220 protein-coding genes, 4 tRNA genes, 2 pseudogenes and 1 riboswitch (1 of these 227 running past the window's edge) are annotated in these 225,736 nt (G+C 60.5%); of the genes and pseudogenes, 147 read left to right on the plus strand and 79 right to left on the minus strand.

From position 1 onward, the window contains the following. The 24 genes from PDR5_RS07715 to fliJ form a co-directional block, all read left to right on the plus strand. A protein-coding gene (locus tag PDR5_RS07715) for a glycosyltransferase family 2 protein (protein ID WP_064594322.1) crosses the window boundary here: on the plus strand, positions 1-1,038 show its 3' end. 1,887 nt of this gene lie to the left of the window's left edge; the window shows 1,038 of its 2,925 coding nt (coding positions 1,888-2,925); the start codon falls outside the window, past its left edge; the stop codon is at positions 1,036-1,038. Positions 1,039-1,070: 32 nt separating this feature from the next. Continuing rightward, positions 1,071-2,072: a UDP-N-acetylglucosamine 4,6-dehydratase (inverting) gene (gene pseB / locus PDR5_RS07720; RefSeq protein ID WP_064594325.1), complete on the plus strand. Its 1,002-nt coding sequence runs from the start codon at positions 1,071-1,073 to the stop codon at positions 2,070-2,072. Then, entirely contained in the window at positions 2,069-3,226 is a 1,158-nt protein-coding gene (gene pseC / locus PDR5_RS07725; protein ID WP_064594328.1) for a UDP-4-amino-4,6-dideoxy-N-acetyl-beta-L-altrosamine transaminase, read from the plus strand. Before pseB ends, pseC begins: the two co-directional genes overlap by 4 nt. A 31-nt stretch (positions 3,227-3,257) precedes the next feature. Further along, positions 3,258-3,878 (plus strand): pseudaminic acid biosynthesis-associated methylase, encoded by a 621-nt coding sequence (locus PDR5_RS07730; protein WP_064594331.1) that lies wholly within the window; start codon positions 3,258-3,260, stop codon positions 3,876-3,878. Next, entirely contained in the window at positions 3,875-4,570 is a 696-nt protein-coding gene (gene pseF, locus PDR5_RS07735) for a pseudaminic acid cytidylyltransferase (RefSeq protein WP_064594333.1), read from the plus strand. Before PDR5_RS07730 ends, pseF begins: the two co-directional genes overlap by 4 nt. After that, positions 4,567-6,069: a UDP-2,4-diacetamido-2,4,6-trideoxy-beta-L-altropyranose hydrolase gene (gene pseG, locus PDR5_RS07740; protein WP_064594336.1), complete on the plus strand. Its 1,503-nt coding sequence runs from the start codon at positions 4,567-4,569 to the stop codon at positions 6,067-6,069. The genes pseF and pseG overlap by 4 nt, the downstream gene beginning before the upstream one ends. Continuing rightward, the gene (gene pseI, locus PDR5_RS07745) at positions 6,066-7,118 is read left to right on the plus strand and encodes a pseudaminic acid synthase (protein WP_064594338.1); all 1,053 of its coding nucleotides are present in this window, start codon (positions 6,066-6,068) and stop codon (positions 7,116-7,118) included. The genes pseG and pseI overlap by 4 nt, the downstream gene beginning before the upstream one ends. 226 nt (positions 7,119-7,344) lie before the next feature. Continuing rightward, complete coding sequence (locus PDR5_RS07750) at positions 7,345-8,271, plus strand: ketoacyl-ACP synthase III (RefSeq protein WP_064594341.1); 927 nt, start codon at positions 7,345-7,347, stop codon at positions 8,269-8,271. An 86-nt stretch (positions 8,272-8,357) separates the two neighbouring features. Beyond that, positions 8,358-9,650, plus strand: coding sequence for a motility associated factor glycosyltransferase family protein (locus tag PDR5_RS07755; RefSeq protein ID WP_064594343.1), 1,293 nt, complete (start codon positions 8,358-8,360; stop codon positions 9,648-9,650). Then, positions 9,647-9,913 carry a hypothetical protein gene (locus PDR5_RS07760; RefSeq protein ID WP_064594345.1) on the plus strand — a complete coding sequence of 89 codons (267 nt, stop codon included), beginning with the start codon at positions 9,647-9,649 and terminating at the stop codon, positions 9,911-9,913. Before PDR5_RS07755 ends, PDR5_RS07760 begins: the two co-directional genes overlap by 4 nt. 243 nt (positions 9,914-10,156) lie before the next feature. Continuing rightward, positions 10,157-11,008 carry a flagellin domain-containing protein gene (locus PDR5_RS07765; protein ID WP_064594348.1) on the plus strand — a complete coding sequence of 284 codons (852 nt, stop codon included), beginning with the start codon at positions 10,157-10,159 and terminating at the stop codon, positions 11,006-11,008. Positions 11,009-11,079: 71 nt separating this feature from the next. Further along, positions 11,080-11,436, plus strand: a complete 357-nt coding sequence (locus PDR5_RS07770; protein WP_064594351.1) for a flagellar protein FlaG — start codon at positions 11,080-11,082, stop codon at positions 11,434-11,436. A gap of 80 nt (positions 11,437-11,516) precedes the next feature. Then, on the plus strand, positions 11,517-12,983 hold the full coding sequence (gene fliD / locus PDR5_RS07775; RefSeq protein ID WP_064594352.1) for a flagellar filament capping protein FliD: 1,467 nt from the start codon (positions 11,517-11,519) through the stop codon (positions 12,981-12,983). A gap of 129 nt (positions 12,984-13,112) precedes the next feature. Further along, positions 13,113-13,511, plus strand: coding sequence for a flagellar export chaperone FliS (gene fliS / locus PDR5_RS07780; RefSeq protein ID WP_064594357.1), 399 nt, complete (start codon positions 13,113-13,115; stop codon positions 13,509-13,511). Positions 13,512-13,521: 10 nt separating this feature from the next. After that, the gene (locus PDR5_RS07785) at positions 13,522-13,818 is read left to right on the plus strand and encodes a hypothetical protein (protein WP_039765621.1); all 297 of its coding nucleotides are present in this window, start codon (positions 13,522-13,524) and stop codon (positions 13,816-13,818) included. A 172-nt stretch (positions 13,819-13,990) separates the two neighbouring features. Further along, complete coding sequence (locus PDR5_RS07790; protein ID WP_039765583.1) at positions 13,991-15,466, plus strand: sigma-54 dependent transcriptional regulator; 1,476 nt, start codon at positions 13,991-13,993, stop codon at positions 15,464-15,466. A 109-nt stretch (positions 15,467-15,575) separates the two neighbouring features. Continuing rightward, the gene (locus PDR5_RS07795; protein ID WP_039765586.1) at positions 15,576-16,787 is read left to right on the plus strand and encodes a sensor histidine kinase; all 1,212 of its coding nucleotides are present in this window, start codon (positions 15,576-15,578) and stop codon (positions 16,785-16,787) included. Positions 16,788-16,792: 5 nt separating this feature from the next. After that, a complete protein-coding gene (locus tag PDR5_RS07800; RefSeq protein WP_064600713.1) occupies positions 16,793-18,184 on the plus strand; it encodes a sigma-54-dependent transcriptional regulator in 1,392 nt (463 codons plus the stop codon). Between the two features lie 128 nt (positions 18,185-18,312). Then, positions 18,313-18,642, plus strand: coding sequence for a flagellar hook-basal body complex protein FliE (gene fliE / locus PDR5_RS07805; protein WP_011333048.1), 330 nt, complete (start codon positions 18,313-18,315; stop codon positions 18,640-18,642). Between the two features lie 15 nt (positions 18,643-18,657). Then, a complete protein-coding gene (fliF, locus tag PDR5_RS07810) occupies positions 18,658-20,445 on the plus strand; it encodes a flagellar basal-body MS-ring/collar protein FliF (RefSeq protein ID WP_007958290.1) in 1,788 nt (595 codons plus the stop codon). Then, positions 20,438-21,457 carry a flagellar motor switch protein FliG gene (fliG, locus tag PDR5_RS07815; protein WP_007958288.1) on the plus strand — a complete coding sequence of 340 codons (1,020 nt, stop codon included), beginning with the start codon at positions 20,438-20,440 and terminating at the stop codon, positions 21,455-21,457. Before fliF ends, fliG begins: the two co-directional genes overlap by 8 nt. Positions 21,458-21,461: 4 nt before the next feature. Beyond that, on the plus strand, positions 21,462-22,274 hold the full coding sequence (gene fliH / locus PDR5_RS07820; protein ID WP_064594361.1) for a flagellar assembly protein FliH: 813 nt from the start codon (positions 21,462-21,464) through the stop codon (positions 22,272-22,274). Beyond that, on the plus strand, positions 22,264-23,622 hold the full coding sequence (gene fliI, locus PDR5_RS07825) for a flagellar protein export ATPase FliI (protein ID WP_011333051.1): 1,359 nt from the start codon (positions 22,264-22,266) through the stop codon (positions 23,620-23,622). The genes fliH and fliI overlap by 11 nt, the downstream gene beginning before the upstream one ends. A gap of 6 nt (positions 23,623-23,628) precedes the next feature. Beyond that, entirely contained in the window at positions 23,629-24,078 is a 450-nt protein-coding gene (gene fliJ / locus PDR5_RS07830) for a flagellar export protein FliJ (protein ID WP_039765596.1), read from the plus strand. Between the two features lie 37 nt (positions 24,079-24,115). Here fliJ and PDR5_RS07835 read toward each other — a convergent pair whose 3' ends face one another. Beyond that, positions 24,116-24,469, minus strand: coding sequence for a hypothetical protein (locus tag PDR5_RS07835; protein ID WP_064594366.1), 354 nt, complete (start codon positions 24,467-24,469; stop codon positions 24,116-24,118). Positions 24,470-24,688: 219 nt separating this feature from the next. Between PDR5_RS07835 and PDR5_RS07840 the strand changes: the two genes are divergently transcribed. The 12 genes from PDR5_RS07840 to flhB all read left to right on the plus strand — a co-directional run bounded on the left by PDR5_RS07840 (position 24,689) and on the right by flhB (position 34,260). Further along, positions 24,689-24,994 (plus strand): STAS domain-containing protein, encoded by a 306-nt coding sequence (locus PDR5_RS07840; RefSeq protein ID WP_039765597.1) that lies wholly within the window; start codon positions 24,689-24,691, stop codon positions 24,992-24,994. A gap of 5 nt (positions 24,995-24,999) precedes the next feature. Beyond that, a complete protein-coding gene (locus PDR5_RS07845; RefSeq protein WP_064594369.1) occupies positions 25,000-26,703 on the plus strand; it encodes an ATP-binding SpoIIE family protein phosphatase in 1,704 nt (567 codons plus the stop codon). Between the two features lie 30 nt (positions 26,704-26,733). Beyond that, complete coding sequence (locus PDR5_RS07850; protein ID WP_007951942.1) at positions 26,734-27,081, plus strand: Hpt domain-containing protein; 348 nt, start codon at positions 26,734-26,736, stop codon at positions 27,079-27,081. Positions 27,082-27,187: 106 nt separating this feature from the next. After that, positions 27,188-28,549 (plus strand): flagellar hook-length control protein FliK, encoded by a 1,362-nt coding sequence (locus PDR5_RS07855; RefSeq protein ID WP_064594372.1) that lies wholly within the window; start codon positions 27,188-27,190, stop codon positions 28,547-28,549. A gap of 297 nt (positions 28,550-28,846) precedes the next feature. Continuing rightward, positions 28,847-29,350, plus strand: a complete 504-nt coding sequence (gene fliL / locus PDR5_RS07860) for a flagellar basal body-associated protein FliL (protein WP_064594377.1) — start codon at positions 28,847-28,849, stop codon at positions 29,348-29,350. 9 nt (positions 29,351-29,359) lie between these two features. Further along, positions 29,360-30,328, plus strand: coding sequence for a flagellar motor switch protein FliM (gene fliM / locus PDR5_RS07865; protein ID WP_003222890.1), 969 nt, complete (start codon positions 29,360-29,362; stop codon positions 30,326-30,328). A gap of 58 nt (positions 30,329-30,386) precedes the next feature. Next, a complete protein-coding gene (fliN, locus tag PDR5_RS07870) occupies positions 30,387-30,845 on the plus strand; it encodes a flagellar motor switch protein FliN (RefSeq protein ID WP_007951948.1) in 459 nt (152 codons plus the stop codon). Continuing rightward, a complete protein-coding gene (gene fliO / locus PDR5_RS07875) occupies positions 30,846-31,304 on the plus strand; it encodes a flagellar biosynthetic protein FliO (RefSeq protein ID WP_064594379.1) in 459 nt (152 codons plus the stop codon). Continuing rightward, positions 31,304-32,062, plus strand: a complete 759-nt coding sequence (gene fliP, locus PDR5_RS07880; RefSeq protein WP_007951950.1) for a flagellar type III secretion system pore protein FliP — start codon at positions 31,304-31,306, stop codon at positions 32,060-32,062. The genes fliO and fliP overlap by 1 nt, the downstream gene beginning before the upstream one ends. Continuing rightward, entirely contained in the window at positions 32,059-32,328 is a 270-nt protein-coding gene (fliQ, locus tag PDR5_RS07885) for a flagellar biosynthesis protein FliQ (protein WP_007951951.1), read from the plus strand. Before fliP ends, fliQ begins: the two co-directional genes overlap by 4 nt. 3 nt (positions 32,329-32,331) lie before the next feature. Beyond that, a complete protein-coding gene (fliR, locus tag PDR5_RS07890; RefSeq protein ID WP_039765607.1) occupies positions 32,332-33,117 on the plus strand; it encodes a flagellar biosynthetic protein FliR in 786 nt (261 codons plus the stop codon). 3 nt (positions 33,118-33,120) lie between these two features. Next, positions 33,121-34,260 (plus strand): flagellar biosynthesis protein FlhB, encoded by a 1,140-nt coding sequence (gene flhB, locus PDR5_RS07895; RefSeq protein ID WP_064594382.1) that lies wholly within the window; start codon positions 33,121-33,123, stop codon positions 34,258-34,260. A gap of 189 nt (positions 34,261-34,449) precedes the next feature. On the opposite strand, the gene PDR5_RS07900 is transcribed toward flhB, so the two are convergent. The 4 genes from PDR5_RS07900 to PDR5_RS07915 form a co-directional block, all read right to left on the minus strand. Further along, positions 34,450-34,824 carry a DUF6124 family protein gene (locus PDR5_RS07900; RefSeq protein WP_064594393.1) on the minus strand — a complete coding sequence of 125 codons (375 nt, stop codon included), beginning with the start codon at positions 34,822-34,824 and terminating at the stop codon, positions 34,450-34,452. A gap of 595 nt (positions 34,825-35,419) precedes the next feature. Continuing rightward, positions 35,420-37,723: a hypothetical protein gene (locus tag PDR5_RS07905; RefSeq protein ID WP_064594395.1), complete on the minus strand. Its 2,304-nt coding sequence runs from the start codon at positions 37,721-37,723 to the stop codon at positions 35,420-35,422. A gap of 397 nt (positions 37,724-38,120) precedes the next feature. Further along, positions 38,121-40,154: an Ig-like domain repeat protein gene (locus tag PDR5_RS29820; RefSeq protein ID WP_064594397.1), complete on the minus strand. Its 2,034-nt coding sequence runs from the start codon at positions 40,152-40,154 to the stop codon at positions 38,121-38,123. 242 nt (positions 40,155-40,396) lie between these two features. Next, a complete protein-coding gene (locus tag PDR5_RS07915) occupies positions 40,397-40,747 on the minus strand; it encodes a DUF6124 family protein (RefSeq protein ID WP_064594400.1) in 351 nt (116 codons plus the stop codon). 230 nt (positions 40,748-40,977) lie between these two features. Between PDR5_RS07915 and PDR5_RS07920 the strand changes: the two genes are divergently transcribed. The 15 genes from PDR5_RS07920 (at position 40,978) to PDR5_RS07990 (ending at position 56,235) form a co-directional block, all read left to right on the plus strand. After that, positions 40,978-41,646, plus strand: coding sequence for a hypothetical protein (locus PDR5_RS07920; RefSeq protein WP_064594403.1), 669 nt, complete (start codon positions 40,978-40,980; stop codon positions 41,644-41,646). Positions 41,647-41,833: 187 nt separating this feature from the next. Beyond that, on the plus strand, positions 41,834-43,963 hold the full coding sequence (gene flhA / locus PDR5_RS07925; RefSeq protein ID WP_064378626.1) for a flagellar biosynthesis protein FlhA: 2,130 nt from the start codon (positions 41,834-41,836) through the stop codon (positions 43,961-43,963). A gap of 11 nt (positions 43,964-43,974) precedes the next feature. Beyond that, positions 43,975-45,315 (plus strand): flagellar biosynthesis protein FlhF, encoded by a 1,341-nt coding sequence (gene flhF, locus PDR5_RS07930; RefSeq protein WP_064594406.1) that lies wholly within the window; start codon positions 43,975-43,977, stop codon positions 45,313-45,315. 113 nt (positions 45,316-45,428) lie between these two features. Further along, positions 45,429-46,259 (plus strand): flagellar synthesis regulator FleN, encoded by an 831-nt coding sequence (fleN, locus tag PDR5_RS07935; RefSeq protein ID WP_003222917.1) that lies wholly within the window; start codon positions 45,429-45,431, stop codon positions 46,257-46,259. Continuing rightward, on the plus strand, positions 46,256-46,996 hold the full coding sequence (gene fliA / locus PDR5_RS07940) for an RNA polymerase sigma factor FliA (protein ID WP_011333070.1): 741 nt from the start codon (positions 46,256-46,258) through the stop codon (positions 46,994-46,996). The genes fleN and fliA overlap by 4 nt, the downstream gene beginning before the upstream one ends. A 167-nt stretch (positions 46,997-47,163) precedes the next feature. Further along, complete coding sequence (locus PDR5_RS07945; protein WP_003183998.1) at positions 47,164-47,535, plus strand: chemotaxis response regulator CheY; 372 nt, start codon at positions 47,164-47,166, stop codon at positions 47,533-47,535. 18 nt (positions 47,536-47,553) lie between these two features. Beyond that, positions 47,554-48,342 (plus strand): protein phosphatase CheZ, encoded by a 789-nt coding sequence (locus PDR5_RS07950; RefSeq protein WP_011333071.1) that lies wholly within the window; start codon positions 47,554-47,556, stop codon positions 48,340-48,342. Positions 48,343-48,396: 54 nt separating this feature from the next. Continuing rightward, the gene (locus tag PDR5_RS07955) at positions 48,397-50,667 is read left to right on the plus strand and encodes a chemotaxis protein CheA (protein ID WP_064594409.1); all 2,271 of its coding nucleotides are present in this window, start codon (positions 48,397-48,399) and stop codon (positions 50,665-50,667) included. Between the two features lie 49 nt (positions 50,668-50,716). After that, on the plus strand, positions 50,717-51,853 hold the full coding sequence (locus PDR5_RS07960; protein WP_064594411.1) for a protein-glutamate methylesterase/protein-glutamine glutaminase: 1,137 nt from the start codon (positions 50,717-50,719) through the stop codon (positions 51,851-51,853). Continuing rightward, entirely contained in the window at positions 51,853-52,593 is a 741-nt protein-coding gene (locus PDR5_RS07965) for a flagellar motor protein (protein WP_064600715.1), read from the plus strand. The genes PDR5_RS07960 and PDR5_RS07965 overlap by 1 nt, the downstream gene beginning before the upstream one ends. 12 nt (positions 52,594-52,605) lie before the next feature. Then, entirely contained in the window at positions 52,606-53,496 is an 891-nt protein-coding gene (gene motD / locus PDR5_RS07970; protein ID WP_011333075.1) for a flagellar motor protein MotD, read from the plus strand. Between the two features lie 43 nt (positions 53,497-53,539). Then, positions 53,540-54,328, plus strand: a complete 789-nt coding sequence (locus PDR5_RS07975) for a ParA family protein (RefSeq protein ID WP_007959220.1) — start codon at positions 53,540-53,542, stop codon at positions 54,326-54,328. 2 nt (positions 54,329-54,330) lie between these two features. Next, positions 54,331-55,284 (plus strand): CheW domain-containing protein, encoded by a 954-nt coding sequence (locus PDR5_RS07980; protein ID WP_064594414.1) that lies wholly within the window; start codon positions 54,331-54,333, stop codon positions 55,282-55,284. A 72-nt stretch (positions 55,285-55,356) separates the two neighbouring features. Next, positions 55,357-55,842, plus strand: a complete 486-nt coding sequence (locus tag PDR5_RS07985; protein ID WP_007959223.1) for a chemotaxis protein CheW — start codon at positions 55,357-55,359, stop codon at positions 55,840-55,842. Continuing rightward, the gene (locus tag PDR5_RS07990; RefSeq protein ID WP_039769738.1) at positions 55,843-56,235 is read left to right on the plus strand and encodes a DUF2802 domain-containing protein; all 393 of its coding nucleotides are present in this window, start codon (positions 55,843-55,845) and stop codon (positions 56,233-56,235) included. Positions 56,236-56,356: 121 nt separating this feature from the next. Here the strand turns inward: PDR5_RS07990 and PDR5_RS07995 are convergent, their stop codons facing one another. Together PDR5_RS07995 and fliK are read right to left on the minus strand one after the other, a co-directional pair. Further along, a complete protein-coding gene (locus tag PDR5_RS07995; protein ID WP_039769740.1) occupies positions 56,357-56,686 on the minus strand; it encodes an EscU/YscU/HrcU family type III secretion system export apparatus switch protein in 330 nt (109 codons plus the stop codon). Continuing rightward, positions 56,683-58,257: a flagellar hook-length control protein FliK gene (fliK, locus tag PDR5_RS08000; RefSeq protein WP_064594416.1), complete on the minus strand. Its 1,575-nt coding sequence runs from the start codon at positions 58,255-58,257 to the stop codon at positions 56,683-56,685. Before fliK ends, PDR5_RS07995 begins: the two co-directional genes overlap by 4 nt. 197 nt (positions 58,258-58,454) lie before the next feature. On the opposite strand from fliK, the gene ccmA reads away from it, so the two are divergent. The 12 genes from ccmA (at position 58,455) to PDR5_RS08060 (ending at position 67,886) form a co-directional block, all read left to right on the plus strand. Then, positions 58,455-59,090 carry a cytochrome c biogenesis heme-transporting ATPase CcmA gene (gene ccmA, locus PDR5_RS08005; RefSeq protein ID WP_007959232.1) on the plus strand — a complete coding sequence of 212 codons (636 nt, stop codon included), beginning with the start codon at positions 58,455-58,457 and terminating at the stop codon, positions 59,088-59,090. Beyond that, on the plus strand, positions 59,087-59,755 hold the full coding sequence (ccmB, locus tag PDR5_RS08010; protein WP_011333083.1) for a heme exporter protein CcmB: 669 nt from the start codon (positions 59,087-59,089) through the stop codon (positions 59,753-59,755). The genes ccmA and ccmB overlap by 4 nt, the downstream gene beginning before the upstream one ends. Before the next feature lie 78 nt (positions 59,756-59,833). Beyond that, a complete protein-coding gene (gene ccmC, locus PDR5_RS08015; RefSeq protein ID WP_039769743.1) occupies positions 59,834-60,589 on the plus strand; it encodes a heme ABC transporter permease in 756 nt (251 codons plus the stop codon). Further along, positions 60,586-60,762 (plus strand): heme exporter protein CcmD, encoded by a 177-nt coding sequence (ccmD, locus tag PDR5_RS08020; RefSeq protein WP_011333085.1) that lies wholly within the window; start codon positions 60,586-60,588, stop codon positions 60,760-60,762. Before ccmC ends, ccmD begins: the two co-directional genes overlap by 4 nt. Next, entirely contained in the window at positions 60,759-61,214 is a 456-nt protein-coding gene (gene ccmE / locus PDR5_RS08025; protein ID WP_011333086.1) for a cytochrome c maturation protein CcmE, read from the plus strand. The genes ccmD and ccmE overlap by 4 nt, the downstream gene beginning before the upstream one ends. 3 nt (positions 61,215-61,217) lie before the next feature. Further along, a complete protein-coding gene (locus tag PDR5_RS08030) occupies positions 61,218-63,206 on the plus strand; it encodes a heme lyase CcmF/NrfE family subunit (protein ID WP_064594418.1) in 1,989 nt (662 codons plus the stop codon). After that, a complete protein-coding gene (locus PDR5_RS08035) occupies positions 63,203-63,739 on the plus strand; it encodes a DsbE family thiol:disulfide interchange protein (protein ID WP_011333088.1) in 537 nt (178 codons plus the stop codon). Before PDR5_RS08030 ends, PDR5_RS08035 begins: the two co-directional genes overlap by 4 nt. Then, positions 63,736-64,206: a cytochrome c-type biogenesis protein gene (locus tag PDR5_RS08040; RefSeq protein ID WP_011333089.1), complete on the plus strand. Its 471-nt coding sequence runs from the start codon at positions 63,736-63,738 to the stop codon at positions 64,204-64,206. The genes PDR5_RS08035 and PDR5_RS08040 overlap by 4 nt, the downstream gene beginning before the upstream one ends. Continuing rightward, the gene (ccmI, locus tag PDR5_RS08045) at positions 64,203-65,405 is read left to right on the plus strand and encodes a c-type cytochrome biogenesis protein CcmI (protein WP_064594421.1); all 1,203 of its coding nucleotides are present in this window, start codon (positions 64,203-64,205) and stop codon (positions 65,403-65,405) included. The genes PDR5_RS08040 and ccmI overlap by 4 nt, the downstream gene beginning before the upstream one ends. Positions 65,406-65,430: 25 nt before the next feature. Further along, positions 65,431-65,835 (plus strand): hypothetical protein, encoded by a 405-nt coding sequence (locus PDR5_RS08050; RefSeq protein ID WP_064594424.1) that lies wholly within the window; start codon positions 65,431-65,433, stop codon positions 65,833-65,835. A 153-nt stretch (positions 65,836-65,988) separates the two neighbouring features. Then, positions 65,989-67,287, plus strand: a complete 1,299-nt coding sequence (locus PDR5_RS08055; RefSeq protein ID WP_064600717.1) for an AAA family ATPase — start codon at positions 65,989-65,991, stop codon at positions 67,285-67,287. Continuing rightward, positions 67,284-67,886 (plus strand): hypothetical protein, encoded by a 603-nt coding sequence (locus PDR5_RS08060; RefSeq protein WP_064594427.1) that lies wholly within the window; start codon positions 67,284-67,286, stop codon positions 67,884-67,886. Before PDR5_RS08055 ends, PDR5_RS08060 begins: the two co-directional genes overlap by 4 nt. On the opposite strand, the pseudogene PDR5_RS30030 reads toward PDR5_RS08060, so the two are convergent. Then, positions 67,843-68,079 (minus strand): annotated as a pseudogene (locus PDR5_RS30030) (hypothetical protein); the annotation flags it as partial. The gene PDR5_RS08060 and the pseudogene PDR5_RS30030 sit on opposite strands and share 44 nt — an antisense overlap. Before the next feature lie 10 nt (positions 68,080-68,089). Continuing rightward, positions 68,090-69,277, minus strand: a complete 1,188-nt coding sequence (locus PDR5_RS08065) for an MFS transporter (RefSeq protein WP_064594430.1) — start codon at positions 69,275-69,277, stop codon at positions 68,090-68,092. Positions 69,278-69,518: 241 nt separating this feature from the next. Between PDR5_RS08065 and PDR5_RS08070 the strand changes: the two genes are divergently transcribed. After that, the gene (locus PDR5_RS08070) at positions 69,519-70,139 is read left to right on the plus strand and encodes a DUF5666 domain-containing protein (RefSeq protein WP_064594433.1); all 621 of its coding nucleotides are present in this window, start codon (positions 69,519-69,521) and stop codon (positions 70,137-70,139) included. A 55-nt stretch (positions 70,140-70,194) separates the two neighbouring features. On the opposite strand, the gene PDR5_RS08075 is transcribed toward PDR5_RS08070, so the two are convergent. The 8 genes from PDR5_RS08075 to gcl all read right to left on the minus strand — a co-directional run bounded on the left by PDR5_RS08075 (position 70,195) and on the right by gcl (position 79,662). Next, on the minus strand, positions 70,195-71,193 hold the full coding sequence (locus PDR5_RS08075) for a sulfate ABC transporter substrate-binding protein (protein ID WP_064594436.1): 999 nt from the start codon (positions 71,191-71,193) through the stop codon (positions 70,195-70,197). Between the two features lie 105 nt (positions 71,194-71,298). Further along, a complete protein-coding gene (locus tag PDR5_RS08080; RefSeq protein ID WP_064594438.1) occupies positions 71,299-72,123 on the minus strand; it encodes an ion transporter in 825 nt (274 codons plus the stop codon). Positions 72,124-72,144: 21 nt separating this feature from the next. Continuing rightward, positions 72,145-73,059 carry an urea transporter gene (locus tag PDR5_RS08085; RefSeq protein ID WP_064594441.1) on the minus strand — a complete coding sequence of 305 codons (915 nt, stop codon included), beginning with the start codon at positions 73,057-73,059 and terminating at the stop codon, positions 72,145-72,147. Between the two features lie 145 nt (positions 73,060-73,204). Beyond that, a complete protein-coding gene (pyk, locus tag PDR5_RS08090) occupies positions 73,205-74,620 on the minus strand; it encodes a pyruvate kinase (RefSeq protein WP_064594444.1) in 1,416 nt (471 codons plus the stop codon). Further along, the gene (locus PDR5_RS08095) at positions 74,617-75,891 is read right to left on the minus strand and encodes a glycerate kinase type-2 family protein (protein ID WP_064594446.1); all 1,275 of its coding nucleotides are present in this window, start codon (positions 75,889-75,891) and stop codon (positions 74,617-74,619) included. Before PDR5_RS08095 ends, pyk begins: the two co-directional genes overlap by 4 nt. A 156-nt stretch (positions 75,892-76,047) precedes the next feature. Then, on the minus strand, positions 76,048-76,941 hold the full coding sequence (locus PDR5_RS08100) for a 2-hydroxy-3-oxopropionate reductase (protein ID WP_064594449.1): 894 nt from the start codon (positions 76,939-76,941) through the stop codon (positions 76,048-76,050). A gap of 43 nt (positions 76,942-76,984) precedes the next feature. Next, complete coding sequence (gene hyi / locus PDR5_RS08105; protein ID WP_064594453.1) at positions 76,985-77,767, minus strand: hydroxypyruvate isomerase; 783 nt, start codon at positions 77,765-77,767, stop codon at positions 76,985-76,987. A gap of 119 nt (positions 77,768-77,886) precedes the next feature. Next, complete coding sequence (gene gcl, locus PDR5_RS08110) at positions 77,887-79,662, minus strand: glyoxylate carboligase (RefSeq protein ID WP_064594456.1); 1,776 nt, start codon at positions 79,660-79,662, stop codon at positions 77,887-77,889. A 268-nt stretch (positions 79,663-79,930) separates the two neighbouring features. Between gcl and PDR5_RS08115 the strand changes: the two genes are divergently transcribed. Together PDR5_RS08115 and PDR5_RS08120 are read left to right on the plus strand one after the other, a co-directional pair. Further along, on the plus strand, positions 79,931-80,371 hold the full coding sequence (locus PDR5_RS08115; RefSeq protein ID WP_011333104.1) for a GlcG/HbpS family heme-binding protein: 441 nt from the start codon (positions 79,931-79,933) through the stop codon (positions 80,369-80,371). A 198-nt stretch (positions 80,372-80,569) separates the two neighbouring features. Then, positions 80,570-81,028, plus strand: a complete 459-nt coding sequence (locus tag PDR5_RS08120; protein ID WP_064600719.1) for an REP-associated tyrosine transposase — start codon at positions 80,570-80,572, stop codon at positions 81,026-81,028. Between the two features lie 112 nt (positions 81,029-81,140). On the opposite strand, the gene PDR5_RS08125 is transcribed toward PDR5_RS08120, so the two are convergent. Next, on the minus strand, positions 81,141-81,746 hold the full coding sequence (locus PDR5_RS08125) for a TetR/AcrR family transcriptional regulator (protein WP_007959290.1): 606 nt from the start codon (positions 81,744-81,746) through the stop codon (positions 81,141-81,143). Between the two features lie 134 nt (positions 81,747-81,880). Here PDR5_RS08125 and PDR5_RS08130 point away from each other — a divergent pair, with 134 nt between their 5' ends. Then, on the plus strand, positions 81,881-82,795 hold the full coding sequence (locus tag PDR5_RS08130) for a DUF808 domain-containing protein (protein ID WP_064594459.1): 915 nt from the start codon (positions 81,881-81,883) through the stop codon (positions 82,793-82,795). A gap of 64 nt (positions 82,796-82,859) precedes the next feature. Here the strand turns inward: PDR5_RS08130 and PDR5_RS08135 are convergent, their stop codons facing one another. Both PDR5_RS08135 and PDR5_RS08140 read right to left on the minus strand, forming a co-directional pair. Further along, on the minus strand, positions 82,860-83,648 hold the full coding sequence (locus PDR5_RS08135) for an MlaA family lipoprotein (RefSeq protein WP_007959292.1): 789 nt from the start codon (positions 83,646-83,648) through the stop codon (positions 82,860-82,862). Next, on the minus strand, positions 83,641-84,939 hold the full coding sequence (locus PDR5_RS08140) for a hypothetical protein (protein WP_064594462.1): 1,299 nt from the start codon (positions 84,937-84,939) through the stop codon (positions 83,641-83,643). The genes PDR5_RS08135 and PDR5_RS08140 overlap by 8 nt, the downstream gene beginning before the upstream one ends. 223 nt (positions 84,940-85,162) lie before the next feature. On the opposite strand from PDR5_RS08140, the gene PDR5_RS08145 reads away from it, so the two are divergent. Next, positions 85,163-85,531 (plus strand): hypothetical protein, encoded by a 369-nt coding sequence (locus tag PDR5_RS08145; RefSeq protein ID WP_064594465.1) that lies wholly within the window; start codon positions 85,163-85,165, stop codon positions 85,529-85,531. A gap of 122 nt (positions 85,532-85,653) precedes the next feature. On the opposite strand, the gene PDR5_RS08150 is transcribed toward PDR5_RS08145, so the two are convergent. Next, on the minus strand, positions 85,654-87,249 hold the full coding sequence (locus tag PDR5_RS08150) for a glycoside hydrolase family 17 protein (RefSeq protein ID WP_064594468.1): 1,596 nt from the start codon (positions 87,247-87,249) through the stop codon (positions 85,654-85,656). 287 nt (positions 87,250-87,536) lie between these two features. Between PDR5_RS08150 and PDR5_RS08160 the strand changes: the two genes are divergently transcribed. The 3 genes from PDR5_RS08160 to PDR5_RS08170 all read left to right on the plus strand — a co-directional run bounded on the left by PDR5_RS08160 (position 87,537) and on the right by PDR5_RS08170 (position 90,585). Then, positions 87,537-88,388 carry a glycine betaine ABC transporter substrate-binding protein gene (locus tag PDR5_RS08160; protein WP_064594471.1) on the plus strand — a complete coding sequence of 284 codons (852 nt, stop codon included), beginning with the start codon at positions 87,537-87,539 and terminating at the stop codon, positions 88,386-88,388. Positions 88,389-88,618: 230 nt separating this feature from the next. After that, entirely contained in the window at positions 88,619-88,930 is a 312-nt protein-coding gene (locus PDR5_RS08165; protein WP_011333111.1) for a DUF485 domain-containing protein, read from the plus strand. After that, positions 88,927-90,585: a cation acetate symporter gene (locus PDR5_RS08170; protein ID WP_064594474.1), complete on the plus strand. Its 1,659-nt coding sequence runs from the start codon at positions 88,927-88,929 to the stop codon at positions 90,583-90,585. The genes PDR5_RS08165 and PDR5_RS08170 overlap by 4 nt, the downstream gene beginning before the upstream one ends. 1,034 nt (positions 90,586-91,619) lie before the next feature. Here PDR5_RS08170 and gltA read toward each other — a convergent pair. After that, the gene (gltA, locus tag PDR5_RS08175; protein ID WP_007959044.1) at positions 91,620-92,909 is read right to left on the minus strand and encodes a citrate synthase; all 1,290 of its coding nucleotides are present in this window, start codon (positions 92,907-92,909) and stop codon (positions 91,620-91,622) included. Between the two features lie 364 nt (positions 92,910-93,273). On the opposite strand from gltA, the gene sdhC reads away from it, so the two are divergent. From sdhC to brnQ, 10 genes are all read left to right on the plus strand, one after another. Next, positions 93,274-93,648, plus strand: coding sequence for a succinate dehydrogenase, cytochrome b556 subunit (gene sdhC / locus PDR5_RS08180; protein WP_011333113.1), 375 nt, complete (start codon positions 93,274-93,276; stop codon positions 93,646-93,648). Beyond that, on the plus strand, positions 93,642-94,010 hold the full coding sequence (sdhD, locus tag PDR5_RS08185) for a succinate dehydrogenase, hydrophobic membrane anchor protein (RefSeq protein ID WP_007977503.1): 369 nt from the start codon (positions 93,642-93,644) through the stop codon (positions 94,008-94,010). Before sdhC ends, sdhD begins: the two co-directional genes overlap by 7 nt. 3 nt (positions 94,011-94,013) lie before the next feature. Then, entirely contained in the window at positions 94,014-95,786 is a 1,773-nt protein-coding gene (sdhA, locus tag PDR5_RS08190; protein ID WP_011333114.1) for a succinate dehydrogenase flavoprotein subunit, read from the plus strand. A gap of 11 nt (positions 95,787-95,797) precedes the next feature. After that, positions 95,798-96,502, plus strand: coding sequence for a succinate dehydrogenase iron-sulfur subunit (locus tag PDR5_RS08195; RefSeq protein ID WP_007959035.1), 705 nt, complete (start codon positions 95,798-95,800; stop codon positions 96,500-96,502). 253 nt (positions 96,503-96,755) lie between these two features. Further along, positions 96,756-99,587, plus strand: a complete 2,832-nt coding sequence (locus PDR5_RS08200; protein ID WP_039769786.1) for a 2-oxoglutarate dehydrogenase E1 component — start codon at positions 96,756-96,758, stop codon at positions 99,585-99,587. 42 nt (positions 99,588-99,629) lie between these two features. Then, positions 99,630-100,853, plus strand: coding sequence for a 2-oxoglutarate dehydrogenase complex dihydrolipoyllysine-residue succinyltransferase (gene odhB, locus PDR5_RS08205; RefSeq protein WP_064594477.1), 1,224 nt, complete (start codon positions 99,630-99,632; stop codon positions 100,851-100,853). Positions 100,854-100,950: 97 nt separating this feature from the next. Next, complete coding sequence (gene lpdA / locus PDR5_RS08210) at positions 100,951-102,387, plus strand: dihydrolipoyl dehydrogenase (protein WP_064594480.1); 1,437 nt, start codon at positions 100,951-100,953, stop codon at positions 102,385-102,387. 201 nt (positions 102,388-102,588) lie between these two features. After that, positions 102,589-103,755: an ADP-forming succinate--CoA ligase subunit beta gene (gene sucC, locus PDR5_RS08215; RefSeq protein ID WP_064594483.1), complete on the plus strand. Its 1,167-nt coding sequence runs from the start codon at positions 102,589-102,591 to the stop codon at positions 103,753-103,755. After that, positions 103,755-104,639, plus strand: a complete 885-nt coding sequence (gene sucD, locus PDR5_RS08220) for a succinate--CoA ligase subunit alpha (protein ID WP_011333119.1) — start codon at positions 103,755-103,757, stop codon at positions 104,637-104,639. The genes sucC and sucD overlap by 1 nt, the downstream gene beginning before the upstream one ends. Positions 104,640-104,967: 328 nt before the next feature. Then, positions 104,968-106,281 (plus strand): branched-chain amino acid transport system II carrier protein, encoded by a 1,314-nt coding sequence (gene brnQ / locus PDR5_RS08225; protein ID WP_039769790.1) that lies wholly within the window; start codon positions 104,968-104,970, stop codon positions 106,279-106,281. A gap of 88 nt (positions 106,282-106,369) precedes the next feature. On the opposite strand, the gene PDR5_RS08230 is transcribed toward brnQ, so the two are convergent. Beyond that, entirely contained in the window at positions 106,370-107,638 is a 1,269-nt protein-coding gene (locus PDR5_RS08230; RefSeq protein ID WP_064594486.1) for a hypothetical protein, read from the minus strand. Positions 107,639-107,880: 242 nt separating this feature from the next. Between PDR5_RS08230 and PDR5_RS08235 the strand changes: the two genes are divergently transcribed. Then, a complete protein-coding gene (locus PDR5_RS08235) occupies positions 107,881-108,618 on the plus strand; it encodes a DUF599 domain-containing protein (RefSeq protein WP_011333121.1) in 738 nt (245 codons plus the stop codon). Then, a complete protein-coding gene (locus PDR5_RS08240) occupies positions 108,618-109,019 on the plus strand; it encodes an MAPEG family protein (RefSeq protein WP_064594489.1) in 402 nt (133 codons plus the stop codon). The genes PDR5_RS08235 and PDR5_RS08240 overlap by 1 nt, the downstream gene beginning before the upstream one ends. A 76-nt stretch (positions 109,020-109,095) precedes the next feature. On the opposite strand, the gene PDR5_RS08245 is transcribed toward PDR5_RS08240, so the two are convergent. Further along, the gene (locus tag PDR5_RS08245; RefSeq protein WP_007959016.1) at positions 109,096-109,332 is read right to left on the minus strand and encodes a hypothetical protein; all 237 of its coding nucleotides are present in this window, start codon (positions 109,330-109,332) and stop codon (positions 109,096-109,098) included. Positions 109,333-109,490: 158 nt separating this feature from the next. On the opposite strand from PDR5_RS08245, the gene PDR5_RS08250 reads away from it, so the two are divergent. The 4 genes from PDR5_RS08250 to PDR5_RS08265 all read left to right on the plus strand — a co-directional run bounded on the left by PDR5_RS08250 (position 109,491) and on the right by PDR5_RS08265 (position 113,199). After that, the gene (locus PDR5_RS08250) at positions 109,491-109,967 is read left to right on the plus strand and encodes a PaaI family thioesterase (RefSeq protein ID WP_064594491.1); all 477 of its coding nucleotides are present in this window, start codon (positions 109,491-109,493) and stop codon (positions 109,965-109,967) included. Next, on the plus strand, positions 109,964-110,416 hold the full coding sequence (locus tag PDR5_RS08255; RefSeq protein ID WP_064594494.1) for a PaaI family thioesterase: 453 nt from the start codon (positions 109,964-109,966) through the stop codon (positions 110,414-110,416). Before PDR5_RS08250 ends, PDR5_RS08255 begins: the two co-directional genes overlap by 4 nt. A gap of 81 nt (positions 110,417-110,497) precedes the next feature. After that, positions 110,498-112,402: a molecular chaperone HtpG gene (gene htpG, locus PDR5_RS08260; protein WP_064600721.1), complete on the plus strand. Its 1,905-nt coding sequence runs from the start codon at positions 110,498-110,500 to the stop codon at positions 112,400-112,402. A 68-nt stretch (positions 112,403-112,470) separates the two neighbouring features. After that, positions 112,471-113,199 (plus strand): dienelactone hydrolase family protein, encoded by a 729-nt coding sequence (locus tag PDR5_RS08265; RefSeq protein WP_064594496.1) that lies wholly within the window; start codon positions 112,471-112,473, stop codon positions 113,197-113,199. Between the two features lie 216 nt (positions 113,200-113,415). On the opposite strand, the gene PDR5_RS08270 is transcribed toward PDR5_RS08265, so the two are convergent. After that, on the minus strand, positions 113,416-114,282 hold the full coding sequence (locus tag PDR5_RS08270; protein WP_064594499.1) for a pirin family protein: 867 nt from the start codon (positions 114,280-114,282) through the stop codon (positions 113,416-113,418). Positions 114,283-114,343: 61 nt separating this feature from the next. After that, a complete protein-coding gene (locus PDR5_RS08275) occupies positions 114,344-114,760 on the minus strand; it encodes an OsmC family protein (protein WP_007959010.1) in 417 nt (138 codons plus the stop codon). A 147-nt stretch (positions 114,761-114,907) separates the two neighbouring features. On the opposite strand from PDR5_RS08275, the gene PDR5_RS08280 reads away from it, so the two are divergent. Together PDR5_RS08280 and PDR5_RS08285 are read left to right on the plus strand one after the other, a co-directional pair. After that, positions 114,908-115,945: an amidohydrolase family protein gene (locus PDR5_RS08280; protein ID WP_442963852.1), complete on the plus strand. Its 1,038-nt coding sequence runs from the start codon at positions 114,908-114,910 to the stop codon at positions 115,943-115,945. Between the two features lie 130 nt (positions 115,946-116,075). Next, complete coding sequence (locus tag PDR5_RS08285) at positions 116,076-117,701, plus strand: methyl-accepting chemotaxis protein (protein WP_064594503.1); 1,626 nt, start codon at positions 116,076-116,078, stop codon at positions 117,699-117,701. A gap of 53 nt (positions 117,702-117,754) precedes the next feature. Here the strand turns inward: PDR5_RS08285 and PDR5_RS08290 are convergent, their stop codons facing one another. From PDR5_RS08290 to purM, 3 genes are read right to left on the minus strand one after another with little or no spacing between them, the layout of a single operon-like run. Continuing rightward, positions 117,755-118,468, minus strand: coding sequence for a DUF3108 domain-containing protein (locus PDR5_RS08290; RefSeq protein WP_007950391.1), 714 nt, complete (start codon positions 118,466-118,468; stop codon positions 117,755-117,757). A gap of 8 nt (positions 118,469-118,476) precedes the next feature. Next, positions 118,477-119,127 (minus strand): phosphoribosylglycinamide formyltransferase, encoded by a 651-nt coding sequence (gene purN, locus PDR5_RS08295; protein WP_064378664.1) that lies wholly within the window; start codon positions 119,125-119,127, stop codon positions 118,477-118,479. Beyond that, positions 119,127-120,185, minus strand: coding sequence for a phosphoribosylformylglycinamidine cyclo-ligase (gene purM / locus PDR5_RS08300; RefSeq protein WP_007950393.1), 1,059 nt, complete (start codon positions 120,183-120,185; stop codon positions 119,127-119,129). Before purM ends, purN begins: the two co-directional genes overlap by 1 nt. Positions 120,186-120,560: 375 nt before the next feature. Between purM and PDR5_RS08305 the strand changes: the two genes are divergently transcribed. From PDR5_RS08305 to PDR5_RS08325, 5 genes are all read left to right on the plus strand, one after another. Then, positions 120,561-121,619, plus strand: a complete 1,059-nt coding sequence (locus PDR5_RS08305) for a DUF2066 domain-containing protein (RefSeq protein ID WP_064594505.1) — start codon at positions 120,561-120,563, stop codon at positions 121,617-121,619. Between the two features lie 35 nt (positions 121,620-121,654). Continuing rightward, positions 121,655-122,728 (plus strand): AI-2E family transporter, encoded by a 1,074-nt coding sequence (locus PDR5_RS08310; protein ID WP_064594507.1) that lies wholly within the window; start codon positions 121,655-121,657, stop codon positions 122,726-122,728. Between the two features lie 209 nt (positions 122,729-122,937). Beyond that, on the plus strand, positions 122,938-123,642 hold the full coding sequence (gene hda / locus PDR5_RS08315; RefSeq protein ID WP_007950396.1) for a DnaA regulatory inactivator Hda: 705 nt from the start codon (positions 122,938-122,940) through the stop codon (positions 123,640-123,642). A gap of 214 nt (positions 123,643-123,856) precedes the next feature. Further along, a complete protein-coding gene (locus PDR5_RS08320) occupies positions 123,857-124,477 on the plus strand; it encodes a C40 family peptidase (RefSeq protein WP_039769810.1) in 621 nt (206 codons plus the stop codon). 219 nt (positions 124,478-124,696) lie between these two features. Continuing rightward, positions 124,697-125,233, plus strand: coding sequence for a C40 family peptidase (locus tag PDR5_RS08325; RefSeq protein ID WP_011333136.1), 537 nt, complete (start codon positions 124,697-124,699; stop codon positions 125,231-125,233). A gap of 63 nt (positions 125,234-125,296) precedes the next feature. Here the strand turns inward: PDR5_RS08325 and PDR5_RS08330 are convergent, their stop codons facing one another. Next, positions 125,297-126,610, minus strand: coding sequence for a PQQ-dependent sugar dehydrogenase (locus PDR5_RS08330; RefSeq protein ID WP_064594509.1), 1,314 nt, complete (start codon positions 126,608-126,610; stop codon positions 125,297-125,299). Between the two features lie 65 nt (positions 126,611-126,675). Beyond that, complete coding sequence (locus PDR5_RS08335; protein WP_064594511.1) at positions 126,676-127,260, minus strand: hypothetical protein; 585 nt, start codon at positions 127,258-127,260, stop codon at positions 126,676-126,678. Positions 127,261-127,426: 166 nt separating this feature from the next. Next, a riboswitch (cobalamin riboswitch) is annotated at positions 127,427-127,652 on the plus strand. Positions 127,653-127,733: 81 nt separating this feature from the next. Here PDR5_RS08335 and cobO point away from each other — a divergent pair. The 14 genes and pseudogenes from cobO to PDR5_RS08400 all read left to right on the plus strand — a co-directional run bounded on the left by cobO (position 127,734) and on the right by PDR5_RS08400 (position 138,967). Further along, positions 127,734-128,345 (plus strand): cob(I)yrinic acid a,c-diamide adenosyltransferase, encoded by a 612-nt coding sequence (cobO, locus tag PDR5_RS08340; protein ID WP_064594513.1) that lies wholly within the window; start codon positions 127,734-127,736, stop codon positions 128,343-128,345. Next, positions 128,342-129,637, plus strand: a complete 1,296-nt coding sequence (locus tag PDR5_RS08345) for a cobyrinate a,c-diamide synthase (protein ID WP_064594516.1) — start codon at positions 128,342-128,344, stop codon at positions 129,635-129,637. The genes cobO and PDR5_RS08345 overlap by 4 nt, the downstream gene beginning before the upstream one ends. Beyond that, positions 129,634-130,284, plus strand: a complete 651-nt coding sequence (gene bluB / locus PDR5_RS08350; protein ID WP_064594518.1) for a 5,6-dimethylbenzimidazole synthase — start codon at positions 129,634-129,636, stop codon at positions 130,282-130,284. The genes PDR5_RS08345 and bluB overlap by 4 nt, the downstream gene beginning before the upstream one ends. Then, entirely contained in the window at positions 130,281-131,189 is a 909-nt protein-coding gene (gene cbiB, locus PDR5_RS08355) for an adenosylcobinamide-phosphate synthase CbiB (protein ID WP_064594520.1), read from the plus strand. Before bluB ends, cbiB begins: the two co-directional genes overlap by 4 nt. Beyond that, entirely contained in the window at positions 131,182-132,192 is a 1,011-nt protein-coding gene (gene cobD, locus PDR5_RS08360) for a threonine-phosphate decarboxylase CobD (protein ID WP_064594522.1), read from the plus strand. Before cbiB ends, cobD begins: the two co-directional genes overlap by 8 nt. Beyond that, positions 132,189-133,647: pseudogene (locus PDR5_RS08365) on the plus strand (cobyric acid synthase); the annotation flags it as partial. The gene cobD and the pseudogene PDR5_RS08365, both read left to right, overlap by 4 nt. Then, positions 133,643-134,164, plus strand: a complete 522-nt coding sequence (gene cobU, locus PDR5_RS08370) for a bifunctional adenosylcobinamide kinase/adenosylcobinamide-phosphate guanylyltransferase (protein WP_064594526.1) — start codon at positions 133,643-133,645, stop codon at positions 134,162-134,164. The pseudogene PDR5_RS08365 and the gene cobU, both read left to right, overlap by 5 nt. Beyond that, a complete protein-coding gene (gene cobT, locus PDR5_RS08375) occupies positions 134,161-135,216 on the plus strand; it encodes a nicotinate-nucleotide--dimethylbenzimidazole phosphoribosyltransferase (protein ID WP_064594528.1) in 1,056 nt (351 codons plus the stop codon). Before cobU ends, cobT begins: the two co-directional genes overlap by 4 nt. Continuing rightward, positions 135,213-135,788, plus strand: coding sequence for an alpha-ribazole phosphatase family protein (cobC, locus tag PDR5_RS08380; protein ID WP_064594530.1), 576 nt, complete (start codon positions 135,213-135,215; stop codon positions 135,786-135,788). The genes cobT and cobC overlap by 4 nt, the downstream gene beginning before the upstream one ends. Position 135,789: 1 nt before the next feature. Continuing rightward, positions 135,790-136,521 (plus strand): adenosylcobinamide-GDP ribazoletransferase, encoded by a 732-nt coding sequence (locus tag PDR5_RS08385; protein ID WP_064594532.1) that lies wholly within the window; start codon positions 135,790-135,792, stop codon positions 136,519-136,521. Positions 136,522-136,564: 43 nt separating this feature from the next. After that, positions 136,565-136,969 (plus strand): MarR family winged helix-turn-helix transcriptional regulator, encoded by a 405-nt coding sequence (locus PDR5_RS08390; protein ID WP_007950413.1) that lies wholly within the window; start codon positions 136,565-136,567, stop codon positions 136,967-136,969. A 54-nt stretch (positions 136,970-137,023) separates the two neighbouring features. Continuing rightward, positions 137,024-138,232, plus strand: coding sequence for an MFS transporter (locus PDR5_RS08395; protein ID WP_011333148.1), 1,209 nt, complete (start codon positions 137,024-137,026; stop codon positions 138,230-138,232). After that, complete coding sequence (locus PDR5_RS30295; RefSeq protein ID WP_007950415.1) at positions 138,229-138,351, plus strand: hypothetical protein; 123 nt, start codon at positions 138,229-138,231, stop codon at positions 138,349-138,351. Before PDR5_RS08395 ends, PDR5_RS30295 begins: the two co-directional genes overlap by 4 nt. A 55-nt stretch (positions 138,352-138,406) precedes the next feature. Beyond that, positions 138,407-138,967 carry a glutathione peroxidase gene (locus tag PDR5_RS08400; RefSeq protein ID WP_039769833.1) on the plus strand — a complete coding sequence of 187 codons (561 nt, stop codon included), beginning with the start codon at positions 138,407-138,409 and terminating at the stop codon, positions 138,965-138,967. Positions 138,968-139,048: 81 nt separating this feature from the next. Here the strand turns inward: PDR5_RS08400 and PDR5_RS08405 are convergent, their stop codons facing one another. The 3 genes from PDR5_RS08405 to PDR5_RS08415 all read right to left on the minus strand — a co-directional run bounded on the left by PDR5_RS08405 (position 139,049) and on the right by PDR5_RS08415 (position 141,450). After that, entirely contained in the window at positions 139,049-140,320 is a 1,272-nt protein-coding gene (locus tag PDR5_RS08405) for an OmpP1/FadL family transporter (protein ID WP_064594534.1), read from the minus strand. Positions 140,321-140,466: 146 nt separating this feature from the next. Continuing rightward, on the minus strand, positions 140,467-140,949 hold the full coding sequence (locus PDR5_RS08410; RefSeq protein ID WP_064594536.1) for a hypothetical protein: 483 nt from the start codon (positions 140,947-140,949) through the stop codon (positions 140,467-140,469). 276 nt (positions 140,950-141,225) lie between these two features. Beyond that, complete coding sequence (locus PDR5_RS08415; RefSeq protein WP_007950419.1) at positions 141,226-141,450, minus strand: hypothetical protein; 225 nt, start codon at positions 141,448-141,450, stop codon at positions 141,226-141,228. Between the two features lie 954 nt (positions 141,451-142,404). Here PDR5_RS08415 and PDR5_RS08420 point away from each other — a divergent pair. Together PDR5_RS08420 and rmuC are read left to right on the plus strand one after the other, a co-directional pair. Next, positions 142,405-142,728 carry a hypothetical protein gene (locus tag PDR5_RS08420; protein ID WP_082934370.1) on the plus strand — a complete coding sequence of 108 codons (324 nt, stop codon included), beginning with the start codon at positions 142,405-142,407 and terminating at the stop codon, positions 142,726-142,728. 175 nt (positions 142,729-142,903) lie between these two features. Beyond that, positions 142,904-144,268 (plus strand): DNA recombination protein RmuC, encoded by a 1,365-nt coding sequence (rmuC, locus tag PDR5_RS08425; protein ID WP_172829518.1) that lies wholly within the window; start codon positions 142,904-142,906, stop codon positions 144,266-144,268. A gap of 9 nt (positions 144,269-144,277) precedes the next feature. On the opposite strand, the gene PDR5_RS08430 is transcribed toward rmuC, so the two are convergent. Continuing rightward, on the minus strand, positions 144,278-147,748 hold the full coding sequence (locus tag PDR5_RS08430; protein WP_064594540.1) for a hybrid sensor histidine kinase/response regulator: 3,471 nt from the start codon (positions 147,746-147,748) through the stop codon (positions 144,278-144,280). Positions 147,749-147,882: 134 nt separating this feature from the next. Beyond that, positions 147,883-148,425 (minus strand): TetR/AcrR family transcriptional regulator, encoded by a 543-nt coding sequence (locus PDR5_RS08435; RefSeq protein WP_064594542.1) that lies wholly within the window; start codon positions 148,423-148,425, stop codon positions 147,883-147,885. A 91-nt stretch (positions 148,426-148,516) separates the two neighbouring features. Here PDR5_RS08435 and PDR5_RS08440 point away from each other — a divergent pair, with 91 nt between their 5' ends. The 4 genes from PDR5_RS08440 to PDR5_RS08455 all read left to right on the plus strand — a co-directional run bounded on the left by PDR5_RS08440 (position 148,517) and on the right by PDR5_RS08455 (position 153,311). Next, positions 148,517-149,704: an MFS transporter gene (locus PDR5_RS08440; protein WP_064594544.1), complete on the plus strand. Its 1,188-nt coding sequence runs from the start codon at positions 148,517-148,519 to the stop codon at positions 149,702-149,704. A gap of 53 nt (positions 149,705-149,757) precedes the next feature. Further along, on the plus strand, positions 149,758-150,069 hold the full coding sequence (locus PDR5_RS08445) for a cupin domain-containing protein (protein ID WP_064594545.1): 312 nt from the start codon (positions 149,758-149,760) through the stop codon (positions 150,067-150,069). Between the two features lie 105 nt (positions 150,070-150,174). Continuing rightward, positions 150,175-151,326: a TDT family transporter gene (locus tag PDR5_RS08450; protein ID WP_064594546.1), complete on the plus strand. Its 1,152-nt coding sequence runs from the start codon at positions 150,175-150,177 to the stop codon at positions 151,324-151,326. A gap of 110 nt (positions 151,327-151,436) precedes the next feature. Further along, the gene (locus tag PDR5_RS08455; RefSeq protein ID WP_064594548.1) at positions 151,437-153,311 is read left to right on the plus strand and encodes an MFS transporter; all 1,875 of its coding nucleotides are present in this window, start codon (positions 151,437-151,439) and stop codon (positions 153,309-153,311) included. 52 nt (positions 153,312-153,363) lie between these two features. Here the strand turns inward: PDR5_RS08455 and sugE are convergent, their stop codons facing one another. From sugE to rdgC, 3 genes are all read right to left on the minus strand, one after another. Next, complete coding sequence (sugE, locus tag PDR5_RS08460) at positions 153,364-153,678, minus strand: quaternary ammonium compound efflux SMR transporter SugE (protein ID WP_064594550.1); 315 nt, start codon at positions 153,676-153,678, stop codon at positions 153,364-153,366. A 118-nt stretch (positions 153,679-153,796) separates the two neighbouring features. Next, entirely contained in the window at positions 153,797-154,762 is a 966-nt protein-coding gene (locus PDR5_RS08465; protein ID WP_039769848.1) for a bile acid:sodium symporter family protein, read from the minus strand. A gap of 74 nt (positions 154,763-154,836) precedes the next feature. Next, a complete protein-coding gene (gene rdgC / locus PDR5_RS08470; protein WP_007950430.1) occupies positions 154,837-155,757 on the minus strand; it encodes a recombination-associated protein RdgC in 921 nt (306 codons plus the stop codon). A 159-nt stretch (positions 155,758-155,916) separates the two neighbouring features. On the opposite strand from rdgC, the gene PDR5_RS08475 reads away from it, so the two are divergent. From PDR5_RS08475 to PDR5_RS08490, 4 genes are all read left to right on the plus strand, one after another. Further along, positions 155,917-155,992: transfer RNA gene (locus tag PDR5_RS08475), tRNA-Val, on the plus strand. A gap of 19 nt (positions 155,993-156,011) precedes the next feature. Continuing rightward, a tRNA-Asp gene (locus tag PDR5_RS08480) sits at positions 156,012-156,088 on the plus strand. A 191-nt stretch (positions 156,089-156,279) separates the two neighbouring features. Next, positions 156,280-156,355 (plus strand) — tRNA-Val (locus PDR5_RS08485). Positions 156,356-156,374: 19 nt separating this feature from the next. Further along, positions 156,375-156,451, plus strand: a tRNA-Asp gene (locus PDR5_RS08490). Between the two features lie 144 nt (positions 156,452-156,595). Here PDR5_RS08490 and PDR5_RS08495 read toward each other — a convergent pair. Then, a complete protein-coding gene (locus tag PDR5_RS08495; protein ID WP_172829519.1) occupies positions 156,596-157,732 on the minus strand; it encodes a catalase family protein in 1,137 nt (378 codons plus the stop codon). A gap of 26 nt (positions 157,733-157,758) precedes the next feature. Next, a complete protein-coding gene (locus PDR5_RS08500; protein WP_064600723.1) occupies positions 157,759-159,567 on the minus strand; it encodes a di-heme-cytochrome C peroxidase in 1,809 nt (602 codons plus the stop codon). 270 nt (positions 159,568-159,837) lie between these two features. Between PDR5_RS08500 and PDR5_RS08505 the strand changes: the two genes are divergently transcribed. The 7 genes from PDR5_RS08505 (at position 159,838) to PDR5_RS08535 (ending at position 167,972) form a co-directional block, all read left to right on the plus strand. After that, positions 159,838-160,560, plus strand: coding sequence for an FKBP-type peptidyl-prolyl cis-trans isomerase (locus tag PDR5_RS08505; RefSeq protein ID WP_039769851.1), 723 nt, complete (start codon positions 159,838-159,840; stop codon positions 160,558-160,560). Positions 160,561-160,857: 297 nt separating this feature from the next. After that, positions 160,858-161,313, plus strand: coding sequence for a YkvA family protein (locus PDR5_RS08510; RefSeq protein ID WP_064594557.1), 456 nt, complete (start codon positions 160,858-160,860; stop codon positions 161,311-161,313). Between the two features lie 114 nt (positions 161,314-161,427). Next, positions 161,428-161,769, plus strand: a complete 342-nt coding sequence (locus PDR5_RS08515; protein ID WP_007950435.1) for a helix-turn-helix domain-containing protein — start codon at positions 161,428-161,430, stop codon at positions 161,767-161,769. Further along, positions 161,766-162,137, plus strand: coding sequence for a hypothetical protein (locus tag PDR5_RS08520; protein ID WP_003223109.1), 372 nt, complete (start codon positions 161,766-161,768; stop codon positions 162,135-162,137). Before PDR5_RS08515 ends, PDR5_RS08520 begins: the two co-directional genes overlap by 4 nt. Further along, positions 162,138-162,545, plus strand: coding sequence for an SEL1-like repeat protein (locus tag PDR5_RS08525; protein ID WP_039769853.1), 408 nt, complete (start codon positions 162,138-162,140; stop codon positions 162,543-162,545). 226 nt (positions 162,546-162,771) lie between these two features. After that, on the plus strand, positions 162,772-167,556 hold the full coding sequence (locus PDR5_RS08530) for an RHS repeat-associated core domain-containing protein (RefSeq protein ID WP_064594559.1): 4,785 nt from the start codon (positions 162,772-162,774) through the stop codon (positions 167,554-167,556). Beyond that, positions 167,556-167,972 (plus strand): hypothetical protein, encoded by a 417-nt coding sequence (locus tag PDR5_RS08535; protein ID WP_064594561.1) that lies wholly within the window; start codon positions 167,556-167,558, stop codon positions 167,970-167,972. Before PDR5_RS08530 ends, PDR5_RS08535 begins: the two co-directional genes overlap by 1 nt. 16 nt (positions 167,973-167,988) lie before the next feature. Here PDR5_RS08535 and PDR5_RS08540 read toward each other — a convergent pair whose 3' ends face one another. Then, positions 167,989-169,779, minus strand: coding sequence for a bifunctional diguanylate cyclase/phosphodiesterase (locus PDR5_RS08540; protein WP_064594563.1), 1,791 nt, complete (start codon positions 169,777-169,779; stop codon positions 167,989-167,991). 134 nt (positions 169,780-169,913) lie between these two features. Continuing rightward, positions 169,914-171,998 (minus strand): carboxy terminal-processing peptidase, encoded by a 2,085-nt coding sequence (locus PDR5_RS08545; protein ID WP_166742345.1) that lies wholly within the window; start codon positions 171,996-171,998, stop codon positions 169,914-169,916. Positions 171,999-172,179: 181 nt separating this feature from the next. Between PDR5_RS08545 and PDR5_RS08550 the strand changes: the two genes are divergently transcribed. Further along, positions 172,180-173,142, plus strand: coding sequence for a zinc-binding dehydrogenase (locus tag PDR5_RS08550; protein ID WP_064594565.1), 963 nt, complete (start codon positions 172,180-172,182; stop codon positions 173,140-173,142). 45 nt (positions 173,143-173,187) lie between these two features. On the opposite strand, the gene PDR5_RS08555 is transcribed toward PDR5_RS08550, so the two are convergent. The 6 genes from PDR5_RS08555 to PDR5_RS08580 all read right to left on the minus strand — a co-directional run bounded on the left by PDR5_RS08555 (position 173,188) and on the right by PDR5_RS08580 (position 178,543). Further along, positions 173,188-173,841, minus strand: a complete 654-nt coding sequence (locus PDR5_RS08555) for an HAD family hydrolase (protein WP_064594567.1) — start codon at positions 173,839-173,841, stop codon at positions 173,188-173,190. Between the two features lie 34 nt (positions 173,842-173,875). Next, on the minus strand, positions 173,876-174,865 hold the full coding sequence (locus PDR5_RS08560; protein ID WP_064594568.1) for an ABC transporter ATP-binding protein: 990 nt from the start codon (positions 174,863-174,865) through the stop codon (positions 173,876-173,878). Next, on the minus strand, positions 174,862-175,662 hold the full coding sequence (locus tag PDR5_RS08565; RefSeq protein WP_064594570.1) for an ABC transporter permease: 801 nt from the start codon (positions 175,660-175,662) through the stop codon (positions 174,862-174,864). The genes PDR5_RS08560 and PDR5_RS08565 overlap by 4 nt, the downstream gene beginning before the upstream one ends. Further along, the gene (locus tag PDR5_RS08570) at positions 175,649-176,485 is read right to left on the minus strand and encodes an ABC transporter permease (RefSeq protein WP_172829520.1); all 837 of its coding nucleotides are present in this window, start codon (positions 176,483-176,485) and stop codon (positions 175,649-175,651) included. The genes PDR5_RS08565 and PDR5_RS08570 overlap by 14 nt, the downstream gene beginning before the upstream one ends. 5 nt (positions 176,486-176,490) lie before the next feature. Further along, positions 176,491-177,297 carry an alkaline phosphatase family protein gene (locus tag PDR5_RS08575; protein ID WP_007960205.1) on the minus strand — a complete coding sequence of 269 codons (807 nt, stop codon included), beginning with the start codon at positions 177,295-177,297 and terminating at the stop codon, positions 176,491-176,493. Positions 177,298-177,478: 181 nt separating this feature from the next. After that, positions 177,479-178,543 (minus strand): ABC transporter substrate-binding protein, encoded by a 1,065-nt coding sequence (locus PDR5_RS08580; RefSeq protein WP_064594574.1) that lies wholly within the window; start codon positions 178,541-178,543, stop codon positions 177,479-177,481. A 351-nt stretch (positions 178,544-178,894) separates the two neighbouring features. On the opposite strand from PDR5_RS08580, the gene PDR5_RS08585 reads away from it, so the two are divergent. Then, on the plus strand, positions 178,895-179,608 hold the full coding sequence (locus PDR5_RS08585) for a UTRA domain-containing protein (RefSeq protein ID WP_011333178.1): 714 nt from the start codon (positions 178,895-178,897) through the stop codon (positions 179,606-179,608). Between the two features lie 415 nt (positions 179,609-180,023). Here PDR5_RS08585 and PDR5_RS08590 read toward each other — a convergent pair whose 3' ends face one another. From PDR5_RS08590 to minC, 8 genes are all read right to left on the minus strand, one after another. Continuing rightward, the gene (locus tag PDR5_RS08590; RefSeq protein WP_064594577.1) at positions 180,024-182,183 is read right to left on the minus strand and encodes a mechanosensitive ion channel family protein; all 2,160 of its coding nucleotides are present in this window, start codon (positions 182,181-182,183) and stop codon (positions 180,024-180,026) included. Positions 182,184-182,259: 76 nt separating this feature from the next. After that, positions 182,260-182,436 carry a hypothetical protein gene (locus PDR5_RS29825; RefSeq protein ID WP_165369545.1) on the minus strand — a complete coding sequence of 59 codons (177 nt, stop codon included), beginning with the start codon at positions 182,434-182,436 and terminating at the stop codon, positions 182,260-182,262. Positions 182,437-182,567: 131 nt separating this feature from the next. Continuing rightward, positions 182,568-183,857, minus strand: a complete 1,290-nt coding sequence (locus PDR5_RS08595; RefSeq protein ID WP_064594580.1) for a M18 family aminopeptidase — start codon at positions 183,855-183,857, stop codon at positions 182,568-182,570. A gap of 76 nt (positions 183,858-183,933) precedes the next feature. Then, the gene (locus tag PDR5_RS08600) at positions 183,934-185,034 is read right to left on the minus strand and encodes a hypothetical protein (protein ID WP_064594582.1); all 1,101 of its coding nucleotides are present in this window, start codon (positions 185,032-185,034) and stop codon (positions 183,934-183,936) included. Between the two features lie 46 nt (positions 185,035-185,080). After that, on the minus strand, positions 185,081-185,716 hold the full coding sequence (locus tag PDR5_RS08605; RefSeq protein ID WP_039769876.1) for an RluA family pseudouridine synthase: 636 nt from the start codon (positions 185,714-185,716) through the stop codon (positions 185,081-185,083). A 91-nt stretch (positions 185,717-185,807) separates the two neighbouring features. Next, positions 185,808-186,062 carry a cell division topological specificity factor MinE gene (minE, locus tag PDR5_RS08610; protein ID WP_007960071.1) on the minus strand — a complete coding sequence of 85 codons (255 nt, stop codon included), beginning with the start codon at positions 186,060-186,062 and terminating at the stop codon, positions 185,808-185,810. Beyond that, the gene (gene minD, locus PDR5_RS08615) at positions 186,062-186,874 is read right to left on the minus strand and encodes a septum site-determining protein MinD (protein ID WP_039769880.1); all 813 of its coding nucleotides are present in this window, start codon (positions 186,872-186,874) and stop codon (positions 186,062-186,064) included. Before minD ends, minE begins: the two co-directional genes overlap by 1 nt. Positions 186,875-187,043: 169 nt before the next feature. Then, a complete protein-coding gene (minC, locus tag PDR5_RS08620; protein ID WP_039769884.1) occupies positions 187,044-187,781 on the minus strand; it encodes a septum site-determining protein MinC in 738 nt (245 codons plus the stop codon). Between the two features lie 117 nt (positions 187,782-187,898). Here minC and PDR5_RS08625 point away from each other — a divergent pair, with 117 nt between their 5' ends. Next, positions 187,899-188,831 (plus strand): lipid A biosynthesis lauroyl acyltransferase, encoded by a 933-nt coding sequence (locus PDR5_RS08625; RefSeq protein WP_064594584.1) that lies wholly within the window; start codon positions 187,899-187,901, stop codon positions 188,829-188,831. Positions 188,832-188,867: 36 nt separating this feature from the next. Then, positions 188,868-190,040, plus strand: coding sequence for a patatin-like phospholipase family protein (locus PDR5_RS08630; protein ID WP_064594586.1), 1,173 nt, complete (start codon positions 188,868-188,870; stop codon positions 190,038-190,040). Positions 190,041-190,163: 123 nt separating this feature from the next. On the opposite strand, the gene PDR5_RS08635 is transcribed toward PDR5_RS08630, so the two are convergent. From PDR5_RS08635 to puuE, 9 genes are all read right to left on the minus strand, one after another. Continuing rightward, positions 190,164-190,949: an outer membrane protein OmpK gene (locus tag PDR5_RS08635; protein ID WP_064594588.1), complete on the minus strand. Its 786-nt coding sequence runs from the start codon at positions 190,947-190,949 to the stop codon at positions 190,164-190,166. A gap of 30 nt (positions 190,950-190,979) precedes the next feature. Continuing rightward, positions 190,980-191,321 (minus strand): hypothetical protein, encoded by a 342-nt coding sequence (locus PDR5_RS29635; RefSeq protein ID WP_156669312.1) that lies wholly within the window; start codon positions 191,319-191,321, stop codon positions 190,980-190,982. A 1-nt stretch (position 191,322) separates the two neighbouring features. Beyond that, positions 191,323-192,108 (minus strand): outer membrane protein OmpK, encoded by a 786-nt coding sequence (locus tag PDR5_RS08640; protein WP_064594590.1) that lies wholly within the window; start codon positions 192,106-192,108, stop codon positions 191,323-191,325. 161 nt (positions 192,109-192,269) lie between these two features. Next, on the minus strand, positions 192,270-193,628 hold the full coding sequence (locus PDR5_RS08645; RefSeq protein ID WP_064594592.1) for a nucleobase:cation symporter-2 family protein: 1,359 nt from the start codon (positions 193,626-193,628) through the stop codon (positions 192,270-192,272). A gap of 169 nt (positions 193,629-193,797) precedes the next feature. Next, positions 193,798-195,111, minus strand: a complete 1,314-nt coding sequence (locus PDR5_RS08650) for a urate hydroxylase PuuD (protein ID WP_039769892.1) — start codon at positions 195,109-195,111, stop codon at positions 193,798-193,800. A gap of 51 nt (positions 195,112-195,162) precedes the next feature. Further along, on the minus strand, positions 195,163-195,666 hold the full coding sequence (locus tag PDR5_RS08655) for an ureidoglycolate lyase (protein WP_027613342.1): 504 nt from the start codon (positions 195,664-195,666) through the stop codon (positions 195,163-195,165). A 120-nt stretch (positions 195,667-195,786) separates the two neighbouring features. Further along, complete coding sequence (gene alc, locus PDR5_RS08660; RefSeq protein ID WP_007960036.1) at positions 195,787-196,782, minus strand: allantoicase; 996 nt, start codon at positions 196,780-196,782, stop codon at positions 195,787-195,789. Positions 196,783-196,872: 90 nt separating this feature from the next. Further along, complete coding sequence (gene uraD / locus PDR5_RS08665) at positions 196,873-197,388, minus strand: 2-oxo-4-hydroxy-4-carboxy-5-ureidoimidazoline decarboxylase (protein ID WP_064594598.1); 516 nt, start codon at positions 197,386-197,388, stop codon at positions 196,873-196,875. Then, positions 197,385-198,311, minus strand: coding sequence for an allantoinase PuuE (gene puuE, locus PDR5_RS08670; RefSeq protein ID WP_064594599.1), 927 nt, complete (start codon positions 198,309-198,311; stop codon positions 197,385-197,387). Before puuE ends, uraD begins: the two co-directional genes overlap by 4 nt. A 429-nt stretch (positions 198,312-198,740) precedes the next feature. Here puuE and uraH point away from each other — a divergent pair, with 429 nt between their 5' ends. Then, a complete protein-coding gene (uraH, locus tag PDR5_RS08675) occupies positions 198,741-199,094 on the plus strand; it encodes a hydroxyisourate hydrolase (protein ID WP_011333195.1) in 354 nt (117 codons plus the stop codon). A 122-nt stretch (positions 199,095-199,216) separates the two neighbouring features. Here the strand turns inward: uraH and PDR5_RS08680 are convergent, their stop codons facing one another. From PDR5_RS08680 to PDR5_RS08695, 4 genes are all read right to left on the minus strand, one after another. Next, entirely contained in the window at positions 199,217-200,755 is a 1,539-nt protein-coding gene (locus tag PDR5_RS08680; RefSeq protein ID WP_156669313.1) for a hypothetical protein, read from the minus strand. Positions 200,756-200,894: 139 nt separating this feature from the next. Further along, on the minus strand, positions 200,895-201,524 hold the full coding sequence (locus PDR5_RS08685) for a LysE family translocator (protein WP_064594608.1): 630 nt from the start codon (positions 201,522-201,524) through the stop codon (positions 200,895-200,897). An 87-nt stretch (positions 201,525-201,611) separates the two neighbouring features. Then, positions 201,612-202,961 carry an NCS2 family permease gene (locus PDR5_RS08690; protein WP_064594610.1) on the minus strand — a complete coding sequence of 450 codons (1,350 nt, stop codon included), beginning with the start codon at positions 202,959-202,961 and terminating at the stop codon, positions 201,612-201,614. A gap of 196 nt (positions 202,962-203,157) precedes the next feature. Next, the gene (locus tag PDR5_RS08695; protein WP_064594612.1) at positions 203,158-203,601 is read right to left on the minus strand and encodes a MarR family winged helix-turn-helix transcriptional regulator; all 444 of its coding nucleotides are present in this window, start codon (positions 203,599-203,601) and stop codon (positions 203,158-203,160) included. Between the two features lie 82 nt (positions 203,602-203,683). On the opposite strand from PDR5_RS08695, the gene PDR5_RS08700 reads away from it, so the two are divergent. Next, entirely contained in the window at positions 203,684-204,850 is a 1,167-nt protein-coding gene (locus PDR5_RS08700; RefSeq protein ID WP_064594614.1) for an aminotransferase-like domain-containing protein, read from the plus strand. 31 nt (positions 204,851-204,881) lie between these two features. Here PDR5_RS08700 and PDR5_RS08705 read toward each other — a convergent pair whose 3' ends face one another. From PDR5_RS08705 to PDR5_RS08725, 5 genes are all read right to left on the minus strand, one after another. Then, positions 204,882-205,253, minus strand: a complete 372-nt coding sequence (locus PDR5_RS08705; protein WP_064594616.1) for a glutaredoxin family protein — start codon at positions 205,251-205,253, stop codon at positions 204,882-204,884. A 101-nt stretch (positions 205,254-205,354) separates the two neighbouring features. After that, positions 205,355-205,900, minus strand: a complete 546-nt coding sequence (gene folE / locus PDR5_RS08710; RefSeq protein WP_003204506.1) for a GTP cyclohydrolase I FolE — start codon at positions 205,898-205,900, stop codon at positions 205,355-205,357. A 77-nt stretch (positions 205,901-205,977) separates the two neighbouring features. After that, positions 205,978-206,535, minus strand: a complete 558-nt coding sequence (locus tag PDR5_RS08715; protein ID WP_064594618.1) for a Smr/MutS family protein — start codon at positions 206,533-206,535, stop codon at positions 205,978-205,980. Positions 206,536-206,608: 73 nt separating this feature from the next. Beyond that, positions 206,609-206,929: a hypothetical protein gene (locus PDR5_RS08720; protein ID WP_007960009.1), complete on the minus strand. Its 321-nt coding sequence runs from the start codon at positions 206,927-206,929 to the stop codon at positions 206,609-206,611. Positions 206,930-207,060: 131 nt separating this feature from the next. After that, positions 207,061-207,651, minus strand: coding sequence for a cysteine hydrolase family protein (locus PDR5_RS08725; RefSeq protein WP_011333204.1), 591 nt, complete (start codon positions 207,649-207,651; stop codon positions 207,061-207,063). Between the two features lie 239 nt (positions 207,652-207,890). Between PDR5_RS08725 and prmB the strand changes: the two genes are divergently transcribed. Then, on the plus strand, positions 207,891-208,799 hold the full coding sequence (prmB, locus tag PDR5_RS08730) for a 50S ribosomal protein L3 N(5)-glutamine methyltransferase (protein ID WP_064594620.1): 909 nt from the start codon (positions 207,891-207,893) through the stop codon (positions 208,797-208,799). A gap of 42 nt (positions 208,800-208,841) precedes the next feature. On the opposite strand, the gene PDR5_RS08735 is transcribed toward prmB, so the two are convergent. Together PDR5_RS08735 and PDR5_RS08740 are read right to left on the minus strand one after the other, a co-directional pair. Then, the gene (locus PDR5_RS08735) at positions 208,842-209,633 is read right to left on the minus strand and encodes a hypothetical protein (protein WP_064594622.1); all 792 of its coding nucleotides are present in this window, start codon (positions 209,631-209,633) and stop codon (positions 208,842-208,844) included. A 96-nt stretch (positions 209,634-209,729) separates the two neighbouring features. Continuing rightward, positions 209,730-210,683, minus strand: a complete 954-nt coding sequence (locus tag PDR5_RS08740) for an alpha/beta hydrolase (RefSeq protein WP_039769918.1) — start codon at positions 210,681-210,683, stop codon at positions 209,730-209,732. Between the two features lie 130 nt (positions 210,684-210,813). Here PDR5_RS08740 and aroC point away from each other — a divergent pair, with 130 nt between their 5' ends. From aroC to mtnC, 5 genes are all read left to right on the plus strand, one after another. After that, the gene (gene aroC / locus PDR5_RS08745; protein WP_064594624.1) at positions 210,814-211,905 is read left to right on the plus strand and encodes a chorismate synthase; all 1,092 of its coding nucleotides are present in this window, start codon (positions 210,814-210,816) and stop codon (positions 211,903-211,905) included. Between the two features lie 31 nt (positions 211,906-211,936). Continuing rightward, on the plus strand, positions 211,937-213,082 hold the full coding sequence (locus tag PDR5_RS08750; protein WP_064594626.1) for an MFS transporter: 1,146 nt from the start codon (positions 211,937-211,939) through the stop codon (positions 213,080-213,082). Continuing rightward, positions 213,079-213,705: a methylthioribulose 1-phosphate dehydratase gene (locus tag PDR5_RS08755; RefSeq protein ID WP_064594628.1), complete on the plus strand. Its 627-nt coding sequence runs from the start codon at positions 213,079-213,081 to the stop codon at positions 213,703-213,705. The genes PDR5_RS08750 and PDR5_RS08755 overlap by 4 nt, the downstream gene beginning before the upstream one ends. A gap of 91 nt (positions 213,706-213,796) precedes the next feature. After that, positions 213,797-214,342, plus strand: coding sequence for a 1,2-dihydroxy-3-keto-5-methylthiopentene dioxygenase (locus tag PDR5_RS08760; RefSeq protein WP_039770173.1), 546 nt, complete (start codon positions 213,797-213,799; stop codon positions 214,340-214,342). Positions 214,343-214,346: 4 nt separating this feature from the next. Beyond that, on the plus strand, positions 214,347-215,030 hold the full coding sequence (gene mtnC / locus PDR5_RS08765; protein ID WP_064594630.1) for an acireductone synthase: 684 nt from the start codon (positions 214,347-214,349) through the stop codon (positions 215,028-215,030). A 77-nt stretch (positions 215,031-215,107) separates the two neighbouring features. Here mtnC and PDR5_RS08770 read toward each other — a convergent pair whose 3' ends face one another. Beyond that, a complete protein-coding gene (locus PDR5_RS08770; RefSeq protein WP_039769924.1) occupies positions 215,108-215,386 on the minus strand; it encodes a DUF3509 domain-containing protein in 279 nt (92 codons plus the stop codon). Between the two features lie 389 nt (positions 215,387-215,775). Between PDR5_RS08770 and PDR5_RS08775 the strand changes: the two genes are divergently transcribed. The 10 genes from PDR5_RS08775 to PDR5_RS08825 all read left to right on the plus strand — a co-directional run bounded on the left by PDR5_RS08775 (position 215,776) and on the right by PDR5_RS08825 (position 224,781). Then, on the plus strand, positions 215,776-217,614 hold the full coding sequence (locus PDR5_RS08775; RefSeq protein WP_064594634.1) for a long-chain-acyl-CoA synthetase: 1,839 nt from the start codon (positions 215,776-215,778) through the stop codon (positions 217,612-217,614). A gap of 96 nt (positions 217,615-217,710) precedes the next feature. Next, positions 217,711-218,229: an ankyrin repeat domain-containing protein gene (locus PDR5_RS08780; RefSeq protein ID WP_039769928.1), complete on the plus strand. Its 519-nt coding sequence runs from the start codon at positions 217,711-217,713 to the stop codon at positions 218,227-218,229. A gap of 90 nt (positions 218,230-218,319) precedes the next feature. Beyond that, complete coding sequence (locus PDR5_RS08785) at positions 218,320-218,850, plus strand: hypothetical protein (RefSeq protein ID WP_064594636.1); 531 nt, start codon at positions 218,320-218,322, stop codon at positions 218,848-218,850. A 71-nt stretch (positions 218,851-218,921) separates the two neighbouring features. After that, positions 218,922-219,113, plus strand: coding sequence for a PLDc N-terminal domain-containing protein (locus tag PDR5_RS08790; RefSeq protein WP_007959984.1), 192 nt, complete (start codon positions 218,922-218,924; stop codon positions 219,111-219,113). A gap of 134 nt (positions 219,114-219,247) precedes the next feature. Continuing rightward, positions 219,248-220,123 carry a polyamine aminopropyltransferase gene (gene speE / locus PDR5_RS08795; RefSeq protein ID WP_007959983.1) on the plus strand — a complete coding sequence of 292 codons (876 nt, stop codon included), beginning with the start codon at positions 219,248-219,250 and terminating at the stop codon, positions 220,121-220,123. A gap of 216 nt (positions 220,124-220,339) precedes the next feature. Further along, positions 220,340-220,573: a hypothetical protein gene (locus PDR5_RS08800; RefSeq protein WP_064594639.1), complete on the plus strand. Its 234-nt coding sequence runs from the start codon at positions 220,340-220,342 to the stop codon at positions 220,571-220,573. Between the two features lie 210 nt (positions 220,574-220,783). Further along, complete coding sequence (locus PDR5_RS08805; RefSeq protein ID WP_007959978.1) at positions 220,784-221,131, plus strand: ribonuclease E inhibitor RraB; 348 nt, start codon at positions 220,784-220,786, stop codon at positions 221,129-221,131. A 477-nt stretch (positions 221,132-221,608) separates the two neighbouring features. Beyond that, complete coding sequence (locus tag PDR5_RS08815) at positions 221,609-223,018, plus strand: circularly permuted type 2 ATP-grasp protein (protein WP_039769936.1); 1,410 nt, start codon at positions 221,609-221,611, stop codon at positions 223,016-223,018. A gap of 12 nt (positions 223,019-223,030) precedes the next feature. Further along, positions 223,031-223,981 carry an alpha-E domain-containing protein gene (locus tag PDR5_RS08820; RefSeq protein ID WP_007959974.1) on the plus strand — a complete coding sequence of 317 codons (951 nt, stop codon included), beginning with the start codon at positions 223,031-223,033 and terminating at the stop codon, positions 223,979-223,981. After that, on the plus strand, positions 223,978-224,781 hold the full coding sequence (locus PDR5_RS08825; RefSeq protein WP_064594642.1) for a transglutaminase family protein: 804 nt from the start codon (positions 223,978-223,980) through the stop codon (positions 224,779-224,781). Before PDR5_RS08820 ends, PDR5_RS08825 begins: the two co-directional genes overlap by 4 nt. Before the next feature lie 109 nt (positions 224,782-224,890). Here PDR5_RS08825 and PDR5_RS08830 read toward each other — a convergent pair whose 3' ends face one another. After that, the gene (locus PDR5_RS08830; RefSeq protein WP_064600725.1) at positions 224,891-225,670 is read right to left on the minus strand and encodes a c-type cytochrome; all 780 of its coding nucleotides are present in this window, start codon (positions 225,668-225,670) and stop codon (positions 224,891-224,893) included. Between the last annotated feature and the right edge of the window lie 66 nt (positions 225,671-225,736).

Below are 225,736 nucleotides of genomic sequence, written 5' to 3' on the forward strand. Positions count from 1 at the left end.
GAATTCGACCTGTTGTTGCGCATCATCGAGCAGCGTGGTCTGGGCGGCCTCGCGCACCTCGACGAACCACTGCTGATTACCCGCTCTTCGGAGCTGGCAGAGAACACCGATGAACGTCAGGCGCTGCTGCGTCACCTGGGCAATCGTGGCTACAAGGCCAAGATCACCTCGTCGACGCCCGGCACTTACCAGATCGATTATCGCCACACCGAGCAGCCGCTGGTGTCGATCATCCTGCCGGTCAGCGATGATCTGCCGGCCTTGCAACGTTGCCTGGAAGGCGTGTTGCTGAGAACCCGCTACACCCGCTATGAAGTGTTGCTGGCGGCACGGGCTGGTCAGTCAGCCGCCGTCAACGACTGGCTGGGCACCCTGAGCCACGCCAAAGTCCGCGTTCTGCATGCCGATCAACCGCTGAGCGACGCGGCGTTGTGCAACGCCGCCAGCCAGCAGGCGCAAGGCGAGTACCTGGTGCTGATGGCCGCTGACAGCGAAGTCGTCAACCCGAACTGGATCGAGTCGCTGCTCAACCATGCCCAGCGTCCTGAAGTGGGCGTCGTCGGGCCGAAGCTGGTCGACCGCGACGGGAAAGTCTCCCAGGCCGGTCTGATTCTCGGCGCGGATGGCACCGTTGGTTCGGCCTTCATCGGCGAGAAGCACGACGCCGAAGGTTACATGCATCGTCTGCAGGTTGATCAGAACTACTCGGCCGTGTCGGGCGTGTGCCTGATGGTGAGCAAAGAGTTGTTCGACGCCCTGGGCGGGCTGGACGCCAAAAGCTTCGACGAAGGTTTCAGTGACGTCGACCTGTGCCTCAAGGCCGGTCAGGCCGGTTACCTCACCGTATGGACGCCGCTGGTGCAGGTGCTGCATGACGGGCAACTGTCGCAAGCGCCGCAGGCTCTGGAAGCACTGGCTGAAAAATGGTCCTCCGTCTTCGCTCAGGATCCGGCCGGTAACCCGAACCTGATCCTCAGCGGCAAAGGTTTTGGTCTGAACGAACGTGCTGCGGTGAACTGGGCGCAGTGGCTGGGCTGATGCCTCGGGGTACAGGAAACAGGACTCAAGACATGTTCAACGGTAAATCGATTTTTATCTCCGGCGGCACCGGCTCGTTCGGGCGCAAGTTCATCGCGCGCCTGCTCGAGCAATACCAGCCCAAGCGCGTGGTGGTGTTCTCCCGGGATGAGCTCAAGCAATACGAAATGCAGCAGACGTTCAACGCGCCGTGCATGCGTTACTTCCTCGGTGACGTGCGCGACGCCGATCGCCTGCGTCAGGCCATGCGCGGCATCGATTACGTGGTGCATGCCGCGGCGTTGAAACAGGTGCCGGCGGCGGAATACAACCCGACCGAATGCATCCGCACCAACGTCAACGGCGCGGAGAACATCATCGCCGCCGCCATCGACAACGGCGTGAAGAAAGTCGTCGCGCTGTCCACCGACAAGGCCGCCAGCCCGATCAATCTGTACGGCGCGACCAAGTTGCTGTCGGACAAGTTGTTCGTCGCGGCCAACAACATCGCCGGCGAACAGCAGACGCGTTTTGCCGTGGTGCGCTACGGCAACGTCGCCGGTTCACGCGGGTCAGTGGTGCCGTTTTTCAGCAAACTGATCGCCGACGGTGCGACAGAGCTGCCGATCACTGACGAGCGCATGACCCGCTTCTGGATCACCCTCGATCACGGCGTGCAATTCGTGCTCGACAGCTTTGCGCGGATGCACGGCGGCGAAGTGTTCGTGCCGAAGATCCCGTCGATTCGTGTGGTCGATCTGGCGCGGGGAATGGCCGAGCATCTGCCGCACAAGAACGTCGGCATCCGTCCCGGCGAGAAGCTGCACGAGTTGATGGTGCCGCTGGACGATGCGCGGATGACCCTGGAATTTGCCGATCACTACACCATCCAGCCGTCGATCCGTTTCACCAGCGTCGACGTGGATTTCGCCGAGGACAAACTCGGTGAGCGTGGCGTGCCGGTCGGCGAAGATTTCGAGTACCGCTCCGACACCAACCCGCACTTCCTTTCGGTGGGGCAGATCGCCGACCTGCACGCGAAGCTGTCGGTATGATCCCCTACGGTCGGCAAAGCCTCGACCAGACGGACATCGACGCGGTGGTCGAGGTGTTGCAGTCCGACTGGTTGACCCAGGGGCCGACCATCGAACGTTTCGAACAGGCGATGGCCGAGCGTTGCCAGGCTGATTTCGCCGTGGCGGTGTGCAACGCCACGGCGGCGCTGCACATTGCCTGTCTGGCGGCGGGGCTCGGCGCGGGCGACCGCTTGTGGACCACGCCGAACACCTTTCTCGCGTCGGCCAACTGCGGGCGTTATTGCGGTGCCGACGTTGATTTCGTGGACATCGACCCGCTGACCTGGAACCTCGATGCTGAAGTTCTGGCGAGCAAACTCGATGCCGCCGAGCGCGACGGCAGCTTGCCCAAAGTGCTGGTGGCAGTAGCGTTCTCCGGGCAGAGCTGCGACATGCGGCGGATTGCCGAACTGGCCGTGCGCTACAACTTCACCGTCATTGAAGATGCCTCCCACGCGGTCGGCGCAAGCTATGCCGGGCGCCCGGTGGGCTGCGGTGAATTTGCCGCGATGACCGTGTTCAGCTTCCACCCGGTGAAGATCATCACCAGCGGCGAAGGCGGCATGGTGCTGACCAATCGCCCGGAACTGGCCGAGCGCCTGCAACGCCTGCGCAGCCACGGCATGACCCGCGATCCGCAACAGATGACCGAGCCCAGCCACGGCCCTTGGTATTACCAGCAGGTCGAGTTGGGATTCAATTACCGGATCACCGATCTGCAAGCCGCGCTGGGCCTGTCACAGCTGAGCAAACTGGACGAGTTCATCGCCCGTCGCCGGGAGCTGGCCGCGCGTTACGACCGTCTGCTGGCGTACTTGCCGGTCACCGTGCCGAGCCTCCAGCCGGAGGCCGAATCGGCCTGGCATCTTTACGTGGTGCGTTTGCAGACCGAGCGCATCAGCCTCAGTCACCGTCAGGTGTTCGAAGGCTTGCGCGCCGCCGGCATCGGCGTGAACCTGCACTACATTCCGCTGCATCTGCAGCCGTACTATCGTGATCTGGGTTTTGCCGAGGGCGACTTTCCCGAAGCCGAGCGTTATTACGCCGAAGCGATCAGCCTGCCGCTGTTCCCGTTGCTGAGCGATCAGCAGCAGGACTACGTGGTCGAACAATTGCGTCGGTTGACTGAATGATTGCCGCCGTGGCGGTGGATGGAAAACGGTAATGCGTGATCTGAGCGAGCAGGAACAATTCTGGCAGGGCGAATTCGGCAATCAGTACGTTGAGCGCAACGTCGGCCAGCCACTGGTGGCGGCCAATCTGGCGTTGTTCGCCAAGGCGCTGACCCGGGCCGGGCGGATCGACAGCCTGCTGGAGCTGGGCACCAACGCCGGCAACAACTTGCAGGCGCTGCGTCAGCTGTTGCCCCGCTGTGAGCTGTTCGGGGTCGAAATCAATGCCAGTGCCTGTGCCCAGGCGCGTGCGCTGGAGATTGCGAACATCTGGCACGGTTCGCTGTTCGACTTTCCCCGTGAGCGCCAATACGACCTGACCCTGAGCAAAGGCGTGCTGATCCATCTGGCGCCGGAACTACTGCCGACGGCGTATGCGCAGTTGTATGCGTTGAGTTCGCGCTACATCCTGATCGCCGAGTACTACAATCCGTCGCCGGTGGAAGTGTCCTATCGCGGCAACAGCGGCAAGCTGTTCAAGCGTGATTTCGCCGGGGAAATGCTCGATCGCTATCCTGATCTGCAACTGCTGGACTACGGCTTCGGTTATCACCGCGATCCGCAATTTCCGGTGGACGACATCACCTGGTTCCTTTTGGAAAAACGTCCTTGAACAACGTCGCAATCATCCCGGCCCGCGGGGGCAGCAAACGCATCCCGCGCAAGAATCTCAAGCCGTTCGACGGTGTGCCGATGATTGTCCGTTCGATTCGTACGGCCCTCGATTCAGGCTTGTTCGAGCAGGTGGTGGTCAGCACCGACGACGCAGAGATCGCCGACGTGGCGCGAGCCAACGGTGCTCATGTGCCGTTCATGCGTCCGGTGGAGCTGGCCGATGATTTCACCGGCACCGCGGCGGTGATCATGCATGCCTTGCAGCAACTGCCGGCCTTCGAATACGCCTGCTGTGTGTACGCCACGGCGCCGCTGTTGCAGGCGCGGTTTCTGCGTCAGGGCCTGGAGTTGCTGGCGCAGCATCCGGACAAGTCCTTTGCTTTTTCGGTCACCGATTTCGGCTTTCCGGTGCAGCGCGCCCTGACCCTGGACGGGCAGGGCGCGCTGACGGCGTTGTACCCCGAGTTTCGCAATACCCGTTCGCAGGATCTGCCGGCTGCCTTTCAGGATGCCGGCCAGTTCTATTGGGGTCGCCGCGAGGCGTGGCTGGGTAGCGAGGTGTTGTATTCGCCGGCCAGTCTGCCGGTGATCCTGCCACGCCATCTGGTGCAGGACATCGATACCGCCGAAGACTGGAAGCGCGCCGAGTACCTTTACGCCGCCCTCAAGGCTGGTGGAGAGCTGCAATGAGAGTGCTGATCCGCGCCGACGCCTCGCCGACCATCGGCAGCGGCCACATCGCCCGGTGCCTGACACTGGCGCGAGTACTGCGCACGCAAGGCAGTCATGTCGCGTTCGCCTGTCGTCGTTTGCCGGGGCATCGGCTTGATGCGTTGCAGAGCGAAGGCTTCGAGACCTTCGCGTTGCCGGAGCGCTACGCCGGTGAAGACCCGGAGCAGGCCATCGAATCGATGCTGCCGTGGCAGGCGGATATCGATGCACTGGCGGCGCAACTGGAAGGGCAGCCTGAGTTTGACTGGGTCATCGCCGACCATTACGGCCTCGACCATCACTGGCAGACCGCAGCTCGTCGCTTCGCACCACGGATCGCCGCCGTCGATGATCTGGCGACCCGCCGCTACAGCGTGGACCTGTTGCTCAATCAGAACCTCTCCGGGCTCAGCGAAAATTATCAGCCGCTGCTGCCGGCCGGTTGCCGAACACTGCTCGGACCGCGCTTCGCCATGCTGCGTGAAGAATTCAGTGGCCCGGTCATCGAGATCAAACCGGTGGCGCGCCGGGTGCTGGTGAATTTCGGCGGCTTTGATGCGGCACGCCAGACTCATCACGCAATGCTGGCGCTGGCGGATTTTTCGGCGCTTGAAGTGGATTTCGTCGCCGGTGCCGACAACCCGGCCTGGGCAGAGATGCAGGCGCTGGCCGAACCCCGACCACACTGGCGCCTGCACAGTTTCGTCAGCGATTTTCATCGGCGCATGACCGAGGCCGACCTGTTTATCGGCGCCGGCGGTGGCACCAGTTGGGAACGCGCGGCCCTGGGCCTGCCGACGATCTGCATTGCGGTGTCGAATAACCAACAGGCCAACGGCGAAGTGATGGCGGCGGCCGGCGCGCATGTGTTCATGGGCGCGCGGGAGCAGGTCAGTGTCGAGCAACTGCGTGATGCGATTGGCTTTGTCGTGGGCAACTGTTATCTGCGCCAGAGCCTGGCCGAGCGTTCGCGGCAACTGGTCGACGGGCGCGGTGCGCTGCGGGTGGCGGCGGCACTGGCCGGCGCGGTGCTCAAGTTGCGTCTGGCGACGCCGGATGACGCGCAGTTGCTGTTCGATGGACGTAATGCCGAGGCCGTGCGCCGATGGTCGCTGGACAGCGCTGCGATTGATTGGACGCAACATGTGAACTGGCTGGGCGCGAGCCTGCGCAATCCTCAGCGGTTGCTGCTGGTGGCCGAGGCGGATGACGGCCCGGTCGGTGTCCTGCGCTACGATCTGCGCGGCTTTGAGGCAGAGGTTTCGCTGTATCTGATCGAGGGGCGTTTCGGCCTCGGCTGGGGCAGGGCGCTGCTGGCACAGGGCGAAGCCTTTGTGGCAGCGCACTGGCCGCAAATGACCGCCATTACCGCCCAGGTATTGCCGGCCAATCAGCCCTCGATGAATGTTTTCCGTGACGCCGGGTTCACCCAGAGTGCCTGCGCGTTCACCAAGGTTTTGAAGGAATCCCGTCAATGAGCAGTTTCAAGATCGGCAACCGCCGGATCGGTGCCGATGCGCCGCCGTTCATCATCGCTGAAATGAGCGGCAACCATAACCAGTCGCTGGACGTCGCCTTGCAGATTGTCGAAGCGGCGGCAAAGGCCGGTGCCCATGCCTTGAAGCTGCAAACCTACACCGCCGAAACCATGACCCTGGATCTGGCGGAAGGCGAGTTCTTCATCAAGGATTCGAACAGTCTGTGGGCCGGCACCTCGCTCTATGACTTGTATGAAAAGGCCTACACGCCCTGGGAATGGCATGCGCCGATCTTCGCCCGGGCCAAAGAGCTGGGCATGCTCGCGTTTTCGACACCGTTCGATGACAGCGCCGTGGACTTTCTCGAAAGCCTCGATGTGCCGGCCTACAAGATCGCCAGTTTCGAAAACACCGATCTGCCGTTGATCCGCCGTGTCGCAGCGACTGGCAAACCGTTGATCATTTCCACCGGCATGGCCAGCATCGCCGAACTCGACGAAACCGTGCGCGCCGCCCGTGAGGCGGGATGCAAGGATCTGGTGCTGCTCAAGTGCACCAGCACCTACCCGGCGACCCCGATCAACAGCAATGTGCGCACGATTCCGCATCTGCGTGAGCTGTTCGGTTGTGAGGTCGGTCTGTCAGACCACTCGATGGGCGTCGGCGTGTCGGTGGCGGCGGTGGCGCTGGGCGCGACGGTGGTGGAAAAACACTTCACCCTCGACCGTTCTGCCGGTGGGGTGGACGCCAGTTTCTCGCTGGAACCGGCGGAACTGGCCAGCCTGGTCGTCGAGACCGAGCGCGCATGGCAGGCCATGGGCCAGGTGCATTACGGCGTGACCGAGGCTGAGCAAAAGTCGCTGGTTTACCGTCGGTCGCTGTACGTCACGGCCGATATGGCGGCCGGTGAGCCCTTCACGGCGGCCAATGTACGTGCCATTCGTCCCGGTCTCGGTCTGCCGCCCAAGCACACCGATGCCGTCCTCGGGCGCCGTGCGCGCCAGCCGATCAAACGCGGTACGCCGCTGGACTGGTCATTGGTCGAATGACCCGATCTGTCATCGATTCGGCAAAATAGCGTGACCTGCGAGTCATAACGCGCATCTTCACTGTATTGTAATGACCGGGGAGATGGCGCCTGGCCCGTTTTCGGTTCCAGTGATAGCCCTTTGCGCTCCCCGTGGCTGCCCGTTGTGGCGGCCGTTTTCTGTTTGTCGGCGCCCCTCGAATCCTTGCGAGCGGTGGTATTGGGCTGTTTATTATTGGGAAGCCGTAATGATTGGCATAAAAAGCATTGCGAGCTACGTTCCTGTAGCCGGCGTGGACAATTACGCACAAGGTGCAAAATTCGAGAAGGATGAAGAATTCATCCTCGGCAAGATCGGTTCGGCCTTCCTCCCACGCAAAGACGCGGAACAGGAAACCTCCGATCTGTGCGTTGAAGCGGCCAATGCGCTGTTTGCCAACAACCCTGAACTGAAACGTGAATCCATCGATGCGCTGATCGTCGTCACCCAGAACGGTGACGAAGAAGGCCTGCCGCACACCGCTGCCATCGTCCAGGACAAACTCGGCCTGTCGACCAATGTCGCGGCGTTCGACATTTCCCTGGGTTGCTCCGGCTACGTCTACGGCATCTACGCGATCAAGGGCTTCATGGAAGCCGCCGGCCTGAAGAATGGTCTGTTGATCACCGCCGACCCGTATTCGAAGATCGTCGATCCGGAAGACCGCAACACCACCATGCTGTTCGGCGATGCCGCCACTGCCACCTGGATGGGCGAAGACCCGGTCTGGGCGCTGGGCAAGGCCAAGTTCGGCACTGACGGTTCCGGCGCACCGCACTTGAAAGTCACCGATGGCGTGTTCTTCATGAACGGCCGTCAGGTGTTCAACTTCGCACTGCTCAAGGTGCCTGCGCATCTGCACGAACTGCTCGACGATTCCGGTCTGAAGGCCGATGACATCGATGCCTTCTGCATTCACCAGGGCAGTGCGGCGATTGTCGACGCCGTGGCGCGGCGGTTCGAAGGCGAGCCGGAGAAGTTCATCAAGGACATGGTCGAGACCGGCAACACCGTGTCGTCCAGTGTGCCGCTGCTGCTGGAAAAACACGTGATGGATTCCGATTGGAACCGCATCGCGATCAGTGGTTTCGGCGTCGGTCTGTCGTGGGGTTCGGCGATCATTTATCGTCCTTGAATCGGATAAAAACGGCGGATACAAAAATAGCGTTCAAGGGTTAACCTTGAACGCTATTTTTTTGCCTGAAGGGAGCGCGAGGCGCCATGAGTGAGTTTTTCCAGGCCAATGCTGAAGTCGTCGAGCGACGCTGGCCGGCGCTGTTCGCACGATTGCTGAACGAAGACAGTTCGGCGATCGAGGCTGAGCTGACGCAGGGGCTGGGCTCGACGCTGAGCATTGGCGGCATTCAGCTCACCAGCCGGCATGACCGTGTCCGCGAGGCGCAGATTCAGGCTGCCACCCTGCCGGCGGACAAGCCGCAACTGCATGTCTACGGCACCGGCCTCGGGGACTTGCCCACGGTGCTGCTGGAGCGCACCGGGCTCGAGCGCCTGTATGTGCACATCCTCAACGGCGCGCTGTTTGCCCTGGTGATGCAATTGCTCGATCAACGGGAGTGGTTGCAGGACCCGCGGGTTGAATTGCTCTACGCCGGCGACCTGTCCGACATCTGCACGCCATTCTTTGCATTGCCTGCCGAAATGCTGCTGGCCGATGACTTCAACGCGAAGATTCGTGATCGGCTGGTCAGCGAAGTGCACCTGAGCTTCAACAATCGTGAATTCGATCCGCAGTCACCGTTCATTCAACAGCGTCTGCAGGACTGCTTGCCGGTACTGCTGGCTGACGATGATGTGGCAACGCTGTTCGGCACCTGTGCCGGTCGGGAGATCTATGTGATCGGCACCGGCCCGACGCTGGAACAGCATTTCGAACGTCTGGCCGCGGTCCGCGAGCGGGCCGTTCGTCCGTTGTACATTTGTGTCGATACCGCATACCGGCCGCTGCGCGAGCATGGGATCGTGCCCGACTATGTGGTGAGTATCGATCAGCGCATCAGCTTCCGGCATTTGCCATTCGAGGAATCCGACGGCATCCCGCTGGTGTATCTGCCCATGAGTGACCCTGAGGTGCTGAGGGCCTGGAAGGGCAAGCGTTATGGTGGCTATTCGGCCAGTCCGGTCTACGCGGCATTGCGTGAGCAGCACCCGAGGGCGCTGCTGCATGTGGGTGGCAGTGTGATTCACCCGGCCGTGGACCTGGCGGTGAAGATGGGCGCTGCACGCATCACGCTGTTCGGTGCCGATTTTGCCTTCCCGATGAACAAGACCCATGCCGGCTGGAATGATGGTGACCTGGGGCCGTCGGTGAATCAGGCGCGGCACTGGGTGCGTGACGGTTATGGCCAGCGCGTCAGTACCCAGCTCAATTTTCGCGGCTATCTGTGCGTGCTGGAGCGCTATATCGCCAGTCAGCCGCAGGTGGCGTTTTTCAATAGCAGCCGCGCGGGGGCACAGATTGCCGGGACGGGTTTCAATCAGGAGTTCGTGCAATGACTGCGCTGCAATCATGGGTAGATGAATGCCACCAGTGCGCCGGGCTGTTCCGCTTGGGGCGTGATGTCGAGGCCGCGTTGACCATGGTCGATGTGTTTGAGGGCGCGCAGCAGTCATTGCTGTTGGCCGGCGCGCAGACGCAGCAAGTCTGGGCGCAGTTGCTCACGCAAATGCTCGCGTGTCAGGAGCGTCAGGACTGGTTGGGACTTGCCGATTTCATGGAGTACGAGTTGATTCAATTGCTGGAAGAATCGTCCGCCTGAAGAGGAGCGAAGGCGCTGGCCCGCCGGTTTGCGCCACGGACGGTTTTATGACGTCATTTTTTCGAAGGTAAAGTGCTGCTAAGTCTTTGTTTTCTAGGGGGTGGCAGGGTGATGGCAAATTTTTTCAAAAAAGCCCTCAAGCAACCTGCAAACCCGACGATAACTATTACGAAGGTTCTCTAGGCCATACCCGGCGGTTGCCAGGGCCGGAAGCCGCAGTACCCAACCAACGAGGAATTCGTCATGGCTTTAACAGTAAACACCAACACCACGTCGTTGAACGTTCAGAAAAACCTGAACCGCGCTTCCGATGCTCTGTCGACTTCGATGCAGCGCCTGTCTTCCGGCCTGAAAATCAACAGCGCTAAAGACGACGCCGCCGGCCTGCAAATCGCTACCCGTATGTCCTCGCAGATCCGTGGTAACACCCAGGCGATCCAGAACGCCAACGACGGTATTTCCGTTGCCCAGACCGCTGAAGGCGCTCTGCAAGCTTCGACCGACATCCTGCAGCGTATGCGTGAACTGGCTGTTAAAGCTCGTAACGGTACCAACGGCACTGCTGACCAGACCGCAACCAACGCTGAATTCGCTCAGATGTCTGACGAAATCACCCGTATCTCAGCTGCTACCAACCTGAACGGCAAAAACCTGCTGGACGGTTCGGCTGGTACTGTAACTCTGCAAGTTGGCGCCAACACTGGCTCCGCCAACCACATCGACCTGGTACTTAGCGGCAAGTTCGACGCCGTCAGCCTGTCGGTAGGTAGCGGTACTGTTGTTCTGACCGGTGCTACTTCCGCAGCCGCCGCTTCGAACATCGACAACGCGATCACCGCGATCGACGCTGCAATTGCGAACATCAACGCCACTCGCGCCGCTCTGGGTGCTTCGCAAAACCGTCTGACCAGCACCATCCAGAACTTGCAGAACATCACCGAGAACACCACTGCTGCACAAGGTCGCGTACAAGATACCGACTTCGCCGCAGAGACTGCTAACCTGACCAAGCAGCAAACCCTGCAACAGGCTTCGACCTCTGTTCTGGCTCAAGCCAACCAACTGCCTTCCGCTGTACTGAAGCTGCTTCAGTAATTTCGGAATGAGTTTTAGCGGGGGAGTGCGCTTGCGTGCTCTCTCGCTTTTTACGTTATGAGGTGATGAGCATGGACATGAGCGTCAAGCTTAACGTGTCTTATCCGGCTCCCAAGCCAGCCAATACCGTTACCGACAAACCGTCGGAAACCAAGCCTCAGACCGTTGATGCTGTTCCTGCCTCGAAAAAGAGCCAGGAATCAGATGAAACCAAGCTGAAGCTGGCGGTGCAGGAGATCGAGAAATTCGTTCAGTCGATCAAGCGCAATCTGGAGTTCTCGATCGATGAGCATTCCGGCAAGGTGATTGTCAAGGTGATCGCAAGCGAGACGGGCGAGGTCGTACGACAGATCCCTTCCGCAGAAGCACTCAAGCTGGCAGATAGTCTGGCCAACGCGAGTCACGTGTTGTTCGACGCCAAAGTCTGATAACTGGCATGAATAGTGTTTGAAGTTCTTTAGACGCAAGTAGTGGTCAAAAGACTGGCAACAACCCAAGGGAGAAGCACATGGCAAGTCCAATTTTACCGGGTTCGGGCCTGGGTTCCGGCCTGGACATCGGTGCGATCGTTACAGCACTGGTCAATGCCGACAAGTCGCCGAAGCAGACGCAGATCGACAACGCCACCAAAACCAACACGCTGAAGATTTCCGGTATCGGCACGTTGAAGAGTGCGCTGACCGCATTCCAGACGGCGATGACCAACCTGGGCAGCAAGACCAATCCAGCATTTGCGGGTTACACGGCGACTTCGGGTACTCCGGCCGTGTTGGGTGTTTCTGCGGATAACACTGCAGTCTCGGGTACTTATAGTGTTGTAGTGAATAAGCTGGCCACCGGCTCGAAAATAGCCAGTGCATCCTTTGCCGGCGGTGCTGCCAGTGCCATTCCGAGTGGTACCCTGAAAATCAGTCAGAATGGCACTGATTACAATGTCACGATCCCGGCCAATGCGACCTTGCAGAGCACCCGGGATGCGATCAACTCGGCTCAGGCCGTCAATGGTATTTCCGCCAACATCGTGACCGACAGCTCGGGTGCTTCGCGCCTGGTGATCAGTTCGAGCAAGACCGGCGCCGGCTCCGACATGAAAGTCAGCGGCATTGCCGGTCTGGAAATCGACGGCACCCAGACCATGGGCACCAACCCGGCCGCCGGCGCTTCTGGCGCGGTCAACGGCCTTGCTCAGGACGCGTCGCTGACCATTGACGGCCTGGCGGTGACCAGCAAGAGCAACACGGTCACCGGCGCCATCAGTGGCCTGACGATGAATCTGACGACGGTCAGTGCCGGTGATCCACCCTCGACACCTGTCACAGTGACTGTCGACGGTAACACCAAGGGATTGCAGACGTCGGTTCAGGCGTTCGTCGATGCCTACAATACCTTGAAAAACACCATCGATTCGTTGTCCAAGGCGACGCCGGACGAAGATGGCAAGCTGACCGTTCAGGCGGCGTTCACTGGCGACTCGCTGGCGCGTTCCTTGATTGCCGATATCCGCGGGCAGATTACGGCCCCGAGTGCGACTGCTGGCAGTCCGATTGCTTATCTCTCGCAGCTGGGCGTCATGACCGACCGCAACACCGGTAACCTGACGTTCGACACGACTGCGTTCAACAAGGCCATGTCTACGCCGGGCATGAGCGGCAAAGTCCAGGAGATGTTCACTGGCACCAACGACACCAATGGTCTGTTGGCGCGCATGAGCAAGGCGGTTGACCCATATCTCAAGGCTTCGGCTGATGGCAAGACCACCACCGGTCTGCTGGATCAGCGCCTGACTATCCTGAACAACAATACGCGCAACATTACGTCCCAGCAGTTGGCTCTGGACCTGCGTGTCGCCAACCTGACCAAGACGTTGACTGCTAAGTACAACGCCATGGACTTGCTGGTAGGGCAGATGAAAGCGACGGCGAGCAACATTACGTCGTTCTTCAGTTCGCTGAACGCCCAGCAGTCTGCGAAGTAACATGTAATAGCGACAAAAACCCGGCTACGCTTTCGAGCGTGTGCCGGGTTTTTGTCTTATGGTCTAAAGTTTTCTGGCTTGCAGGCGATACACTGCTCATACGAGTCATAGTTGCAAATGAGGTAGAACATGAATCCGATGTTGGCCCTTCGGCAATACCAGAAAGTCGGCGCTCAGGCCCAGACGTCCGAAGCGAGTCCCCACCGTCTGGTGCAAATGCTGATGGAAGGTGGTCTGGACCGTATCGCTCAGGCAAAGGGCGCCATCGAGCGCAAGGACATTGCCGCCAAGTGCACGGCGATCAGCAAGGCCATCGGCATCGTCAGCGGCTTGCGTGAAGGTCTGGATCTGGAAAAGTCTGCCGATACGCTGGCTGATCTGGACGGTCTTTATATCTACATGATGAAGCGTCTCGCCGAGGCGAACATCAGCAGCGATCCGCGCATTCTTGATGAGGTTGCCGGCTTGCTGAGCACCGTCAAGGAAGGCTGGGATGCGATCGCACCTGCGCCCGCTCCGCAGTTCTGAGGAGATCACCATGAGTCTTGTTTTGCAGCGAATCGAAGAAACCCGAGTAGCGCTGGTCGGTGCCCTGGCCGAGCGCAACTGGGAAGCCATCGGTCAATTGGATCTGGATTGCCGTTCCTGCATGGAAGATGTCTTGAGTGAAGCCTCGGTGGACGAGGTCGCCTTGCGCGATAACCTTGAAGAGTTGCTGCATGTCTACAAGCAGCTGCTTGAAGTTGCCATGGGTGAGCGTCAGGCGATAGTCGACGAGATGTCGCAGATCACCCAAGCGCAGAACGCGGCAAAGGTTTACCATCTGTTTGGTTAATTAACCCCCAGTTAATCCAGACATGTGCGCCATAAATTTGACTGTGCACGGTTTTTTGACTTAACTAGTGGCTGTTTTCAGATTTCAGGCGTCTACAGGCACAAGGTGTCCTGCAAGCGTCTCGCTTGCCCCTCATTTTGGGCATTGAGTTGACTAGGGAAGTTGCTATTGCATGTGGCGTGAAACCAAAATTCTGCTGATCGATGACGATAGCGTCCGCCGCCGCGACCTGGCGGTGATCTTAAATTTTCTTGGCGAAGAAAATTTACCCTGCGGAAGCCATGACTGGCAGCAGGCAGTCGGCTCTTTGTCGTCTAGTCGTGAGGTCATTTGCGTACTGATCGGGACGGTTAATGCTCCTGGTGCGCTTTTGGGCTTGCTAAAGACACTCTCAACCTGGGATGAGTTCCTTCCGGTTTTGCTGATGGGCGATAATTCTTCGGTGGACCTGCCCGAAGACCAGCGCCGCCGGGTACTTTCGACCCTCGAAATGCCGCCGAGCTACAGCAAACTGCTGGACTCCCTGCACCGTGCCCAGGTCTATCGCGAGATGTACGACCAGGCCCGTGAGCGTGGCCGGCATCGCGAACCCAACCTGTTCCGCAGCCTGGTCGGCACCAGCCGCGCGATCCAGCACGTGCGTCAGATGATGCAGCAAGTGGCCGACACCGACGCCAGCGTACTGATCCTCGGCGAGTCCGGTACCGGCAAGGAAGTGGTTGCGCGCAATCTGCATTACCACTCCAAGCGTCGTGACGCGCCGTTCGTACCGGTCAACTGCGGGGCGATCCCGGCCGAGTTGCTGGAAAGCGAACTGTTCGGTCATGAGAAGGGCGCCTTCACCGGCGCGATCACCAGCCGTGCCGGCCGCTTCGAGCTGGCCAACGGCGGTACGCTGTTCCTCGACGAAATCGGCGACATGCCGCTGCCGATGCAGGTCAAGCTGCTGCGCGTGCTGCAGGAGCGCACCTTCGAGCGCGTGGGCAGCAACAAAACCCAGAGCGTCGACGTGCGCATCATCGCCGCGACCCACAAGAATCTCGAAAGCATGATCGAGATCGGCACCTTCCGCGAAGACCTCTACTACCGCCTGAACGTGTTCCCGATCGAGATGGCGCCGCTGCGTGAGCGCGTCGAAGACATTCCGCTGCTGATGAACGAGCTGATCTCGCGCATGGAGCACGAGAAGCGCGGTTCGATCCGCTTCAACTCCGCCGCAATCATGTCCCTGTGCCGCCACGGCTGGCCGGGCAACGTCCGCGAACTGGCCAACCTGGTGGAGCGCATGGCGATCATGCACCCGTACGGGGTGATCGGCGTGGTCGAGTTGCCGAAGAAATTCCGCTACGTCGACGACGAAGACGAGCAAATGGTCGACAGCCTGCGCAGCGACCTGGAAGAGCGCGTGGCGATCAACGGCCATACGCCGGACTTCAGCGCCAACGCCCTGTTGCCGCCGGAAGGTCTGGATCTGAAGGACTACCTCGGTGGTCTGGAGCAGGGCCTGATCCAGCAGGCGCTGGACGATGCCAATGGTATTGTGGCTCGCGCCGCCGAGCGCCTGCGCATTCGCCGCACCACGCTGGTGGAGAAGATGCGCAAGTACGGCATGAGCCGTCGTGAAGGTGATGAACAGGCGGATGATTGACGCCTGTTTTTCAACTGCTTCATTTATAAGCGGTTTTTTTTAGGCACGGGTATTGCTATGTCCCTCGCAACGTTCCGTTTCACTGACGGTCAGCCAAGCGAGAAGCACAATGCCCCAAGCCTCCCAGATGTCTTCTGTTCCCGAGTCCTCGGGGCAACTGCCGTCCGTAGAGCAGGCCAGCCGCCAGGGGCTTGAGCAGGCATTCGCCCTGTTCAACCAGATGTCCAGCCAGTTGACCGACTCTTATAGCATGCTCGAAGCCCGGGTCACCGAGCTCAAGGGCGAGCTGGCCGTGGTCAGCGCCCAGCGCATGCAGGAACTGGCGGAAAAAGAACGCTTGGCCAACCGTCTGCAAAACCTCCTCGACCTGTTGCCCGGTGGCGTCATCGTCATCGACGGCCACGGTATTGTGTGCGAGGCCAACCCTGCCGCCATCGAATTGCTCGGTCTGCCGCTGGAAGGCGAGCTGTGGCGCCATGTCATCACCCGTTGCTTCGCGCCCCGTGAAGATGACGGTCACGAAATTTCCTTGAAAAACGGTCGACGCCTGTCGATTGCTACCCGCTCGCTGGATGCCGAGCCTGGGCAGTTGGTGCTGCTCAACGACCTGACTGAAACCCGCCACTTGCAGGATCAACTGGCGCGCCACGAGCGCCTCTCGTCCCTGGGGCGGATGGTCGCATCGCTGGCTCATCAGATCCGCACACCGTTGTCCGCCGCGTTGCTGTATGCCAGTCATTTGACCGAGCAGGAACTGCCGGTCGCGACCCAGCAGCGTTTTGCCGGTCGCCTCAAGGAGCGTCTGCACGAGCTCGAGCATCAGGTGCGCGACATGCTGGTCTTCGCCCGTGGCGAGCTGCCGCTGACCGACCGTGTCACGCCGAATGCCTTGATGCAGTCGTTGCAGGCCGCGGCGCTGACCCATGTGCAGGATCTGCCGATCCGCTGGCAATGCGACAGCCATGCCGGCGAGTTGCTGTGCAATCGCGACACGCTGGTCGGGGCGCTGCTCAATCTGATTGAAAACGCGATTCAAGCGAGTGCCGGTGAGGTGCGTCTGAAGGTGCATTGCTATACCCGCGACAACACCTTGCGTTTGTGTGTCAGCGACAGCGGCAGCGGTATTGATGCGGCGGTGCTGGCGCGGCTGGGCGAGCCGTTTTTCACCACCAAAGTCACCGGGACCGGCCTGGGCCTGACCGTGGTCAAGGCCGTGGCGCGTGCGCATCAGGGAGAATTGCAGCTGCGTTCGCGGGTCGGGCGCGGTACGTGCGCGCAGGTCATCCTGCCGTTGTTTTCTGCTGTTCAGGGAGCTGAGTGAAGGTCATGGGCATCAAGGTTCTGCTGGTCGAGGACGACCGCTCGTTGCGCGAAGCGCTGGCCGATACGCTGCTGCTGGCCGGTCACGACTATCACGCGGTGGGTTCGGCCGAAGAGGCGCTGAGCGCCGTCGAGCGCGAAGCGTTCAGTCTGGTGGTCAGCGACGTCAACATGCCGGGCATGGACGGCCATCAATTGCTCGGCCTGCTGCGCGCGCGGCAACCGCAATTGCCGGTGCTGCTGATGACCGCGCATGGTGCAGTGGAGCGCGCGGTCGATGCGATGCGTCAAGGCGCGGCGGATTATCTGGTCAAGCCGTTCGAGCCCAAGGCTCTGCTGGATCTGGTAGCCCGTCACGCCTTGGGCAGCCTTGGCGTCAGTGATGCCGAAGGGCCGGTCGCGGTCGAGCCTGCCAGTGCTCAATTGCTGGATCTGGCAGCGCGGGTCGCGCGCAGTGATTCCACCGTGCTGATTTCCGGCGAGTCCGGCACCGGCAAGGAAGTGCTGGCGCGCTACATTCACCAGCAATCCCATCGTGCCAGTCAGCCGTTCATTGCGATCAACTGTGCGGCGATCCCGGACAACATGCTCGAAGCCACCCTGTTCGGTCACGAAAAAGGCTCGTTCACCGGCGCTATCGCGGCCCAGGCCGGCAAGTTCGAACAGGCGGACGGTGGCACCATTCTTCTCGATGAAATTTCCGAAATGCCCCTCGGCCTGCAAGCCAAACTGCTGCGGGTGTTGCAGGAGAGGGAAGTGGAGCGGGTCGGCGCCCGCAAGCCGATCACCCTGGATATCCGCGTGGTAGCGACCACCAACCGTGATCTGGCCGGCGAAGTGGCGGCGGGGCGGTTCCGTGAAGACCTCTATTATCGTCTGTCGGTCTTTCCCCTGGCCTGGCGTCCGTTGCGCGAGCGCACCGCCGATATCCTGCCGCTGGCCGAGCGTCTGTTGGCCAAACACGTCAATAAAATGAAGCATGCGACGGCGAAGTTCTCGCCCGAAGCGCAAGCGTGCCTGATCGGGTATCCGTGGCCGGGCAATGTGCGCGAGCTGGATAACGCGATCCAGCGGGCCTTGATTCTGCAGCAGGGCGGGTTGATCCAGCCGCAGGATTTCTGTCTCTCCGGGCCTGCGCTGTTCGCTCCATTGCCGGCGGCCGTTCCGGTTGCGCCGGTCATTCGTGAAGTCGAAATCGAGGCGGATTCGGCCGGTGCACTGGGCGATGACCTGCGTCGCCGCGAGTTTCAGATGATCATCGACACCCTGCGTACCGAGCGCGGCCGGCGCAAGGAAGCCGCGGAAAAACTCGGCATCAGCCCGCGCACCCTGCGTTACAAACTGGCGCAAATGCGCGATGCGGGCATGGATGTCGAAGGCTACCTGTTCGCCACCTGACGGGTCGCGCAAACGTTTGAAACGGCTTTTCTGAAAGCGGTGCCCATGAGCTGGCACCGTTGTTGCTAACACCTGAGTACCCGCCGAGTGAGTGTCAAAAAATTGCGGGCCGCCCAAGAGAGTAGACCATGAGCCAAGGTATTGAATTTAATCGGTTGATGATGGACATGAAGGCCATGCAAATGGACGCCATGTCGAAGCCGAAATCGACTTCCGCTGTCCCGGAAGTGGCAGGCAGCAACTTTTCCGACATGCTCGGTCAAGCCATCAACAAAGTGAACGATACCCAGCAGGCGTCGAGCCAATTGGCCAACGCGTTCGAGATCGGCAAGAGCGGCGTCGATCTGACGGACGTGATGATTGCCTCGCAGAAAGCCAGCGTATCGTTCCAGGCCCTGACCCAGGTGCGCAACAAGCTGGTTCAGGCTTATCAAGACATCATGCAGATGCCGGTTTAAGGACGAGATTGAGTCATGGCAGAAGCAGTCGCCGATAACGTTCCGGCCAAGGCCACCCCGATAGACGGCAAACCGCCGCTGTTCGGCCTGTCCTTCCTGGAAAACCTCTCCGAGATGACCGTGCTGCGTCAGGTGGGCCTGTTGGTCGGCCTGGCCGCGAGCGTGGCGATTGGCTTTGCCGTGGTGCTGTGGTCGCAGCAGCCGGACTACCGGCCTCTGTACGGCAGCCTTGCCGGCATGGACGCCAAGCAGGTCATGGACACCCTGGCCTCCGCCGACATTCCCTACACCGTCGAACCGAATTCCGGCGCCTTGCTGGTCAAGGCCGATGACCTGTCCCGTGCGCGGCTCAAGCTCGCGGCCGCTGGTGTCACTCCCAGCGACGGCAACATCGGTTTTGAAATCCTCGACAAGGAACAGGGTCTGGGCACCAGCCAGTTCATGGAAGCGACCCGTTATCGTCGCGGCCTGGAAGGCGAACTGGCCCGCACCATTTCCAGCCTGAACAACGTCAAGGGCGCGCGCGTTCACCTGGCGATCCCGAAAAGCTCGGTGTTCGTGCGTGACGAGCGCAAGCCAAGCGCTTCGGTACTGGTCGAGCTGTACTCCGGTCGTTCGCTGGAGCCAGGCCAGGTCGTTGCCATCATCAACTTGGTGGCGACCTCCGTTCCGGAGCTGAGCAAATCGCAGATCACCGTCGTCGACCAGAAGGGCAACCTGCTGTCGGATCAGGCGGAAAACTCCGAAATGACCATGGCCGGCAAGCAGTTCGACTACAGCCGCCGCATGGAAAGCATGCTCACCCAGCGCGTGCACAACATTCTGCAACCGGTACTGGGCAACGATCGCTACAAGGCTGAAGTCTCGGCTGACGTTGATTTCAGTGCCGTCGAATCGACTGCCGAGCAGTTCAACCCGGATCAACCGGCCCTGCGCAGCGAACAGTCGGTCAACGAACAACGCACCGCCAGCAATGGCCCACAAGGTGTGCCGGGTGCCTTGAGCAACCAGCCACCTTCGCCGGCTTCGGCGCCGCAGACCACCGGTGGCGCAGCCGCCCCGGCGAGCATGGTGCAGCCAGGCCAGCCACTGGTTGATGCCAACGGTCAGCAGATCATGGACCCGGCCACCGGCCAGCCGATGCTCGCGCCGTATCCGGCGGACAAGCGTCAACAATCCACCAAGAACTTCGAGCTCGACCGCTCCATCAGCCACACCAAACAGCAGCAGGGTCGCCTGAATCGCCTGTCGGTGTCGGTGGTGGTGGACGATCAGGTCAAGATCAACCCGGCCAACGGTGAAACCACCCGTGCGCCGTGGAGCGCCGACGAATTGGCGCGCTTCACCCGTCTGGTACAGGACGCCGTCGGCTTCGACGCCAGCCGTGGCGACAGCGTCAGCGTGATCAACATGCCGTTCTCCGCCGAGCGCGGCGAAGTGATCGCCGACATTCCGTTCTACTCCCAGCCATGGTTCTGGGACATCGTCAAACAAGTGCTGGGTGTGCTGTTCATCCTGGTGCTGGTGTTCGGCGTGCTGCGTCCGGTGCTCAACAACATCACCGGTGGCGGCAAAAGCAAGGAGCTGGCCGGTCTGGGCGGCGACATGGAACTCGGTGGCATGGGCGGTCTGGACGGTGAACTGTCCAATGATCGCGTTAGCCTCGGCGGCCCGACCAGCATCCTGCTGCCGAGCCCGAGCGAGGGTTATGACGCTCAGTTGAACGCAATCAAGAGTCTGGTGGCAGAAGACCCGGGTCGTGTGGCCCAGGTCGTGAAAGAGTGGATTAACGCAGATGAGTGATAACCGAGCCGCCGTCGCCAAACTGTCCCGGGTCGATAAAGCCGCGATTCTGCTGCTGTCCCTGGGTTCGACCGATGCCGCACAAGTGCTGCGCCACATGGGCCCCAAAGAGGTCCAGCGAGTCGGCGTGGCCATGGCACAGATGGGCAACGTCCACCGTGAGCAGGTCGAGCAGGTCATGAGCGAGTTCGTCGACATCGTCGGCGATCAGACCAGCCTGGGCGTCGGCTCCGACGACTACGTGCGCAAAATGCTCACCCAGGCCCTGGGTGAAGACAAGGCCAACGGCCTGATCGACCGCATTCTGCTGGGCGGCAACACCAGTGGCCTCGACAGCCTGAAATGGATGGAGCCGCGCGCCGTTGCCGACGTGATCCGTTACGAACACCCGCAGATTCAGGCGATCGTGGTCGCGTACCTCGATCCGGATCAGGCCGGTGAAGTGCTGGGCAACTTCGACCACAAGGTGCGTCTGGACATCATCCTGCGCGTCTCGTCGTTGAACACTGTGCAGCCGGCCGCGCTGAAAGAATTGAACCAGATCCTCGAGAAGCAGTTCTCCGGCAACTCGAACGCCTCGCGCACCACCCTGGGTGGTATCAAGCGGGCGGCGGACATCATGAACTTCCTCGACAGCTCGATCGAAGGCCAGCTCATGGACTCGATCCGCGAAGTCGACGAAGACCTGTCCGGTCAGATCGAAGACCTCATGTTCGTGTTCAACAACCTGGCCGATGTCGACGACCGCGGGATCCAGGCGCTGTTGCGCGAAGTCTCTTCCGATGTGCTGGTGCTGGCCCTCAAGGGGTCGGACGAAGGCGTCAAGGAGAAGATCTTCAAGAACATGTCCAAGCGTGCCGCCGAACTGCTGCGCGACGACCTCGAGGCCAAGGGCCCGGTGCGCGTCAGCGACGTGGAGACCGCGCAGAAGGAAATCCTCACCATCGCCCGCCGTATGGCCGAAGCCGGAGAAATTGTGCTCGGTGGCAAGGGCGGCGAGGAAATGATTTAAGCCCATGGACAAGCATGACGACGATGTGACGGACCTGATCCGTGCCCGGGACGTCCGCGGCTTCGATACCTGGGCCTTGCCCAGCTTCGATCCGCCGGCGCCTGAGCCCGAGCCGGAACCGGAACCTGAACCTGAACCGCCGGAAATGGAAGAAGTGCCGCTGGAGGAAGTCCAGCCACTGACCCTCGAAGAGCTCGAAAGCATCCGTCAAGAGGCCTACAACGAGGGCTTCGCCATCGGTGAAAAGGAAGGCTTTCACAGCGCCACCCTCAAGGTGCGCCAGGAAGCCGAAGTGGTCCTGACGGCCAAGGTCGACAGCCTTGAGCAACTGATGGCGCACCTGTTCGAGCCTATTGCCGAGCAAGACACCCAGATCGAAAAGTCGCTGGTCGACCTCGTGCAGCACATCGCCCGTCAGGTGATTCAGCGCGAACTGGCCATCGACTCGACGCAGATCGAACACGTCATGCGCGACGCACTCAAGCTGTTGCCGCTGGGCGTGAGCAATGTGCGGCTGTACGTCAATCCGCAGGATTTCGAACAGGTCAAAGCCCTGCGCGAACGTCATGAGGAAACCTGGCGCATCGTCGAGGACGAAACCCTGCTGCCGGGCGGTTGCCGGGTCGAGACCGACCACAGCCGGATCGACGCCAGCATCGAAACCCGCGTCAGCCAGGTCATGGCCAAGCTGTTCGACCAACTGCACGAACAGGCCCTGCACCCGGCCGCGCCGGACCTGAGTCTGGACTTGCCGGAAGCGCCAAAACCGGCACCGGTCGCAGAAGAGCCGCTCGCGGACGCCCCCGATGCGCCTTGAACGCACCAGTTTCGCCAAGCGCCTGAGCACCTACGCCGAGGCCACCGAAATCGCCGGTGCGCCGATTCTCGAAGGGCGCCTGCTGCGCATGGTCGGCCTGACGCTCGAAGCCGAAGGCCTGCGCGCCGCCATGGGCACCCGCTGCATGGTGATCAACGACGACACCTATCACCCGTCCCAGGTGGAAGCCGAAGTCATGGGCTTCTCCGGCAGCAAGGTGTTCCTGATGCCGGTCGGCAGTGTGGCCGGCATTGCCCCGGGCGCCCGCGTGGTGCCGCTGGCCGACACCGGTCGCTTGCCGATGGGCATGAGCATGCTCGGTCGCGTGCTGGACGGTGCCGGACGTGCGCTGGACGGCAAGGGCGGTATGAAAGCTGAAGACTGGGTGCCGATGGACGGCCCGACGATCAATCCGCTCAACCGAGACCCGATCAGCGTGCCGCTGGATGTCGGCATTCGTAGCATCAACGGTTTGTTGACGGTCGGTCGCGGTCAGCGTCTGGGTCTGTTCGCCGGTACCGGTGTCGGTAAATCCGTGCTGCTGGGCATGATGACCCGCTTCACCGAGGCCGACATTATCGTCGTCGGCCTGATCGGTGAGCGGGGTCGAGAAGTTAAAGAGTTCATCGAGCACATCCTCGGTGAAGAAGGCCTCAAGCGCTCCGTAGTGGTGGCGTCGCCGGCGGACGATGCGCCGCTGATGCGTTTGCGCGCGGCGATGTACTGCACGCGGATCGCCGAATATTTCCGCGACAAGGGCAAGAACGTTCTGTTGCTGATGGATTCCCTGACCCGTTTCGCACAGGCCCAGCGGGAAATCGCCCTGGCCATCGGTGAGCCGCCGGCGACCAAGGGTTATCCGCCGTCGGTATTCGCCAAACTGCCGAAACTGGTGGAGCGTGCCGGTAACGCGGAGAAGGGCGGTGGTTCGATCACAGCGTTCTATACCGTGCTGTCCGAGGGCGATGACCAGCAGGACCCGATTGCCGACTCCGCGCGGGGTGTACTCGACGGGCATATAGTGCTGTCGCGGCGGCTGGCCGAGGAAGGGCATTACCCGGCCATCGATATCGAAGCCTCGATCAGCCGGGTGATGCCTGCAGTCGTGGCGCCGGAACACATGCAGCGCGCGCAATACTTCAAACAGCTGTGGTCGCGCTATCAACAGAGCCGCGACCTGATCAGCGTCGGCGCCTATGTCGCTGGCGGTGACCGCGAGACGGACCTTGCCATCAATCTGCAACCGCAACTGGTCAGATACTTGCGTCAGGGGCTCAACGACAAAATCAGCCTGGGTGAAAGCGAGGCGTACCTCGAAACGATTTTCGCCCCGGCGGCCGGCGGGTAACCGGTCATGGCCCTGAGTCGAGCCGCGCGTCTGGCGCCGGTGGTGGACATGGCCGAGAAGGCCGAGAAAACCGCCGTGCAACGCCTGGGCTACTTTCAGGGGCAGGTGAAAGTGGCCGAGAGCAAACTCGCCGACCTCAACGCCTTCCGTCTGGATTACTCGCAGCAGTGGATCGTGCGCGGCAGCACCGGCGTGACCGGTCAATGGCTGCTGGGTTTTCAGGGCTTCCTGGCGCAACTCGACACCGCTGTCGATCAGCAGCGCCAGAGCCTGCAATGGCACCAGAACAACCTGGACAAGGCCCGTGACGCCTGGCAACAGGCATTCGCTCGGGTCGAAGGCCTGCGCAAACTTGTACAACGCTACCGCGACGAAGCCCAGCGCGCCGAAGACAAGCGCGAACAGAAGCTGCTGGACGAGTTGTCCCAGCGTTTGCCGCGGCACGAGGTGTTTTGACGAGCCGCAGCAATGTCACTAGGTAGCAGACCATGAATCAAGTATCTGAAACGGTGAACTCGAACGCTGATGATTGCCCCACGGGCATGGAATTACGCTGGACATTGAAATACGCGGTTACTTCTTGGCCCACAAGCTCCCAATCATCGACACTGTTGATTTTCGTGCCGACTTTACCCTTTTCAGCTCCACCGGGAGCGACTGTGGCGAGCTTTTCATAATGATTCCCCCCCTTGATATGCAGGACAAAAGTGACCTTGTCATTCAGTTGTGCAGGGTATTGCGCCATAAGGGCAGTGTTACCTCCTTCAAATTCATCTTTGCTGATGTTGGTTGGTGAGTGGGTGTTTTCCAGGTACGGTTTATCGAATGCTGTGGTGGGTGAGTTCATGATTCAAGGTTCTCCGGTGTCTGTGCAGCGTTTTTGCTGCCAATTCATTTAGGGCTATAGGAGGGCGTCGTCGCTACTGTCAGATCTGACAGTAGCGACGAGTGGAGTGCGGGGGAGGGAATCATGAATCATTTTCTTTTGTTGCCGTGTTCGGGTTGATGCTCTCCCCGTCCAGTGCTAAACCTTGTACAGGTTCGTCAATGACAAGGAAGCCAGTACATGTCAGTCGTTACAGAAGTGTCTGCGGATGGGCAAAAGTTGACGATTTCCGTCAAGGGCCGATTCGACTTCGGTCGCCATCAGGAATTTCGCGAGTCCTACGAGCGGCTCACTAAAAAGCCTGACTCCATCGTGGTGGATCTCAAGGATGCCACCTATCTCGACAGTTCGGCCCTGGGCATGTTGCTTCTGTTGCGTGATCACGCCGGCGGTGACGACTCGGATGTGCGGGTGGTCAACAGCAATTCGGATGTGCGCAAGATCCTCGCCATCTCCAACTTCGACAAATTGTTCGACATCAGTTGACGGCCATGCAGCCGCTAGAGCCGCTGACGATCCTGATCGCCGAAGACAGCGCCGCCGACCGGCTGTTGTTGTCGACCATCGTCCGTCGCCAGGGGCACGAGGTGCTGACGGCCACCCATGGTGAGGAGGCGGTGGAGGCATTTATCCGGCAAAAGCCGCATCTGGTATTGATGGACGCCATGATGCCGGTGATGGACGGGTTCGAAGCTGCACGGCAGATCAAGAAGCTGGCGGGTGAAAGCCTGGTGCCGATCATCTTCCTCACCTCGCTGACGGAAAGCGAAGCGCTGGCCCGTTGTCTTGAAGCCGGCGGTGACGACTTTCTGGCGAAGCCGTACAACCAGGTGATCCTCGCCGCCAAAATCAAGGCGATGGATCGCTTGCGACGTTTGCAGGCCACGGTTCTTCAACAGCGCGACCTGATCGCCAAACACCACGACTATCTGCTCAACGAGCAACGGGTCGCCAAGGCCGTGTTCGACAAGGTCGCGCATTCCGGTTGCCTGAGCGCACCGAACATCCGTTACCTGCAATCACCCTATGCGCTGTTCAACGGCGATCTGCTGTTGGCCGCGTACACCCCGGCCGGCGACATGCATGTGTTGCTCGGTGACTTCACCGGTCACGGTTTGCCGGCGGCGGTCGGCGCCATGCCGCTTGCCGAGGTGTTCTATGGCATGACGGCCAAGGGTTACGGTCTGGCCGAGACCCTGCGGGAAATGAACGCCAAGCTCAAGCGCATCCTGCCGGTGGACATGTTCTGCTGCGCGACGCTGTTGTGCCTGAGTTTTCAGCGGCGCTCGGTGGAGGTCTGGAACGGCGGCATGCCCGACGGCTATCTGCATTGCCTCGCCACGGGCGAGCGCACGCCGCTGGCAGCGCGTCACTTGCCGCTGGGGGTGCTCAGCCCGCAGACCTTCGATGACCGCACCGAGGTTCACCCGATGGCGGTGGGCGATCGGGTGTTCCTGCTCTCGGACGGGGTCATCGACACCTGCGATGCCAACGATCAGTTGTTCGGTGTCGAGCGCTTGCACAAGGTGTTCGCCGCCAATCGCCAGCCGGATCGGTTGTTCGAGGACATCGAGCAGGCGCTGCAGGACTTTCGCGGTGAGGCCCGGGACGATGTGAGCATGGTCGAGGTCAGCCTGCTGGAGGCCGAGCAGATCAATCCATCGGCGCCGGTGTATTCCGACAGCGGCCAGTCCTGTCCGCTGGACTGGTCAGTGAGCTTCGAATTTCGCGGTGCCACGCTCAAGCGCTTCAATCCGTTGCCTTACCTGTTGCAGTTGCTGCTGGAAGTGCATGGATTGCGGGCGCAGAGTGGCGCGTTGTACAGCGTGCTGGCCGAGCTTTATTCCAATGCGCTGGAGCATGGTGTACTGGGCCTGGACTCGAGCCTCAAGCGCGATGCCTCGGGTTTCGCCCATTATTACGAGCAGCGCAATGCGCGCCTCGAGGCCCTGCAGGACGGTTACGTGCGCGTGCATTTGCAGGTGCGGCCGGAAGGCGAGGGTGGTTGTCTGGTGGTGCGGGTCGAAGACAGCGGCCAGGGATTCGATGTCTCGCGCGTGATGGAGCGGCCGCTGGACGAAGTCCGTCTGTCAGGGCGCGGTGTCAGTCTGGTCCGGCAATTGGCCCGAAATGCCAGCTGGTCAGACGATGGTCGCAGTGCCCGCGTGGAGTTTTTCTGGGAGGCTCTGGCATAATCCGCGCATTCTTGATCAGGGAGTGAACAAGTGGCTGATACACATGTGGACCACGAGGCGCTGAGCGCGCTGCGGGAAGTGATGGAAGACAGCTATCCGGAACTGCTGGATACCTTTCTTGCCGATTCCGAAAATCGCCTGCGGGAGTTGCAGCAGACTGCCGATGCCGACGCATTGTCTTCCGTTGCGCACAGCTTCAAGGGCAGCAGCAGCAACATGGGCGCGACCCGTCTTGCCGTGCTGTGCCAGGAGCTGGAACAGCATGCCAAAGACAAAAGCCCTTCTGAAATCATCAAACTGGTCGCCGATATTCATAGCGAATTCGCCGATGTGCGGCCCGTATATGTCGCCGAGCGACAGCGCTCGCTGACGCACTGATCCTGCCGCCGGGCGGTTTTGTCGGATTTCTGACGAAAACTGGCCCGGCACTTGCAGTCATCTATCCCAACTGTACCTACGATCCCAGTGCAGCGGAGACCGTGCCATGCCTGCAAGCCCCAACATTCTTCTTCAGACCGCCGCCCAGGCCAAGGCGCAAGCTGCCTCGGCCAAATCATCGGCAGTGGCCGCAGAGCCCGGGGACAAGGCCTCCAGCTTCGCTCAGGTGTTCGCCGATCAAGGCCCGAACAAGCCCTCGGTGACCGTCGACAATTCGGTCAAGCCTGCCCGTGAAAAGGTTGCCGACAACAGCGGCAAGAAAGACCTCGGCAAGGATCAGTCTGCCGCCCCGACGCCGGCGGTTGCCGATAGCGGCAAAGCCTTGCCCGCCGACAAACCGGCGACGGCGACACCGGACGACAAGACCACGGCCGATGACGAAACGGCTGAAACAGCGCCGGCCCCCGTTGCCGAAACGGCGCCGGTGGACCCGGCACTGGTGGCGGCGGTGGAGCCCGTCGTCACGGCACCGGTGGTGGCCACGCCGGTCGTCGAGACAACTGCGCAACCGGAAACCGACAAACCTGCCGTGGCGGCATTGCCAGGAATGGTCAAGGATCCGGCGCCGGCCACTGACCCGGCCTTCGACCCCGAGGCGGATCCGCTGGATTCGCTTCCCGCCGTGCGCCTGGCCATGGAGCAGAGCGGTCACATTTCCGCTTCCAGCCAGTCCCAGCCCAAGGCCACCCCGGCCCAGGCGCAGGCCGACGGTGAGTTGACCTCGGCGCAGAATTTCGCTGCCGGCATGGCCAGCATGCTGGATGTGCAGGCGGACAAGGACAGCACCAGTCAGGGCGGTGAAAAAGCGTTCAGCGGTCTGATCGATGACGGCCTGAAAGACCTGAAGACCGCTACCAGCGACACCCGGGTGGATGATTTCGCCAACCGTCTGGCGGCGCTGACCCAGGCTGCCACACCGAAAACCGCCAATGCGGTGCCGGTGAACCAGCCGATCGCCATGCACCAGAACGGCTGGACCGAAGAAGTGGTCAACCGGGTCATGTACCTGTCGAGCAACAACCTGAAGGCCGCCGACATCCAGTTGCAGCCAGCCGAGCTTGGGCGTCTGGATATCCGGGTGAACATGGTGCCGGACCAGCAGACCCAGGTGACCTTCATGAGCGCGCATCCGAGCGTGCGTGAAGCCCTCGACGGTCAGATGCACCGCCTGCGCGACATGTTCAACCAGCAAGGCATGGGGCAGGTCGACGTCAACGTTTCCGACCAGAACCGTGGCTGGCAGGGTCAAGGCCAGGAACAGGCGCAGCAGGGGCAGAGTGGTCGCACCAGCGCTGCCGGCGGTCGCCTGGACTCGGCTGAAGAAGAGTTGACGCCGACTGCCGTGGCTGAAGCGGCGGCCACCGCCACTCACGTGATCGGCTCCAGCGCCGTCGACTACTACGCCTGATCAAATCAAAAGCCCCTCACCCTAGCCCTCTCCCGGAGGGAGAGGGAACTGATTGGGGGATGCTTGAGATGCTCGCTAACCTGATTGTTTGGGCTGAATCCAAGTCGACTCGGTGCCTCAGGTCGATATATCACGACAAGACAACTCGATCGGCTCCCTCTCCCTCCGGGAGAGGGCTGGGGTGAGGGTTGCTTTTGACTTCAGCGTTGTCTCCGCTACTACCTACACTTCTGGCATAACACTTGCTCTTGCCTTGCCGTGCGACTGTGAAAACCCGATTAGTGACGGATTATTGGCATGGCGAAGAGCGAAGCTGCAGCAGTAAAAGACCCCGCAACCAAAGGCAAACTCAAGCTGATCATCATGATCGTGCTGGGTCTGCTGCTGGCCATCGGTACGTCCGTGGGGGCGACGTGGTTCTTCATGCACAGTGCCCAGAGCAAGCCTGCGGCGGCCGCCGAAGCGGCCCCGGTCGGCAAGCAACCGGCGATTTTCGAGCCGATGGCGCCGGCCTTCGTGGCCAACTACAACCAGAACGGCCGTCAGCGCTACATGCAGGTGAGCATCACCATGCTGGCGCGCAATCAGGCGGATCTGGAAGCGCTCAAAGTGCACATGCCGGTGATCCGCAACAACCTGGTGATGCTCTTCTCCGGTCAGGATTTCGCCACGCTGGCGACCCCGGTCGGTCAGGAGATGTTGCGCCAGAAGGCCACAGCCAGCGTCCAGGAAGTGGCGCAGAAAGAGCTGGGCAAAGTGGTGATCGAACAGTTGCTTTTCACTAATTTCGTACTGCAGTAGGAACACGACATGGCCGTGCAGGATCTGCTGTCCCAGGATGAAATCGACGCGCTGTTGCATGGCGTCGACGATGGTCTGGTACAGACCGATAACGCTGCCGAACCCGGCAGTGTCAAAAGCTACGACCTGACCAGCCAGGATCGCATCGTCCGTGGACGCATGCCGACTCTGGAAATGATCAACGAGCGTTTTGCCCGCTACACCCGCATCAGCATGTTCAACATGCTGCGCCGCTCGGCGGACGTTGCCGTCGGTGGCGTACAGGTGATGAAGTTCGGCGAATACGTGCACTCGCTGTACGTGCCGACCAGCCTCAACCTGGTCAAGATCAAACCCCTGCGCGGCACCGCGCTGTTCATCCTCGACGCCAAACTGGTGTTCAAACTGGTGGACAACTTCTTCGGCGGCGACGGCCGTCACGCCAAGATCGAAGGGCGCGAATTCACCCCGACCGAACTGCGCGTGGTGCGCATGGTGCTGGAGCAGGCGTTCGTCGACTTGAAGGAAGCCTGGCAGGCGATCATGGAAGTCAACTTCGAGTACATCAACTCGGAAGTGAACCCGGCCATGGCCAACATCGTCGGCCCGAGCGAAGCGATCGTGGTTTCCACGTTCCACATCGAACTCGACGGCGGTGGCGGCGATCTGCACGTGACCATGCCGTACTCGATGATCGAGCCGGTGCGCGAAATGCTCGACGCCGGTTTCCAGTCGGACCTCGACGACCAGGACGAACGCTGGGTCAATGCCCTGCGCCAGGATGTGCTCGACGTCGATGTGCCGATCGGTGCCACCGTGGCTCGCCGCCAGTTGAAGCTGCGCGACATCCTGCACATGCAGCCGGGTGACGTGATTCCGGTCGAGATGCCGGAAGACATGATCATGCGCGCCAACGGTGTGCCGGCCTTCAAGGTCAAGATGGGCTCGCACAAAGGCAACCTTGCGTTGCAGGTGATCGAGCCGATCGAGCGCCGCTGAAGCGGCGCCCTCACTCCCTGATTCTTTTACCGGTTTTTTTGCCCGCCGAGGACAAATGATGAACGACGATATGAACACCCAGGACGATCAGGCACTGGCCGATGAATGGGCTGCCGCCCTGGAAGAAACCGGTGAAGCCGGGCAGGCCGACATCGACGCGCTGCTGGCCGCCGATGCAGGCGCTTCGAGCTCCAACCGTCTGCCGATGGAAGAGTTCGGCAGCGTGCCGAAGAACAACGATCCAGTGACCCTCGACGGTCCGAACTTGGACGTGATCCTCGACATTCCGGTGTCGATCTCGATGGAAGTGGGCAGCACTGACATCAACATCCGTAACCTGCTGCAACTCAATCAGGGTTCGGTGATCGAGCTCGATCGTCTGGCCGGCGAGCCGCTGGACGTGCTGGTCAACGGCACCCTGATCGCTCACGGTGAAGTGGTTGTGGTCAACGAAAAGTTCGGCATCCGTCTGACTGACGTGATCAGCCCGAGCGAACGCATCAAGAAGCTGCGCTGAGTGAAAAAGCTTCTGGGGGCCTTGTTCGGTCTGGCGCTGGCGTTGCCGTTCAGCGTGCTGGCGGCCGAGCCGGTGGCGGCAACTGCGGCCGCTGCTGCACCGGCCGTTAACAGCGGCGTGGCGGGGCAGCTGACGCAGCTGGTGCTGGGGCTGTTGCTGGTGCTGGGGTTGATCTTCTTCCTCGCCTGGCTGTTGCGCCGGGTGCAGCAGGCAGGTCCCGCCGGCAAGGGCCAGGTGATCGAGTTGATCGGTTCCCGCGCGCTCGGGCCGCGTGACCGTCTGATGCTGGTGCAGGTCGGTAACGAGCAGATTCTGCTGGGTCTCAGCACCGGAACCATCACTGCGTTGCACGTGCTCAAAGAGCCGGTCGAGGTGCCGAGCACCGCCGACAAAGCGACTCCGGAATTTGCCCAGCATCTGTTGAAGATCCTCGGCAAGGATCAGAAGGATAAGAAGTAATGGGTGCGTTGCGCATCGTCTTGACCCTGGCCTTGATGTTGGCCGCGCCGCTGGCATTCGCCGCCGATCCGTTGTCGATCCCGGCGATCACCCTGGGCACCAACGCCGAGGGCGCGCAGGAGTACTCGGTCAGCCTGCAGATCCTGCTGATCATGACGGCGCTGAGCTTCATTCCGGCCGCCGTCATCCTGATGACCAGTTTCACCCGGATCATCATCGTCTTCTCGATCCTGCGTCAGGCCCTGGGCCTGCAGCAGACGCCGTCGAACCAGATCCTCACCGGCATGGCGCTGTTCCTGACGTTGTTCATCATGGCGCCCGTGTTCGATCGCGTGAACAACGATGCCTTGCAGCCGTACCTCGCGGAAAAACTGACGGCCCAGCAGGCAGTGGAAAAGGCTCAGGTGCCGATCAAGGACTTCATGCTCGCCCAGACCCGCTCCAGCGACCTGGAGCTGTTCATGCGCCTGTCCAAGCGCACCGACATCGCGACGCCGGATCAGGCGCCGCTGACGATTCTGGTGCCGGCCTTCGTGACGTCTGAACTGAAGACCGCGTTCCAGATCGGCTTCATGATCTTTATCCCGTTCCTGATCATTGACCTGGTGGTCGCGAGCGTGCTGATGGCGATGGGTATGATGATGCTGTCGCCGCTGATCATTTCCCTGCCGTTCAAAATCATGCTGTTCGTGCTGGTGGATGGCTGGGCGCTGATCATCGGCACCCTGGCCAGCAGTTTCGGAGGTGTATCGCCATGACGCCAGAAGTAGCGGTCGACATCTTTCGCGAGGCCCTGTGGCTGACCACCATGATGGTGGCGATCCTGGTGGTGCCGAGTCTGTTGGTGGGCCTGCTGGTGTCGATGTTCCAGGCCGCCACCCAGATCAACGAACAGACCCTGAGCTTCCTGCCGCGTCTGCTGGTGATGCTGGTAACGCTGATCGTCGCCGGCCCGTGGCTGGTGCAGACGTTCATGGAATACATCACCCAGTTGTACAAAAACATTCCGATGGTCATCGGCTAAGCCATGCAATCGCTGCTTCAGCTGACCGATACCCAGATCAGTACCTGGGTGGCGACGTTCATGCTGCCGCTGTTTCGCGTCGCCTCGATGTTGATGGTGATGCCGGTCTTCGGAACCACGCTGGTGCCCCGGCGGATCCGTCTGTACTTCGCTTTTGCGATCACCGTGGTGATCACGCCCAACCTGCCGCCGATGCCGGCGGTCAGCCCTCTGGACCTCAGCGGTCTGCTGCTGATTGCCGAGCAGATTCTGGTCGGTGCAGTGCTGGGTTTCTCTCTGCAATTGTTCTTTCAGGCCTTCGTGGTGGCGGGGCAGATCGTCGCGATCCAGATGGGCATGGGCTTCGCGTCGATGATTGACCCTACCAACGGCGTGTCGGTGGCGGTGATCGGGCAGTTCTTCACGATGCTGGTGACGTTGCTGTTCCTGTCGATGAACGGGCACCTGGTGGTGTTCGAAGTGCTCACCGAAAGCTTCACCACGCTGCCGGTCGGCGGCGGGCTGATGACCACCCATTACTGGGAGCTGGCCGGCAAACTCGGCTGGGTGCTGGGCGCCGCGTTGTTGCTGGTGCTGCCGGCGGTCACCGCGCTGCTGGTGGTCAACATCGCCTTTGGCGTGATGACCCGCGCCGCACCGCAGCTCAACATTTTTTCTATCGGCTTTCCGCTGACCCTCGTACTCGGCCTGTTCATCGTCTGGGTCGGGCTGGCGGACATTCTTAATCAGTATCAACCGCTGGCCACCGAGGCCCTGCAGTTTTTACGCGAACTGGCACAGGCGCGCTGAGTCATGGCTGAGAGCGAAAGCGGTCAGGACAAAACAGAAGACCCCACGGAGAAGCGCAAAAAGGACTCCCGGGAAAAGGGTGAGATTGCGCGTTCCAAGGAGCTCAACACCCTGGCGATCATGCTCGCCGGCTCTGCCGCGCTGCTGATTTTTGGCGGGATGCTGGCGCAGGATTTGATGGACCTGATGCGCCAGAATTTCACGCTGTCGCGGGAAGTGATCATGGACGAACGCTCCATGGCGACGTTCCTGATGAGTTCCGGATTGCAGGCATTGCTGGCGATTCAGCCGATCATGATCACCCTGTTGCTGGCCGCTTTCCTCGGGCCGATCGCGCTGGGCGGCTGGCTGTTCGCCGCCGGTTCGCTGGCCCCCAAGTTCAGCCGGATGAACCCGGCCGCGGGCCTCAAGCGGATGTTCTCGATGAAGGCCGTGGTTGAGCTGCTCAAGGCGCTGGCCAAGTTTCTCATCACCTTGGGCGTGGCGCTGGTGGTGCTCAATGCGGACATCGACGACCTGCTGCGCATCGCTCACGAGCCGCTGGACCGGGCGATCATTCACAGCTTGCAACTGGTGGGCTGGAGCTCGCTGTGGCTGGCGTGCGGATTGATCATCATCGCCGCCGTCGACGTGCCCGTGCAGATCTGGGAGAGCATCAAGAAGCTCAAGATGACCAAGCAGGAAGTGCGCGACGAGCACAAGGACCAGGAAGGGCGGCCGGAGGTCAAACAGCGCATTCGCCAGGTTCAGCGCGAGATGTCGCAGCGCCGGATGATGGCGGCGATCCCGGATGCCGACGTGGTCATCACCAACCCGACCCACTACGCCGTGGCGCTCAAGTACGACGCCGAGAAGGGCGGGGCGCCGATGCTGCTGGCCAAGGGCAGCGATTTCCTGGCGTTGAAGATCCGTGAAATCGCCGTGGCCAATAACGTCATGCTTCTCGAATCGCCAGCGCTGGCGCGTTCGATCTACTACTCCACGGAGCTGGAAGAAGAAATCCCCGGTGGCCTGTACCTGGCGGTCGCTCAGGTCCTGGCCTACGTCTATCAGATCCGCCAGCACCGCGCGGGCAAGGGCAAGTTCCCGGAACCGCTCAAGGACGATTTGCCGATTCCGCCGGATCTGCGGCGCGATTCCTGATGGTGATCAAGCAAAAAAAAACCGCCATCCGGTTGAATCCGGTGGCGGTTTTTTTATGCCCGATGACCTGTGTTGCCTGTGAGGCCGCCTTCGCGAGCAGGCTCGCTCCCACAGGGGGAGACGCATTCCAAATGTGGGAGCGAGCCTGCTCGCGAAGGCGTCAGCGGCCACGGCACATCTCTCAAGCCGTTACGCGGAAGTCTGCGACTGCGGTATTTCCAGATTATCGAGCACCCGACTCACTGCCAGCTCACCGAGCATGATCAGTTGCGCAATCCCCACCAGCGTCCTGCGCTGCGAGGCGGGCATGAGGTGGGTGAAGTCATTGACGATGGTTCTGGCTGAAGCCAGGGTTTCGCAGGCATCGGCCAGCAGTTCTTCGTTTTTGAAGTCCGCGGTGACGGCGTACATTCTGCGGGCCTTGCGCGGTGGTGGCGTGGAGCCGGGCGGGCAGAGATAGTGATCGAGGGCGCGGTCGGCGGCTTCGTGAAGCTTTCTGGAATCGAGGGATTCGTAGGGCGAGGCGGGATCGGTTTCGGGTGGGTTGGGTGTGGGTTTGATCATGGTGAAGCTCCTATAAAGTGGAGCCGCCCGGAACTGTCGCTAAACAGTAAGGTGGCGGCTGTACGCAGGTTAGCGAACCGGTTATAGGCACCCGGCAGACCCGAGGGTCTCCCGCATACAGCCACCATAGCGGAGTTGCAGACATTGAATCTGCGACAAGGCATGGAGCGCTCGTGCACCTATTTATGATTCGAGTCGCTAAACCCGATCGCTGATTCGTCAGCGACCGATCCACAATAGAACCCGACCCCAAGGCGCACAAGCCGGCGGATTCTGGCGTAGCTGTAGGCAATGGCGCAAGAATTCGTAGCCTCGAAGGCGTGTCTGGAGGTGTCTTTTAAACGCCGGAGTTTGAAAGACGTCTTGTGCTGACTTCTCGGGACTCTTCGCGAGCAAGTCGAATCGTCGCACCGTCGCTCCCACATTTGGAATGCATTCCTCTATGGGAGCGAGCTTGCTCACGAAGACACCATCCTGGCCAGCAGGAAACCCACGCTCAAGTCCCTCTGTTCCAGTCATTGGTAAATAAATACGTCCCCTTTTTTCTTCCCTTAAATAAACACGTCCACTTTTTTACTTTTTTGCCTATTTTATTTTAGTCTATTTTGAAAGAGGTTATAAGAAAGCCGTTATCCCCACTTTCTGGCGTTGCATCAATATTGAAGTGAGATACGTGTTGGCCTGTAGGTGCTATATATTCGAAAGTTTTTGGGGTGTGGCTGGAGGGATAAGGAAGATATCTTGTTGCTATGTTGTTACCGTTGAGGTCAAAAAAAGTGATTATGTTCGGTCTGGCGCTATCTATAATCTCTAGATTTATTCTTGTGGCAAGGCCCTTCCAACTAAATTCTATTAGCGAATGGCTTGGTATAAGCAGGGCTCTCACGATATTTTGATGAAACTCTATTGCCGTCGGATATATTCCGTTTCTTAATACCTTTATAGTTAAGCCGCTCGCAAGTGTTACGAGCGTGTTTAGATGGAACTGCTGGTTTGGGGTGTTTTTAAAGTCTTCATATATTGAAATGAAGTTTTTTATTATGTAAGAACGTTGCGGAAAGGTCACTGCTTTAGTTTTATCGGTGGAACTGTCCAGGTTGACCGCAAAGTTAGTCTTTAGCGGACTTTCATTCTTGAGTTCTTTGAGCCATTCACCTTGCGCCTCCACCGACAATCCATCCGCCGAATCATTAGGTTCTCCAGATCTGACGGGCTTGGTGACGGGATCGCCATTCTTGTTAATACCTTCATACCAGACCCAGATCGGTTGTCTTGGTTCGAACAACAGCCATTTTTGCGCAAGAATCCGGGCGTCTGCCGTGAGGTCTTTAATAAAGAGCTCAGGGGTCGTGTTGTTTGCGATATTCGGTGTCGGAAATCGTGGATCTCCATTCGCGATCTTCAGCAAAGTCACCTTGGTCGCATCTGATTCACCCGCTTCTCCACCATCGCGATTCAAATCCCAGCGCAAGTCGATCACCTTGCCATGTCGCGCCGCCAGAAACGCCGGGCTCAACACCGTATCCACCGGCTTGTTGTTGAACTCCACCAACGGAAATGGTGGCGAGCCTGCTGGTGGATCGACCTCCACCAGCCTTGCCCGGTCGCCGTCCCGCGCCTGTAGGTGCTCGATGCGTACCGTCACTCCATTTGGATAGGCCAACACATCGATAGGGTTGACGGCCGGAGCCACCAGAAACGGCGGTAGCAAATCCTCCGGAGTCGATCCTGTTACGGTGCCGGTCGCCGGTTTGGAATTGCCCACCAGATCGCCGTTCGGCTCGCGCAGTTCGTAAGTCACGATGACGTTGCTACCGGCAAAGATCTTGTTGTTCGGCACTTCAAGGATGCAGGGTTTTTTCTGCCCGAACGGATCCGCTTCTACTTTGCCGCTGACGGTAACCACCACATCAGCGGGTTGCCCCGTATTTTTCGCTGTGTACGTCGCGATGACTTCATAGCCCGCGACAAAGCGCTGGTCGATCGTCAGGACCACCAGCAGCAATGGCTTGCCCGCCAGTTTCACCAGATCGATTTCCTCGGCGTCGTCGCCGGGATAATCCTCCATCCGCTCCAGCAGGATCACCATTGGCAGACGCGTACCATCCAGGTCCTCATCCACCGTCTGCACCGACGACCACGGTGCATCGGTGTCCGGGCCGTTGCCGAGCTGATCGGTGACGGTGTAGGAGAAATGCAGCTTTTTATCCAGCCGTTTCGCCTCGTCCAGAAAGGCGCGGGTGATGGTGAAGCAAATGGTAATGGGGATTTCGTCACCGGGATTCGGTGGTTGCGGCGCCTGATTCGGATTGACCCTGGGCTTGGGCTCCAGCAGTTCGCCATTGCACTTGAGGGTGATGAGGTCATACGCCCGGCAATATGGATAGGCCACGCACACCTCGGCGCTGACGAAATCCGGGCCGACGCCGTTCTTGATCTCATCGGGCAGTAGCAATTTGAGTTCAGAGTGGCCACCGGGGTCGGTCAGGCGATCCTTCAGGCCGGGGCGAATCCGGTTGTAGAGCATTTCGAGCGGGGGCGTGGACGTCCCTAAATTGCTGCTGCCGCGCCTGATCGTGTAGTACAGCTTGTTGACCCGGTCCGGATGTAGTCGCCCCTTGGGAATACGCAGCGTGGTGCGTGCGTTCGGATCGACAATGGTTTCGCTGTCCAGTGTTGCCGGTTCCCCCTCAAGCCAAAGCTCCATGACGTCTCCGGGATCCATGGTGCCCGTCGACGGCGGATCGACGAGAACGACTGCACCTTCACCATCGGTGACCAGATCATAGGCGACCAAGGGCACTCCGATATGTGCACCTTCCACAGGCGTGGTCTGGCCATTGACGATTGGCGGATAGAGAACGAAAACGGTGTCGTCCGGTGGGGTTGAAGTGGTCACGGATGAGGCTCCTGCGCGGTGGGAACGGGCAGGAGCTATCAGAGCGCTAAACGATGAATTTCGCACCTGTCAGATCTGACAGGTGACGGCGGTTTTGCGACGAGTGGTCGTGTACTGTATGAAAAAACCGCCGTCCCGGTTGATTCGCAACGGCGGTTCTTTTTGTCTGGAAAGATGTGTTGCCTGTAAGTCAGCCGTCTTGAGCAAGCTCACTCCCACAGGAGGGCAACAGTGGCGACGCGTTAATTCGGCAATTACAGATTATCCAGCGCCCGATTTACTGCTGAGATAAATAAATGCCTCCCTATCGAGGTCGTTACTCCCCGTGAAGTAGGAAGTTAATCTGACGATTGTCAGGGGCGCTGTTGGCCCTGGTATCCCAGCTATTCGGCGCCGTTTAGTCGACCCCTAATACAACCATAACTTGTCTAAGCAATGTTGAAGGAGGGAGATAGATTTCTGTGAATCTATTGTTACTGAACCGCGTTGCGAAGTGACCTTCCGGGGCGTGACCCCAAATGGGTCCCCACGAGTCAGTCATTGGTTGAGGTATATGTGTTTCCAACAATTTGTCCAACACCGTTTGACCCCAGTACTGCGGCTGTGGTTGGGTGTTTTTCCATGCGAAGGCAGTCTCGAAATCATACGATCCGGCGGGTGAGACAACGAGCTGAAAGATACCGGAGCAGGTAACCTCATATTCGACCTTTTCACCGGCGCTATCCGTAACGGTTATCGTCGTTGTATTTGGCAAGGTGCAGTTTGATCTTGTTATTGGGCCCTCAGTGGTGGCGACTCGTGTATTTTGAGGTGTATAAGTGTAAGGAGGAACACCACCTGTGGCCTCTCTTTTCGCAAAGGTACCCGGGGCATCCTTGCCATTTGTTACCCAGCCTGCATAGCGCATAGCTGTCCCTGTCAGGGACATGGGGGATTGATCGATCGATAGTCGGTGATTCACTTTGAAAGTAAAGGGCGGGGCCGACACCGGGTTGTCGCCATACAGCGCTTTGGCAGTGAAACTGTGCTCGGCAGCGGTCAGCGCGGAAACGAGCAGCGTCCAGATGCCCGTTACTGGGTTGGCGGTCGGCTGCCCTTTGGAGGTGGTGCCATCCATCACATCGACTTTCTGTCCTTTGGCAGCGACACCGCTCAGCGTTACGGCAGTTTCGACGGTGGTACCGCCGTTGGGAATATCAGCGCCACTCGGTGAGCCTTTTGCCGAAGTGATTTCCGGTTGCAGATCAATCGGGGCCGCATCGGTCACCGTGGCGATCGCTATGTTGGAACTCCCCACCAGATCGTCATTGGACCTGCGCAGTTCGTAAGTCACGGTAACGTTACTGCCCGCAAAAACCTTGTCGTTAGCCACTTCAATAAACAAGGTTTTCTTGGAACCAAAAGGATCCGCTTCAACTTTGCCGGGGACAGTCACCACTACGTCGGCGGGCTGGCCTGTGTTTTTAGCGGTGTAGGTTGCGAGCACTTCATCGCCCGCCACAAAGCGGTTGTCTGCCGTCAGAACCACCACCAATAACGGATTTCCGGCCAGTTTTTCCAGATCAATGATGCTCGCGTCATCACCGGGATAGTCCTCTTTACGTTCAAGCAGAATTGGCATTGGAAGTAAGACGCCATCCAGATCCTCATCCACACTCTGCACCGGCGACCACGGTGCATCGGTGTCCGGGCCGTTGCCGAGCTGGTCGGTGACGGTGTAGGAAAAATGCAGCTTTTTATCCAGCCGTTTCGCCTCGTCCAGAAAGGCGCGGGTAATGGTGAAACAAATGGTAATGGGGATTTCGTCACCGGGATTCGGCGGTTGCGGCGCCTGATTCGGATTGACCCTGGGCTTGGGCTCCAGCAGCTCGCCGTTGCACTTGAGGGTGATGAGGTCATACGCCCGGCAATATGGATAGGCCACGCACACCTCGGCGCTGACGAAATCCGGGCCGACGCCGTTCTTGATCTCATCGGGCAGTAGCAATTTGAGTTCGGAGTGGCCACCGGGATCGGTCAGGCGATCCTTCAGGCCGGGGCGGATGCGGTTATAGAGTATTTCGAGCGGGGGCGTGGACGTCCCTAAATTGCTGCTTCCACGCCTGATCGTGTAGTACAGCTTGTTGACCCGGTCCGGATGTAGTCGACCCTTGGGAATACGCAGCGTGGTGCGTGCGTTCGGATCGACAATGGTTTCGCTGTCCAGTGCTGCCGGTTCCCCCTCAAGCCAAAGCTCCATGACGTCTCCGGGATCCATGGTGCCCGTCGACGGCGGATCGACGAGAACGACTGCACCTTCACCATCGGTGACCAGATCATAGGCGACTAAGGGCACGCCGATATGTGCACCTTCCACGGGCGTGGTCTGGCCATTGACGATAGGCGGATAGAGAACGAAAACGGTGTCGTCCGGTGGGGTTGAAGTGGTCACGGTTGAGGCTCCTGGGCGGTGGGAACGGGCAGGAGCTATCAGAGCGCTAAACGATGAATTTCGCACCTGTCAGATCTGACAGGTGACGGCGGTTTTGCGACGAGTGGTCGTGTACTGTATGAAAAAACCGCCGTCCCGGTTGATTCGCAACGGCGGTTCTTTTTGTCTGGAAAGAGGTGTTGCCTGTAAGTCAGCCTTCGTGAGCAAGCTCAGTCCCACAGGAGGGCAACAGTGGCGACGCGTTAATTCGGCAATTCCAGATTATCGAGCACCCGATTCACTGCCAGCTCCCCGAGCATGATCAGTTGCCCAATCCCCACCAGCGTCCTGCGCTGCGAGGCGGGCATGAGATGGGTGAAGTCATTGACGATGGTTCTGGCTGAAGCCAGGGTTTCGCAGGCATCGGCCAGCAGTTCCTCGTTTTTGAAGTCCGCGGTGACGGCGTACATTCTGCGGGCCTTGCGCGGTGGGGGCGTGGAGCCGGGCGGGCAGAGATAGTGATCGAGGGCGCGGTCGGCGGCTTCGTGAAGCTTTCTGGAATCGGCGGATTCTGGCGTAGCCGTAGCCGTAGCCGTAGCCGTAGCCGTAGGCAATGGCGCAAGGGCTCGTAGCCAGTAAGGCGTGCCTGGAGGTGTCTTTTAAACGCAAGAGTTTAAAAGACGCTTTGTGCCGTCGGTCTGAAAGTTTCCACGACCTGTTAGTTATGACAGTAGACGGCTGTCATTACCTGTCGCCTCATAAACCCGGAGGTCACGCCGTTTCCTGCTCGCGCTCTGCGAGCACGGTGGGTGATGGCTCATTCACTTTAAATCGGGGATAAAACATGACAACGCGCACTTACCGAAAACTGCCGGGCATGGAGATGGAGTTCGTTTCAGGGAGGCTGGAAAGGGATGCCGGAGAGAGGGCCATTTTCTATGAGGTGACGTTCAGCCTGAAGCTGGACTTTCTCAACTTTCTGGTCATGGCTAATCAGTACATTCCTGGTTATCTGGATACGCCGATAAATGCGATCCGCCCGGAGCTCGCCGGGTTTGCGTATCACTACTCCTACAATTACTTCTTTGGTGCGGCCGGTAATATCAGCGATAACCCGTCGTTGTTCGCTCTATTCACCGACCCTGGTTATTACATGGACCAGTGGGCGAGTGATGGCGGGCCCGTAGAGCGACGTTATGGAAAACCCTCGTTCACGGTGGTCGGCAACCAATTGCGCATCACGACGCGGCAATATTTTCGGCTGGATGCGGGCGCGCCTCCGATCGAAATCAGCGACCTGCCATTCATACGTTTCGAATGGGCCTTGAATCTGATGGAAGGTAATGAGAAGTCCACTAATGTCGCGCCTGTCACCAGGGCGGTACTGATGTATACGGAGGAGGACGTTGTCGATGTCGGCGGTCACAACGTGTTCAGGGGCGCGCGCTATCTGGATAATGCGGCCCTCTCTTTCGGTCCGATCACTTCGGCGCACATTCTGGTAGCCGGTTGACTATCGGGATTTCTTCTCAGTGAACATCGCTGAACAGGGGCGGGCGCACGACGTGCGTGCCGCCCCTTTGTGCATTCATCACCCCCTCTGTTTCACGCTTTGGCAAAAGTTGGAAGGCTTCTTGCAGTAGCCGCCGTGCGCCTGCTTCGGGCGTCAAAAGTTTGCTTTAAAGGAACGGGGAAAACCGGTGGATCGCTCTCAGTTATTCAACACTGCTCGCTCGAATGTTGCCGACCTCAGTCGAGGCAATCTGGGTGTGCCGCTGTTGCTGCTGGTCATGCTGGCGATGATGATGTTGCCGGTGCCGCCGTTCCTGCTCGACGTGTTCTTCACCTTCAACATTGCCCTGTCGATCGTCGTGCTGCTGGTCTGCGTGTACGCCTTGCGGCCGCTGGATTTTGCGGTGTTTCCGACGATCCTGCTGGTAGCGACGCTGTTGCGACTGGCACTGAACGTGGCGTCGACGCGGGTGGTGATGCTCCACGGTCAGGACGGCCACGCCGCTGCCGGTAAGGTGATCCAGGCCTTCGGTGAGGTGGTGATCGGCGGCAACTACGTGGTCGGTATCGTGGTTTTCGCGATCTTGATGATCATCAACTTCGTCGTGGTGACCAAGGGTGCCGGGCGGATTTCCGAGGTGAGCGCGCGTTTCACCCTCGATGCGATGCCCGGCAAGCAAATGGCGATCGACGCCGACCTCAACGCCGGTCTGATCGATCAGGCGCAGGCCAAGGCCCGTCGTCAGGAAGTGGCCCAGGAGGCCGAGTTCTACGGTTCGATGGACGGTGCCAGCAAGTTCGTGCGCGGTGACGCCATCGCCGGCCTGCTGATTCTGTTCATCAACCTCATCGGCGGCATGGCCGTCGGTATCTTCCAGCACAACATGACTTTCGCCGACGCGGGCAAGGTTTACGCCTTGCTGACCATCGGTGACGGTTTAGTGGCGCAATTGCCATCACTGTTGTTATCTACAGCGGCGGCGATCATGGTGACCCGTGCTTCCGGCTCGGAAGACATGGGCAAGCAGATCAATCGCCAGATGTTCGCCTCGCCCAAAGCGCTGGCGGTGGCGGCCGGTCTGATGGCGGTCATGGGCCTGGTGCCGGGCATGCCGCACTTCTCGTTCCTGACCATGGCTGCACTGGCTGCCGGTGGCGCTTACCTGTTCTGGAAGAAGCAGAACGTGGCCAAGGTCATCGCGCTGGAAGAGGTAAAGCGTCAACAGGAACTGCTGCCGTCGCCGGCCCGCGCCATGGAAACCAAGGAGCTGGGCTGGGACGACGTGACTCCGATCGACATGATCGGCCTGGAAGTCGGCTACCGCCTGATTCCGTTGGTGGACCGCAATCAGGGCGGGCAATTGCTGGCGCGGATCAAGGGTGTGCGCAAGAAGCTTTCGCAGGATCTGGGCTTCCTGATGCCGACCGTGCACATCCGCGACAACCTCGACCTGGCGCCGAGCGCCTATCGCCTGACCCTGATGGGCGTGATCCTGGCCGAAGCCGAGATCTACCCGGATCGCGAACTGGCGATCAACCCGGGACAGGTCTACGGCTCGCTCAACGGCATTACCGCCAAAGATCCGGCTTTCGGCCTGGAGGCGGTGTGGATCGAAGTCAGCCAGCGCGCCCAGGCGCAATCGCTCGGTTACACCGTGGTCGATGCCAGCACCGTGGTTGCGACCCACTTGAACCAGATTCTGTACAAGCACTCCAGCGAGCTGATCGGCCACGAAGAAGTGCAGCAATTGATGCAATTGCTGGCCAAGAGCTCGCCGAAACTGGCTGAAGAGCTGGTGCCGGGCGTGGTTACGCTGTCGCAGTTGCTCAAGGTGCTGCAGGCGTTGCTGGCCGAACACGTGCCGGTGCGCGATATCCGCAGCATTGCCGAAGCCATCGCCAACAATGCCGCCAAGAGTCAAGATACCGCCGCTTTGGTGGCCGCTGTGCGGGTCGGCGTATCCCGCGCCATCGTCCAAAGCATTGTAGGGACTGAGTCGGAGCTGCCAGTTATCACGCTGGAGCCAAGGTTGGAACAAATATTGCTCAATAGTCTGCAGAAGGCAGGACAAGGCTCGGAAGAGGGCGTTCTGCTGGAGCCGAGCATGGCCGAGAAGCTGCAGCGTTCGCTGATCGAAGCGGCGCAGCGCCAGGAAATGCAAGGTCAGCCGGTGATCCTGTTGGTAGCAGGCCCGGTTCGCGCGATGCTCTCGCGCTTTGGTCGCCTGGCAGTTCCCGGACTGCATGTGCTGGCCTACCAGGAAATTCCGGACAACAAGCAAGTGACCATCGTTGCGACAGTAGGGCCCAACGGCTGAGGTAGTGGTTTATGCAAGTTAAGCGTTTTTTCGCCGCCGATATGCGTCAGGCCATGAAGCTGGTTCGTGATGAGCTGGGCGCTGATGCCGCCATCATTGGCAACCGCCGCATCGCCGGCGGCGTCGAGCTGACGGCGGCGCTCGATTACAAACTGTCGGCGCTGGCCCCGCGCGTTCCGAACATGGAACTCGAGGATGAGCTGCGCAAGACCCAGTCGCGCATCGTTACCGCCCAGGCCGAGCTGAGCCTGCGTGGCGAAGCCGACGGCAACACCAATCGCCAGTTGTTCGCCGGGCTGCCGTTGACGGCCGGCCTGCCGCTGACCGCTGCCGAGCCGCTGACTGAACCCACTTACGAGGCGCCGGCCCGCCCAGCCCCGGCGCCTGCACCGGCCGCCGCTGGCGTCGACCCGCGTGCACTGGACTCGATGCGCTTCGAGCTCAACAGCCTGCGCGAACTGATGGAAGTGCAACTCGGCACCCTGGCCTGGAACCAGCTGCAAGGCAGCCGTCCGGCCCAGGCCAATCTGTACCGTCGTCTGCAACGCATCGGTTTGTCCGGCCCGCTGTCCCGGGATCTGCTGTCGATGATCACCGAGATCGACGAGCCTCGTCAGGCCTGGCGCATGCTGCTGGCGCACCTGGCGCGGATGATTGCCGTACCGGAAGTCGAGCCGCTGGAAGAGGGTGGGGTGATTGCCATGGTCGGCCCGGCCGGCATGGGCAAGACCACCACCCTGGCCAAGCTGGCCGCCCGCTACGTGCTCAAGTACGGCGCGCAGAACATCGCGCTGGTGAGCATGGACAGTTTCCGTATCGGCGCGCAGGAGCAGCTCAAGACGCTGGGCCGCATCCTCAATGTGTCGGTGACCCACGTCGATCCGGGCCAGTCCCTGGTGCAGGCGCTGGATCCACTGCTGCGCAAACGCGTGGTGCTGATCGATACCGCCGGCCTGCAAGCCAGCGATCCGGCCCTGCGCATGCAGCTGGAAAGTCTGGCCGGTCGTGGCATTCGGTCGAAAAATTATCTGGTGCTGGCAACCACCAGCCAGAAACAGGTTCTAACCGCCGCGTATCACAGTTACAAGCGTTGCGGGCTCGCCGGCTGCATCCTGACTAAACTGGATGAGACGGCCAGCCTTGGCGAAGTGCTGAGCCTGGCGATCAGTCACGAACTGCCGGTCGCCTACCTGACCGATGGGCCGCGTATTCCGGATGATCTGCATCTGCCGCGCCGTCATCAACTGGTCAGCCGCGCCGTCAGTGTGCAAATGCAGGAAGAACCCAGCGAAGAAGCCATGGCTGACATGTTCGCTGATATCTACCACAGTCCGACCAAGCAGGTTGGCTGAGGTAATGAACCGTTTTTGTACCTACATCGATGGTCTGCCATGCATTGTTCCGGTTGTGAACGCGCAGCCAGTAATGTGGCCTCCGTCTATGCAAGACAAGGTAAAGAAATAACATGGGCAGCATGCATCCCGTACAGGTGATCGCGGTGACCGGCGGCAAAGGTGGCGTCGGCAAGACTAATGTGTCAGTGAACTTGTCCCTGGCGCTGGCAGAGCTTGGCCGTCGGGTCATGCTGCTGGACGCCGACCTGGGGCTGGCGAACGTCGACGTTCTGCTGGGCCTCACCCCCAAACGCACCCTGGCCGACGTGATCGAAGGCCGCTGCGAGCTGCGCGACGTGCTGTTGCAAGGCCCCGGCGGGATCCGCATCGTGCCGGCCGCTTCCGGCACCCAGAGCATGGTTCACCTGAGCCCGGCCCAGCATGCCGGCCTGATCCAGGCGTTCAGCGACATCGGCGACAACCTCGACGTGCTGGTGATCGATACCGCTGCGGGTATTGGTGACTCGGTAGTCAGTTTCGTGCGCGCTGCGCAAGAAGTGTTGCTGGTGGTCTGCGACGAGCCGACCTCGATCACCGACGCTTACGCGCTGATCAAACTGCTCAACCGCGACTACGGCATGAACCGCTTCCGCGTCCTGGCCAACATGGCCCAGAGCCCGCAGGAAGGTCGCAATCTGTTCGCCAAGTTGACCAAGGTCACGGATCGCTTCCTCGACGTCGCTCTACAATACGTCGGCGCGGTGCCTTACGACGAAAGCGTGCGCAAGGCGGTGCAGAAGCAGCGTGCGGTCTATGAAGCCTTCCCGCGTTCCAAGTGCGCGCTGGCGTTCAAGGCGATCGCACAGAAGGTCGACACCTGGCCGCTGCCCGCCAACCCGCGCGGCCACCTCGAATTTTTCGTCGAGCGCCTCGTGCAGCAAACGGCAGGACCTGTGCTATGACCGCCAGCGGTATGAATTTCTACAAGAAGTCGGCGCGTGACGCGCAGTACGAGCTGATCGAGCGTTACGCGCCACTGGTCAAACGCATCGCCTACCACTTGCTGGCGCGATTGCCGGCCAGTGTGCAGGTCGAAGACCTGATCCAGGCCGGGATGATCGGCCTGCTCGAAGTCTCGACCAAGTACGACGCCAGCAAGGGCGCCAGTTTTGAAACGTACGCGGGCATCCGGATCCGCGGTGCGATGCTCGATGAAGTCCGAAAAGGGGACTGGGCGCCACGCTCGGTTCACCGCAACACCCGTATGGTCAGCGACGCAATTCGCTCGATTGAAGCTAAAACCGGCCGCGACGCTAAAGATCACGAAGTTGCGGCCGAACTCCAATTGAGTCTCGACGATTACTACGGGATTTTGAACGACACCCTGGGCAGCCGGCTGTTCAGTTTCGACGACCTGTTGCAGGACGGCGAACACGAAGGGCTGCACGAGGATGGCGCCAGTGCTCATCTGGAGCCGTCGCGCGATCTGGAAGACGAACGTTTCCAGGCCGCGCTGGCGGACGCGATTGCCAATTTGCCGGAGCGTGAGCGACTGGTGTTGGCGCTGTACTACGACGAAGAGCTGAACCTCAAGGAGATCGGTGAAGTCCTTGGCGTCAGTGAATCGCGGGTCAGCCAGTTACACAGCCAGTGCGCGGCCCGCTTGCGGGGGCGTTTGGGGGAGTGGCGAGCGCGCTGAAGGCAGTGTGGGGACACTGCGAACGAGGCTGGTGCGGTGGTGAACGGCACCGGTCTCGATCTGTTGTGCTCCAGACAGTCATCGAGTGTTTTGCCGGATTGATTGAAATGGCGCGTCCAGGTGCTGGGCGCGTTTAAGACTGCTTGGAGGTCGAATTGAACAAAGACATGAAAATCCTCATCGTTGATGACTTCTCAACGATGCGGCGGATCATCAAGAACCTGTTGCGTGATCTGGGGTTCACCAACACCGTTGAAGCCGACGATGGCACCACTGCCATTCCGGTACTCAACAGCGGCAGCATCGACTTTCTGGTGACCGACTGGAACATGCCCGGCATGACCGGTATCGACCTGCTGCGCCACGTGCGTGCCGATGAAAAGCTCAAGCACCTGCCGGTGCTGATGGTGACCGCCGAAGCCAAGCGCGAGCAGATCATCGAAGCGGCCCAGGCCGGCGTGAACGGCTATGTGGTCAAACCTTTCACGGCCCAGGCGTTGAAAGAAAAAATCGAGAAGATTTTCGAACGCATCGGCTGATGAACGCGCGGGGGAGCTATGGAGCATAACGAATCTTCACAGGGCGATTTTGAGTCGACCCTGAAAAAACACGCGGTCGAACTGGTCGAAAGCCTTGAAAAAGGCAAGTTCGGCGACGCGGTGCAACTGATCCATGAGCTCAATCAGACCCGTGACCGTGGCCTGTACCAGGAAGTGGGCAAGCTCACGCGTGAACTGCACAGTGCGATCGTCAATTTTCAGATCGATCCGCACATGCCGCAGGCTGAGGAAGTGTCGCAGATTACCGACGCTACCGAGCGCCTGGGCTACGTGGTCAAACTGACCGAAGCTGCCGCCAACCGCACCATGGATCTGGTGGAAAGCGCGACCCCTGTGGTCAATGGCCTGGCTGATGAAGCCCAGGCCTTGAGCGCCGATTGGGGCCGTTTCATGCGTCGTGAGGTCGGGGCTGAAGAGTTCCGCGAACTGGCGCGCCGGGTCGACGGTTTTCTGGCACGCAGCAGCGCGGACAACCGCGCGGTGTCGAGCAATCTGAATGACATTCTGCTCGCCCAGGATTACCAGGACCTCACCGGCCAGGTGATCAAGCGCGTGACCCAATTGGTCACCGAAGTCGAAAGCAACCTGCTCAAGCTCGTGCTCATGGCCAGCCAGGTGGACCGCTTTGCGGGCATCGAACATGACCGTGCGGCGATGCTTGCTGAAAAAGATCCACAAAAACATCTCTCGCAGGGTGAAGGTCCGCAGATTCATGCCGATAAACGAGAAGACGTTGTGTCCGGTCAGGACGATGTGGACGATTTGTTATCCAGCCTTGGATTCTAGAGTTTTGGAATTATAGGTTTTTTGGGTTTTTAGACCTGTAGGAGCACCCCATTAATGAGCTTCGGCGCCGATGAAGAGATCCTTCAGGATTTCCTGGTTGAGGCCGGCGAGATTCTTGAGCAACTGTCCGAACAACTGGTCGAGCTGGAAAGCCGCCCGGATGACGCAGATCTGCTCAACGCAATTTTTCGCGGTTTCCACACTGTAAAAGGGGGCGCCGGCTTCCTTCAGCTCAACGAGCTGGTGGAGTGCTGTCACATCGCCGAAAACGTGTTCGACATCCTGCGCAAGGGTGAACGACGCGTCGATGCAGAACTGATGGACGTGGTGCTCGAAGCGCTGGACGCGGTGAACAGCATGTTCAGTGAAGTCCGCGATCGCAGCCCGATCACCGCCGCCACCCCGGAACTGCTGGCCGCCCTGGCGCGTCTGGCCGAACCGCAATCGGCGGATGAAGCCCCGGCTTCGCCGGTTGCCGAGATGATCGAAGAACTGGTCGTCGAAGGCGATTCGGGCGACATCACCGATAACGAATTTGAACAGTTGCTGGACTCGCTGAACGCCGTCAAGGCCGAAGCCGAAGCCCCGGCGGCTGCCGCTGCACCTGCTTCCACCGAAGCGGCCAGCGATGAAATCACCGACGCAGAATTCGAGTCGCTGCTCGACCAGTTGCACGGCAAGGGCCAGTTCGCGGCCGACGCCGTGGCACCGACGACCGCTGCACCTGCTGCTCCGGCGGCGGGCGACAGCTCGGACATCACCGACGACGAATTCGAAGCCTTGCTCGATCAGTTGCATGGCAAGGGCAACTTTGCCGTTGATGCGCTGGAATCGGCGATTGCTTCGGTGCCTGCGACGGCTGCTCCGGCAGCGGCTGCGGCCGGTAGCGATCTGATCAGCGATCACGAGTTCGAATCGCTGCTCGACGATCTGCATGGCAAAGGCAAATTCACTGACGTCGCCACCGGTGCTGTCGTGACTGCTGGCAATGCTTCGGCTGTTGCAACGCCGGCTGCGAAGGCCCCGGCCGCCGCGGCAAAACCTGCTGCGAAAGCGCCTGAGCCGAAAGCTGAACCGGCCAAGCCAGCCGCCGCTGCTGCACCGGCTCCGGTCCGTGCTCCGGCGAGCCCGCCACCGGAAAAACCGGCGAGCGAAGCCGAAACCACCGTTCGCGTTGATACCGCGCGTCTCGACGAAATCATGAACATGGTCGGCGAGCTGGTGCTGGTACGTAACCGTCTGGTGCGCCTGGGCCTGAACAGCGGCGACGAGTCGATGCAGAAAGCCGTGTCGAACCTCGACGTGGTCACCGCCGACTTGCAGACCGCCGTCATGAAGACCCGGATGCAGCCGATCAAGAAAGTCTTCGGCCGCTTCCCGCGTCTGGTTCGCGACCTGGCTCGTCAGCTCAAGAAAGAGATCAACCTGGAACTGGTGGGCGAAGAGACCGACCTCGACAAGAACCTCGTCGAGGCCCTGGCCGACCCGCTGGTCCACTTGGTGCGCAACGCGGTCGACCACGGCATCGAGTCGCCGGAAGAACGTGAAGCTTCGGGCAAGGCCCGTGGCGGCAAGGTGATCCTGGCGGCCGAGCAGGAAGGCGACCACATCCTGCTGTCGATCTCCGACGACGGCAAAGGCATGGACCCGAACGTCCTGCGCGCCATCGCCGTGAAACGCGGTGTGATGGACAAGGATGCCGCCGATCGCCTGAGCGACACCGAGTGCTACAACCTGATTTTCGCCCCGGGTTTCTCGACCAAAACCGAGATTTCCGACGTGTCCGGCCGCGGTGTCGGCATGGACGTGGTGAAGACCAAGATTTCCCAGCTCAACGGTTCGATCAACATCTACTCGACCAAGGGCCAGGGCTCGAAGATCGTCATCAAGGTGCCGCTGACGCTGGCGATCATGCCGACCCTGATGGTGATGCTCGGCAATCAGGCGTTCGCGTTCCCGCTGGTGAACGTCAACGAAATCTTCCACCTCGACCTGTCGACCACCAACGTGGTGGACGGCCAGGAAGTGGTGATCGTGCGGGACAAGGCGCTGCCATTGTTCTACCTCAAGCGCTGGCTGGTCAGCTCCGCCGCTCACGAAGAGCAGCGCGAAGGCCATGTGGTGATCCTTTCGGTGGGCACCCAGCGGATCGGCTTCGTTGTCGATCAACTGGTCGGCCAGGAAGAAGTGGTCATCAAGCCATTGGGCAAGATGCTCCAGGGAACTCCGGGCATGTCCGGCGCCACCATCACCGGTGACGGCCGCATTGCACTGATTCTCGATGTTCCGAGCATGCTCAAGCGTTACGCCGCACGGCGTATTTGAATCCGGGGTGGCGGGGCGACAACGTCCCGCCGCACCTAATGGAGTGTTTATGGCAGTCAAAGTCCTGGTGGTGGACGATTCGGGTTTTTTCCGCCGCCGCGTCTCGGAAATTCTTTCAGCGGATCCGAGCATCCAGGTTGTCGGCACGGCAACCAACGGTAAAGAGGCGATCGATCAGGCCCTGGCCCTCAAGCCGGACGTGATCACCATGGACTACGAGATGCCGATGATGGATGGCATCACGGCCGTGCGGCACATCATGCAGCGCTGCCCGACACCGGTGTTGATGTTCTCCTCGCTGACACACGAAGGCGCCCGGGTCACCCTGGATGCGCTGGATGCCGGCGCGGTGGATTTCCTGCCGAAGAATTTCGAAGACATCTCCCGCAACCCGGAGAAGGTCAAGCAACTGCTGTGCGAGAAGGTTCACAGCATCTCGCGCAGCAACCGTCGTTTCAGTGCCTACAGTGCGCCGGCGCCTGCCGCTGCACCGACGCCTGCGCCGGCTGCTCCTGCACCGTCGAGTTTCAGCGGTCACAGCAGCGCTCCGGCCCGTCCGGCACCTGCGCCTGCACCGACTCGCGCGCCAGCGGCCAGCGCTTCGTCGCCGGCCCCGAAACGCAAAAACTACAAGCTTGTGGCGATTGGAACATCGACCGGCGGCCCGGTCGCGCTGCAACGGGTCCTGACCCAGTTGCCGGCCAGCTTCCCGGCGCCGATCGTGCTGATCCAGCACATGCCGGCGGCCTTCACCAAGGCCTTCGCCGAACGCCTGGACAAGCTGTGCCGCATCAGCGTCAAGGAAGCCGAGGATGGCGACATCCTGCGTCCGGGCCTGGCGCTGCTGGCACCGGGTGGCAAGCAGATGATGATCGACGGCCGTGGCGCGGTGAAAATCCTGCCGGGCGACGAGCGTCTGAACTACAAGCCGTGCGTGGACATCACCTTCGGTTCTGCAGCCAAATCCTACAGCGACAAAGTTCTGGCGGTGGTACTGACCGGCATGGGCGCCGACGGCCGCGAAGGTGCTCGCCTGCTCAAGCAGGGCGGCAGCACGGTCTGGGCTCAGGACGAAGCCAGTTGCGTGATCTACGGAATGCCGATGGCCATCGTCAAAGCTGACCTCGCCGACGCGGTGTACAGCCTGGACGATATCGGCAAGCACATCGTCGAGGCATGCGTCTGATGGATGTTCTAAGCCTTATCGGGATCATCATGGCGTTCGTCGCCATCATCGGCGGCAACTACCTGGAAGGTGGTCACCTCGGCGCGCTGGCCAACGGCCCGGCGGCGCTGATCGTGCTCGGTGGCACCGTCGGTGCCGCGCTGCTGCAATCGCCGATGAGCGCGTTCAAGCGCGCCATGCAGATTCTGGCCTGGATCTTTTTCCCGCCGCGGGTGGACCTGGCCGGCGGCATCGACCGCGTGGTCAACTGGAGCCTCACCGCCCGTAAGGAAGGCCTGCTGGGTCTGGAAGGCGTGGCGGATGCCGAGCCTGACGCCTACTCGCGCAAGGGCCTGCAACTGCTGGTCGACGGTGCCGAGCCGGAAGCGATCCGCAGCATCCTCGAAGTGGATTTCTACACTCAGGAAGCCCGCGATGTCGAAGCGGCCAAGGTGTTTGAAAGCATGGGCGGCTACGCGCCGACCATCGGCATCATCGGTGCGGTAATGGGCCTGATCCACGTGATGGGCAATCTGGCCGATCCGTCGCAACTGGGCAACGGGATTGCGGTGGCGTTCGTCGCCACCATCTACGGTGTGGCCAGTGCCAACCTGATCCTGTTGCCGGTGGCCGCCAAGCTCAAGTCAATCGCGTTGCGACAGTCGCGTTATCGCGAAATGTTGTTGGAAGGTATTTTGTCGATCGCTGAAGGTGAAAACCCACGCTCCATCGAGTTGAAGCTTCAGGGCTTCATGGATTAAGGGACTGACCTCATGGCACGTCGTCGCCAGCATGAAGAGCACGTAAACCATGAACGCTGGCTGGTTTCCTACGCCGACTTCATTACCTTGCTCTTTGCCTTTTTCGTGGTGATGTACTCCATCTCGTCGATCAACGAAGGCAAGTACAAGATCATCTCCGAAGCGCTTATCGGGGTCTTCACCGACTCCGACCGCGCGCTCAAGCCGATTCCGATCGGTGAAGAACGACCGAAGACCGTGACCCCGGCCAAGCCGCTGGTCAAGGACGCCGAACAGGTCGACGCCGGCATCGCCGGGGCCAGCGATCCGCTGAAAAGCATCGCCGATGACATCAGCGCTGCGTTCGGCGACCTGATCTCCTCGAACCAGATGACCGTGCGCGGCAACGAGCTGTGGGTCGAGATCGAACTCAACTCCAGCCTGTTGTTCGGCAGTGGTGATGCGATGCCGAGCGACATCGCGTTCAACATCATCGACAAGGTCGCGGCGATCCTCAAACCGTTCGACAACCCGATCCACGTCGAAGGCTTCACCGACGATCAACCGATCCGCACCGCGCAGTACCCGACCAACTGGGAGCTGTCCTCGGCGCGTTCGGCGAGCATCGTGCGCATGCTGGCGATGCAGGGCGTGAACCCTGGCCGCCTGGCGTCGGTGGGCTACGGCGAATTCCAGCCGGTGGCCAACAACGCCACCGCTGAAGGCCGGGCGAAAAACCGTCGTGTGGTACTGGTGGTGTCGCGCAATCTCGATGTGCGCCGCAGCCTGACCGGCACCGGAACCGCCCATGCGCAACCGGATGCCGCGTTGAAGCGTGCTGGCACACAAACTGCACCGACCCCGGTCAAGACGCCGGGACGCGAGAGTGCCGTCAATTCTCCGTCGCCCGCATTAATACGCTGAACCATGTCTCGGCCGAGTATCCCGGCCGGGAGGAACGATCCGAATGAGAGTCTGGGCAGTCGCCAATCAAAAGGGTGGTGTTGGTAAAACCACTTCTTCCATCGCTTTAGCCGGGTTGCTGGCCGAGGCGGGCAAGCGCGTGGTCGTGGTCGATCTCGACCCGCACGGCTCGATGACCAGCTATTTCGGTTACGACCCCGACAGCCTGGAACACAGTAACTACGACCTGTTTCTGCACAAGGGCAGCGTGCCGCAAGGCCTGCCGGGCCAACTGCTGCTGTCGACCAGCGATGAACGCATTTCCCTGTTGCCGTCGAGCACCGCGCTGGCCACCCTCGAGCGCCAGTCGCCGGGGCAGAGTGGCCTGGGCCTGGTGATCGCCAAGAGTCTGGCGCAGCTGTGGCAGGACTTCGATTATGCGATCATCGACAGCCCGCCATTGCTCGGCGTGCTGATGGTCAACGCGCTGGCCGCCAGTCAGCAACTGGTGATCCCGGTGCAGACCGAGCACCTGGCCGTCAAAGGCCTGGAGCGCATGGTCAACACCTTGGCGATGATCAACCGCTCACGCAAACAGGCGCTGCCGTTCAGCATCGTGCCGACCCTGTTCGACCGCCGCACCCAGGCGTCGATGGGCACCTTGCGCGTGCTGCGCGACAAATTCCCCGACGAGATCTGGCAGGGTTACATCCCGGTCGATACCCGTCTGCGTGACGCCAGTCGTGCCGGTGTCACCCCTTCACAGTTCGACGGCAAGAGCCGTGGCGTGCTGGCTTACCGCGCGCTGCTCAAGCATCTGCTGGCGCAGCAACTCGTTCCGCAGGTGGCTTGAGCATGAATCGGCCGATCAAGCTGACGTCGAAGCCGCAACTGGCGCTGCAGTCCTATCTGGACGGCTTGCTGCAGGAAGTGACGGATGAGGTCGAGCAGCCTGTCGTGGCGCCGGTCGAGGTAGTCGAGAGCGCTGCGGCGCTCGATGAATTCCAGGCTGCCGTGCTTGAAGAGCAGGCCCGGGATGCGCAAAAAGCCGCTAGGCCGGTGGCCCCGGTTGCAGCGCCTGCCGCTGTAGTAGCGACGGCACCTGCGACGTTGATCAAAGAGCCTGAGCCGGTGCGCGTGGTATCGACCCTGGCGCCGTTGCTGCAAACCCAACTTCTGCAAACGCCGCCGGTTCCGGCGGCGCCAGAGCCCGAACCTGTAGCGCCTGCGCCAGCCCCGGTCGAACCGACCCTGGTTGCGCCACTGGTGGAAGTGCATCTGCCGCCCAGCAACACGCCGCCGCCGGTGGAAACCGACGGCCGTCCAGCCTGGGCTTCGGAAGCGTTCGAATGCCTGCTGTTCGACGTGGCCGGCCTGACGCTGGCGGTGCCGCTGGTGTGCCTGGGCTCGATCTATTCGCTGGCCGGCCATGAGCTGACGCCGCTGTTCGGTCAGCCGGAATGGTTCCTCGGGATTCTGCCGAGCCAGGCCGGGAATCTGAAGGTGCTGGACACCGCACGCTGGGTCATGCCGGATCGCTATCGCGACGATTTCCGTCAGGGCCTGCAATACGTAATTTCGGTGCAGGGTTACGAGTGGGGACTGGCGGTGCATCAGGTCAGTCGCTCGTTGCGTCTGGACCCGAATGAAATCAAATGGAGAAGTCACCGAGGTCAGCGGCCATGGCTCGCCGGCACGGTGATTGAACACATGTGCGCCTTGCTCGATGTTTCCGCTCTGGCCGAGTTGATCGCCAGCGGTGGGGCAAAGCACATGTCCGGCAGTAAGCCGAACCACAAACCGACATAAAGACAGTACCGGCATTCAAATGCCGGCGAACGAAACACACACCGCCAGGCGCGGTTTTTCGAGGGGCTAGGTATGAACGACAAGGCTACGGCGGCAAAGGGTTCCGAAGATCCGATCCTGCAATGGGTGACCTTCAAGCTGGACAACGAAACCTACGGCATCAACGTGATGCGCGTTCAGGAAGTCCTGCGCTACACCGAGATCGCTCCGGTGCCGGGTGCGCCAAGCTACGTGCTGGGCATCATCAACCTGCGCGGCAACGTGGTGACCGTGATCGATACCCGTCAGCGCTTCGGCCTGATGAGCGGTGAGATCAGCGACAACACCCGTATCGTCATCATCGAAGCCGACAAGCAGGTCGTGGGCATCATGGTCGACAGCGTGGCTGAAGTGGTTTACCTGCGTCAGTCGGAAATCGAGACCGCACCGAACGTCGGTAACGAAGAGTCGGCCAAGTTCATCCAGGGCGTGTGCAACAAGAACAACGAGTTGCTGATCCTGGTCGAGCTGGACAAGATGATGAGCGAAGAAGAGTGGTCGGAACTGGAGAACATCTGATTGATTCTCGAGGTAGCGGTCATTGTCCTGTTCCTGTTCTGGGCAGGCACGCTGGCGATGTTTCTGGCGTACATCAAGGCGCAGCGGGTCATCGCTGCGCAACAGGCCCAGGGCGATGCACTGCGTGATCAGCGCATCAGGGACCTGGCCAAACGTGTCGACGATTACCAGAACGGCAACGTGCGCATGGGCGAAGCCCTGCACGAGCTGCGCGCGGTGGTCAGTCCGATCCCGGACAAGCTCTCCCAGCTCGAACAGCGCGATCCTTCCAGCCTGTCATTCGCCCAAGCGGCGAAACTGGTGGGGATGGGCGCAAGCGTCGATGAGTTGACCCAGTCCTGCGGGTTGACCCAGGCTGAGGCGGAGTTGATGCGCAAGCTGCACAAGAACTGATTTGTAGCGCGGCTGAAATCGCTATCGCGAGCAGGCTCGCTCCCACATTGAATCGCGGTCGTCATGACGAGACGCGGTCAAATGTGGGAGCGAGCCTGCTCGCGATGGGGCCTGTGAAAATTCAGTAATCGTCGCCGCGTTCGGTGATGTCTTTCTCGACCATCGGTGCGTCCGGGTCCTGTCCCGCCGGAAACTTGCCCTTGAGGTTCCAGGCAAACGCGATGATCTCGGCGATCGTGCGGTACAGCTCTTCGGGGATGCTGTCGCCCAGTTCCATTCGCGCCAGCAGTTTCACCAGTTCGGCGTTTTCGTAGATCGGCACTTCATAATCGCGGGCGATCCGCAGGATTTCTTCGGCCAGTTCTTCGTCGCCCTTGGCGGTAAGGGTCGGGGCGTGGCTGCCGTCGTATTTGAGGGCGATGGCCTGGCGTGGAGCGGTGGTGTCATTCATGCGGTTTCGTCGACCCAGCGGTGTTCGAGGCGGGTTTGGATGCCTTGCGGCGGGGTGCCGAGGTGGCAGTCGAGGTCGCCGACGTTCAGCCCGGAATCCAGCAGGCGCTGGCGCAGTGCGGTCAGGTTGCTTTCGATCAGGCTCGCGGTGTAAGGCCGCTCGGCCCACAACTGGCTGGACAGGCTGCCACTGATCAACTGCGCCTGAATCTGCATTGGCCCCAGCGGTTCCATGTCGAACGCCAGATCGACGCGCCACAGTTGTTGCTTCGGTTCGCGCTCATCGCGGCGCTGTTCGTTCGCTTGCTGTTTCTCCGGCGCTTCTTCGCGCTGGAACTTGACCTGCAACGGCACGATGTCCTGCATATTGCGCATCGGGATTTCCAGCTGCCAGGTGCTGAGCAGACGACCGTCATCGGTGACGCCGGTCTGTTCCAGGCTCGACAGCTGATGGCTTTGCAGGCGCGACACGGCGGCTGCGGCGAGGCGCAGCAAATGCTCCAGATCGCCTTCACCTTCCAGGCTTTGCAGCAGTCGGTCGGGCAGCGGGAAACTGCTCGGCACCGGTTTTGCGCTGACCTGACCGAGCATGCCGAGGGCGTTGCGCACGAAGCTTGGCAATGCTTGAGCCAGCGTGTTGGCGGCGATGATCGCATTCAGGTTGGTGTTGCCGGGCAGGCCGGGGGTGAGTTGGGCGATCAGCTTGAGCAGATCGGCTTTCATGTCCGGGGCCAGCGTCGGGTTCTGCCCGGTCAGCAGTTTGGTTTCGAGGAACACGCCGCTGTTGGCCAGCGCCTGGGCCAGACCTTTTGGGGTGCTCAGTTGCTGCACGTCCGGCAGGTTGGCGAGCAGTTTGTCCACGGTGGCACGCAAATCCTGGGACGTCTGATCGGTGGCGGGGGGCAGGCTCTGGAGCATTTTCAGCAAGCCGTCGAGGGAGCCCTGACGGCTTTGCTGGCTGACCAGCTGCTGGCTGACCGCCAGTTGTTCCTGGCGATTACTCAGCGGCAGGAACTTCAGGGTCTGCGAGTCCTGCACCAGTGCCGACAGCAAGGTGCCGATGCGCAACGGTTGCGGGCTGTCGATGCTCAGTGTGCTGCCGCTCAACGCCGTGTTGAGCAGGCTGACCATCGAGCGGTACACAGTCGGCTGCCCCGGCACCTGCGGCAAGGCCTGAGCCGTCAGCACCTTGCCTTGCAGCAGCGTGCCGACCGGCAGTTGCGCAGTGTCGATGCGGGTCAGGGTGGCGACGCTGCTGGCGATGGCCTGTTGCACGGTGATCGCCAGATTGCCCGCCGACGGCTGGGTGATCGCCAGACTGGTGCCCTGGGGCAGCGGCAGATTGCTGGTCGCCTGCACGGTGGTCTGACGGCCGCTGTCCAGCGTCACCTTGAGCAGCAACTGAAAGGTCTGATCCGCCTGCTTGAGCGACAACACCTCGGCCTTGGCGCTCTGGCCGGCGGCAATCAGCCCGTCGACCGGCGTCAGCAACTTCAGCAGCTCACCCACCTGCGGGCGAACGGTCGCCGGGGTGGTGGGCGGGAGCGGGAGGATGTTCATTTCGCCTGTCATACGCGGACACAACCTGAGGAAAATGCACTCGGGAGAGCGGGGGACGCCATGTATAATGCCGCCCGTCCTTCCATTCGTTCAAAAAACATAGCAATTGTTTGACGCAGCTCTCTGGATTGAGCCGTCATTGCATTTATGCTGCAACTCTTTAACGGCCGCGCCAGAGCCGACTTGAACCGTATAAGGCCCGTGAACCCTTGACCAGTCCTGTCCTGCAAACCGTTGCCCTCGCGTGTGAACGTGATCTCAGACTGCTCTTCGACAATCTCGAATTGAGACTGGCCAGTGGCGATATGGTGCAGATCAGCGGCCCCAACGGCAGCGGCAAGACCAGCCTGCTGCGTTTGCTGGCCGGTCTGATGCAGCCGACCGACGGTCAGGTGCTGCTCAACGGCAAGCCGCTGGGCGAACAACGCAGCGAGCTGGCGCGCAACCTGTTGTGGATCGGCCACGCCGCCGGGATCAAGGACTTGCTCACCCCGGAAGAAAACCTCGCCTGGCTCTGCGCCCTGCATCAACCCGCCGAACGCGACGCGATCTGGCAGGCCCTGGCGGCGGTTGGATTGCGCGGTTTCGAGGATGTTCCCTGCCACAGTCTGTCCGCCGGCCAGCAGCGCCGCGTGGCGCTGGCGCGGTTGTATCTGGACAGCCCGCCGTTGTGGATTCTCGACGAACCGTTCACCGCCCTCGACAAGCAGGGCGTGGCTCAGCTTGAAGAACACCTGGCCGGGCACTGCGAGCGGGGCGGCCTGGTGGTGCTCACCACGCACCACACGCTGAGCCGGATGCCAGCCGGTTATCGCGACATCGATCTGGGGAATTGGGCGGTATGAGTGTGTTCGGTCTGCTGGTTGCCCGTGAATCCCGACTGCTGTTCCGCCGCCCGGCGGAGCTGGCCAATCCGCTGATTTTCTTCGCCATCGTCATCGCGCTGTTCCCGCTGGCCGTCGGCCCGGAAACTCAAGTATTGCAAAACTTGTCCCCGGGGTTAGTCTGGGTGGCGGCACTCTTGTCGGTCCTGCTCTCGCTGGACGGGCTGTTCCGCAGTGATTTCGAAGATGGCTCCCTTGAACAGTGGGTCCTTTCGCCGCACCCCCTGCCACTTCTGGTATTGGCCAAGGTGCTGGCACACTGGCTTTTTTCCGGGCTGGCACTGGTTTTGCTCTCGCCATTACTGGCGTTGATGCTCGGGTTGCCGGCTGCGTGTCTGCCGGTTTTGCTGCTTTCGTTGCTGCTGGGAACACCGGTGCTGAGCTTGCTCGGTGCGGTGGGCGCGGCGCTGACGGTCGGTCTGAAACGCGGAGGCCTGTTGCTGGCGCTGCTGATTCTGCCGTTGTACATCCCGGTGTTGATCCTCGGCAGTGGCGCCTTGCAGGCGGCGTTGCAGGGCATGCCGGCGCTTGGTTATCTGTTGTGGCTTGGCAGCCTGACCGCCCTGGCGATAACCCTGACACCTTTTGCAATAGCGGCTGGCCTGAAGATCAGCGTCGGCGAATAATGAGGTCTGGTTAAAATTTAACCAGAAAAGACCCTGAGACTGCTCACACCGATGAGCGGCACCCGTGATGGAAACAGTATGAACTGGACCTGGTTTCACAAGCTCGGCTCGCCCAAGTGGTTCTACGGCATCAGCAGCAAGTTTTTGCCGTGGTTGAGCCTCGCCGCGTTGTTGCTGATCTGCGTTGGCGTCATCTGGGGCCTGGCCTTCGCGCCGCCGGACTATCAGCAAGGCAACAGCTTTCGCATCATCTATATCCACGTTCCCGCCGCGATGCTTGCTCAGTCGATCTACGTGATGCTGGCGGTGTGCGGCGTGGTCGGGCTGGTGTGGAAGATGAAACTGGCCGACGTCGCCCTGCAATGCGCCGCGCCGATCGGTGCCTGGATGACGGCCGTGGCGCTGGTCACCGGGGCGATCTGGGGCAAGCCGACCTGGGGCTCGTGGTGGGTCTGGGACGCGCGCCTGACCTCGATGCTGATTCTGCTGTTCCTGTACTTCGGCGTGATCGCCCTGGGCAACGCCATCAGCAATCGCGACAGCGCCGCCAAGGCCTGCGCGGTGCTGGCCATCGTCGGCGTGATCAACATTCCGATCATCAAATACTCGGTGGAGTGGTGGAACACCCTGCACCAGGGCGCGACCTTTACCCTCACCGAAAAACCGGCGATGCCCGTCGAGATGTGGCTGCCGCTGCTGCTGACGGTGCTGGGTTTCTACTGTTTCTTCGGCGCCGTGCTGTTGCTGCGCATGCGCCTTGAAGTGCTCAAGCGCGAAGCCCGCGCCAGTTGGGTGAAAGAAGAAGTGCAGAACAGCCTGGAGGCCGCTCGATGAGTTTCGCGTCATTCGGCGACTTCCTCGCCATGGGCCATCACGGCCTGTATGTCTGGTCGGCCTACGGCATCTGTCTGGCGGTACTGATCCTCAACGTGGCGGCGCCGATCGCGGCCCGCAAGCGTTATCTGCAACAAGAGGCGCGTCGTCTGCGCCGGGAGAACGGCAAGTGAATCCGCTGCGTAAAAAGCGTCTGATCATCATCCTGGCAATTCTGGTCGGGGTCGGCGCTGCCGTCGGCCTGGCCCTGAGCGCCCTGCAGCAGAACATCAACCTGTTTTACACGCCGACCCAGATCGCCAACGGCGAAGCGCCGCAGGACACCCGCATCCGCGCCGGCGGCATGGTCGAGAAGGGCTCACTGCAACGCTCCACGGATTCCCTGGACGTCAAATTCGTGGTCACCGACTTCAACAAGTCCGTGACCATCACCTATCGCGGGATCCTGCCGGACCTGTTCCGCGAAGGGCAGGGCATCGTCGCACTGGGCAAACTCAACGCCGATGGCGTGGTGGTTGCCGATGAAGTGCTGGCCAAGCACGACGAGAAATACATGCCGCCGGAAGTGACCAAAGCCCTGAAAGACAGCGGTCAATCCGCGCCAACCCCTGCGAAGGAGGGTTGATCGATGACATCCAGCATATTCATTCCCGAGCTCGGCCATCTGGCCATGATTCTGGCGCTGTGTTTCGCGCTGGTGCAGGCCGTGGTGCCGTTGCTCGGTGCCTGGCGCGGTGATCGTCTGTGGATGGGCCTCGCCCAACCGGCGGCGTGGGGGCAGTTCGCGTTTTTGCTGTTCGCCTTCGGTTGTCTGACCTATGCCTTCATGACCGACGATTTCTCCGTGGCTTATGTCGCGATGAACTCCAACAGCGCGCTGCCGTGGTATTACAAGTTCAGCGCGGTGTGGGGCGCCCACGAAGGGTCGCTGCTGTTGTGGGCGTTGATCCTCGGCGGCTGGACCTTCGCGGTGTCGGTGTTCTCTCGGCAGTTGCCGCAAGTCATGCTCGCCCGGGTGCTGGCGGTGATGGGCATGATCAGCACCGGTTTCCTGCTGTTCCTGATCCTGACTTCCAACCCGTTTTCGCGGATCCTGCCGCAGATCCCGGCCGACGGTCGTGACCTCAATCCATTGCTGCAGGACATCGGTTTGATCGTGCATCCGCCGATGCTCTACATGGGTTACGTCGGTTTCTCGGTGGCGTTTGCTTTCGCCATCGCCGCGTTGCTCGGCGGTCGTCTCGATGCGGCGTGGGCACGCTGGTCGCGTCCATGGACCATCGTTGCCTGGGCCTTCCTCGGCATCGGCATCACCCTCGGTTCGTGGTGGGCTTACTACGAACTTGGCTGGGGTGGCTGGTGGTTCTGGGACCCGGTGGAAAACGCCTCGTTCATGCCATGGCTGGTGGGCACGGCGCTGATTCACTCGCTGGCGGTCACCGAGAAACGTGGCGTGTTCAAGAGCTGGACGGTGTTGCTGGCGATTGCCGCGTTCTCCCTGAGCCTGCTCGGTACTTTCCTTGTGCGTTCCGGCGTGCTGACCTCGGTACACGCGTTTGCTTCGGATCCTGAGCGCGGCGTGTTCATCCTGATCTTCCTGCTGTTTGTGGTCGGCGGTTCGCTGACCCTGTTCGCGCTGCGTGCGCCAGTGGTCAAGAGTCAGGTCGGCTTCAACCTGTGGTCGCGGGAAACCTTGTTGCTGGGTAACAACCTGGTGTTGGTGGTGGCGGCGTCGATGATCCTGCTCGGCACGCTGTATCCGCTGATTCTTGATGCGATCAGCGGCGCCAAGCTGTCGGTCGGCCCGCCGTACTTCAACGCGCTGTTCATTCCGTTGATGGCGCTGTTGATGCTGGTGATGGCGGTCGGTGTGATCGTGCGCTGGAAAGACACCCCGGTGAAATGGCTGGTCAGCATGCTGACGCCGGTGCTGCTGGGCAGTGTTGCGCTGGCGGTGGTGGCCGGTGTCGCCTACGGCGATTTCAATTGGGCCGTCATCGCGACGTTCCTGCTCGCGGCCTGGGTGTTGCTGGCCGGTGTGCGCGATATCTTCGACAAGACTCGTCACAAAGGCCTGATCAAAGGCCTGCCGACCCTGACCCGCAGCTACTGGGGCATGCAGATCGCGCATCTGGGCATCGCCGTCTGCGCGCTGGGCGTGGTGTTGTCGAGCCAGAACAGTGCCGAGCGCGACCTGCGTCTGGCACCGGGCGAATCAATGGACCTGGCCGGTTATCAGTTCGTGTTCGAAGGCGCCAAACATTTCGAAGGCCCGAACTTCACCTCCGACAAGGGCACCGTCCGGGTGATCCGCAACGGTCAGGAAATCAGCGTGCTGCACCCGGAAAAACGCCTGTACACCGTGCAGAACTCGGTGATGACCGAGGCCGGGATCGACGCCGGTTTCACCCGCGACCTCTACGTCGCACTGGGCGAACCGCTGGGCGATGGCGCCTGGGCGGTGCGGGTGCATGTCAAACCGTTCGTGCGCTGGATCTGGTTCGGCGGTCTGCTGACCGGTTTCGGTGGTCTGCTGGCGGCGCTGGATCGGCGTTATCGAGTGAAGGTCAAAGCCCGCGTGCGTGAAGCGCTGGGCATGGAAGGAGCCGCTGCATGAGACGTTGGTTGATGCTGGTGCCATTGGCGATTTTCCTGCTGGTGGCCGTATTCCTTTATCGCGGTCTGTACCTGGATCCGGCGGAGCTGCCGTCGGCGATGATCGGCAAACCGTTCCCGGAGTTTTCCCTGCCGGCAGTGCAGGGCGACAAGACTCTGACCAAGGCTGACATCCTCGGCAAACCGGCACTGGTCAACGTCTGGGGCACTTGGTGCATTTCCTGCCGGGTCGAGCATCCGGTGCTGAACAAGCTCGCCGAGCGCGGCGTGGTGATCTACGGCATCAACTACAAGGACACCAATGCCGATGCGTTGAAGTGGCTGGCCGAGTTCCACAATCCGTATCAACTCGACATCCGCGACGACGAAGGCTCCCTCGGTCTGAACCTCGGGGTGTACGGCGCGCCGGAAACCTTCTTCATCGACGCCAAGGGCATCATCCGCGACAAGTACGTCGGGGTGATCGACGAGCAGGTCTGGCGGGAAAAACTGGCAGCCAAGTATCAGGCGCTGGTCGACGAGGCCAAGCCATGAAGCGCTTCTTAGCTGCCATGGTGCTGGGCTTGAGCCTGGCCGGTGTCGCCCACGCGGCCATCGACACTTACGAGTTTGCCAAAGAAGGCGATCGCGAGCGTTTCCGCGAACTGACCAAGGAACTGCGCTGCCCCAAGTGCCAGAACCAGGACATCGCCGATTCCAACGCGCCGATTGCCGCTGACCTGCGCAAAGAGATTTTCCGCATGCTCGGCGAAGGCAAGGACAATCAGCAGATCATCGACTTCATGGTCGACCGCTACGGTGATTTCGTCCGCTACAAACCGGCGCTCAATGCCAAGACCGCTTTGCTCTGGTTCGGCCCGGCCGGCCTGTTGCTGGGTGGGTTCGTGGTGATTGCCGTGATCGTCCGCCGCCGTCGCGGGCAACGCGCCGAGACGCCGCAATCGCTGTCCCCTGAAGAGCGTCAGCGCCTCGACCAACTGTTGGATAAAAACCAAGAATGATTGATTTCTGGCTTGCCGCAGGGCTGTTGCTTCTGGTCGCCCTGAGTTTTCTGCTGATCCCCGTCCTGCGCGAACGTCGCGCCCAGCGTGAAGAGGATCGAACCGCTCTCAATGTCGCGCTGTATCAGGAGCGCGTCGCCGAGCTGCAATCGCAGCAGGCCGAAGGCGTGCTCGACGCCGCGCAAATGGACAGCGGCCGTGCCGAAGCGGCCCGGGAACTGCTGGCCGACACCGAAGGTGTGGCGCCGGCGCGGGTTTCGCGTTTGGGTAAACCACTTCCATTGCTGGCAGCCGTACTGGTGCCGGTGTTGGGCCTCGGCCTGTACCTGCACTTTGGGGCGAGCGACAAGGTCGAACTGACCCGGGAATTCGCCCAGGCGCCGCAGTCGATGGAAGAGATGACTCAGCGTCTGGAGCGCGCAGTCGCTGCGCAGCCGGATTCGGCTGAAGGCGTGTATTTCCTCGGTCGTACCTACATGGCCCAGGATCGCCCGGCGGACGCGGCGAAGATGTTCGAACGCGCGGTCAATCTTGCCGGTCGTCAGCCGGAACTGCTCGGCCAGTGGGCGCAGGCCCAATACTTCGCCGACAACAAGAAATGGTCGGATAAGGTACAGGCCCTGACCGATGAAGCGCTGAAAGCCGATCCGAAAGAAGTCACCAGTCTCGGCCTGTTGGGCATCGCCGCGTTCGAAGGCGAGCGTTATCAGGAAGCCATCGACTACTGGAACCGTCTGCTGGCGCAACTGCCGCCACAGGACAAATCCCGCGAGGCCCTGCAGGGCGGCATCACCCGCGCCACCGAGAAACTGCAGGCCAGCGGCGGCAAGGTCGCCCAGGCACCGGCGGCAAAAGCGGCGGCGCTGTTGAAAGTGCGTGTGGATCTGGCCAGCGAGCTCAAAGCCAAGGTGCAACCGGGCGACAGCGTGTTCATTTTTGCCCGTGCGGTTTCCGGCCCTCCAGCACCGCTGGCAGCCAAGCGCCTGACCGTCGCCGACTTGCCGGTGACCGTGGAACTGGGCGATGCCGACGCGATGATGCCGCAATTGAAACTGTCGAACTTCCCCGAAGTCCAACTGGTTGCGCGCATCTCCCGTGCCGGTCAGCCGACCGCCGGTGAGTGGGTCGGTCGCAGCGGGCCTCTGGCCAGCAGCACCACCGCGCCGCAGACACTGACCATCGACAGCCCGGACAAATAGCCGGAACCCACAGGAAAGCACCGCCATGAACGCCATCGCCCGAATCACAGTCCTCACACTGGCCCTGGGCTTGAGCGCATGTGCGGTGCAACGACCGGAGCCGACCACCAGGCTGCCGCCGATCCCGCCGTCACAACCCAGCCCGACCCCGTCGACCAGCCCGACGCCGAGCAAGCCGGGCATCCCGGCCAAACCCGCCAAACCCGTCCCGCGCACCTCCGCCAGCTTCGCCCCGCCACCGGGCGGCAACAGCCACTGGGACCAGAAACTGGGCGTATACGTACTCGACGACCAGACCAACACCTTCTACCGTCAGCGCACCTACTACCGCTGGAACAACGGCTGGAGCCGCTCGATCAGCCCCAACGGCCCGTGGGAAGAAACCAACATCCACGGCGTACCGGCGGGACTGGGCAAACAATTTCAGTAACCTCTGACTGGATCGTAAAGTTCTTCCGGCGCTTCTCTTGCTCGAAACACGACAGCGCCGCTTGAGTTTTGCGTAAAGCGCTGCAACAGTGGCGCGATGTAAGTCTATTATCCTGTGCGTTGAATCGACGGGATGAAATGTGGGGAAGGGATTGTGTTAAAGAGTTTGAAACTGAGCCATGTAGGGCCGCTTCCACAACTGGATGTGCAGTTCTCCAGCCGGTTGAATTTGATCACTGGTGATAACGGTCTCGGGAAAAGTTTTCTGCTTGATATCGCGTGGTGGGCGTTGACGCGAAAATGGCCAGGAGATTTAAACCGTGCCTTAACGGGAGCGGGCATGGTTCGACCTACCGATCCCGCCAAGGCCAGCATTGAATTCTCCGTTTCAGCGAAAACAAAAGACGTTTCTTACGCAACAACTTTTTCGCCATTGGATCAAGCCTGGACGGGCAAGGCGGGACGTCCGATCAACCCGGGTCTGGTGCTGTATGCCATGGCCGATGGTAGTTTTGCCGCATGGGATCCAGCCAGAAACTATTGGTTGAAAAAAGGCAATCTCGATGTACAGGATCGAGTGCCAGGCTATGTTTTCAGCGCTCGTGAAATCTGGGACGGTTTGGTCGATAGCGAGCGTGGTCTGTTGTGCAATGGTTTGATCGCAGATTGGGCAAGCTGGTACAAGGAGAAAGGCGAGTCTTATGAGCACTTGTGTGCAGCGCTTGCCAAGCTGTCGCCTGAAGAAGGTGAAAGCCTGGAGCTTGGGCCACTTACGAGAATAAGCCTAGATGACCCAAGGGACATTCCAACTTTGAGAATGCCTTACGGCCAGGACGTCCCGGTCGTACACGCGTCTTCAGGTATGAAGCGAGTACTGGCAATTGCCTATTTGCTGGTCTGGAGCTGGCAGGAGCACGTCAAGGCATCGGCACTACTTGGACAGGACACGACCCCTAGACTGACTTTTCTGATCGATGAAGTGGAGTCTCATCTGCACCCACGCTGGCAGCGCTCAGTTGTCGGCGCGTTACTTGATGTTGTAACCGCTCTGTCGCCGACGGCGCAGGTTCAGATTTTGCTGGTGACTCATTCACCGTTGGTGATGGCTTCTGTAGAGCCTCGCTTTGATAAGTCCCAAGACGCATGGTTTGATCTGGATCTGGAAACGAACAGCAAATCTGGCGAGACCGAAGTCCATTTCAGGCAGCGTGAGTTTGTTCGCTTGGGTGAGGTATCACGTTGGTTGATGAGCGATGCCTTTGATTTGGGAAGTGCCAGGTCAATCGAGGCGGAAAAGACGCTGGAGGAGGCATCGCGAATACTCTCCCAGGAAGTAATTGACGAAAAGCTCGCATTGTCTCTGGATGCCAGATTGCGGAAATTGTTGGGAGATACTGATCCTTTCTGGATTCGATGGAGATATGTGGGGGAAAAACAGGGATGGCTTAAATGATTTATGTCAAGCCTCAGCCTGAACCGAGTGATTTCGATAAGAAAGTGCGGGTAAAGGGTATTGCTCATCTGAAGGCAAAAGGCATTGCTCTCAATAAGGCACTCCCTTCAGGAACCGAGGTCACACCACTATGGCGGGAAAGCTTGACGGACCTTCATGTAGCCTATGGAGGTATCTGTGCTTACCTTGGAATGTTCTTTGAGCGCGTTGCGGGTTCCAGCGTCGATTACTTCATTGCCAAGTCTGTCAGCGCGAAGGATATTTACGAGTGGAGTAACTATCGTCTGGCATGTTCAACGCTGAATAGTCGAAAGCGCGAATACAATACGGTACTTGATCCTTTTTATCTGGCCCCTGACTTGTTCCGTCTTCAACTGAGTACCGGGCATATCTATCCGAACCCGAGTCTCTCGCCACACGCAATGCGGCTAGTTGAGCTGACCATAGAGACGCTGAGCCTGGATGACGCTCTTTGCCGAGACACCAGAGCCAGGTGTTACCAAGAGTATGTTAAGTACAAACTTGATAATGATTATTTTAGAAGCAAGTACCCATTTATCTGGTTAGAGGCTTATCGGCAGGGATTGCTGTTGACGTAATCGCGGGCTCATCGCCCACTATTAATTTCACATACTCAACAAACGCCCGCGCCTTGGTGCTCGCCATTCTGCCCGTGGGAAACACCGCCCATAATTCCTGATTCGGCAACACCCAGTCGTTCATGACGGTCTTGACCGTAGCGCTGACCAGTTTCGGCGCGAACAACCATTCCGAGCCCAGTGCCAGGCCCTGGCCTCGGATCTTATGCAGTCACCAGCGTCGGCTTCTGCGCAGCACTCAAAAACCGCACCAGCGCCAGCAGCGGGAACGCGCTGCCAACGATCACGATCCACAACCAGCCGCCATGCTCGTACACCGCACTCGCCACCGACGAGCCGAAGGCGCCGCCGACGAAGATGCTGGTCATGTACAGCGCGTTCAGGCGGCCGCGGCTTTTGGCGTCAAGGGAGTAGACCGCGCGCTGGCCCAGCACCATGTTCATCTGTACGCAGAAGTCGAGCACCACACCGGTCACGGCCAGGCCGATCACGCTGTAGGCCGGGTGGATGAAGGCCGGCAGGAAGCTCAGGCTGGCGAACAGCATGGCCAGCAGCGAGGCGATGCGGGTGTGGCCGGCATCGGCCAGGCGTCCGCTGATCGGCGCGGCGATGGCACCGATTGCGCCGACCAGGGCGAAGATCGCAATTTCACTCTGGGACAGGCCATGGTTGCGCGCCAGTTCCAGCGGCACGGCGGTCCAGAACAGGCTGAACGTGGCGAACATGCAGGCCTGGTAAAACGCCCGCTGACGCAGCACCGGTTGTTTGCGCAGCAGCGTCCACAACGAACCCAGCAACTGGCCGTAGGAGGCGCTGTGATCCGGCTGGCGCTTGGGAACGGTCAACGCCAGCACCACGCTGATCGCCGCCATCAAGGCTGCGGCGATCATGAACATCGCCCGCCAGCCGAGGTGGTCGGCGACCACGCTCGACACCGGACGCGCCAGCAGAATTCCCAGCAGCAAACCGCCCATGATCCCGCCGACCACCCGGCCCCGGGATTCCTCGGGCGCCAGGTGCGCCGCCAATGGAATCAGCACCTGCACCGATACCGAGCTGAAACCCACCAGCAACGAAATCAGCAGGAATACATTCGGCTGATCGGTAAACGCCGCGCCGAGCAGGCTGGCGATCGCCACCACGGTGGTGGTGATCATCAACCGGCGGTTTTCTAGCAGATCCGCCAGTGGCACCAGGAAGAACAGGCCCAGCGCATAGCCGATCTGGGTCAGTGACACGATGAAACTGGCCATGGTGTCGCTCAGGCCGATGTCCGGCGCGATCAGGCCGATGATCGGCTGGGCGTAGTAGATGTTGGCAACGATGGCGCCGCAGCAGAAAGCGAACAGCAGCACCATGCCTCGGGTCATTGCGTGAGTTGTGGCGGTCATAGGGTTTCTCGATCCAGCGAAAAGGAATGCGGTGAGGCTAAGGGACGGGCCGAGCCGGCAGTAGAGGCTTCTGATCGATATCAGTTATTCCGTTGCGGAACAGGTGGCGCCGAACAATCCATTGTTCATCGGCGAACCTTGCGTCCGACCGTTGAGCGTCGATGATACATTCACTTACATCTTGTTCGATAGCGTGCTTATGTTGTGACCGGGTTTCAGCATTCATCAACGGAGGATTGCGATGTTTCGTCAGTTGCTTCGCCACACCACAACGATTGTCCTGATCAGTCTGCTCGGCGCCACGGCCGTGCAGGCCGCCGAAGCGCCCGGCATGCGCATGGGCGTGCGCGGCGAGATCACCGGGGTCAGTGCCGACTCGCTCAAGGTTCACCTCAACAGCGGTGAAAACGTCGTGATCCAATTGACCCCGGACACCAAGGTCCGCGCGGTCACCTTGGCCAATATCGAAGACATCAAGCCCGGCAGCTACATCGGCTCGGCCGCCATTCCCCAGGAGGATGGCACGCTCAAGGCGCTGGAGGTTCACGTGTTCCCGCCGGAGCTGGCCGGCAGCGGCGATGGTCATCGGCCGTTCGACCTGGCCAAGGGCAGCAGCATGACCAATGGCAGCGTCGGCGATCTGGTGGTGAGCAACGGCCGGGTGCTGACCGTCAACTACAAGGGCGGCCAGCAGAAGATTCTGGTGCCGGAGGACGTGCCGATCGTCAACCTGACGCCGGGTGATCGCAGCCTGCTCAAGGTCGGGGTGAAGATCGTCACCTTCGTGACCCAGAGCGCGGACGGCACGCTGACCGCGCAATCGATCTCGGCGGGCAAGGATGGCGTCAAGCCGCCGATGTAAACGCCCACAAAAAAGGCGACCTCTGCAGGTCGCCTTTTTCATGTCAGCTCAAGCCTTATTGGCCGTTGTAGATCTGGTCGAAGACTCCGCCATCGTTGAAGTGGGTCTTCTGCACGGTGCGCCAGTCGCCGAAGGTCTTCTCGACCGACAGGAAGTCGACTTTCGGGAAGCGATCGGTGTACTTGGCCAGTACCGCCGGGTCACGTGGACGCAGGTAGTTGGCGGCGGCGATTTCCTGACCCTCTGGCGACCACAGGAACTTCAGGTATTCCTCGGCAGCGGCGCGGGAGCCTTTCTTCTCGACCACTTTGTCGACCACCGACACCGGCGGCTCGGCTTCAGCGGAAACGCTTGGGTAGATGACTTCGAACTGGTCGCGGCCGAACTCGCGGGCGATCATTTCGGCTTCGTTCTCGAAGGTCACCAGCACGTCGCCGATCTGGTTGGTCATGAACGTGGTGGTGGCGGCGCGGCCACCGGTGTCCAGCACCGGCGCCTGCTTGAACAGCTTGCCGACGAAGTCCTTGGCCTTGTTCTCGTCACCGCCGTTTTTCAGCACGTAGCCCCAGGCCGACAGGTAGGTGTAGCGGCCGTTACCCGAGGTTTTCGGGTTCGGCACGATCACTTGCACGCCGTCCTTGAGCAGGTCCGGCCAGTCTTTCAGGGCTTTCGGGTTGCCCTTGCGCACGATAAACACCGTGGCCGAGGTGAACGGCGCGCTATTGTTCGGCAGACGGGTGACCCAGTCCTTCGGCACCAATTGGCCGTTGTCGGCCAGGGCGTTGATGTCGGTGGCCATGTTCATGGTGATGACGTCAGCCGGCAGGCCGTCGATCACCGAACGGGCTTGCTTGCTCGAACCGCCGAAAGACATCTGCACGGTGATGTCTTCCTTGTGCTCGGCTTGCCAGTGTTTCTGGAACGCAGCGTTGTAGTCCTTGTAGAAATCGCGCATCACGTCGTAGGACACGTTGAGCAGGGTCGGTGCGGCCTGAGCCACGCTGCCGAAGGCAAGACCTGCGGCGAGAAGTGAGGCGCCAAAGAGTTTTTTCACTGCGCATTCCTTGTTCTGTGGGGGTGTTTTTGACAAAGATAAGGCCATTTGCCAGCGACTATAGCGGGGCGCGCATAGTCGCTTAAAGATTAAAAAGAACTTTGCTTATTCCATTTTCTTGAATAACGGATTGCCGCATCGCGAACAGAAGGCGGCGCTGCTTTCATGGCTCTTTTTCTGGCAAACCGGGCAGTCGTGTTGCAACTGTTCACCACGCATCGCGTTGGCCAGTTCGGCGGTGAAGATCCCGGTGGGTACCGCGATGATCGAGTAACCAGTGATCATCACCAGCGACGAAATCACCTGGCCCAACGGAGTCTTCGGCACGATGTCGCCGAAGCCGACGGTGGTCAGGGTCACGATAGCCCAATAGATCCCCTTGGGAATGCTGGTGAATCCGTGTTCCGGGCCTTCGATTACGTACATCAACGTGCCGAACACGGTTACGAGTGTGCAGACGCTCACCAGAAACACCACGATCTTCTGCTTGCTGCCACGCAGCGCCGACATCAGGTAGTTGGCTTGTTTGAGGTACGGACTGAGTTTGAGGACGCGGAAAATTCGCAGCATCCGGATGATCCGGATAATCAGCAAGTACTGCGCATCGCTGTAGTACAGCGCGAGGATGCCCGGCACGATCGCCAGCAGATCCACCAATCCGTAAAAACTGAAGGCATAGCGCAACGGTTTGGGCGAGCAGTACAGACGCAGAATGTACTCGCCGGCAAAGATGATGGTGAACCCCCACTCGATATACGCCAGCACATCGGCGTAATTGCGGTGAACGCTGTCGATGCTGTCGAGCATCACGATCACCAGGCTGGCCAGAATGATCAGCAGCAGAATGCCGTCGAAACGTCGCCCGGCGGGGGTGTCGCTCTGGAAAATCATGACGTAAAGCTGTTCACGCCAGTGCTGGTTACTGTCCATGGATCACGCCTGAATCAAAGATCAGCGCAGCCTAGGTTGATTCTCCCCGTGAGCGCAAGGCGCGCCGCTGATCTGCGGTTGTTGCATCAGGCGAATGCCGGTGCGCAGCAGCCAGCAGGCGAGAATGAACGGTGCCGTGAGGGTTGCCAGACCCAGGGCACTGAACAGCGGCGTCAACAGCAGTGCCAGGCCGATGCCGAACAGCGGCAGCCACGGTTGCTGGCGCTGGGTGCTGAAGGCGAGGGCGGCGAGGACTGCGTTGTAGCCGCCCAGACCCAGCAACGCGATTTGGCTGTCGTGGTGCAACAGGCTGGAGCCCAGACCGATGACCGAAGCCAGCAGCGCCCAGGCAAAGGCCCGGCGATCGGCGATCAGCAAACCGGCGGCGATCAAACCACCGGCCAACGGATGGTCGAGGAACATCACCTGACCGAAGCCTTTCAGGGCGGCACCGAGCAGGTTCACGGTGTTCAGTTCAAGCGCCGGTGCGGCGGACAAAGGCTCGGCGAAACACAGGAACATCCAACTCAGCAACACGAACGGCGCGGTGTAGGCGGGCAGGTATTCGGTGAGGCGTGCGCGTTTGAGCCACTGCTGCGTGATCATCGCGCTCAGTCCGCCGGCCGCCAGAATCAGCGGTGGCAGCATCGGCGACCAGGGGAAATACAGGCTCAGCAACAGGCCGACCAGCACGCCGTTGTAGCTGAACAGTCCGGCCTGACGATCCGCCTTGGCGTAGTTGCGCCGTTGCGCGGTGAGCAAACCGGCGACCGCGCCGAGCAGCGCACCGGCGAACAGCACCGGCGCGGTGAATAAAATGGCCAATAGGCACAGGAGGCCACACAGCGGATGACGCTGAAGGAAGATTTGACTGAAGCCGTTGAGCAAAGCCTCGGCCCAGTCAGGGCAGTGGGTGTTGAAATGATTGGCAGGCATGTCTGGAGAATCTGGGCAGTAGGAAAATCAAAGGGTCTTGCTTGAAGCTGTGGCGAGGGAGCTCATGCCCGGTGAATGCGGTGTCTCTTGTGGAAACCGTCATGCCGGGCGTCGGGAGCACGCTCCCTCGTCACACAGGTGTTGCTTAAATCAATGTTTCGATCCGCAGCGAATTAGTCGACCCCGGCTGCCCGAACGGCACACCCGCGGTGATCAGCAACGTATCGCCACGCTCGGCCATTCCTTGCGCCTGAGCGATTTCCAACGCGGTCGAGCACACCTCGTCGACCTGACGCAGGCGATCATTGACCACCGAATGAATGCCCCACGCCACGCTGAGGCGGCGGGCGGTCTGCAGGTTCGGCGTCAGGTTGAGGATCGGCGCTTTCGGCCGTTCCCGCGCTGCACGCAGGCTCGATGTTCCGGACTCGCTGTAGTTGACCAGCACCGCCACCGGCAGCACGTTGCTGATCCGGCGGATCGCGCAGCTGATTGCATCGGACACCGTCGCCTCGGCTTTCGGCCGGCTGACGTCGAGTTGGGTCTGGTAGTCCGGACCGTTCTCCACCTGGCGGATGATCTTGCTCATCATCTGCACGGCTTCCAGCGGGTACTCGCCGGACGCGGTTTCCGCCGACAGCATCACCGCATCGGCGCCTTCGGCCACGGCGTTGGCGACGTCGGTGACTTCGGCGCGGGTCGGCGCCGGGGAGAAGCGCATCGACTCGAGCATCTGCGTCGCCACCACCACCGGTTTGCCGAGCTGGCGGCAGGTGGTGATGATGTTTTTCTGGATCTGCGGCACGCTTTCGGCCGGCACTTCCACGCCCAGGTCACCGCGAGCCACCATGATCGCGTCGCTCAGTTCGGCGATCTCGCGCAGTTGCTCGACGGCCGACGGCTTCTCGATTTTCGCCATCAGGAACGCCTTGTCGCCGATCAGCGCGCGGGCCTCAATGATGTCTTGCGGACGCTGCACGAACGACAGCGCCACCCAGTCCACCCCCAGCTCCAGACCGAAGCTCAGGTCGCGACGATCCTTGGTGGTCAGCGGGCTCAGGTCGAGCACCGCTTGCGGGACGTTCACGCCTTTGCGATCCGACAGTTCGCCGCCATTGATCACGGTGGTGTCGATCGCGTCGGAGTATTTGGTGACGACCCGCAGACGCAGTTTGCCGTCATCCAGCAGCAGATCCATCCCGGCTTCCAGCGCCGCGATGATCTCCGGGTGCGGCAGGTTCACCCGGCGTTCGTCGCCCGGTGTTGCGTCCAGATCGAGGCGGAAGGCCTGACCGCGATGCAACTGAACCTTGTCGTCAGCGAACTTGCCGACCCGCAGTTTCGGCCCTTGCAGGTCCATCAGGATCCCGAGCGGGTAGTTGAGCTGGCGCTCGACTTCGCGGATCCACTGATAGCGCTTGGCGTGGTCGGCGTGATCACCGTGGCTGAAGTTGAGGCGGAAGATATTGACCCCGGCCTCGACCAGCTCGCGGATGTCTTCGATGCCGTCGACGGCAGGCCCGAGGGTGGCGAGGATTTTGACCTTTTTATCAGGCGTCATGATTTAGAGCTCTCGAGGATCAGGATGGCGCGGAAGTCGTTGACGTTGGTGCGGGTCGGTTCGGTGACGATCAGCGCATCGAGCGCCGCGAAGTAGCCGTAACCGTTGTTGTTATCCAGCTCGTCGCTGGCGCTCAGGCCCAGGGCGGCGGCACGGGCATAGCTGTCCGGGGTCATGATCGCGCCGGCGTTATCTTCCGAGCCGTCGATGCCGTCGGTGTCGCCGGCTAGGGCATAGACGCCGGGCTGGCCCTTGAGGCTGTCGGTGAGGCTGAGGAGAAATTCGGCGTTGCGTCCGCCCCGGCCATTGCCGCGCACGGTCACAGTGGTTTCGCCGCCGGAGAGAATCACGCACGGCGCTGCCAGTGGCTGGCCGTGATGGATGATCTGGCGCGCGATGCCGGCGTGGACTTTCGCCACTTCACGGGATTCGCCTTCCAGGTCGCCGAGGATCAGCGTGCTGAAACCGGCCTGACGGCATTTCACTGCCGCCGCATCCAGCGATTGCTGAGGGCGGGCGATCAGCTGGAAGTGACTGCGGGCCAGGCTCGGATCGCCGGGTTTGACGGTTTCCGATTCCGGGCTTTGCAGCCAGCTGCGCACGGACGCCGGAATCTCGATGCCGTAGCGCTTGATGATGGCCAGCGCTTCGGCGCTGGTGCTCGGGTCGGCCACGGTCGGGCCGGAGGCGATGACCGTGGCGAGATCGCCCGGCACATCGGAAATCGCGTAGGTATAAACAGTCGCTGGCCAGCAGGCTTTGCCCAGGCGTCCGCCCTTGATCGCCGAGAGGTGCTTGCGCACGCAGTTCATCTCGCCGATGGTCGCGCCGGATTTGAGCAGGGCTTTGTTGATCGATTGTTTGTCGGCCAGGGTGATGCCTTCGGCCGGCAGCGCCAGCAGGGCTGAGCCGCCGCCGGACAACAGGAAGATCACGCGGTCGTCTTCAGTCAGGTTGCTGACCAGTTCCAGCACGCGTTTGGCCACGGCCAGACCGGCAGCGTCCGGCACGGGGTGCGCGGCTTCGACCACTTCGATTTTTTCGCACGGGGCGCCGTGACCGTAGCGGGTCACCACAAGGCCCGAGACTTCACCTTCCCAGCAGCGCTCGACCACTTGCGCCATGGCAGCGGCAGCCTTGCCGGCGCCGATGACGATCACGCGACCTGTGCGATCGGCCGGCAGATGCGCTTCGAGGACCTGGTTCGGATGGGCCGCGTCGATGGCTGTGGCAAACAGCTCGCGCAGCAGTTGTTGCGGATCGACCGACATGGCGGGCTCCCGGAATTCTTGTTATTCGAAAGGGCAACTCAGATCCATTGTGGGAGCGGGCTTGCTCGCGAATGCGGTGGGTCAGTCAATCTCCATGTCGACTGACACGCCCTCTTCGCGAGCAAGCCCGCTCCCACATGGAAAGTGGGGCAGGGCTTACTTCTTGTCGCGAATCGAGAAGTTGGCCATGTGTTCCAGGCCCTTGATCAGCGCCGAGTGGTCCCAGTTGCTGCCACCGATGGCCGCGCAGGTGCTGAACACTTGCTGGGCGTTGGCAGTGTTCGGCAGGTTGATGTTCAGCTCCTTGGCGCCTTGCAGGGCCAGGTTCAGGTCCTTCTGGTGCAGGCTGATGCGGAAGCCCGGATCGAAGGTGCCCTTGATCATGCGCTCGCCGTGCACTTCGAGGATCTTCGAGGAGGCGAAACCGCCCATCAGCGCTTCACGCACCTTGGCCGGATCGGCACCGTTTTTCGAAGCGAACAGCAGGGCTTCGGCCACGGCCTGAATGTTCAGGGCAACGATGATCTGGTTCGCCACCTTGGCGGTCTGACCGTCGCCATTGCCGCCGACCAGGGTGATGTTCTTGCCCATGGCCTGGAACAGCGGCAGTGCGCGTTCGAAGGCATCGGCGTCGCCACCGACCATGATGCTCAGGGTTGCAGCCTTGGCGCCGACTTCACCGCCGGACACCGGAGCGTCGAGGTATTGCGCGCCTTTCTCGTTGATCTTTGCCGCGAAAGCCTTGGTGGCGGTCGGCGAGATCGAACTCATGTCGATCACGACTTTGCCTTTGCCGATGCCGGCAGCGACGCCGTCCGCGCGGAACAGCACGTCGTCGACCTGGGGGGTATCCGGCACCATGACGATGATGAATTCAGCTTCCTGAGCCACTTCGCGTGGGTTGGCCAGGGCGACGGCGCCAGCGGCGACCAGGTCGGCAGGGGCGGCGTCGTGGTGCGCCGACAGGAACAGGCTGTGACCGGCTTTCTGCAGGTTCGCCGCCATTGGGTGGCCCATGATGCCGGTGCCGATGAATCCGATTTTAGCCATGAGAAAATCCTCTTGTTTTTGTCTTGCTCAAGCAAATAGGGGGTCAGATCGCGTTGTGGGTCTTCAGCCAGCCGAGGCCCGCTTCCGTGGTGGTCAGCGGTTTGTACTCGCAGCCGACCCAGCCCTGATAACCGATGCGATCAAGGTGTTCGAACAGGAAGCGGTAGTTGATCTCGCCGGTGCCCGGCTCGTTGCGGCCCGGGTTGTCGGCCAGCTGCACATGGTTGATCTCGGCCAGGTGCGATTGCAGGGTGCGGGCCAGATCGCCTTCCATGATTTGCATGTGATAGATGTCGTATTGCAGGAACAGGTTGGCGCTGCCGACCTGCTCGCGAATCGACAGGGTCTGCGCCGTGTTGTTCAGGTAGAAGCCCGGGATGTCGCGGGTGTTGATCGCTTCCATCACCAGTTTGATGCCGACGGCTTGCAGCTTGTCGGCGGCGTACTTGAGATTGGCGACGAAGGTCTTTTCAACGGTGGCATCGTCCACGCCCTGCGGACGGATGCCGGCCAGGCAGTTGACCTGGGTGTTGCCCAGAACCTGTGCGTAAGCGATGGCCAGATCGACCCCGGCGCGGAACTCTTCGACCCGGTCCGGCAGGCACGCGATACCGCGCTCGCCCTTGGCCCAGTCACCGGCCGGCAGGTTGAACAGCACTTGGGTCAGACCGTTGGCGTCGAGTTTGGCCTTGATTTCGGCAGAGCTGAAATCGTACGGGAACAGGTACTCGACACCGCTGAAGCCAGCCTTGGCGGCGGCGTCGAAACGGGCAAGGAAATCCTGTTCGGTGAACAGCATGGACAGGTTGGCTGCGAAACGCGGCATGGTGGTCTCCTAAAACAGTTTTGACACGGTTGGTCAGACTGAACGCGATCAAGTCTCCTCTACTGGGGGAGAGGGACATGTAGCCACCCTCTCCCGGAGGGAGAGGGAGCCGGTTACGTTCAGTCGAGCAACGAAATCGCGGTAGGCGCATCGTTGCCGACCAGCGCCAGGTCTTCGAATTCGTTGACGGCGTTGATCTCGGTCCCCATGGAGATGTTGGTCACACGCTCCAGAATGATCTCGACGATCACCGGCACCTTGAACTCTTCGATCAGCTCTTCGGCCTTGCGCAGGGCAGGGGCGATGTCAGCCGGTTCGAACACACGCAGTGCCTTGCAGCCCAGGCCTTCGGCGACTGCGACGTGGTCGACACCATAACCGTTGAGTTCCGGCGCGTTCAGGTTATCGAAGGACAGCTGCACGCAGTAGTCCATATCGAACCCGCGCTGGGCCTGACGGATCAGCCCCAGGTACGAGTTGTTCACCACGACGTGGATGTACGGCAGTTTGAACTGAGCGCCGACCGCCAGTTCTTCGATCATGAACTGGAAGTCATAGTCCCCCGACAGGGCCACGACTTTACGGTTCGGATCGGCCTTCACCACGCCCAGCGCTGCCGGAATGGTCCAGCCCAACGGGCCGGCCTGGCCGCAGTTGATCCAGTGACGCGGCTTGTAGACGTGCAGGAACTGCGCGCCGGCAATCTGCGACAGACCAATCGTGCTGACGTAGCAGGTGTCCTTGCCGAACACCTGGTTCATTTCTTCGTAAACGCGCTGCGGCTTGACCGGCACGTTGTCGAAGTGGGTCTTGCGATGCAGGCTGGCTTTGCGCTGCTGGCAGTCCTGCAGCCATGCGCTGCGGTTTTTAAGCTTGCCGGCGGCTTGCCATTCACGGGCGACTTCGATGAACACGGTCAGCGCGGCAGCGGCGTCGGACACGATGCCCAGGTCCGGGGTGAACACGCGGCCGATCTGGGTCGGTTCGATGTCGACGTGAATGAACTTGCGGCCTTCGGTGTAGACGTCGACCGAGCCGGTGTGACGGTTCGCCCAGCGGTTGCCGACACCCAGCACCACGTCGGACTTGAGCAGGGTGGCGTTGCCGTAACGGTGCGAAGTCTGCAGACCGACCATGCCCACCATCAGCGGGTGATCGTCCGGAATGGTGCCCCAGCCCATCAGGGTCGGGATGACCGGAATGCCGGTCAGCTCGGCGAACTCGACCAGCAGTTCGCTGGCGTCGGCGTTGATGATGCCGCCGCCGGCCACCAGCAATGGACGCTCGGCCTGATCCAGCATCGCCAGGGCTTTTTCAACCTGCACGCGGGTGGCGCTTGGCTTGGCCAGCGGCAGTGGCTGGTAGGCGTCGATGTCGAATTCGATTTCAGCCATCTGCACGTCGAACGGCAGGTCGATCAGCACCGGGCCCGGACGGCCGGAACGCATTTCGTAGAAGGCTTTCTGGAAGGCGTAAGGCACCTGGCCCGGCTCCAGAACGGTGGTCGCCCACTTGGTCACCGGCTTGACGATGCTGGTGATGTCGACGGCCTGGAAGTCTTCCTTGTGCATACGGGCGCGGGGTGCCTGCCCGGTGATGCAGAGGATCGGGATCGAGTCCGCGGAGGCGCTGTACAGACCGGTGACCATGTCGGTACCGGCCGGGCCGGAAGTACCGATGCACACGCCGATGTTGCCGGCCTTGGTGCGGGTGTAGCCCTCGGCCATGTGCGAGGCGCCTTCAACGTGGCGAGCGAGGACGTGATCGATGCCACCGACTTTCTGCAGGGCGGAGTACAGCGGGTTGATTGCAGCGCCCGGAATGCCAAAAGCGGTATCAACCCCTTCACGGCGCATCACCAGAACGGCGGCTTCGATTGCTCTCATTTTGCTCATGGTTTTGTGCCTCTTTACGTTTTGTAATTGTATACAAGTGGCTTTGCGCAGAGTGTATTCACGGCGGACGGCGCAGGTCAATCCATTTTCTCAAGCGCCTGTTTCATTCGTCGGAAGCCTGTTCTGCTGTGGCTTTTCGTCGCATGGAGCGCTTTTCGGGAATTATTGTATACAAAAAAATAATTCATTGTGTTCTATTTGTTGCATCGGGCTGCGGCACTTGCGCGCAGTCCAACGACTTTCCCAATAACAAGATGAGGACGGCACCATGAGCGCTTTAACCTTGAAAGTCGCAGTCAAGCTGGTCAACGAAGCCATCAATGCAGGGCGGGCCATTTCCGCCGCGCCGCTGACCATCGCGGTACTGGATACCGGCGGCCATCTGGTCACCTTGCAGCGCGAAGACGGCGCCAGCCTGCTGCGCCCGAACATCGCCATCGGCAAAGCCTGGGGCGCCATCGCCCTGGGCAAGGGCTCACGTCTGCTGGCGCTGGACGCGCAACAACGCCCGGCGTTCATCGCCGCGCTCAACAGCATGGGGCAGGGCAGCGTGGTGCCGGCACCGGGCGGTGTGTTGATTCGTGATCAGGCGGGGAACGTGCTGGGTGCGATCGGCATCAGCGGCGATCTGTCGGACATCGATGAACAGGTGGCAATCAAAGCCGTAGAGGCCCTGGACCTGCGGGCGGATGCGGGGGTGGCTGCGTGATTGGCGGCGTTTGAACTGACGCCATCGCGAGCAGGCTCACGGTGACCTCATTTGTACTGAAGGAACTCGGTCGAATGTGGGAGCGGGCTTGCTCGCGAAGGCGATTTTCCAGACACATCCAGCTAAAAATCCTGCCTTCAATGTTCGATGTTCCGGGCTAGCCTTTTCATGAAGTCAATCATGAGAAAAGGCAAAGGAATGCCGGAACTGTCTGCATCACACCGACTGAGAGTCGGACGCTTTTCCGAACAAAACCACATCTATCTCCTGACAGCCAATACTCATAAGCGCGAGCCTGTCTTCAAGGATTACGTCTTGGGAAGACTAGTTGTTCATCAGTTCAGGCATGCACAAGAAAAGGGGGTTGTCGACTCATTGGCCTGGGTCGTCATGCCGGATCACTTCCACTGGCTGGTGCAATTGCAGAAAGGTTCGCTGGGGCAGTTGATGTGCCAGGTCAAATCCTTGAGTGCTAGATCAGTCAATTCAGCGACTGGCAGAAGGGGTAGCCTGTGGCAGCCAAGCTTCCATGATCATTCGCTTCGGCAGGAAGAAAGTCTGGTTAGAGTGGCGCGGTATGTCGTGGCCAACCCGTTGCGGGCTGGACTGGTGGAAAAGCTTGGTGACTATCCGCTGTGGGATGCGATCTGGGTCTGACCGTGAGACCGAGTTGCTACATTCGCGAGCAAGCCCGCTCCCACATTTGATTTGTGGTGCTCATAGATCAAATGTGGGAACAGGCTTGCCAGCGAAGCGGTCAACGCAGACTTCAGTCCGGCTCGCAGCCCTTGAGCACCAACCGGATGATGGTTTGTGCTGCCGCTTCATAGTCGGCTTCGTCGAGCTTGTCCTTGCCGGTTACGGCGGAGATCTGCCAGTCGAAGTCGGCGTAGGTCTGGGTCGCGGCCCAGATGCTGAACATCAGGTGGTTGGGGTCGATCGGGGCGATCTGGCCGCGGTCGATCCAGGTCTGGATGCAGTCGATGTTGTGCTTGGCCTGGCCGTTGAGCTGCTCGACCAGGTCGGCGCTCAGGTGCGGGGCGCCGTGCATGATTTCGCTGGCGAACACTTTGGAGGCGAAGGGCAGGTCGCGGGAGATGCGGATCTTCGAGCGGATGTAGCCGCTCAGCACTTCGCTCGGTACGCCGTCCGGATTGAACGGGGTCGAGGCCTGCAGGATCGGTACGATGATACTTTCCAACACCTCGCGGTAGAGGTTTTCCTTGGACTTGAAGTAGTAATAGACGTTGGGCTTGGGCAGTCCTGCCTTGGCGGCGATGTCGCTGGTTTTGGTCGCAGCGAAGCCCTTGTCGGCAAACTCTTCACTGGCTGCACGCAGGATCAGTTCTTTGTTGCGCTCGCGGATTGTGCTCATAAACCCGGTGGTTCCTTGCCTGTTCTGGCGGTTGCGCATGGTAGCACCGGCCTCGCGCGGCGCTCAACAATGCCCCGTGTGGCCCGCAGTCGCGGTATGCTGCGCGGCATTATTCACATAAGGAAACATGATTCATGGCAGGAAGCAGTTTGCTGGTGCTGATCGACGACATCGCTACCGTTCTGGACGACGTTGCGTTGATGACCAAAATGGCTGCCAAGAAGACCGCCGGCGTGCTCGGCGACGACTTGGCGCTCAACGCCCAGCAAGTCTCCGGCGTACGCGCGGAGCGGGAAATCCCGGTGGTCTGGGCGGTGGCCAAGGGCTCGTTCGTCAACAAACTGATCCTGGTGCCCTCGGCGCTGGCGATCAGTGCGTTCGTGCCGTGGCTGGTGACGCCGCTGCTGATGGTCGGCGGCGCCTACCTGTGTTTCGAGGGTTTCGAAAAGCTCGCGCACAAGTTCCTGCACAGCAAGGCCGAAGACGAGGCCGAGCATGCGCAACTGGTCGACGCCGTGGCCGATCCTGCCACCGATCTGGTGGCGTACGAGAAGGACAAGATCAAGGGCGCGATCCGCACCGACTTCATCCTCTCGGCGGAAATCATCGCCATCACCCTCGGCACCGTGGCCGATGCTTCGCTGACCCAGCAAGTGATCGTGATGTCGGGCATCGCCATTGTCATGACCGTGGGCGTTTACGGCCTGGTGGCCGGTATCGTCAAACTCGATGACCTCGGTCTGTGGCTGACTCAGAAACCCGGGCAGATGGCCAAAAGTATCGGCAACGGCATCCTGCGCGCTGCGCCGTACATGATGAAAAGCCTGTCGGTAATCGGCACTGCGGCGATGTTCCTGGTCGGTGGCGGCATCCTGACCCACGGCGTGCCGGTGGTGCATCACTGGATCGAAAGCGTCGGCGCAGCGGCCGGTGGCGCCGGGTTTGTGGTGCCGATGCTGTTGAACGGCGTGGCGGGGATCATCGCGGGTGCGGTGGTACTGGTGGGCGTGTCCGTGATAGGCAAAGTATGGAAAGCGCTGAAAGGCTAAATCCTGAGGCAAACAAAAAGGCCATTCGACTCGCATCGAATGGCCTTTTTTGTGGCCGGCGTTTTTACTCGGCGATCTGCAACTTGCGCGACTCGGTGTAGACGTAGCGCACCTTCTCGTACTCGAACGGTGAGTTCAGCTGACCATAGCGGAAGCTGGTCTGGTAGCGCTTGTCGACGCCACGCAGTACCCAGACTTCCGGGTGGTTGGAGCTGACTTCCGAGACATTGAGGAAGTTGATCGCGGACTCGGCGGTGTAGTCCACGGCCAGACCTGCGGTATCGCGCAGGTTCGACGGGCCGAGGATCGGCAGCACGAAATAGGCGCCGCCCGGTACGCCGTAGAAGCCCAGGGTCTGGCCGAAGTCTTCGCTCTGGCGCGGCAGGCCCATGGCGGTAGCCGGGTCCCAGAGTCCGGCGATGCCGATGGTGGTGTTGAGCAGCAGGCGCGCGGTGGTTTCCATCGAGCGCTTGCCCTTGAACTGCAACAGGCTGTTGACCAGGTTCGGCACGTCGCCAATGTTGTTGAAGAAGTTGCTCACGCCGGTGCGCACGAAGCTCGGGGTGATGTAGCGATAGCCATCGACCACCGGCAGGAACACCCATTGGTCGAAGCGGTAGTTGAAGTGGTAGACGCGGCGGTTCCACTCTTCCAGCGGGTCATAGACGTTCAGCGCGCTGAGGGTCGAGCGCTCGAACTCGCGCTGATCCAGCCCCGGGTTGAACTTGAGTTTGGACAGCGGCTCCTTGAAACCGTCGCTGTCGATGACCACCGGTGCATTGGCTTTGCTGTTGTCGGCCTGGGCCATACCTGCACTGAGGAGCGCTGCAATCAGCAGGAGATATTTAGCCACGGAAGAACTCCAGCATGGCGTCGCTGTTGACGCGGTAGTTAAGGTTGCCGCAATGGCCGCCCAGCGGGTAAACGGTCAGGCGATCGCCGAAGGTCCGGCGCAGGAAACCGAGATCGCCCGGGCCGAGGATCACGTCGTCGGCGTTGTGCATGACGGCGATTTTCGGGCTGTCGTGCAGGTAATCCTTCAACGCATACAGGCTGACCTGATCGATCAGTTGCAGCAGGCTGCCGCCGTCGGTGCGGGCGCGCCACATCGGGATCACCTGTTCGGTGAGGTAGCAGTCGAAGTCGCATTGCAGCGCACGCTTGAGGAACGGCGTGAGGCTGGTGCCTTCGGTGATCGGGAATTTCGGCGGGGTGATCAGGCCGCGACGGTTGATCAGGTCCGAAGTGAACGCAATATCGGCTGCCGAGAAGCGGAACGAGGTGCCGATCAGCATCGCCATTTGCTCGTTGCTCAGGTGCTGCTTGGACTGCTGGAAGTCGTAGAGCAGCGCATCGTTGAGGTCGATGTAGCCCTTCTGCTGGAAGTAGCGGGTCAGTTTGTTCAGCACCAGTTCATAGAAAGTAGTGCTGTTGTTGATGCCCTTGACCTCGGTCTGCACCAGCTTGTCGAGGTTGGTGATCGAGGTGTACAGGTTGACCGGTGGATTCAGCAGCAGGACTTTCTTGAAGTTGAAGCTGCGACGGGTTTCATCCAGATGCGCCACGAAGGCCGCGTCCAGCGCGCCGAGGCTGTAGCCGCTGAGGTAATAGTCGGTGACCGGTACTTTCGGGTTCTGCGCCCGCACGGCCTGCATCACCCGGTACATGTCTTCGGCGTCTTCCTTGGTCACGCCGGGGGTGGCGAAACGCGAGGCGGCGCTCATGAAGTCGAAGCTGGTCGGCGAGGACAACTGCACCACGTGGTAGCCGGCCTTGTAATAAAGCTTCTTCAGGTACTCGTTGAGCGTGCTGTCGTAGCGCGCGCCGGTGCCGGCGATCAGGAAGATCAACGGCGCAGGTTTGTCCTGGGTGGCGATGCGGTAGGTGAGTTTTTTCACCGGCCAGAAATTGTCCGGCAGGATGAATTCCCGCTCGGGGCGCAGGGTGACGCTGCGATCGGCCTGATCGATGTCGTCGTCCAGTGGCAGTTCCGGGCGCAAGTCCGGCGGCGTGGTGGCGATGGTCGCCTCGAACGGGTTGGTCAGGGGATAGCCATAGCTGGCGGCGTCGATATCCACCGCCAGCGCGGACGCACTCAGAATAAGGCCGCCAAACAGGGCGGCGAAGCGCAAGGAACGGAGCATGACTGGATCCCTTAGAGGAAGGTGCCGAATGAAGTTCGCAGGCTATGACCACCGGGTTTGCGTCAAAGTGCCATGCCACGGCACCAAACTGACAGAATTCGGAGTAATAGTAGCCGGACGATACACTTTGCAAGGAAGGAATGACCAGTTAAGAGTTGTTAGTCCTTGCGTATGCGCGGCGGCAGATTAAGCTGGCCGCCGATTTCGTCGATTGGAGTGTTCCATGTCCCGCCGCTTGCCCGTGATTCTGCTGCTCGTTCTGTTGCCGTTGTGGCTGGCTGCCAGTTATGGCGCGCGTTATGGCTTCATGGAGGACGCGCAGTGGGTGGGCATCTGCGTGGATGAGGCGAGCCGCTGGGAATGCTCGGTGCGCTCGAACCTGGGCCTGATGATTCATTTCCAGCTGCTGGGCTGGGCGGCGGTTGCTGCAGCCGTGCTCGGTTTTGTCGTGCCGGGCCGGGCAGGGTGGTGGCTGGCGGTGCTGGCGCTGGTGTTCGGGTTGCCGGCGCTGGCGCTGTACAACACGACGCTGGCGGTGTTTGCGGTGGTGATTGCCGGGTTGCGACTGGTTAGAGAGTCTCGCGGCGTCTGACAGTCAGCCATCGCTGGCAAGCCAGCTCCCACGCTTGATCCATGTAGATGCAGAACCTGTGGCAGACAGGAATCCTGTGGGAGCTGGCTTGCCAGCGAAGAGGCCGGTTCAGCCTTTGAAGATCAGCCCTTGCGAACCCGCAGGCAGCGCCACAACGCAGCCACCATCAACACGCTGACCAGCGCCCAGCCCCACGCCTGCTGATTCTGTAATCCTTCACGGAACAGCTGCGGCGCAATGCCCGCGCCGATGATGAAGGTCAGCAGGGCGATCTCCCGACGGGCCACGCTGACCGGGCGGCACAGGTAGACCAGCGCCGGCAGAATGAAGGCCACGCTTGGAAAACTGCGATAGCGCGGATCGAACACCAGCTCGAGCATCATCACGGCAGCGGCGAAACCGGCCGCCGCCACCAGCCAGCCGGCCCGTCGCTCGAAAGCGTTGAACGCCTGTTCACGCCAGCCATTGCGGGCGCTCAAGGTCAGCGCGGCATGGGCCAGCACCAACAGATTCAGGATCGTCAGCAAGCCGACCCACAGCCATTCGCTGGCAAACCGCGTGGTCACCCGCGCCAGATCGCCCCAGGCGCCGATCGAGCAGGCGGCGAGGGCGCCGAGCAACGGCAGGATCAGCGCCGAGCGCGTCGTACGAACCCGACCGCCCAGCAGCAATGTGCCGAGGAAGATCACTCCGCCGACCGCCAGCCACTGCGACCAGTACGGCACATTCGATACCGGCCCGGCCAACACGCCCTTGTCCTGGCGGTCCGCATCGAACAGCCCCCAGTAACCGCCGACCGCGCCTTCGCTGCCGCGCTTCCACGGCTGGTCGAACGCTTCGATCAGGTTGTAGCGCCAGCCTTCCTGTTCGGCGAGGGTGACAAAACCACGAATGAACTTGGCTTCGTTGACCCGGCTCGGCAGGGCGGTCTCACGCTGGCGGCCTTCGCTCGGCCAGCCGGTTTCGCCGATCATCACGTCTTTTGGGGCGAACTTGTTGCCGAATACCTGACGCACTTGCGCCACATGATGCAGCGCGGCGTCGATGTTCGACGGATCGTCTTCCCAGTACGGCAGCAAGTGAATGGTCAGGAAATCCACCGCCGGCGCGACTTCCGGGTGCTTGAGCCAGAACTCCCAGACATCCGCGTAGGTGACTGGTTGCTTGATATGGCTCTTGACCTTGTTGATCAGCTTCGCCAGTTGCGCACCGGTGACTTCCTTGCGCAGCAAGGCTTCGTTGCCGACGATCACCGCGCTGACCACGTCCGGGTTGGCATTGGCCGAGGCGATCAGCAAGTCGACTTCCTTCTCGGTGTCGACCGGATTGCTGTTGACCCACGCGCCGATCATCAACTTCAAACCATGTTTGCGCGCCAGATCCGGCAGCGCTTCGAGGCCGGTCATGGAATAGGTGCGGATGCATTCGAAGCGGGTGGCAAGCAGGGCGAGGTCGGCGTCCATGCGCTCCGGGCGCAGTTTGAACGGCACGTCGAACGGCGACTGGTCTTTATCGAACGGGGTGTAGGAGGCGCATTGCAACTTGTGGGTCGGGGTGGCGACGTCCGGCAGGATCACCGGTTTGCCGAGGCCGTACCAGAAGCCGCACAGGGCAAACAGCCCGAGCAGGCAGGCGAACAGATAGGGAAGAAAGGGGAAACGGGAAGTCGCGGACATGGTCAGGCCGAGTGGCTGCAAAGCGACGCATGTTACCTGCATTTATAAGCAGGTTGGTGGCCCGCACGATTTTGACATGCAAAGTTCGGGCGGATTGTCTGGCGCCAAATATCCGGAGGCAGTTAATGGCTTTCTGATGTCGTTTCTCGTTGCTTCGAGGTCGCTGGCAGAGCAGGTCTTAACGGGCGTCAGGTTGATGATCGGACTCATCAGTACTCCGCTGATGTTCGAACGAGTTCGCGAACGGGCGTGATGGGGGCGCCGAGCACCATAACAACACGTTGACGATGCCCGGCATCCGTCGGGCGCAGCATTTCGGGGAAGTAACGATGAAGATGCGACGACTTTTAGGCGCAGGTGCCGCTCTGGTACTTGCGATGGGCTCCACTTTCGCCAGCGCTGAAAAACAGACCCTGAACATCGGTTACGTTGACGGCTGGTCCGACAGCGTCGCGACCACCCACGTGGCGGCCGAAGTGATCAAGCAGAAACTTGGCTACGACGTGAAACTGCAGGCCGTCGCCACCGGCATCATGTGGCAGGGCGTTGCCACCGGCAAACTCGACGCCATGCTCTCGGCCTGGCTGCCCGTGACCCACGGCGAATACTGGACCAAGAACAAGGATCAGGTCGTCGATTACGGCCCGAACTTCAAGGACGCGAAAATCGGTCTGATCGTGCCGGAGTACGTCAAGGCCAAGACCATCGAAGACCTGAAAACCGACGACTCCTTCAAGAAACGCATCGTTGGCATCGACGCCGGTTCAGGCGTGATGCTCAAGACTGATCAGGCGATCAAGGATTACGACCTGACCGGCTACCAACTCAAGGCCAGTTCCGGCGCCGGCATGATTGCCGAGCTGACCCGCGCCGAGAAGAAAAACGAATCCATCGCCGTTACCGGCTGGGTGCCGCACTGGATGTTTGCCAAGTGGAAACTGCGCTTCCTCGACGACCCGAAAGGCGTGTACGGCGCGGCTGAAACCGTGAACAGCATCGGCAGCAAGGAACTGGCGACCAAGGCGCCGGAAGTGGCCAAGTTTCTGAAGAACTTCCAGTGGGCTTCGAAGGACGAAATCGGCGAAGTCATGCTGGCGATTCAGGACGGTGCAAAACCTGACGCAGCGGCCAAAGATTGGGTTGCCAAGCACCCTGAGCGTGTTGCCGACTGGACCAAGTGATTTAAGCCGAAGCGTCTAATCTGCGCTTCCCAGGGCCGCCCGACATGACAGTCGGGCGGCCTTTTTTGTTTGTCCTCTATTAATAGGCAGGGGTGGCGGTTTTCGGCTCGTCTGGAAATTGGCAAAAACGTCATGGCGTTCTACTACTAAGGTCGTCTGGAACCCGGCTCGCAGCCGCATACAGTGGATACGTTCCAAAAATAAAAATCTGTGCTGCGAGGATAAAAACAATGAACGACAGCATTTACCTCTCGATTCAGAACAGCCCGCGCTTCAAGGAGCTGGTCAAGAAAAGAGAAAGGTTCGCCTGGATACTCTCGGCGATCATGCTCGGGCTCTACTCCGGCTTCATCCTTCTGATCGCGTACGGGCCGCAAGTGCTCGGGACGAAAATCAGCCCCGAATCATCCATCACCTGGGGCATCCCGATCGGTGTCGGACTGATTGTCTCGGCCTTCATCCTGACCGGCATCTATGTGCGCCGCGCCAATGGCGAGTTCGACGACCTGAACAACGCGATTCTCAAGGAGGCTCAGCAATGATCCGGCGTCTACTGGCTCTTTTGAGCATCGCAGCGTTTGCTCCAGCCGTCTGGGCCGCTGACGCCCTGACCGGCGAAGTCCACAAACAACCGCTCAACGTTTCCGCGATCGTCATGTTCGTGGCGTTCGTTGGCGCAACCCTGTGCATCACTTACTGGGCGTCCAAGCGCAACAACTCGGCGGCCGATTACTATGCGGCGGGCGGCAAAATCACCGGGTTCCAGAACGGTCTGGCGATTGCCGGTGACTACATGTCGGCGGCGTCCTTCCTGGGGATTTCCGCGCTGGTGTTCACCTCCGGCTACGACGGCCTGATCTACTCGATCGGCTTCCTGGTGGGCTGGCCGATCATTCTGTTCCTGATCGCCGAGCGTCTGCGTAACCTGGGCAAATACACCTTTGCCGACGTGGCGTCCTACCGCCTCGGGCAAACCCAGATCCGCACGCTGTCTGCCTGCGGTTCGCTGGTGGTGGTGGCGTTCTACCTGATCGCGCAAATGGTCGGTGCCGGCAAGCTGATCCAGCTGCTGTTCGGTCTCGACTACCACGTTGCGGTGATCCTGGTCGGTATCCTGATGTGCATGTACGTGCTGTTCGGCGGCATGCTGGCGACCACTTGGGTACAGATCATCAAGGCGGTGCTGTTGCTGTCCGGTGCCTCGTTCATGGCGCTGATGGTGATGAAGCACGTCAACTTCGACTTCAACACCCTATTCTCCGAAGCCATCAAGGTTCACGCCAAGGGCGAAGCGATCATGAGCCCGGGCGGCTTGGTAAAAGACCCGATCTCGGCGTTCTCCCTGGGTCTGGCGCTGATGTTCGGTACCGCCGGCCTGCCGCACATCCTGATGCGCTTCTTCACTGTCAGCGATGCGAAAGAAGCCCGCAAGAGCGTGCTGTACGCGACCGGTTTCATTGGCTACTTCTACATCCTGACCTTCATCATCGGCTTCGGCGCGATCCTGCTGGTCAGCACCAACCCGGCCTTTAAAGATGCAGCGGGCGCTCTGCTCGGCGGCAACAACATGGCGGCGGTGCACCTGGCCAACGCCGTGGGCGGCAGCGTGTTCCTCGGCTTTATCTCGGCGGTGGCGTTCGCGACCATTCTGGCAGTAGTGGCCGGCCTGACCCTGGCCGGTGCTTCGGCGGTGTCTCACGACCTGTATGCCAGTGTGATCAAGAAGGGCAAGGCCAACGAGAAGGATGAAATCCGCGTTTCGAAGATCACCACCATCGCACTGGGCGTTCTGGCCATCGGCCTGGGCATCCTGTTCGAAAGCCAGAACATCGCGTTCATGGTTGGTCTGGCGTTCTCCATCGCGGCGAGCTGCAACTTCCCGGTACTGCTGCTTTCGATGTACTGGAAGAAACTGACCACCCGTGGCGCCATGATTGGCGGCTGGCTGGGGCTGGTGAGTGCGGTGGGTCTGATGATTCTTGGCCCGACCATCTGGGTGCAGATTCTGCATCACGAGAAGGCGATCTTCCCTTATGAGTATCCTGCGTTGTTCTCGATGATCATTGCGTTTATCGGGATCTGGTTCTTCTCGGTTACCGACAAGTCGGCGGCGGCAGAGAACGAGCGTGCGGCGTTCTTCCCGCAGTTTGTGCGTTCGCAGACTGGGTTGGGGGCTAGTGGGGCGGTTTCGCACTGAGGCTTTTGTGTAGGTTGATTTGAATTGAAAATGCCCTGGTCGAGAGATTGGGGCATTTTTTTTGTGGGCGGTTATGGGACTTTCTTTGGGTGGTTTTGGTTTGTGTGTATATCCGTTGCTGCGGTAACGGCTGCTTAGGGTTCCGCCCTTACGGCGGGTCACTTTTTCCAAACGCCCGGAATGCCGGCCCAGAAAAAAGTAACCAAAAAGGCTTTACCCTGACGTACGGCCCTCGCTGTGGCTCGGGTTCCTTCGCTCCGGGATCAATCCGGGGGCATCGCCTACGGTTTGCTTCGCTGCACCTCCTCTCGATGCATGCGGCTGCGCCGCACGGTCGCTGCGCTCCCACCCCCGGATCAATCCCTCCACTCAGCCTGCCGACGGGCCCTGCGATCAAAAGCGGTACTCGAGCTAACGCTCATTGTGGTAAGTGGTGAAGGGCGGGTGTTCGGCTTTTGTTTTGTGGTGGGTTTACCCCTCACCCCAGCCCTCTCCCCGAGGAGAGGGAGCCGATTTTTGTGCTTTTCAAAACTTGAGTTCAACGCGGTATCGCACGTCGGCGAACCTCTCCCAAACCACTCAGTCAGTCCCCTCTCCCTCCGGGAGAGGGCTAGGGTGAGGGGGGGGGGGCTTGATCTGGCTTCTGCTCTGGCTCTGGCTCTGGCTCTGGCTTTTGATCTCCAGCCCCATCGGCAGGCCGAGCGGAGGTGTCCATCAGGGGGTAGGCGCGCAGCGCCGTGCGGCGAAGCCGCATACATCGAGAGGAGGTGCAGCGAAGCAAACCGTAGGCGATGCCCCCTGATGGACACTGTAGCGAGGGAACACTGAGCCTAGGCGAAGTGCCGTACGCCGGGGAAAAAGCCTTTTGCTTACTTTTCGGCGTTTGGAAAAGTGAGTCGCTGTAAGAGCGAAACCGCCAGCGGCAGCACCCGGAGCAACGGATATGCCCCCAATAAAAAAACCACAAAAAAACGGCCCCCATTCTCATGGAGGCCGTTCCCGTTACAACTTAAGGCGCTATCGCAAGACAGCTCTTATTTGCGGTCTTCCAGCTTGGTGATATCCCGCGACTCATACCCGGTGTAAAGCTGACGCGGACGGCCAATCTTGTACGGGCTTGAGAGCATTTCCTTCCAGTGCGAGATCCAGCCGACAGTACGTGCCAGGGCGAAAATCACAGTGAACATGCTGGTCGGAATGCCGATCGCCTTGAGGATGATCCCCGAGTAGAAGTCGACGTTCGGGTACAGCGAGCGTTCGATGAAGTACGGGTCGGTCAGAGCGATCTCTTCCAGGCGCATGGCCAGTTCGAGTTGTGGATCGTTCTGGATGCCCAGTTCCTTCAACACTTCGTCGCAGGTCTGCTTCATTACAGTCGCGCGAGGGTCGCGGTTCTTGTAGACGCGGTGACCGAAGCCCATCAGCTTGAACGGATCGTTCTTGTCCTTGGCCTTGGCGATGAACTTGTCGATGTTCGAGACATCGCCGATTTCATCGAGCATGGTCAGCACGGCTTCGTTCGCACCGCCGTGGGCAGGGCCCCACAGGGCGGCGATGCCGGCGGCGATACAGGCGAACGGGTTGGCACCCGAGGAGCCCGCCAGACGCACGGTGGAGGTCGAAGCGTTCTGCTCGTGGTCGGCATGGAGGATGAAGATCCGGTCCATGGCCTTGGCGAGTACCGGGCTGATCGGTTTGATCTCGCACGGGGTGTTGAACATCATGTGCAGGAAGTTTTCCGCGTACGACAGGTCGTTGCGCGGGTACATCATGGGTTGACCCATGGAGTACTTGTAAACCATCGCGGCCAGAGTCGGCATCTTGGCAACCAGGCGGATCGCGGAGATTTCGCGATGCTGCGGGTTATTGATGTCGAGGGAGTCGTGGTAGAAGGCCGAGAGGGCGCCGACTACACCGCACATGACGGCCATCGGGTGGGCGTCACGGCGGAAGCCGTTGAAGAAGGTTTTCAGCTGCTCGTGAACCATGGTGTGGTTCTTCACGGTGCCGACGAACTGGGCCTTTTGCTCTGCGGTCGGCAGTTCGCCGTTCAGCAGCAGGTAGCAGGTTTCCAGGTAGTCCGACTTTTCAGCCAGCTGTTCGATCGGGTAGCCGCGGTGCAGCAGGATGCCGTTGTCGCCGTCGATATAGGTGATCTTCGATTCGCAGGAAGCGGTCGACATGAAACCGGGGTCGAAAGTGAAGCGGCCCGTGGCCGTCAGGCCCCGAACATCGATAACATCGGGACCAACGGTGCCGGTTAAAATGGGCAGCTCGACGGGGGCTGCGCCCTCGATGATCAACTGCGCTTTTTTGTCAGCCATGTGGCCTCCTATTTATGCTTGAAATCATCAGACAGACCCCCCACGCAGGGCCCGCACCACTATAGTGAGATAAATTCGAATGTCAATTTGCCTAAAGTCTTGCTCCAGAAGGCTTTAACCGTACTTTTTCCTCGAAATTGCCTGCCATTTACGCCTTTTATACGACTTGTGCAATCCGCTATTGGGGGTAGGCGATTGCGTTGTCATTAGTAGCCTAACTGTCTATACTCGGCGACCGACCGCCAAGGGCTTTTGGGCTTGCTTTCATTGGGGGTCGCATCCCTGGGTGGTGGTTACCTGACCAGTGCACTCCCCAACAACTTTGCCCTGATTGTTAGGGGCTCTTCAGTGTGAAAAAAAAGCCGTGAAAAGCCAACGACCTGTAAACCTAGACCTAAGGACCATCAAACTCCCCATCACCGGCGTTACGTCGTTTCTTCACCGTGTTTCCGGCATCATCCTCTTCCTGGGCCTTGGCATCATGCTTTATGCATTGGGCAAATCCCTGGGTTCCGAGGAAGGTTATGTCGAGGTGAAGGCATGCTTGACCAGCCCGCTGGCCAAGTTCGTAGCATGGGGCCTCCTGTCCGCTCTTCTGTATCACCTGGTTGCCGGTGTGCGCCACTTGATCATGGACATGGGCATCGGTGAGACGCTGGAAGGCGGCCGCCTGGGCTCGAAACTGATCATCGCCGTTTCCGTGGTGCTGATCGTTCTGGCAGGAGTTTGGATATGGTAACCAGCGTTACAAACCTTTCGCGTTCGGGCCTCTATGACTGGATGGCGCAGCGTGTGTCTGCGGTCGTTCTCGCGGCTTATTTCATATTCCTGATCGGCTACCTCGCCGCGAACCCGGGCATTGGCTACGACCAATGGCACGGCCTGTTCGCCCACAACGGAATGCGTATCTTCAGTCTGCTGGCACTGGTTGCCCTGGGCGCTCACGCCTGGGTCGGCATGTGGACCATCGCGACCGACTACCTGACGCCAATGGCGCTGGGCAAGTCCGCGACTGCAGTACGTTTCCTTTTCCAGGCAGTATGCGGCGTCGCGATGTTCGCTTACTTCGTCTGGGGTGTGCAGATTCTCTGGGGTATCTGATTCATGGCTAACATTCCAACGATTTCTTTCGACGCCATCATTATTGGTGGCGGCGGTGCCGGCATGCGCGCGGCGCTGCAACTGGCACAGGGCGGTCACAAGACTGCCGTGATCACCAAGGTTTTCCCGACCCGTTCGCACACTGTGTCCGCACAGGGCGGGATCACCTGCGCCATCGCTTCGGCCGACCCGAACGATGACTGGCGCTGGCACATGTACGATACCGTCAAGGGTTCCGACTACATCGGTGACCAGGACGCTATCGAATACATGTGTCAGGAAGGCCCGGCTGCCGTTTTCGAGCTGGACCACATGGGTCTGCCGTTCTCGCGTACCGAGCAAGGCCGTATCTACCAGCGTCCGTTCGGCGGTCAGTCGAAGGATTACGGTAAAGGCGGGCAGGCTGCCCGTACGTGCGCCGCTTCCGACCGTACCGGTCACGCGCTGCTGCACACCCTTTATCAGGGCAACCTGAAAGCCGGTACCACGTTCCTGAACGAGTACTACGCTGTCGACCTGGTGAAAAACCAGGAAGGCGAATTCGTCGGTGTGATCGCGATCTGCATCGAAACCGGCGAAACCACCTATATCCGCGCGAAAGCCACCGTACTGGCTACCGGCGGTGCAGGTCGTATCTATGCATCCACCACCAACGCCCTGATCAACACCGGTGACGGCGTCGGCATGGCTCTGCGTGCTGGCGTGCCGGTACAAGACATCGAAATGTGGCAGTTCCACCCGACCGGCATCGCCGGCGCCGGTGTACTGGTTACCGAAGGTTGCCGTGGTGAAGGTGGTTACCTGATCAACAAGCACGGCGAGCGTTTCATGGAGCGTTATGCTCCGAACGCCAAAGACCTGGCCGGTCGTGACGTGGTTGCCCGTTCGATGGTTAAAGAGATCATCGCCGGTAACGGTTGCGGTCCGAATGGCGACCACGTGATGCTCAAACTCGACCACCTGGGCGAGGAAGTGCTGCACAGCCGTCTGCCAGGCATCTGCGAACTGTCGAAGACTTTCGCACACGTTGACCCGGTGGTTGCTCCGGTTCCGGTTGTTCCGACTTGCCACTACATGATGGGCGGCGTTGCCACCAACATTCATGGCCAGGCGATCACCCAGGACGCCGAAGGCGTGGATCAGATCATTCCTGGTCTGTTCGCGGTAGGTGAAGTGGCTTGCGTATCGGTTCACGGTGCCAACCGTCTCGGCGGCAACTCGCTGCTCGACCTGGTGGTATTCGGCCGCGCCGCCGGCCTGCACCTGGAGAAGGCGCTGACCGACGGCATCGAATACGACGATGCTACCGAAGCCGACATCGAAGCTGCCCTGGCGCGTCTGAACGCCCTGAACAACCGTACCGACGGCGAAGACGTCGCTACCCTGCGTCGCGAGCTGCAAAGCTGCATGCAGAACTACTTCGGTGTATTCCGTACCGGCGAATACATGCAGAAGGGTATTGCCCAGCTGGCTGATCTGCGCAAGCGCATCGCCAACGTGAAGATCAACGACAAGTCGCAGGCGTTCAACACTGCACGTATCGAAGCGCTGGAACTGCAAAACCTGCTGGAAGTGGCTGAAGCTACCGCCATCGCTGCCGAAGTACGTAAAGAGTCCCGCGGCGCTCACGCCCGTGAAGACTTCGAAGACCGTGACGACGAAAACTGGCTGTGCCACACCCTGTACTTCCCGGGTGAGAAACGCGTCGCCAAGCGTGCCGTGAACTTCTCGCCGAAGACTGTTCCGACTTTCGAACCTAAAGTCCGGACTTATTAAGGGTGACCGCCATGTTGCAAGTCAGTGTTTATCGTTACAACCCTGATCAGGACGCTGCGCCGTTCATGCAGGAATTCCAGGTCGATACCGGTGGTAAAGACCTGATGGTGCTGGACGTGCTGGCCCTGATCAAAGAGCAGGACGAAGGTTTCTCCTATCGTCGCTCCTGCCGTGAAGGCGTGTGTGGCTCCGACGGCATGAACATCAACGGCAAGAACGGCCTGGCGTGCATCACGCCGCTGTCCGCTGTCGTCAAAGGTAACAAGCTGATCGTTCGTCCGCTGCCAGGTTTGCCGGTTATCCGTGACCTGGTTGTCGATATGAGCATCTTCTACAAGCAATACGAGAAGGTTAAGCCATTCCTGCAGAACGACACGCCGGCTCCGGCCATCGAGCGTCTGCAGTCCCCTGAAGAGCGTGAAAAGCTCGACGGTCTGTACGAGTGCATCCTGTGCGCCTGCTGCTCGACCTCTTGCCCGTCCTTCTGGTGGAACCCGGACAAGTTCCTGGGTCCAGCTGCCCTGCTGCAAGCGTACCGCTTCCTGGCAGACAGCCGTGACACCAAGACGTCCGAGCGTCTGGCGTCCCTCGATGACCCGTTCAGCGTTTTCCGCTGCCGGGGCATCATGAACTGCGTCAACGTATGTCCGAAAGGCCTGAACCCGACTAAGGCCATCGGTCACATCCGTAACATGCTGCTTTCGAGCGGCGTGTGATTCAGCTGCTGTAACCGCTGTACCCGCAGAGGGCTTAGGCGCGGGCTTCAACCCGCGCCATGGCTATAACCAGAGCAGCAGCCATAAGCTGCGGCTCTTATTTTGAAGAAATGAGACAAGCAGGGGCATCCGGGCTGGTACCCGGACTATCAGTGTGATCCTAAGTGGCTTGTTTTGGTCGCTGCATTCGGACTTCTGCAAGCTTGCTCGGTGTCGGCACCGATGGTGTTCCCCTAACCGAGGGTGACCAAGCATGCAAGAAAGCGTGATGCAGCGCATGTGGAACAGCGCCTACCTTTCAGGTGGAAACGCTGCCTATGTGGAAGAGCTCTACGAGCTCTACCTGCACGACCCTAACGCTGTGCCAGAAGAGTGGCGCACCTACTTTCAGAAGCTGCCTGCCGACGGCAGCTCTGCCACCGATGTTTCGCACTCCACAATTCGCGATCATTTCGTGCTGCTGGCAAAGAACCAGCGCCGCGCCCAACCGGTTTCCGCCGGCAGCGTGAGCAGTGAGCACGAGAAGAAGCAGGTTGAAGTGCTGCGATTGATCCAGGCCTACCGTATGCGTGGCCACCAGGCAGCCCAGCTTGACCCGCTGGGACTGTGGCAGCGTCCTGCACCTGCAGACCTGTCGATCAATCACTACGGCTTGACCAATGCCGATCTTGATACGACCTTCCGTGCCGGCGACCTGTTCATCGGCAAAGAGGAAGCGAGCCTACGCGAAATTCACGAAGCGTTGCAGCAGACATATTGCCGCACCATCGGCGCTGAATTTACGCACATCACCGATTCCGAGCAGCGCCAGTGGTTCCAGCAGCGTCTGGAAAGCGTGCGTGGCCGTCCGGAATATTCCGCGGACATCAAGAGCCATCTGCTCGAGCGCGTGACGGCCGGTGAAGGCCTGGAAAAATACCTGGGTACCAAATACCCGGGCACCAAGCGTTTCGGTCTGGAAGGTGGCGAAAGCCTGATTCCGATGCTCGACGAACTGATCCAGCGTTCCGGCTCGTACGGCACCAAGGAAGTCGTCATCGGCATGGCCCACCGTGGCCGTCTGAACGTACTGGTCAACACCTTCGGCAAGAACCCGCGCGAGCTGTTCGACGAGTTCGAAGGCAAGAAGAAGGTCGAGCTGGGTTCCGGTGACGTCAAATACCACCAGGGCTTCTCGTCCAACGTAATGACCACCGGCGGTGAAGTTCACCTGGCCATGGCGTTCAACCCGTCCCACCTGGAAATCGTTTCCCCGGTGGTCGAGGGTTCGGTTCGCGCCCGTCAGGACCGTCGCAACGATTCGACCGGTGAGAAGGTTCTGCCGATCTCCATCCACGGTGATGCTGCATTCGCAGGTCAGGGCGTGGTCATGGAAACCTTCCAGATGTCGCAGACCCGCGGTTTCAAGACCGGCGGTACCGTGCACATCGTGATCAACAACCAGGTCGGTTTCACCATCAGCAACCCGCTGGACTCGCGTTCCACCGAGTACGCCACCGACGTCGCGAAAATGATCCAGGCGCCGATCCTCCATGTGAATGGTGATGATCCGGAAGCCGTATTGTTCGTGACCCAGCTGGCCATCGACTACCGCATGCAGTTCAAGCGTGACGTGGTGATCGACCTGGTCTGCTACCGTCGTCGCGGCCACAACGAGGCCGACGAGCCAAGCGGTACCCAGCCTCTGATGTATCAGCAGATCACCAAGCAGCGCACCACTCGTGAGCTGTACGCTGATCGTCTGACCCAGGCCGGTGTACTGGACGCAGAGCGTGTTCAGGCGAAAGTCGACGAATACCGCAACGCGCTGGACAACGGTCTGCACGTCGTGAAATCGCTGGTCAAAGAGCCGAACAAAGAGCTGTTCGTGGACTGGCGTCCGTATCTGGGCCACGCCTGGACTGCGCGTCACGACACTCGCTTCGACCTCAAGACCCTGCAGGAACTGTCCGCCAAGCTGCTGGAAATTCCGGAAGGCTTCGTGGTTCAGCGTCAGGTCGCGAAGATCTACGAAGACCGTCAGAAGATGCAAGCCGGCGGCCTGCCGATCAACTGGGGTTACGCCGAAACCATGGCGTACGCGACCCTGGCGTTCGAAGGTCACCCGATCCGCATGACTGGCCAGGACATCGGCCGCGGTACGTTCTCGCACCGTCACGCTGTGCTGCACAACCAGAAAGATGCCGGTACCTACATTCCGCTCAAGCATCTGTATGAAGGTCAGCCACGCTTCGACCTGTACGACTCGTTCCTGTCGGAAGAAGCCGTACTTGCGTTCGAATACGGCTACTCGACCACCACGCCAAACGCACTGGTGATCTGGGAAGCCCAGTTCGGCGACTTCGCCAACGGTGCACAGGTTGTTATCGACCAGTTCATCACCAGCGGCGAGCACAAGTGGGGCCGTCTCTGCGGTCTGACCATGCTGCTGCCGCACGGCTACGAAGGTCAGGGCCCTGAGCACAGCTCGGCACGTCTTGAGCGTTACCTGCAGCTGTGCGCCGAGCACAACATTCAGGTGTGCATGCCGACCACCCCGGCCCAGATCTACCACTTGCTGCGCCGTCAGGTGATTCGCCCGCTGCGCAAGCCATTGGTTGTTCTGACTCCAAAGTCGCTGCTGCGCCACAAACTGGCCATCTCGACCCTGGAAGATCTGGCCGAAGGTTCGTTCCAGACCGTTATCCCGGAAATCGATGCCCTGGACCCGAAAAAGGTCGAGCGCGTTGTTCTGTGCAGCGGCAAGGTCTACTACGACCTGCTGGAAAAACGTCGTGCCGAAGGCCGCGAAGATATCGCCATCGTGCGTATCGAGCAGCTGTACCCATTCCCTGAGGACGACTTGAAAGAAGTCCTGGCTCCTTACACCAATGCCAAAGCGGCCGTGTGGTGTCAGGAAGAGCCGATGAACCAGGGCGCCTGGTACTGCAGCCAGCACCACCTGCGTCGCAGCATCAGCAACCTCAACAAATCTCTCGTACTCGAGTACGCGGGCCGTGAGGCTTCTGCTGCCCCAGCATGTGGTTACGCATCGATGCACGCCGAGCAGCAGGAACAACTGCTGCAAGACGCGTTTACCGTTTAACGCCTTCGCGCACCTGAAACCGAATTTAAGGAACCACAGATAATGGCTATCGAGATCAAAGCCCCCACTTTCCCGGAATCGGTTGCCGATGGCACCGTTGCCACCTGGCACAAACAACCGGGCGACGCCGTCAAGCGTGACGAACTGATCGTCGACATCGAAACCGACAAAGTCGTACTGGAAGTGCTGGCTACCGCCGACGGCGTGCTGGGCGCAATCGTCAAGGGCGAGGGCGACACCGTCCTGTCCGACGAAGTCCTGGGCTCCATCGTTGAAGGCGGCGCTGCTGCCACCGCTCCGGCTGCCGCTGCTGCTCCGGCCGCTGCTGCCGCTGCACCTGCTGCCGCTGATGGCGAAGACGATCCGATCGCTGCTCCTGCCGCGCGCAAGCTGGCTGAAGAGAACGGCATCAACATCGCGTCCGTTGCCGGCACCGGCAAAGGCGGTCGCGTGACCAAGGAAGACGTGGTTGCAGCCGTTGCTGCCAAGAAAGCCGCTCCGGCTGCCGCGCCTGCTAAGGTTGCTGCTCCGGCCGCCGCCGCTCCTGTGTTCGCTGCTGGCGACCGCATCGAGAAGCGCGTTCCGATGACCCGCGTTCGTGCCACCGTTGCCAAGCGTCTGGTTGAAGCTCAATCGAACATGGCGATGCTGACCACTTTCAACGAAGTCGACATGACCGAAGTCATGGCCCTGCGTTCGAAGTACAAGGACCTGTTCGAGAAGTCCCACAATGGCGTACGCCTGGGCTTCATGTCGTTCTTCGTCAAGGCTGCCACCGAAGCGCTGAAACGCTTCCCGGCGGTCAACGCTTCGATCGACGGCAACGACATCGTTTACCACGGTTATGCCGACATCGGTGTCGCTGTTTCCAGCGACCGTGGCCTGGTAGTTCCGGTTCTGCGTAACGCCGAGCACATGAGCCTGGCTGAAATCGAAGGCGGCATCGCCACCTTCGGCAAGAAAGCCCGTGACGGCAAACTGTCGATGGACGAAATGACCGGCGGCACCTTCACCATCACCAACGGTGGTACCTTCGGTTCGATGATGTCGACCCCGATCGTCAACCCGCCGCAGGCAGCGATTCTGGGCATGCACAACATCATCCAGCGTCCGATGGCCATCAACGGTCAGGTCGTGATCCGTCCGATGATGTACCTGGCACTGTCCTACGATCACCGTCTGATCGATGGCAAAGAAGCTGTAACCTTCCTGGTGACCATCAAGAACCTGCTGGAAGATCCGGCTCGTCTGTTGCTGGATATCTGATAGAAGCAGTCACGCGCTGCAAGCTTCAAGCTGCGGGAAAACGCAGCCTGGCTTGCAGCGCGCGGCTTGAAGCTTTTCGCTAAAGAGGATTTTTTGAATGTCGCAGAAATTTGACGTAGTAGTGATCGGTGCGGGCCCTGGCGGCTACGTGGCAGCTATCAAGGCCGCGCAACTCGGCCTGAGCACTGCCTGCATCGAGAAGTACACCGATGCTGAAGGCAAGCAAGCCCTGGGCGGCACCTGCCTGAACGTAGGCTGCATTCCTTCCAAGGCGCTGCTGGACAGCTCCTGGAAATACAAGGAAGCGAAAGAAAGCTTCAACGTCCACGGTATCTCGACCGGCGAAGTCAAAATGGACGTCGCTGCGATGGTTGGCCGCAAGGCTGGCATCGTCAAGAACCTGACCGGTGGTGTTGCCACTCTGTTCAAGGCCAACGGCGTTACTTCGATCCAGGGCCACGGCAAACTGCTGGCCGGCAAGAAAGTCGAAGTCACCAAGCCGGACGGCTCGGTTGAAGTCATCGAAGCCGAAAACGTCATTCTGGCTCCAGGCTCGCGTCCGATCGACATTCCACCGGCTCCGGTCGATCAGAAAGTCATCGTCGATTCGACCGGCGCTCTGGAATTCCAATCCGTACCTAAACGTCTGGGCGTGATCGGCGCTGGCGTGATCGGTCTGGAACTGGGTTCGGTCTGGTCGCGTCTGGGTGCGGAAGTGACTGTCCTGGAAGCCCTGGAAACCTTCCTGATGGCAGCGGACACCGCTGTTTCCAAGGAAGCGCTGAAAACCCTGACCAAACAGGGTCTGGACATCAAACTGGGCGCTCGCGTAACCGGCTCGAAAGTGAACGGCGACGAAGTCGTTGTGAACTACACCGACGCCAACGGCGAACAGACCATCACTTTCGACAAGCTGATCGTAGCCGTTGGTCGCCGTCCGGTGACCACTGATCTGCTGGCTGCCGACAGCGGCGTGACCCTGGACGAGCGCGGTTTCGTGCACGTTGACGATCACTGTGCCACCACCGTACCGGGCGTTTACGCTATCGGTGACGTGGTTCGCGGCATGATGCTGGCTCACAAGGCCTCGGAAGAGGGCATCATGGTTGTCGAGCGCATCAAGGGCCACAAGGCCCAGATGAACTATGACCTGATCCCTTCGGTTATTTATACTCACCCGGAAATCGCATGGGTCGGTAAAACCGAGCAGGCCTTGAAAGCTGAAGGCGTTGAAGTTAACGTCGGCACCTTCCCGTTCGCAGCATCCGGCCGTGCCATGGCCGCCAACGATACCGGTGGTTTCGTCAAGGTCATCGCCGATGCCAAGACCGACCGCGTATTGGGCGTGCACGTGATTGGCCCGAGCGCCGCAGAACTGGTTCAGCAGGGCGCGATCGGTATGGAATTCGGCACCAGCGCTGAAGATCTGGGCATGATGGTTTTCTCCCATCCGACCCTGTCTGAAGCCTTGCACGAAGCAGCTTTGGCAGTGAATGGCGGCGCCATCCACATTGCCAACCGCAAGAAGCGTTAAGACACACAATAAGAAACCACGGCGGTACGGCCCGTCGTGAGCCTTGCGTGCAAGACTCACCGCGGAATGTCCGCTGGACGCAGCCTTGCGTAGCTGCACCGGGTATCCGGAAAGGCTACGCAAGCAGCAGTCACAGGTGGCGCGGCACTCATAAAGAGCGCAGCGCCGAATGCGCAGTACCTAACGAAGACGGTAAAAAGCATGAATCTTCACGAGTATCAGGGTAAGCAGCTGTTCGCTGAATACGGCCTGCCAGTTTCCACTGGTTTCGCAGTAGACACCCCGGAAGCAGCAGCAGAAGCTTGCGACAAAATCGGCGGCAACGAGTGGGTTGTCAAAGCCCAGGTTCACGCCGGTGGTCGCGGTAAAGCGGGCGGCGTCAAGCTGGTTCGCAGCAGAGAAGACGCCAAAGCCTTCGCACAGCAGTGGCTGGGCAAGCGTCTGGTGACTTACCAGACTGACGCCAACGGCCAGCCAGTCACCAAGATCCTGGTTGAATCGTGCACTGATATCGCTAAAGAGCTGTACCTGGGCGCTGTCGTTGACCGTTCGAGCCGTCGCATCGTGTTCATGGCTTCCACCGAAGGTGGCGTGGACATCGAGAAAATCGCTCACGACACTCCAGAAAAAATTCTGAAAGCCACCATCGATCCACTGGTCGGCGCTCAGCCATTCCAGGGTCGCGAGCTGGCATTCCAGCTGGGTCTGGAAGGCAAGCAGGTTGCTCAGTTCGCCAAGATCTTCGTAGGTCTGGCCAAGCTGTTCAAGGATCACGACCTGGCTCTGCTGGAAGTGAACCCGCTGGTGATCAAGGCTGACGGCGATCTGCACTGCCTGGATGCCAAGATCAACATCGACGCCAACGCAATGTACCGCCAGCCCAAGCTGAAGACTTTCCACGATCCGTCGCAGGACGATCCGCGCGAAGCGCACGCTGCCAAGTTCGAACTGAACTACGTAGCGCTGGAAGGCAACATCGGCTGCATGGTGAACGGTGCCGGCCTGGCCATGGGTACCATGGACATCGTCAACCTGCACGGCGGCAAGCCAGCCAACTTCCTCGACGTAGGTGGTGGTGCTACCAAAGAACGCGTAACCGAAGCTTTCAAAATCATTCTGTCCGACAGCAACGTCGCTGCAGTACTGGTTAACATCTTCGGCGGCATCGTTCGTTGCGACATGATTGCCGAAGGCATCATCGGTGCAGTGAAAGAAGTCGGCGTGAAAATCCCGGTTGTTGTTCGTCTTGAAGGCAACAACGCTGAACTGGGCGCTAAAGTACTGGCAGAAAGCGGTTTGAACATCATCGCTGCTACCAGCCTGACCGACGCTGCTCAACAAGTCGTTAAAGCTGCGGAGGGCAAGTAATGAGCGTCCTGATCAATAAAGACACCAAAGTAATCTGCCAGGGCTTCACCGGCGCGCAGGGTACTTTCCACTCCGAACAAGCCATTGCCTACGGCACCAAAATGGTTGGCGGCGTGACCCCAGGCAAAGGTGGCACCACTCACCTGAACCTGCCTGTGTTCAACACCGTGAAAGAAGCTGTAGAAGCTACTGGCGCCACCGCCAGCGTAATCTACGTTCCGGCTCCTTTCTGCAAGGACTCGATCCTGGAAGCAGCTTTCGGCGGCATCAAGCTGATCGTCTGCATCACCGAAGGCATTCCTACCCTGGACATGCTGGACGCGAAAGTTAAGTGCGACGAGCTGGGTGTTACCCTGATCGGCCCTAACTGCCCAGGCGTGATCACCCCAGGCGAATGCAAGATCGGCATCATGCCAGGTCACATTCACTTGCCAGGCAAGGTCGGTATCGTTTCCCGTTCCGGCACCCTGACCTACGAAGCTGTGAAGCAGACCACTGACGCCGGTTTCGGTCAGTCGACTTGCGTCGGCATCGGTGGTGACCCGATCCCGGGTTCGAACTTCATCGACATCCTGAAGCTGTTCCAGGAAGACCCGAAGACCGAAGCGATCGTCATGATCGGCGAGATCGGCGGTTCGGCTGAAGAAGAAGCGGCTGCCTACATCAAGGCTAACGTGACCAAGCCGGTTGTTTCCTACATCGCTGGTGTGACTGCTCCTCCGGGCAAGCGCATGGGCCATGCTGGCGCAATCATCTCCGGCGGCAAAGGCACTGCAGACGAGAAATTCGCTGCTCTGCAAGACGCAGGCGTGAAAACCGTGCGTTCGCTGGCAGACATCGGCAAGGCCCTGGCCGAGCTGACTGGCTGGGAAGTGAAGAAGTAAGCTTCGGCTGACTTCTCTGCTCCAGCAACAAAGGCCACCTTCGGGTGGCCTTTGTCGTTTCTGGCGTTCGGGTGGACGATGGCAATTTATAAGCACTCACCCAATAACATGCAAAAACGCGACACAGAAACGTCGCGTATCGGATAGTTCGCCCTCTAACAGTGCGTTTGTCGGGCAAATTCGTTAGGCTAGCCGCCATTTTGCGTCTGCCGCCCACAAGGCATGCAACGCGCTAAACGGGTCAGTCTTATACGGATTGACAGCATTTCCCTAACCCCACAGGGAAATCCCCCTCTAAATTCCGATTCAGTAGTGTGGTATTTCCTTAATGAAAGTTTTGAAAGGTCAGGACATCCTGGCACTTGGCTTTATGACATTCGCCCTGTTCGTCGGGGCCGGCAACATCATCTTCCCGCCTATCGTCGGTTTGCAGTCCGGGCCTAACGTCTGGATCGCAGCGCTGGGCTTTCTGATCACGGCGGTCGGTCTGCCGGTGGTCACCGTGGTCGCACTGGCCAAGGTCGGTGGCGCAATGGACGCCCTGAGCAGCCCGATCGGCAAAATCGCTGGTGGCGTGCTGGCAGCGGCTTGCTACCTGGCCGTCGGCCCATTGTTCGCCACCCCGCGAACCGCGACCGTCTCCTTTGAAGTAGGTCTGGCGCCGCTGACCGGCGAGAGCCCGCTGGCACTGTTCCTCTACAGTTCGGTGTACTTCCTGCTGGTGTTCTTCATTTCGCTCTACCCTGGGCGTCTGCTGGACACCGTCGGTCGCTTCCTCGCGCCGCTGAAAATCATCGCCCTGGCCGTGCTCGGCATCGCCGCATTCGCACTGCCGGCTGGTGATATCGGCGTGGCCACTCCGGAATACGTTGCGGCACCGTTCTCCCAGGGCTTCATCAATGGTTACCTGACCATGGATACCCTCGGCGCGCTGGTGTTCGGCATCGTCATCGTCAACGCGATCCGCTCCCGTGGCGTCGAGTCGCCGGCGCTGATCACCCGTTACGCGATCATCGCCGGGCTGATTGCCGGTGTCGGTCTGGCGCTGGTGTATGTCAGCCTGTTCCGTCTGGGTTCCGGCAGCCATGAAGTGGCGGCGGGCGCGACCAACGGTGCGGCGGTGCTGCACGCTTACGTGCAACACACCTTCGGTTCGCTGGGCAGCGGCTTCCTCGCCGTGCTGATCTCCCTGGCGTGCCTGGTGACGGCGGTTGGCCTGACCTGCGCCTGTGCCGAATACTTCAGCCGCGTACTGCCGCTGTCCTACAAGACCCTGGTGATCATCCTGGCGGCGTTCTCGCTGCTGGTGTCCAACCTGGGCCTGACCAAGCTGATCGCGTTCTCGATCCCGGTACTGACCGCGATCTACCCGCCGTGCATCGTGCTGGTGGCCCTGAGCTTCTGTGCGGCGTTCTGGCATGAACAGAGCCGCATCATGGGCCCGGTAATGTTGGTGTCGTTTGTGTTCGGCACCATCGATGCCTTGAAAGGCGCCGGTCTGGCTGACTGGATGCCATCGCAACTGGCCCACCTGCCGCTGAGCGAGCAAGGTCTGGCATGGCTGGTGCCGTGCGTGATGACCCTGGTGGTTGCCGTGGTTTGCGACCGCCTGCTGGGCAAGCGCGCCGAAGCACTCGCCTAAGATTGCCGGGCCGCCACAAGCGGCTGCCGAGCGATTAAACAGAAATGCCCCGTATCAATCGATACGGGGCATTTTTGTATTTCACACACTATTGTTGGTTGGTAGCGAGATAGCGGACGACGGTAGCCGTATTGAATTGGTAGCGACAGTTGCCGGATGCAATGATTTTGTTGTCAGGTTGCACGACGACTGACTCCCATAGTTCTCGATCAAACCCGATATTCGTTTCTTGAAATCCAGCGGTTCCGAAGGTGGTATCAGGTTTGCCTGTCACATCGTATCGAGCGACTAGCGAACTTTCATTACTCCTGAGGCCGATCAGGCCTACAACAACAATTCCACTGATTGTGTTTCCACCTATCGCGTTCCATGCGTTGGCCTCTCCTGTTGGCGCTTCACTGACCACAGGCTTGCCTCCGTTGAAAACGAGGTTGGGGCTGCCATTAGCGTTGTAAAAAGCAATTACGCCTCTTCGCTCACGCCCCCAGACGTCATTCGAATTCAGATCTCGCGATCCAGCGACAATAACGCTGCCATCCGGATTCAGCATCATGCTCGAAAACTCCGTGTATACGCCGTCCACTCGGATTCGGATTTCGCCGTTCTGCCCAAATCCCTGGTCGGGTGTTCCATTGGGGTGGTAGCGGGCGATGAGGCCCTCATAGTCAAATGTGGAGCCTGCAATGGTGATCTTTCCGTCGTTCGATACGGCCACAGCTGCGATGCGGTACTTGGTTATCAGACTGCCGCTGCCATTGAACGATGAGTCTGGAGAACCGTCGTGTGAGAATTTTTGGATCAGTGTCCATGAAGTGAATACGATTGCACCATCAGGGCCGATTGCAACGTTGGAAAGGGGAGAGTTCGAAGTATTTGCCGACATCGCTATCAGGCTCAATACATTTGGATTCGCAATCGGTGGGACGATCACTACGCCGTCATCACCAAAAGTTTGATCACGAGTTCCATCTGGAAGAAGGCGCAGGATGGCGTCATTCTTAGCATCAGTACCATAATGGGTGCCGATCAAAATAATGCTGCCATCGTCATTTCGTTGAGCCCCAAATGGAAACGCGGGAGCACCATCCTTGAAGCCGCCGGTGAAAATTCCGTTATTGGCGAATCCGGTATCCAGGGTGCCGTTTTCCAGGAGTTGAACCAGCTGGAAGTCCAGGCGATCCTCCCATCTGACGCTTCCCCACATCAAGATTTTGCCTTCGTCGAGTCGTGCCACAATATCAAGGGTGTCGCTGCCTGGAAGGGAAAAATCATAGGCAACTCCATCTTCACCAAAAGTTTGATCAAAGCCTTGGTTGTTCTGACTTTTTTTCGCGCGTATCTGAGCTGGTCTTGACATGGTTGATGCTCCGGGATGGCGGTTGGTCGTTCTCCAATGACGTTACTCGGCTGAAGCCCACCTTGCACCTGTCAGAACTGACAGCTATTGATTGCACGCGACCAATAGAATTCTCAGTAAGCGGTGCCTTTTGCGCTCATCTGGCGTCCAAGCTGGGTTCATGTCGCGAGGGTAAAACTATGAAGTTATTGCTTGCGCGGAAACTTTCTTGCTACTTGCCTAGCTATCATCAAAGGACCTGCATGTCGTTCATCCAAGCCAACCTGATCCATCTGCTGGCCGCGCTCTGGTTTGTCATCTGCTGGGGTGGTTACACCCGTTATGCCACCTGGAAGGGCCGTGACACCGCGTGCCTGGCCAGCGTGCTGCACCTGTACCGCGAAGACTGGATGCGCCGCATGCTGCTGCGCGACAACCGCATCGCCGATGCCAGCGTGATCGGCAACCTTGAACGCAACGCCTCGTTCTTCGCTTCCAGCACACTGATTATTCTGGCGGGCATTCTGACCGTGCTCGGCGCTTCGGAGCGCGCGGTGTCATTGCTGGCGGATATTCCGATGGTGCAACAGGCCTCGCAGGGCATGTCGGAGATCAAGTTGCTGTGCCTGGCGCTGGTGTTCGTCTACGCCTTCTTCACCTTCAGCTGGTGCATGCGCCAGTACAACTTCGCCGCCATTCTGGTCGGCTCGGCCCCGATGATCGGTGAGCGGCAAGTCTCGGAGCAGGAGCGCAAGGCGTTCGCCTCACGGGCGGCGCGGGTGATTTCGATGGCGGCCAATCAGTTCAACTTCGGTCTGCGTTCGTATTACTTCGGGATGAGCATGCTGGCGTGGTTCGTCAGCCCGTGGCTGTTCATGTTGATGAGCGCCGGCGTGGTGCTGGTGTTGTATCGCCGGGAGTTTCATTCCGACGTGCTCGATGTAATGGTCTATACCCCTACAGAGGCGCCATTGCCCGAAGCGAACAAAGAGGCTGCTTGATGAGTATTCCGTTCTGGTGTGTGTTTATCAGTGCATTGTTGATCTACGTGGCGCGTATGCCGGTCGGAAAGGCCATGAAAGAGCAGGGCGGTTACAACAACCACCTGCCGCGTCAGCAGCAGGCGCAACTCACCGGTTACGGCGCCCGGGCACTGGCGGCACATCAGAACAGCATCGAAGCGTTCATCCTGTTCGCCGTTGGCGTGCTGATGGCGCATACCACGCAGACGGCGGGATGGCTGATCGATACATTGGCGATCATCTTCGTGATCTCACGGATTTTCTATTTATGGTTCTACCTGGCGGATATTCCCAAGCTGCGCAGTCTGGTCTGGCTGGTCGGCTTAGTGTGTTCATTGTTGCTGATGATTAGTCCGACTTTTAGAACTGTCTTGCTCTAAGACGGCATGGACAAAAATCACAGGCAAAAGAAAACCCGCACTTGGCGGGTTTTCTTTTGGGCTGTCGAGAAGCGGCTTATTGCTTCTTGGCAGCTTCTTCTTGCGCTGCAGCGTTCGATTCGGCCTGAGCTTTGGCAGCTTCGGCGTTTTCTTTCGCTGCGTCGTTCACTTTATCCTGAGCTTTGTTCATGTCTTGCTGAGCTTGTTCAGCATGTTGGTTGGCATCTTGAGCTTTGTCCTCGGATTTTTTATCGCAGGCAGCGAGACCGAGGGAAGCGGTCAACATCAAGGCAATAGCTAAAGTCTTACGCATGGGGTGTTTCTCCTTATGGAAAATAACTACTGGCCTTAAGAGCTCAGGCCCACGGCTTAAGTTCCTCATTTCTTTCAGATATATAAGTTTGTTTTGCAATGGAACTTTTGCTGTTCTTTCCACTACTGGGAATAGCCACTAACAAGAGTAATTATCAAATGGCCGAAAACCCCGTTTTTGAGCGTGCGACACGGTTTCTCTCGGCCTTGCGCCACTGTCAGGTGCTGGGATTGAAGGTGCATGGCGCAAGTAGCGAAGGCCTGACGGTGGTGCTGCCGTACAGTGCACAAATTGTCGGTAATCCGCTGACCGGCGTGGTCCACGGCGGGGCGATCACGTCGCTGATGGATACCGCGTGCGGCATGTCGACCCTGTGCGTCCTGCCGGAATTCGAAGTCTGCCCGACCCTCGATTTGCGCATCGATTACATGCACGCCGCCGAGCCGCGTAAAGACGTGTATGGCTTCGCCCAATGTTATCGAGTCACCACCGATGTGATCTTCGCTCGCGGCTTCGCCTATCAGGATGATCCCGAGCAACCGATTGCCCATGTCGTCGGCACCTTCATGCGCATGGGCAAGGGCCTTAAAGGCACCAAAGGCTTTGGTGGCGCGATCAAGGGAGAAACCCCATGAGCGACGATTTCAAGCAGCAACTGCAAGAGGCACACGAGAAGGGTGACTACGCGCCGTTGCTGAAGCTGATTCCCTACGCCGGACTCATCGGCGTCGAGTGCTCGCGAGTCGGTGATGACTTGCTGTTCAGGCTGCCAGCAAACAAGGACAACATTGGTAACCCTTTATTGCCAGCGATTCACGGCGGAGTGATTGCCGGGTTCATGGAGCTGTCCGCGGCCCTGCACCTGCTGATTTTCACCGGCGCGCCCGGTGTACCGAAAATTATCGATTTCTCCCTCGATTACCTGCGGGCCGGGCAGTTTCGCGACACCTGGGCCCGGTGTCAGGTCTGCCGTCAGGGCCGGCGGGTGGCCAACGTCGCAGTCACGGCCTGGCAAAGCACCGAAAGCGAACCGATTGCCACCGCCCGTGCTCACTTCAAAATCGATGAGCCCTTGAAATCCTGAACCACGCCCCCAACTCACAGAACAACCCGCCGCCGGCCAGCAAGGTCGCGGCCAATGCCATCTGATTGGAGTTTGATGACCATGAGTGTGGAAACTCAAAAGGAAACCCTGGGCTTCCAGACCGAGGTGAAGCAACTGCTGCACCTCATGATCCATTCGCTGTATTCCAACAAGGAAATCTTCCTTCGCGAATTGATCTCGAACGCCTCTGACGCTGTCGACAAATTGCGCTTCGAAGCCCTGGCCAAGCCTGAGTTGCTCGAAGATGGCGCTGAACTGAAAATCCGTGTGAGCTTCGACAAGGACGCCAAGACCGTCACCCTCGAAGACAACGGCATCGGCATGAACCGTGACGATGTGATCACCCACCTGGGTACCATTGCCAAATCCGGCACTGCCGATTTCATGAAGAACCTGTCCGGCGATCAGAAGAAGGATTCGCACCTGATCGGTCAGTTCGGTGTGGGTTTCTACTCGGCCTTCATCGTTGCTGACAAAGTTGACGTGTACAGCCGTCGCGCCGGCACTGCTGCCAGCGAAGGCGTGCACTGGTCGTCGAAAGGCGAGGGCGAATTCGAAGTCGCCACCATCGACAAGCCGGAGCGCGGCACTCGCATCGTCCTGCACCTGAAATCCGGTGAAGACGAGTTTGCCGATGGCTGGCGCCTGCGCAACATCATCAAGAAGTACTCCGACCACATCGCGCTGCCGATCGAGTTGCCGAAAGAAGTGGCCGCTGCCGAAGGCGAAGAGAAGCCTGAAGTTGAATGGGAAACCGTCAACCGCGCCAGCGCCCTGTGGACCCGTCCTCGCACCGAAGTGAAGGACGAGGAATACCAGGAGTTCTACAAACACATCGCTCACGACTTCGAAAACCCGCTGTCGTGGAGCCATAACAAGGTCGAAGGCAAGCTCGAGTACAGCTCGCTGCTGTACGTACCGGCCCGCGCACCGTTCGATCTGTACCAGCGTGAAGCGCCGAAAGGCCTGAAGCTGTACGTACAGCGCGTGTTCGTGATGGATCAGGCCGAGTCGTTCCTGCCGCTGTACCTGCGCTTCATCAAGGGCGTGGTCGACTCCAACGACCTGTCGCTGAACGTGTCGCGGGAAATCCTGCAGAAAGACCCGATCATCGACTCGATGAAGTCGGCGCTGACCAAGCGCGTGCTGGACATGCTGGAAAAACTGGCGAAGAACGAGCCTGAGCAATACAAGGGCTTCTGGAAGAACTTCGGTCAGGTCATGAAAGAAGGCCCGGCAGAAGATTTCGCCAACAAGGAAAAAATTGCCGGTCTGCTGCGCTTCGCATCGACCAACGGCACCGACGGCGAGCAGATCGTCGGTCTGGCCGAGTACCTGGCGCGCGCCAAGGAAGGTCAGGACAAAATCTACTACCTCACCGGCGAAACCTACGCGCAGGTCAAGAACAGCCCGCACCTGGAAGTCTTCCGCAAGAAAGGCATCGAAGTGCTGCTGCTGACCGACCGTATCGACGAGTGGCTGATGAGTTACCTCAGCGAATTCGACGGCAAGACGTTTGTCGACGTCGCGCGCGGTGACCTGGATCTGGGCAATCTGGACTCGGAAGAGGACAAGAAGGCCGCAGAAGAAGTCGCCAAGTCGAAAGAAGGTCTGGTCGAGCGCCTGAAAACCGCACTGGGCGATTCCGTTGCCGAAGTCCGGGTTTCCCATCGCCTGACCGATTCGCCGGCTATTCTGGCCATCGGCGAGCAGGATCTGGGTCTGCAAATGCGTCAGATCCTTGAAGCCAGTGGGCAGAAGGTGCCGGATTCGAAGCCGATCTTCGAATTCAACCCGAGCCACCCGCTGATCGAGAAGCTCGACAACGAGGCCAGCGAAGATCGCTTCAGCGACCTGTCGCACATCCTCTTCGACCAGGCCGCCCTGGCGGCGGGCGACAGCTTGAAAGACCCGGCCGCTTACGTGAGCCGCCTGAACAAGCTGCTGGTCGAGCTGTCCGCTTGATCAAACTGTAGAAAAACCCGCTTCGGCGGGTTTTTTCATTCTGGTGTTCAACCAATCAGGAGTCAGAAATGAGCCAAGTCACTGTACGTTCCGTGGTCTATCAGATTGACGGCCAGCCTTATGAAGGTCGCCTGGCCTTCGACGCCGAGCACAAAGGCGCGCGTCCGGGCCTGCTGATGGCGCCGAACTGGATGGGTGTCAGCGCTGGCGCTGAAGAGATCGCCAAATCGGTGGCGGCCAAGGGTTATGTGGTGCTGATCGCTGACGTGTATGGCCAGGCCGTGCGTCCGCAGAACGCTGATCAGGCTGGTGCGGCGATGATGCCGCTGAAGAATGATCGTGCGCTGCTGCGCAAGCGTATGCAGGCCGCATTCGAGCAATTGCAGAAGCAGGGCGAGGCGGTGGTCGATACCTCGAAACTGGCGGTGTTCGGCTTCTGCTTCGGCGGCTGCTGCGCGCTGGATCTGGCTCGCACCGGTGCCCCGGTGAAAGCGGCGGTGTCGTTCCACGGCACACTGGATTCGCCGAACCCGGCGGACGCGAAGAACATCAAGGGCTCGGTGCTGGTGCTGCACGGTGCTTCGGACCCGCTGGTGCCGAAAGAGCAGTTACCGGCATTCGAGGACGAGATGAACGCTGCTGGCGTGGACTGGCAGTTGCTGAGCTACGGTGGCGCCGTGCACTCGTTCACCGATCCGCACGCCAATGTGCCGGGCAAGATGATGTACGACGCGAAGACCGCAGCGCGGGCGTTCAAGTCGATGCATGACTTGCTGGAAGAAGTGTTCAAGGGCTGAAGCCTGAAGAGCAAAAGCCCCTCATCGGAACGCCGCCCGCCTAACCCTCTCCCGAAGGGAGAGGGGATCGATTGGGGCATATTTCAGAGCTACGCCGACCTGAACTTGCATTGTTGAATCCATAATCGACTCGGTGTTTCAGGTCGATGTATAACGCAAGACACCTCGGTCGGCTCCCTCTCCCCCTAGGAGAGGGCTGGGGTGAGGGCCGGCGGTTTAACGCGGCAGTTCAATCCGCTCGACTTCCCCCGGCACCGTCGGCCAGTCCCCGGCCGCCCACTTGCGTCGCGCCTCATCGATCGCCGCCGGATCGCTCGCGACAAAATTCCAGTTGATTCGCCGTGGCCCATCCAGTGGCGCACCACCGAACAACACCGCGTGGCTGTCGCTCTCGGCGAACAGACTCATCTCTTCCCCGGCCGGCAATACCGCCAGCGCATGGGGTTCCACCGTCTCGCCATTCAGCTGCACATCACCACTCAACACATACAGCGCCCGCTCTTCATGTTCGGTCGGGATCAGCAACGTGGTCGCGGTTTGCATCTTCAGTTCGGCATACAGCGTAGGAGAAAGCACCGGCACCGGTGATTCCAGGCAAAAGCCTGACCCGGCAATCATGCGGATCTGCACGCCCAGGTTGTCGCTGACCGGCAAGGTCGCGGCCGGGTGGTGGCTGTAATGCCCCGGGCCTTGTTCGTGATCCTTGGGCGAGGCGAGCCAGATTTGCAGGCCGTGCATCTTGAAGCTTTGCTCCCACAGCGGTTCAGGCGTGCGCTCGACGTGCGCGATCGCCGTACCAGCCGTCATCCAGCTGACATCGCCGGCGCTGACCACCTGATCCGAACCCAGGCTGTCCTTGTGCTGGATCTGTCCTTCGAACAAATACGTGAGGGTCGACAGACCGATGTGCGGATGCTGTCGGATGTTCATGCCTTTGCCCGCCGGATAAACCGTTTCGAGCATGTGGTCGAAAAACACAAAAGGCCCGACGCTGCGGCATTTGGCTGACGGCAGCGGGCGCAGGATCGGCTGGCCTTCGACGTCTTCGGCGCGCGGGCGGATGATCAGGGGTTGGGTGTCCATGGTCCATTCCAGGCTGAGCGGGTGATGCGTGGAGCATAACCCGCCGGTGTCATCGAGGTGATTACTGGCTGTCGAAGCCGACTGGCGCGTGGGTTTCGATGGTGACTTCGCTGGTGGTCATCAGCTTGTGGATCGGGCAGCGATCGGCGACGCGCAGCAGTTCTTCGCGCTGGGCATCGGTGAGCACGCCCTTGAGGGTGAGGGTCACGTGCAGGGCGTATTTGCCTTTCTGTTCCTGGCTGTTGTCGCGTTTGACCTCAACGCCGACGCCGGTCAGCGGGATGTCCTTTTTCTTCGCGTACAGCTTCAGGGTCAGGGCCTTGCAGGCACCGAGGGCGGCGTCGAAGTAATCGTGCGGCTCCGGAGCCGAGCCTTCGCCGCCAGCAGTCGTCGGGACGTCTGCAAACAGCTCATGCTCATCGATCTGAACGGTGTGGCGAAAACCTTCGGCGGACACGGTATTGACGGTAACGGTCATGTGAACCTCGCAAGCTGTAGGAAAAGGGATTCGATCAAAAAAGACCTTGCAGGTATAGAGCATTTCCCACACAGGCGCGTTCCACTTTCTTGCCGGGTGAACCCTCGTTGCCCGGCGAGGGTCTAGGCTATGCCTGTCTGCCGGAGAATGCTTGTGTCCGTGTTTCGTTTGAGTCTTGCCTGCCTGATGGCTTTCACCGGCGCCGCCAGTGCCCGGGAATACACCTACAGTGACGCGCACCTGCATTACGTGGATTTTTTCCAGGAAACCGCCGGCATGCCGAAATTGCTGACGGCCATGAAGGAAAATGCCATCGAGCATGTGATGATTTCCGGCATTCCCGTGGCGAAGAAATGGCACGAAGACGAGCCGAAGCGCCCGCGTTATTACGCCGGCGATGACGCCGATGCCTATTGGTACAGCGCGACTGACGTGATCGTCGCCGACGCGGTGCAGAAGCTGACGCCGGAGCAACGCCAGTACTTTCACCCGTTTCTTTCAGGCTTCAACCCCAACGACAAGAACTCCGCCGCGCACATCCAGCGCATGCTCGATCTGTATCCCGGCTTGTGGCAGGGCATCGGCGAGGTATTCACCCGTCACGACGATCTCACCGCACTCACCTCCGGCGACACGCCACGCGCCAACAACGAAGCCATGACCCGCATCTATCACCTGGCCGCTGAAAACGATCTGCCGGTGATGCTGCATTCCAATATCACCTCCAAGCGTGAGAAGAATCCGCTGTACCTGAAGGAAATCGAAGAGCCGCTGCGTAATCATCCGCACACCCGGTTCATCTGGGCGCATGCCGGCACCAGCGCCGAAATCCACCGTCATCAGACGCAGCTGGATTTTCTGCTGCCGACCCTGACGCGAATGCTGGAGGCGTACCCGAACCTGTTCATCGATCTGTCGTGGAGCTTGCTGACGCCTTATCTGCTGGACGAAAAGGGTCAGCCGCGAGCGGAATGGGTGCAACTGGTAGAGCGCTATCCGGATCGGTTCATGATCGGTTCGGACGTGGTCGGGCGATTCAACAAACTCGGCAAGGAAATCCACGGCTTCAAGCCGTTTCTCGACGCCTTGCCGGAAGCCGTGGCGAAAAAAGTCGCACGGGACAACTTCCTGGCGATATTGCCGCGAACAGCGCTCAAGTCCGGCAAACCCACGCTGAATCGTTAATGCCGAGGGTTCGTAGGATCAAGGCCTTTTGATATCGCGTTTTGGTCTTACGCATTTTTTAAAAGGGCCGATACCTTCTAGAACAACCAGCTGCAGGGTTGATGCAGCGCTTTTGGAAGGAACCAGAGCAATGAGTATCCGTAGTCTCAATATTGCGCCCCGGGCCGGGCTGGGTTTTGGCGTGCTGGCGCTGATGGTATTTGCCCTTGGGGCGTTCGCCCTGTTGCAGATGTCGAACATGCGTGCGCAATCCGACGAGGTCGACAATAACTGGCTGCCCAGCGTGATGGCGGTGGGCGAGATGAGTCAGGACATGCTGCGCCTGCGCGCGCTGACCATGCGCCTGTTGCTCAATCGCGATCCGCAGGCGCTGGAGCAGAACGTGGCCAAGCTCAATGATTTGCGCGGTGTGCTGAGTGAAGCCCAGCAGCGTTACGACAGCCTGATCGCGTTGCCCGCAGAGCGCGCGCTGTTCGACCGCTTCAAGGTCGCTGAACACAAGTACCTGGAGCTTCAGGCACAGGTGATGACGTTGTCTGCTCAGGGACGAGTGGAAGAGGCGGCCACCATTCTCAATGGACAGATGAGCCCGCTGGCGGATGAAATTGCAGTGACCCTGCGTGAGTTGGTCGAATTGAACAAGCACAACGCCAACCTCGCCACAGAGGCCGCACGGCTGGTGTTCACCAACTCGCGGGTGTGGGTCGGGGTGATGATCGGCATCACTGCGCTGATTACCATCGCGCTGGCGTTATTGCTGACCCGCAGCATCGTGCTGCCGCTGTCGCAATCGCTCAATGTCGCGGAAGTGGTGGCCGGAGGCGATCTGACCGGGGATATCTGCATTTCCGGCAAGGACGAACCGGCGCGGCTGCTGCACGCGCTCAAGAGCATGCAGCACAACCTGCGTGACACTATCCGCCGGATCTCGGAGTCCTCCAGTCAGTTGGCCTCGGCCTCGGAAGAGTTGAGCTGCGTCACCGAAGACGCGACGCGGGGGCTGCATCAGCAGAGTCTGGAAATCGAACAGGCGGCTACGGCGGTCAACCAGATGACGGCGGCGGTGGAGGAGGTGGCGAGCAATGCCGTCGCGACTTCCGAGGCGTCCCGTGAGTCTGATCGTATTGCCCAGCATGGCCGCGAGCAGGTGCAGCAGACCGTGTCGTCCATCGAGCTGCTGGCGGACGATGTCACCGCCAATGCCACGCAGGTGGAGGATCTGGCGCAGAAGGTCTATAGCATCAGCAAAGTGCTGGACGTGATCCGCTCGATTGCCGAGCAGACCAATCTGCTGGCGTTGAACGCGGCGATCGAGGCTGCCCGGGCTGGAGATGCCGGACGGGGTTTTGCGGTGGTGGCGGACGAAGTGCGGGCGCTGGCCCATCGCACTCAGCAGTCGACGCAGGAGATCGAGCAGATGATCGGCGGCATCCAGCAGGGCACCGATTCGGCGGTCAGCTCGATGCAGCAGAGCAACGTCCGGGCGCGCTCGACCCTGGAGCTGGCGAAGGCCGCCGGCATTGCGCTGGAGGAAATCGCTTCGGCGTTTACCTTGATCAACGAGCGCAACCTGGTGATCGCCAGTGCGTCGGAAGAGCAGGCGGCCGTGGCGCGGGAGGTTGACCGCAATCTGATGAACATCCGTGACCTGGCGATGCAGACGTCGGCGGGTGCCAACCAGACCAGCGCTGCGAGTCAGGAGCTGTCGCGGCTGGCGGTGGACCTGAACAGCATGGTGGCCAGGTTCTCGGTCTGATCAGCGTTCGACAGGCGAAAAAAAGCCCCGCGTTTGCGGGGCTTTTTGTTGAATCAGCTGCCTTTGACTGTCTTGCCGTTGACCGTACCGTCGAGGAGCATGATGTTGTACTCCTTGCCGTCGGTTTCGACCTGTTGCAGGCGAACCAGCAGGTAATCCCAGTCCTTGGCGAACCACAGGACGGTGATGCGCTTGCTTTGTGTCGGATCGCGGACACGCTCGACCTTGATCGCATCGATCTGACCGGCCTTGGTTTCTACCTTCTCCGAACCCAGCACGCGGAAGTCGTAGGTATCGACTTCGCCATCATCGACTACCTGATAGCTCATGCTTTTCTTGCCGGCGGCCACGTCATGCTGCAGCGCCAGTTGATAGGTGGATTTGTCGACCATGCCACGGTTGAGCGGGATTTTCACCGCGTCGCCGCGGTCGGTGCCGGTCACCAGCTTGTTGGCCCAGTCGAAGTCCAGGTCAGCCTTTTTCGCCTTGCCCAGACCACCGCGTTCGAAGTGGTAGGACTGTGGCAGCAGGGTGTCCTTGTCCAGGGTCAGGGTGCTTTCCTCGGACAGGCTGGCAATCATCATCGAGGCTTTGAAGCTGAGCTTCCAGACGCCGTTGGCCTGTTTGGTCAGGCTGCGCTCGGCGGTGCCGCTCATGGGCAGCTGTTTCCAGTCGGCGGTGTAGCTGGCGGAGAACGGTTGAAGGTCTGCCGCCTGCGCGAAGGGCAGGGCGAGCAGAGCGCAAGCGAAGAGCAGGGCGCGACGCATAATATCTCCTAGTTTCGAATCAAGTGACCGCTGGCCGGCAGTGGCTGGCCATCCAGTAAAGCACCTTGCTCGCCGAGGCTCAGCCGTCCTTCGGCGAACCAGCGTACGGCCATCGGGTAGATCAGGTGTTCCTGAGCATGAACCCGCTGCGCCAGACTTTGCGGCGAATCGTGCAACTCTACCGGGATTACTGCCTGTACGACCAGTGGTCCGCCATCGAGTTCCTCGGTGACGAAGTGCACGGAGCAGCCGTGTTCGGCGTCGCCGGCCTCCAGCGCGCGCTGATGAGTGTGTAACCCTTTGTATTTGGGTAGCAGCGACGGGTGGATGTTGAGCAGGCGACCCTGGTAGTGACGGACGAAGTCAGCGCTGAGAATGCGCATGAAGCCGGCCAGTACCACGAGTTTGGGGTTGAATTCGTCGATCAGTTCGATCAGCGCGGTATCGAAGGCCTCGCGGCCCTCGAATCCCTTGTGATCCAGCGAGCGGGTGGCGATACCCGCGTCACTGGCGCGTTGCAAGCCGTAGGCGTCGGCGCGGTTGGAAATCACCGCAGCGATGCGGACCGGGCTGTCGCCGGTCCGCGTGCTGTCGATCAGGGCCTGCAAGTTACTGCCGGTGCCGGACAACAGCACCACGACATCACAGGTCTGGGACATCAGTGAGCCTTGAGGTTCTTCAGTTCGACCTGAGCCGCGCCTTCGGCAGCGACAGCGATCTGACCGATGACCCAAGGCTGCTCGCCGGCGTCACGCAGGGTGTTCAGGGCAACTTCAACGTGCTCCTGAGCCACGCAGATCACCATGCCCACGCCGCAGTTCAGCACGCGGTGCATTTCGGTTTCGTCGACGTTGCCTTTCTCTTGCAGCCAGTCGAAGACGGCCGGGCGGTTCCAGCTGGCCACGTCAACCACGGCTTGAGCGCCTTTTGGCAGAACGCGCGGGATGTTGTCCAGCAGGCCACCACCGGTGATGTGGGCCATGGCCTTTACCGCGCCGGTGTCCTTGATCAGCTTGAGCAGCGGCTTCACGTAGATGCGGGTCGGGGCCATCAGCAGTTCGGTCAGCGGCTTGCCGTCGAGCTGCACGGTTTCGATGTCGGCACCGGACACTTCGATGATCTTGCGGATCAGCGAGTAGCCGTTGGAGTGCGGGCCGGACGATGGCAGGGCGATCAGGGCGTCACCGGTGGCGACTTTCGAGCCGTCGATGATTTCGGCTTTTTCCACGACGCCGACGCAGAAACCGGCCAGGTCGTAGTCTTCGCCTTCGTACATGCCAGGCATTTCAGCGGTTTCGCCGCCGACCAGCGAGCAGCCAGCCAGTTCGCAGCCTGCACCGATACCGGTAACCACGGTGGCAGCTACGTCGACGTTCAGCTTGCCGGTGGCGTAGTAGTCGAGGAAGAACAGCGGCTCGGCGCCGCACACCACCAGATCGTTGACGCACATGGCGACCAGATCCTGGCCGATGCTGTCGTGCTTGTTCAGGTTCAGCGCCAGACGCAGCTTGGTGCCGACGCCGTCAGTACCTGAAACCAGTACCGGCTGCTTGTAACCGGCCGGGATCTCGCAGAGGGCGCCGAAACCGCCCAGGCCGCCCATGACTTCCGGGCGCGCAGTGCGCTTGGCGACGCTCTTGATGCGTTCGACCAATGCTTCACCGGCGTCGATGTCTACACCGGCGTCCTTGTAGCTCAGGGAGGGTTGCTTGCTCATGATCCAGGCCTTTAGGGGAGGGGATTCAGGGGTAACGACCGAGTTCAGCGGGAGCGCCGAATCCGACAGGGGCGATTGCCTCACGCGAAGTTCGGAGTGCCCGGCTGTTGCCGGTCTGCGAAGGCGCGCGATTTTATCAGGCTTGAGGGGCAGCGGCCATCCTCACGCCGACGGGCAGGGGCATATCGGTGGAAAAATTTTGCAATTGACGCTGTGGGCGACATCACGGGTGCCTGTATAAGGAACCGTCTATCGTTAGGACTGTGCAAAAACTTACCGACCGCGTGTGAATGTTTTGCGACGGCCTGTGGTCACAGGCTTGCCACAACGGTACACGCGGCCTGTTCCAGCCGCTCTTGTCGACGGGAATTCTCCATGCGTTTTTGTAAATGGTTGTTAGTGGGTGGCTTGTCTCTGATCAGCCTGGCGAGCCAGGCGGAAAATCTCAAAGGTCTTTATCAGGTGCGCGAACCGGTCACTGGCCAGTCGCCAGAGGAGCGCGATCGCGCGACCCAGGCTGCGCTGGATACGCTGGTGCTGCGCCTGACCGGCGACCCGAAAGCCCCGCAGAACCCGGGACTGGCGCCGGTTCGCAAGGATCCGCAGCAGATCATCAGTCAGTTCGGTTTCGATGCCGGGCCGCCGGAAGTGCTGAAAGTCGATTTCGACCCGGGAACCACCGAGCAGGCGTTGCGCCGCGCCGGGCTGGCGCTGTGGGGTGCCAATCGGCCCTCGATCCTGAGCTGGTGGCTGAATGATTCAACCGAGGGTTCGAGCCTGGTGGGCGACGGTCAGGCCAGTGCCGCACCGTTGCGCCGCGCCGCCCAGCACCGTGGATTGCCGTTGCGCCTGCCTTTGGCGGACTTGAGCGAGCAATTGGTCGCAACCGCGCCTGCGCTTGAAGGTGCCGACCCGGCGCCGCTGCGTAACGCTTCCGAGCGCTACAACGCTGACGCCTTGCTCGCCGTGCATGCCCGCGAAGACAGTGGGCAATGGCAGGCCAAATGGCAATTGTGGCTGGGCGACAAAAAAGAGGCGGGCAACGTGCAGGGCGCGGATCAGGCCGCCGTGGCCGATGCGGTGATGCTGGCGGTGACTGAACGGCTGGCGCCACGCTTTGTGGCCAAGCCGGGCGCGTCCGGCCAGCAGACCCTGGAAGTGCAGGGCATGAATCTGGAGCACTACGCGGCGCTGCTGCGGTTACTCGAACCGTTCGGCGTGCGTCTGCAGAGTGTCGATGCCGATCGCATCCTGTATCGGGTCAACGGCAGTGCCGATCAATTGCGAGCGCAATTGTCGCTGGCGAAGTTGCAGGAACTGCCGGCCGAGGCGCCGGCTCCAGTGGCTGCGCCGCAACCTGCGGTCGCCGGGGCGCCACCAGTCGTTGCGCCGACGCCGACACCCGCAGCGCCGTCCTTGCGGTTCCGCTGGTAGGTTTTCTTTCTTATATATAAGCAATGGAGTGTTACATGGCCGATACGCGGCGTTGGTTCTGGCTCGGTGGGGTGCTCCTGCTTTGCGCGTTTGTCTGGTTGCTGCATCCGATCCTCACGCCGTTTCTGGTGGCGCTGCTGCTCGCCTATCTGTTCGATCCGCTCGTCGATCGTCTTGAGCGCCTGGGGTTGTCCCGCACCTGGGGTGTGATCACGGTGTTCGCCTTGTTCACCCTGATCGTCACCGCGTTGTTGCTGGTGCTGGTGCCGATGCTCGCCAAGCAATTAGTACGGCTGTATGAACTGGCGCCGCAAATGCTCGACTGGTTGCAGCACACTGCCGTGCCATGGGCGCAATCGAAGCTGGGGCTGTCTGACGGCTTCTGGAAGTTCGACAAGGTCAAAGCCGCGATCAGCGAACACATGGGCCAGACCACGGATATCGTCGGTGTGGTGCTGAGTCAGGCGACGGCCTCGAGCCTGGCACTGATCGGCTGGCTGGCGAATCTGGTGCTGATCCCGGTGGTGAGCTTTTACCTGTTGCGTGACTGGGACGTGATGATGGCCAAGATCCGTGGCCTGTTGCCCCGTGATCGCGAAGAGCGTGTGGTGGCGCTGGCGGGTGAGTGTCATGAAGTGCTGGGCGCGTTCGTGCGCGGGCAGTTGCTGGTGATGCTGGCGCTGGGCGTGATCTATGCGGCCGGTCTGATGATTGTCGGGCTGGAGCTGGGCCTGTTGATCGGTCTGATCGCGGGGCTGGCGGCGATTGTGCCGTACATGGGATTTGTGATCGGCATCGGCGCGGCGCTGATTGCCGGGTTGTTCCAGTTCGGTGGCGATCTTTATCCGATGATCGGGATCGTGGCGGTGTTCATGGTTGGTCAGGCACTGGAAGGCATGGTACTGACGCCTTTGCTGGTGGGGGATCGGATCGGTCTGCACCCGGTGGCGGTGATTTTCGCGATTCTGGCCGGTGGCGAGCTGTTCGGCTTCACTGGTGTGCTGCTGGCATTGCCGGTGGCGGCGGTGATCATGGTGCTGGTGCGACACGTCCACGATCTGTACAAGGATTCCGACATCTATAGCGGGGTGGATGAGCCGGAGTTGTAATGTGATGCGCGGGCTGCCCGGTGGATTGCCGGGTTGGCCCGTCTCCTGCAGGCCATGGCGCCAAAGAAACTGTCATAAAACCAGCACGTTAACGCAAACCTTTGATTTTGCTTGGGGTCTGTCGCATTGTGCGCTCCGCTTCACGGGTATAAACTTCGCTCACTTTACACAGAGGCCACTAACGGTTCCTTGGGAACTGTTCAGTCAGCATGAAACCGATTCAGCTGCCCCTAGGTGTGCGTCTGCGTGACGACGCCACCTTCATCAACTACTACCCAGGCGCCAATGCCGCTGCACTCGGCTATGTCGAGCGTCTATGCGAAGCCGACGCCGGCTGGACCGAAAGCCTGATCTATCTGTGGGGCAAGCACGGGGTAGGGCGGACGCATCTGTTGCAGGCCGCGTGCCTGCGCTTCGAACAGATGGGTGAACCGGCGGTGTACCTGCCGCTGGCCGAGTTGATGGATCGCGGCATCGAAATTCTCGACAACCTCGAACAGTACGAACTGGTCTGCCTGGATGACTTGCAGGTGATTGCCGGCAAGGCGGACTGGGAAGAGGCGATGTTTCATCTGTTCAACCGTCTGCGTGACAGCGGTCGGCGTCTGCTGATCGCGGCGTCCACTTCGCCACGTGAATTGCCGATCAAACTGGCTGACCTGAAATCGCGCCTGACCCTGGCGCTGATCTTCCAGATGCGTCCTCTCTCCGACGAAGACAAATTGCGCGCCCTGCAATTGCGTGCTTCCCGTCGCGGCCTGCACCTGACCGACGAGGTCGGGCATTTTATCTTGACTCGCGGTACCCGCAGCATGAGCGCGCTTTTCGATCTGCTGGAGCAGCTCGATCAGGCCTCTTTGCAGGCTCAGCGCAAGCTGACCATTCCCTTCCTGAAAGAAACCCTGGGCTGGTAAAACCGGGGCTTTCAGCCGGTTTCGGCATATTTCAGGCGCCAGAAAACCCGCTTTCCTGTGGGTTGCACAGGCTGCGTCTCGATTCAAATAGGCTTAAGCGCTTAGATGTTAACGAGAAACCGGGAAGTCACAAAAAGATCGATTGAATTTGCAAATGAGGCTGATAGCGGGCATAGTCTCGGCTTCTTTACAACTATCAGCCACGGTCGTGCCCATGCTAAAGCGCTTCGCACCCCTCGTGCCTCTCGCACTCGTCACCCTGTTGTTCGGTTGCGCTGCTCATTCACCTGTTAATCAAGAGCAGCAACAACAGGTTAAAAATTCTGCCACCGCCCAGTCCTCCGTTATTTACCAGGAAGAGCTGGACACCGAAAAAGAACTCGCCGACTTCAACGGCAAGAAGCCTTACCAGCTTCCGGTTCTGGCCGACAGCATCCTCGAACGCGGCATGTCCCTGATCGGTACCCGTTACCGTTTCGGTGGTACCTCTGAAGCCGGTTTCGATTGCAGCGGTTTCATCGGCTATCTGTTCCGCGAAGAGGCCGGCATGAACCTGCCACGCTCCACCCGCGAAATGATCAACGTGGATGCACCGCTGGTTTCGCGCAGCAACCTTGAGCCGGGCGACCTGCTGTTCTTCGCCACCAATGGTCGTCGCGGTCGTGTCAGTCACGCCGGGATCTACCTGGGCGACAACCAGTTCATCCATTCCAGCTCTCGTCGCAGCGGCGGTGTTCGCATCGACAGCCTGGGCGACAGCTACTGGAGCAAGACCTTCATCGAAGCCAAACGCGCTTTGGCGAACGCTCCAACCGTGGTTACCGCTCGCAAGTAATCACGCATTTGTCGCCACGCTCGTGGCGACAAAGCGGTCCTTCAGAGGCAATAGACCTAAACTTTACAAGGTGAAGTTAATGTCTTACTTGAAGTTTGCCGCGTAGCCGCTAGAATCCTGATCTATATTGATGGCAAACCGCCTGCGTCCCAACGCAGGCGGTTTTGTTTTCTATCGAATCGGCAGTCAAAGCCGCAGCCAGATCAGGATGTTCTGCATATGACGATGTCGGCCCGCTTTGCCTTGATGTTCTTCGCCGCGCTGCTCAGCGCCTGCGCCAGCCGCACTCCGCCGCCTGCGCCGGTGGTTCGCGCTCCGATCGTATTCGGATCCTCCCAGGCCTTTTCCCCCGCTGCCGAAGACGTGCTGTTCCGCGCGCTAGGGCTGGTCGGCACGCCTTATCGCTGGGGTGGCAATACGCCGGATTCGGGCTTCGATTGCAGCGGTCTGATCGGTTTCGTCTACCGCGATGCCGCCGGCATCAGCCTGCCGCGTTCGACCCGCGAGATGATCGTCATGCAGGCGCCGAATGTCGGCAAGGAAGGGCTGCAAACCGGCGACCTGATCTTCTTCGCCACCAATGGCGGCTCACAGGTCAGCCATGCGGGAATTTACGTCGGGGAAGGGCGCTTCGTTCACGCACCGGCCACTGGCGGCACGGTGAAGCTGGACAGCCTGTCGAAAGCCTATTGGCAGAAAGCCTATCTGAGCGCCAAGCGCGTTCTGCAGCCGGAGCATCTGGCGCACAACCCGTAATCCAGATACATAAAAACCGTGGGAGCTGAATGGCTCCCACGGTTTTTTTATGCCTGCAACAGACTAACGGGTCGCTGAAACCCGCCACACCTTGTTACCCACGTCATCCGCCACCAGCAACCCACCTTGCTGATCGATTACCACGCCGACCGGGCGACCCAGCGCGTTTTCGTCCTTGTCGAGAAATCCGGTCAGCACGTCAACCGGTGTGCCGCTCGGCTTGCCAGCGGCAAACGGTACGAAGATCACTTTGTAACCACTGTGCGGCTTGCGGTTCCACGAGCCGTGCTGGCCGATGAATACGCCTTCCTTGAACTGCGCTGGCAGGCGATTGCCTTCGGCGAAGGTCAGGCCCAGTGACGCGGTGTGCGGGCCGACGGCGTAGTCCGGAGCGATGGCCTTGGCCACCATGTCCGGCCGCTGGGGTTCCACGCGCACATCAACGTGCTGGCCGTAGTAGCTGAACGGCCATCCATAGAAACCACCATCCTTGACCGAGGTGATGTAGTCCGGCACCAGATCGCTGCCAATCTCATCGCGTTCGTTGACGGCGGTCCACAGCGCACCGCTTTGCGGCTCCCAGGCCAGGCCGTTGGGGTTGCGGATGCCCGAGGCGAAGATCCGGTGGTTGCCGGTGGCGCGATCCACTTCCCAGATCGCCGCGCGGCCTTCTTCCTGGTCGAGACCGTTTTCGCCGACGTTGCTGTTCGAGCCGACGGTGACGTACAGCTTGCTGCCGTCTTTGCTGGCGATGACGTTCTTGGTCCAGTGATGGTTGAGCGTGCCGCCCGGCAAATCCACGACCTTGATCGGCTGGCTGTTGATTTCGGTCGCGCCGGGCTCGTAGTTAAAGCGCAGCAGGCGATCGGTATCGGCGACGTACAGATCATTGCCGACCAAGGTCATGCCGAACGGCGAGTTGAGGTTCTGCAGGAACACCGTGCGGGTCTCGGCCACGCCATCATGATCGGCATCGCGCAGCAGGGTGATGCGGTTCGGGCTGGGGACGCCAGCACCGGCGCGGCCCATGACTTTTTTCATCACCCAGCCGCGAATGCCCTTGCCGTCCTCGGGCTTGGGCGGAGCGTTGGTTTCCGCCACCAGCACATCGCCATTGGGCAGCACGTAGAGCCAGCGTGGGTGATCGAGATTTTCGGCAAACGCCGCCACCTGCGTACCTGTCGCTGCCGTCGGTTTGGCGCCGGCCGGCCAGCCGATGGCCGGGGCGATGTTCACCGTCGGGATCAGGGTCTTGTTCGGTTCGGGCAGTTTCGGTGACGGACCGGTGCCGTCGGTAACTTGCAAGCTGGAGGATTCACCACAGGCGGCGAGCCCTCCGGCGATCATGATGACGAAAACGAGCTGGGGCTTGCGCATTGCTGATCTTCCCTATGAATGCATTCCTAAACATAGAGAAGCGCACAAGCCCGATGGTTCAACCCTCAGCCGCGGGCTTCCTTGAACAGCACGGCAATGCCGGGGTGATAGTTGCCGGCTTCGCTGCGCAATTTGCGGTAGGCGTAGGGGAAATACCAGGCGACGGCGCAGGTGTGTTCCTTTTGCAGGTCGTCGACCATGTCCTGCAATTCTTCCGGGCTGGCGCTGTGTTGGGCTTTTTGCGGGGCGACGAACAGGCAGCCGAGTTTCAGGTCGCTGGCGTAGCTGATGCGCTTGGCGTCGCTGGTGATATCCGCCAGGGCCTGGGTCAGATTCAGGCTGGTGACGCGCGGCCAGCGTTGAGTCGCCTGAATGAAGGCGCGATCCTCGGTGCCGGCAATAAACAAATCGGCGCGGGCGTTGCGCTCGCCTTCTTCGTTCTGTTTGCGGGTGGCAGTGTCGCGCAGGGTGACCAGTTCAGCCATCCACGCGGCGGCCGACAGCAGGCCGAGGTTGGCTTTTTCGTCGTGCCAGTAGGGCGTGTCGTTGTCGCCGCGCACGGCGTTGTAGCGGTCGATACAGTCAAACCAGCGTTCCAGCACCGGGCGCAGGAATTCCAGCCGCGGATTGCTGATGATCATGCCTTGCATGGGGTTCTCCCTTGTTATTGTGATGGGCTCTCTGCAGTCAAAGAGCATGGCTCTTTGATATCACTCATGTCAGTGTGGCACAAGATTGGCGTCCGTTAATTGATCGGCGGCAGTTATTCGCCGCACAAGCCCCTCTTCAATTGACGCTCCACCCCCAACCCTCTAACCTTCGCGGCTTGTTTCAGGTGCTCTGTGGCGCATGTCGACAGAGTGAAACAGGGAAGCCGGTGAGGCGGGTCTTCGAGCGAAGAACCCTCACGATCCCGGCGCTGCCCCCGCAACGGTAAATGAGTAAAAGCTGCGTCTGATGCCACTGCTTAACAGCGGGAAGGCGCGCAGCCAGGCACCAGCCGCTCATGAGCCCGGAGACCGGCCTGATCCATCCAGCGGCATCACGGTGGGCGATGCCAGGCTTGTTGCCGTCTATTCTTGTGCCTGCCCGCCGTTATCCAGCCTCAACGGAGAGCTCCCCCATGACTGATTCCCCCGAGCGCGACGAGCGCCACCTGGAGCGCATGCAGCGCAAAAAAGCCGTGATCGATGAGCGCATCGCCAATTCGCCAGACGAATGCGGCCTGGTGCTGGTGCTGACCGGCAACGGCAAAGGCAAAAGCAGCTCGGCATTCGGCATGCTCGCCCGCGCCATGGGCCACGGCATGCAGTGCGGCGTGGTGCAGTTCATCAAGGGCCGCAACAGCACCGGTGAAGAGCTGTTCTTCCGCCGCTTCCCCGAGCAAGTGCGTTTTCATGTGATGGGCGAGGGCTTCACCTGGGAAACCCAGGACCGTCAGCGCGACATCGCCGCCGCCGAAGCGGCCTGGGAAGTCTCCCGCGAGCTGCTGCGCGATCCGTCGATCGGTCTGGTGGTGCTCGATGAACTGAACATCGCCCTCAAGCACGGTTACCTCGATCTGGATCAGGTGCTCAGCGATCTGCAGGCCCGTCCGCCGATGCAGCACGTGATCGTCACCGGCCGCGCTGCCAAGCCGGAAATGATCGAGATGGGCGACACCGTCACCGAAATGGGCATGATCAAGCACGCCTTCCAGGCCGGCATCAAAGCGCAGAAAGGCGTCGAACTTTGAATCAACCACGTCACTGCCCGGCGGTACTGATCGCCGCGCCGGCTTCCGGCCAGGGCAAGACCACCGTCACCGCCGCGCTGGCCCGTCTGCATCGTAATCAGGGGCGCAAGGTCCGCGTATTCAAGTGCGGCCCGGACTTTCTCGACCCGATGATCCTCGAGCGCGCCAGCGGTGCGCCGGTCTATCAACTGGACATGTGGATGGTCGGCGAGCAGGAAAGTCGACGTCTGTTGTGGGAAGCCGCTGCCGAAGCCGATCTGATCCTGATCGAAGGCGTGATGGGCCTGTTCGATGGCACGCCGTCGAGCGCCGACCTGGCGCGGCATTTCGGCGTACCGGTGCTCGGCGTGATCGACGGCACGGCCATGGCCCAAACGTTCGGCGCACTGGCCTTGGGCCTGGCGCGCTATCAGCCTGATCTGCCGTTCGCCGGCGTGCTGGCCAATCGTGTCGGCACCGTGCGCCATGCGCAGTTGCTCGAAGGCAGCCTCACCGAAGGCCTGCGCTGGTACGGCGCGTTGTCCCGGGAAACCGGGATCGAACTGCCAAGCCGTCATCTGGGTCTGGTGCAGGCCAGCGAACTCAATGACCTCGACGTACGTCTCGACGCCGCCGCCGAAGCACTCGCCGGCACATGTGAGGTAGCGCTGCCACCGGCCGTGGAATTCGCCGCGCCTGGAGTCGTTGAGACCGAAAAGCTGCTCGAAGGCGTGCGAATTGCCGTCGCCCGCGACGAAGCCTTTGCCTTCACCTACGGCGCCAGTCTCGATCTGTTGCGGGCGATGGGGGCGGAGCTGAGTTTCTTCTCGCCGATCCGCGATGCGCAATTGCCTGAAGCCGACAGTTTGTACCTGCCCGGCGGTTATCCGGAATTGCACCACGTTGCCTTGTCGCAGAACACTGACATGCTCAAAGCGATCCGCGCTCACCACGCCGCCGGCAAACCGCTGCTCGCCGAATGTGGCGGCATGCTTTATCTGCTCGACTCCCTGACCGATGTCGAAGGCACCCGCGCTGATTTGGTCGGCCTGCTGAGTGGCGACGCCGTGATGCAAAAGCGCCTCGCTGCGCTGGCCTTGCAAGAGGTCGACCTGCCGGAAGGCCTGTTGCGCGGCCACACCTATCACCATTCCCTGACCACCACCGAACTGACGCCAATCGCCCGTGGCCACAGCCCCAACGGCGGGCGCGGCGCGGAAGCGGTATACCGGCAAGGGCGGATGACCGCCTCGTACGTTCACTTCTATTTCCCGTCAAATCCGTCGGCGATTGCCGCGCTGTTGGTGCCATGAGCGACAACGCCTTCACTGACGCCGAGCGCGAAGCGGTCTACCGCGCCATCGCTGAACGCCGCGACATGCGCCACTTCAGCGGCGGTACGGTCGAGCCTGACGTGTTGCGACGATTGCTTGAAGCCGCACACCAGGCACCGAGCGTCGGCCTGATGCAGCCGTGGCGCTTCATCCGTATCAGCGACCGCGCCTTGCGTGATCAGATCCAGAACCTTGTTGAAGAAGAACGCGTACGCACCGCCGAAGCCCTCGGCGAACGCAGTGACGAGTTCATGAAGCTCAAGGTCGAAGGCATCAACGATTGCGCCGAAGTATTGGTCGCCGCGTTGATGGACGATCGCGAGCGGCATATTTTCGGTCGTCGCACGCTGCCGGAAATGGACATGGCGTCGTTGTCCTGCGCAATCCAGAATCTCTGGCTCGCCGCGCGTGCCGAAGGCCTGGGCATGGGCTGGGTGTCGCTGTTCGAACCGCAGGCGCTGGCCGACTTGCTGAAACTGCCGGCCGGGGCCAAGCCGCTGGCGGTGCTTTGCCTGGGGCCGGTCAAGGAATTTTATCCGGCGCCGATGCTGGTACTCGAAGGGTGGGCGCAGGTGCGTCCGCTCAATGAGCTGCTGTATGAAAATTTCTGGGGAGTGAGTCAATGAGTGTGGCGTTGTTGAGTGTCGCCGCGGTTGCGCTGGATGCGCTGCTGGGTGAACCGAAACGCTGGCATCCGCTGGTGGCGTTCGGCAATTTCGCCGGGCGCATCGAGCAACGTTTCAACAGCGGCGGTCGCGGCTGGCGTAGCCATGGCGTCACCGCGTGGGTGATCGCGGTGTTGCCGCTGACCCTGCTGGCCACGGCGTTTTCCTGGGCGCCTTACGTGGGCTGGATCGTCGAGATTCTTGCGCTGTATTGCGCCCTCGGCATGCGCAGCCTGGGTGAGCACGTCGAGCCGGTGGCCAAGGCCTTGCGTGCCGATGATCTGGAAGAGGCGCGCAAGCGTGTGGGGTATCTGGTCAGCCGCCAGACCGATGAGCTGGACAGCACCGCTGTCGCCCGCGCTGCTACTGAATCGGTGCTGGAGAACGGTAGCGATGCGGTGTTCGCGGCGCTGTTCTGGTTTGCCGTGGCCGGTGCGCCGGGCGTGGTGCTCTACCGCCTGAGCAATACGCTCGATGCAATGTGGGGCTATCGCAACGAACGCTTCGAGCGGTTCGGCTGGGCGGCGGCAAAAATCGACGACGTCCTCAACTACATTCCTGCGCGGCTGGTGGCGTTGACCTACGCGCTGCTCGGCAAAACCCGACTGGCGCTGAAATGCTGGCGCACCCAGGCGCCGAAATGGGACAGCCCGAACGCCGGCCCGGTTATGGCCGCCGGCGCGGGTGCCTTGGGCGTCGAACTGGGTGGCCCGGCGATTTACCACGGCGAGCTGCACGAGCGTCCGCAACTGGGCGAGGGCGTGCCGGCGGATGCCGATTCCATTGATCGTGGCTGGCAATTGGTCCAGCGCGGGGTATGGTTATGGCTGCTGATTCTCTGCGTGGGGGCTGAATTCTATGCTTGAGCACGGTGGCCGGTTGCGCAGGGCGGCGCTCGAGTACGGCATCGCGGAAGAAGACTGGCTCGACCTGTCCACGGGCCTTGCGCCGTGGCCGTTTCCGGTCCCGGATATTCCGCTGCGGGCCTGGGCACGCTTGCCGGAAAACGATGACGGTCTGGAGCAGGCCGCCTGCGATTACTACGGTACCAGCCAGGTGCTGCCGGTGGCCGGTTCGCAGATGGCCATTCAGTTGTTGCCGCGATTGCGTCGGGCCGGCAAGGTCGGCGTGCTGTCGCCGTGTTATGCCGAGCATGCTGAAGCCTGGCGGCGCAGCGGCTATATCGTGCGTGAGGTGCTGGAGCAGGAAGTCGATTTCTTTCTCGACAGCCTCGACGTGCTGGTGGTGGTCAATCCGAACAACCCAACGGGCCTGAACCTGACCCCGGCGCGCCTGCTCGACTGGCACGCACGGCTGGCCCAGCGCGGCGGCTGGCTGGTGGTCGATGAAGCGTTCATGGACAACACGCCGCAGCTGAGTCTCGCCCCGCATGCGCATCAAGTGGGGTTGATCGTGTTGCGCTCTTTCGGCAAGTTTTTCGGTCTGGCCGGTGTGCGGCTTGGGTTCGTGCTGGCCGAGCGCAAGTTGCTCCGGTTGCTGGCCGAACAGGTCGGGCCGTGGGCGGTCAGCGGGCCGACCCGCGTGCTCGGCCAGGCCTGTCTGCGCGACACCGAAGGCCACACGCATCAGCGCATCCGCAGCGACGAGGCCAGCGAACGATTGGCTGCGCTGCTCGAACGTTCCGGTTTCAAACCGCAGGGCGGCTGCGCACTGTTTCAGTGGCTGATCACCGAACAGGCCGCCGCGCTGCACGAATTCATGGCCCGCCGCGGCATTCTCCTGCGCCTGTTCGCGCACAACAGCAGCCTGCGATTCGGGCTGCCCGCCGATGCCGCCGACGAGGCGCGCCTTGAGCAAGCCCTGCAAGCATTCGCCCTGCAACGCTCTATGGAAAACAAACCAGCATGACCACTTTAATGGTGCAGGGCACCACCTCCGACGCCGGCAAAAGCACGCTGGTGACGGCGCTCTGCCGCTGGGCCACCCGTCAGGGCGTTGCCGTGGTGCCGTTCAAGCCGCAGAACATGGCGCTCAACAGCGCGGTGACTGCCGACGGCGGCGAGATCGGCCGCGCGCAAGCGGTGCAGGCCCAGGCGGCGTTTCTCGAGCCGCACACCGACATGAACCCGGTGCTGCTCAAGCCCAACAGCGACACCGGCGCTCAGGTCATCATCCACGGTCGTGCGGTCACCAGCATGAACGCCGTCGCCTATCACGACTACAAAGCCATCGCCATGCAGGCCGTGCTTGCCTCCCACGAGCGTTTGCGTGCCGCCTATCCGCTGGTGATGGTCGAAGGCGCGGGCTCGCCGGCCGAGATCAATCTGCGCGCCGGCGACATCGCCAACATGGGCTTCGCCGAAGCGGTGGATTGCCCGGTGTTGCTGATTGCCGATATCAATCGGGGCGGCGTCTTTGCTCATCTGGTGGGCACGCTGGAACTGCTGTCGCCGAGCGAACAGGCACGGGTCAAAGGTTTCATCATCAACCGTTTTCGCGGCGACATCGCCTTGCTGCAACCGGGCCTCGACTGGCTGGAACAGCGCACCGGCAAACCAGTGGTGGGCGTGCTGCCATACGTGATGGATCTGCATCTGGAAGCCGAGGACGGCATCGACCAGCGCCAGACCGACAAGGCCGAGCAAGTCCTGAAAGTGGTGGTGCCGGTGCTGCCGCGCATCAGCAACCACACCGATTTCGATCCGTTGCGTCTGCATCCTCAGGTGGATCTGCAATTCATCGGCCCGGGGCAGGCGATTCCGCCGGCCGATCTGATCATTCTTCCGGGCTCGAAAAGCGTGCGCAGTGATTTGGCGTATCTGCGGGCCAATGGCTGGGAAACCGCCATTCGCCGTCACCTGCGTTACGGCGGCAAATTGCTCGGGATCTGCGGCGGTCTGCAAATGCTCGGCGAGCAGGTGCACGATCCGCTGGGCCTGGAAGGCGCGCCGGGTTCCAGCGCCGGCCTGGGTCTGCTGGCGTTTGAAACGCAGCTCGAGGCCGAAAAGCAGTTGCGCAATGTGCGTGGACGTCTGGCGCTGGAAGATGCCGAGGTCAGCGGTTATGAAATTCATGCCGGCGTGACGACCGGATCGGCGCTGGAAAACGCCGCTGTGCATCTGGACGACGGCCGCTGTGACGGCGCGCAAAGTCTCGACGGTCAGATTTTCGGCACCTACCTGCATGGCCTGTTCGAATCGCCGGCGGCCAGTGCGGCGCTGTTGCGCTGGGCCGGCCTGAACGATGTGCAGGAGGTGGATTACCACGGCTTGCGCGAACGCGATATCGAACGGCTGGCGGATCTGGTGGAGAAGCATCTGGATACCGATCTGTTACGTGAACTCTGTGGAATCTCCCCATGCTCCAACTGATCCTCGGCGGCGCCCGCTCCGGCAAAAGTCGCCTGGCCGAAGAACTCGCCACTGACAGCGCGCTGGCCGTGACGTACATCGCCACCAGCCAACCACTGGACGGCGAGATGAATGAGCGCGTCGCCCATCATCGCGCCCGTCGTCCTGCTGAATGGGCGTTGATCGAAGAGCCGCTGGAACTGGCTCGGGTGTTGCGCGAAAACGCTGGCCCCGAGCGCTGCCTGCTGGTGGATTGCCTGACGCTGTGGCTGACCAATCTGCTGATGCTCGATGACGCTGAACGCCTCGCCGCCGAGCGCGAAGCCTTGCTCGAATGCCTGGCGTCGCTGCCGGGTGAAATCATTTTTGTCAGCAACGAGACCGGAATGGGTGTCGTGCCGCTGGGCGAATTGACTCGCCGCTACGTCGATGAAGCCGGTTGGCTGCATCAAGCTCTGGCCGAGCGTTGTCAGCGAGTTGTCCTGACGGTCGCCGGCCTGCCCCTGACTTTGAAAGGACCTGCGTTATGACCCAAGCCTGGTGGCTGAACCCGTGCAAACCGGTGGACGCGAACGCCGTTGAAAACGCGACGGCGCGTCAGCAGCAATTGACCAAACCTGCCGGCTCCCTCGGGCGGCTCGAATCGGTGGCGGTGCAGCTGGCCGGATTGCAGGGCCGGATCAAGCCGACACTGGATCAAGTCTGGATCGCGATTTTTGCCGGCGACCATGGCGTTGTCGCCGAAGGGGTTTCCGCGTTCCCGCAGCAGGTCACCGGGCAGATGCTGCTGAACTTCGTCAGCGGCGGTGCGGCGATCAGCGTGCTGGCGCGGCAACTCGGTGCGCAATTGGAAGTGGTGGATCTGGGCACCGTGACCCCGTCGTTGAACCTGACGGGCGTGCGTCACCTGAACATCGGCCCGGGCACGGCGAATTTCGCCAAGGGCGCGGCGATGACTCAGGCCCAGGGTGAACTTGCCTTGCAGGGCGGCCGCGACAGCGTGCTGCGGGCGAAAGCGGCAGGCGCGCAATTGTTCATCGGCGGCGAAATGGGCATCGGCAACACCACCGCCGCCAGTGCGCTGGCCTGTGCTTTGCTCGACTGCCCGGTGGCACACCTGACCGGCCCCGGCACCGGGCTGAATGCCGAAGGCGTCAGCCACAAGGCGCAGGTGATCGAGCGGGCGCTGGCACTGCATGCGGCGCAACGTGGCGATGCGTTGCAGACGCTGTTCAATCTCGGGGGCTTCGAGATTGCGGCTTTGGTCGGCGCGTATCTGGCCTGTGCACAGGAGGGTGTGGCGGTGCTGGTGGATGGGTTCATCTGTACGGTCGCCGCGCTGGTGGCGGTGCGCCTGAATCCGGCCTGCCGTGAATGGCTGCTGTTCGGTCATCGCGGTGCCGAGCCGGGCCATCGTCATGTGCTGGAAACCCTCGGCGCTGAACCGCTGCTCGAGCTGGGCCTGCGTCTGGGCGAGGGCAGTGGCGCGGCGCTGGCGGTGCCGTTGTTGCGCCTGGCCTGCGACCTGCACGGCCAGATGGCAACCTTCGCTGAAGCCGCGGTGGCGGACCGCCCGGCATGACGCTGCGTCTGGATCTGCTGCGCCACGGTGAAACCGAACTCGGCGGCGGCCTGCGCGGCAGCCTCGACGATGCGTTGACCGAAAAAGGCTGGGCGCAGATGCGCGAGGCGGTGAGCGGGCAGGGGCCGTGGGATCGGCTGGTCAGTTCGCCGTTGCAGCGTTGTGCGCGGTTTGCTGAAGAGTTGAGCGCGCAGCGGGATCTGCCGGTATCTCTGGAGAAGAATCTGCAAGAACTGCATTTTGGTGCCTGGGAAGGGCGGAGCGCGGCGGCGTTGATGGAGACTGATGCTGAAGCGCTGGGGCTGTTCTGGGCCGATCCGTATGGGTTTACTCCGCCGCAGGGTGAGCCGGTCAGCGATTTTTCGGCGCGGGTGCTGGCGGCGGTGATGCGACTGCACGCGGCGCACGCGGGTGAGCGGGTGTTGCTGATCAGTCATGGTGGCGTCATGCGTCTGTTGCTGGCGCAGGCCCGTGGCTTGCCCCGTGAACAACTGCTCAATGTCGAAGTCGGCCACGGCGCGCTGTTTTCGCTGATCGTCGAGGCCGACGGTTCGCTCAGGGAAGTGCTCTGACATGCTGCCTCTGTGGATCGCCCTGCAATTTCTCAGCAGCCTGCCGATTCGTCTGCCGGGCATGCCGGCGCCTGAACAACTCGGCCGGTCGCTGCTGTTTTATCCGCTGGTGGGACTGTTGTTCGGTGTCATTCTCTGGGCGCTGAACATTGCCTTGGCCGGCACGCCGTTGCTGTTGCATGCGGCGCTGTTGCTGACGGTGTGGGTGCTGCTCAGCGGCGCGTTGCACCTTGATGGCCTTGCGGACAGCGCCGATGCGTGGCTCGGCGGCTTCGGTGATCGCGAGCGTACGCTGACGATCATGAAGGATCCGCGCAGCGGGCCGATCGCGGTGGTGACGCTGGTGCTGGTGTTGCTGCTCAAGTTTGCCGCGTTGCTGGCGTTGATCGAACAACAGCAGGGCATGGCATTGATCATCGTGCCGCTGATCGGCCGAGCGGCGTTGCTCGGGCTGTTTCTCACCACGACTTATGTGCGGGCTGGCGGGTTGGGGCAGGCGCTGGCCGATCATCTGCCGCGCAAGGCGGGTTGGCAGGTGCTGGCAGGGAGTGCGGCGGCGTGTGTGGCGATCGCCGGGTTCAACGCTGTCGTGGCGTTGCTGCTGGCGGTTGTCGTGTTCATCTGTCTGCGGCATTTGATGGTGCGACGACTGGGTGGAACCACCGGTGATACGGCGGGAGCGTTGCTGGAACTATTGGAGATGTCAGTGCTGGTCGGGCTGGCCTTATCTTGATCTGTAACTTGATTTAACACAGTCGCGGGTATATACACGCATCATGCTTCCATCTCAGTGTTTGTGCACCAACCTGCGTCGCGCCGCGCGTGGCGTCAGCAGGCATTACGACGGCGCTCTCGACGGCTTCGGGATCAACGTTGCCCAGTATTCTCTGCTGTGCAATCTGCAGCGCCTGGATCAGCCGAGCATTTCCGAACTGGCCGAGGCCATGGGCCTGGATCGCAGCACCCTCGGGCGCAATCTGCGGGTGCTGGAAGGCGAGGGCCTGGTGGCGCTGGCCGAGGGCGAAGACATGCGCAACCGCATCGTCCGGCTCACCGAAACCGGTGCGCAACGCCTGGCAGCAGCCTTGCCGGCCTGGGAAGCGGCGCAACAGCGGTTGATCGACCGACTGGGTGCCGAGAAGCGTGAAACCTTGCTGCGGCTATTGGATGAACTGGCCTGAGGGCCGGTTTTTTCCGAATCTAAGCGGGTATATACCCGCGACTGGAGAATAATAATGAGTTCGATGTGGCGTACGTGCGGTTGGGTGTTGCTGGGGAGTGCGCTGATTCTGGCGTTGTCATTGGGCGTGCGGCACGGCTTCGGCTTGTTTCTGTCGCCGATGAGCGCCCAGTTCGGCTGGGGGCGCGAGGTGTTCGCCTTCGCCATCGCCTTGCAGAACCTGATCTGGGGGCTGGCGCAACCGTTCACTGGCGCGCTGGCCGACCGCTTCGGCGCGGCGAAAGTGGTACTGATCGGCGGTGTGCTCTACGCCTTGGGCCTGGTGTTCATGGGCCTGTCGGAAACCGCTTTGGGCTTGTCCCTGAGCGCCGGTCTGTTGATCGGTATCGGACTGTCCGGGACCTCGTTCTCGGTGATTCTCGGTGTCGTCGGCCGCGCCGTGCCGCCGGAGAAACGCAGCATGGGCATGGGCATTGCCAGCGCCGCCGGATCCTTTGGCCAGTTCGCGATGCTGCCGGGCACCCTCGGGCTGATTGGCTGGCTCGGCTGGTCGGCGGCATTGCTTGTGCTGGGCCTGCTGGTGGCGCTGATCGTGCCGCTGGTGAGCATGCTCAAGGACAAGCCGCTGCCGGTGCTCGGCCACGAACAAACCCTGTCCGAAGCCCTGCGCGAGGCCTGCTCGCATTCCGGGTTCTGGCTGCTGGCGTTCGGCTTTTTCGTCTGCGGATTTCAGGTGGTGTTCATCGGCGTGCACTTGCCGGCGTATCTGGTTGATCAGCATCTGCCGGCCACCGTCGGCACCACCGTGCTGGCGTTGATCGGCCTGTTCAACATCTTCGGTACCTACACCGCCGGTTGGCTCGGTGGGCGGATGTCCAAACCGCGTCTGCTGACCGGGCTCTATCTGCTGCGCGCGGTGGTGATCGTGCTGTTTCTGTGGCTGCCGGTGACGACGACCTCGGCCTATCTGTTCGGCATGGCCATGGGGTTCCTGTGGCTGTCGACGGTGCCGTTGACCAACGGTACGGTGGCGACCTTGTTTGGCGTGCGAAACCTGTCCATGCTCGGCGGCATCGTGTTTCTGTTCCATCAGTTGGGTTCGTTCCTCGGCGGCTGGCTGGGCGGGGTGGTGTATGACCGAACCGGGAGTTATGACTTGATCTGGCAAGTGGCGATTCTCCTGAGTCTGCTGGCGGCGGCGCTGAACTGGCCGGTGCGCGAGCGCCCGGTCGAGCGCCTGCAACCGCGTGCGAGCGCTGCATGAACCGTTTCTGGCCGCAGATCGTCGTCACCGCGCTCGGCGCCGCGTTGCTGGCGCTGGTGTGGTGGGGCTGGCATCAGGGCGGTTTGGCGCTGATGCAGTTGGGCATGGGTGCTTGCTAGACCGGCGGGAGGGCGAGTAACGTCGAGGCCTGACGATTGCTCAAGGATGCCCGACATGCTCAAGCGCTGGTGTGCTGTTCCCGCGTTGCTGATGGCGTTGACCGGACTGGCCCAGGCCGCGGACTGTCCGGATCTGTTGCAAGGCTCGTTGCCCAAGTTGCGGGCCAAGGAATCCATCGACCTGTGTCAGCGCTACGCCGACAAACCGCTGGTAGTGATCAACACGGCCAGCTTCTGTGGTTTTGCGCCGCAGTTCGAGGGGCTTGAAGCGCTGAATCAGCGCTACAAGGCCCAGGGCCTGGAAATGCTCGGCGTACCTTCCAATGACTTCAAGCAGGAGTCCAAGGACAGCGCCGAGACCGCCAAGGTCTGCTACGCCAACTACGGCGTGACGTTCACCATGACCGAACCGCAGAAGGTGCGGGGTGACGATGCGACTCATCTGTTCCAGGTGCTGGCCAAACAGAGCAGCGCACCGAAGTGGAATTTCTACAAATACGTCATCGACCGCCAGGGCAAGGTGATCGCCAATTTCTCCAGCCTGACCAAACCGGATGATCCGGAATTTCTGGCGGCCATCGAGAAAGCCATTGCCTCCCAGCCGCTGAAACCCTGATCGACGCCCATTAAAAAGCCCCGCCTCTGTGAAGAGAGCGGGGCTTTTTAGTGGGCGAGGCATTAGCCTCGCCGTACAGCATCAGAAGCGGTAGGTTGCGCCGACACCGAAGCCGTTTGCCGAGTTTTCATACTGCGAGTTGTAGCTCTGGCCACGATCGTTTTCGTTGCGGATGTTGACCTTCTCTTCCTTCAGGTACGAGTAGGCAACGTCGATGGTCAGGTCTTCGGTCGGGCTCCAGCCGGCACCGATGCTGAAGATGGTCCGGTCGCCGGTCGGGATGCGTGGCGAACGGTCGACGTTGTTGGTCGGCGACTGGTCGAACGTCAGGCCGGTACGCAGTACCCATTCCTTGTTCAACTGGTAGGACGTACCGATGGCGTAAGCCCAGGTGTCATGCCAGTTCTGTTCTTCGGTGATCTCGCCGAACTGGCCAGCCAGCAGTGGCTGAACGCCGGAGTTCTTGACGGTGATCTTTTCCAGCTGGCTCCAGCGGGTCCAGGTGGTACCGGCGTAGACGTTCCAGCGATCGTTGATCGCCTGGGTGACCGAGAGGTCCACGGATTCAGGCGTGGTGATCTTCAGCGAAGCGTCGTACTTCTGGTTCGCACCCAGGCCGATCGCGCCCAGCACACCGTAGTTGACCTTGGTGTTGCCTTCGAGCTTGTAGTCGACTTTCGAGTGGTAGGTCAGACCCAGGCGAGTGCTGTCGGTAGCCTGTACCAGCACGCCGATGTTGTAGCCCAGTGCGGTGTCGTCGCCCTTGATCTTGACCTTGCCATCCGGCGCTGCCTGAGTGATCGACAGGTTGGATTCCAGCGAGCCGTCGATACGGTTGATGGTCGGGCCGAAACCGATCGACACGACATCGTTGAACTTGTAGCTGACCGTTGGCTGGAAGGTGATGATCTTGACTTCTGACTTGCTGCCGAAGTAACGGCCGGCGAAGCCGTTTTCATAGTCGGTGATCAGGCCGAAGGGTACGTACACACCCAGACCGAATGCCCAATGCTCGTCGATCGGCTTGACGTAGTAACCCATAGGTACGGAGGTGAAGGGCACCATGTCGCCTTTGTTGCTGCCGCCGTTCGGGCTGGAGCTGGCGTCGCTGATATCGGTTTTTGCGTCGAGGAATGCAACGCCACCGGTGACTTGTTCGCGCGTGATGCGCGACATGCCGGCAGGGTTGCCATAAACGGTGCTTGCGTCGTCGGCAGAAGAAGATCGCCCGGCGTACCCAGTCCCCATCCCGCTGATGCTGTGTTCGTTGATGGCAAAGCCAGCTGCGAAGATCTGGGTGGATGCCACGGTTACGGCAAGGCTAAGGGTGGTTTTGAGCATGACTTTTTTCATTATTAGAACTCCTGGTGATCACCGGGGCGAAAATTACCAACATTTTCGTCCCGGCGCTATAGTCCGTATGCCTTGAGTTAGAGCGGTTTTGTAGGACAATCCGACCAAAATCACTGCCTGTTGGGCGATGTTGTGAAAACAGCGGGTCAGCAAGCGACCTGATTCAGCGGTGAAACACAGGTTTGCCAGGCGCAGGTGAAGTCGCGCAGACGACCTTGGGGCTGAAAGGTCTGACGCCAGATACGCGCCATGCCCAGCAGATCGTCCGGCTCGGGGAGGGTAGTGTTTTGTTCTTCGACCAGCAGCCAGGCGATGGCTGTGGCATAACGCAAATTGACGGTCAGTTCCAGGTGCGGGCCGCTGAGGAAGGCATGCTGGCTGGCGAGGCCGCGAACCAGGCTGGCGCGTTCCGGATCCAGCGCCAGGTAATGATCCCAGAGGGCCTGATGGCGATGTTCGGCAATCCGGTACAGGCCGTGGCCGCGGCGGTCATGCAGGGCGGAACCGAGGGCGGACTGGCTGGCGGCAATGCCCAGCAGCAGGGATTCGGCGGTTGCGCAGTGACGTCCCAGGTAGATCAGCGTAGGACGAATCACATAGCGGCACAGTTCGCTGGCAGCGATACCCATAAATCCCTCGGATCTTGTTATTGGGCGGCGAGGCCTGAAGGGGGAGCTTGGCAGCTGTGGATCGACTCAGGCTCGCCGGAAGCGGAACACGCCGCTTGAGTTGAAGTGTAGTGTCATATTCGCGACGTAAAGGACTGTTTTTAAAATATTTCCGGCGCGCCGTTATAACCGTTATACCGGTTGGTGCTTAAGCGGAAAGAGGTAAAAGTGAAACATCGGGCAATAAAAAGCCCCGCATTTCAGCAGGGCTTTTGCTTTTGCAGCCATTTCGGCTTCTCAGGCGATCAGTGCCTGACGGGTGCGATCAATCACGGCCTGCAGCGGTTCGGCGCTGGAGTACTGATCGGGGTACAGACGCTCGCTGTGGCGGGCGATCCCGTGTTCATTGACCACGGTGAAGCTGAAGCAGCCTTTGCGAGCGGCCATGATCAGGCAGTTCATTGGAGCAAAAGCGTTGGTTAGGGTGCGAATGGCATCCTGAGTCTGGATTTGAGTCGACATAGTTATTAGGTGTTCCTACAAATGACACGGATAAGAACCGTGCAACGTTAAAACGTTCCAGTAACGTCAACCACCATTGGTCGAACGAAGAACCCGACTGGAACAAGGCAGCCAGTTCGAGCGCTATAAAAGTTGGCGCGCTTGGGCTGGCAGGTAGGTACTTAGGAGGACAGGCAACATATCAAGGGCAGAGGTTCTGGGCCCTTGGTGAAGATCCTGATCAATTTGCAGGTTGGTTCGGTCAGAGTAAGTGGTCTTCGCAACACTCTTTGCATTCGATTCAAAGACTGTGTCGTCGCAAGATTTACCTGGAAACCATCGAGGGGTCGATCCCGCTTTTTTCAGTGAAGGTCTCTGTAAGAGAAACTTGACCGTGGGGGTGTGTTCGACCGGAATTGACTTTCAGCTTGGTACTAACGCCGCGGATACTAACGGAACGAACCGCAGAAGGCAAATCCGACGATCAAAAAAATCAGAATCCGCTATCCGGGCTCCCCCGCCTGCCCCGATCTGGCTCACTTTACGTCCGTCGGTCGCCACCACCGGAAAGATGTTGATGCTCTGCGCAGCGGCTTATCCCCAGCACGAATGCCAAAACGACCCGAAAAGGCGCATCGATATAACCGCGTAACAGGTACTTGTGCACATTAGTTGCGCAGACTGTAACGGCGCTGTCACAACAATCCTGACCCCGATGGCTGCCTGTATCGAAAGTTTAAGTCAATGAAAAACATCGCTTTTTTTAACTGGTGAAAAAATCGTCAGTTTGACTGCGAGCCCCGTTCCACAAGGCTTTGCGGCGACTGGAGGGCGGTTGTCCACTGAGTTATCCACAGCTTCTGTGGATTGTCCCGAGCGCTTGCTCTAGCACGGGCGTGCCGGGTTTTTTTCGACTTTACCTGTGCGAAAAAAAGAGTAGAGTGGCGCGCCTTCCGATCTGTCCCACAGTGCTTTATGAAGTTTCGTTCAGCTCCAGAATCTGTTACCTCCCAACTCCCTCGTGTTACCGCTCCCAAGCGATTTTCCGTGCGCGTGGCCGAATGGCTGCTGGACAGCCCGCGTCTGGGCGACAGCCGAAATGCCAAGCACCTCGCCGGCCGCCTGCTCAAGCAACCGGCCCGGGAAGGGGTGGTCGCGGCGCAGAGTCGCCTCGGCCAGTTGATGTGCCGCGAGTGCGGCAATGCACGGGATCGCCGGATCGGCCAGGACCTGCTGCGCCAAGCCGCCCGCGCCGGTGACCGACGCGCGCAACAGGAACTCGGCCTGATCGAAGACTGAGCTGTCCAAGACCAGACGCCTTGGTTAACCTTCAGGCTTTATCGGATCGGCGGGAATCACTATGGCGATGGACTTGACCAGCATCCTGCTGGGGCTGGCAGGTGCGGCGGTGCCGTTGCTGGCATTGGCCTGGCAACTGCAACGTCGGGCCAGTCAGAACCAGTCTGAAGTCGCGTTGCTCGAGGAGCGGCTGGCCATGGCGCAAATGGCCCAGGACGGCCTTAATGCACAACTTGAAGCCTGCCGCGATGAAATCGCCGACCTCGGCCAGGCCAACGCTTCCAAACAAGCGGATCTCGCGGCCGTACGCCGGGAAGTCGAGCTGTTGCAGATCGAGCGCGACGACGCCCGTGACGCCGCCCACGCCTGGAATCTCGAGCGCGCCAACAAGGAAGCCGAATTGCGGCGCCTGGACGCCCAGGCGGCTTCGCTGAATGCCGAATTGCGCGAGCAACAGGAAAGCCATCAACAACGCCTGGATGACCTGCAAGGTTCCCGTGACGAGCTGCGCGCACAGTTCGCCGAACTGGCCGGCAAGATCTTCGATGAGCGCGAACAACGCTTTGCCGAAACCAGCCAGCAGCGCCTCGGCCAATTGCTCGACCCTTTGAAAGAGCGCATCCAGTCGTTCGAAAAACGTGTCGAGGAAAGCTACCAGGCCGAAGCCCGCGAGCGTTTTTCGCTGGCCAAGGAACTGGAACGTTTGCAGCAACTGAACCTGCGCCTGAGCGACGAAGCGACCAACCTGACCCGCGCCCTGAAGGGCCAGAAAACCCAGGGCAACTGGGGCGAGCTGATTCTCGAGCGTGTGCTTGAGCATGCCGGGCTGGAGAAGGGCCGGGAGTACCAGACCCAGGTCAATCTCAAGGGCCCGGATGGCGAGCGTTTTCAGCCGGACGTGATCATTTACTTGCCGGGCGACAAGCAGGTAGTGGTGGATTCCAAGGTCAGCCTCACCGCGTATCAGCAATACGTCGCGGCGGACGACGATGCCATCGGCCAGATCGCCATGAAGCAGCACGTGCTGTCCCTGCGCAGCCACGTCAAAGGTCTGGCCGGCAAGGATTACAAGCGACTGGAAGGTTTGCACAGCCTCGATTTCGTCTTGCTGTTCGTGCCCATCGAAGCAGCGTTTTCCGCTGCATTGCAGGCCGAGCCGTCACTGTTTCAGGAAGCTTTTGATCGCAACATCGTGATCGTCAGCCCGACCACGCTGCTGGCAACGCTGCGGGTCATCGACAGCCTGTGGAAGCAGGAGCGTCAGAGCCAGAACGCCCGGGAGATCGCCGAGCGCGCCGGTTGGCTGTATGACAAGTTCGTGTTGTTCATTCAGGATCTGGACGAAGTCGGCAATCGCTTGCAGCAACTGGACAAGGCCTACAGCGCGGCGCGCAACAAGCTGACAGAAGGGCGCGGCAACCTGGTCAGCCGCAGCGAACAGCTCAAGTTGCTCGGCGCACGAGCCAGCAAGAGCCTGCCGGCGGATCTGCTGGAGCGCGCGATGACCGATGCCGACGGCCTGGTCGAGCTGCCTGAATAAGCCGCTCTGCTAGAGCGGCAAATAACGACTCAACAACGCCCGCAACGCCGCCGGTTTCACCGGTTTGGCCAGATAATCCAGCCCCGCTGCATGAACCTGCGCCACCGTTTCCGGATGCCCGTCGGCGCTGATCACCACGCCGGGCACCGGCTCGCCCAGCCTTGTGCGCAACCAGGCCATCAGATCGGTGCCGGTTTCGCCGTGATCGAGGTGATAGTCCACCAGCGCCAATTGTGGCCGCACGCCGTCATCGAGCAGCGCCGCACATTCTTCGCGGTTTCGCGCGGTCCAGACCTGACAGCCCCAGCGCGTGAGCAGGCTGTTCATGCCGATCAGAATGCTGTCTTCATTGTCGATGCACAGCACCTGCGCGCCGCTGTGCAGTTTGCCATTGATTTCCACCGTTGCTGGCGCCTGCACGGTCTGCGCTTTGGCCAACGGCACGCGGACACTGAACACGCTGCCGCGCCCCGGCCATGAACGCACGCGCAAGGTGTGGCCGAGCACGCGGCACAGACCGTCGGCTATCGCCAGACCCAGGCCGAGACCTTTTTCGGCGCGGGTCTGGTGGCTGTCGAGGCGTTTGAATTCCTCGAAGATCACTTGCTGTTTGTCCTCCGGAATCCCCGGCCCGCGATCCCACACTTCCAGACAGATTTCGCCTTTGCGCCGACGCACGCCCAGCAGCACCGGGCCTTTTGCGTAGCGGAAAGCGTTGGTGAGGAAGTTCTGCAGAATCCGCCGCAGCAACTTGATGTCGCTGTCGATGCGCAACTGGCTGCCGCGTACCCGGAAGCTCAGGCCCTGTTCCTGAGCCAATGCCTTGAACTCCGCGCCGAGAATATCGAACAGCTCATTGACCGCGAACGGCTTGCGATCCGGGTTGATCTTGCCGTTTTCCAGGCGGGAAATGTCCAGCAGGTCGCTGATCAGGTCTTCGGCCGAACGCAGCGAACTGTCCAGATGCTGCACCAGTTTCTGCGCCTCGGCGCTCAGGCCGTCTTCCTGATGGGAGAGGGCGGCGGAGAACAGCCGTGCGGCGTTCAAGGGCTGCATCAGGTCGTGACTGACGGCGGCGAGAAAGCGGGTCTTGGACTGGTTGGCCGCCTCGGCATTGCCCTTGGCTTCGGTCAACGCGACGTTGAGTTGCGACAGTTCCTGGGTCCGTTCGCTGACCCGTTGCTCCAGCCCTTCGTTGGCCTCGGTCAGCGCCTGCTCGGCTTCGCGGAACGCGGTGATGTCGGTGAAACTCATGACGAAACCGCCGCCAGGCATCGGGTTGCCGATCAGCTCGATCACCCGGCCATTGGGGAACAGTCGCTCGGAGGTGTGGGCGCGGCCCTGACGCATCCAGTGCAGACGACGGGCGACGTGAACTTCCGCTTCACCGGGGCCGCACAAACCACGCTCGGCGTTATGGCGAATGATGTCGGCAATCGGTCGGCCAACGCTGATCAAACCGTCCGGATAGTTGAACAGTTCGAGATAGCGGCGGTTCCAGGCCACCAGTCTCAGCGACTGGTCGACCACGCTGATGCCCTGGGTAATGTTCTCGATCGCGCCTTGCAGCAGCGCGCGGTTGAACTGCAGCACTTCCGAGGCTTCGTCGGCGATCCGCACGACGTCCTCCAGCTGCATTTCTCGACCTTCGATGGCGGCTTTCACGACCGCTCGCGTTGACGAAGCGCCAAGGACACCGGCCAGCAAACGCTCGGTGTGGGCGATCCATTCGCCGTCGGCGTTCTGGTTCGGGTTGAAGCCTTTGCCCTGGCGGTAGGCGAAGCGGATGAAGCTCTGCCGCGCGCGTTCTTCGCCGACAAAGCGTGCCGCCAATTGCAGCAAATCGTCGATCTGCACCGCCAGCATCGAGCGTGCATTCGGCCGGGCGCTGATTTCCTGGCCGATAAAACGCCCGGCCTGCCAGTGCTCCGACACGCGGGTGCGCGACAGCACCGAGACCCAGGCGAACAGGGTGAAGTTGCCTGCCAGCGACAGCACCACGCCTTGGGTCAGCGGGGTGATCGGCAGGTTCAACGGGTTGCTGTGCAGCCAGGCGAGTCCGGGGAAACTGTCCAGCGACCAACCGAGGCTGCGCGCAGCGATCGGCAGGATCAAGGTGTAGAACCACAGGAACGTACCGGCGGCGAGACCGGCGAATACACCACGCCGGTTGGCCTGTTTCCAGTACAGCGCGCCGAGCATCGCCGGGGCCAGTTGGGTCACGGCGGCGAAGGCGATCTGGCCGATGGTCGCCAGGCTCGCGGTCGAGCCGAGCAAACGGTAGCTGACGTAGGCCAGCAACAGAATCAGCACGATGCTGACGCGGCGCACCGAGAGCATCCACTGACGGAACACTTCGAACGGCCGCTCGGCATTGTTGCGGCGCAGCAGCCATGGCAACAGCATGTCGTTGGAGACCATGGTCGACAGCGCCACACTCGCCACGATCACCATGCCGGTGGCTGCCGACGCACCGCCGATGAACGCCAGCATCGCCAGCGCCGGATGGGCCTGGGCCAATGGCAGGCTGATGACGAAAGAGTCGGGGATGACCGAGCTGGGCAGCAGCATCTGACCGGCCAGGGCGATCGGGACTACAAACAGCGCGGCCAGTGCGAGGTAGGCGGGGAACACCCATTTGGCCAGGCGCAGATCCTGCGGGTCGATGTTCTCGACCACCGTCACGTGGAACTGCCGGGGCAGGCAGATGATCGCCATCATCGCCACGCCGGTCTGTACCACCATCGACGGCCAGTTGATGGTTTCTTTCCAGTATTCCTCCAGGCGCGGGGCGAGCATCGCCTGATTGAACAGGTCGTCGAAGCCGTCATACAGGCCATAAGTGACGAAGGCGCCGACGGCGAGGAAGGCGAACAGCTTGACCAGCGATTCAAAGGCAATCGCCAGCACCATGCCGCGGTGGTGCTCGGTGGCATCGAGGTTGCGCGTACCGAAGACGATGGTGAACAGCGCGAGCACCAGCGACACGATCAGCGCGGTGTCCTGGGCGCGGGTGCCCATGGCGTCGGCGCCGGCACCGATCAGCAGGTTCACGCCGAGGACGATGCCTTTGAGCTGCAAGGCGATATAAGGCAGAACGCCGACCAGACAGATCAGCGCAACCACCACCGCCAACGACTGGGACTTGCCGTAACGGGCGGCAATGAAGTCGGCGATGGAGGTGATGTTCTCCTGCTTGCTGATCATCACCATTTTCTGCAGCACCCACGGCGCACCGAGCAGCAGCAGGATCGGCCCGAGGTAGATCGGCAGGAACGACCACAGTTGTTCGGCAGCCTGACCGACCGCGCCAAAGAACGTCCAACTGGTGCAGTAGACCGCCAGCGACAGGCTGTACACCCAGGCACGCACCCGTGGCGGCAGCGGTGTGCTGCGACGGTCGCCGTAGAAGGCGATGGCGAACATGACGGCCATATAGGCCAGGGCGACGGCGGCGATCAGCCCGGTGGACAACGACATGGAACACTCCCGACAGAAAACGACCGGACTCGCGCCCGGTCAGACAGTCTCGCACGGGCGCGGCGGTTAGTCAGTGTCGACCAAGGTCGTGGCGCGGCGGGGTGTCGCAGGAACAGAACCGGCCGGTTCTGCGGTCAGTCCGGTTTCAGCGCGATGTCGATCAAGCGGTGCAGTTCTTCGACTTCCAGCGGCGCTGCCGAAAACAGAATGCGGAACACCACCGGGGACACCACCAGATTGATCAGCCGATCCACGCTCGGCGCCGGTTCCTTGGGGTGGCGCTCGATGATGGTTTGCAACTGCGCGCCGATGATCGCCACGCAATAGCCCGGCGTCGCACTCGCCTGCACGTCGCGCATCATGTTGCGCCCGGGTTCCGAACTCATTTCGTCGAGGTATTGTTCTGCCCACGCGCGGATGTCGCTACGCAGGCTGCCGGTTTCAGCCGGCTCACTATCAGGGCGCATGCGGGCGAGGGCGACATCAGCCAGCAACGCCGCCAGATCTCCCCAGCGCCGATAAATGGTTGATGGCGTTACCCCGGCGCGCGCCGCGATTTGCGGGACGGTCACCGTTGAGCGCTCCTGTTCTTGCAGAAGCGCGCGGACTGCCGAGTGAATCGACTCCTGCACCCGGGCGCTGCGACCGCCGGGGCGTAAACCTTCTTTAATAGCCATGCGGCAGACCTTAACACAAAGAATTTGCTTTAAGCGCAAGCCAAGAGCACACTCCGCAAAAGCAAAAAATTAGCTTTTGCGGAGTGTGCCCATGACCAGCCTTGCTTCCAACCGTTCCAGCCTGTGGTTTCTGGCGATCACCTTACTGAGTTTTCTCGCCGCTTCCACTGCGCCGACGCCGTTGTATCACCTGTATCAGGATCAGCTGCATTTTTCGGCAGCGGTGCTGACCCTGATTTTCGGCGTCTATGCCCTCAGTCTGCTGGCCGCGTTGCTGACGGTCGGTTCGCTGTCGGATCACCTGGGACGCAAACCGGTGATCTTCACCGCCGTGACGCTCAATGCGCTGTCGATGTTGCTGTTTATCTACGCCGACAGCGTGGGCTGGCTGATCGGCGCGCGGGTGCTGCAAGGTTTCGCCACCGGCATGGCCACCGCCGTGTTGAGCGCGACGCTGCTGGACACTGATCGCCAGCAGGGGCCGCTGATCAACAGCGTTGCGCCGTTACTGGGCATGGCATTGGGTGGCATGGGCTGTGGCTTGCTGGCCGAGTTCGCCCCGGCGCCGTTGCAGTTGACCTATTGGTTGCTGCTCGCGCTGTTTGTGTTGCAAGGCATCTATGTGTGGCGCCTGCCGGAAAGTGTCTCGCCGCAGGCCGGGGCGTGGGCCTCGTTGCGGCCGACCCTGCATGTGCCGGTGCAGGCGCGTTCGACGCTTTGGCGGGTACTGCCGCTGAATACCGCGACCTGGGCGCTCGGCGGTTTTTATGCCTCGCTGGCACCGTCGCTGGTGCGCACGGCCACTGGCTCCACCTCCAACCTGATCGGCGGCGCGACCGTGGCGGCGTTGACCGTGACCGGTGCGTTGATGATCTTCACGTTGCGCAATCGTCCCGCCTCCCGGGCGCTGCAACTCGGGGCGAGCCTGCTGCCGGCCGGCATCGTGCTGATTCTGTTGGGCGTGCACAGCGCCAGTCTGTCGCTGTTCTTCTTCGGCACGCTGGTGGCCGGGTGTGGCTTTGGCTCCGGTTTTCTCGGAGCGGTGCGCAGTCTGGTGCCGTTGGCATTGCCTCATGAGCGCGCCGGGTTGATGTCGGCGTTTTATGTGCTGAGTTACCTGGCGTTCTGCCTGCCGGCGTTACTGGCCGGACATTTCACCCACAGCGTGGGCCTGCTGGCCACCACTGATGTGTATGGCGCGGTACTGATCGTGCTGGCGGTCGGTGCACTGCTGATGAGTTTTCGGGCGCAAGCGGCGAAGACCTGCAGCGCTCCATAACATCTCTGGATTCGGTTAGCCTTGGCCAGCCAACTCTTCTCACGGATCGACGCATGAAGATTATCCGCAGCAAGTCCTTCACCGCCGAGCGTGCCTGGGGCGCGCTCGACATCGCCAACATGAACGGCATCACCACGCGTCTGCACTGGACCGATCAGCCTTACAAATGGCATGTCAATGACGGTGAAGAAGTGTTCGTGGTGCTCGACGGCCAAGTGCTCATGCACTATCGCGAAGAAGGTGAGGAGAAGCAGGTCTTGCTCGACGTTGGCGACATCTTCTACGCGTCCATCGGCACGGAGCATGTTGCTCATCCGCAAGGCGCGGCGCGGATTCTGGTGATCGAAACCGAAGGCAGTGTCTGACTGGATATCGACAAAATAGATAACAGTTAGAGATATTACCCGTTATATAGATATTCGATTCGGTTCTACCATGATCTCAACCTCACCTGAGGACAGGAGTTCATGATGATTTGCCCCAACAGCGTCAAATCCGGCATCAAGCCATTCAGCCAGCTTCAGCACCCGCGTGAAGTGATCCGTCAATTCACCCCGAACTGGTTCGCCGCGACCATGGGCACCGGCGTGCTGGCCTTGGCGCTGGCGCAATTGCCGGTGTCCATTCCCGGCCTGCGCGCGGTGGCCGAAGGGCTGTGGATGTTCAACATTCTGTTGTTCGTGCTCTTTACCGCTGCGTATGCCGCGCGCTGGATTTTGTTCTTCGACGAAGCGCGGCGGATCTTCGGCCACTCCACGGTTTCGATGTTCTTCGGCACCATTCCCATGGGCCTGGCGACCATCATCAACGGCTTTCTGCTGTTCGGTCTGCCGCGCTGGGGCGATGGGGTCATTCAACTGGCCGAAGTGTTGTGGTGGCTGGACGTGGCGATGTCGCTGGCCTGCGGCGTTCTGATTCCCTACATGATGTTTACCCGTCAGGAACACAGCATCGATCAGATGACCGCCGTCTGGCTGCTGCCGGTGGTGGCCGCGGAAGTGGCGGCGGCCAGCGGTGGACTGCTCGTGCCGCATCTCGCCGATGCCCATTCGCAACTGGTGGTGCTGGTGACCAGCTACGTGCTCTGGGCGTTTTCCCTGCCGGTGGCGTTCAGCATCCTGACCATCCTGTTGTTGCGCATGGCCTTGCACAAATTGCCCCACGAAAACATGGCGGCATCGAGCTGGCTGGCCCTGGGGCCAATCGGCACCGGCGCCCTGGGCATGTTGCTGTTGGGTGGCGACGCCCCGGCGATCTTCGCGGCTAACGGTCTGCCGGGTATCGGCGAAATGGCGTCGGGCCTGGGCCTGGTCGCCGGGATCACGCTGTGGGGCTTCGGTCTGTGGTGGATGCTGATGGCGCTGCTGATCACCGTGCGTTACCTGCGTGATGGCATCCCGTTCAACCTTGGCTGGTGGGGATTCACCTTCCCGTTGGGCGTTTATTCGCTGGCAACCCTGAAACTGGGCAGCACGTTGCACCTGACGTTCTTCAGCGTGGCCGGTTGTGTGCTGGTGACGTTGCTGGCGGTGATGTGGCTGATCGTCGGTAAACGCACGCTGCAAGGTGCGTGGCGCGGCGAGCTGTTTGTTTCACCGTGCATTGCAGGTTTGAAGAAATAACCTGCAAAGATTAGGTAATGTGTGGCCTGGATCGCGGTTCGAGATTCTTATAAGCGTAGCCAGGCCACTCGCTACCTTCTCTTTCCAAAAACAACAGGGTCACACGGAAGATGAGTCACCCCTCACAGTTCAACCTGCTGCGTACCCGGCGCTTCCTGCCGTTCTTCATCACTCAGTCGCTGGGCGCGTTCAATGACAACGTGTTCAAGCAGTCGCTGATCCTCGCCATTCTCTATCGGCTGACCATCGAGGGTGATCGCTCGATCTGGGTCAACCTGTGTGCGCTGCTGTTTATTCTGCCGTTCTTTCTGTTCTCGGCGCTGGCCGGGCAGTTCGGGGAAAAATTCGCCAAGGACGCGTTGATCCGTCTGATCAAACTGGCAGAAATTGCCATCATGGCCGTGGGATCCATCGGCTTTCTGTTCGATCACCTGTCGCTGATGCTGGTGGCGCTGTTCGCCATGGGCACGCACTCGGCGCTGTTCGGGCCGGTGAAATATTCGATCCTGCCGCAGGCTTTGCGCGACGATGAACTGGTCGGCGGCAACGGGCTGGTGGAGATGGGCACGTTTCTGGCCATTCTGGCCGGGACCATCGGCGCCGGGGTGATGATGTCGTCGGCCAATTACGCGCCGGTGGTGTCCGCCGCGATTGTCGGTATCGCCGTACTGGGTTATCTGGCCAGTCGCAGCATTCCTCGCGCGGCGGCGGCGACCCCGGAAATGCGCCTGAACTGGAACATCTTCAGTCAGTCGTGGGCGACCTTGAAACTCGGCCTGGGGCAGACGCCTGCGGTGTCGCGCTCGATCGTCGGCAACTCGTGGTTCTGGTTCGTCGGGGCGATTTATCTGACGCAGATCCCGGCTTATGCCAAGGAATGGATGCACGGTGACGAAACCGTGGTCACCCTGATTCTGACGGTGTTTTCGGTCGGTATCGCGCTGGGTTCGATGCTGTGCGAGAAGCTGTCCGGACGCAAAGTCGAGATTGGCCTGGTGCCGTTTGGCTCGTTCGGCCTGACGGTTTTCGGGTTGTTGCTGTGGTGGCATTCCGGTGGAATTCCAGAAAGCGCCGCCGGCCACAGTTGGACTGAAGTACTGGGCTTCGGCCATGCCTGGGCGGTGTTGGTCGATGTGCTGGGCCTCGGGATCTTTGGCGGTTTCTACATCGTGCCGCTGTACGCATTGATCCAGTCGCGCACCGCCGAGAACGAACGGGCCAGGGTGATCGCGGCCAACAATATTCTCAACGCGCTGTTCATGGTGATTTCGGCGATTGTCACCATCGTGTTGCTGAGCGTGGTCAAACTGTCGATTCCGCAGCTGTTCCTGGTGGTGTCGCTGCTGAACATCGGCGTCAACGCCTACATCTTCAAGATCGTCCCCGAGTTCAGCATGCGTTTCATGATCTGGCTGCTCAGCCATTCGATGTACCGCGTCGAGCATCGCAACCTTGACGCGATTCCGGATGAAGGCGCGGCGTTGCTGGTGTGCAACCACGTGTCGTTCGTCGATGCCTTGCTGATCGGCGGCGCGGTGCGTCGGCCGATTCGCTTTGTCATGTACTACAAGATCTACAACCTGCCGGTGCTGAACTTCATCTTCCGCACGGCGGGGACGATTCCTATCGCCGGACGCCAGGAAGACATTCAGATCTACGAAAAGGCCTTCACCCGGATTGCCCAGTACCTGAAGGACGGTGAACTGGTTTGCATCTTTCCGGAAGGCAAATTGACCGCCGATGGCGAGATCAACGAGTTCAAGGGCGGGCTGACGCGGATTCTCGAAGAGACGCCGGTGCCGGTGATTCCGCTGGCGTTGCAGGGGTTGTGGGGCAGTTTCTTCAGCCGCGATCCGAACAAGGGAGTGTTCCGGCGCTTGTGGTCGCGGGTGACGCTGGTGGCGGGTTCGCCGGTAGCCGTTGAAGCAGCGCAACCGGCGGAACTGCAGGCGTTGGTCGGGGAATTGCGCGGGACTGTCAGATAATCATTGGCTGTGCTGGCCTCATCGCGGGCAAGCCCGTGATGAGGCCAGTGGCTTAAGCGCTGACCTTGAGCCCGATCAATCCGGTGACGATCAACGCGACACTGGCCAGGCGTATCAACGCCATCGATTCGCCAAACAGGATGATCCCGGCAATCACCGTGCCCACGGCACCGACGCCAGTCCAGATCGCATAAGCCGTGCCCAGCGGCAATTCCTTCATCGCCAGACCCAGCAGGCCAAGGCTGATCGCCATGGCGGCGACGGTGAGAGCGGTGGGCAGCGGACGGCTGAAGCCGTCGGTATATTTCAGGCCGACGGCCCAGCCGACTTCGAACAGGCCGGCGAAAAACAGAATGATCCAGGACATGGAAGACCTCCATCGATTGACGGGGCCGTCCCCAGATTGAAAACTCGATTGAGCCGCAGGGTCGTCCCCGCGTGGCGCACATACTACCTAAAAATGTGCGCCGCACCGCGATCCGGAATCAGTCGGCCGTCTGTTGTGCCAACGTCTCACGGTCTTCTTTTTCGCTCATCCGCCGGAACCAGGTCGACAGCAGCGCCCCGGAAATGTTGTGCCACACACTGAACAATGCACTTGGCACCGCCGCCAGTGGCGAAAAGTGCGCACTGGCCAGCGCAGCACCCAGCCCCGAGTTCTGCATGCCGACTTCCAGCGCCAGGGACTTGCGCTGCGGCAGCGGCAGGCCGAACAGGCGTCCGGTGAAATACCCCAGCAAATAGCCGAAGCTGTTGTGCAACATCACCACGGCCATGATCAGCAGACCGGATTCGGCAATTTTCGCCTGGCTGGCGGCAACTACGGCGGCAACGATGATCACGATGCTGACCACCGACACCAGCGGCAACACTTCCACCGCGTGGCGCACCTTGTCACCAAGCACACGTTGCGCGACCACGCCGAGGATGATCGGCAGCAGGACCACTTGCAGGATCGACCAGAACAATTCCATGAACGAAACCGGCAACCAGGCCGAGGCCAACAGCCAGATCAGCGCGGGCGTCAGCAGCGGAGCGAGGAGGGTGGTGACGGCGGCGATGGCCACCGACAGCGCCAGGTCGCCACGGGCCAGCCAGGTCATGACGTTCGAGGAGGTGCCACTCGGGCAGCAACCGACCAGAATCACGCCGACGGCGATTTCCGGCGGCAGATGAAAGATCTGGCACAGCAACCAGGCCATCCCCGGCATGATCACGAAATGCGCGACCACGCCCAGTGCCACACGCCACGGATGGCGGGCGACGGCGGCGAAGTCGTCGAGCTTGAGGGTCAGGCCCATGCCGAACATCACCAGCCCGAGCAACGGCACGATCGCGCCTTTGAGGCCGAGGAACCAGGCCGGTTGCAAGAACGCGATCACCGCGAAAATCAGAACCCAGTAAGCGAAGGTGTTGCCAACAAAACGACTCAGTGCAGCCAGTGCGCGCATGGCCTGTTCCTTATTATGTGAAAACGCCACCGAAGCGGTGGCGTTTGAAGATAACCCAAAGACTGCGCAGAGGCTTAGATGCCCTGCGGAGTCTCTTCGCCGCCCAGCGCTTCAACCAGCGCCGGCAGGAAGTCGCCGAACGTCAGCATCATCAGGGTGAAGCTGGCGTCCAGTTGGCCCAGGGCTTCGTCGCCGCCGTCCTGTTCCGCCTGATCCTGCAACAGATCTTCGAATTTCAGGCGCTTGACGGTCATCTTGTCGTCGAGCATGAACGACAGTTTGTCCTGCCATGCCAGCGACAGTTGAGTCACCACCTTGCCGGTGCTCAGGTGCAGCTGGATTTCTTCGCTGGTCAGGTCCTGACGCTTGCAACGCACGATGCCGCCGTCTTCGTGGGTGTCGCGCAGTTCGCACTCGTCCAGGACGAAGAAGTCCGGGGCGGCTTGCTGGGTGGTGACCCATTCGGTCATCACGGCGGTCGGCGCGGTTTTGACTGTCAGCGGACGAACCGGCAGGGTGCCGATCACTTCACGCAGGGTGGAGAGCAGGTCTTCGGCGCGTTTCGGGCTGGCCGAGTTGACCAGGATCAGGCCCTGTTTCGGCGCGATGGCGGCGAAGGTCGACGAGCGGCGGATAAACGCGCGCGGCAGGAACGCCTGGATGATTTCATCCTTGATCTGATCGCGTTCCTTCTTATAGACCTTGCGCATCTGCTCGGCTTCGATCTCTTCGACCTTTTCCTTGACCGCATCGCGCACGACGCTGCCCGGCAGAATGCGTTCTTCTTTACGGGCGGAGATCAGCAGGAAATCACCGCTGACATGCACCAGTGGAGCATCTTCGCCCTTGCCGAACGGCGCGACGAAACCGTAGGTGGTCAACTCCTGGCTTGCACATGGACGCGCCAGTTTGGTGGCCAGTGCAGTTTCCAGCGCCTCGGCATCGACAGGCAGGTCTTGGGTCAGGCGATAGATAAGCAGGTTCTTGAACCACATGGGGTGAGTCTCTCCTTTATACAAAGGGGGGCATTATTGTCTTCGCCGGGTCATAGGCCAACCCTTCTCTAAGCCTTTGGAAGGGCTGAGAAAATTATTTAAAAAAGTGCTTGCCAGAGGTTGGGTCGCTCCGTAGAATGCGCGCCACACCGAAGCGAAGGGTGATTAGCTCAGCTGGGAGAGCGTCTGCCTTACAAGCAGAATGTCGGCGGTTCGATCCCGTCATCACCCACCATTCGTTTCAAGTGTTTAGCGCAGCGGTAGTTCAGTCGGTTAGAATACCGGCCTGTCACGCCGGGGGTCGCGGGTTCGAGTCCCGTCCGCTGCGCCATATTCGGTAACCTGGAACACTGAACGCCAGGTCACCACGGAAAAACCCGCCAAGGCGGGTTTTTTTCTGCCTCGAGTTGTATATGCGGGATGTATCGTTTCACCGGTTTTCGGATTTTTTTGAAAAAAAACTTCAATTAAATCAACACTTTACGAAAACTTGTGGCATAATGCGCCCCGTAACGAAGCGAAGGGTGATTAGCTCAGCTGGGAGAGCGTCTGCCTTACAAGCAGAATGTCGGCGGTTCGATCCCGTCATCACCCACCATTCGTTTCAAGCGTTTCGCGCAGCGGTAGTTCAGTCGGTTAGAATACCGGCCTGTCACGCCGGGGGTCGCGGGTTCGAGTCCCGTCCGCTGCGCCATATTCGGTTATCTGGAACACTGAACGCCAGATCACCACAGAAAGCCCGCCTGGTGCGGGCTTTTTGCTGTCCGGGATTTGGCTTTGCCGGGCCTGAACATGAGAAAGCGACCTTTGCCGGTCGCTTTTTTCGTTTCTGACGCTGCTATTGCGCCGAGTTGCGGCTGTGGCGGTAATCACTCACCGCTTCATACACCGCTTTGCGCAGGCGGTTGATCCCGCCAATCGGGCGATGAGCGTCGATGCCGAACCAGGGATTGAACGACAGGTTGTCGCATTGCAGGTTCAACGCCGGGGTGTCGAAGTCCTGCGGGGGCAGGGTGATCCTCGCCACTGTCTGGAATGGGCTGTCCTGCTCGCGCCATTCGATGCTGGTGTCTTCGATCGGCATGTACTTGTTCGCGTCCTGGCGCTGGATCTGCAACACGAAACACGCCGGTATCCGGTCGGTCGACAGCTGTTGATTCAACGCGGTGCGCAGGAAGTTCGGCAGATCCCGGTTCTGTTTCGGCAAGGTATATGCGGGGCAGCGCTCGGGATCCGGCATCACCCGGAACTTGGCATTGGCCTCGCCGAACTTGTAGGGCGAGACCGAAAAGTAGGTCGTACGTGTCGGGCTCTCTGGTGGTGGCGAAAGGGTCGCCAGCGCAATGAACAGGTGCCGAATTTGCCAATGGCGCGGATCCCACCCCGGAAAAAACGCCATGACCTTCTTGCCGTCAGCCTGCGCCGCCACATTCTGACGGTACTCGGCGACATCGCTGACAAAGAAGTTCGGGTGACTGAACATCACAAAGTCCTGCTCATTCAGACCCTGACGGTCACCCAGCAACTGCTTGCCCGGCACATCGAGCAGTTTGAGCGCCATGCCCCGGGCATCGCGGATGCTGTCGAATTGCGGATAAGCGTTGCCGTTGGACAGGCGCATCGTCGCTTTCCACAGCTTGCCCGGTTCGCTGAAGACGCCCTGGCGCAACTCTTGCGCCAGATCCGGCAATACCTGCACGTCGGCTTTAACGCAGCCATGGGCCTTGGCATGGGCGTCGCGCAGGTAGCGGGTGCTTTCGCGGTGCTGGTCGACGATGCGCACGGCGGTCTGAATCACGTCCTGGGTCATGGCGGCTTCGCCATCTGGAATCTGCTCCAGCGCCGATACCGGGCCCCGGTGCTGCCATGCGAACCAGGCGGTCGCCAGGGCCCAGCCGATCAGGCCGATCACCAGCAGGAGCAGCAAGGTTTTGCCCAGTATCCGTCCCAGCCAGAGCCAGAAACGCGCGAGCAGCGAAGGTCTTTTGAAGGAATTGAAGATCATGGCAGTTGCGCCTCCAGCGGGCCGCCCAGCACTTTCAGGTATTCGAGCAGCGCCCAGCGTTCTTCAGGCTGCAACAGTCGGCCGATGACGCCGTTGCCGCGCTCGCCAGCGCGAAATTCGTGGCCGCTGTTGTGGTTGCCGGTGATGCGGGTGTCGAACAGGAAGCCGTTGGTGAAGGCTTCGGTGCGGTAGCCCAGATGGCGCGGGTCGTATTCGAAGGTGCCTTTATAGAAGGTGGTGGCGCGCTCGTCCTGAGGTGATAGCAACTGATAAAGGCTCGGCACCGAGCCGTTGTGCAGGAACGGGGCCGTGGCCCATACACCAGCAAGCGGACGCGCCTTGTAGGCGACTTTTTCGCGAACGCCGATCGGCAGACCGAAGCCGTCGAGCCGGGGTTTCTCGGCAGCAGTGACGCCGGCTTCGCGGTACGCGCGGTTTTCCACGAAGGCGGTGACGTAAGCCAGTCCCTTGGCCACTGAAAGCTGGCTGAGGTCCAGCGGTTCCTTGGGTTTGGGGTGTAACTTCACGTCCATTTGTTCGAGTTCCGCCAGGTTCCATTGCAGGGCGGTCAGGTCGAAACGGTGATTGGCAATGTTGTTGGCGGCATTCGGGTCGGTGCCGATGACATCCACCGGTAACATGTGCAGGTGTTGCACCCAGCGGTCGCCTTCCTGGGTCTGGCGCGGTACGTGGCACCCGGCGCAATTCTCGGCGAACAGGGCTCGGCCCTTGGCCGCCAAGGGTTTGTCGATGACGCCGAGCACCTCTTCAGGCCATGCCGGCGGTCGCAGTTTTTGCAGGGTTTCTTCGATCTTGTGCAGATCACGCACACGTACGCTGGAGGCATAGCGGTCATCGCCCTGCAGCGGCTGGCCGTTGGCGTCGAAGAAATTCAGCGTGGCGCCGACCCCCAGCGCCTCGCCGATATTGCGCGCCATCGGTTGCTGCGCCGAGCCGTTCCATTGCACCCAGTCGAAGGTCCACATGTCCCATAGCTGCGGGTAATCCACCGGGGCGTTGGCCACGCGATAGTTGCTTGGGGAGATCGCATCGCCGAAGGTCGCGTTGGCGATACGACCGAAGGCATCGGTGCGGCCGGGGCCTTCTTCGGTGGGGTAGAGGCCGCGATGGGTGTCATTCCAGGCCACTTTGATGAAGGTGTTCAGTGAGCGTTTGAAGTCTTTGCGCAGTTGTTCGTGGCGTGCGTCGTAGTCGTTGCCCAGCACGTGGCGGGCAAAGCGCTCGAATTTCCACGGGTTGTAGTAAGTCGAGGTGAGACTGGCGACCAATGCCTGTCCGAAACTGCCGCCGCGCAATGTAGGAACGCTGGAAGGCAACACATGCTGAGCCGAGCCGCCGTCTATGCGCACTGCCTGGCCATTGAAGTGCAATTCGCCGGTGTGGCAGGCCGCGCAGGTGATGTCGAGATATTGCTCGGAGCTGCCGGGATTCCGGTGCCTGGCGAAACCAACCGGCAGATTGCCCGGGTTGTCCGGCGTGGCTTTCTGCTGCGGATCGATCAGAAAACCGAAGCGCGCGAGGTATTCCGGGGAAGCGAAGCGTTGCTGCGAGAACGGCAGCTCCAGCGCCTGGAACCATTCGTAACGCAAGCCTTTGACCTGCGTTCCCTGTGGGGTGAAGTAGTAGGTCTGGCGCTCTTGCTCAGTCCACTGATCCAGGTAATGCACCTGTTTCGCGGGCGTCGGGAAGGGCAATTTCGGATTGGCGACATAGTAAAGAACCACTGCCAGGACCAGTCCCAGCAGCACCACGATCAGCGTCAGCACACGGTATAAGAGGCGCAAGATGAACATCCTTGTCGATTTGTTGCGCTGTTATGCCTGAGGCGGGTGGTGTGCGGCAAGTGGCCATTACGCCAAGTGTTGTGGGAGGTGACATCAATTGTCGTCAGAGCCAGATGACAGAAGCTTCATCACGGCGTTGGCCAAATGCGTTTTAATCCCTGAACTTATCGGAAGATTCCTGCTCTCATGCCGGTAGCCATTGGTCGTGGCGGCCTGATAAGCTCGCGGCTTTACTCGATTGCCCTTTCGGCGCATGAACAAGGAAATAGCATGAAACAGCATCGGTTGGCGGCGGCGGTTGCCCTGGTTAGCCTGGTACTCGCGGGTTGTGATTCGCAGACCAGCGTAGAGCTGAAAACCCCGGCGCAAAAAGCTTCCTACGGTATCGGCCTGAACATGGGCAAGAGCCTTGCTCAGGAAGGCATGGATGATCTGGACTCCAAAGCGGTAGCCCAGGGCATCGAAGATGCCGTTGGCAAGAAAGAACAGAAGCTGAAAGATGAAGAACTGGTCGAAGCTTTCGCCGCGCTGCAAAAGCGTGCCGAAGAGCGCATGGCCAAGATGAGCGAAGAGTCGGCAGCCGCCGGCAAGAAATTCCTCGAAGAAAACGGCAAGAAAGCCGGCGTGACCACCACCGCTTCCGGCTTGCAGTACGAAGTGGTCAAGAAAGCCGACGGCCCACAGCCTAAGCCTACTGATGTCGTGACCGTTCACTACACCGGCAAGCTGACCAACGGCACCGTATTCGACAGCTCCGTCGAGCGCGGCAGCCCGATCGATCTGCCGGTCAGCGGTGTGATCCCGGGTTGGGTCGAAGGCCTGCAACTGATGCACGTTGGCGAGAAGTACAAGCTGTACATCCCTAGCGATCTGGCTTACGGCGCACAATCGCCAAGCCCGGCAATCCCGGCCAACTCGGTTCTGGTCTTCGACCTGGAACTGTTGGGTATCAAGGATCCAGCCAAAGAAGACGCCGCTGCCGCCAAGCAATAAGCATCGGCACCGGTTTCAACAACAACGCCTCGCTTATGCGGGGCGTTGTTGCATCTGGACGATGGTCGGCGTAAACAGACCGAACCGATGCCGGTCATGGCAGTCCTAGACTTTAAGGTTGCTCGCGCTAGACGCCCGGAGCCGCCAAGTCAATGAAATATTGGGTTTTTTTATGTGTGTAAAAAACGCCCGATCTGAGCGCAGCCCTTATGAAACGGGGCTCTCAGCGCTGAAATGCAGCTCTGTTCACAAGGTTATCCACAATTTGTGTGGATAACATTTCAACGGGAGAAATAAATGAAAGCGCCGTGGAATTTCGCCCGATTCCTGCCTTTGGCCGGACGTTTGCTGGCGCGAGGCCGCTTGCCGACCTTGTTGTTCGCCGTGGCCAGCAAAGGCGCCGCCCAAGGCAATCGCCTCGGCAAGCTGAAGGACGATTTGCGTCTGTTGCAGGCGCTGTGCCTGGCGTACTGGCGCGGCGAATACCGCGCGATCAGCGCCAAGGCGATCGTTTCGGTGGTGGCCGGTCTGATGTATTTCCTCAGCCCGGTGGATGCGATCCCGGATTTCATTCCCATGTTCGGCATGCTCGATGACATTGCCGTTCTCGCCTGGCTAATGAAAACCCTCGACGATGAACTGAACGCCTTCCGCCTGTGGCGTCAGCGCCAGGCGCCGGAAAAGCTCAGAGTGGTCGAGCGTCTGCCCGATACGCCCGAGCAACTTCAGATTCAGGGGCCGAAAAAGTCCTGAATCGCGACAGCCTCTTATACAGATAGATACCCCCCACGACCTTGGCCGCTGTTAGGATTACACTTCTAGGGAAAAGTGCCGACTCGCTAAGTGTTGTTGTCCTACGGGGTAGTCATGGATATTCAGATAATTGCACGCGATGGCGAACCCGAATATGCGGTTCTGCCATGGGCTCAGTATCAGGCTCTACTGAAAGCAGCAGGCATCAACGAAGCACCGTCGCAACCGGCTCCAGCGCCGCTTGCGGCAACCCCGGACCCGATTCTTCCAGGTCTGGATCAGTTACGCAGTTTGCGCGAAGGGAAGGGCATCGCCATCGAGGCGCTGGCCCGCACGGTAGGCATCAGCCCGTCTTACCTGGCCATGATTGAAAGTGGCGAGCGTCTGCCCGACGCCGCGATTCGCCGCAGCCTGGCCTGGGAGTTGACGGTGCCAGGGTGGAGGGAACAATCGTGAGCGTACGCATCAGTCGTCAACATTGGGACGGATTGCTGGGGGAGCTGGATCAGGCGCGCAGGCAGCGCCATCTTTTGACTTATCGAGCCTTGCTTGAACGTCTGCAACTGCCCACGCCGGCCATGCAGACATTGACTGCTGCACTGGAGCATCTCGCCGCACTGGACGCGAAAGCCGAACAACCGTTGCGCAGTTCGCTGGTGATCAGCCAGGGTGCCAGTCGCCTGCCACGCACCGGTTTCTTTGAGTGTGTCGAGCGTCTGGGGCGTTTTTCCGGGCCGTCCGACGGTGTTGCCGCCGCCTCCTGGCATGCCTCGGAAGTGGTACGGGTGTTTGAGTACGAGTACCCGGAATCGGCGGAGGCCTGAGTGTTTTTACGACTCAAGGCGCGGGCAAGTTACTGGCTGGCCCGTAGGCTGTTTCACTGGTCGTGGTTTGTTCGTCAGCCCCGCGGCTGGCGCTGGCTCGAAGGGCAGTTTGCGCGCATGGCCAACCTGGGCGATGTCGGCGCGCAAAGTTTTTACGGGCACATCCTGACGTTTCGCGGGGTTGGCCTGGGCGCGCGTGAAGAAGGTGTGCGGTTGTTGCGACTGGCAGCGCTGGCCGGGGATGGCAAAGCGGCGTATCAGGTCGGTGTCATCAGTCTTGCAGGTACACCGAGCAAAGCGCCAGATCCTTCGGAAGCCGCTCGCTGGTGGACCATGGCCGCCAGGGCCGGGCATCCGTTGGCCGAGCTCAAGTTGAAAGAGCTGGCTGGTCGAGACGCTTCTCAATAAGCAAATCACCTGTTCCGTGAACGGGGCGTGAGGGAAACCTCCCGCCCCGTTTTTGCGTCTGCAATTCGATAAAAAATCAGTTACAGACTTCTCCTACATCCTCTGCCTACTCGCCTGACTTCTTTTCTGATTGATCCCCCGCAAAGTCCCTCGCCTGATTTTTGCGCGAGGGAACGCATATGTTCGACCCGGTTTTTCGTTTCGCCATGCGCATGGGAATGCGCTGATGGATGCCGTCACCCGCATCGAGCAAGAACTCGACAGCTTTCCCCGCACCCTCGATCTCTATCGCGAACAGCTGAAGCACTGGCTCAGTCGCTCGGCAGACGGCGTCAGTCATGCGGCCGATCTGCCGTCGCTGATGGGGATGGAGCGGGTCATCCGATTCGGCGAACACAGTACGGCAGTCGCGATTGACGACAACCGTTTTACTTCTGCGATCGTGCAATGCCCGGAATCCGGGCCGATGGAGATCGAGAGCAAGTTCGAGTCGGCGTACGACATTCCGTTGGGCGGCATCGTTGTCGATGTGGTGGCGGTGGAGGGCGGCGCAGTCAAGTCCGTCACCCTTGATGCTCAGGGCAAAGGGGAGTTCACCGGTGAGGCGGGCAAGTTTTATCGGGTGGTGGTGCACGGCGAGGCCAGCGAGCAGCAGGTTGATGCGCTTTTCGAATCCTACGATGGCCTGACTCGGCAGCTGGATGGCTGGCTGCGCAGCGAGTGGCAGGGATTCAAGCCGCAATGGTCGCAGTCGGTGGTCACAGCAGCCGGGAACGGCATGCTGGCCGGGAGCTGGGCGGCGATCGAGGGAGTGTGGGACAGCATCGGGTTGCTGTCGGAGATCCTCAAGAATCCGCTCGAGTTTGGTGGTCGTCTGGGAGACAGCGCGACAGCGTTGGCCGAGTTCGCGGTGTCGATGCCCGAAAAGATGGAGCAGCTCCAACTGCTCGTCAGTGACGAGGCGGCGCTGTGCCTGTTGCTGCGTACCGCCAGCCTCTGGCTGGAGATGCTGCCACCTAATGAAATTGCCGGAAAAACCGCCGAGGCCGTCTCGATGGTGGTGGTGCAACTGCTGATCGATGTGTTGATCGGCGTTGTGCTGACCTTTGTCGGTGCCGGGGCGGGGATTGCGTATCTGACCTTGCGTCTGGCGGATCGTGGCGCCCAGTTACTGTCGGCGGTGATGCGTCTGGTGAAAGCGATGTTCGGCATCGTCAGCACCTTCATCGGCTATGTGAACCAGTACAAATCCGTCGCCGCTCGGGGTATCGCCGCCGGGGTGAAAAAGGGCCGCATGCAACTGCGTTGGGATGCCCGGCGCAATGCCTCCCTGAAAAAAGACGAGCACCACGACGACACGCCGGATCAGGCGAAGAACCCCAACGGTGACAGTGCCGATTGTGCACCGAGGACCTGCACCAATGGCTGCCCGGTGTCGATGGTCACTGGCGAAGAGCTGCTGACGCTGACCGATGGTGTGCTCGATGGGCTGTTGCCGTTCGAGTTCAGTCGGTTGTATCGCACCAGTGCGGTTGAGATCGATGTCGGGCTGGGGTTTGGCTGGAGTCATTCGCTGGCGCATCGGCTGGAGATTGATGGCGCTTCGGTGGTCTGGGTCGACCATGAGAACCGGCGCACGCAGTTTCCGCTGCCGAATGTCGAGCGGCCGGCCATTCACAACAGCTTGTCGCGGGCGGCGATCTTTCTGGGAGATGAGCCGGAGGAGTTGATCGTTGCGCTGGCGGGAGACGCAGCGCGGTTTTATCACTTTCGGGTTGGGCGTCTGACAGCTGTCAGCGATGCCTATGGCAATCGTCTGACGGTGCATCGGGATCTTTCCGACCGGATTCAGCGCCTGGACAACGGCGCTGGCCGCTCCTTGTTGCTGCGCTATGAGCGAGCGCATCTGGTTGCGGTCGATTATCAGGTTTGGCGCGATGCGGTCTGGCGCACCGAGCAGACGCTGGCCAGCTACCGCTTTGATGCCCGCCATCGATTGATCGAGGCGTCCAACGCGGTCGGCGAGTGCGAGCGTTACGACTACGACGACCAGCACGTCATCCTGCAACGGCAACTGGCGGGCGGCGCGAGTTTCTTCTGGGAGTGGGAGCGTGCCGGCAAGGCAGCGCGTTGCGTGCGGCACTGGGCGTCGTTTTCGCAGATGGATACGCGTTACGTCTGGGATGACGCCGGCAGTGTCACGGTGCAGTACGTCGACGGCACTGAAGAAACCTACGTCCACGACGATACGGCGCGGCTGGTGCGTCAGGTCGCCGCCGATGGTGGCGAACAGCTCAAGACCTACGACGCGCAGGGCCGATTGGTCGCCGAGCAGGATGCGCTGGGGGCGGTCACCGAATACCGCTACGACGATGCCGGACGGCTGATCGCGCTGATTCCGCCGGACGATGCGCCGACGTCCTACGAATACCGCAACGGTTTCCTGCACAGCCGTTCGCGTGGCGATGCGGTGTGGACGTACCGGCGCAATGCCCAGGGTGATATCACCGAAGCGGTCGACCCGGATGGCCACGTCACCCATTACCACTACGACGCGCAGGGGCGGTTGCTGTCGATCCGTTATCCGGACAGTGGCCGCCATGTGTTCGTCTGGAACGACCTGGGCCAGTTGGTCGAGGAGAGCTTGCCGGACGGTGGGGTTCGCAAGTTTTCCTACGATGCCTTGGGGCGGCGGATTACGGCGCAGGACGAACATGGCGCGGTCACCCGTCATGCGTGGGACGCCGTTGGCCGGCTGATCCAGACCACCTCGCCGAATGGCGCCACCCGTGCCTGGTCCTACAGCGCCTACGGCCAGATCACCGCCGAACGCGATGAACTGGGGCGCATCACCCGCTACGAATATGACGATGACCTGCATTTGGTCAGCCGCCGGATCAACCCCGACGGCACGCGGCTGCAGTACCGCTACGACCATGCGCAGCTGCTGCTGACGGAAATCGAGAACGAGTCGGGCGAAAAGTATCGGCTGGACTATACGCCCACCGGGCTGATCCGACAGGAAACCGGCTTCGATGGCCGGCGTACGGCGTATGTCTACGACCGCAACAGTCATCTGCTGGAAAAGACCGAGTTCGGCGACGACGGCTCGACGCTGGTCACCACTTACCAGCGCGACAGCGCCGGGCGATTGCTGCTCAAGACCCTGCCGGACGGGGTCGAGGTCAGCTATCGCTATGACCTTTTAGGCCGTTTGGTCGGCGTGGATGACGGCCAGGATCACCCGCTGGCCTTCGAATACGACCTGCAGGACCGGCTGGTGCGCGAGCATCAGGGCTGGGGCACCTTGCGTTACACCTACGACGCCTGCGGCCAGCTCACTCGCATGCGTCTGCCGGACAACAGCAAGCTCGACTACCACTACGCCAAGGGCGGCGCGCTGACCGCGATCGACCTCAACGGCGCCTTGCTGACCCGCCACGTCTACCAGAACGGCCGCGAACAGCAACGTCAACAAGGCCTGCTGCTCAGCGAATACACCTACGACGAACAGGGCCGCTTACGCGCCCACGCCGTAGGTCATCAACGCAGTGCGCTGTACCGCCGCGACTTTGCCTACAGCGCCAACGGCAACCTCGAACACATCGCCGACACCCGCCACGGCCAGCGCAGCTACACCTACGACGCCCTCGACCGGCTGATCCGCGTGCGCCACACCCGTGATGATGTGCCGGAAAACTTCGCTCACGACCCGGCCGGCAACCTGCTGATGCAGGACCGCCCCGGCCCGACACAGATCAAAGGCAACCGCCTGCGGATGCAGGGCGACCGCCATTACGACTACGACGCCTTCGGCAACCTGATCCGCGAACGCCGCGGCCGCGCGCAAACCCTCGTCACCGAATACCGCTACGACAGCCAGCACCGCCTGATCGGCCTGACCCGCCCCGACGGCACCAGCGCCAGCTACCAATACGACGCCTTCGGCCGCCGGATCCGCAAGACCGTCAATGGCCAGACCACCGAGTTTTTCTGGCAAGGCGACCACCTGATCGCCGAAAGCAGCCCGACCCAGCACCGCAGCTTCATCTACGAACCCGGCACCTTCCGCCCGCTGGCCATGCTCGACGGCAAAGGCCCGAAACGCGCCTGCCCGTTCTACTACCAACTCGACCACCTCGGCACCCCGCAGGAATTGACGGATTACAGCGGCGAGATCGTCTGGTCCGCCAAATACAGCGCCTACGGCAAAGTCACCTCGCTGGAGCTGGCAACCGAGGACTACCTGAACCAGCCGCTGCGCTTTCAGGGTCAGTACTTCGATGACGAAAGCGGGCTGCATTACAACCGGCACCGGTATTACGACCCGGACATGGGACGGTACCTGACGCCGGATCCGGTGAAGCTGGCGGGTGGGCTGAATCAGTACCGGTACGTGCCGAATCCGACGGGGTGGGTGGATCCGTTGGGGTTGACCTCCAATTGTCCGCCGCCGAACAAGCCGGGCTGTCCGGTGCCGGATGGGGTGGGTGGTTCAGTTGTTGATGAGGGTGAGCCAGCGCTGCCGAAGATGACGGCGCAGGAGCGGCGGGAGAGAATTGATGAGTTGGCGGAGGCGAATGCGAAGAGACGTGTGTGGGAATATGAAAAACGTTATGGAATGCACACTGTCGAAAAGCACAGTTCAGAAATTTCTGATAAAGCTCTTGAACAGAGAGCAATCAATGGTGCGAATCCTCACACTGGATTAATCCCAAAAGGTGCAAAGGGCAACCGGAGCTCTCAATTTCATAATTGGCGCATGCATTTGGGCGCGCTAAATAAGGCGATGACGAAGGATAAGAATGGCTTGATTATGCACACCGGAAAAGATCAAAACAAAAAACCAATAGTGAGATTGGAACTACCTGGTGCAGGGCGTGGGTACAGGCCGAATAAAAAAGACGTTCACAATCCTAGCTTGAATGAAAACTTGAATTGGTTTGAAGTTAAGTTTGATCAGGTAAATACACAAAACCCGTTTACAGCATTTCCGACCGAGGTGAAGTGATGTTGAAAGATCCATATTTAAATGAAGAGTTTGAACCGGATTTAATGTGGTTTATAGGCGTTTTCGACGTTTATGATCGGGAGGAAACTCGAGGTGCCGAACTCGAGGTTTACAATCCTAATGATTCTACTGATAGAGAGCTTCTTATCAGGAAGTATTGTCTTAATCTGCCATACCTTTCCTATAGGCATAAGCTAGTACTAGTTGAAAATTTGGAATTGCTGCTCTTGGAGCAAAATTATGACTTTCAAGAACTATTCGAGATCGATGAATACGAAGCAGCAAGTTGGCCACGAGGGGAATGGTACTCTCTAGAGGATCCACGCTGCTTCTTCCAAGATATCTACAGGCTTGCGAAGGAAATTTGGGGTGAGGATCTCGCGAATGCCGCTGGTGAGGATCGGTCCACATGGTAGTTATCGAGCCTTTACATCAGCGATGACCTGAAACGAGCGCTTCGTTAAAAGGTAGTGCACGTATGCTGTCGATAACATGCACGCTATACCCCGGAACATTCTTCGCATGATGCTTCGCCTGCGAAGCCATCTCTGCCAACTGACTCGCATCCAGTTGCGCACACGCTTCAGGATGCAAATGCACCACGCCAATGGACAGTGACAGCAACGGAAACTCCTGTCGTATACCCTGGCGATTCGGCGCAACAAAACACCCAGCTTCAAGGTGCTCAGGGCGGTAGAAACGTCGGCATTGGCTCTGGAAATCATCCAGCAACTGGTTGAGCCGTTTGCGCCAATCTTCCGGGCCGAGTACCAACAGGAAATCGTCCCCTCCAATATGCCCGACAAAGTCGCGAGACGGGTCGACGCGTTCGTTGAGGCATTGCGCCAGACACAGCAGCACTTCATCCCCACGTCCATATCCGTAGATATCGTTAAAGGGTTTGAAGCTGTCGATGTCGACATAGCAGATGACCGACTCGCGCCCCTGTTGCAGCAACCTCGTCAAACATTGCTGAATCGGCACATTCCCCGGCAGCAAGGTCAGCGGATTGGCATAGCGGGCCTGCTGGATTTTCAGTTCGGTGATCAGTTTGAGCACGTCAATCACCCGGCCCAGGCCCAGGTAGCTGCCGTTTAGGGTGATGATGAAATCCTCTTCGATGCGTTGGCGGGCGCGGCTGGTGATCAGGCGGCTGACCTGTTGCAGCGACTGGCTCATTTCCACGGCGAGGAAGTCGTCGTTCATCAGGCGGCTGATCGGTTTGCGGGCGAACAGGTCGGTGGCAAAGGGTTTGAGCAGCGCATCGGACAACGAGTGACGATGAACGATGCCGCACGGTTGGCCCTGTTCATCGAGCACCGCCAGCGAGTTGAGGTTGGCCTGGCGGCGGAAAGCCTCCAGTACGGTGGCGGTCGGTGTGTCGCGATTCACGGCGGGTTGATCGTTGAGCAGGGCGCTGAGATCGCTGCCTTCATCGTTCAGCGCCACGGCGCTGCTGTCGTGCTTGGGCATCAAGGCCCGGGCATCGCGCGACGGGTGTTCCTGAGGACGGCCGAGCAGGTAGCCCTGTACCAGATCCACACCCATTTCGGTCAGTACCGCCAGTTCCTCTGGCAACTCGATACCTTCGGCAATCACCTGCGCCCGGGAAGCCTTGGCGATTTGCAGGATTGATCCGACGAACTCGCGTTTCAACGCATCCTGATGAATGCCGTCGATGAAGTGCCGGTCGATCTTCACGTAATCCGGCCGCAGCTCCGACCACAGACGCAGGCTTGAATAACCGGCCCCAAGATCGTCGAGGGCAATCGAAAACCCCATCGCCCGATAGTGATGCAGTGCAGTCTGCAGCAACTGGAAATCATCGATCGGCGTCTGTTCGGTGAGTTCGATCACCACCTGGCTGGGCGGAATACCGAAATCCTGCAGCAGCTGCAGCGTGCGCCCCGGCTGGTGCGCGGCTTCGAGCAGGGATTCGGGAGAGACGTTGAGAAACAGCTTGCCCGGCAACTGCTGTTCGTTGAAGCGACGACAGGCACTCTGACGGCAGGCGATTTCCAGTTCGCTCAAGCGCCCGGCCTGACGGGCCACGGCGAACAGGGCGATGGGCGAGTGCAGCGGGCTGTTGGACGGGCCGCGGGTCAGGGCTTCGTAGCCGAGAATGCGCCGTTCGGAGAGGCAAATGATCGGCTGGAACAGGCTGTGTAATCCGCTTTGAGTCAGGATCGAGCTCAAGGCACTCAGCTGTTCGGTCGTGGTCATGGCAATCTCTGGCGATAAAAAAAGGACTGGGAGCGTTCTCGATGAAGAGAACAGCTCCCAGTCCTTTATTGCACGACAGAATGATGACTGTTTGATGACGATCCGGGGATCGTCAGCATTAAATTGCCATCACCTTACTTCTTTGCGACCTGGTTGCTCAGCTTCAGGTAATCCAGCAGCACTCGCCCGGTCTCGCTCAGGTAGGCGTCGTCTTCCGGTTTGACCTTGTCCGGCTCGGCGGCGGCCAGGGCGTCGTCGTCTTCTTTCTTCAGCTCTTTGAGCGGTTCTTCGCCTTTGGCCTTGCGACGGATGTTCTCCATCGCCAGTTGCTTGGCGTCGATGTCGGCGTGCTGGGCACGGCGTTCGGCTTCATTGAGGCTGACGGTTTTTTCTTCCAGCAGCTTCTGCGCCAGGGCCAGCTTGTCGCGGATGAACACGAACTCCGCATCCTTGGCAGAACGGCTGTCATGCTCGGATTTCAGCTGGGCCAGGTACGGCTTGAACGGATCGCTCGCCGGTTTGATCGCTGCGCGGATGGTGTCCCACGGCATGGCTTCCGGCAGGGCGCTTTCGCCGATTTCCTTGGTGTCGATGATCGACGGGTAATCGATGTCCGGCAGTACGCCCTGATGCTGGGTGCTCTGGCCGGAAACCCGGTAGAACTTGGCCAGGGTCAGTTTCAGTTCGCCGTGGTTCAGCGGCTGGATGGTCTGCACGGTGCCTTTGCCGAAGGTCTGGCCACCGATGATCAGCGCACGGTGGTAGTCCTGCATGGCGCCGGCGAAAATCTCCGAAGCCGAGGCGGACAGGCGGTTGACCAGCAGCGCCATCGGGCCTTTGTAGAAGGCGCCCGGGTTTTCATCTTCAAGTACATCGACCCGGCCATCGGCGTTACGCACGAGCACGGTAGGGCCCTTGTCGATGAACAGGCTGGTCAGCTCGGTGGCTTCCTGCAGGGAACCGCCGCCGTTGTTGCGCAGGTCGATGACCACGCCGTCGACTTTCTCTTTCTGCAGTTCGGTCAGCAGCTTCTTGACGTCGCGAGTGGTGCTCTTGTAGTCCGGATCGCCGGCACGGAAGGCCTTGAAGTCGAGGTAGAACGCCGGAATCTCGATCACGCCGAGCTTGTAGTCCTTGCCGTCCTGTTTCAGGTTCAGCACGGACTTCTTCACGGCCTGGTCTTCGAGCTTCACCGCTTCGCGGGTGATCGGCACGATCTTGCTGGTCTGATCGTTCGGCGCATTGCTGGCCGGGATGACTTCCAGACGCACCACGGTGCCTTTCGGGCCACGGATCAGCTTGACCACTTCGTCCAGACGCCAGCCGACCACGTCAACCATCTCTTTGTTGCCCTGGGCAACGCCGATGATCTTGTCGGCCGGAGCAACCTGCTTGGTCTTGTCGGCCGGGCCTGCCGGCACCAGACGCACGACTTTCACCTGGTCGTTGTCGCTCTGCAACACGGCGCCGATGCCCTCGAGGGACAGGCTCATGTTGATGTCGAAGTTCTCCGCGTTATCCGGCGACAGATAGTTGGTGTGCGGATCGTAAGACATGGCGAAGGTGTTGATGTACGCCTGGAAGATGTCTTCGGCGCGGGTCTGGTCCAGACGCGCCAGTTGATTCTTGTAGCGCTTGGTCAGGGTTTCCTGGATCTGCTTCGGCTCTTTGCCGGCGATCTTCTGCCGCAGCACTTCGTCCTTGACGCGTTTGCGCCACAGGTCATCGAGTTCGGCGGTGGACTTGAGCCACGGAGCATCCTTGCGATCGATCAGCAAGGTTTCCCTGGTGGTGAAGTCCATCTTGTCGACGCCTTTGTTCAGCTCGGCAAGGGCGAAGTCCAGACGCGCCTTCACGCGGTCCAGGTAGCGCTTGTAGATGGTGAACCCGGCGTTGAGGTCGCCGCTCTTGAGGAAGTCGTCGAATTGGGTCTTCCACTTGTCGAATTCGGCGATGTCGCTGGCCATGAAATAGCTGCGCGACGGGTCGAGCAGCTTGATGTAGCTGTCGTAGATGATCACCGAGCGCGCATCGTCGAGCGGCGGCTTGCTGTAGTGATGACGCTTGAGCAACTCGACGACGTTCAGACTGGCGATCACTTCGTCGCGATCAGGCTGTAACTTGTCCCAGCTGTTGGCTGCGAATGTGGTGCCCGACACCGGCAACAGACCGATACCGATGAAAAGAGCGAGGGCGGTGCTGGGGAGCAGATGCTTCATGCTGATTCGACGCGGGGACAATTGATAACGCATATTAGGCCGTCTTTGAAGTCGCCGGTACCGCTACGCTCTGTACGATAACTGCTGTTCAGCGTTCGTTCAGACCCCAGGGCCGGTCGCATAATGCAAAAAGCCCGGCGCTACAGCTTCGGGCTCAGTCCAGACTCACTATGGAGGCACTGTGAAGGCATTGCAAGGCGTTGAAGGTCAAGTGGCATGGGTTGATGAACCAAGTCCTACATGCGATGTAGGACAAGTTCGCATCCGGGTGGCGGCAGCGGGCCTCAATCGCGCGGATTTATTACAGAAAGCAGGACTTTATCCACCCCCTCCGGGTGCCAGCCAGGTGCTGGGTCTTGAGTGTTCCGGGGTGATCAGCGAGGTCGGTGCAGGATCGTCCTGGCAGGTCGGTGACCGGGTCTGCGCCTTGCTGGCCGGGGGCGGGATGGCCGAAGAAGTGGTCATCGACGGACGGCATGTGCTGCCGGTTCCGGAAGGCGTATCGCTGATTGAAGCCGCGGCGTTGCCCGAGGTGTACGCGACCGTCTGGCTGAATGTGTTTCAAATTGCGGCGCTCAAACCGGGTGAGAAAGTTCTTCTGCACGCTGGAGCCAGTGGTATCGGCTCAGCCGCGATTCAACTGTGCAAGGCTTTCGGCAATCCGTGCTGGGTCAGCGTCGGCTCGGCTGAGCGGCTGGTCTATTGCGAGTCGTTGGGTGCCCAGGGCGGGGTGGTTCGCACCGACGACCTGGAAAGCCTGCGGGATTTCGGGCCGTTCGATGTGATCCTGGATCCGGTGGGCGGCAACTATTCGGCGTTGAACCTCAAGCTGATGGCGCAGGACGGACGCTGGGTGCTGATCGGTCTGATGGGCGGCCGCGAGGCAAAACTGGATCTGGCCCAGGTGCTGGCCAAGCGCGTGCACCTGCTGGGTTCGACCCTGCGCAGCCGTGACGATCAGTTCAAGGCGGATCTGTTCAGCGATCTGAGCCAGCACGTGTGGCCGCTGTTTTCCGAAGGACGCCTGAAGCCGCAACTGGCCAAGGCGTTCCCGATCAAGGATGCCGAGGCTGCGTTTGCGGAGCTTGCGAGCAACACCGTAGCAGGGAAGCTGGTGCTGGTGATCGACGAAAGCCTGAGCTGATCATCGATGCTTGTGGGAGCAGGTCTGCTCCCACAAGCCAATCGCCTATTTCCAGAGGTGGATCGGCCAGCCGGACTTCTCGGCCTCTGCAAGCAATACCGGATCCGGATTGACCACATGCGGGTAATCCACTTTCAACAGCAGCGGCAGATCATTGCGTGAGTCGGAATAGAAACTCGCGCCCTCAAGGTTTTCCTCTTCGGCGTCCAGCCATTCCAGCAAACGGGTGATCTTGCCTTCGCGATAGGTCAGGGTGCCCACGGTGTGGCCGCTGTAGACGCCGTGCGCCACTTCCAGCTCGATTGCCAGGACCTCGTCGATGCCCAGCCGCTCGGCGATGGGTTTGACCAGGTGCGTGCCCGAGGCCGAGATCACCAGGATCCGGTCGCCGGCCTTGCGGTGAGCGGCGATGGTCTTGGTGGCGTCGCTGAAGATGATCGGCTCGATGAAGTCTTCAACCCACGGCCCGACCAGATGCTCGACTTCCTCCGGGGTACGCCCGATCATCGGTTCGAGGCTGAAGTCCATATAGTCTTCCATGCGCAACTTGCCATGGCTGTAGGCGTCCATCAGCTCGTTGTTCCGGCGCATGAACGACTCGGGATCGACCCAGCCCAGGCGCCCCATCTGCTCGCTCCAGAGGGTGGCGCAGTCGCCGTGGATCAGGGTGTCGTCCAGATCAAAAATTGCCAGGGCCATCAGTTCAGTTCCCTCTTGGGTGTCAGCAAAGTCATCAGGCTACCTTACACAGGGCGGTGGGATCGATGGAAAGTGACAGGCGCTGACCGTCGGGATGCAGATCCGCCGCCGAGCGGTTGAGCACATCCACCACCAGTTCCACGCCCCGAGCTTCGACGCGATAGCGAATCACGTTGCCCAGCAGGCTGTGGCTGCGAATCTGTGCATCGGGTTCACCACTGAGGCTCAGTTCGATGGCCTCCGGGCGAATCGCGATGCGGTGGTTGATCGGCCGTTGCAACAGCTTTGACGCGCTCTCGGCATCCAGCAGGTTGTAGTTGCCGATGAACCCGGCGGCGAACACGTCGACCGGCGCGGTGTAGAGGGTTTCGGCATCGCCGCTTTGTACGATCTTTCCCTGATTCATCAGGAAAATCCGGTCAGACATGGTCAGGGCTTCTTCCTGATCGTGTGTGACGAAAATCGTGGTCAGGCCGAGTTCGCGCTGGATCTGACGGATCTGTTCGCGCAGGTGTTTGCGAATCCGCGCATCGAGGGCCGATAGCGGTTCATCCAGCAGCAACAGACGCGGACGGGTCACCAGTGAGCGGGCGAGGGCGACACGCTGGCATTGACCGCCGGACAACTGATGCGGATAGCGACTGGCGAAATCGTTGAGTTCAACCAGTTTCAACACCTCGGCAACTCGCTTGTGGCTGTCGTCGGTGTTGACCTTTTGCATGCGCAAGCCGAAGGCGACGTTTTGTTCGACGGTCATGTTTGGGAACAGCGCGTAGCTCTGGAACACCATGCCGATCCCGCGTTTCTGCGGGGTGAGCGGCACGATGTCGACGCCATCGAGCAGAATCTGGCCGCCATCCACCGGCGTCAGCCCGGCGATGCAACGCAGCAGGGTGGATTTGCCGCAGCCGGACGGGCCGAGCAGGGTGACAAATTCGCCCTTCTGGATTTCGCAGTTGATGTCGCTGAACACCGTGGTGCCCGCGTAGTTTTTTTGCAGGTGTTGGACGCTGACATAGCTCATTCGCTTTTGTCCTTGTTCAAGATGTTGGCGACCCAGGTCAGGACCAGCACGAAAAAGAAGTAGGAGATCACCAGCGCACTGGTGAAGTGGCCGCTGCTGTTGCGCATGTTGTTCAGATAAACCTGCAGGGTTTCGTAGCGAGTGCCGACCAGGATGTTGGCGAACACGAACTCACCGAACAGGAACGAGAACGACAGCAGCAACGCGACCATCAGGCCTTTGCGCAGGTTCGGCAGCACCACCAGGAAGGCTGCCTGAAAGGTGCTGGCCCCGAGTAGTTGGGCAGCGTCCATCAGGTCGCGCAGGTTGATCGCTTGCAGGTTGTTGGTGATCGCCCGGTACATGAACGGCAGCGCCACGGTGAAGTAGCAACCGATCAGGATCCACGGCGTGCCGACCATCGCAAACGGCCCGGAACCGTAGAGCTGCAACAGCCCCACCGACGACACCACCGGCGGCACTGCGAAGGGCAGCAGGATCAGGATGTTCATCAGTGCATCGAGTTTCGGGAAGTGGTAATGCACCACGAACAGCAGCGGCAGGATCAGCACCACCGACAGGAACAGCGCGCCGACGCACACCAGCAACGACTGGCCGAAGGCGTGCAGAAAACGCGGATCGCTCCACAACTGGATGTACCACTTGAAGGTGAAACCGCTGGGCAGGATGGTGGCCGACCAACTGCTGGCGATCGAATAGATCAGCGTGCCCACCAGCGGCAGCAGCAGGATGGCGAACAACAGATAGACCACGACGCGGTGGTAGACGCCGGCCGGTCCGGATTCAGCGCGAGACATGGTAGCTCCTCTTCAGCAGCAGTTGATGCACGACGGTCACCAGTGTCATCAGCGCCACCAGCACCACGGCCAGGGCACTGGCCAGGTTCGGATCGAGGGAAATGTCGCCGGAGACCATCGCCGCAATCCGGATCGGCAATACGTTGAAGTTGCCGGTGGTCAGCGCGTAGACCGTGGCGTAGGCGCCGAGGGCGTTGGCCAACAGAATCACGAAGGTGCCGAGCAGGGCCGGGGTCAGTACCGGCAGGCCGATGTGGCGCCAGAACTGCCAGCTGTCGGCGCCGAGCAGTGCGGCGGATTCGCGCCAGTCTTCACGCAGTGCGTCGAATGCCGGGTACAACAGCAAGACGCCGAGGGGAATCTGGAAGTAGGTGTAGAGGATGATCAGCCCGGTTTTCGAATACAGGTTGAAGTCCTCGATGATCCCGGCCTGCTTCAACATGATGGTGATGCTGCCGTTGAAGCCGAGCAGGATGATGAACGCGAAGGCCAGGGGCACGCCGGCAAAGTTGCTGGTCATGTTGGCGAAGGCGTTGACGAAGTTGCGCAGTTTCGAGTCGACCCGGCGCAGAGAATACGCACCCAGCACCGCGATGATGATCCCGAACACACTCGACCAGAAACTGATTTCGAGGCTGTACCGGATCGCCTGCAAATAGAATTTCGAATTGAAGATCTTGCTGAAGTTGGCGAAGCCCCAGCCGAACTCTTCCGATTGCAGGCTGTTGATCATCACCCAGATCAGCGGGGCGATTTCGAACACGATAAAGAACAGCGCGAAAGGCACCAGGCACAGGGCGGCCAGCCATTTGCCGCGAGTCATTGAGTTCACTTGAGCAACTCCCGGCACACAGGTTTGTCGTGGGGCACGCCGAGCAGTTCGCACACGGTGCCGCAGATGTCGGTCTGCTTCGGTGCAGCGTCACTGTTCAGGCTGAAGGCGTCGCCGAGCACGAACAGCGGCACCTGACGTTCTTCCGGCAGCAGGCCGTTGTGGGAGCGGTCGTTGTTCATGCCATGGTCGGCGGTCACCAGCACCTGGCAGCCGGCGTCGAGCCAGCCTTGCAGGTAATCGGCGAGGATGATGTCGGCGCTGCGTGCGCTGTTGCGGTATTGCGGGGTGTCGAGGCCGTGCTTGTGGCCGGCGTCGTCGATGTTCATCGGGTGGATCAGCAGAAAGTCCGGTGCATGGCGCAGGCGCAGGTTTTCCGCGTCGGCGAACAGGTGCGAATCCGGGTAGTGATCGTTCCAGTAGAAGTGGCCGTGCTGGATCGGTAGCGTCGGGTCATCGGTATGCCGATCCCGTGCCGCCACGAACGGCGAGCGGTTGTAGAGCTCGCTGACCCAGTGGTACGCCGCGGCAGCGGTTTTCAGGCCGGCATCGCGGGCGTAGTGATAGATGCTGCGCTGGTTGGACAGGCGCGAGACGTTGTTGTGGACGATGCCGCTGTCGATCGGCGGCACACCGGTGAGGATGCATTCGTAAAGTGGTCGGGACAAGGCCGGCAGCTCGCACTCCAACTGGTAGAGCGCCGCGCGTCCTGCGCCAACGTAAGCCTGCAGATGCCCCATGGCGTGACGCGCGACCTCGTAGTTGAGGCCGTCGAGCACGACAAGGATGACGGTGTGCTTCATAGGGGCAAAAACTCCGCGAAACAGAAAATTTCAGGTTCAACCCGGATCCCCCTGTGGGAGCGGGCTTGCTCGCGAAAGCGGAGTGTCAGTCGATAATTTTTTGACTGATCCACCGCATTCGCGAGCAAGCCCGCTCCCACATTTGGATCTTCAACAGATCACAAAAGGGTGATCAGCCGCTTTATTTCATCTCGACGATGACTTCTTCGTTCCACTTCTGCGGCAGGGCCTTGGAGGTTTTTTCCCAGGCATCGGCGTCCTTGATCGGCGTGACCTTTTTGTACTGCTCGTTCGGCAGCAGCTTGGCCTTCACGTCTTCCGGCAGTTGCAGGTGCTCGGCGCGGATCGGGCGAGCGTTGCCGCGGGCGAGGTTGGTCTGGCCGGCGTCGCTGAAGATGTATTCGCGGGTCAGCTTGGCGGCGTTCGGGTTTTTCGCGTATTTGTTGATGATGGTGGTGTAGCCGGAAATCACCGAACCGTCGGACGGGATCAGTACCACGTAGTCATCCGGGTTGGCCATCTTGGCCTTGTAGCTCAAGCCGTTGAAGTCCCAGACCACGCCGACTTCGATCTCGCCTTTTTCCATGGTGGCGATGGTCGGGTTGGCCATCGACAGGCGCCCCTGCTTGGCGATGTCCGCGAACAGCAGCAGGGCAGGCTGGATGTTTTTCTCGTCGCCGCCGTTGGCCAGCGCTGCGGCGAGTACGCCGTTGGCAGCTTGTGCGGCGGTGCTCACGTCACCGATGGAAACCTTGTATTTGCCGCCCTTGAGGTCAGCCCATTTGGTCGGTACTTCGGAACCGTGCAGCAGCTTCTTGTTGACGATGAAGGCGATGGTGCCGGTGTAGGCCAGCGCCCAGTTGCCGTCCTTGTCCTTGGCCCAGTCCGGCACTTGGTCCCAGGTACTCGGCTTGTACGGTTGCACCACGCCCTGCTTGACCGCGATCGGGCCGAAAGCCGCGCCGACATCGCCGATGTCGGCGGTGGCGTTGTCTTTTTCAGCGGCGAACTTGGCGATTTCCTGGGCCGAGCTCATGTCGGTGTCGATGTGTTTCAGGCCGTATTTCTTGGCCAGGTCTTCCCAGGTGCCTTTCCAGTTGGCCCAGTCATCGGGCATGCCGACACTGTTGACGGCGCCTTCCGCTTTCGCAGCGGCTTCGAGGGTTTTCAGATCGTCAGCCGCCATGGCGGCGGTGCACATGGCAATGGTCGAGCCTAACAGTGATGCCAGGAAAAACTGTTTCATTCCAAAGCTCCTTGGTCGTGTTCAACGCTGCAATTGCGGTTTGTGTTGGTCTAGGTCAGCAATACCTGAGCCAATTTAAGGGGGCTCGATGACACTTTGATGTCGGCGATGGCTCGCCCAGCCTTTTCTATCTCCTGTATCAGCGAGTGCCCGGTAAGCGTAGACCACCCGCCAAGTCCCGGTGGGCAAGGGACTTGGCCGATGTATTGCAAGTTGTCAGGGCGACCGTTCGGTAGTTTTGTCATCTCTCGGTCATCTGCACTGCCTAGGCTTGCAACACGACCGGACGGCACGATTGCTGTGCGGTTTTGCCCCGAAACAGTGCTGGTCTAGTCCAGATAGGTAACGTTGATGCGCGATGAGGCAACAAAAGCGGTGACAGCGATTGGCCAGATCCTTCAGGAGCAGCTCGACCATGGGTTGCTGGCGGCGGGGAGCAAGTTGCCGGCCGAGCGCAAGCTCAGTGAGCTGTTCGGCACGACGCGAATTACGGTACGCGAAGCCTTGTTGCAGCTGGAGGCGCAAGGGCAGATTTATCGCGAGGAGCGGCGTGGCTGGTTCGTGTCGCCACCGCGTCTGGCTTACAACCTGATGCAGCGCAGTCACTTTCACGCGATGGTCAGTGCGCAGGGGCGGGTGCCGTCGACCGAGGTGATTTCGGCGCGGTTGCAGCCGGCTTCAGCGGCGGTCTGTGCGTGGTTGCAGTTGCCGGCGTTGTCGAGCGTGATTCAGATCTGCCGGTCGCGGCGGATCGATGGGCGGCTGGTGTTGTATGTGGAGCATTATCTGAATCCGCAGTTTTTTCCGGGGATTCTGGAGTTTGATCTGAATCAGTCGATTACCGAGCTGTATGCGCGGCATTACGATTTGCACTATGGGCGGGTGCGGTTCGAGATTGTGCCTACGTCGTTGTCGGTGGATGCGGCGGCGGCTTTACGGGTGTCGGTGGGGAGTCCGGGGTTGAGGATTGCTCGGGTTAATTATGATCAGTTTGGGCGGTTGATTGATTGTGATCTGGAGTTTTGGCGGCATGATGCGATTCACGTTGGGGTTGATGTTGTTTGACCTTGGCGGCCGCTGGGCCGACCAGGTTTTGGGTTGACTGTGTACATATCCGTTTCTTCGGGTGCTGCCGCTGACGGTTTCGCTTTTACAGCGACTCCCTTTGGCAAACGCCCCAAAGGAAGCAAAGGTCTTTGCCCCAATGTTCGGCGCCTCGCTGTGGCTCGGTGTCCCTTCGCTCCGGGATTCATCCGGGGGCATCGCCTACGGTTTGCTTCGCTGCACCTCCTCTCGATGCATGCGGCTGCGCCGCACGGTCGCTGCGCTCCCACCCCCGGATGAATCCCTCCACTCAGCCTCCCAACGGGGCCAAAAGATCAAAAGCTTTACTCGAGCTAACGCTCATCGTGGTGAGTGGTGAGTGGTGGGAGTTGGCTTGCCAGCGATGGCGGCCTGAAGTCGGTCAGATTCTCCGGATCTATTCTTGAGTTTGGCCACCACCGCCTGCGGTGATCACTTGCACATTCATCCTTGGCGTCGCCAAGTCCAGTCCGGCCTCATCCAGATGCCGTTTCAGCGACAGGTTGAATGCCCGTGAAACTTCCCATTGTTTGATCGGTGCGGTCTTGAACCTTGCCCGCAATATCGCGTTGCCGGATTCAAAGCTTTCCACGCCCTGAAACTCCAGCGGCGACCAGATGTTGCGGCGTTGCAGTGGGTCTGTGCGCATTTTCTGGCCGACGTCGCGCATCAGTTTGATCGCTTCGTCGATGCTCATGTTGAACGGCACGGCCACGCGGAAGATCGCGTAGCCGAATTCGCGGGAGTAGTTTTTGATGCTTTTGATTTCGCTGAACGGGATGGTGTGGACGATGCCGTCGATGTCCCGCAGGCGTACGGTGCGGATGGTCAGGCCTTCGACGGTGCCGAGGTGGCCGCCGACGTCGACGTAGTCGTCGATGGCCAGGGAGTCTTCGATGATGATGAACAGGCCAGTGATCAGGTCGGCCACCAGTGACTGGGCGCCGAAGCCGATCGCCAGACCGATCACGCCGGCACCGGCCAGCAACGGCGTGACGTTCATGCCCATGTTCGCCAGGGCAACGATCAGGGCGATGATGAAGATCGCCACGAACAGCACGTTGCGGATCAGCGGCATCATGGTTTGTGCACGGGCGTTGGCCAGGCCTTTGCGGGAGCGGGTGAGGGCGTGGTGCACGGCGGTGTCGCTGAGGATCCAGATCAGCCAGGCGAAGATCAGCGTGCCGATCAGGCTGAACAGTTTGACGCTGACGTCGTGGCCTTCGCCTTCGGTGAAGCCGATCAGCGACATGCCCCAGACCCGCAGGCCCAGTTCGATGAAGGCCAGCCACACCAGCAAATGGGCGAGGGTGTAGAAGAAGCTTTTCAGGCGCTCGGAATACAGCGCGTGGCGCTTCGGCCCACGTTGAGGCTTGAGGGCATGGCGGCGGACGAGGCCGTTGATCACCATGCACAACACCAGCAGCACGGTGCAGATCAGCGACTGGCGCAGGGCGGTGCTGGTGTCGCCGGCGGAGACGAAGGTGGCGAACAGCGAAATGCCCACCAGCACCAGCGCCGGGACGTACCAGAAGGTGCCGAGGATTTCGATGGTGTCGCTGAGGGCGCGGCGGGTCAGGCGGCGGGACAGTGGCTGGTTGCGGATCAGGTGGGCGATCGGCCGGCGGAAACGCAGGATGAACAGACCGGTCGACAGTGCCGCGAGGACGTTGGCGACGGTGGCGGCGGTGTGGGCCAGGTGCACGCCGAGGCCGGCTATCAGTCGCGGATCGCTCAGGGCTTCCCCGAACGCGGCGAAGCTGCCGATCAGCCACAACGGGCGGAAGGCCTGGTGGCGCAGGATGTACAGCGCCCGGTGGCGGTGCGGGCCGTCGAGTACGGAAAAGGCAATCACGCAGATGGCCGAGAAGCAGGTGCCGACCACCAGCGCATAAGCCAGCACCATCGCCAGGCTTTTGCCCAGCGACGATGGCAGCGCGTAACTCATGTACACGGTGATGACCAGGGCGATCATCCACGGCCCGAGCTTGCGCAGGGCGAAGCGCAGCATGTCGAGGGCTCGGGGATGTTGCGGCAGTTCTTCGGTCAGACCGAAGCGCATGCGTACCCGATGACCAAGCCAGATCAGCGCGGCGGCGAGCAGGCTCCAGACCGCGAGGATCACGGCGAAGGCGAAGATGATCGGCAGCCATTCGCTGGCCGGCAGCATCAGGCCTTTGAGCTCGTCCTTGGCCATGTCGAATTCGGCGGACCAGCGATTGAGCGGGCTGTCGGCACCGGAGAACTGTTTTTCGAAAGTGGCGAGGGTGCCGCCGATCAGTCCCAGCACCCCTTCTTCCGGGGTGGCCTGGGCTTTTTTCGTGGCGTCGCGCAGTTTTTTCAGGTCAGTCAGCAACTGGGCGCGTTGCTTGTCGTTTTCCAGCGACTTGATGACTTCGTCCAGAGACTGGCCGAGCGGTTCCTGAGCTTCGGGCTGAGCCTTGCCGGCGCCCGTGAGCAATCCCGGCAGACTGGCGGCGTCGGCAGGCGCCGGCGACACCAGGGTCATCAGGCAAACGAGAAGGAGGCAGGGCAGGGCAAAAAGACGAGCAAACACTAGGCGGTCAACCTCGCAAGGGGCGGATCGGGCGAGTGTACGAGCCCGCCAGATTCAATGCGAGCCGGGCGCGGATTTATTCGTTGAGTTTGGCGAGGATCTTGTAGACCACGGTGGCCAGGATCATCAGCATGCCGATCCACATGGCGAACACACCGGCGTTCTTGTCACGGAAGTTGAAACCGATGGCCAGCAGAATCATTCCGCCAAGGATGGGAATAAGCATGGAGTGAAACGCAGACATCGAGATCATGGCGACAGCCTTGTCGAAGGTGATTATTCAAGTCTAGGTGGGTTTTCGATGGACGGTGCTGATGTGTATCAGAAATGAGCCGGTTCTAAAGGCCGGGGATCGCAGCTCGACGCTGCGATCCCGGCTGTTTCCTATGGCAACTCGCGACTGGCGTAGAACGCGCTCAGTACTTTGACCAGGTGAGCCAGGTCGTGGCTGCCGCACAGTTCGCGGATCGAGTGCATGGCGAACGTTGGCAGGCCGATGTCGACGGTGCGCACGCCGAGGTGGCTGGCGGTGATCGGGCCGATGGTCGAGCCGCAGCCCATGTCGCTGCGCACCACGAAGCTTTGCACCGGCACTTCTTCGGCCATGCACAGATGGCGGAAGAAGCCGGCGGTTTCGCTGTTGGTGGCGTAGCGCTGGTTGCTGTTGACCTTGATCACCGGGCCGGCGTTGAGTTTCGGGCCGTGGTTGGCGTCGTGCTTGTCGGCGTAGTTCGGGTGTACGCCGTGGGCGTTGTCGGCCGAGACCAGCAGGGATTTCTGGATGGTGCGTACGAACTCTTCACCTTCCGGCAGCAGGCGGCGCAGGGTCTGTTCCAGCATCGGGCCGTCGGCGCCGCAGGCCGAGCAGGAGCCGACTTCTTCGTGGTCGTTGCACACCAGCACGCAGGTTTCTTCGGTGTCGGCGGTCAGCAAGGCTTGCAGGCCGGCGTAGCACGACAGCAGGTTGTCGAGGCGCGCACCGGCGATGAAGTCGCCATGCAGGCCGATGACCGCAGCACTCTGGGTGTCGTAGAAACTCAGTTCGTAATCCAGCACCACGTCGGCATTCAGGCCGTGCTCGCGGGCCAGTTGATCGGTCAGCACCGCGCGGAAGTCCACACGCTCGTCACCGGCGAACTGCGCGAGAATCGGCGGCAGCTCGGTCTGGGCGTTGATGGCCCAGCCCTGATTGGCTTCACGGTTGAGGTGAATGGCCAGGTTGGGAATGATCGCGATCGGGGCCTTGAAGTCGATCAGATGGCTTTCAACCTTGCCGTCGCGGCGGAAGGTGACGCGGCCGGCCAGCGACAGGTCGCGGTCGAACCATGGCGCCAGCAGCGCGCCGCCGTAGACTTCGACGCCGAGCTGCCAGAAGCCCTGGCGCTGCAATTCAGGTTGTGGCTTGACCCGCAGGCACGGGCTGTCGGTGTGGGCGCCGACCAGACGGATGCCGTCGTGCAGCGGCGAATTGCGGCCCATCTTGATCGCGACAATCGAGGAATCGTTACGGGTGACGTAGTAACGACCATTGGCTTCGGTGTGCCAGGTTTCGCGCTCGTCGAGGCGCACATAACCGGCGGCCTCCAGGCGTTGAACAAGGCTGGCGGTGGCGTGGAACGGGGTAGGGGAGGCCTTGAGGAGGTCGATCAGGCCTTGGTTCAACTCTTCGCGCATAAGAAGCTCCAGACAGCAATGGGCGGGAGTTTAACGCATCGGCCTGATGCTTGGGACATGACATGTGCCGCTTGCGTCAACGAGCGGCGGCCACGCGTTTTTTCAGGTAGTTCATGATCACTTTTTCGTCTTCAGGCTTGTCCGGACGGGGTAGCTGTTTTGGCCAGCGACTCTGTTCCAGAAGCTTTTTCTGACGGCTCTCGTCCCAGCGCAGAATCTCCCGCGAGGCGCATTCCCACCACTCATGACGACAGGCGCTGTAGTACGGGTGATCCGGCGCGGCGCTGCCATACAACAGATCCCGACCCACCTTGCGCATGGCGCCGCTCTGGTTGCGCAGTTTCCACTTGATCTTCAGGCGCTGCCAGGCGGACGGAAAGGGTTTGACCCGGGGCACGTCAGTGCACAGGTCCACCAGTCGCTGGCTGAATTTTTCGCCGTGCTGAGCGAAGAAGAATGCCTGCATCGCATGGAAGAAGCGTTTTTCCGCAAAGTAGTGGTAGACGTGTTTGCGCGCTTCCACCACCGACCGTTCACGCATCGCGTAGGACAGGGCGATCTGCTCGATGGTGTGAATCTCGAATCCGTCGGCCGTCCATTCATCGATCAGGCGGATCGATTCCTCGAACAGCGCCGAATCGCGGTCGGTGACACCACACAGGCCGCTGTTGTAGAGCTTGAAACCGTTCTGCGGGCAAACGCCATGGGCTCTGAGGTCGCGAGCGAGCTTCAGGTAATCCGGTCGCTCGAAGACGTCTTTCCAGTCGTATTCGAAGCGATCCATCACCGGCTGATTCGCCTCGATATATTGGAACAGGCTGCTCGGGTGGCTGGTGAACAGGGTGTCGGTGTCGACGAACAGGGTTTTCTCGGCCAGTTGCAGGCCGGCGGCGATCGCGCAGGCCTTGCGCCGATGGTGATAGCCGTTCTGCCCTTGCCAGCGGGCCAGGGTCGCTTCGTCGAGCAGCACGGTGTCGACCGGCCAGCCTTCGTAATCCTGCGGCCGGTCAGTGAGGATTCTGATCGCCGGGCGCTTGCCGTTTTTGGCCTGGGACAGGGCGGTCAGGATGCTGAACTTGGCTTCGCGCCGGTAGACATCCTGATTGCCGTAAATCAGGTAGAGCAGTTGATGACGGGTCTTCTTGACGGGTGTTGCCAGGGAATCAGTACAACTCATCCGGAACAAAATCCTATAAATCGGGCAGCTGTCGGTCCGACAGTGCTTAAAACGGTGCCGGGCATTCGAAACGCAAGCGTTCGCCGGACTGAGGATGGGTGAAGCTGAGCATGCTCGCGTGCAGGCACAGACGCGGCCAGGCGGCCAGGGCTTGTTCGTGGGCGTAAAGGCCATCACCGAGCAACGGATGACCGATGGACAACATGTGCACCCGCAACTGGTGCGAACGGCCGGTGATCGGTGTCAGTTCGACGCGGCACCAGTCGCCGCAGCGTTCCAGCACACGCCAGAAGGTCAGGGCGTGCTTGCCGTGTTCGTGATCGACCACGTGGCGCGGTTTGGTCGGCGGGTCGTAGCGCAACGGCAGATCGATGCTGCCGCTGTCCAGTTCCGGCTGACCCCAGCAGAGCGCAGTGTAGGCTTTCTCTGTTTCACGATCGTGAAACTGGCGCGACAGTTCGCGGTGGGTGTCGGCGTCGCGGGCCAGCAGAATGATCCCCGAGGTTTCCCAGTCCAGGCGATGGACGATGCGTGCTTCCGGGTAGCCGTTTTCCTGCAGACGGGTGATCAGGCAGTCCTTGTTGTCATCGGCCCGGCCGGGGACGGAGAGCAACAGGGTCGGTTTGTTCACCACCAGAACGGCGGCGTCCTGATGAATGATTTGGACGTTGGACAACGGCATTAAAACAGCCTCGTAACAAATGCCAACGGCGGCTCAGGGCCCCTCCGGTGTCGGAAGGGCCCTGAGCCGCCGTCGTTCCTGCCGGATCGACTCAGCGGTCTGGCAGGGTGATGTTGAGTTCCAGAATCGAGCAGCTGCCCTGGCTCTCCAGTGCCACGTGCACGTCGTCGTTGCCGATGTTGACGTACTTGCGGATCACTTCCACCAGTTCCTTCTGCAAGGAGGGCAGGTAGTCCGGGGTGCTGCGCTGGCCGCGTTCATGCGCCACGATGATCTGTAGACGCTCTTTCGCGACCGAGGCGGTACTTGGCTTTTTGTTGGCACGAAAGAAGTCAAAAAGGTTCATTACCTACCTCCAAACAGACGCTCGAAGAATCCCTTCTTCTCGACATTCAGGAACCGGTGTTCTTTTTCCTTGCCCAGCAGGCGATCAACGGTGTCGCTGTAGGCCTGGCCGGCGTCGCTTTGATCATCGAGGATCACAGGTACGCCCTGGTTGGAGGCCTTGAGCACGGCCTGGGATTCCGGGATGACGCCCAGCAGGCGTACGGCGAGGATTTCCTTGACGTCTTCGACGCCGAGCATTTCGCCTTTTTCGACGCGCTCCGGGTGGTAGCGGGTGATCAGCAGGTGTTCCTGGATCGGCTCTTCGCCGCGTTCGGCGCGACGGGACTTGCTGGCCAGCAGGCCGAGCATGCGGTCCGAGTCACGTACCGAGGACACTTCCGGGTTGGTCACGACGATCGCTTCGTCAGCGAAGTACATGGCCAGGTGCGCGCCTTTCTCGATACCCGCCGGGGAGTCGCAGACGACGAAGTCGAATTGTTCCTTGAGCTCCATCAGGACTTTTTCCACGCCTTCGACGGTCAGCGCGTCTTTGTCGCGGGTCTGGCTGGCGGCCAGTACATAGAGGTTTTCCAGGCGCTTGTCTTTGATCAGGGCCTGTTGCAGGTTGGCTTCGCCGTTGACGACGTTGACGAAGTCATACACCACGCGGCGTTCGCAACCCATGATCAGGTCGAGGTTACGCAAGCCCACGTCGAAGTCGACGATCACTGTTTTGTGGCCGCGCAGAGCGAGGCCGGTACCGATAGCGGCGCTGGTGGTGGTCTTACCCACACCACCCTTGCCGGATGTAACCACGAGAATCTTGGCCAAGGTGTTTCACCCCTAAGGAAGAAGGACTGTTCAGCCCCTGAAAAACATCTCTAGAAAACTACTGCAGTCGGACAGCCTTGGCTGGAATTCGGCTTTTGGCCTTTTTCCTACTTCGTTTGAGCCGTTTTCGCTACGTTTTAGAGATGCTTGGAAAATGCGGCAGTATCCGTTAAAGCCGAATGATGTTCAACACGTCGCCCGACAGGCTGACCTGTACGCCCGAACCCCACATCGGATCGCGACGCAGGTCCTCGGAAACCTTGTAATGGCCTGCGATGGAGATCAGTTCAGCGCTCAATTGCTGACAGAAAATCCGCGCCTTGGTGTCGCCCTTGACCCCGGCCAGCGCACGACCGCGCATCGGGCCGTATACATGGATGTTGCCATCGGCGAGAAGTTCCGCCCCCGGGCTGACCGAGGAAACCACCACCAGATCGCCACCTTGCGCATATATCTGTTGGCCACCACGTACTGGCGTGGTGATGACGCGGGTCGGTTTGACGGCCGGCTCCGACGGCTTTTCCGGCTTCTTCGGGGCGACGGGTTCGGCTGCTTCCAGCGGTCGTTCGCGGGCTCCGGATGGCGGCAGCACCGGAATGTCGATGGCGATGGCGGCAGCGATGTCTTCGATGCGGCTGGCGCGGATCGCCAGGGTGCGCAGGCCGTGCTGACGGCACACGCGCATCAGGCCCGGCAGGTCGACGGCGCCTTCGCTTGGCGGCAGTTTGTCCAGCGCCAGAACCAGCGGCGCGTTGCTGAAGAAATTCGGTGCCTGGGCGACTTTGGCGGCCAATTGCCGATCGAGGCTGTCCAGGTCATTGCGGGACAGCTCCAGCACTGTAATGGCGAGCATGCTGCCCTTCAGCTGGAACACGGGATCTTGGTCTTTCGGTTCGGTTTGGCTCATGTGGGCATACAACGGCTTGTCACTAAAAGTGCCGAGACTTATAACGAGAACGCCCGCAGGCCGCAAGCCGGGTCGAACGATGTAGAATGCGCGGCCACTGTATTTACGGAAGCTTTAATGGATCGCCCGCGTTTTCGAAAAGCATTTCTTGCCCCACGCTTCTGGCCGCTCTGGTGCGGCCTCGGGCTGTTGTGGCTGACCGTGCAACTGCCGTATCCGGCGTTGCTGGCCATCGGTCGTTTTCTTGGTGCCCTGATGTATCGCTTCGCCGGCGACCGGCGGCGCATTGCCAAGCGCAATCTGGAACTGTGTTTCCCGGAAAAATCCGCCGCCGAGCGCAAGCGACTGCTCAAGGAAAACTTCGCCTCCACCGGCATCGCCTTCTTTGAAATGGCGATGAGCTGGTGGTGGTCGCGTCAGCGCCTGGCGAAACTAGCCCACGTCGAAGGTCTTGAGCATTTGCAGAAGGCCCAGCGCGAAGGCAAGGGCGTGATTCTGATGGCGGTGCATTTCACCACCCTGGAAATCGGCGCGGCGCTGCTCGGCCAGCAACACACCATCGACGGCATGTACCGCGAACACAAGAACCCGCTGTTCGACTTCGTCCAGCGTCAGGGCCGCGAGCGGCACAATCTTGATTCGCTGGCGGTGGAACGTGACGACGTGCGCGGCATGCTCAAACTGCTGCGCGCGGGTCGGGCGATCTGGTACGCGCCGGATCAGGACTACGGCGCCAAGCAGAGCATCTTCGTGCCGCTGTTTGGCATTCAGGCCGCGACCGTCACCGCCACCAGCAAGTTCGCCCGGTTGGGCAAGGCACTGGTGGTGCCGTTCACCCAGGAACGTCTGGCGGACGGCAGCGGTTATCGTCTGGTGATCCATCCGCCGCTGGAAGGTTTCCCGGGCGAGACCGAAGAAGAAGATTGCATCCGCATCAATCAGTGGGTCGAAGGCGTGTTGCGTGAGTGCCCCGAGCAATACCTGTGGGCACACCGGCGTTTCAAGAGCCGGCCACCGGGCGAGCCGAAGCTGTACGCCAAACGCGGTTGATTCGACCCATCCCCACAAGCACCACGGAGCGTTGCGATGAGCCCAGCTGAACCGGTCACAGGTTTGATTCTTTCCGGCGGCGGGGCTCGGGCGGCGTATCAGGTGGGGGTGCTGGCGGCGATTGCCGAATTGTTGCCGCTGGGGGCGGACAATCCGTTTCCGGTGATTGTCGGCACGTCGGCCGGGGCGATCAACGCGGTCAGCCTGGCCAGTGGCGCTACGGATTTTCGCGCCGCCATCGAACGCCTGACCCTGTTCTGGCAAGGCTTTCGCAGCCATCGGGTGTTGCGCAGCGACTGGCCGGGAGTGATCCGCCAGGCCAGTCGTTTCGTCAGCCACAGCCTGTTGGGCATGGGCCGGCAACTGCCGGTGGCGCTGCTCGACAGCTCGCCGCTGCGTCATCTTCTCAACGAAAAACTGCACCTGCCCGGCATCGCCGAGTCCATCGCGCGCAAGCAATTGCATGCGGTGGCGGTGACGGCGTTCGGCTATGAGTCGGGGCAGGCGGTGACCTTCTATCAGGGTGGCGGCACCATCGATTCCTGGCTGCGTCATCGGCGCATCGGTGTGCCGACGCAGTTGTCGGTGGAACACTTGCTGGCCAGTTCGGCGATCCCGCTGTTGTTCGCGCCGGTGAAGATCGGCGATGAATATTTCGGTGATGGCGCGGTGCGGCAATCGGCACCGATCAGCCCGGCGCTGCACCTGGGCGCGAGCCGGGTGCTGGTGGTGGGTGTCAGCGGCAACCCGCGCGGTTTCGATCCGGCGCAACCGCTGGAGCGCGCCTATACCGGGCAGCAGCCGACGCTGGCGCAGATCGGCGGGCACATGCTCAACAGCACCTTCATTGATAGCCTGGAAAGCGATATCGAGCTGCTTCAGCGTCTGAACCAGTTCAGTCATCTGATGCCCGAAGGCACGCCGACCCGCGCTCTGGGTGTGGCGCCGGTGGAAGTGTTGGTGATTTCACCAAGTCAGCCGATCGATGAAATCGCGGCGCGGCATCGTCAGGAATTGCCGGCGGCGTTGCGGCTGTTCTTGCGTGGGCCGGGAGCGACCAAAACGAGCGGGGCAGGGGTGTTGAGTTACTTGCTGTTCGAGGCGGGGTATTGCAGCGAATTGATCGACCTGGGGCGGCGCGATGCCCTGGCCAAGCGCGATGAGCTGTGCCGGTTTCTCGGGATAACCGCGGCGTTGGCTCCCGCTTGAGATTTGTGGTGCCGCCATTCGCGAGCAAGCCCGCTCCCACACTGGCTTTGTGAACAACACAAAACCAGTGTGGGAGCGGGCTTGCTCGCGAAGGCGTCCTTTCAGACGCCACTGACACCAGGATCAGAAGTGGAACTTCACCAGGAAGCTCGTGGTGCTCTGATCGGTCTTGAAGTACTGGCTGTCCTTGATCCCGTACTTGTCCGACCAGTAGTCGTACTCGACACCCACATACAGCTGCTTCTCGCCAATGCTCAGCGCCTTGCCCAGGTCGTATTTGACCTGTGGGTTGAAGTGCAGGTTGGCGTGGTAATCGCCTTTGGAGTTGGAGTCGTTGTCGACCACCCAGTCCATGAAGCCGTCGATCAGGATGTTCGAGTCGCCGACCGGAATCGTGTAGGACCAGACCGGGGTGATCTGCCAGACGTTGTCACCGGCGCGGGAGCCTTCGGTGTGGCGCTGGTAGAAGTTCAGCTGGAAGTAGTCGAAGCCCGGGATCGCCAGGTCAAAGCCTGGACCGATCAGGTACGACTCGGTATCGCCTTCACCGAATTCGTAGGTCATGGCCAGCAGTACGTCGGTGACCGGACCGAAAGCCAGTTTCTGATCGAAGATCTTGCCGAACGACAGACGCGGGCTGATTTCGCCGTAGTAAGTGTTCGAGCCGACACCGCCGTCATCCTTGCCGTTGTAGAAGATCTTGTCGACGAACACGAAGTTGTCGCCGTACTTCCAGGCATCGGCGTGTTCGAAGGTGACGGTCTGCTGAATGCGCGGGTTGACCTGGAAGTCCTTGCCATAGAGGTAGGTCAGGCTGTTGTTCTGCCATTGCAGCAGGCCGTCGGCCATGGCCTGACCCCCTGCCAGCAGCGATCCCGCAAGCATCAGGCTGGTGCACATACGTTTCATTCGGTTGCTCCCAAAGTAGGTGTTCCACGTTTATTTTTTTGAGTCGGCGCTCTGGTGTGGCGCCTTTTTTTGTTGCAGCAAAAAATCATCCATCCGGTCAGCTTTCATGCTGTTAGCAAGAGCTGAGCCAAGGCTTTTCGAAAAGCAAAAAAACGCCCGTCGGCTGCTGAAAAACAGTCGATTGAGCGTGTTTTCGGGATGCCTCGGTACTGACCGAAGCCTGGATAAGTTGGCTTTTCGGTCAGAAATTAAATTCGGGCTTTTTTTTAGACCGAATTCAGGAGGCCGCGGAGAATACTGACTCAACGGCCAGGCCTCAAGTGCCCCGCAACAGAGCACCGACGACAGGTACGGGGCACGGTTGCGGGTCATCTTAGAAGTGCACCTTGACCAGCAGGCTGGCGGTGTTCTGGTTGGTGTCGAAACTGTGGGTGTTTTCGACCCCGTATTTGTTTTTCCAGTAGCTGTATTCGGTGCCGACGTACACCTGCTTTTCACCCCAGCCGAGGGCTTTGCCCAGGTCGTATTTGATCTGCGGGTTGATGTGCAGGTTGGCGTGATAGGTGCCGCGCGAGTTCTGATCGTTGTCGACCACCCAGTCCAGATAGCCGTCGATCAACAGGTCGGAATTGCCCACGGGAATGCTGTAGGACCAGCCGGGAGTGATCTGCCAGACGCCGTCGCCGGGGCGCGGGCCTTCGGTCTGGCGGCGGTAGAAGTTCAGGGTGAAATAGTTGAAGCCCGGTACCTTGAGGTCGAAGCCGGGGCCGATCAGGTAGGCCTCGCTGTCGCCTTCGCCGTACTCGTAGGTCATGGCCAGCAGTACGTCCTTGATCGGGCCGAATTCCAGCTTTTTGTCGAAGATCTTGCCGAACGACAGGCGCGGGCTGAATTCGCCATAGAACGCGTGGGGGCCTTTGTTGCGGTCTTCCTGGCCGTTGTAGAAGATCTTGTCGACGAACAGGAAGTTGTCGCCGTACTTCCACTTGTCGGCGTGCTCGAACGTCACCGTCTGCTGGATCGACGGGTTGATCGCGAAGTTCTTGCCGTACAGGTAGCTCAGGCTGTTGGTCTGCCATAGCAGTAAATCGCCGGCCATGGCTTGCGAGGCGGCCAGCAGGCCGCCACCCAACAACACGTTGGTTTGAGTCCGGATCATCTGTTGCTCCCTCTTGTTTTTATTTTTAAGGCGCAGAGCTGCTCTTCCCCTTGTGGGAGCGAGCCTGCTCGCGAAGGCGTTCTTTCAGTCAACTGATGTGTTGAATGTCATGTCGCAATCGCGAGCAGGCTCGCTCCCACAAGGGCACATCGGTGTCGCTGTTAATGTTGGTGTGCGTGACAGTCGTTGATCGCGGCGCGTTCGGCGCCACCGAGGATGTTGAACAACAGGTTCAGCGTCAGCGCGCTGAGGGTGGCCATGGCGATCCCGCTGTGGGTGATCGGGCTCATCCACAACGGCAGGTGGGCGAAGAATTCCGGACGCACCACCGGGATCAGGCCCATGCCGATGCTCACGGCTACCAGCAATTGGTTGCGCCGGTCGCCGATGTCGGCCTCTTGCAGAATCTTGATGCCGGTGGCCGCGACCATGCCGAACATCGCAATCGCCGCGCCGCCGAGCACCGCCGGTGGAATCGATGCCACCAGGAACGCCGCTTTCGGCAGCAGGCTCAGGACGATCAGCAGACCGCCGGCGACGATGGTCACCGAGCGGCAGCGCACGCCGGTCATCTGCACCAGGCCGATGTTCTGCGCGAAGGAGGAGTGGGTGAAGGTGTTGAAGAATCCGGCGAAGAACGACGCGCCGGCATCACACAGCAGGCCGCGACGCAGCATGCGCGGGCAGACTTCCTGGCCGGTGATCTTGCCCAGCGCCAGAAACATCCCGGTGGACTCGACGAAGATGATCACCACCACCAGACACATCGACAGGATCGGTGCCAGTTCGAATTTCGGCATGCCGAAATGCAGCGGGGTGACGAACTGAACCCACGGCGCGTTGGCCATGCCGCTCAGGTCGACCATGCCGATGGCGCCGCAGAGCACGTAGCCCAGGCACATGCCGATCAGCACGGAAATATTGACCCAGAAACCGCGCATGAAGCGGTGGATCAACAGAATGGTGGCCAGCACCAGTGCGGCGATGGCCAGGTAAATCGGTGAACCGAATTGCGCAGCGGCGGCGCCGCCACCGGCCCAGTTCACGGCCACGGGAAACAGCGACAGACCGATCGAGGTGATGACCGTGCCAGTCACCAGAGGAGGGAAGAAGCGCACGACTCTGGACATGAACGGCGCGATGAGCATGCCGAAAAAACCGGCGGCGATGGTCGCGCCGAAAATCCCCTGCAGACCGATGCCCGGCATGCCGGCCATGGCGACCATGCTGCCGACGGCGGCGAAACTGGCGCCCATCATCACCGGCATGCGAATGCCCATCGGGCCGATGCCCAAGGACTGCACGATGGTGGCAATGCCGGCGACCAGCAGGTCGGCGTTGATCAGGAAGGCGATTTCTTCACGACTCAGACCAGCGGCCTGTCCGATGATCAGCGGTACCGCGATGGCGCCGCCGTACATCAGCAGAACATGTTGCAGACCGACCAGGATCAGTTGCAAAAGGGGCAAACGCTGAATGGCGGGTGCGTCGGGGATGCGCGCTTTGGACAGCTCGGACATGCAACACCTCGGATCTTTTTTATTCTTGTGATTGAACAGCTGCCGGGTTGCTCACAGCTGTTTCTTTGCATCAGGTAAACCGCGTTGCGGCTAATCGTTGGCAAGCCAGCTCCCACACAGGCAGTGCAAAACCCTGTGGGAGCTGGCTTGCCAGCGATGCTTTTACTGCTTAGTTGGTCTGGGCTCCCTGGGCGATCCATGCACCGATCAGGTCACGTTCCTGCTGGGTCATCTGCGTGATGTTGCCAAGTGGCATGATCTGCGTGGTGATGGCTTGCGCCTGGATCCGCGCCGCGTTCTGGCGGATCTGCTCGGGGGTGTCGAACATCACACCGGCCGGTGCAGCGCTGAACAGCGGGCTGGTCGGTTTGGCCGAGTGGCAGACCGCGCAGCGTTCCTGGATCACCGAGTGCACCTTGTCGAAACCCGGGCCGGCATTGGACGCCTGCGCCGGAGCGGCAGCAGGAGCGGCAGGGGCTGCCGGTTGTGCCGCTTCAGCCGGTTTCGCGCCACCACCCAGCGCCGTTTCCGGCAGCGGCTGGTACTCGATTTTCGCAGGTGCCTTGGCCACGTCCGGCGCGGTCGACATCGGCGCCGGGCCGGTGACGTACGCCAGACTGATCATGCCCACCGCTGCCACTGGCAGGGTCCAGGCAAACTTGTGGCTGTCGTGACGGGTGTTGAAGTAGTGACGCACCAACACCGCCAGCACGGCGATCCCGGCCAGGATCAGCCAGTTGTACTGGCTGCCGTAGGTGCTCGGGAAGTGGTTGCTGATCATGATGAACAGCACCGGCAGGGTGAAGTAGTTGTTGTGACGCGAACGCAGCAGGCCTTTGGCCGGCAGCGCCGGATCCGGCGTGCGGTTCTCGGCGATCGCGGCGACCAGGGCGCGCTGGGCCGGCATGATGATGCGGAACACGTTGCCGACCATGATGGTGCCGATGATCGCGCCGACGTGCAGGTAGGCACCGCGACCGCTGAATACCTTGCTGAATCCATACGCCGCGCCGATGATCAGCACGAACAGGATGAAGCCGAGCAGGGCCGGTTTCTTGCCCAGAGGCGAGTCGCAGAGGAAGTCGTAGATGAACCAGCCGGCGATCAGCGAACCGATGCCGATGGCCACGCCTTCAGGGCCGGTCAGGCCGCTGCCGGGTGCCACGAGGTAGAGCACGGGGTTGGAGTAGAACACCACGCACAGCAGCGCGATCCCCGACATCCAGGTGAAGTAGGCTTCCCATTTGAACCAGTGCAGGTTCTCCGGCATCGACGGAGGGGCCAGTTTGTATTTTTCCAGGTGATAGATACCGCCGCCGTGGATCGCCCACAGATCACCGGCCAGACCGGTTTTCGGGTTGACGCGGTTGAGGTTGTTCTCCAGCCAGACGAAGTAGAACGACGCGCCGATCCAGGCCACGCCAGTGATCATGTGAACCCAGCGCACGCTCAGGTTCAGCCATTCCAACAGATGTGCTTCCACAGTCTTTACCTCTCGCCTGTCACTCTTGTTGTCGAGTGATCAGACCTTCTCTTATTGGTGGGGGGCGAGGATCAAACGCTCATCCTCTTTGAAAAAATGCTCATCGCAGTTATTGCCTGTGCCACTGCGATCAACCACCAGGAAGTCATCCCGCTTTTCGATCGTCAGCACCGGGTGGTGCCAGACGCCGCGATGGTAATTGATGCCCTGCCTGCCGTTGGTGACGAAGGCGCGGACCAAGCCTGATACAGGTACATCGCCAAGTGGCGCGACCACGATCAGAAAGGGGTTGCCGAGCAGCGGAATGAAAGCCTGGCTGCCCAGCGGATGGCGTTCCAGCATGCTGACGGTCAGCGGCATGTCCTGCGCGTCGGCGCGGAAGATGCTGATGATCGCGTTGTCCTCAGGCGTCGCGGTTTCGACCGTCGCCAGTTTGTGGAAGCGCATGGTCGAACCGTTGTTGATCATGAAGTGATCGCTGCCGTCGGTTTCGATCACGTCACCGAAAGGGGCGAAGGCTTCTTTGGTCAGCGGTTCAATCGTCAGTGTGCGCATGCTGTTCTTCTTATCCGAATTCTGTGTTGTTGGTTCTGTTGCTATCGCTGGCAGGCCAGCTCCCATATCTGGAATACATTCCCTTGTGGGAGCCAGCCTGCTGGCGATCGGGTTCAGCGCTTATTTAGCGACCTTGCCCAGTACGCGCAGGCGGCTCACGCCACCATCCGGGAACACGTTCAGACGGATGTGGGTGATCGGGCCCAGTGCCTTGATCTGCTCGACGAAGGTGTGTTCGGCGTGCATTTCCAGCTTCTGGCTTGGCAGCAGTTCACGCCAGAACAGCGACTGGGTTTCGATCTGGCTGTCGGTGCCGCCCTTGACGAACGCGCCCTGGATCGAGCAGGTGTCCGGGTAGTTGCCCTTGAAGTGCAGGGTGTCGACGATGATTTTTTCGATCTCGCCCGGGTGACCCAGTGCGACGATCACCCAGTCATTGCCTGGCGTGCGACGACGTGCGGTTTCCCAGCCGTCGCCCATGTTGATGCCACGGCCCGGGTTGAGGATGTTGCTCATGCGGCCGAAGTGTTCGTCGGAGCAGGCGAGGGCGCGGCCACCGTTGAGGGCTGCGGCCAGGTCGACTTGCTCGTTGTCGCCAACAGCGGACCAGTCGCGGAACGGAATGCCGTACACGCGCAGACGGGCCACGCCGCCATCCGGGTAGATGTTGAAGCGCAGGTGGCTGAACGCCTTGTCGTTGCTGATTTCGTGGTAGTGGTGGCTGTTGCCTTGCAGTTCGACGGCCGACAGCACTTCAGTCCACTGGGTGTTTTCGTCCGGCTCGCCCGACGCCAGGAAGCACGCTTCCAGCGAGGCCGATGGCGGGAAGTTACCGGTGAAGAATGAAGTGTCGATGTCCACGCCTTTGATCGAACCCGGTACGCCCAGGCGGATCACCGCACTGTCGTAGCCTTCGAAGCGCTTGCGGCGCGACTCCCAGCCGTCCATCCACTTGCCGTTGTCATCGAACACGCCCTCCTTCCACACGGCCGGGGTCGGCTGAAACAGACGATTGGCGTCTGCGAACCAGTCATCGGTGACCGAGATGATTTTGGTGCCCAGACGGGCATCGGCCAGGTTGACGAACTTCTCGAAAGGTACGGCGTAAGCTTTCATTCTTCTTGTCTGCCTTTAAATAAGTGGCTGGGGATGCTTGCAAGGCCCTGGGAAACGCAAGCGTTCTAGAGGTTTCTCGGGCCAGGCTTGCTAGAGAGTCAGTAATCGGAACAGGGCGATCTTGTTGATCTCCGCCAGCGCGCATTTGAACTCGGTGTCGACCGGGTTGTGAATGCGCGTTTCGAACGCCGCGAGGATCTGATGCCGGTTGCTGCCTTTTACCGCCATGATGAAGGGAAACTTGAACTTGGCTTTGTAGGCGTCGTTCAGCTCGGTGAAGCGCTGGAACTCTTCGGCCGTGCATTGGTGAATACCGGCGCCAGCCTGTTCATGGGTGCTGGCTTCGGTCAACTCGCCCTGGACGGCAGCTTTGCCGGCCAGGTCCGGGTGAGCGTTGATCAGTGCCAGCTGACTGGCGTGATCGGCGCTCAACAGGATGTCGCTCATGCGCTGGTGCAGGGTTTCGATCTGGTCGATCGACGCATCCTGGCCCAGGTCGAAGGCCTTCTCGGCCACCCATGGCGAATGTTCGTAGATGTCGGCGAAGGCTTTGACGAAGGCGTCGCGGCTCAGGGTCGACGGCTGCAGGGTTTGAAAGGTGCTCATTTGGCAGCCCCTTGGTACGGGTGGGTTTCGTGCCAGTGACGTGCGATGTCGACGCGGCGGCTGAACCACACCTGTTCATGACTTTTAGCGTATTCGATAAAGCGCTTGAGCGAAGCCAGACGCGCCGGACGGCCGATCAGACGGCAGTGCAGACCGATCGACAGCATCTTCGGCGCTTCGGCGCCTTCGGCATAAAGCACGTCGAACGCATCCTTGAGGTATTCGAAGAAATCGTCGCCCTTGTTGAAACCCTGGACCTGGGTGAAGCGCATGTCGTTGGTGTCCAGGGTGTACGGGATCACCAGGTGCGGCTTGCCGGTCGGGTTGTTCGGTTCCCAGTAGGGCAGGTCGTCGTCGTAGGTGTCGCAGTCGTAGAGGAAACCGCCTTCTTCCATCACCAGACGGCGGGTGTTGGGGCCGGTGCGACCGGTGTACCAGCCCAGCGGGCGCTCGCCAGTGAGTTCGGTCAGGATGCGGATCGCTTCGAGCATGTGCTCGCGTTCCTGCGCCTCGTCCATGTACTGGTAGTCGATCCAGCGGTAGCCGTGGCTGCAGATCTCGTGACCGGCCGCGACCATCGCGCGGATCACATCCGGGTGACGCTGGGCGGCCATGGCCACGGCGAAGATGGTCAGCGGAATGTCGAATTCCTTGAACAGTTTCAGGATCCGCCAGACGCCGGCACGGCTGCCATACTCGTAAAGCGATTCCATGCTCATGTTGCGCGCGCCTTGCAGAGGCTGGGCCGCGACCATTTCCGAGAGGAAGGCTTCCGATTCTTTGTCGCCATGCAGGATGTTGCGCTCGCCACCTTCTTCGTAATTGAGTACGAAGGACAGGGCGATCCGGGCATTGCCCGGCCAGTGTGGGTGAGGAGGGTTACTGCCGTAACCGATCAGGTCGCGTGGGTAGTCAGCGCTCACTGCAGTCTTCCTTCTTATTCGTTGACAGATTGTGTGGCGCCTTGAAGATGGGATGGCAGCTGGCGTCACAGCGATGGGCTGATTGTATACAACTTTATTCTCAATTTGTAAGCCTGAATTTTCGCATTTTTCACCGGCCGTCCTCTTTTGCTGATAAAGGCGAGAGCCTGCAAGAAATCTGCCTGATCAGTCAGCTAATGGATCAGAGGTTCAATGAATGCATGGTTCGAGGCCTGAGCAGCGGAAAATCGGCGGAGGCTGGGGGTGGGAGGAAAAATGTCGTTTTTATTGTGTACAATTTTTTTCAAAAGTGTCTTAATCAGTCGCTCGCCGCAGCTTTTCGTGCTCCGAAACGGTGCGGTCTCCTTTTCAACTGACTTCGGGAGGCGCGAGGTCTGACTGCTCCACGCAGGCAGGCGCGCAGAATCAATGGGACGTTTGACAACACACGTTTTGGACGCTGCACACGGTTGCCCGGGCAGCTCGATCAAGGTCGAGCTGTACCGCGTTGAAGGTTCGCACCTGGAATTGGTCGCCAGTGCGCTTACCAACAGCGATGGCCGGGTCGATGCGCCGCTGCTGCAAGGCGATGACTACCGTACCGGTGTCTATCAGGTTCAGTTCCACGCCGGCGATTACTACCGCGCCCGTGGCGTCCAGTTGCCGGAGCCGGCATTTCTGGACGTGGTGGTGCTGCGGTTCGGCATCTCTGCCGAACAGGATCACTACCACGTGCCGTTGCTGATCTCGCCTTACAGCTATTCCACCTATCGGGGCAGCTGACCCCCAAGCAGCTGCCCCTGCCGGGAAGCGACTGCGCATATAGCTTCTTTGGTCTTTCGCCCGCTCACACTGCGGGCTTTTTTTTGCGTTTCGAACCACCCCCGGCAGGCAGAGTCACGGCTTCAAAGCCTCGCGTCATTGTCCCTGACGATGAAAACGGTATCCGCGTGGGAGGCGAGTATTTGAGATCCACCCTTGAGCCAGATCAACCGGTTTTGTGCATGTGCCTCTCTGACCACCTGTGCTGCCGGCGGGTCGACCAGATGCTCCAGTCGTGCGTCGAAGTTGTTCGGCTCGAGATTCGTCAGCCGATGAATTTTCCGGCCCCTGACGCGATATAGGCTCAGGCAATACACAAAGTCGTGCATCTTCTGGCGAAGAACCAACGTTGGATATACGGTTGCCCTGCTGGGATCGAAAACTTCGTAGCCATTGTGTCGCAGCACGTACGCCATGAAGCGCTTCAGGTCGACCGCTGACTGCGTCAACATGTAATTTCGCCATTGCGGCCGAAACCTCTCCGGATCGAAGTCCAGTCGTTGCAGGGAGCCGTCCGTATTGGGAGTCGGAAGCTCCAGCGTCAGATCGTTGCTGTGGGCGTTGCTGGACGTATGCAGTATCGGCAGCATCAGCAGTGGATCGGCCAGCTCCGGGCGCAGTGCATCGTTGCCCATGCGCCAGTCATTGAAGGTTTGCCTGAGCCGGGTAAGTCCGCTGCCCGTGGCAATGTCGCCGCCATTGGCGAGGACGAACTGGTGTCTGGCCACGTTGCGGACCGTGGTTTGGGACAGTTGTGGAAACCGATTGGCGACATAGTCCGTCAACGGTTGCTGGAAGGGCGGATTCGGGTCGATTTCCCAGTGAAACGCAGGAGGTACGCGGATCGCGCCACGGGGTTGTTGCATGAAATCTCTTCGCAGAACCCGCTCCAGCAGCGCGAAGTCGTAAATCATGTGCTCCGGGTTCTTGATATATACGATCGGATCTCCGGCATCGGTGCCACGCGGCAGCAATTTGTAATGGATTCCGTCGACGATGATGTCGTCTGGCGATCGGTGATGGAGAGGAGGTTCCCATTGTCGCCACGGGTCAGCCCATTGTCCGGATGTGGCAGCGTCCTGCGGCATTGGCACGCGACTGATGAACAGCGTGGAAGGCGCGTCGTCGGTTTCAGCCCTCGAGCGTACGCGCCATTGAAGTGAGCCTTCTATCTGTTCGAGCCGAGGGCCGGAAGGGTTGATTTCACTCGCAAGCCTGGCCCTGAAACCGTTTTCCGCATCGTTGCCGACCAGCACTGTTCCACCTTCCTGGAGATCGACATAGTGCCTCAGCGCCCCGGCTGATCGAATGCCTGATCGTGGATCGGGATCGGGCAGGCGGGTGAGCAGTCTCGGTGGGAGAAAATACTGGTCGATCGGCATGTGGGGAGCGACAGGGGTGATCAGCGTGTCAGCGGGGAGGTCGACGATCTCAAGGACACTGTGTTCGGGATATGTATGAACAAGCTCGCGCGGGGCGATTGTGGGTGTTGCGTCGATACCGTGATGAGGGGCTGTCGGGGGTGGACGTGAAATGATCGGAATCGTTGAATCGCGGATCCCGACGTTCGATTCCTGTGATGAGGTTGCTGGTTTGGGGCGTGTTGGACGTTTGGGGCTCATGGGATAGGTACTCGCAGAGTCGATTCATGTCTCTCCGGACGGGAGAGGCTGGATGTTCAATGAATCGACTCGGCGAAATGCGGTAGATATGTCTACGCACCGAATCAGATGTTTCCAGGTGTCAGCCGGTGTGCCGGGGTCAGTGGCTGCTCAGCAACGATGCCGCCCCTGCGCCACCAAACAATCCGGCGCTGATGCGGTTGAACCAGCTCTGGCCCTTGCCGCTGCGCAGGTAACGCGCCGCGCCGTGGGCGCCGAGGCCGTAGGTCAGCTTGCACAACAGATCAAGCACCGTCCAGGTCGCGATCATCACCAGCAGTTGTTGCAGAAATGGCTGCTCGGCACTAAGGAACTGCGGCAGGAAGGCGGCAAAGAACAGGATGTCTTTTGGATTGCTTGCACCCAGTACAAAGGCTCGACCGAACAGCGCGCGAAAGCGTGGAGCCGGCGCTGCGTTCGGGACTTCGGCCCCGACCGATGGCTGACGCGATTGCTGCCAGCTCTGCCAGGCGAGGTAGAACAGGTACAGGGCGCCGACGATCTTCAATGCGCTGAACAGCTTTTCCGATGCCAGCAGCAGGGCACCCAGGCCCAGAGCCGAAGCGCTGAGCAGGCAGATCGATGCACTCACGCCACCCAGAAAGGCCGGGTAGGAACGGCGTAGACCGTAATTCAGACTGTTGCTGATCATCAGCAACGACAGCGGCCCCGGAATCAGGATCACCACCAGCGCAGCGCCGCTGAACAGCAGCCAGGTTTCCAGACTCATCATGTGCTCCTTTTTATCGTTATCAAGAATGTGCAAAAGCCCCACCCGGTGAGGTGAGGCTGTTTTGAAGCATGAACCGCGTAGTGCTTACAGGAAGATGAACTTGGCGATGAAGATCGCGCAGAGCACCCACAGGCTGACGGAGATTTCCTTGTATTTACCGGTGCCGGCCTTCAGCGCGACATAGGTAATGAAGCCCAGCGCGATACCGTCGGCGACCGAGAAGGTCAGCGGCATCATGATCGCGGTGACGATCGCCGGAATGCTGTCGGTCGCTTCGTCCCATTCGATGTGCGCCATGCCGCCCATCATCAGCATCGCTACATAAATCAGCGCGCCAGCGGTGGCATAGGCGGGAATCATGCCGGCCAGCGGTGCAAAGAACATCGCGGCTATAAATAGCACACCCACGGTGACGGCGGTAAGACCAGTCCGACCACCAGCGGCCACGCCGGCGGCACTTTCCACGTAGCTGGTGACGGGAGGGACACCAACCACCGCGCCGAATACGCTGGAGGCGGAGTCGGCTTTCATGGCGCGGGACAGATTTTCGATGCGCCCGTCAGGGTTCACCAGGTTAGCGCGCTGGGCGACGCCCATCAGGGTGCCGGCGGTGTCGAACATGTGCACGAACAGGAAGGCCAGCACCACGCTGATCATGCTGACGTTGAACACGCCGGCGACGTTCATGGCCATGAAGGTTGGCGCCAGGCTTGGCGGCGCGGACATGATGCCCTCGTAGTGCACCAGACCAATTCCCCAACCGGCCAGTGTCACGGTGATGATGCTGATGAGGATTGCGCCGAACACTTTGTGATAGCTGAGGATCGCGATCATCAGGAAGCAGATGGCGGCAAGTAGCGGACCGGGTTCACGCAGCGAGCCGAGCTTGATCAGGGTGGCCGGGCTATCGACGACGATGCCGGCGGTTTTCAGGCCGATCAGCCCGAGGAACAGACCCACGCCGGCACCCATCGCATAGCGCAGGCTGACCGGAATACTGTTGAGCAGCCATTCGCGGATCCGCGAAAAGGTCAGGATCATGAACAGCACGCCCGAGACGAACACCGCACCGAGCGCGGTTTCCCAGTTGTAGCCCATGGTGCCGACCACGGTGTAGGTGAAGAACGCGTTGAGGCCCATGCCCGGCGCCAGGCCCACCGGCCAGTTGGCGTAGAGGCCCATCAGCAGGCAGCCCAGCGCGGCGGCGATACAGGTGGCGACGAAGGCGGCACCGTGATCGATCCCGGCATCGGCCATGATGTTCGGGTTGACGAAGATGATGTAGGCCATGGTGATGAAGGTTGTCAGACCGGCAATCAGCTCGGTCTTCACCGTGGTGCCATGCAAGCTGAGTTTGAAGATGCGCTCAAGCAGCCCAGTGCGTAACGGCGGCGAGAGTTCCAGCGTCGATGCTTCGGATTTGCGGCTTTCCACAGCGAGTACTCCTCAAGAGTTTTATTGTTATTTCCAGGACCGGACCCATGAGGGGTGGCAGCGGTCCTTTGAGGCATACGCGAATTTGTTGACCGTGTAGTCAGGAACTCGCACGCTGTGGATTATGCTTTTGTGTACAAATAAAGCAAATATTGTTTTTGGTTTTGTAGACGAAAAGACTGGTGATCGAGCTATATCACTCGGCCGGGCGATTGGTTCCCAGCGCCAGATTCACCGTCAGCCAGCCGTTGACCGCCGTTTCGCCGGCTTCGGCAAAGACGCGCTCAAGCAATTTCACCTGTTCACGACGCAGCGCCTGCTCAAATTTCGCACCTTCGACGGTCAGCTCCAGCAGGCGTTTACGTTTATCGGTCTCGGACGCCACGCTGTCCACCAGGTGCATTTCCTGCAATTGCCGCAACGGCATGTTCAGCGCCTGCTTGCTGACGCCGAGCAGCGCGAGCAATTCCTTGACGCTCAGGTTCGGATAGCGAGCTATGAAAAACACAATGCGTTGATGCACTCGGGACAGGCCGCGACGCTCGAGCATTTCGTCAGCCTTGGCGGTGAACGCCTGATAACCGAAGAAGAAGGCTTCCATGGCCTGTTGTTGGCTGGCGCAGTTTTTAAGGTCAAGCATGTTGACGTTTCCGGGTGAGGTGTCGTAATTTCAGTCAACAAGTTTGACTCATTTTTCCCATGCCTCGCTAGCGGTGACTTCCATGGCTTTTTCCGAACGTGTCTCGCGCCTCAAAAGTTCTCTGATCCGTGAAATCCTTGCCGCGGCCCAGCGTCCGGAAGTGATGTCTTTCGCTGGCGGTTTGCCGGCTGAAGCCATGTTGCCGAAGGTCGAGTGGGCTGAGATGCCAGTTTCTCTCGGCCAGTACGGCATGAGTGAAGGTGAGCCGGCACTGCGCGAAGCGCTGGCGGCAGAGGCGAGGGCGTTGGGTTTACCGTGTGAGGCGAGTCAGGTGCTGGTAGTCAGTGGTTCCCAGCAGACTCTGGACCTGGCGGCCAAGCTGTACATCGACAAGGGCACCGAAATCCTGCTCGAAGCACCGACCTATCTGGCGGCCTTGCAGATTTTTCAGCTGTTCGGCGCCGATTGCCTGACCGTGCCGCTGGAGGCTGATGGCCCGAACCTCGCACAGTTGCGCCAGCGTCTGGAGCAGCACCACCCGGCGTTCATCTATTTGATTCCGACCTTCCAGAACCCATCGGCCGTGCGCTACAGCGAAGCCAAGCGCGAAGCCGTTGCGACATTGCTCGACGAATTCGGCGTGACCCTGATCGAAGACGAGCCTTACCGCGAACTGACCTTCGACGGCGGCAGCGCTCAACCGATTGCCGGGCGCCTCAAGAAATCCAGCTGGATCTACACCGGCACCGTGTCGAAAACCCTGCTGCCAGGCCTGCGCGTCGGCTACCTGATTGCCAGCCCGGACCTGTTCCCGCACCTGCTCAAACTCAAGCAATCGGCGGATCTGCACACCAACCGCATCGGTCAGTGGCAGGCGTTGCAGTGGATCGGCAGTGAGCAGTATCAGCAGCACTTGAGTGAATTGCGCAGCTTCTATCGTCAGCGCCGCGACGCCTTTCAAGCGGCGCTGGAAACCCATTTCGCCGATCTGGCGGACTGGAACACGCCGCAGGGCGGGCTGTTTTTCTGGCTGACCCTGAAGCAACCGCTGGACACCCGCACGTTGCTGAACACCGCGCTGGCCAACGATGTGGCGTTCATGCCCGGCGAACCGTTCTTCCCCGAGCCGGATCGCAACCCCGGTCATCTGCGGCTGAACTTCAGTCACATCGATCCGGCACGACTCGATGAAGGGCTCAAGCGGCTGGCGGCGGTGGTGCGCCAGGCCCAGGCCGCGCAGGCGGCATAAAAAAACCGGCCATCAGGCCGGTTTTTTTGATTCAGACTGCGGCAAACCGCTGGTTCAGATATTCGATGATCGTGTTGGACTCATACATCCATGTGGTCTGGCCGTTCTCTTCGATGCGCAGGCACGGCACCTTGATTTTGCCGCCCTGTTCCAGCAGGGTCTGGCGATCCTGCTCGTTGTTCTTCGCATCCTTCAGGGCCACCGGAACGTTCAGGCGACGCAGGCTGCGGCGGGTCTTCACGCAGAACGGGCAGGCGTGGAACTGATACAGGGTCAGGTTCCTGGCGGCGGCATCAACCTGAGCCTGGGCAGCGGCGGGGCGCTGCTTCTTGCCCGGGCGGGTCAGAAAGTCCACGAAAATGATCAGTTGGCCGAGGCCGACACGAAGCGCTTTGACGAACACGTTACAAGCCTCACAGGGAGATTGAAGAAGGCGCGCAGCTTACCCGATTTTTCACGGACGAAAAAAAACCGGCGATCAACGCCGGTTTTTTCTGTCACGCATTACTTGATCAGGCTGAGAAACTCGCTGCGGGTCGCCGCGTTTTCACGGAACTCACCGAGCATCACCGAAGTGATCATCGACGAATTCTGTTTCTCCACACCGCGCATCATCATGCACATGTGCTTGGCCTCGATCACTACGGCCACGCCCAGCGCGCCGGTGACTTGCTGGACCGCATCGGCGATCTGGCGGCTGAGGTTTTCCTGAATCTGCAGGCGGCGGGCGTACATATCGACGATCCGCGCGACCTTCGACAGGCCCAGCACTTTGCCGCTCGGGATGTACGCGACGTGGGCCTTGCCGATGAACGGCAGCAGGTGGTGTTCGCACAACGAGTAGAGCTCGATGTCCTTGACCAGCACCATTTCGCTGTTGTCGGAGCTGAACAGGGCACCGTTGGTGACCTCTTCGAGCGTCTGTTCATAACCGCGGCAGAGGTACTGCATGGCTTTGGCGGCACGCTTTGGCGTGTCGAGCAGGCCCTCGCGGGAGACGTCCTCGCCCAGTTGGCCGAGAATCGCGGTGTAATTCTGTTCCAGGGACATGAAACTACCTGTGGGGATTTTCGCAAAGGGCAAGGGTACGGTGGCGGACACGACCCTGCAAGTTCGGTGTGACGGGATTATTCGTCGCGGCCTTCCATCATGGTGCGTTTGAGCATCACATATACGGCGCCGGCGCCGCCATGTTTCGCCTGGCACGAGCAGAAGCCGAGTACTTGCGCATGCTGGCGCAGCCAGGTGTTGACGTGGCTTTTGATCATCGGCCGCTTGCCGTCCAGACGCACAGCCTTGCCGTGGGTGACGCGCACGCAGCGGATTTCGAATCTGGTCGCTTCGGCGAGAAACGCCCAGAGGGTTTCGCGGGCTTTTTCTACGCTCATGCCGTGCAGGTCGAGGCTGCCTTCGAACGGGATCTGCCCGATCTTGAGCTTGCGCATCTGGCTTTCCTGCACGCCGTCGCGGGCCCACATCAGCTCGTCTTCGGGGCCGACGTCAATCACGAACTGATCGGACAGGCCGTCAACGGTGGTGGTGTCGGTGCGCACGGTGGCGGACTGGCGCAGCTTGGCGATCCGGTCTCGGTCAGCCTTGGGTTTGCCGGTGTCGGCGCGGTCGTGCTTGATCGGCTTGACGCCTTGGATCGCACTTTTGAACAGGGAAAAATCGTCGTCTTGCATATCAGCCTCCGCGAAGGGCGGCCAGTTTACCCAAACGGATACAAAACGGCCCGGCAAAAAGCCAGGCCGTCGATCAATCGTGTTTTTTCATCAGGTGCGGGGACATGTTCAATTCCCGCGATTGCCGTGCGCGACGCCGGCAACGACGCCACAGGGCCACGCCGAAATACAGGAACAGCAGGCCGACTGCGAGAATGATTGCAGAGCCGAGCGGGGTTGCGTTCAGGTCGCCGAGCGCCGGTGGGCGCCCCAGCAGGCTGGCGGCCCCGGCCATCGCCAGCAGCACGCCGAACGTCGCCAGTATGGCCGCAATCGCCGCGCCGAATCGAAATCGCCAGTTGCTTTGGCCTTTGGGCCGCAAGCGGCGTGCGTCAAATCCATCGGATAACTTCATTCCGACCTTCCTCAATGGGTATCGGCCCTTCGACCGGGAGTTGACCGGGTTGTTCCTGAGGCTAGGGTAATTGAAGCAAATGCGAGGTTTTTGCAGATGAGCGGCGGGCTGAGCCGCTCATTTACGGAAGATCAGATCAGATCCTGGGTCAGGGCGAGAGTAGCGAAGTTGTCAGCCATGATCGCCATTTCCGCTTCCTGCACCTGTTCGGCGCTGAGCACGCGGCCCTTGAATGGCAGATCGCGGGTGGCACAGGCATCTTCGACCAGGGTGCAGCGGAAACCCAGGTTCTTCGCCGCGCGCACGGTGGTGCTGACGCTGGAGTGACTCATGAAACCGCAGACGATCAGGTCCAGCGAGCCGATGGTTTGCAGACGATCGTAGAGTTCGGTGCCGTGAAAGGCGCTCGGCAGCAACTTGCCGATGATGGTTTCATCGCCCTGGGGTTCCAGGCCGGGGATGAACTCGCCGCGCTCGCCCTGCGGGTCGAACAGACCGCCGACGGTGCCGAGGTGGCGCACATGCACGATCGGCCGGCCGGCCGCGCGGGCGGCGGCAACCAGTTGTTTGATGTTCGCGACAGCCGCGTCCATGCCGCTCAGGGCCAGCGGGCCGCTGAGGTACTCTTTCTGGGCATCGATGATGACCACGGTGGCATGGCTCAACGTGGCCGCTGCGTAACCGCGACCGCTGAGTTGAAACATCGTTTTTGGAACGGACATTCTGGGGCTCCTTCGGGTGGGGCTTTTGCGACATTGTCCTCTGGCTGAGCGGTTCTGTGAATCGCTACCATCGTAGACACCGTCGTTGCTGGCCTGCAGCCTTGTCAAGTTACACGATCTGTTCAATAGCCGAGGGGAAAATCGGAAGCGTCCTACCGTCGCCCCGGAATCTTTCCTGCGTCGTCGCGGCGCGTTTTGGCTGCTAGAATCGCCAGTCGTTTTTTCTGGAGTTCTGCCCCGTGATCACTTCCCGACTTCGTACCCTGCGCGACCACATTCGTTGGGCCGTCAGCCGCTTCCATGGGGAGGATCTGTTTTTCGGCCATGGCACCGACAATGCCTGGGACGAAGCCCGGCAGCTAGTGCTCGGTGCCTTGCACCTGCCATGGGAAATCGCCGACAGCTATCTGGATTGCGCGCTGGAAGACGACGAGCTGGTCAATCTTCAGCGCCTGCTCAAGCGTCGCATCGAAGAACGCATTCCGACCGCTTACCTGCTGGGCGAAGCCTGGTTCTGCGGCATGTCGTTCATCGTCGATGAGCGCGTGCTGATCCCGCGTTCGCCGATTGGCGAGCTGATCGAAAACCGTTTTGCCCCATGGATCGGTGACGAGCCGGCGCGGATTCTCGATCTGTGCACCGGCTCCGGCTGCATCGGCATCGCATGCGCCTACGAGTTCCAGAACGCTGAAGTGGTGCTGGCGGACCTGTCGTTCGAAGCGCTGGAAGTAGCGAACCAGAACATCGAGCGTCATGGCGTCGATGAGCGTGTGTTCACCGTGCAGGGCGATGGTTTCGATGGCCTGCCGGGTCAACGTTTCGACCTGATCGTGTCGAACCCGCCCTACGTCGATGCGGAAGATTTCGCCGACATGCCGGACGAATACCAGCACGAGCCGGAACTGGGCCTGGCCTGCGGCGATGACGGTTTGAACCTGGTGCGCCGGATGCTCGCCGAAGCGGCGGATCACCTGACCGAGAAGGGTTTGCTGATTGTCGAGGTGGGCAACAGCCAGGTCCACGTCGAGGCGCTGTACCCGGAAGTCGATTTCGCCTGGCTGGAGTTCCAGCGCGGCGGGCATGGCGTGTTCATGCTGACCGCCGAACAGTGCCGCGCCCATCAGGCACTGTTCGCTTCCCGCGTCTGACCTGAACCGATCGTTCCCACCTCTGTGGGAACGATCATTGGCTTAGCGGTGCGTAGCAATCCAGATCAGCAACCCAGCCTGAAACACCGCAAACGCCACCAGACAGGTAATGGTGAAGCGCAACCCGGCATCTTCGCGCTTGAACTTGCTGACCTTGTCTTCCTGCTTCTTCAGCTTCACTTCCTGCTCGGCCAGATTCTGCTCGGCCTGCTGCAACATCTGCGCAGCTTCAAGAATTTCGACGATCTGCAGCTTTTCGCTGTTCCAGTCACCCAGCAGGTCGCCGACCTTCACTTCTTTGACGCTACCCTTCAAATGCTGGGCATCGGCGTAAACCACATCAAAGCCGTGCACCCGCAAAAAGTGATCGCGGCGCAGGCGAGTGTCCTCGTTCAGCGCGTCCTTGTTGTTCAAGTCCATGCCGTCGACGGTGTAGGTGGGCCAGCGTTTTTTCGCCCAGTTGATGCCCTGGGCGGCCATGAAGCGGCCGATACCACGGTTCATCGGTTCGATCTGCAAACCGCTGTCCGGGCCGAAATGCACGCGCTTGGTCGTGTGATCGACCCACACGTCCAGATGATTCTGTTCTTTACGCACACGCTGAGCAGGCAACTTGATCGCCATGCGCATCAGGCTGTGTTCTTTGCCGTTGCGCTCGGCGTATCCGAATTCAACGAAGCGCAGCGGCCGCCCGCCGGTGTTGCGGTCGGTCTGCAACGGCGCCAGGCGGAGCATCTTGTGGTGCTCGACGTGGACATCCGCCCATGGCAGCTCGACCGCTGGCGGTGCGTCTTTGTCAGCGGTGGTGTCGGGTGAAGTCTGGGTATCAGTCATAACGGCGAGATCCTGTCCAAGCTGCTTGCCGCCAGCCAGTACGCTGGCGACAAAGGCTTATCGGCCGTTTTCTACAGGACTAGAGGGTAAAAGAGCTCAACGGGTGCGAAGTCCGTCAATAAATTCAAGAACGCGTGTCCCCAGTTCCGCCGCCAGGGGCAAATTCGGATCCTTGTAGGAGGCCAATTGCCGCTTCACGTCATTGGGCACGATGCGCAACACGTGGTTCATGCCTTCGATCAGCGCCAGTTGCGCATCCGGTTTGGCGGCCTTGAGCAATTTCGCATCATCGACCTGGACCTGAATGTCGTTGCTGCCTTGCACGATCAGCGCCGGCATTTGCAGTTGAGCGAAGGCCGCCGCCGGATCCTGACGGAACAGCGAAATCAGATACGGTTGCACACTCGGACGGAAAATCACCTGTAAGGGCGCCGGCACATTGTCGTCGGTGCGCCCGGCCTTGAGGCTGTCGAGCAATTCGTTGCTGCGCAGCATCAAAGGAGGAGGGAGGCTGCGGGCCAGTTGCCGGCGCAGTACCTGATCAATGGGCCGGGCTGTGCCAGAGAGGGAGATCACCGCGGCGGCGTCCACCTTCGGCGCCGCCAGGCTGGCGATCAATGCACCTTCGCTGTGGCCCAGCAAAATCAACGGACCGAAGCGCGGATCGGCTTTCAGTTTCTGCCCCCAGGCTACAGCGTCCGCCACGTAGGCTTCCACCGACAGGTTTCGCTCGTCCGGGGTTGCCGCCAGGCTGGCGGCCACGCCGCGCTTGTCGAAACGCACACTGGCGATGTTGTGTTTGGCCAGCACCCAGGCCAGTCGCTTGAGGCTGTCATTGCGTCCACCGTCGGGGTTGTTTCCGTCACGATCGGTAGGGCCCGAGCCAGAAAGGATCAGGACAACCGGCACGGGGTTGTCGGATTTGGGCAGCAACAGCGAGCCGAAAAGTTCGCCGTTGTCAGTCGTCAACGTGACCGGTCGTTGCAGGACAGTCGCCTGGACGAAGCCGGTAAACAGGGAAAGGCTCAAGATCAAAACTCGCAGCATCATCACGCCATCATTTGCCAAGGTGCCGGTTGGACTCACCCACACCGCTAAGGTTCGAGGATGAACTACTCGGTTAGCCTGCGTATACTGGCGCGCATCACGAATCTGGGTTCGATTTAACGGAGCGTCCTGCATGTCCGGCAATACCTACGGCAAGCTGTTCACTGTCACCACCGCGGGCGAAAGCCATGGTCCGGCGTTGGTCGCCATTGTCGACGGCTGCCCGCCGGGCCTGGAGATTTCCCTTGAAGACCTGCAACGCGACCTTGACCGTCGCAAGCCGGGCACCAGCCGCCACACCACCCAGCGCCAGGAAGCCGACGAAGTCGAGATCCTCTCCGGGGTGTTCGAGGGCCGCACCACCGGTTGCTCCATCGGCCTGCTGATCCGCAACACCGACCAGAAGTCCAAGGACTATTCGGCGATCAAGGATCTGTTCCGCCCTGCCCACGCCGACTACACCTACCACCACAAATACGGCGAGCGCGATTATCGCGGCGGCGGTCGCAGCTCCGCGCGGGAAACCGCCATGCGCGTCGCGGCCGGCGCCATCGCCAAGAAATACCTGGCCAGCCAGGGCATCGTCATTCGCGGCTACATGAGCCAGCTCGGCCCGATCGAAATTCCGTTCAAGACCTGGGAATCGGTCGAGCAGAACGCCTTCTTCAGCCCGGATCCGGACAAAGTGCCGGAGCTGGAAGCCTACATGGACCAGCTGCGTCGCGATCAGGACTCCGTCGGCGCGAAGATCACCGTGGTTGCCGAAGGCGTGATGCCGGGCCTGGGCGAGCCGATCTTCGACCGTCTCGACGCCGAACTGGCCCACGCGCTGATGAGCATCAACGCGGTCAAAGGCGTGGAAATCGGCGCCGGTTTCGCCTGCGTCGCCCAGCGCGGCACCGAACACCGCGATGAAATGACTCCGGAAGGTTTCCTCAGCAACAACGCTGGCGGCATCCTTGGCGGGATCTCCTCGGGGCAGCCGATCGTCGCGCATCTGGCATTGAAGCCCACTTCGAGCATCACCACCCCGGGCCGTTCGATCGACATCGAAGGCAACCCGGTCGATGTCATTACCAAGGGCCGTCACGACCCATGTGTCGGTATCCGCGCCACGCCGATTGCCGAGGCGATGATGGCCATCGTGTTGATGGATCACCTGCTGCGCCACCGTGGCCAGAACGCCGATGTGCGCGTGAGCACCCCGGTGCTGGGTCAGCTTTGATGGGTGATCTCAAAGCCGCCGCGGTCTGACCGTGGCGGCGCTCCCGTACTGGCGGCTGTCCAGTTTCTATCTGTTCTATTTCGCCTTGCTCGGTTCGACGGCGCCGTTTCTGGCGCTGTACTTCGATCATCTCGGATTCAGCGCCGCGCGCATCGGCGAGCTGGTGGCGATCCCGATGCTGATGCGCTGCGTGGCGCCGAACATCTGGGGCTGGCTCGGCGATTACACCGGCAGGCGCCTGGCCATTGTGCGCTTTGGTGCGGTTTGCACGCTGTTGACCTTCTCGCTGATTTTCGTCAGCAAGACCTACGCCTGGCTGGCGATGGTCATGGCCTTGCATGCATTCTTCTGGCACGCGGTGCTGCCGCAGTTCGAAGTCATCACCCTGGCGCATTTGCAGGGCCAGACCTCCCGCTACAGTCAGATTCGCCTCTGGGGCTCGATCGGTTTCATCATCACCGTGGTCGCCCTCGGTCGCCTGTTCGAGTGGCTCAGCCTCGATATCTACCCGGCGGCACTGGTGTTGATCATGGCCGGCATCGTGCTCAGTAGTTTGTGGGTGCCGAACGCACAACCGCCTCAGGGCAACCGGCCGACGGGCGAAGGCTTTCTCAAGCAACTGCGCAATCCCGGGGTGCTGGCGTTCTATGGTTGCGTGGCGCTTATGCAACTGAGCCACGGGCCGTATTACACATTTTTGACCCTGCACCTCGAACGCTTGGGCTACAGCCGTGGCGTGATCGGCATGCTCTGGGCGGTCGGCGTGGTGGCGGAAGTGCTGATGTTCATGGCCATGAGCCGGATCCTCGCGCGTTTTTCCCTGCGGCGGGTGCTGATGGCGAGTTTTCTGCTGGCGGCGTTGCGCTGGTTGCTGCTAGGTTCGTTCGCCGAATTCCTGTGGGTCCTGTTGTTTGCCCAGGTGCTGCATGCGGCGACGTTCGGCAGCTTTCATGCCGCTGCCATCGCGTTCGTGCAACGTAGCTTTGGCGCGCGTCAGCAAGGGCAGGGCCAGGCGCTGTATGCAGCGCTGGCCGGCACCGGTGGCGCGCTCGGCGCGTTGTATTCCGGCTACAGCTGGAATGCCCTCGGCGCGACATTGACCTTTAGTATTGCCAGTCTCGCAGCGCTCGCCGCTGCCGTTATCATTGCCATTCGAATGCAAGAGGACAGGCCATGAGCCTTACCCGTGAACAGCTTGCCCAGCAAATTGTCGACGCCGGGCGTTTTCTTTATGGTCGCGGCTGGTCGCCGGCCACCAGCAGCAATTACTCGACGCGCCTGTCACCGAGCGAAGCGCTGCTGACCGTGTCCGGCAAGCACAAGGGCCAGTTGGGCCTGGACGACGTGCTCGCCACCGACCTGTCCGGCAACAGCCTGGAACCCGGCAAAAAACCGTCCGCCGAAACCCTGCTGCACACCCAGCTCTACAACTGGCGCCCGGAGATCGGCGCGGTGCTGCACACCCACTCGGTGAACGCCACGGTGCTGTCGCGCCTGACGCCGCAAGACTTCATCGAGTTCGAAGACTACGAATTGCAAAAAGCCTTCAGCGGCATCTCGACCCACGAATCCCGGGTGCGCGTGCCGATCTTCGACAACGATCAGGACATTGCGCGCCTCGCCGCCAAGGTGCAGCCTTGGCTCGACGCCCATCCCGATTGCGTGGGTTATCTGATTCGCGGCCACGGCCTCTACACCTGGGGCGCGCAGATGAGTGACGCGCTGCGTCAGGTCGAGGCCTTTGAATTCCTGTTTGAATGCGAGTTGAAGACCCGCAGCGTCATGAACCGCCAAGGCTGACTTCACCAGAACCAGCCCCTTTGCCTGATGAATGCAGTGCCCGACCGGTCTGAAAGAACCGGACGGCAAGGCCGATACCGAGGAATGCCCCATGAGCAGCCTGTCCGTCTATCACGTTTCCAGCCCCGAGATTCCGAACAAGGTGCTGACCCATTTCGAAGACATCGCCTCGACCCTGGCCGAGCAGGGCGTGCGCTTCGACCGCTGGCAAGCCGCCGCGAAGATCCAGCCGGGCGCCAGCCAGGAAGAAGTGATCGGTGCCTATAAAGAGCAGATCGATAAACTGATGACCGAGCGCGGTTACATCACGGTCGACGTGATCAGCCTCAACAGCGATCACCCGCAAAAAGCCGAGTTGCGCGCCAAGTTCCTCGAAGAGCATCGGCATGGCGAAGACGAAGTACGCTTCTTCGTCGCCGGTCGTGGCCTGTTTACCCTGCACATCGATGATTACGTCTACGCCGTGCTGTGCGAGAAGAACGATCTGATTTCGGTGCCGGCCGGCACCAAACACTGGTTTGACATGGGCGAGAACCCGCACTTCGTGGCGATCCGCCTGTTCAACAACCCTGAAGGCTGGGTCGCCAATTTCACCGGCGAAGACATCGCCGGCCGCTTCCCGCGTCTGGAGGACTGAGCCGATGTCGATCAAGGTCATTCTCACCGACATCGAAGGCACCACCAGCGCGGTGAGTTTTGTGTTCGACGTGCTGTTTCCGTATGCCGCCAAGCACCTGCCGGATTTCGTTCGCCAGAATGCCCAGCGTGCAGACGTTGCCGAGCAACTGGACGCCGTGCGCCGCGACAGCAACGAACCGCAGGCTGACGTCGAGCGGGTCGTGGACGTTCTGCTGGCGTGGATCGCCGAAGACCGCAAAGCCACGCCGCTCAAAGCGTTGCAGGGCATGGTCTGGGAGCAGGGTTATCAGGCCGGCCAGTTGAAAGGCCATGTTTACCCGGACGCCGTTGAAGCGCTGCAGCGCTGGCATCAGGCCGGGTATCAACTGTTTGTTTATTCGTCCGGTTCGATCCAGGCGCAGAAGCTGATTTTCGGCTGCTCGGAAGCAGGGGATCTGACGCCGCTGTTCAGTGGCTACTTCGATACCACGTCGGGCCCCAAGCGCGAAGCGCAGTCGTACAGCAACATCCAGCAGGCCATCGGGGTCGAGCCGCAGGAGATCCTGTTCCTGTCCGACATCGTCCAGGAGCTCGACGCCGCCCAGGCCGCCGGCCTGCAAACCTGCGGCCTGGCCCGTGAGGGCGGGGAACTGGCAGGGCATGTGACCGTCGACAGCTTTACCGGGATCGAACCGGAAGCGTTCTGAGTACATCCAATCGACGCGCAAAAAAACAGGCCGTGAAGCGAAAGCTCCACGGCCTGTCTGTTTTTACGGTGTTCGAATTACATCGAGTGATAGGTCGGCAGGGCGAAACGCTGCTGGCTTTGCAGCATGCCGATCTGCGGCAGCTCGCTGGCTTGTTCTGCCAGGTCACGACGGATTGCGCTGATCGCCCACGACAGTTGGTCGCCGGTATGCAATTGCTGATAGGTGAGCGCACGCTTGAACACTTTGCCGTCGGCACTCTTCAGCGTCAGCAGAATCCCGCCATCGGGACGGGGCTGGGTGGTGACGGCGAAGTTGGAGAACAGGGAGGTAAATTTTTCTTGGATCAGGTTCATGTCTTTCAGCTCCGTATGCACTTGAATGGCAAGCATGTATAGGGAGTTGCAGCGATTGTGCCAGTATTTATGTTTATAAAAATCGTTGTAAATCAGTAAGTTATAAAATCAGTTCGTTTCGTCTGTCGTGCAATCTGCATGAATGGCCATCGTGCATCCTGCATTTTGCGGGATCACTGTCGATCCGATGGAACCAATATCTGCGGCCGGAATCCCGCTGTGCGTTGCAGCGCCGGGCGGATACAAAACATTGCAAAAACCGCGTGTACAGCCTGAGAAGCCCTGACGTATTTTCGGCCTCGACCCTCGCTCGAGAAGCGCCGGTTGCGTCACCCGATTGCCCGACAATAAAAATCCGGCCTGCACGTCAAGGTCGAACGGGAGCTGCCATGCGCCACGCGCCGAGCGACACGATTACCTGGGGCATGATGCTCCGCAAGCTGCCGATGATTGCCAAAGCCATCCCTCGGGTGGTGAAAGGCATGAAGGTGGCCAACGTCACGGATCCGACCCAAACCTGTGGCCTGGGCTGGACATTCGAGCAGGCGACTCTGCGCAATCCCGAGGGCCCCGCGCTGCTGTCGGGCGAGGTGGTGCTGAGTTATTCACAGGTCAACCAGTGGGCCAACCGCATCGCCCACTATCTGAACGGGCAGGGCATCGGTAAAGGCGATGTGGTGGCGGTGTTCATCGAGAACCGCCCGGAATTGCTGGTGACGATTCTGGCGCTGGCCAAGGTCGGCGCGGTCAGCGCGCTGCTCAACACCTCGCAGACCCGCGATACGCTGATCCACAGCATCAATCTGGTAATGCCGGCGGCGATTGTCGTCGGTGAAGAGTTGTTGCCGGCGTTTGCGGCGGTACGCGAGCAAGTGTCGATCCCGGCAGCGCGCGCCTGGTTCGTTGCCGATCAGGATACCTTCAGCCATCCGGGCATCGCGCCCGAGGGCTACATCAACCTGATCAGCGCCAGCGCCGACGCCTCGGGTGACAACCCGGCCAGCAGCCGGCAGATTTTCTTCGACGACCCCTGTTTCTATATCTACACCTCCGGCACCACCGGTTTGCCCAAGGCCGGCGTGTTCAAGCACGGACGCTGGATGCGCAGCTCGGCGAGCTTCGGCATGATCGCCCTCGACATGCGCCCGGACGACATCGTCTATTGCACCTTGCCGCTGTACCACGCCACCGGGCTTTGCGTGTGTTGGGGTTCGGCGGTCAATGGCGCTTCGGGTTTCGCCATTCGCCGCAAGTTCAGCGCCCGCCAGTTCTGGAGCGACGTGCGCCGCTACCGCGCAACCACCATCGGTTACGTCGGCGAGTTGTGCCGTTATCTGGTGGATCAGCCGCTCAGCGCCGACGACAGCCGTCACGACGTGCGCAAGATGATCGGCAACGGCCTGCGACCCGGTGCGTGGGCCGAGTTCAAGACCCGCTTCGGCGTGGATCACATTTGCGAGCTGTACGCCGCCAGCGACGGCAATATTGGCTTCACCAACATCCTCAATTTCGACAACACCATCGGTTTCTCGCTGATGGCCTGGGAACTGGTCGCCTATGACCAGGACAGCGGCGAGCCGATTCGCGGTGACGACGGGTTCATGCGCAAGGTCGACCGGGGCGAGCGGGGGCTGTTGCTGGCGCGGATCGACGATAAGGCGCCGCTGGACGGCTACACCGATCCGCAGAAAACCGCGAAAGTCGTGCTACAGGACGTGTTCACCAAGGGCGACCGCTTCTTCAACACCGGCGATCTGCTGCGCAACATCGGTTTCGGCCATGCACAGTTTGTCGACCGTCTCGGCGACACCTACCGCTGGAAGGGCGAAAACGTCTCGACCACCGAGGTCGAAAACCTGCTGCTCCAGCATCCGCATATTTCCGAAGCGGTGGCCTATGGCGTGGAAATCCACAACACCAATGGCCGCGCCGGGATGGCGGCGATCACCCCGGCCGAATCTTTGGCGACCCTGGATTTCGCCGAACTGCTGGCCTTCGCCCGCCAGCGCATGCCGGCCTATGCGGTGCCGCTGTTCTTGCGGGTCAAGGTGAAAATGGAAACCACCGGCACCTTCAAATACCAGAAAACCCGCCTGAAAAACGAAGGTTTCGAGCCCGGCCAGACGGGCGATGACCCGATTTATGCCTGGCTGCCGGGGACCGAAACCTACGTGCAGGTGACGGATGAAATTCTTGCCGACATTCGGGCAGGCAAATACCGCTATTGATATTGGCTATCGGCGGACTTGGAAAAAAGGGGATGACAGCTATCGCCGCGCTCGGGAAACTGTCGGCTTTCCGATTGACCGAAAGTGGAGTGAACCATGTCTGACCAAAGCCGCCAGATGACCCCCGAGGAAGCCGCCGAATTCACTGAACAGGTGTTCAACAAGGCGCGCGAGGGCGATGCGGTGATGCTCGATCGCCTGATCACTGCCGGTCTGCCGGTGAACCTGACGAACAGCAAAGGCGACACCCTGCTGATGCTCGCCAGTTACTACGGCCACGTGGACGCGGTGCAGGTGCTGCTCAAGCACAAGGCCGATCCGGAACAACGCAATGGCAACGGCCAGAGCCCGATTGCCGGCGCGGCGTTCAAGGGTGATCTGGCCGTGGTCAAGGCCCTGGTCGAGGGCGGGGCGCAGATTGAAGGCGCCTCCTTCGATGGCCGCACGGCGCTGATGATGGCGGCGATGTTCAACCGTGTTGAAATCGTCGACTACTTGATCGACCAGGGCGCCGACCCGAAAGCCAAAGATGCCAATGGCGTCACCGCGCTGGACGCGGCCCGCACCATGGGCGCTGTGGACACCACCGCGCAGCTGGAAAAACTGCTGGGCTGAGGCCGCTGGCCGCAACCCGCTCTGTGGCGAAGGCGAGAATGCGCTATCCTTCGCGCCCTCAAAATTCCCTTCGCCACAGGATCCGCCCCCATGAAAGCCGCACTCGCCGAACTCATCAGCAAAATCAGCTCCGGCTGCATGGGCGAAGACGAGATCCTGAAGGTCGCTGACGAAGCGGCACAGGCCTACGCCGATGCCGACGCTTTTCTGACCGCCAACCCGGACATCAACTACGACGACACTTTCCCGATTCCGCTGGGCGAGTGGGTGGTGGTCGGCAGCCTGCCGGAGACCGTGTTGTTCCAGGCCGACACCTACGCCGACCTGTTCGCGCAGATCGTTGCCTCGTTCGGCCCGGGCGTCGAATTCAACCTCAAGCCCAAGCAACTGGCCAAAACCGAGGCGCTGACCGCGCTCAACCGCATCCAGGTACAGATGAGCAGCCTGAACAAGGAAAACGGCGGTTACACGTTGATGAACTTCAGCCAGTTGCTCGACGACGAGCTGCAGGTGGTGCTGGTTTACGGCAACGACGTGCCGCGCGTACTGGAGCTGTGCGCCGAAGTCGGTATCGCCGCCGCGTCGTCGCTGGAAGCCTTGAAGGTCGCCGTTCACGTCTGAGCGCAATAAAAGGGAACCCTGAGCGCGACCGTCTATCCTAAAAGTGCATGCCACTATTCTGGAGCGACACCATGGGTTCCACGTTCAACGGCCTGGTTGGCCTGATCATTCTTGCGCTCGACATCTGGGCGATCATCAATGTGCTGAAAAGCGGCGCCGAGACCGGGATGAAAATCCTCTGGGTACTGCTGATCATCCTCCTGCCGGTGCTGGGCCTGATCATCTGGGCGATTGCCGGGCCGCGGGGCAATGTGCGGATTTGACCGTTCGCACCCTGATCGGGTCGGGCCGATGAACTGAGGTTCGACCTGTCATCTTCGGCAACGTAGAATGCGCGCCTTTCCCGGGCAATCGAACCTGACGATTGGCGCCCGCGCATTCATCGGAGCACTTCACCATGACCGTCACCAAGACCAGCGAATACCTGGAAACCCTCTACGAAGGCTACGGCCAGCGTTTTCGCATGGAAAAACTGCTGCACGAAGTGCGCACCGAACACCAGCACCTGGTGATCTTCCAGAACCCGCGCATGGGCCGGGTGATGGCGCTGGACGGCGTGATCCAGACCACCGAAGCCGATGAATTCATCTACCACGAAATGCTCACCCACGTGCCGATCCTCGCCCACGGCACCGCCAAGCGTGTGCTGATCATCGGCGGCGGCGACGGCGGCATGCTGCGCGAAGTGACCAAACACGCCAGCGTCGAGCACATCACCATGGTCGAGATCGACGGCACCGTGGTCGACATGTGCAAAGAGTTTTTGCCGAACCACTCCAAGGGCGCCTACGACGATCCACGCCTGAATCTGGTGATCGACGACGGCATGCGCTTCGTCGCCACCACCACCGAAAAATTCGACGTGATCATTTCCGACTCCACCGACCCGATCGGTCCGGGCGAAGTGCTGTTCTCGGAAAACTTTTACCAGGCCTGCCACCGCTGCCTGAACGAGGGCGGTATCCTCGTGACCCAGAACGGCACGCCGTTCATGCAGATCGAAGAGGTGAAAACCACTGCCGGGCGCCTGCGCAGCCTGTTCCCGGACTGGCACTTCTATCAGGCGGCCGTACCGACCTACATCGGCGGTTCGATGACCTTCGCCTGGGGCTCGACCAACCCGGCCTACCGCAAGCTGAGCCGCGAAGTGCTGCAACAGCGCTTCATCGGCAGCGGCATCGTCACCCGCTACTACAACCCGGAAATCCACATCGGTGCTTTCGCCTTGCCGCAATACGTGCTGCAAGCGGTGAACAAGCCAAGCAACGACTAAAAGCACTGTAAAACCCCTGTGGGAGCGGGCTTGCTCGCGAAGGCGTCTTATCATTCAACGTAGAGTTGACTGGTCGTTCGCTTTCGCGAGCAAGCCCGCTTCCATATGGGATAACTTTTTTTCATGTTCGGCGGATGTAAACCTTTTGAACGATCAATCCTGACAAAAGTCGAGATAGAGGTAAGCCCATTTGCGGGTTTGTTCGAGGAGGCTCCAATGCAAAAGTGGAAAGTCACTTTCGTGGATGATCACGGTGAAATTGTCGATGAAGTCTTCGAGCGTGCGGAATGCCCCAGCGATGAGGAGGCCGCACGACTGATCAAGGAACGACTGCTTCCCGTCGCCGCCGAGCTTGACCTGAACGATCTGGAAGGACGCACCGCCGATGCCGGCGTGAAAAGCCTGAAAACCCAGAACAGCATCGAAATCCGCAGCATCACCCCAATCTGAATCTTCATTTTCTTCATGTACCAGGCCTTGGCAGCGGCTCTATCTTGGGGCTACTCTGCAAGCGAGATCAGCGAACGGATCGCTAAGGTCTGGTCTTGTCAGCTACATGCTTGTTTCCCGCCGGCAACGCGGTTGCCGTAAGCACCCGGGCCCTGTGGGCCAGTGCAGGGAATACGGAAAGTCTATCCATCTATGCGAGGGGGACGATTCATGAGCACAGCCTATCAAGAAGACATCAGCAGCAGCGTGCTGCGCCGCATGAAAGAAGGCGGTTTCGATTTTTCCCGATTCCATCCCATCGAGTTCTACGCCATTTTCCCGGACGAGGAGCGGGCGCGCAGGGCGGCAGGCAAATTTCGCGGTGAATCCATCAATGCCCAGGTCAGTGCGCGCGACGACGGCGCCTGGTCTCTGGAACTGAGCAAGGTGATGTACGCAACCTACGACGACATTGGCGATTTCGAGCAGGGCTTCTCGGCGGTGGTCGAGCCCTTGGGCGGCATCATCGAAGGCTGGGGCGTGAAACAGGAGATCCGCAACCGGCATCGTTTGAACTGATCACTCTCGCAACACGTCGAGCTACGGCTGACCTTCGGGTCGGCCGTTGTCGTTTCTACGGCCCCGAAAGCGCATGGCAAAACCCTGAAACAAGAAACCGGCGCAAAAAAAAGCCACCTGAAAAGGTGGCTGAAAGGGAAGACCGGAAGGAGAGGAAACCGGTCAGGGTTACGGCCGGGAGGGCTGCCGAGGCAAGCCGGATCAGTGAGGCTGCATACTTCGTCAACGACGTTTTTGCAGCGGATGCGCGGATTATCCGCAGTGGCCTGCGGGCAGTGAAATCAACTCTGACTATGCTGGTGATAGGCGACGGGACTGCGTCGCAATGAAGCGGGGGCGATCAGGTTGGAGCATTTGCCGCACAGGAATGGTGCGGTGCGTGTGGCGTGAATATCCAACCGATTGAAATCACAGCGTTTATGCCGATGGCACGGGCCTTGCGAAGGCCTGTATGTCCGGAGTGACAAGGAGTACGGCATGATCCGCACCTATTTTGATGAGATGTATGATGCCGGCGGCCAGATCCGCCCGCATTACCGGGAGTTTGCCCGGTGGCTGGCCGAGACACCTGACGAGCTGCTGGCCCAGCGGCGACGCGAGGCCGATCTGCTGTTCCATCGCGCCGGGATCACCTTCACGCTCTACGGGGACGAGCAGGGGACAGAGCGTCTGATTCCCTTCGACACCATTCCGCGCAGCATTCCCGCCAGCGAATGGCGGATTGTCGAGCGCGGCTGCATTCAGCGAGTCAAGGCGTTGAACATGTTCCTCGCCGACCTTTACCACGAGCAGCGCATCATCAAGGCCGGGATCATTCCCGCCGAACAAGTGCTGGCCAACGAGCAATACCAGTTGGCGATGCAGGGGCTGGATTTGCATCGCGATATCTATTCGCACATCTCCGGCGTCGATCTGGTGCGTGACGGCGACGGCACGTATTACGTGCTCGAGGACAACCTGCGTACGCCGAGCGGCGTGAGCTACATGCTCGAAGACCGCAAGATGATGATGCGTCTGTTTCCCGAGCTGTTCGCGGCCCAGCGCATCGCGCCCATCGACCATTACCCGAACCTGCTGCTCGATACCCTGAAAAGCTCGAGTCCGATCGACGACCCGAGTGTGGTGGTGCTGACACCGGGACGGTTCAACAGCGCGTTTTTCGAGCATGCGTTTCTCGCCCGGGAAATGGGCGTGGAACTGGTGGAGGGCGCGGACCTGTTCGTGCGCGACGACAAAGTCTTCATGCGCACCACCGACGGCCCGAAAGCGGTGGACGTGATCTACCGCCGGCTCGACGACGCGTTCCTCGATCCGCTGGCCTTCCGCCCGGACTCGATGCTCGGCGTGCCGGGACTGCTGTCGTCCTATCGCTCCGGCAACGTGGTGCTGGCCAATGCCATCGGCACCGGCGTGGCGGATGACAAATCGGTGTATCCGTTTGTCACCGAGATGATCCGTTTCTACCTAGACGAAGAACCGATCCTGAAGAACGTGCCGACCTGGCAATGCCGTAACCCGTCCGAGCTTTCCCATGTCCTGGCCAATCTTCCAGATCTGGTGGTCAAGGAAACCCAGGGCTCCGGCGGTTACGGAATGCTCGTGGGGCCGGCAGCGACGACTGCGGAAATCGATGCGTTCCGCGAGCGGATCAAGGCCAAGCCTCACGCCTATATCGCACAACCGACGCTGTCGCTGTCGACCTGTCCGACCTTTGTCGAAAACGGCATTGCGCCGCGCCATATCGACCTGCGCCCGTTCGTATTGTCCGGCCGCGAAACCCGGGTCGTACCCGGCGGTTTGACCCGTGTTGCCCTGCGTGAAGGCTCTCTGGTGGTGAATTCATCCCAGGGTGGCGGAACCAAGGACACCTGGGTGGTCGAGGATTGAAGGAAGCCTGCCATGTTAAGTAGAACTGCCTCGGATCTGTACTGGATGTCGCGTTACCTGGAGCGGGCGGAAAACCTCGCACGGATGCTCGATGTCAGCTATTCGCTGTCGCTGATGCCGCAGGACGGCCGTGGCGACGGTTTGCACGAACTGGCGATGCCGTTGCTGATCACCGGCACGCTGGACGATTACCTGGAACGCCACGGCGAATTGCATGCCGAGCGATTGCTGCACTTCTTCGCCCTCGACGCGGCCAACCCGGCGAGCATCTACAGCTGCCTCGGCGCGGCGCGAGCCAGCGCCCACGCGGTGCGCGGGCGGATCACCGCGGACATGTGGGAAAACATCAACGCCACCTGGCTGGAAATCCGCGGGATCGCCAATCAGGGCCTCAGCCGCTACGGCATGAGTCGCTTCTGCGAGTGGATCAAGGAGCGTTCGCACCTGTTCCGTGGTGCGTCCTACGGCACCATCATGCGCAACGATGCGTTCCGTTTCATTCGCCTGGGTACGTTCATCGAGCGGGCGGACAACACCTTGCGTCTGCTCGACGCCCGTTACGAGATGGCCGGCGATCAGGCCGAAGCGGTCAGCGACGGCACGGCCCACGCCTATTACCAGTGGAGTGCGTTGTTGCGGGCGCTGTCCTCGTTCGAGGCGTACACCGAGATCTATCGCGACGCGCCCGGCGCCCGGCATGTGGCGGAATTGCTGCTGTTGCGCGCCGATGTGCCGCGCTCGCTGCGGGCCTGCACCGAAGAAATCGACCAGATTCTGGCGCAGTTACCGGGGGCCAACGGTCGTCCCGCGCAACGGCTGGCGGCGGAAATGGACGCGCGTCTGCGCTACACCGGTATTCAAGAAATTCTCGAGGAAGGGCTGCACGCCTGGCTCACCGAATTCATCCCGCTGGTGCGCCAGTTGGGCAACGCCATTCACAGTTCCTACCTGGAGGCCGCATGAGACTTTCCATCAGCCACGAGACCACCTATCACTACGAAGATCAGGTGCGCGCGAGCATCCAGTACCTGCGCCTGACACCCCACGACAGCGAGCGTCAGCACGTGCTGAGCTGGCAGCTTGACCTGCCGCGCCCGGTGCGCGCCCAGCTCGATCCGTTCGGCAACATCCTGCACGTCCTGACCATGGACGAGCCCCACGAAGCGATCATCATCGGCGCCCGGGGGCAGGTTGATATCGACGAATTGCGCGAGGCGGAGCACGAGAGTCAGTCGGCGCTGCCGTTCCTGCGGTTCACCCGGCTGACCGAGGCTGACGAGGCGTTGCGGGCGTTTGCCGAACAATCCTGCAAGCAGCGACGCGATCGCAATGCACTGATCGACCTGATGCACGGTTTGAACCAGCACATGACTTACAAGCCGGGTTCCACTGAAGTCGACACCAGCGCCGCCGAGGCATTCGCCGGGCGGGCGGGTGTTTGCCAGGATCACGCCCACGCGTTTCTGGCCTGCGCGCGCAGTCTCGGGGTGCCGTCACGTTATGTGTCGGGTTATCTGTACAGCGAGGATTGTGAGCATCTCGCCAGTCACGCCTGGGCCGAAGCCTGGATCGATGACGCCTGGTACAGCTTTGACGTGACCAATGAACTGGCGCGGCCGGAGCGGCACCTGAAACTGGCGGTGGGTCTGGATTATCTGGATGCCTGCCCGGTGCGCGGCATGCGCCGGGGCGGCGGGTCAGAGCAGATGCATGCGAAAGTGCTGGTGTCGCCGACGCCGGTGATCTCGGTTCAGCAACAATAACCGCACTACTCCTGTGGGAGCGAGCCTGCTCGCGATGGCAATCTTTCAGCCGGCACGTGCATGACTGAGACACCGCATCGCGAGCAGGCTCGCTCCCACAAGGAAGGCATCAAGGCTTAACCTTGCGCCCGGCCATATGCTGCAAATACCCGATCAGCTTCTGCAGATCCGCATCCGGCAACACCTCGGCGGTAAACCCCGGCATCTTCGCCTGCGGCCACTGGCGCAGACTCTGAGGATCGCGGATGTAGCGCTTGAGGAAGTCCGCGCCGAAGTACTCCGTCGGGTTGTACGGGATATTCAGATCCGGCCCAAACTGCGCATCGCCCGCGCCATTCAGGCGATGGCAGGCCAGGCAGTTCTTCTGGAACAGCGCAAACCCCTGATTCACCGGGTCATCGGCCTTCAACGCAGGGTCCGGCAACAGGGCAGGGAAGCGCTCGGCCACCGGTGCCATGCGCTTGATGCTCGCCACTTCGAATGGCCATTGTTCCGGGCTGATATTGTCGGCCTGCGGATCGGTCCACACCAGATAAAACGGCCCGGCGCTGTGCTTGCCTTCCGACAGCGGCGGCCAGGGCTGCGCCGGATCCTCGATGGCCAGCCAGGCGCGCGAGCCTTTATTGTTCAGTAGCGGCGCGGCGGACAGCTCGGCGGCGAAACCGTCCAGCGCTACGGCTTGCAGGTGATCGTCCGGTTTGATGCCGGTCAGCAGCGCGGCCATCGGCACGGCGCGATAAGTCATGTCCTTCTTGTAGGACACATCATTCTTGACCGTGAGGGTTTGTACCTGAGGATGCTTGAGCAATTCCTCGGTCTGCCAGGTGCGGCTGTTCGCGCCCAGCTCCAGGTTCAGCTGCGCGGCAGACAGGGGCATGCTCAGCAGCATGGCCCCGAACAGAATGAGCGTTTTCAAGTGATCGCCGTCCGTGTCGTGGAAGTGCGCAAAGGTTGG

Origin of the sequence: Pseudomonas sp. DR 5-09 (assembly GCF_001655595.1) — a bacterium.
GTDB classification, from domain to species: Bacteria; Pseudomonadota; Gammaproteobacteria; order Pseudomonadales; family Pseudomonadaceae; genus Aquipseudomonas; species Aquipseudomonas pharyngis.

Excerpts from the sequence above, each read along its gene's own strand:
- PDR5_RS29635 (WP_156669312.1), bottom strand. The coding sequence starts at position 191,321 with ATGACCCGCAACCGTGCCCCGTACCTGTCGTCGGTGCTCTGTTGCGGG.
- PDR5_RS08280 (WP_442963852.1), top strand. The coding sequence starts at position 114,908 with ATGCTTGTGTCCGTGTTTCGTTTGAGTCTTGCCTGCCTGATGGCTTTC.
- PDR5_RS07750 (WP_064594341.1), top strand. The coding sequence starts at position 7,345 with ATGATTGGCATAAAAAGCATTGCGAGCTACGTTCCTGTAGCCGGCGTG.
- ccmC (WP_039769743.1), top strand. The coding sequence starts at position 59,834 with ATGAACTGGACCTGGTTTCACAAGCTCGGCTCGCCCAAGTGGTTCTAC.
- sdhD (WP_007977503.1), top strand. The coding sequence starts at position 93,642 with ATGGTAACCAGCGTTACAAACCTTTCGCGTTCGGGCCTCTATGACTGG.
- PDR5_RS08390 (WP_007950413.1), top strand. The coding sequence starts at position 136,565 with ATGCTTCCATCTCAGTGTTTGTGCACCAACCTGCGTCGCGCCGCGCGT.
- PDR5_RS08570 (WP_172829520.1), bottom strand. The coding sequence starts at position 176,485 with ATGACTCGCGGCAAATGGCTGGCCGCCCTGTGCCTGGTGCCTTTCGCG.
- pseI (WP_064594338.1), top strand. The coding sequence starts at position 6,066 with ATGAGCAGTTTCAAGATCGGCAACCGCCGGATCGGTGCCGATGCGCCG.
- PDR5_RS08575 (WP_007960205.1), bottom strand. The coding sequence starts at position 177,297 with ATGAAGCACACCGTCATCCTTGTCGTGCTCGACGGCCTCAACTACGAG.
- bluB (WP_064594518.1), top strand. The coding sequence starts at position 129,634 with ATGAGCGACAACGCCTTCACTGACGCCGAGCGCGAAGCGGTCTACCGC.
- PDR5_RS08255 (WP_064594494.1), top strand. The coding sequence starts at position 109,964 with ATGAGCGACGATTTCAAGCAGCAACTGCAAGAGGCACACGAGAAGGGT.
- PDR5_RS08735 (WP_064594622.1), bottom strand. The coding sequence starts at position 209,633 with ATGACTGATACCCAGACTTCACCCGACACCACCGCTGACAAAGACGCA.
- PDR5_RS08785 (WP_064594636.1), top strand. The coding sequence starts at position 218,320 with ATGAAAGCCGCACTCGCCGAACTCATCAGCAAAATCAGCTCCGGCTGC.
- PDR5_RS08430 (WP_064594540.1), bottom strand. The coding sequence starts at position 147,748 with ATGTCGTTGTCCACCGGGCTGATCGCCGCCGTCGCCCTGGCCTATATG.
- PDR5_RS07975 (WP_007959220.1), top strand. The coding sequence starts at position 53,540 with ATGAGAGTCTGGGCAGTCGCCAATCAAAAGGGTGGTGTTGGTAAAACC.
- fliH (WP_064594361.1), top strand. The coding sequence starts at position 21,462 with ATGGACAAGCATGACGACGATGTGACGGACCTGATCCGTGCCCGGGAC.
- PDR5_RS08130 (WP_064594459.1), top strand. The coding sequence starts at position 81,881 with ATGGCAGGAAGCAGTTTGCTGGTGCTGATCGACGACATCGCTACCGTT.
- gltA (WP_007959044.1), bottom strand. The coding sequence starts at position 92,909 with ATGGCTGACAAAAAAGCGCAGTTGATCATCGAGGGCGCAGCCCCCGTC.
- PDR5_RS08565 (WP_064594570.1), bottom strand. The coding sequence starts at position 175,662 with ATGTCTCGCGCTGAATCCGGACCGGCCGGCGTCTACCACCGCGTCGTG.
- fliA (WP_011333070.1), top strand. The coding sequence starts at position 46,256 with ATGACCGCCAGCGGTATGAATTTCTACAAGAAGTCGGCGCGTGACGCG.
- PDR5_RS07790 (WP_039765583.1), top strand. The coding sequence starts at position 13,991 with ATGTGGCGTGAAACCAAAATTCTGCTGATCGATGACGATAGCGTCCGC.
- PDR5_RS08555 (WP_064594567.1), bottom strand. The coding sequence starts at position 173,841 with ATGGCCCTGGCAATTTTTGATCTGGACGACACCCTGATCCACGGCGAC.
- PDR5_RS08540 (WP_064594563.1), bottom strand. The coding sequence starts at position 169,779 with ATGACCACGACCGAACAGCTGAGTGCCTTGAGCTCGATCCTGACTCAA.
- minE (WP_007960071.1), bottom strand. The coding sequence starts at position 186,062 with ATGAACCTTTTTGACTTCTTTCGTGCCAACAAAAAGCCAAGTACCGCC.
- PDR5_RS08560 (WP_064594568.1), bottom strand. The coding sequence starts at position 174,865 with ATGAGCTATGTCAGCGTCCAACACCTGCAAAAAAACTACGCGGGCACC.
- sdhA (WP_011333114.1), top strand. The coding sequence starts at position 94,014 with ATGGCTAACATTCCAACGATTTCTTTCGACGCCATCATTATTGGTGGC.
- PDR5_RS07985 (WP_007959223.1), top strand. The coding sequence starts at position 55,357 with ATGAACGACAAGGCTACGGCGGCAAAGGGTTCCGAAGATCCGATCCTG.
- PDR5_RS08820 (WP_007959974.1), top strand. The coding sequence starts at position 223,031 with ATGTTAAGTAGAACTGCCTCGGATCTGTACTGGATGTCGCGTTACCTG.
- PDR5_RS08125 (WP_007959290.1), bottom strand. The coding sequence starts at position 81,746 with ATGAGCACAATCCGCGAGCGCAACAAAGAACTGATCCTGCGTGCAGCC.
- PDR5_RS08070 (WP_064594433.1), top strand. The coding sequence starts at position 69,519 with ATGTTTCGTCAGTTGCTTCGCCACACCACAACGATTGTCCTGATCAGT.
- PDR5_RS07960 (WP_064594411.1), top strand. The coding sequence starts at position 50,717 with ATGGCAGTCAAAGTCCTGGTGGTGGACGATTCGGGTTTTTTCCGCCGC.
- PDR5_RS07980 (WP_064594414.1), top strand. The coding sequence starts at position 54,331 with ATGAATCGGCCGATCAAGCTGACGTCGAAGCCGCAACTGGCGCTGCAG.
- PDR5_RS08445 (WP_064594545.1), top strand. The coding sequence starts at position 149,758 with ATGAAGATTATCCGCAGCAAGTCCTTCACCGCCGAGCGTGCCTGGGGC.
- PDR5_RS07835 (WP_064594366.1), bottom strand. The coding sequence starts at position 24,469 with ATGAACTCACCCACCACAGCATTCGATAAACCGTACCTGGAAAACACC.
- PDR5_RS08050 (WP_064594424.1), top strand. The coding sequence starts at position 65,431 with ATGAACGCCATCGCCCGAATCACAGTCCTCACACTGGCCCTGGGCTTG.
- rdgC (WP_007950430.1), bottom strand. The coding sequence starts at position 155,757 with ATGTGGTTCAAGAACCTGCTTATCTATCGCCTGACCCAAGACCTGCCT.
- PDR5_RS07730 (WP_064594331.1), top strand. The coding sequence starts at position 3,258 with ATGCGTGATCTGAGCGAGCAGGAACAATTCTGGCAGGGCGAATTCGGC.
- PDR5_RS07920 (WP_064594403.1), top strand. The coding sequence starts at position 40,978 with ATGACAACGCGCACTTACCGAAAACTGCCGGGCATGGAGATGGAGTTC.
- PDR5_RS08530 (WP_064594559.1), top strand. The coding sequence starts at position 162,772 with ATGGATGCCGTCACCCGCATCGAGCAAGAACTCGACAGCTTTCCCCGC.
- PDR5_RS08680 (WP_156669313.1), bottom strand. The coding sequence starts at position 200,755 with ATGAGCCCCAAACGTCCAACACGCCCCAAACCAGCAACCTCATCACAG.
- PDR5_RS08060 (WP_064594427.1), top strand. The coding sequence starts at position 67,284 with ATGATTTATGTCAAGCCTCAGCCTGAACCGAGTGATTTCGATAAGAAA.
- uraH (WP_011333195.1), top strand. The coding sequence starts at position 198,741 with ATGGGACGTTTGACAACACACGTTTTGGACGCTGCACACGGTTGCCCG.
- PDR5_RS08720 (WP_007960009.1), bottom strand. The coding sequence starts at position 206,929 with ATGAAGTTATCCGATGGATTTGACGCACGCCGCTTGCGGCCCAAAGGC.
- PDR5_RS08465 (WP_039769848.1), bottom strand. The coding sequence starts at position 154,762 with ATGCGCGCACTGGCTGCACTGAGTCGTTTTGTTGGCAACACCTTCGCT.
- PDR5_RS29825 (WP_165369545.1), bottom strand. The coding sequence starts at position 182,436 with ATGATCTCGATGTCTGCGTTTCACTCCATGCTTATTCCCATCCTTGGC.
- PDR5_RS08545 (WP_166742345.1), bottom strand. The coding sequence starts at position 171,998 with ATGAAGCATCTGCTCCCCAGCACCGCCCTCGCTCTTTTCATCGGTATC.
- PDR5_RS07845 (WP_064594369.1), top strand. The coding sequence starts at position 25,000 with ATGCAGCCGCTAGAGCCGCTGACGATCCTGATCGCCGAAGACAGCGCC.
- fliI (WP_011333051.1), top strand. The coding sequence starts at position 22,264 with ATGCGCCTTGAACGCACCAGTTTCGCCAAGCGCCTGAGCACCTACGCC.
- PDR5_RS08510 (WP_064594557.1), top strand. The coding sequence starts at position 160,858 with ATGAAAGCGCCGTGGAATTTCGCCCGATTCCTGCCTTTGGCCGGACGT.
- PDR5_RS08245 (WP_007959016.1), bottom strand. The coding sequence starts at position 109,332 with ATGCGTAAGACTTTAGCTATTGCCTTGATGTTGACCGCTTCCCTCGGT.
- fleN (WP_003222917.1), top strand. The coding sequence starts at position 45,429 with ATGGGCAGCATGCATCCCGTACAGGTGATCGCGGTGACCGGCGGCAAA.
- fliR (WP_039765607.1), top strand. The coding sequence starts at position 32,332 with ATGCAATCGCTGCTTCAGCTGACCGATACCCAGATCAGTACCTGGGTG.
- fliJ (WP_039765596.1), top strand. The coding sequence starts at position 23,629 with ATGGCCCTGAGTCGAGCCGCGCGTCTGGCGCCGGTGGTGGACATGGCC.
- PDR5_RS08760 (WP_039770173.1), top strand. The coding sequence starts at position 213,797 with ATGAGCAGCCTGTCCGTCTATCACGTTTCCAGCCCCGAGATTCCGAAC.
- PDR5_RS08755 (WP_064594628.1), top strand. The coding sequence starts at position 213,079 with ATGAGCCTTACCCGTGAACAGCTTGCCCAGCAAATTGTCGACGCCGGG.
- PDR5_RS08405 (WP_064594534.1), bottom strand. The coding sequence starts at position 140,320 with ATGAAAAAAGTCATGCTCAAAACCACCCTTAGCCTTGCCGTAACCGTG.
- PDR5_RS08270 (WP_064594499.1), bottom strand. The coding sequence starts at position 114,282 with ATGGACACCCAACCCCTGATCATCCGCCCGCGCGCCGAAGACGTCGAA.
- PDR5_RS08165 (WP_011333111.1), top strand. The coding sequence starts at position 88,619 with ATGAACGACAGCATTTACCTCTCGATTCAGAACAGCCCGCGCTTCAAG.
- PDR5_RS07965 (WP_064600715.1), top strand. The coding sequence starts at position 51,853 with ATGGATGTTCTAAGCCTTATCGGGATCATCATGGCGTTCGTCGCCATC.
- PDR5_RS08195 (WP_007959035.1), top strand. The coding sequence starts at position 95,798 with ATGTTGCAAGTCAGTGTTTATCGTTACAACCCTGATCAGGACGCTGCG.
- PDR5_RS08700 (WP_064594614.1), top strand. The coding sequence starts at position 203,684 with ATGGCTTTTTCCGAACGTGTCTCGCGCCTCAAAAGTTCTCTGATCCGT.
- lpdA (WP_064594480.1), top strand. The coding sequence starts at position 100,951 with ATGTCGCAGAAATTTGACGTAGTAGTGATCGGTGCGGGCCCTGGCGGC.
- PDR5_RS08330 (WP_064594509.1), bottom strand. The coding sequence starts at position 126,610 with ATGCGCAAGCCCCAGCTCGTTTTCGTCATCATGATCGCCGGAGGGCTC.
- fliK (WP_064594416.1), bottom strand. The coding sequence starts at position 58,257 with ATGACAGGCGAAATGAACATCCTCCCGCTCCCGCCCACCACCCCGGCG.
- flhB (WP_064594382.1), top strand. The coding sequence starts at position 33,121 with ATGGCTGAGAGCGAAAGCGGTCAGGACAAAACAGAAGACCCCACGGAG.
- minC (WP_039769884.1), bottom strand. The coding sequence starts at position 187,781 with ATGAGCCAAACCGAACCGAAAGACCAAGATCCCGTGTTCCAGCTGAAG.
- PDR5_RS08450 (WP_064594546.1), top strand. The coding sequence starts at position 150,175 with ATGATTTGCCCCAACAGCGTCAAATCCGGCATCAAGCCATTCAGCCAG.
- purN (WP_064378664.1), bottom strand. The coding sequence starts at position 119,127 with ATGTCCCAGACCTGTGATGTCGTGGTGCTGTTGTCCGGCACCGGCAGT.
- fliF (WP_007958290.1), top strand. The coding sequence starts at position 18,658 with ATGGCAGAAGCAGTCGCCGATAACGTTCCGGCCAAGGCCACCCCGATA.
- PDR5_RS08040 (WP_011333089.1), top strand. The coding sequence starts at position 63,736 with ATGAAGCGCTTCTTAGCTGCCATGGTGCTGGGCTTGAGCCTGGCCGGT.
- PDR5_RS08305 (WP_064594505.1), top strand. The coding sequence starts at position 120,561 with ATGCGTTTTTGTAAATGGTTGTTAGTGGGTGGCTTGTCTCTGATCAGC.
- folE (WP_003204506.1), bottom strand. The coding sequence starts at position 205,900 with ATGTCCCTGGAACAGAATTACACCGCGATTCTCGGCCAACTGGGCGAG.
- PDR5_RS08655 (WP_027613342.1), bottom strand. The coding sequence starts at position 195,666 with ATGCGCACACTGACGATTGAACCGCTGACCAAAGAAGCCTTCGCCCCT.
- odhB (WP_064594477.1), top strand. The coding sequence starts at position 99,630 with ATGGCTATCGAGATCAAAGCCCCCACTTTCCCGGAATCGGTTGCCGAT.
- fliM (WP_003222890.1), top strand. The coding sequence starts at position 29,360 with ATGGCCGTGCAGGATCTGCTGTCCCAGGATGAAATCGACGCGCTGTTG.
- PDR5_RS08830 (WP_064600725.1), bottom strand. The coding sequence starts at position 225,670 with ATGCTGCTGAGCATGCCCCTGTCTGCCGCGCAGCTGAACCTGGAGCTG.
- flhF (WP_064594406.1), top strand. The coding sequence starts at position 43,975 with ATGCAAGTTAAGCGTTTTTTCGCCGCCGATATGCGTCAGGCCATGAAG.
- PDR5_RS07770 (WP_064594351.1), top strand. The coding sequence starts at position 11,080 with ATGGACATGAGCGTCAAGCTTAACGTGTCTTATCCGGCTCCCAAGCCA.
- sucD (WP_011333119.1), top strand. The coding sequence starts at position 103,755 with ATGAGCGTCCTGATCAATAAAGACACCAAAGTAATCTGCCAGGGCTTC.
- htpG (WP_064600721.1), top strand. The coding sequence starts at position 110,498 with ATGAGTGTGGAAACTCAAAAGGAAACCCTGGGCTTCCAGACCGAGGTG.
- PDR5_RS08600 (WP_064594582.1), bottom strand. The coding sequence starts at position 185,034 with ATGAGTTGTACTGATTCCCTGGCAACACCCGTCAAGAAGACCCGTCAT.
- pseB (WP_064594325.1), top strand. The coding sequence starts at position 1,071 with ATGTTCAACGGTAAATCGATTTTTATCTCCGGCGGCACCGGCTCGTTC.
- PDR5_RS08695 (WP_064594612.1), bottom strand. The coding sequence starts at position 203,601 with ATGCTTGACCTTAAAAACTGCGCCAGCCAACAACAGGCCATGGAAGCC.
- PDR5_RS08455 (WP_064594548.1), top strand. The coding sequence starts at position 151,437 with ATGAGTCACCCCTCACAGTTCAACCTGCTGCGTACCCGGCGCTTCCTG.
- PDR5_RS08085 (WP_064594441.1), bottom strand. The coding sequence starts at position 73,059 with ATGCCTGCCAATCATTTCAACACCCACTGCCCTGACTGGGCCGAGGCT.
- PDR5_RS07900 (WP_064594393.1), bottom strand. The coding sequence starts at position 34,824 with ATGATCAAACCCACACCCAACCCACCCGAAACCGATCCCGCCTCGCCC.
- fliQ (WP_007951951.1), top strand. The coding sequence starts at position 32,059 with ATGACGCCAGAAGTAGCGGTCGACATCTTTCGCGAGGCCCTGTGGCTG.
- PDR5_RS08800 (WP_064594639.1), top strand. The coding sequence starts at position 220,340 with ATGCAAAAGTGGAAAGTCACTTTCGTGGATGATCACGGTGAAATTGTC.
- PDR5_RS08170 (WP_064594474.1), top strand. The coding sequence starts at position 88,927 with ATGATCCGGCGTCTACTGGCTCTTTTGAGCATCGCAGCGTTTGCTCCA.
- PDR5_RS08640 (WP_064594590.1), bottom strand. The coding sequence starts at position 192,108 with ATGATCCGGACTCAAACCAACGTGTTGTTGGGTGGCGGCCTGCTGGCC.
- PDR5_RS08535 (WP_064594561.1), top strand. The coding sequence starts at position 167,556 with ATGTTGAAAGATCCATATTTAAATGAAGAGTTTGAACCGGATTTAATG.
- fliD (WP_064594352.1), top strand. The coding sequence starts at position 11,517 with ATGGCAAGTCCAATTTTACCGGGTTCGGGCCTGGGTTCCGGCCTGGAC.
- pseG (WP_064594336.1), top strand. The coding sequence starts at position 4,567 with ATGAGAGTGCTGATCCGCGCCGACGCCTCGCCGACCATCGGCAGCGGC.
- cobO (WP_064594513.1), top strand. The coding sequence starts at position 127,734 with ATGACTGATTCCCCCGAGCGCGACGAGCGCCACCTGGAGCGCATGCAG.
- sucC (WP_064594483.1), top strand. The coding sequence starts at position 102,589 with ATGAATCTTCACGAGTATCAGGGTAAGCAGCTGTTCGCTGAATACGGC.
- PDR5_RS08235 (WP_011333121.1), top strand. The coding sequence starts at position 107,881 with ATGTCGTTCATCCAAGCCAACCTGATCCATCTGCTGGCCGCGCTCTGG.
- brnQ (WP_039769790.1), top strand. The coding sequence starts at position 104,968 with ATGAAAGTTTTGAAAGGTCAGGACATCCTGGCACTTGGCTTTATGACA.
- PDR5_RS08630 (WP_064594586.1), top strand. The coding sequence starts at position 188,868 with ATGAGCCCAGCTGAACCGGTCACAGGTTTGATTCTTTCCGGCGGCGGG.
- pyk (WP_064594444.1), bottom strand. The coding sequence starts at position 74,620 with ATGACGCCTGATAAAAAGGTCAAAATCCTCGCCACCCTCGGGCCTGCC.
- ccmB (WP_011333083.1), top strand. The coding sequence starts at position 59,087 with ATGAGTGTGTTCGGTCTGCTGGTTGCCCGTGAATCCCGACTGCTGTTC.
- PDR5_RS08200 (WP_039769786.1), top strand. The coding sequence starts at position 96,756 with ATGCAAGAAAGCGTGATGCAGCGCATGTGGAACAGCGCCTACCTTTCA.
- PDR5_RS08770 (WP_039769924.1), bottom strand. The coding sequence starts at position 215,386 with ATGAACCTGATCCAAGAAAAATTTACCTCCCTGTTCTCCAACTTCGCC.
- PDR5_RS08395 (WP_011333148.1), top strand. The coding sequence starts at position 137,024 with ATGAGTTCGATGTGGCGTACGTGCGGTTGGGTGTTGCTGGGGAGTGCG.
- speE (WP_007959983.1), top strand. The coding sequence starts at position 219,248 with ATGACCGTCACCAAGACCAGCGAATACCTGGAAACCCTCTACGAAGGC.
- PDR5_RS07765 (WP_064594348.1), top strand. The coding sequence starts at position 10,157 with ATGGCTTTAACAGTAAACACCAACACCACGTCGTTGAACGTTCAGAAA.
- cbiB (WP_064594520.1), top strand. The coding sequence starts at position 130,281 with ATGAGTGTGGCGTTGTTGAGTGTCGCCGCGGTTGCGCTGGATGCGCTG.
- PDR5_RS08095 (WP_064594446.1), bottom strand. The coding sequence starts at position 75,891 with ATGTCGGTCGATCCGCAACAACTGCTGCGCGAGCTGTTTGCCACAGCC.
- PDR5_RS08230 (WP_064594486.1), bottom strand. The coding sequence starts at position 107,638 with ATGTCAAGACCAGCTCAGATACGCGCGAAAAAAAGTCAGAACAACCAA.
- PDR5_RS08780 (WP_039769928.1), top strand. The coding sequence starts at position 217,711 with ATGTCTGACCAAAGCCGCCAGATGACCCCCGAGGAAGCCGCCGAATTC.
- PDR5_RS07760 (WP_064594345.1), top strand. The coding sequence starts at position 9,647 with ATGACTGCGCTGCAATCATGGGTAGATGAATGCCACCAGTGCGCCGGG.
- PDR5_RS07840 (WP_039765597.1), top strand. The coding sequence starts at position 24,689 with ATGTCAGTCGTTACAGAAGTGTCTGCGGATGGGCAAAAGTTGACGATT.
- PDR5_RS08805 (WP_007959978.1), top strand. The coding sequence starts at position 220,784 with ATGAGCACAGCCTATCAAGAAGACATCAGCAGCAGCGTGCTGCGCCGC.
- PDR5_RS08815 (WP_039769936.1), top strand. The coding sequence starts at position 221,609 with ATGATCCGCACCTATTTTGATGAGATGTATGATGCCGGCGGCCAGATC.
- PDR5_RS08685 (WP_064594608.1), bottom strand. The coding sequence starts at position 201,524 with ATGAGTCTGGAAACCTGGCTGCTGTTCAGCGGCGCTGCGCTGGTGGTG.
- cobD (WP_064594522.1), top strand. The coding sequence starts at position 131,182 with ATGCTTGAGCACGGTGGCCGGTTGCGCAGGGCGGCGCTCGAGTACGGC.
- PDR5_RS08715 (WP_064594618.1), bottom strand. The coding sequence starts at position 206,535 with ATGCAAGACGACGATTTTTCCCTGTTCAAAAGTGCGATCCAAGGCGTC.
- purM (WP_007950393.1), bottom strand. The coding sequence starts at position 120,185 with ATGAGCAAGCAACCCTCCCTGAGCTACAAGGACGCCGGTGTAGACATC.
- PDR5_RS08435 (WP_064594542.1), bottom strand. The coding sequence starts at position 148,425 with ATGGCTATTAAAGAAGGTTTACGCCCCGGCGGTCGCAGCGCCCGGGTG.
- PDR5_RS08595 (WP_064594580.1), bottom strand. The coding sequence starts at position 183,857 with ATGCGCGAAGAGTTGAACCAAGGCCTGATCGACCTCCTCAAGGCCTCC.
- ccmD (WP_011333085.1), top strand. The coding sequence starts at position 60,586 with ATGAGTTTCGCGTCATTCGGCGACTTCCTCGCCATGGGCCATCACGGC.
- hda (WP_007950396.1), top strand. The coding sequence starts at position 122,938 with ATGAAACCGATTCAGCTGCCCCTAGGTGTGCGTCTGCGTGACGACGCC.
- PDR5_RS07795 (WP_039765586.1), top strand. The coding sequence starts at position 15,576 with ATGCCCCAAGCCTCCCAGATGTCTTCTGTTCCCGAGTCCTCGGGGCAA.
- PDR5_RS08775 (WP_064594634.1), top strand. The coding sequence starts at position 215,776 with ATGCGCCACGCGCCGAGCGACACGATTACCTGGGGCATGATGCTCCGC.
- fliE (WP_011333048.1), top strand. The coding sequence starts at position 18,313 with ATGAGCCAAGGTATTGAATTTAATCGGTTGATGATGGACATGAAGGCC.
- PDR5_RS08145 (WP_064594465.1), top strand. The coding sequence starts at position 85,163 with ATGTCCCGCCGCTTGCCCGTGATTCTGCTGCTCGTTCTGTTGCCGTTG.
- PDR5_RS08120 (WP_064600719.1), top strand. The coding sequence starts at position 80,570 with ATGCCGGAACTGTCTGCATCACACCGACTGAGAGTCGGACGCTTTTCC.
- PDR5_RS08725 (WP_011333204.1), bottom strand. The coding sequence starts at position 207,651 with ATGTCCGTTCCAAAAACGATGTTTCAACTCAGCGGTCGCGGTTACGCA.
- PDR5_RS08825 (WP_064594642.1), top strand. The coding sequence starts at position 223,978 with ATGAGACTTTCCATCAGCCACGAGACCACCTATCACTACGAAGATCAG.
- PDR5_RS08140 (WP_064594462.1), bottom strand. The coding sequence starts at position 84,939 with ATGCTCCGTTCCTTGCGCTTCGCCGCCCTGTTTGGCGGCCTTATTCTG.
- gcl (WP_064594456.1), bottom strand. The coding sequence starts at position 79,662 with ATGAGCAAAATGAGAGCAATCGAAGCCGCCGTTCTGGTGATGCGCCGT.
- PDR5_RS08100 (WP_064594449.1), bottom strand. The coding sequence starts at position 76,941 with ATGGCTAAAATCGGATTCATCGGCACCGGCATCATGGGCCACCCAATG.
- PDR5_RS08310 (WP_064594507.1), top strand. The coding sequence starts at position 121,655 with ATGGCCGATACGCGGCGTTGGTTCTGGCTCGGTGGGGTGCTCCTGCTT.
- PDR5_RS08580 (WP_064594574.1), bottom strand. The coding sequence starts at position 178,543 with ATGAAACAGTTTTTCCTGGCATCACTGTTAGGCTCGACCATTGCCATG.
- PDR5_RS07800 (WP_064600713.1), top strand. The coding sequence starts at position 16,793 with ATGGGCATCAAGGTTCTGCTGGTCGAGGACGACCGCTCGTTGCGCGAA.
- PDR5_RS08740 (WP_039769918.1), bottom strand. The coding sequence starts at position 210,683 with ATGATGCTGCGAGTTTTGATCTTGAGCCTTTCCCTGTTTACCGGCTTC.
- PDR5_RS08275 (WP_007959010.1), bottom strand. The coding sequence starts at position 114,760 with ATGACCGTTACCGTCAATACCGTGTCCGCCGAAGGTTTTCGCCACACC.
- PDR5_RS08790 (WP_007959984.1), top strand. The coding sequence starts at position 218,922 with ATGGGTTCCACGTTCAACGGCCTGGTTGGCCTGATCATTCTTGCGCTC.
- PDR5_RS08030 (WP_064594418.1), top strand. The coding sequence starts at position 61,218 with ATGACATCCAGCATATTCATTCCCGAGCTCGGCCATCTGGCCATGATT.
- PDR5_RS08415 (WP_007950419.1), bottom strand. The coding sequence starts at position 141,450 with ATGTCGACTCAAATCCAGACTCAGGATGCCATTCGCACCCTAACCAAC.
- mtnC (WP_064594630.1), top strand. The coding sequence starts at position 214,347 with ATGTCGATCAAGGTCATTCTCACCGACATCGAAGGCACCACCAGCGCG.
- PDR5_RS08325 (WP_011333136.1), top strand. The coding sequence starts at position 124,697 with ATGACGATGTCGGCCCGCTTTGCCTTGATGTTCTTCGCCGCGCTGCTC.
- PDR5_RS08585 (WP_011333178.1), top strand. The coding sequence starts at position 178,895 with ATGCGCGATGAGGCAACAAAAGCGGTGACAGCGATTGGCCAGATCCTT.
- PDR5_RS08625 (WP_064594584.1), top strand. The coding sequence starts at position 187,899 with ATGGATCGCCCGCGTTTTCGAAAAGCATTTCTTGCCCCACGCTTCTGG.
- PDR5_RS08645 (WP_064594592.1), bottom strand. The coding sequence starts at position 193,628 with ATGTCCGAGCTGTCCAAAGCGCGCATCCCCGACGCACCCGCCATTCAG.
- PDR5_RS08335 (WP_064594511.1), bottom strand. The coding sequence starts at position 127,260 with ATGCAAGGCATGATCATCAGCAATCCGCGGCTGGAATTCCTGCGCCCG.
- cobC (WP_064594530.1), top strand. The coding sequence starts at position 135,213 with ATGACGCTGCGTCTGGATCTGCTGCGCCACGGTGAAACCGAACTCGGC.
- aroC (WP_064594624.1), top strand. The coding sequence starts at position 210,814 with ATGTCCGGCAATACCTACGGCAAGCTGTTCACTGTCACCACCGCGGGC.
- PDR5_RS08290 (WP_007950391.1), bottom strand. The coding sequence starts at position 118,468 with ATGCGTCGCGCCCTGCTCTTCGCTTGCGCTCTGCTCGCCCTGCCCTTC.
- PDR5_RS08515 (WP_007950435.1), top strand. The coding sequence starts at position 161,428 with ATGGATATTCAGATAATTGCACGCGATGGCGAACCCGAATATGCGGTT.
- PDR5_RS07950 (WP_011333071.1), top strand. The coding sequence starts at position 47,554 with ATGGAGCATAACGAATCTTCACAGGGCGATTTTGAGTCGACCCTGAAA.
- PDR5_RS08250 (WP_064594491.1), top strand. The coding sequence starts at position 109,491 with ATGGCCGAAAACCCCGTTTTTGAGCGTGCGACACGGTTTCTCTCGGCC.
- PDR5_RS07995 (WP_039769740.1), bottom strand. The coding sequence starts at position 56,686 with ATGAATGACACCACCGCTCCACGCCAGGCCATCGCCCTCAAATACGAC.
- PDR5_RS08065 (WP_064594430.1), bottom strand. The coding sequence starts at position 69,277 with ATGACCGCCACAACTCACGCAATGACCCGAGGCATGGTGCTGCTGTTC.
- motD (WP_011333075.1), top strand. The coding sequence starts at position 52,606 with ATGGCACGTCGTCGCCAGCATGAAGAGCACGTAAACCATGAACGCTGG.
- PDR5_RS08240 (WP_064594489.1), top strand. The coding sequence starts at position 108,618 with ATGAGTATTCCGTTCTGGTGTGTGTTTATCAGTGCATTGTTGATCTAC.
- sugE (WP_064594550.1), bottom strand. The coding sequence starts at position 153,678 with ATGTCCTGGATCATTCTGTTTTTCGCCGGCCTGTTCGAAGTCGGCTGG.
- PDR5_RS08440 (WP_064594544.1), top strand. The coding sequence starts at position 148,517 with ATGACCAGCCTTGCTTCCAACCGTTCCAGCCTGTGGTTTCTGGCGATC.
- fliS (WP_064594357.1), top strand. The coding sequence starts at position 13,113 with ATGAATCCGATGTTGGCCCTTCGGCAATACCAGAAAGTCGGCGCTCAG.
- PDR5_RS08035 (WP_011333088.1), top strand. The coding sequence starts at position 63,203 with ATGAGACGTTGGTTGATGCTGGTGCCATTGGCGATTTTCCTGCTGGTG.
- ccmI (WP_064594421.1), top strand. The coding sequence starts at position 64,203 with ATGATTGATTTCTGGCTTGCCGCAGGGCTGTTGCTTCTGGTCGCCCTG.
- PDR5_RS07945 (WP_003183998.1), top strand. The coding sequence starts at position 47,164 with ATGAAAATCCTCATCGTTGATGACTTCTCAACGATGCGGCGGATCATC.
- cobT (WP_064594528.1), top strand. The coding sequence starts at position 134,161 with ATGACCCAAGCCTGGTGGCTGAACCCGTGCAAACCGGTGGACGCGAAC.
- PDR5_RS08285 (WP_064594503.1), top strand. The coding sequence starts at position 116,076 with ATGAGTATCCGTAGTCTCAATATTGCGCCCCGGGCCGGGCTGGGTTTT.
- PDR5_RS08080 (WP_064594438.1), bottom strand. The coding sequence starts at position 72,123 with ATGGACAGTAACCAGCACTGGCGTGAACAGCTTTACGTCATGATTTTC.
- fliG (WP_007958288.1), top strand. The coding sequence starts at position 20,438 with ATGAGTGATAACCGAGCCGCCGTCGCCAAACTGTCCCGGGTCGATAAA.
- PDR5_RS07785 (WP_039765621.1), top strand. The coding sequence starts at position 13,522 with ATGAGTCTTGTTTTGCAGCGAATCGAAGAAACCCGAGTAGCGCTGGTC.
- PDR5_RS07755 (WP_064594343.1), top strand. The coding sequence starts at position 8,358 with ATGAGTGAGTTTTTCCAGGCCAATGCTGAAGTCGTCGAGCGACGCTGG.
- PDR5_RS08505 (WP_039769851.1), top strand. The coding sequence starts at position 159,838 with ATGAAACAGCATCGGTTGGCGGCGGCGGTTGCCCTGGTTAGCCTGGTA.
- PDR5_RS08385 (WP_064594532.1), top strand. The coding sequence starts at position 135,790 with ATGCTGCCTCTGTGGATCGCCCTGCAATTTCTCAGCAGCCTGCCGATT.
- alc (WP_007960036.1), bottom strand. The coding sequence starts at position 196,782 with ATGAAAGCTTACGCCGTACCTTTCGAGAAGTTCGTCAACCTGGCCGAT.
- PDR5_RS07855 (WP_064594372.1), top strand. The coding sequence starts at position 27,188 with ATGCCTGCAAGCCCCAACATTCTTCTTCAGACCGCCGCCCAGGCCAAG.
- fliP (WP_007951950.1), top strand. The coding sequence starts at position 31,304 with ATGGGTGCGTTGCGCATCGTCTTGACCCTGGCCTTGATGTTGGCCGCG.
- pseC (WP_064594328.1), top strand. The coding sequence starts at position 2,069 with ATGATCCCCTACGGTCGGCAAAGCCTCGACCAGACGGACATCGACGCG.
- PDR5_RS08420 (WP_082934370.1), top strand. The coding sequence starts at position 142,405 with ATGAAGTTTCGTTCAGCTCCAGAATCTGTTACCTCCCAACTCCCTCGT.
- PDR5_RS08635 (WP_064594588.1), bottom strand. The coding sequence starts at position 190,949 with ATGAAACGTATGTGCACCAGCCTGATGCTTGCGGGATCGCTGCTGGCA.
- PDR5_RS08320 (WP_039769810.1), top strand. The coding sequence starts at position 123,857 with ATGCTAAAGCGCTTCGCACCCCTCGTGCCTCTCGCACTCGTCACCCTG.
- PDR5_RS08150 (WP_064594468.1), bottom strand. The coding sequence starts at position 87,249 with ATGCAGGTAACATGCGTCGCTTTGCAGCCACTCGGCCTGACCATGTCC.
- hyi (WP_064594453.1), bottom strand. The coding sequence starts at position 77,767 with ATGCCGCGTTTCGCAGCCAACCTGTCCATGCTGTTCACCGAACAGGAT.
- PDR5_RS07955 (WP_064594409.1), top strand. The coding sequence starts at position 48,397 with ATGAGCTTCGGCGCCGATGAAGAGATCCTTCAGGATTTCCTGGTTGAG.
- cobU (WP_064594526.1), top strand. The coding sequence starts at position 133,643 with ATGCTCCAACTGATCCTCGGCGGCGCCCGCTCCGGCAAAAGTCGCCTG.
- PDR5_RS30295 (WP_007950415.1), top strand. The coding sequence starts at position 138,229 with ATGAACCGTTTCTGGCCGCAGATCGTCGTCACCGCGCTCGGCGCCGCG.
- PDR5_RS08265 (WP_064594496.1), top strand. The coding sequence starts at position 112,471 with ATGAGCCAAGTCACTGTACGTTCCGTGGTCTATCAGATTGACGGCCAG.
- fliL (WP_064594377.1), top strand. The coding sequence starts at position 28,847 with ATGGCGAAGAGCGAAGCTGCAGCAGTAAAAGACCCCGCAACCAAAGGC.
- PDR5_RS08400 (WP_039769833.1), top strand. The coding sequence starts at position 138,407 with ATGCTCAAGCGCTGGTGTGCTGTTCCCGCGTTGCTGATGGCGTTGACC.
- PDR5_RS08410 (WP_064594536.1), bottom strand. The coding sequence starts at position 140,949 with ATGGGTATCGCTGCCAGCGAACTGTGCCGCTATGTGATTCGTCCTACG.
- PDR5_RS08605 (WP_039769876.1), bottom strand. The coding sequence starts at position 185,716 with ATGCCGTTGTCCAACGTCCAAATCATTCATCAGGACGCCGCCGTTCTG.
- fliN (WP_007951948.1), top strand. The coding sequence starts at position 30,387 with ATGAACGACGATATGAACACCCAGGACGATCAGGCACTGGCCGATGAA.
- PDR5_RS08115 (WP_011333104.1), top strand. The coding sequence starts at position 79,931 with ATGAGCGCTTTAACCTTGAAAGTCGCAGTCAAGCTGGTCAACGAAGCC.
- PDR5_RS08160 (WP_064594471.1), top strand. The coding sequence starts at position 87,537 with ATGAAGATGCGACGACTTTTAGGCGCAGGTGCCGCTCTGGTACTTGCG.
- uraD (WP_064594598.1), bottom strand. The coding sequence starts at position 197,388 with ATGAGCACCTTTCAAACCCTGCAGCCGTCGACCCTGAGCCGCGACGCC.